General features: G+C 68.1%; 207 protein-coding genes, 7 tRNA genes, 3 pseudogenes and 1 riboswitch (2 of these 218 cut by a window edge). Of the genes and pseudogenes, 131 read left to right on the plus strand and 86 right to left on the minus strand.

Annotated features, from left to right (window positions below):
- The 31 genes from AB0M67_RS07905 to AB0M67_RS08055 all read left to right on the plus strand — a co-directional run.
- On the plus strand, positions 1 to 96 hold the 3' portion of the coding sequence (locus AB0M67_RS07905; protein ID WP_365743821.1) for a hypothetical protein. It extends 168 nt beyond the left edge of the window; only the last 96 of its 264 coding nucleotides appear in the window; its start codon lies beyond the left edge, outside the window; the stop codon is at positions 94 to 96.
- Entirely contained in the window at positions 80 to 1,939 is a 1,860-nt protein-coding gene (locus AB0M67_RS07910) for a hypothetical protein (protein ID WP_365743823.1), read from the plus strand. The genes AB0M67_RS07905 and AB0M67_RS07910 overlap by 17 nt, the downstream gene beginning before the upstream one ends.
- 68 nt (positions 1,940 to 2,007) lie before the next feature.
- Positions 2,008 to 2,853 carry a peptidoglycan-binding protein gene (locus AB0M67_RS07915; RefSeq protein WP_365743825.1) on the plus strand — a complete coding sequence of 282 codons (846 nt, stop codon included), beginning with the start codon at positions 2,008 to 2,010 and terminating at the stop codon, positions 2,851 to 2,853.
- 11 nt (positions 2,854 to 2,864) lie between these two features.
- On the plus strand, positions 2,865 to 3,047 hold the full coding sequence (locus AB0M67_RS07920; RefSeq protein ID WP_365743826.1) for a hypothetical protein: 183 nt from the start codon (positions 2,865 to 2,867) through the stop codon (positions 3,045 to 3,047).
- A gap of 53 nt (positions 3,048 to 3,100) precedes the next feature.
- Positions 3,101 to 3,667: a hypothetical protein gene (locus AB0M67_RS07925; protein ID WP_365743828.1), complete on the plus strand. Its 567-nt coding sequence runs from the start codon at positions 3,101 to 3,103 to the stop codon at positions 3,665 to 3,667.
- A gap of 129 nt (positions 3,668 to 3,796) precedes the next feature.
- Entirely contained in the window at positions 3,797 to 3,973 is a 177-nt protein-coding gene (locus tag AB0M67_RS07930; RefSeq protein WP_365743830.1) for a hypothetical protein, read from the plus strand.
- A 133-nt stretch (positions 3,974 to 4,106) separates the two neighbouring features.
- Complete coding sequence (locus AB0M67_RS07935) at positions 4,107 to 5,816, plus strand: hypothetical protein (RefSeq protein ID WP_365743832.1); 1,710 nt, start codon at positions 4,107 to 4,109, stop codon at positions 5,814 to 5,816.
- A 428-nt stretch (positions 5,817 to 6,244) separates the two neighbouring features.
- Positions 6,245 to 7,084, plus strand: a complete 840-nt coding sequence (locus tag AB0M67_RS07940) for a hypothetical protein (protein ID WP_365743834.1) — start codon at positions 6,245 to 6,247, stop codon at positions 7,082 to 7,084.
- A 48-nt stretch (positions 7,085 to 7,132) separates the two neighbouring features.
- On the plus strand, positions 7,133 to 7,282 hold the full coding sequence (locus AB0M67_RS07945; protein ID WP_365743836.1) for a hypothetical protein: 150 nt from the start codon (positions 7,133 to 7,135) through the stop codon (positions 7,280 to 7,282).
- Positions 7,283 to 7,393: 111 nt separating this feature from the next.
- Positions 7,394 to 7,615: a hypothetical protein gene (locus AB0M67_RS07950; RefSeq protein WP_365743838.1), complete on the plus strand. Its 222-nt coding sequence runs from the start codon at positions 7,394 to 7,396 to the stop codon at positions 7,613 to 7,615.
- Between the two features lie 95 nt (positions 7,616 to 7,710).
- Positions 7,711 to 8,334 carry an RNA ligase family protein gene (locus tag AB0M67_RS07955; protein ID WP_365743840.1) on the plus strand — a complete coding sequence of 208 codons (624 nt, stop codon included), beginning with the start codon at positions 7,711 to 7,713 and terminating at the stop codon, positions 8,332 to 8,334.
- A gap of 198 nt (positions 8,335 to 8,532) precedes the next feature.
- Entirely contained in the window at positions 8,533 to 9,276 is a 744-nt protein-coding gene (locus tag AB0M67_RS07960; RefSeq protein ID WP_365743842.1) for a hypothetical protein, read from the plus strand.
- 114 nt (positions 9,277 to 9,390) lie between these two features.
- Complete coding sequence (locus AB0M67_RS07965; RefSeq protein WP_365743844.1) at positions 9,391 to 9,735, plus strand: hypothetical protein; 345 nt, start codon at positions 9,391 to 9,393, stop codon at positions 9,733 to 9,735.
- 269 nt (positions 9,736 to 10,004) lie between these two features.
- A complete protein-coding gene (locus AB0M67_RS07970) occupies positions 10,005 to 10,415 on the plus strand; it encodes an HNH endonuclease (RefSeq protein WP_365743846.1) in 411 nt (136 codons plus the stop codon).
- 191 nt (positions 10,416 to 10,606) lie between these two features.
- Positions 10,607 to 13,090, plus strand: coding sequence for a phage/plasmid primase, P4 family (locus tag AB0M67_RS07975; protein ID WP_365743848.1), 2,484 nt, complete (start codon positions 10,607 to 10,609; stop codon positions 13,088 to 13,090).
- A gap of 61 nt (positions 13,091 to 13,151) precedes the next feature.
- Complete coding sequence (gene dcm / locus AB0M67_RS07980) at positions 13,152 to 13,652, plus strand: DNA (cytosine-5-)-methyltransferase (protein ID WP_365743850.1); 501 nt, start codon at positions 13,152 to 13,154, stop codon at positions 13,650 to 13,652.
- A gap of 70 nt (positions 13,653 to 13,722) precedes the next feature.
- Positions 13,723 to 14,205, plus strand: coding sequence for a DNA (cytosine-5-)-methyltransferase (locus tag AB0M67_RS07985; protein ID WP_365743852.1), 483 nt, complete (start codon positions 13,723 to 13,725; stop codon positions 14,203 to 14,205).
- 72 nt (positions 14,206 to 14,277) lie between these two features.
- Positions 14,278 to 16,230, plus strand: a complete 1,953-nt coding sequence (locus AB0M67_RS07990; RefSeq protein ID WP_365743854.1) for a DNA polymerase — start codon at positions 14,278 to 14,280, stop codon at positions 16,228 to 16,230.
- 474 nt (positions 16,231 to 16,704) lie between these two features.
- Positions 16,705 to 17,709, plus strand: a complete 1,005-nt coding sequence (locus AB0M67_RS07995) for a hypothetical protein (protein WP_365743855.1) — start codon at positions 16,705 to 16,707, stop codon at positions 17,707 to 17,709.
- Positions 17,706 to 17,993, plus strand: coding sequence for an endonuclease VII domain-containing protein (locus AB0M67_RS08000; RefSeq protein ID WP_365743857.1), 288 nt, complete (start codon positions 17,706 to 17,708; stop codon positions 17,991 to 17,993). The genes AB0M67_RS07995 and AB0M67_RS08000 overlap by 4 nt, the downstream gene beginning before the upstream one ends.
- A 53-nt stretch (positions 17,994 to 18,046) precedes the next feature.
- Positions 18,047 to 18,247, plus strand: a complete 201-nt coding sequence (locus tag AB0M67_RS08005) for a hypothetical protein (RefSeq protein WP_365743859.1) — start codon at positions 18,047 to 18,049, stop codon at positions 18,245 to 18,247.
- A 22-nt stretch (positions 18,248 to 18,269) separates the two neighbouring features.
- A tRNA-OTHER gene (locus AB0M67_RS08010) sits at positions 18,270 to 18,355 on the plus strand.
- 116 nt (positions 18,356 to 18,471) lie between these two features.
- Entirely contained in the window at positions 18,472 to 18,795 is a 324-nt protein-coding gene (locus AB0M67_RS08015) for a hypothetical protein (RefSeq protein WP_365743861.1), read from the plus strand.
- Positions 18,792 to 19,193, plus strand: coding sequence for a hypothetical protein (locus AB0M67_RS08020; RefSeq protein WP_365743863.1), 402 nt, complete (start codon positions 18,792 to 18,794; stop codon positions 19,191 to 19,193). The genes AB0M67_RS08015 and AB0M67_RS08020 overlap by 4 nt, the downstream gene beginning before the upstream one ends.
- On the plus strand, positions 19,190 to 19,384 hold the full coding sequence (locus AB0M67_RS08025) for a hypothetical protein (protein ID WP_365743865.1): 195 nt from the start codon (positions 19,190 to 19,192) through the stop codon (positions 19,382 to 19,384). Before AB0M67_RS08020 ends, AB0M67_RS08025 begins: the two co-directional genes overlap by 4 nt.
- 83 nt (positions 19,385 to 19,467) lie before the next feature.
- On the plus strand, positions 19,468 to 19,695 hold the full coding sequence (locus AB0M67_RS08030; RefSeq protein WP_365743867.1) for a hypothetical protein: 228 nt from the start codon (positions 19,468 to 19,470) through the stop codon (positions 19,693 to 19,695).
- On the plus strand, positions 19,692 to 20,048 hold the full coding sequence (locus AB0M67_RS08035; RefSeq protein ID WP_365743869.1) for a hypothetical protein: 357 nt from the start codon (positions 19,692 to 19,694) through the stop codon (positions 20,046 to 20,048). The genes AB0M67_RS08030 and AB0M67_RS08035 overlap by 4 nt, the downstream gene beginning before the upstream one ends.
- A 1,202-nt stretch (positions 20,049 to 21,250) precedes the next feature.
- Positions 21,251 to 21,898 carry a hypothetical protein gene (locus AB0M67_RS08040; RefSeq protein ID WP_365743871.1) on the plus strand — a complete coding sequence of 216 codons (648 nt, stop codon included), beginning with the start codon at positions 21,251 to 21,253 and terminating at the stop codon, positions 21,896 to 21,898.
- Between the two features lie 59 nt (positions 21,899 to 21,957).
- Positions 21,958 to 22,755 (plus strand): hypothetical protein, encoded by a 798-nt coding sequence (locus AB0M67_RS08045; RefSeq protein WP_365743873.1) that lies wholly within the window; start codon positions 21,958 to 21,960, stop codon positions 22,753 to 22,755.
- A gap of 108 nt (positions 22,756 to 22,863) precedes the next feature.
- Complete coding sequence (locus tag AB0M67_RS08050) at positions 22,864 to 23,241, plus strand: DUF732 domain-containing protein (protein ID WP_365743875.1); 378 nt, start codon at positions 22,864 to 22,866, stop codon at positions 23,239 to 23,241.
- Positions 23,242 to 23,309: 68 nt separating this feature from the next.
- A complete protein-coding gene (locus AB0M67_RS08055) occupies positions 23,310 to 23,579 on the plus strand; it encodes a hypothetical protein (RefSeq protein ID WP_365743877.1) in 270 nt (89 codons plus the stop codon).
- A gap of 1,094 nt (positions 23,580 to 24,673) precedes the next feature.
- On the opposite strand, the pseudogene AB0M67_RS08060 reads toward AB0M67_RS08055, so the two are convergent.
- Both AB0M67_RS08060 and AB0M67_RS08065 read right to left on the minus strand, forming a co-directional pair.
- Positions 24,674 to 25,768 (minus strand): annotated as a pseudogene (locus tag AB0M67_RS08060) (DUF2252 domain-containing protein); the annotation flags it as partial.
- A gap of 345 nt (positions 25,769 to 26,113) precedes the next feature.
- Positions 26,114 to 26,464, minus strand: a complete 351-nt coding sequence (locus tag AB0M67_RS08065; RefSeq protein ID WP_365743879.1) for a helix-turn-helix domain-containing protein — start codon at positions 26,462 to 26,464, stop codon at positions 26,114 to 26,116.
- Between the two features lie 120 nt (positions 26,465 to 26,584).
- Here AB0M67_RS08065 and AB0M67_RS08070 point away from each other — a divergent pair, with 120 nt between their 5' ends.
- Positions 26,585 to 27,202 (plus strand): NAD(P)H-dependent oxidoreductase, encoded by a 618-nt coding sequence (locus tag AB0M67_RS08070; protein WP_365743881.1) that lies wholly within the window; start codon positions 26,585 to 26,587, stop codon positions 27,200 to 27,202.
- 190 nt (positions 27,203 to 27,392) lie between these two features.
- On the opposite strand, the gene AB0M67_RS08075 is transcribed toward AB0M67_RS08070, so the two are convergent.
- Both AB0M67_RS08075 and AB0M67_RS08080 read right to left on the minus strand, forming a co-directional pair.
- On the minus strand, positions 27,393 to 28,952 hold the full coding sequence (locus AB0M67_RS08075; protein ID WP_365743882.1) for an MFS transporter: 1,560 nt from the start codon (positions 28,950 to 28,952) through the stop codon (positions 27,393 to 27,395).
- Entirely contained in the window at positions 28,945 to 29,805 is an 861-nt protein-coding gene (locus AB0M67_RS08080) for an NAD(P)H-binding protein (protein ID WP_365743884.1), read from the minus strand. The genes AB0M67_RS08075 and AB0M67_RS08080 overlap by 8 nt, the downstream gene beginning before the upstream one ends.
- Before the next feature lie 233 nt (positions 29,806 to 30,038).
- Here AB0M67_RS08080 and AB0M67_RS08085 point away from each other — a divergent pair, with 233 nt between their 5' ends.
- Positions 30,039 to 30,986, plus strand: a complete 948-nt coding sequence (locus tag AB0M67_RS08085) for an AraC family transcriptional regulator (protein ID WP_365743886.1) — start codon at positions 30,039 to 30,041, stop codon at positions 30,984 to 30,986.
- A gap of 264 nt (positions 30,987 to 31,250) precedes the next feature.
- On the opposite strand, the gene AB0M67_RS08090 is transcribed toward AB0M67_RS08085, so the two are convergent.
- Positions 31,251 to 31,334, minus strand: a tRNA-Leu gene (locus AB0M67_RS08090).
- Positions 31,335 to 31,649: 315 nt separating this feature from the next.
- On the opposite strand from AB0M67_RS08090, the gene AB0M67_RS08095 reads away from it, so the two are divergent.
- From AB0M67_RS08095 to pknB, 6 genes are all read left to right on the plus strand, one after another.
- Positions 31,650 to 32,528 (plus strand): DUF3662 and FHA domain-containing protein, encoded by an 879-nt coding sequence (locus tag AB0M67_RS08095; protein WP_365743887.1) that lies wholly within the window; start codon positions 31,650 to 31,652, stop codon positions 32,526 to 32,528.
- Between the two features lie 10 nt (positions 32,529 to 32,538).
- A complete protein-coding gene (locus AB0M67_RS08100; protein ID WP_365743889.1) occupies positions 32,539 to 33,057 on the plus strand; it encodes an FHA domain-containing protein in 519 nt (172 codons plus the stop codon).
- A gap of 141 nt (positions 33,058 to 33,198) precedes the next feature.
- Positions 33,199 to 34,704, plus strand: a complete 1,506-nt coding sequence (locus AB0M67_RS08105) for a Stp1/IreP family PP2C-type Ser/Thr phosphatase (protein ID WP_365743891.1) — start codon at positions 33,199 to 33,201, stop codon at positions 34,702 to 34,704.
- Between the two features lie 29 nt (positions 34,705 to 34,733).
- Positions 34,734 to 36,146: an FtsW/RodA/SpoVE family cell cycle protein gene (locus tag AB0M67_RS08110; RefSeq protein WP_365743893.1), complete on the plus strand. Its 1,413-nt coding sequence runs from the start codon at positions 34,734 to 34,736 to the stop codon at positions 36,144 to 36,146.
- Entirely contained in the window at positions 36,143 to 37,609 is a 1,467-nt protein-coding gene (locus AB0M67_RS08115; protein ID WP_365743894.1) for a penicillin-binding transpeptidase domain-containing protein, read from the plus strand. Before AB0M67_RS08110 ends, AB0M67_RS08115 begins: the two co-directional genes overlap by 4 nt.
- 167 nt (positions 37,610 to 37,776) lie before the next feature.
- Positions 37,777 to 39,798 carry a Stk1 family PASTA domain-containing Ser/Thr kinase gene (gene pknB, locus AB0M67_RS08120; protein ID WP_365743896.1) on the plus strand — a complete coding sequence of 674 codons (2,022 nt, stop codon included), beginning with the start codon at positions 37,777 to 37,779 and terminating at the stop codon, positions 39,796 to 39,798.
- Between the two features lie 130 nt (positions 39,799 to 39,928).
- Here pknB and AB0M67_RS08125 read toward each other — a convergent pair whose 3' ends face one another.
- From AB0M67_RS08125 to AB0M67_RS08145, 5 genes are all read right to left on the minus strand, one after another.
- On the minus strand, positions 39,929 to 40,702 hold the full coding sequence (locus AB0M67_RS08125; protein WP_365743898.1) for a class E sortase: 774 nt from the start codon (positions 40,700 to 40,702) through the stop codon (positions 39,929 to 39,931).
- Positions 40,703 to 40,750: 48 nt separating this feature from the next.
- Complete coding sequence (locus AB0M67_RS08130) at positions 40,751 to 42,103, minus strand: class E sortase (RefSeq protein ID WP_365743900.1); 1,353 nt, start codon at positions 42,101 to 42,103, stop codon at positions 40,751 to 40,753.
- Positions 42,100 to 42,738 carry an aminodeoxychorismate/anthranilate synthase component II gene (locus AB0M67_RS08135; RefSeq protein WP_249951439.1) on the minus strand — a complete coding sequence of 213 codons (639 nt, stop codon included), beginning with the start codon at positions 42,736 to 42,738 and terminating at the stop codon, positions 42,100 to 42,102. Before AB0M67_RS08135 ends, AB0M67_RS08130 begins: the two co-directional genes overlap by 4 nt.
- The gene (locus AB0M67_RS08140) at positions 42,735 to 42,914 is read right to left on the minus strand and encodes a hypothetical protein (protein WP_249951440.1); all 180 of its coding nucleotides are present in this window, start codon (positions 42,912 to 42,914) and stop codon (positions 42,735 to 42,737) included. The genes AB0M67_RS08135 and AB0M67_RS08140 overlap by 4 nt, the downstream gene beginning before the upstream one ends.
- 144 nt (positions 42,915 to 43,058) lie before the next feature.
- Positions 43,059 to 43,826, minus strand: coding sequence for a DUF881 domain-containing protein (locus AB0M67_RS08145; protein ID WP_365743902.1), 768 nt, complete (start codon positions 43,824 to 43,826; stop codon positions 43,059 to 43,061).
- Positions 43,827 to 43,968: 142 nt separating this feature from the next.
- Here AB0M67_RS08145 and crgA point away from each other — a divergent pair, with 142 nt between their 5' ends.
- Positions 43,969 to 44,226, plus strand: a complete 258-nt coding sequence (crgA, locus tag AB0M67_RS08150) for a cell division protein CrgA (RefSeq protein ID WP_030350948.1) — start codon at positions 43,969 to 43,971, stop codon at positions 44,224 to 44,226.
- A 251-nt stretch (positions 44,227 to 44,477) separates the two neighbouring features.
- Here the strand turns inward: crgA and AB0M67_RS08155 are convergent, their stop codons facing one another.
- Both AB0M67_RS08155 and AB0M67_RS08160 read right to left on the minus strand, forming a co-directional pair.
- The gene (locus AB0M67_RS08155; RefSeq protein WP_365743904.1) at positions 44,478 to 45,389 is read right to left on the minus strand and encodes a rhomboid family intramembrane serine protease; all 912 of its coding nucleotides are present in this window, start codon (positions 45,387 to 45,389) and stop codon (positions 44,478 to 44,480) included.
- 139 nt (positions 45,390 to 45,528) lie between these two features.
- Positions 45,529 to 46,056 carry a peptidylprolyl isomerase gene (locus AB0M67_RS08160; protein WP_365743906.1) on the minus strand — a complete coding sequence of 176 codons (528 nt, stop codon included), beginning with the start codon at positions 46,054 to 46,056 and terminating at the stop codon, positions 45,529 to 45,531.
- Between the two features lie 408 nt (positions 46,057 to 46,464).
- Between AB0M67_RS08160 and AB0M67_RS08165 the strand changes: the two genes are divergently transcribed.
- Complete coding sequence (locus tag AB0M67_RS08165; RefSeq protein ID WP_365743908.1) at positions 46,465 to 47,175, plus strand: DUF5324 family protein; 711 nt, start codon at positions 46,465 to 46,467, stop codon at positions 47,173 to 47,175.
- A gap of 160 nt (positions 47,176 to 47,335) precedes the next feature.
- On the opposite strand, the gene AB0M67_RS08170 is transcribed toward AB0M67_RS08165, so the two are convergent.
- Positions 47,336 to 47,707: a DUF6344 domain-containing protein gene (locus tag AB0M67_RS08170; protein ID WP_365743910.1), complete on the minus strand. Its 372-nt coding sequence runs from the start codon at positions 47,705 to 47,707 to the stop codon at positions 47,336 to 47,338.
- Positions 47,708 to 48,180: 473 nt separating this feature from the next.
- Between AB0M67_RS08170 and AB0M67_RS08175 the strand changes: the two genes are divergently transcribed.
- The 3 genes from AB0M67_RS08175 to fumC all read left to right on the plus strand — a co-directional run bounded on the left by AB0M67_RS08175 (position 48,181) and on the right by fumC (position 52,463).
- Positions 48,181 to 49,152, plus strand: coding sequence for an alpha/beta hydrolase (locus tag AB0M67_RS08175; protein ID WP_365743912.1), 972 nt, complete (start codon positions 48,181 to 48,183; stop codon positions 49,150 to 49,152).
- A gap of 186 nt (positions 49,153 to 49,338) precedes the next feature.
- Positions 49,339 to 51,000: an NAD-dependent malic enzyme gene (locus tag AB0M67_RS08180; protein ID WP_365743914.1), complete on the plus strand. Its 1,662-nt coding sequence runs from the start codon at positions 49,339 to 49,341 to the stop codon at positions 50,998 to 51,000.
- The gene (fumC, locus tag AB0M67_RS08185) at positions 50,997 to 52,463 is read left to right on the plus strand and encodes a class II fumarate hydratase (protein WP_365743916.1); all 1,467 of its coding nucleotides are present in this window, start codon (positions 50,997 to 50,999) and stop codon (positions 52,461 to 52,463) included. The genes AB0M67_RS08180 and fumC overlap by 4 nt, the downstream gene beginning before the upstream one ends.
- A gap of 4 nt (positions 52,464 to 52,467) precedes the next feature.
- On the opposite strand, the pseudogene AB0M67_RS08190 reads toward fumC, so the two are convergent.
- Together AB0M67_RS08190 and AB0M67_RS08195 are read right to left on the minus strand one after the other, a co-directional pair.
- Positions 52,468 to 53,406, minus strand: a pseudogene (locus AB0M67_RS08190) (MBL fold metallo-hydrolase).
- A gap of 87 nt (positions 53,407 to 53,493) precedes the next feature.
- Positions 53,494 to 54,459 carry a PDR/VanB family oxidoreductase gene (locus AB0M67_RS08195; RefSeq protein WP_365743918.1) on the minus strand — a complete coding sequence of 322 codons (966 nt, stop codon included), beginning with the start codon at positions 54,457 to 54,459 and terminating at the stop codon, positions 53,494 to 53,496.
- 889 nt (positions 54,460 to 55,348) lie between these two features.
- Here AB0M67_RS08195 and AB0M67_RS08200 point away from each other — a divergent pair.
- From AB0M67_RS08200 to AB0M67_RS08260, 13 genes are all read left to right on the plus strand, one after another.
- Positions 55,349 to 55,888, plus strand: a complete 540-nt coding sequence (locus AB0M67_RS08200; protein WP_365743920.1) for a helix-turn-helix transcriptional regulator — start codon at positions 55,349 to 55,351, stop codon at positions 55,886 to 55,888.
- A gap of 102 nt (positions 55,889 to 55,990) precedes the next feature.
- A complete protein-coding gene (gene lxmK, locus AB0M67_RS08205) occupies positions 55,991 to 57,085 on the plus strand; it encodes a class V lanthionine synthetase subunit LxmK (RefSeq protein ID WP_365743922.1) in 1,095 nt (364 codons plus the stop codon).
- A complete protein-coding gene (locus AB0M67_RS08210) occupies positions 57,082 to 58,146 on the plus strand; it encodes a T3SS effector HopA1 family protein (protein ID WP_365743924.1) in 1,065 nt (354 codons plus the stop codon). Before lxmK ends, AB0M67_RS08210 begins: the two co-directional genes overlap by 4 nt.
- Positions 58,147 to 58,236: 90 nt before the next feature.
- Positions 58,237 to 58,374 (plus strand): hypothetical protein, encoded by a 138-nt coding sequence (locus AB0M67_RS08215; RefSeq protein WP_365743926.1) that lies wholly within the window; start codon positions 58,237 to 58,239, stop codon positions 58,372 to 58,374.
- Positions 58,375 to 58,558: 184 nt separating this feature from the next.
- A complete protein-coding gene (locus AB0M67_RS08220) occupies positions 58,559 to 59,476 on the plus strand; it encodes an LLM class flavin-dependent oxidoreductase (RefSeq protein ID WP_365743928.1) in 918 nt (305 codons plus the stop codon).
- Positions 59,469 to 60,113, plus strand: a complete 645-nt coding sequence (locus tag AB0M67_RS08225; protein ID WP_365743930.1) for a flavoprotein — start codon at positions 59,469 to 59,471, stop codon at positions 60,111 to 60,113. Before AB0M67_RS08220 ends, AB0M67_RS08225 begins: the two co-directional genes overlap by 8 nt.
- On the plus strand, positions 60,110 to 61,072 hold the full coding sequence (locus AB0M67_RS08230; RefSeq protein ID WP_365743932.1) for a hypothetical protein: 963 nt from the start codon (positions 60,110 to 60,112) through the stop codon (positions 61,070 to 61,072). Before AB0M67_RS08225 ends, AB0M67_RS08230 begins: the two co-directional genes overlap by 4 nt.
- Complete coding sequence (locus tag AB0M67_RS08235) at positions 61,072 to 63,213, plus strand: prolyl oligopeptidase family serine peptidase (protein ID WP_365743934.1); 2,142 nt, start codon at positions 61,072 to 61,074, stop codon at positions 63,211 to 63,213. Before AB0M67_RS08230 ends, AB0M67_RS08235 begins: the two co-directional genes overlap by 1 nt.
- 509 nt (positions 63,214 to 63,722) lie before the next feature.
- Complete coding sequence (locus AB0M67_RS08240; RefSeq protein WP_365743936.1) at positions 63,723 to 64,427, plus strand: GntR family transcriptional regulator; 705 nt, start codon at positions 63,723 to 63,725, stop codon at positions 64,425 to 64,427.
- Positions 64,428 to 64,615: 188 nt separating this feature from the next.
- Complete coding sequence (locus AB0M67_RS08245; protein ID WP_365743938.1) at positions 64,616 to 65,986, plus strand: MFS transporter; 1,371 nt, start codon at positions 64,616 to 64,618, stop codon at positions 65,984 to 65,986.
- Positions 65,987 to 65,992: 6 nt separating this feature from the next.
- The gene (locus AB0M67_RS08250) at positions 65,993 to 67,042 is read left to right on the plus strand and encodes a transketolase (RefSeq protein ID WP_365743940.1); all 1,050 of its coding nucleotides are present in this window, start codon (positions 65,993 to 65,995) and stop codon (positions 67,040 to 67,042) included.
- The gene (locus AB0M67_RS08255; RefSeq protein ID WP_365743941.1) at positions 67,039 to 68,061 is read left to right on the plus strand and encodes a transketolase C-terminal domain-containing protein; all 1,023 of its coding nucleotides are present in this window, start codon (positions 67,039 to 67,041) and stop codon (positions 68,059 to 68,061) included. Before AB0M67_RS08250 ends, AB0M67_RS08255 begins: the two co-directional genes overlap by 4 nt.
- Positions 68,062 to 68,137: 76 nt before the next feature.
- On the plus strand, positions 68,138 to 68,911 hold the full coding sequence (locus tag AB0M67_RS08260; RefSeq protein ID WP_365743943.1) for an SDR family NAD(P)-dependent oxidoreductase: 774 nt from the start codon (positions 68,138 to 68,140) through the stop codon (positions 68,909 to 68,911).
- A 639-nt stretch (positions 68,912 to 69,550) separates the two neighbouring features.
- Here AB0M67_RS08260 and AB0M67_RS08265 read toward each other — a convergent pair.
- Positions 69,551 to 69,623 (minus strand) — tRNA-Ala (locus tag AB0M67_RS08265).
- Between the two features lie 185 nt (positions 69,624 to 69,808).
- On the opposite strand from AB0M67_RS08265, the gene AB0M67_RS08270 reads away from it, so the two are divergent.
- Positions 69,809 to 70,357, plus strand: a complete 549-nt coding sequence (locus AB0M67_RS08270; protein WP_365743945.1) for a DNA-binding protein — start codon at positions 69,809 to 69,811, stop codon at positions 70,355 to 70,357.
- Between the two features lie 34 nt (positions 70,358 to 70,391).
- Positions 70,392 to 71,906 (plus strand): protein kinase, encoded by a 1,515-nt coding sequence (locus tag AB0M67_RS08275; RefSeq protein ID WP_365743947.1) that lies wholly within the window; start codon positions 70,392 to 70,394, stop codon positions 71,904 to 71,906.
- A gap of 12 nt (positions 71,907 to 71,918) precedes the next feature.
- Here AB0M67_RS08275 and AB0M67_RS08280 read toward each other — a convergent pair whose 3' ends face one another.
- From AB0M67_RS08280 to dnaA, 11 genes are all read right to left on the minus strand, one after another.
- Positions 71,919 to 73,235, minus strand: a complete 1,317-nt coding sequence (locus tag AB0M67_RS08280) for a hypothetical protein (protein WP_365743949.1) — start codon at positions 73,233 to 73,235, stop codon at positions 71,919 to 71,921.
- A 278-nt stretch (positions 73,236 to 73,513) separates the two neighbouring features.
- A complete protein-coding gene (locus tag AB0M67_RS08285) occupies positions 73,514 to 73,648 on the minus strand; it encodes a DLW-39 family protein (protein WP_211266759.1) in 135 nt (44 codons plus the stop codon).
- A 191-nt stretch (positions 73,649 to 73,839) separates the two neighbouring features.
- A tRNA-Ile gene (locus AB0M67_RS08290) sits at positions 73,840 to 73,913 on the minus strand.
- Positions 73,914 to 73,971: 58 nt separating this feature from the next.
- Positions 73,972 to 74,592, minus strand: coding sequence for a DUF3566 domain-containing protein (locus tag AB0M67_RS08295; protein ID WP_365743952.1), 621 nt, complete (start codon positions 74,590 to 74,592; stop codon positions 73,972 to 73,974).
- A gap of 87 nt (positions 74,593 to 74,679) precedes the next feature.
- Entirely contained in the window at positions 74,680 to 77,346 is a 2,667-nt protein-coding gene (gene gyrA / locus AB0M67_RS08300) for a DNA gyrase subunit A (RefSeq protein WP_365743954.1), read from the minus strand.
- A gap of 51 nt (positions 77,347 to 77,397) precedes the next feature.
- Complete coding sequence (gyrB, locus tag AB0M67_RS08305; RefSeq protein WP_365743956.1) at positions 77,398 to 79,476, minus strand: DNA topoisomerase (ATP-hydrolyzing) subunit B; 2,079 nt, start codon at positions 79,474 to 79,476, stop codon at positions 77,398 to 77,400.
- 453 nt (positions 79,477 to 79,929) lie between these two features.
- On the minus strand, positions 79,930 to 80,550 hold the full coding sequence (locus tag AB0M67_RS08310) for a DciA family protein (RefSeq protein ID WP_365743958.1): 621 nt from the start codon (positions 80,548 to 80,550) through the stop codon (positions 79,930 to 79,932).
- Positions 80,547 to 81,749: a DNA replication/repair protein RecF gene (gene recF, locus AB0M67_RS08315; protein WP_365743960.1), complete on the minus strand. Its 1,203-nt coding sequence runs from the start codon at positions 81,747 to 81,749 to the stop codon at positions 80,547 to 80,549. The genes AB0M67_RS08310 and recF overlap by 4 nt, the downstream gene beginning before the upstream one ends.
- A gap of 32 nt (positions 81,750 to 81,781) precedes the next feature.
- On the minus strand, positions 81,782 to 82,669 hold the full coding sequence (gene gnd / locus AB0M67_RS08320) for a phosphogluconate dehydrogenase (NAD(+)-dependent, decarboxylating) (protein WP_365743962.1): 888 nt from the start codon (positions 82,667 to 82,669) through the stop codon (positions 81,782 to 81,784).
- An 89-nt stretch (positions 82,670 to 82,758) separates the two neighbouring features.
- Positions 82,759 to 83,889: a DNA polymerase III subunit beta gene (gene dnaN, locus AB0M67_RS08325; protein ID WP_249951456.1), complete on the minus strand. Its 1,131-nt coding sequence runs from the start codon at positions 83,887 to 83,889 to the stop codon at positions 82,759 to 82,761.
- An 882-nt stretch (positions 83,890 to 84,771) separates the two neighbouring features.
- Positions 84,772 to 86,547 carry a chromosomal replication initiator protein DnaA gene (dnaA, locus tag AB0M67_RS08330; RefSeq protein ID WP_365743964.1) on the minus strand — a complete coding sequence of 592 codons (1,776 nt, stop codon included), beginning with the start codon at positions 86,545 to 86,547 and terminating at the stop codon, positions 84,772 to 84,774.
- A 376-nt stretch (positions 86,548 to 86,923) separates the two neighbouring features.
- On the opposite strand from dnaA, the gene rpmH reads away from it, so the two are divergent.
- From rpmH to AB0M67_RS08375, 9 genes are all read left to right on the plus strand, one after another.
- Positions 86,924 to 87,061 (plus strand): 50S ribosomal protein L34, encoded by a 138-nt coding sequence (gene rpmH / locus AB0M67_RS08335; RefSeq protein WP_030354375.1) that lies wholly within the window; start codon positions 86,924 to 86,926, stop codon positions 87,059 to 87,061.
- A gap of 26 nt (positions 87,062 to 87,087) precedes the next feature.
- On the plus strand, positions 87,088 to 87,459 hold the full coding sequence (rnpA, locus tag AB0M67_RS08340; protein WP_365743967.1) for a ribonuclease P protein component: 372 nt from the start codon (positions 87,088 to 87,090) through the stop codon (positions 87,457 to 87,459).
- The gene (gene yidD / locus AB0M67_RS08345; protein ID WP_249951459.1) at positions 87,456 to 87,815 is read left to right on the plus strand and encodes a membrane protein insertion efficiency factor YidD; all 360 of its coding nucleotides are present in this window, start codon (positions 87,456 to 87,458) and stop codon (positions 87,813 to 87,815) included. Before rnpA ends, yidD begins: the two co-directional genes overlap by 4 nt.
- 3 nt (positions 87,816 to 87,818) lie before the next feature.
- Positions 87,819 to 89,096, plus strand: a complete 1,278-nt coding sequence (gene yidC / locus AB0M67_RS08350) for a membrane protein insertase YidC (RefSeq protein WP_365743969.1) — start codon at positions 87,819 to 87,821, stop codon at positions 89,094 to 89,096.
- 14 nt (positions 89,097 to 89,110) lie between these two features.
- Positions 89,111 to 89,629 carry a R3H domain-containing nucleic acid-binding protein gene (locus AB0M67_RS08355; protein WP_351416711.1) on the plus strand — a complete coding sequence of 173 codons (519 nt, stop codon included), beginning with the start codon at positions 89,111 to 89,113 and terminating at the stop codon, positions 89,627 to 89,629.
- A gap of 104 nt (positions 89,630 to 89,733) precedes the next feature.
- Positions 89,734 to 90,450: a 16S rRNA (guanine(527)-N(7))-methyltransferase RsmG gene (gene rsmG / locus AB0M67_RS08360; protein WP_365743971.1), complete on the plus strand. Its 717-nt coding sequence runs from the start codon at positions 89,734 to 89,736 to the stop codon at positions 90,448 to 90,450.
- A gap of 265 nt (positions 90,451 to 90,715) precedes the next feature.
- Positions 90,716 to 91,792: a ParA family protein gene (locus AB0M67_RS08365; protein WP_249951463.1), complete on the plus strand. Its 1,077-nt coding sequence runs from the start codon at positions 90,716 to 90,718 to the stop codon at positions 91,790 to 91,792.
- Positions 91,789 to 92,889, plus strand: coding sequence for a ParB/RepB/Spo0J family partition protein (locus AB0M67_RS08370; protein ID WP_365743973.1), 1,101 nt, complete (start codon positions 91,789 to 91,791; stop codon positions 92,887 to 92,889). Before AB0M67_RS08365 ends, AB0M67_RS08370 begins: the two co-directional genes overlap by 4 nt.
- Before the next feature lie 303 nt (positions 92,890 to 93,192).
- Complete coding sequence (locus tag AB0M67_RS08375; RefSeq protein ID WP_365743975.1) at positions 93,193 to 93,810, plus strand: GNAT family N-acetyltransferase; 618 nt, start codon at positions 93,193 to 93,195, stop codon at positions 93,808 to 93,810.
- A 93-nt stretch (positions 93,811 to 93,903) separates the two neighbouring features.
- Here AB0M67_RS08375 and trxA read toward each other — a convergent pair whose 3' ends face one another.
- The 7 genes from trxA to AB0M67_RS08410 form a co-directional block, all read right to left on the minus strand.
- Entirely contained in the window at positions 93,904 to 94,236 is a 333-nt protein-coding gene (gene trxA / locus AB0M67_RS08380; RefSeq protein ID WP_365743977.1) for a thioredoxin, read from the minus strand.
- Positions 94,237 to 94,279: 43 nt separating this feature from the next.
- A complete protein-coding gene (gene trxB, locus AB0M67_RS08385; protein WP_365743979.1) occupies positions 94,280 to 95,251 on the minus strand; it encodes a thioredoxin-disulfide reductase in 972 nt (323 codons plus the stop codon).
- A 119-nt stretch (positions 95,252 to 95,370) separates the two neighbouring features.
- Positions 95,371 to 96,381 (minus strand): hypothetical protein, encoded by a 1,011-nt coding sequence (locus tag AB0M67_RS08390; protein WP_365743981.1) that lies wholly within the window; start codon positions 96,379 to 96,381, stop codon positions 95,371 to 95,373.
- Positions 96,378 to 97,082, minus strand: coding sequence for an RNA polymerase sigma factor SigM (sigM, locus tag AB0M67_RS08395; protein WP_365743983.1), 705 nt, complete (start codon positions 97,080 to 97,082; stop codon positions 96,378 to 96,380). The genes AB0M67_RS08390 and sigM overlap by 4 nt, the downstream gene beginning before the upstream one ends.
- 25 nt (positions 97,083 to 97,107) lie before the next feature.
- Positions 97,108 to 98,820, minus strand: coding sequence for a protein kinase family protein (locus AB0M67_RS08400; protein ID WP_365743985.1), 1,713 nt, complete (start codon positions 98,818 to 98,820; stop codon positions 97,108 to 97,110).
- Positions 98,821 to 98,940: 120 nt separating this feature from the next.
- Entirely contained in the window at positions 98,941 to 101,088 is a 2,148-nt protein-coding gene (gene murJ / locus AB0M67_RS08405) for a murein biosynthesis integral membrane protein MurJ (protein WP_365743987.1), read from the minus strand.
- Between the two features lie 45 nt (positions 101,089 to 101,133).
- A complete protein-coding gene (locus AB0M67_RS08410; RefSeq protein ID WP_365743989.1) occupies positions 101,134 to 103,500 on the minus strand; it encodes a DUF6049 family protein in 2,367 nt (788 codons plus the stop codon).
- Positions 103,501 to 103,712: 212 nt separating this feature from the next.
- Between AB0M67_RS08410 and AB0M67_RS08415 the strand changes: the two genes are divergently transcribed.
- On the plus strand, positions 103,713 to 105,179 hold the full coding sequence (locus AB0M67_RS08415; RefSeq protein WP_365743991.1) for a CCA tRNA nucleotidyltransferase: 1,467 nt from the start codon (positions 103,713 to 103,715) through the stop codon (positions 105,177 to 105,179).
- A gap of 76 nt (positions 105,180 to 105,255) precedes the next feature.
- Here AB0M67_RS08415 and AB0M67_RS08420 read toward each other — a convergent pair whose 3' ends face one another.
- The 3 genes from AB0M67_RS08420 to AB0M67_RS08430 all read right to left on the minus strand — a co-directional run bounded on the left by AB0M67_RS08420 (position 105,256) and on the right by AB0M67_RS08430 (position 108,484).
- Entirely contained in the window at positions 105,256 to 106,527 is a 1,272-nt protein-coding gene (locus tag AB0M67_RS08420) for an MFS transporter (RefSeq protein ID WP_365743993.1), read from the minus strand.
- A 97-nt stretch (positions 106,528 to 106,624) separates the two neighbouring features.
- Complete coding sequence (locus AB0M67_RS08425) at positions 106,625 to 107,707, minus strand: inositol-3-phosphate synthase (RefSeq protein WP_030354358.1); 1,083 nt, start codon at positions 107,705 to 107,707, stop codon at positions 106,625 to 106,627.
- Between the two features lie 60 nt (positions 107,708 to 107,767).
- Entirely contained in the window at positions 107,768 to 108,484 is a 717-nt protein-coding gene (locus tag AB0M67_RS08430) for a helix-turn-helix transcriptional regulator (protein WP_365743995.1), read from the minus strand.
- A 369-nt stretch (positions 108,485 to 108,853) separates the two neighbouring features.
- On the opposite strand from AB0M67_RS08430, the gene AB0M67_RS08435 reads away from it, so the two are divergent.
- Both AB0M67_RS08435 and AB0M67_RS08440 read left to right on the plus strand, forming a co-directional pair.
- Entirely contained in the window at positions 108,854 to 111,487 is a 2,634-nt protein-coding gene (locus tag AB0M67_RS08435) for a transglycosylase domain-containing protein (protein WP_365743997.1), read from the plus strand.
- 139 nt (positions 111,488 to 111,626) lie between these two features.
- Positions 111,627 to 113,117, plus strand: a complete 1,491-nt coding sequence (locus AB0M67_RS08440; RefSeq protein ID WP_365743999.1) for a glycosyltransferase 87 family protein — start codon at positions 111,627 to 111,629, stop codon at positions 113,115 to 113,117.
- 183 nt (positions 113,118 to 113,300) lie between these two features.
- Here AB0M67_RS08440 and AB0M67_RS08445 read toward each other — a convergent pair whose 3' ends face one another.
- From AB0M67_RS08445 to AB0M67_RS08455, 3 genes are all read right to left on the minus strand, one after another.
- Positions 113,301 to 114,332 carry an alanine racemase gene (locus tag AB0M67_RS08445; RefSeq protein ID WP_365744001.1) on the minus strand — a complete coding sequence of 344 codons (1,032 nt, stop codon included), beginning with the start codon at positions 114,330 to 114,332 and terminating at the stop codon, positions 113,301 to 113,303.
- Positions 114,333 to 114,491: 159 nt separating this feature from the next.
- Positions 114,492 to 115,610, minus strand: coding sequence for a peptidoglycan bridge formation glycyltransferase FemA/FemB family protein (locus AB0M67_RS08450; RefSeq protein WP_249951480.1), 1,119 nt, complete (start codon positions 115,608 to 115,610; stop codon positions 114,492 to 114,494).
- Positions 115,611 to 115,721: 111 nt separating this feature from the next.
- A complete protein-coding gene (locus tag AB0M67_RS08455) occupies positions 115,722 to 116,036 on the minus strand; it encodes a hypothetical protein (protein WP_365744003.1) in 315 nt (104 codons plus the stop codon).
- A 272-nt stretch (positions 116,037 to 116,308) separates the two neighbouring features.
- Between AB0M67_RS08455 and rpsF the strand changes: the two genes are divergently transcribed.
- The 4 genes from rpsF (at position 116,309) to rplI (ending at position 118,012) form a co-directional block, all read left to right on the plus strand.
- Positions 116,309 to 116,599 (plus strand): 30S ribosomal protein S6, encoded by a 291-nt coding sequence (rpsF, locus tag AB0M67_RS08460; protein WP_006604399.1) that lies wholly within the window; start codon positions 116,309 to 116,311, stop codon positions 116,597 to 116,599.
- A 74-nt stretch (positions 116,600 to 116,673) separates the two neighbouring features.
- Positions 116,674 to 117,267: a single-stranded DNA-binding protein gene (locus tag AB0M67_RS08465; RefSeq protein WP_030354351.1), complete on the plus strand. Its 594-nt coding sequence runs from the start codon at positions 116,674 to 116,676 to the stop codon at positions 117,265 to 117,267.
- Between the two features lie 43 nt (positions 117,268 to 117,310).
- Positions 117,311 to 117,547: a 30S ribosomal protein S18 gene (gene rpsR, locus AB0M67_RS08470; RefSeq protein WP_003967857.1), complete on the plus strand. Its 237-nt coding sequence runs from the start codon at positions 117,311 to 117,313 to the stop codon at positions 117,545 to 117,547.
- Positions 117,548 to 117,565: 18 nt separating this feature from the next.
- A complete protein-coding gene (gene rplI / locus AB0M67_RS08475; protein WP_030354350.1) occupies positions 117,566 to 118,012 on the plus strand; it encodes a 50S ribosomal protein L9 in 447 nt (148 codons plus the stop codon).
- A gap of 152 nt (positions 118,013 to 118,164) precedes the next feature.
- On the opposite strand, the gene AB0M67_RS08480 is transcribed toward rplI, so the two are convergent.
- Positions 118,165 to 119,502 carry an MATE family efflux transporter gene (locus AB0M67_RS08480; protein ID WP_365744005.1) on the minus strand — a complete coding sequence of 446 codons (1,338 nt, stop codon included), beginning with the start codon at positions 119,500 to 119,502 and terminating at the stop codon, positions 118,165 to 118,167.
- A gap of 422 nt (positions 119,503 to 119,924) precedes the next feature.
- Between AB0M67_RS08480 and dnaB the strand changes: the two genes are divergently transcribed.
- The gene (dnaB, locus tag AB0M67_RS08485; protein ID WP_365744007.1) at positions 119,925 to 121,403 is read left to right on the plus strand and encodes a replicative DNA helicase; all 1,479 of its coding nucleotides are present in this window, start codon (positions 119,925 to 119,927) and stop codon (positions 121,401 to 121,403) included.
- A gap of 50 nt (positions 121,404 to 121,453) precedes the next feature.
- Positions 121,454 to 121,840 (plus strand): VOC family protein, encoded by a 387-nt coding sequence (locus tag AB0M67_RS08490; protein ID WP_365744009.1) that lies wholly within the window; start codon positions 121,454 to 121,456, stop codon positions 121,838 to 121,840.
- A gap of 103 nt (positions 121,841 to 121,943) precedes the next feature.
- Here AB0M67_RS08490 and AB0M67_RS08495 read toward each other — a convergent pair whose 3' ends face one another.
- A complete protein-coding gene (locus tag AB0M67_RS08495; protein WP_365744455.1) occupies positions 121,944 to 122,909 on the minus strand; it encodes an aldo/keto reductase in 966 nt (321 codons plus the stop codon).
- Between the two features lie 193 nt (positions 122,910 to 123,102).
- Between AB0M67_RS08495 and AB0M67_RS08500 the strand changes: the two genes are divergently transcribed.
- From AB0M67_RS08500 to AB0M67_RS08515, 4 genes are all read left to right on the plus strand, one after another.
- Positions 123,103 to 124,851, plus strand: a complete 1,749-nt coding sequence (locus tag AB0M67_RS08500; protein WP_365744457.1) for a recombinase family protein — start codon at positions 123,103 to 123,105, stop codon at positions 124,849 to 124,851.
- A gap of 567 nt (positions 124,852 to 125,418) precedes the next feature.
- Complete coding sequence (locus AB0M67_RS08505) at positions 125,419 to 125,901, plus strand: HNH endonuclease signature motif containing protein (protein WP_365744459.1); 483 nt, start codon at positions 125,419 to 125,421, stop codon at positions 125,899 to 125,901.
- A gap of 1,328 nt (positions 125,902 to 127,229) precedes the next feature.
- A complete protein-coding gene (locus AB0M67_RS08510; RefSeq protein WP_365744011.1) occupies positions 127,230 to 127,544 on the plus strand; it encodes a phage terminase small subunit P27 family in 315 nt (104 codons plus the stop codon).
- Positions 127,545 to 127,592: 48 nt separating this feature from the next.
- On the plus strand, positions 127,593 to 128,528 hold the full coding sequence (locus AB0M67_RS08515) for a major capsid protein (RefSeq protein ID WP_365744013.1): 936 nt from the start codon (positions 127,593 to 127,595) through the stop codon (positions 128,526 to 128,528).
- Positions 128,529 to 128,589: 61 nt separating this feature from the next.
- Here the strand turns inward: AB0M67_RS08515 and AB0M67_RS08520 are convergent, their stop codons facing one another.
- Entirely contained in the window at positions 128,590 to 129,918 is a 1,329-nt protein-coding gene (locus tag AB0M67_RS08520) for a tetratricopeptide repeat protein (protein WP_365744015.1), read from the minus strand.
- 320 nt (positions 129,919 to 130,238) lie between these two features.
- On the opposite strand from AB0M67_RS08520, the gene AB0M67_RS08525 reads away from it, so the two are divergent.
- The 3 genes from AB0M67_RS08525 (at position 130,239) to AB0M67_RS08535 (ending at position 131,509) form a co-directional block, all read left to right on the plus strand.
- Positions 130,239 to 130,505 (plus strand): hypothetical protein, encoded by a 267-nt coding sequence (locus tag AB0M67_RS08525; protein ID WP_365744017.1) that lies wholly within the window; start codon positions 130,239 to 130,241, stop codon positions 130,503 to 130,505.
- Between the two features lie 283 nt (positions 130,506 to 130,788).
- A complete protein-coding gene (locus AB0M67_RS08530) occupies positions 130,789 to 130,977 on the plus strand; it encodes a hypothetical protein (protein ID WP_365744019.1) in 189 nt (62 codons plus the stop codon).
- Positions 130,978 to 131,092: 115 nt separating this feature from the next.
- The gene (locus AB0M67_RS08535; protein WP_365744021.1) at positions 131,093 to 131,509 is read left to right on the plus strand and encodes a hypothetical protein; all 417 of its coding nucleotides are present in this window, start codon (positions 131,093 to 131,095) and stop codon (positions 131,507 to 131,509) included.
- Here the strand turns inward: AB0M67_RS08535 and AB0M67_RS08540 are convergent.
- Positions 131,506 to 131,781, minus strand: coding sequence for a winged helix-turn-helix domain-containing protein (locus AB0M67_RS08540; RefSeq protein WP_365744023.1), 276 nt, complete (start codon positions 131,779 to 131,781; stop codon positions 131,506 to 131,508). The genes AB0M67_RS08535 and AB0M67_RS08540 overlap by 4 nt on opposite strands.
- Positions 131,782 to 132,097: 316 nt before the next feature.
- On the opposite strand from AB0M67_RS08540, the gene AB0M67_RS08545 reads away from it, so the two are divergent.
- On the plus strand, positions 132,098 to 132,253 hold the full coding sequence (locus tag AB0M67_RS08545) for a hypothetical protein (RefSeq protein WP_365744024.1): 156 nt from the start codon (positions 132,098 to 132,100) through the stop codon (positions 132,251 to 132,253).
- Positions 132,254 to 132,571: 318 nt separating this feature from the next.
- Here AB0M67_RS08545 and AB0M67_RS08550 read toward each other — a convergent pair.
- A pseudogene (locus tag AB0M67_RS08550) lies at positions 132,572 to 132,895 on the minus strand (VOC family protein); the annotation flags it as partial.
- 96 nt (positions 132,896 to 132,991) lie between these two features.
- Between AB0M67_RS08550 and AB0M67_RS08555 the strand changes: the two are divergent.
- Entirely contained in the window at positions 132,992 to 134,383 is a 1,392-nt protein-coding gene (locus tag AB0M67_RS08555; RefSeq protein ID WP_365744026.1) for a serine hydrolase domain-containing protein, read from the plus strand.
- 157 nt (positions 134,384 to 134,540) lie between these two features.
- Here AB0M67_RS08555 and AB0M67_RS08560 read toward each other — a convergent pair whose 3' ends face one another.
- From AB0M67_RS08560 to AB0M67_RS08570, 3 genes are all read right to left on the minus strand, one after another.
- Positions 134,541 to 134,993: a GNAT family N-acetyltransferase gene (locus AB0M67_RS08560; RefSeq protein ID WP_365744028.1), complete on the minus strand. Its 453-nt coding sequence runs from the start codon at positions 134,991 to 134,993 to the stop codon at positions 134,541 to 134,543.
- Between the two features lie 166 nt (positions 134,994 to 135,159).
- Positions 135,160 to 136,026, minus strand: coding sequence for a GNAT family N-acetyltransferase (locus AB0M67_RS08565; protein WP_365744030.1), 867 nt, complete (start codon positions 136,024 to 136,026; stop codon positions 135,160 to 135,162).
- A gap of 5 nt (positions 136,027 to 136,031) precedes the next feature.
- Entirely contained in the window at positions 136,032 to 136,574 is a 543-nt protein-coding gene (locus AB0M67_RS08570; protein WP_365744032.1) for a DUF2269 domain-containing protein, read from the minus strand.
- 76 nt (positions 136,575 to 136,650) lie between these two features.
- Between AB0M67_RS08570 and AB0M67_RS08575 the strand changes: the two genes are divergently transcribed.
- Positions 136,651 to 137,289 (plus strand): HAD-IB family phosphatase, encoded by a 639-nt coding sequence (locus AB0M67_RS08575; RefSeq protein ID WP_365744034.1) that lies wholly within the window; start codon positions 136,651 to 136,653, stop codon positions 137,287 to 137,289.
- Between the two features lie 340 nt (positions 137,290 to 137,629).
- Positions 137,630 to 139,432, plus strand: coding sequence for a globin domain-containing protein (locus AB0M67_RS08580; protein WP_365744036.1), 1,803 nt, complete (start codon positions 137,630 to 137,632; stop codon positions 139,430 to 139,432).
- Positions 139,433 to 139,514: 82 nt separating this feature from the next.
- Here the strand turns inward: AB0M67_RS08580 and AB0M67_RS08585 are convergent, their stop codons facing one another.
- The 5 genes from AB0M67_RS08585 to AB0M67_RS08605 form a co-directional block, all read right to left on the minus strand.
- Positions 139,515 to 139,994: an NUDIX hydrolase gene (locus AB0M67_RS08585; protein WP_351392866.1), complete on the minus strand. Its 480-nt coding sequence runs from the start codon at positions 139,992 to 139,994 to the stop codon at positions 139,515 to 139,517.
- Between the two features lie 65 nt (positions 139,995 to 140,059).
- Complete coding sequence (locus AB0M67_RS08590; protein WP_365744038.1) at positions 140,060 to 140,953, minus strand: LysR family transcriptional regulator; 894 nt, start codon at positions 140,951 to 140,953, stop codon at positions 140,060 to 140,062.
- Positions 140,954 to 141,176: 223 nt separating this feature from the next.
- Positions 141,177 to 142,298 carry a cystathionine gamma-lyase gene (locus tag AB0M67_RS08595; protein ID WP_365744040.1) on the minus strand — a complete coding sequence of 374 codons (1,122 nt, stop codon included), beginning with the start codon at positions 142,296 to 142,298 and terminating at the stop codon, positions 141,177 to 141,179.
- A 17-nt stretch (positions 142,299 to 142,315) separates the two neighbouring features.
- Positions 142,316 to 142,828 (minus strand): low molecular weight protein-tyrosine-phosphatase, encoded by a 513-nt coding sequence (locus AB0M67_RS08600; RefSeq protein WP_365744042.1) that lies wholly within the window; start codon positions 142,826 to 142,828, stop codon positions 142,316 to 142,318.
- An 8-nt stretch (positions 142,829 to 142,836) separates the two neighbouring features.
- The gene (locus AB0M67_RS08605; RefSeq protein ID WP_365744044.1) at positions 142,837 to 143,217 is read right to left on the minus strand and encodes a phage holin family protein; all 381 of its coding nucleotides are present in this window, start codon (positions 143,215 to 143,217) and stop codon (positions 142,837 to 142,839) included.
- Positions 143,218 to 143,232: 15 nt separating this feature from the next.
- Here AB0M67_RS08605 and AB0M67_RS08610 point away from each other — a divergent pair, with 15 nt between their 5' ends.
- From AB0M67_RS08610 to AB0M67_RS08625, 4 genes are all read left to right on the plus strand, one after another.
- Positions 143,233 to 143,550 (plus strand): cupin domain-containing protein, encoded by a 318-nt coding sequence (locus AB0M67_RS08610; RefSeq protein WP_030349859.1) that lies wholly within the window; start codon positions 143,233 to 143,235, stop codon positions 143,548 to 143,550.
- A 213-nt stretch (positions 143,551 to 143,763) separates the two neighbouring features.
- Positions 143,764 to 143,988 carry a DUF5326 family protein gene (locus AB0M67_RS08615; protein WP_326611436.1) on the plus strand — a complete coding sequence of 75 codons (225 nt, stop codon included), beginning with the start codon at positions 143,764 to 143,766 and terminating at the stop codon, positions 143,986 to 143,988.
- A 300-nt stretch (positions 143,989 to 144,288) separates the two neighbouring features.
- The gene (locus AB0M67_RS08620) at positions 144,289 to 145,059 is read left to right on the plus strand and encodes a helix-turn-helix domain-containing protein (RefSeq protein WP_365744047.1); all 771 of its coding nucleotides are present in this window, start codon (positions 144,289 to 144,291) and stop codon (positions 145,057 to 145,059) included.
- A gap of 101 nt (positions 145,060 to 145,160) precedes the next feature.
- On the plus strand, positions 145,161 to 145,595 hold the full coding sequence (locus tag AB0M67_RS08625) for an SsgA family sporulation/cell division regulator (RefSeq protein WP_129767327.1): 435 nt from the start codon (positions 145,161 to 145,163) through the stop codon (positions 145,593 to 145,595).
- An 82-nt stretch (positions 145,596 to 145,677) separates the two neighbouring features.
- Here AB0M67_RS08625 and AB0M67_RS08630 read toward each other — a convergent pair whose 3' ends face one another.
- The gene (locus AB0M67_RS08630; RefSeq protein ID WP_365744049.1) at positions 145,678 to 147,144 is read right to left on the minus strand and encodes a YibE/F family protein; all 1,467 of its coding nucleotides are present in this window, start codon (positions 147,142 to 147,144) and stop codon (positions 145,678 to 145,680) included.
- A 71-nt stretch (positions 147,145 to 147,215) separates the two neighbouring features.
- Positions 147,216 to 147,361, plus strand: a riboswitch (TPP riboswitch).
- Between AB0M67_RS08630 and thiC the strand changes: the two genes are divergently transcribed.
- Positions 147,354 to 149,195: a phosphomethylpyrimidine synthase ThiC gene (thiC, locus tag AB0M67_RS08635; protein ID WP_365744051.1), complete on the plus strand. Its 1,842-nt coding sequence runs from the start codon at positions 147,354 to 147,356 to the stop codon at positions 149,193 to 149,195. (Overlaps the previous riboswitch by 8 nt.)
- 171 nt (positions 149,196 to 149,366) lie before the next feature.
- Here thiC and AB0M67_RS08640 read toward each other — a convergent pair whose 3' ends face one another.
- The 3 genes from AB0M67_RS08640 to AB0M67_RS08650 form a co-directional block, all read right to left on the minus strand.
- Positions 149,367 to 150,212, minus strand: coding sequence for a hypothetical protein (locus tag AB0M67_RS08640; protein WP_365744053.1), 846 nt, complete (start codon positions 150,210 to 150,212; stop codon positions 149,367 to 149,369).
- A gap of 147 nt (positions 150,213 to 150,359) precedes the next feature.
- On the minus strand, positions 150,360 to 151,460 hold the full coding sequence (locus AB0M67_RS08645) for a metallophosphoesterase (protein ID WP_365744055.1): 1,101 nt from the start codon (positions 151,458 to 151,460) through the stop codon (positions 150,360 to 150,362).
- Between the two features lie 451 nt (positions 151,461 to 151,911).
- On the minus strand, positions 151,912 to 153,024 hold the full coding sequence (locus AB0M67_RS08650) for a LacI family DNA-binding transcriptional regulator (RefSeq protein WP_249951504.1): 1,113 nt from the start codon (positions 153,022 to 153,024) through the stop codon (positions 151,912 to 151,914).
- 368 nt (positions 153,025 to 153,392) lie between these two features.
- Between AB0M67_RS08650 and hisC the strand changes: the two genes are divergently transcribed.
- The 5 genes from hisC to AB0M67_RS08675 all read left to right on the plus strand — a co-directional run bounded on the left by hisC (position 153,393) and on the right by AB0M67_RS08675 (position 162,883).
- Positions 153,393 to 154,487, plus strand: coding sequence for a histidinol-phosphate transaminase (gene hisC, locus AB0M67_RS08655; RefSeq protein ID WP_365744057.1), 1,095 nt, complete (start codon positions 153,393 to 153,395; stop codon positions 154,485 to 154,487).
- 252 nt (positions 154,488 to 154,739) lie between these two features.
- Positions 154,740 to 156,248 carry a cytochrome ubiquinol oxidase subunit I gene (locus tag AB0M67_RS08660; protein WP_365744059.1) on the plus strand — a complete coding sequence of 503 codons (1,509 nt, stop codon included), beginning with the start codon at positions 154,740 to 154,742 and terminating at the stop codon, positions 156,246 to 156,248.
- Between the two features lie 15 nt (positions 156,249 to 156,263).
- A complete protein-coding gene (gene cydB, locus AB0M67_RS08665; RefSeq protein ID WP_365744061.1) occupies positions 156,264 to 157,259 on the plus strand; it encodes a cytochrome d ubiquinol oxidase subunit II in 996 nt (331 codons plus the stop codon).
- 168 nt (positions 157,260 to 157,427) lie between these two features.
- Positions 157,428 to 161,147: a thiol reductant ABC exporter subunit CydD gene (gene cydD / locus AB0M67_RS08670; protein WP_365744063.1), complete on the plus strand. Its 3,720-nt coding sequence runs from the start codon at positions 157,428 to 157,430 to the stop codon at positions 161,145 to 161,147.
- Between the two features lie 20 nt (positions 161,148 to 161,167).
- Positions 161,168 to 162,883, plus strand: a complete 1,716-nt coding sequence (locus AB0M67_RS08675; protein ID WP_365744065.1) for a GAF domain-containing protein — start codon at positions 161,168 to 161,170, stop codon at positions 162,881 to 162,883.
- Positions 162,884 to 162,950: 67 nt separating this feature from the next.
- Here AB0M67_RS08675 and AB0M67_RS08680 read toward each other — a convergent pair whose 3' ends face one another.
- Positions 162,951 to 163,916: a Cof-type HAD-IIB family hydrolase gene (locus AB0M67_RS08680; RefSeq protein WP_365744067.1), complete on the minus strand. Its 966-nt coding sequence runs from the start codon at positions 163,914 to 163,916 to the stop codon at positions 162,951 to 162,953.
- Between the two features lie 128 nt (positions 163,917 to 164,044).
- Between AB0M67_RS08680 and AB0M67_RS08685 the strand changes: the two genes are divergently transcribed.
- Entirely contained in the window at positions 164,045 to 164,944 is a 900-nt protein-coding gene (locus AB0M67_RS08685; RefSeq protein ID WP_365744069.1) for an LLM class flavin-dependent oxidoreductase, read from the plus strand.
- 105 nt (positions 164,945 to 165,049) lie between these two features.
- On the opposite strand, the gene AB0M67_RS08690 is transcribed toward AB0M67_RS08685, so the two are convergent.
- The 5 genes from AB0M67_RS08690 to AB0M67_RS08710 all read right to left on the minus strand — a co-directional run bounded on the left by AB0M67_RS08690 (position 165,050) and on the right by AB0M67_RS08710 (position 170,260).
- Entirely contained in the window at positions 165,050 to 165,604 is a 555-nt protein-coding gene (locus tag AB0M67_RS08690; protein ID WP_365744071.1) for an RNA 2'-phosphotransferase, read from the minus strand.
- A gap of 132 nt (positions 165,605 to 165,736) precedes the next feature.
- Entirely contained in the window at positions 165,737 to 166,693 is a 957-nt protein-coding gene (locus AB0M67_RS08695; RefSeq protein ID WP_365744461.1) for a MerR family transcriptional regulator, read from the minus strand.
- A gap of 2 nt (positions 166,694 to 166,695) precedes the next feature.
- On the minus strand, positions 166,696 to 167,619 hold the full coding sequence (locus AB0M67_RS08700; RefSeq protein ID WP_365744073.1) for a metal-dependent hydrolase: 924 nt from the start codon (positions 167,617 to 167,619) through the stop codon (positions 166,696 to 166,698).
- The gene (locus AB0M67_RS08705) at positions 167,616 to 169,415 is read right to left on the minus strand and encodes an SDR family oxidoreductase (protein ID WP_365744075.1); all 1,800 of its coding nucleotides are present in this window, start codon (positions 169,413 to 169,415) and stop codon (positions 167,616 to 167,618) included. Before AB0M67_RS08705 ends, AB0M67_RS08700 begins: the two co-directional genes overlap by 4 nt.
- 14 nt (positions 169,416 to 169,429) lie before the next feature.
- Positions 169,430 to 170,260 carry a M24 family metallopeptidase gene (locus AB0M67_RS08710; protein WP_365744077.1) on the minus strand — a complete coding sequence of 277 codons (831 nt, stop codon included), beginning with the start codon at positions 170,258 to 170,260 and terminating at the stop codon, positions 169,430 to 169,432.
- Between the two features lie 233 nt (positions 170,261 to 170,493).
- Here AB0M67_RS08710 and AB0M67_RS08715 point away from each other — a divergent pair, with 233 nt between their 5' ends.
- The 5 genes from AB0M67_RS08715 to AB0M67_RS08735 all read left to right on the plus strand — a co-directional run bounded on the left by AB0M67_RS08715 (position 170,494) and on the right by AB0M67_RS08735 (position 175,016).
- The gene (locus AB0M67_RS08715) at positions 170,494 to 171,510 is read left to right on the plus strand and encodes an ABC transporter ATP-binding protein (RefSeq protein ID WP_365744463.1); all 1,017 of its coding nucleotides are present in this window, start codon (positions 170,494 to 170,496) and stop codon (positions 171,508 to 171,510) included.
- Positions 171,500 to 172,411 (plus strand): ABC transporter permease, encoded by a 912-nt coding sequence (locus AB0M67_RS08720; protein ID WP_365744079.1) that lies wholly within the window; start codon positions 171,500 to 171,502, stop codon positions 172,409 to 172,411. Before AB0M67_RS08715 ends, AB0M67_RS08720 begins: the two co-directional genes overlap by 11 nt.
- Complete coding sequence (locus AB0M67_RS08725; protein ID WP_365744081.1) at positions 172,408 to 173,319, plus strand: ABC transporter ATP-binding protein; 912 nt, start codon at positions 172,408 to 172,410, stop codon at positions 173,317 to 173,319. Before AB0M67_RS08720 ends, AB0M67_RS08725 begins: the two co-directional genes overlap by 4 nt.
- A gap of 25 nt (positions 173,320 to 173,344) precedes the next feature.
- On the plus strand, positions 173,345 to 174,064 hold the full coding sequence (locus AB0M67_RS08730) for an ABC transporter permease subunit (RefSeq protein ID WP_365744083.1): 720 nt from the start codon (positions 173,345 to 173,347) through the stop codon (positions 174,062 to 174,064).
- Between the two features lie 256 nt (positions 174,065 to 174,320).
- Positions 174,321 to 175,016, plus strand: coding sequence for a hypothetical protein (locus tag AB0M67_RS08735; RefSeq protein WP_365744085.1), 696 nt, complete (start codon positions 174,321 to 174,323; stop codon positions 175,014 to 175,016).
- 366 nt (positions 175,017 to 175,382) lie between these two features.
- Here AB0M67_RS08735 and AB0M67_RS08740 read toward each other — a convergent pair whose 3' ends face one another.
- From AB0M67_RS08740 to AB0M67_RS08780, 9 genes are all read right to left on the minus strand, one after another.
- Complete coding sequence (locus tag AB0M67_RS08740) at positions 175,383 to 176,177, minus strand: HAD family hydrolase (protein ID WP_365744465.1); 795 nt, start codon at positions 176,175 to 176,177, stop codon at positions 175,383 to 175,385.
- Between the two features lie 110 nt (positions 176,178 to 176,287).
- Complete coding sequence (serS, locus tag AB0M67_RS08745; protein WP_365744087.1) at positions 176,288 to 177,565, minus strand: serine--tRNA ligase; 1,278 nt, start codon at positions 177,563 to 177,565, stop codon at positions 176,288 to 176,290.
- Between the two features lie 660 nt (positions 177,566 to 178,225).
- Positions 178,226 to 179,161: a prephenate dehydratase gene (gene pheA, locus AB0M67_RS08750; protein WP_351392728.1), complete on the minus strand. Its 936-nt coding sequence runs from the start codon at positions 179,159 to 179,161 to the stop codon at positions 178,226 to 178,228.
- A 72-nt stretch (positions 179,162 to 179,233) separates the two neighbouring features.
- Positions 179,234 to 180,517, minus strand: coding sequence for an iron uptake transporter deferrochelatase/peroxidase subunit (gene efeB / locus AB0M67_RS08755; RefSeq protein ID WP_365744467.1), 1,284 nt, complete (start codon positions 180,515 to 180,517; stop codon positions 179,234 to 179,236).
- A gap of 78 nt (positions 180,518 to 180,595) precedes the next feature.
- Positions 180,596 to 182,611 carry a copper resistance protein CopC gene (locus AB0M67_RS08760; RefSeq protein ID WP_365744089.1) on the minus strand — a complete coding sequence of 672 codons (2,016 nt, stop codon included), beginning with the start codon at positions 182,609 to 182,611 and terminating at the stop codon, positions 180,596 to 180,598.
- Between the two features lie 14 nt (positions 182,612 to 182,625).
- Entirely contained in the window at positions 182,626 to 183,117 is a 492-nt protein-coding gene (locus tag AB0M67_RS08765; RefSeq protein ID WP_365744091.1) for a copper chaperone PCu(A)C, read from the minus strand.
- Positions 183,114 to 183,791: an SCO family protein gene (locus AB0M67_RS08770; RefSeq protein ID WP_365744093.1), complete on the minus strand. Its 678-nt coding sequence runs from the start codon at positions 183,789 to 183,791 to the stop codon at positions 183,114 to 183,116. Before AB0M67_RS08770 ends, AB0M67_RS08765 begins: the two co-directional genes overlap by 4 nt.
- Positions 183,792 to 183,938: 147 nt before the next feature.
- Positions 183,939 to 184,667, minus strand: coding sequence for a YcnI family protein (locus tag AB0M67_RS08775; protein ID WP_365744095.1), 729 nt, complete (start codon positions 184,665 to 184,667; stop codon positions 183,939 to 183,941).
- A 140-nt stretch (positions 184,668 to 184,807) separates the two neighbouring features.
- Positions 184,808 to 185,632, minus strand: a complete 825-nt coding sequence (locus AB0M67_RS08780; RefSeq protein ID WP_365744097.1) for a hypothetical protein — start codon at positions 185,630 to 185,632, stop codon at positions 184,808 to 184,810.
- Positions 185,633 to 185,948: 316 nt separating this feature from the next.
- Between AB0M67_RS08780 and AB0M67_RS08785 the strand changes: the two genes are divergently transcribed.
- A complete protein-coding gene (locus AB0M67_RS08785) occupies positions 185,949 to 186,476 on the plus strand; it encodes an ATP-binding protein (protein WP_365744099.1) in 528 nt (175 codons plus the stop codon).
- A gap of 109 nt (positions 186,477 to 186,585) precedes the next feature.
- On the opposite strand, the gene AB0M67_RS08790 is transcribed toward AB0M67_RS08785, so the two are convergent.
- Positions 186,586 to 188,067, minus strand: a complete 1,482-nt coding sequence (locus tag AB0M67_RS08790; RefSeq protein WP_365744101.1) for an aminopeptidase P family protein — start codon at positions 188,065 to 188,067, stop codon at positions 186,586 to 186,588.
- Positions 188,068 to 188,162: 95 nt separating this feature from the next.
- Positions 188,163 to 189,782 carry a PP2C family protein-serine/threonine phosphatase gene (locus AB0M67_RS08795; protein ID WP_365744103.1) on the minus strand — a complete coding sequence of 540 codons (1,620 nt, stop codon included), beginning with the start codon at positions 189,780 to 189,782 and terminating at the stop codon, positions 188,163 to 188,165.
- Positions 189,783 to 190,409: 627 nt separating this feature from the next.
- On the opposite strand from AB0M67_RS08795, the gene AB0M67_RS08800 reads away from it, so the two are divergent.
- Entirely contained in the window at positions 190,410 to 191,093 is a 684-nt protein-coding gene (locus tag AB0M67_RS08800; protein ID WP_249951530.1) for a bifunctional DNA primase/polymerase, read from the plus strand.
- A gap of 633 nt (positions 191,094 to 191,726) precedes the next feature.
- Positions 191,727 to 192,194 carry a hypothetical protein gene (locus AB0M67_RS08805; RefSeq protein WP_365744106.1) on the plus strand — a complete coding sequence of 156 codons (468 nt, stop codon included), beginning with the start codon at positions 191,727 to 191,729 and terminating at the stop codon, positions 192,192 to 192,194.
- A 204-nt stretch (positions 192,195 to 192,398) separates the two neighbouring features.
- Here AB0M67_RS08805 and AB0M67_RS08810 read toward each other — a convergent pair whose 3' ends face one another.
- The 3 genes from AB0M67_RS08810 to AB0M67_RS08820 form a co-directional block, all read right to left on the minus strand.
- Positions 192,399 to 193,364: a DUF5926 family protein gene (locus tag AB0M67_RS08810; protein WP_365744108.1), complete on the minus strand. Its 966-nt coding sequence runs from the start codon at positions 193,362 to 193,364 to the stop codon at positions 192,399 to 192,401.
- 301 nt (positions 193,365 to 193,665) lie between these two features.
- Positions 193,666 to 194,265 (minus strand): ATP-binding protein, encoded by a 600-nt coding sequence (locus tag AB0M67_RS08815; protein ID WP_365744110.1) that lies wholly within the window; start codon positions 194,263 to 194,265, stop codon positions 193,666 to 193,668.
- Between the two features lie 161 nt (positions 194,266 to 194,426).
- Positions 194,427 to 195,332: a glycerophosphodiester phosphodiesterase gene (locus tag AB0M67_RS08820; protein WP_365744112.1), complete on the minus strand. Its 906-nt coding sequence runs from the start codon at positions 195,330 to 195,332 to the stop codon at positions 194,427 to 194,429.
- A gap of 216 nt (positions 195,333 to 195,548) precedes the next feature.
- Between AB0M67_RS08820 and AB0M67_RS08825 the strand changes: the two genes are divergently transcribed.
- Complete coding sequence (locus tag AB0M67_RS08825; protein ID WP_365744114.1) at positions 195,549 to 197,078, plus strand: trypsin-like peptidase domain-containing protein; 1,530 nt, start codon at positions 195,549 to 195,551, stop codon at positions 197,076 to 197,078.
- A gap of 184 nt (positions 197,079 to 197,262) precedes the next feature.
- Here the strand turns inward: AB0M67_RS08825 and AB0M67_RS08830 are convergent, their stop codons facing one another.
- The 3 genes from AB0M67_RS08830 to AB0M67_RS08840 all read right to left on the minus strand — a co-directional run bounded on the left by AB0M67_RS08830 (position 197,263) and on the right by AB0M67_RS08840 (position 199,282).
- Positions 197,263 to 197,775 (minus strand): hypothetical protein, encoded by a 513-nt coding sequence (locus AB0M67_RS08830; protein WP_365744116.1) that lies wholly within the window; start codon positions 197,773 to 197,775, stop codon positions 197,263 to 197,265.
- Positions 197,776 to 197,994: 219 nt separating this feature from the next.
- Complete coding sequence (locus AB0M67_RS08835) at positions 197,995 to 198,417, minus strand: hypothetical protein (protein ID WP_365744118.1); 423 nt, start codon at positions 198,415 to 198,417, stop codon at positions 197,995 to 197,997.
- Positions 198,418 to 198,688: 271 nt separating this feature from the next.
- Positions 198,689 to 199,282: a GNAT family protein gene (locus tag AB0M67_RS08840; RefSeq protein ID WP_365744120.1), complete on the minus strand. Its 594-nt coding sequence runs from the start codon at positions 199,280 to 199,282 to the stop codon at positions 198,689 to 198,691.
- A 182-nt stretch (positions 199,283 to 199,464) separates the two neighbouring features.
- On the opposite strand from AB0M67_RS08840, the gene AB0M67_RS08845 reads away from it, so the two are divergent.
- On the plus strand, positions 199,465 to 199,932 hold the full coding sequence (locus AB0M67_RS08845; RefSeq protein ID WP_365744122.1) for a hypothetical protein: 468 nt from the start codon (positions 199,465 to 199,467) through the stop codon (positions 199,930 to 199,932).
- 83 nt (positions 199,933 to 200,015) lie between these two features.
- Here AB0M67_RS08845 and AB0M67_RS08850 read toward each other — a convergent pair whose 3' ends face one another.
- The gene (locus tag AB0M67_RS08850) at positions 200,016 to 200,477 is read right to left on the minus strand and encodes a hypothetical protein (RefSeq protein WP_365744124.1); all 462 of its coding nucleotides are present in this window, start codon (positions 200,475 to 200,477) and stop codon (positions 200,016 to 200,018) included.
- Positions 200,478 to 201,632: 1,155 nt separating this feature from the next.
- Here AB0M67_RS08850 and AB0M67_RS08855 point away from each other — a divergent pair.
- The 5 genes from AB0M67_RS08855 (at position 201,633) to AB0M67_RS08875 (ending at position 206,113) form a co-directional block, all read left to right on the plus strand.
- Positions 201,633 to 202,184 carry a pentapeptide repeat-containing protein gene (locus tag AB0M67_RS08855; RefSeq protein WP_365744469.1) on the plus strand — a complete coding sequence of 184 codons (552 nt, stop codon included), beginning with the start codon at positions 201,633 to 201,635 and terminating at the stop codon, positions 202,182 to 202,184.
- Entirely contained in the window at positions 202,165 to 202,254 is a 90-nt protein-coding gene (locus AB0M67_RS08860) for a hypothetical protein (RefSeq protein WP_365744471.1), read from the plus strand. The genes AB0M67_RS08855 and AB0M67_RS08860 overlap by 20 nt, the downstream gene beginning before the upstream one ends.
- Before the next feature lie 604 nt (positions 202,255 to 202,858).
- On the plus strand, positions 202,859 to 205,054 hold the full coding sequence (locus AB0M67_RS08865) for a glycoside hydrolase domain-containing protein (RefSeq protein ID WP_365744126.1): 2,196 nt from the start codon (positions 202,859 to 202,861) through the stop codon (positions 205,052 to 205,054).
- A 59-nt stretch (positions 205,055 to 205,113) separates the two neighbouring features.
- Complete coding sequence (locus AB0M67_RS08870; protein WP_365744128.1) at positions 205,114 to 205,404, plus strand: hypothetical protein; 291 nt, start codon at positions 205,114 to 205,116, stop codon at positions 205,402 to 205,404.
- A 16-nt stretch (positions 205,405 to 205,420) separates the two neighbouring features.
- A complete protein-coding gene (locus AB0M67_RS08875; RefSeq protein ID WP_365744130.1) occupies positions 205,421 to 206,113 on the plus strand; it encodes a twin-arginine translocation signal domain-containing protein in 693 nt (230 codons plus the stop codon).
- A gap of 332 nt (positions 206,114 to 206,445) precedes the next feature.
- Here the strand turns inward: AB0M67_RS08875 and AB0M67_RS08880 are convergent, their stop codons facing one another.
- Positions 206,446 to 206,724, minus strand: coding sequence for a hypothetical protein (locus tag AB0M67_RS08880; protein WP_365744132.1), 279 nt, complete (start codon positions 206,722 to 206,724; stop codon positions 206,446 to 206,448).
- A gap of 57 nt (positions 206,725 to 206,781) precedes the next feature.
- Between AB0M67_RS08880 and AB0M67_RS08885 the strand changes: the two genes are divergently transcribed.
- The 8 genes from AB0M67_RS08885 to AB0M67_RS08920 all read left to right on the plus strand — a co-directional run bounded on the left by AB0M67_RS08885 (position 206,782) and on the right by AB0M67_RS08920 (position 213,533).
- Complete coding sequence (locus tag AB0M67_RS08885) at positions 206,782 to 208,347, plus strand: protein kinase (RefSeq protein ID WP_365744134.1); 1,566 nt, start codon at positions 206,782 to 206,784, stop codon at positions 208,345 to 208,347.
- Between the two features lie 275 nt (positions 208,348 to 208,622).
- On the plus strand, positions 208,623 to 208,844 hold the full coding sequence (locus tag AB0M67_RS08890) for a hypothetical protein (protein ID WP_365744136.1): 222 nt from the start codon (positions 208,623 to 208,625) through the stop codon (positions 208,842 to 208,844).
- A gap of 143 nt (positions 208,845 to 208,987) precedes the next feature.
- A tRNA-Ser gene (locus tag AB0M67_RS08895) sits at positions 208,988 to 209,074 on the plus strand.
- A gap of 234 nt (positions 209,075 to 209,308) precedes the next feature.
- The gene (locus tag AB0M67_RS08900; RefSeq protein ID WP_365744138.1) at positions 209,309 to 209,440 is read left to right on the plus strand and encodes a hypothetical protein; all 132 of its coding nucleotides are present in this window, start codon (positions 209,309 to 209,311) and stop codon (positions 209,438 to 209,440) included.
- Between the two features lie 1,097 nt (positions 209,441 to 210,537).
- Entirely contained in the window at positions 210,538 to 211,440 is a 903-nt protein-coding gene (locus tag AB0M67_RS08905) for a hypothetical protein (protein ID WP_365744140.1), read from the plus strand.
- A complete protein-coding gene (locus AB0M67_RS08910; protein ID WP_365744142.1) occupies positions 211,440 to 212,618 on the plus strand; it encodes an ADP-ribosyltransferase in 1,179 nt (392 codons plus the stop codon). The genes AB0M67_RS08905 and AB0M67_RS08910 overlap by 1 nt, the downstream gene beginning before the upstream one ends.
- Positions 212,615 to 212,767, plus strand: coding sequence for a hypothetical protein (locus AB0M67_RS08915; protein WP_365744144.1), 153 nt, complete (start codon positions 212,615 to 212,617; stop codon positions 212,765 to 212,767). Before AB0M67_RS08910 ends, AB0M67_RS08915 begins: the two co-directional genes overlap by 4 nt.
- Before the next feature lie 286 nt (positions 212,768 to 213,053).
- Positions 213,054 to 213,533, plus strand: coding sequence for a histone deacetylase (locus tag AB0M67_RS08920; protein ID WP_365744146.1), 480 nt, complete (start codon positions 213,054 to 213,056; stop codon positions 213,531 to 213,533).
- A 51-nt stretch (positions 213,534 to 213,584) separates the two neighbouring features.
- Here AB0M67_RS08920 and AB0M67_RS08925 read toward each other — a convergent pair whose 3' ends face one another.
- Entirely contained in the window at positions 213,585 to 214,607 is a 1,023-nt protein-coding gene (locus AB0M67_RS08925; protein ID WP_365744148.1) for a bifunctional DNA primase/polymerase, read from the minus strand.
- A gap of 325 nt (positions 214,608 to 214,932) precedes the next feature.
- On the opposite strand from AB0M67_RS08925, the gene AB0M67_RS08930 reads away from it, so the two are divergent.
- From AB0M67_RS08930 to AB0M67_RS08940, 3 genes are all read left to right on the plus strand, one after another.
- The gene (locus AB0M67_RS08930; RefSeq protein WP_365744150.1) at positions 214,933 to 215,247 is read left to right on the plus strand and encodes a hypothetical protein; all 315 of its coding nucleotides are present in this window, start codon (positions 214,933 to 214,935) and stop codon (positions 215,245 to 215,247) included.
- A gap of 415 nt (positions 215,248 to 215,662) precedes the next feature.
- On the plus strand, positions 215,663 to 216,271 hold the full coding sequence (locus AB0M67_RS08935; protein ID WP_365744152.1) for a SigE family RNA polymerase sigma factor: 609 nt from the start codon (positions 215,663 to 215,665) through the stop codon (positions 216,269 to 216,271).
- Positions 216,272 to 216,531: 260 nt separating this feature from the next.
- Positions 216,532 to 218,178, plus strand: coding sequence for a long-chain fatty acid--CoA ligase (locus AB0M67_RS08940; protein WP_365744154.1), 1,647 nt, complete (start codon positions 216,532 to 216,534; stop codon positions 218,176 to 218,178).
- A gap of 116 nt (positions 218,179 to 218,294) precedes the next feature.
- On the opposite strand, the gene AB0M67_RS08945 is transcribed toward AB0M67_RS08940, so the two are convergent.
- Together AB0M67_RS08945 and AB0M67_RS08950 are read right to left on the minus strand one after the other, a co-directional pair.
- Positions 218,295 to 223,010 carry a PAS domain-containing protein gene (locus AB0M67_RS08945; protein ID WP_365744156.1) on the minus strand — a complete coding sequence of 1,572 codons (4,716 nt, stop codon included), beginning with the start codon at positions 223,008 to 223,010 and terminating at the stop codon, positions 218,295 to 218,297.
- 368 nt (positions 223,011 to 223,378) lie between these two features.
- Positions 223,379 to 223,894, minus strand: a complete 516-nt coding sequence (locus tag AB0M67_RS08950; protein WP_365744158.1) for an SSI family serine proteinase inhibitor — start codon at positions 223,892 to 223,894, stop codon at positions 223,379 to 223,381.
- A gap of 192 nt (positions 223,895 to 224,086) precedes the next feature.
- Here AB0M67_RS08950 and AB0M67_RS08955 point away from each other — a divergent pair.
- Positions 224,087 to 224,177: transfer RNA gene (locus AB0M67_RS08955), tRNA-Ser, on the plus strand.
- Positions 224,178 to 224,474: 297 nt separating this feature from the next.
- Positions 224,475 to 224,547: transfer RNA gene (locus AB0M67_RS08960), tRNA-Arg, on the plus strand.
- A gap of 199 nt (positions 224,548 to 224,746) precedes the next feature.
- Here AB0M67_RS08960 and AB0M67_RS08965 read toward each other — a convergent pair.
- Positions 224,747 to 225,193 carry a MarR family transcriptional regulator gene (locus AB0M67_RS08965; protein WP_365744473.1) on the minus strand — a complete coding sequence of 149 codons (447 nt, stop codon included), beginning with the start codon at positions 225,191 to 225,193 and terminating at the stop codon, positions 224,747 to 224,749.
- A 243-nt stretch (positions 225,194 to 225,436) separates the two neighbouring features.
- Between AB0M67_RS08965 and AB0M67_RS08970 the strand changes: the two genes are divergently transcribed.
- The 4 genes from AB0M67_RS08970 to AB0M67_RS08985 all read left to right on the plus strand — a co-directional run.
- On the plus strand, positions 225,437 to 226,717 hold the full coding sequence (locus AB0M67_RS08970; RefSeq protein WP_365744160.1) for an amidohydrolase family protein: 1,281 nt from the start codon (positions 225,437 to 225,439) through the stop codon (positions 226,715 to 226,717).
- Positions 226,718 to 226,844: 127 nt separating this feature from the next.
- Positions 226,845 to 227,777 carry a DUF2797 domain-containing protein gene (locus AB0M67_RS08975; RefSeq protein WP_365744475.1) on the plus strand — a complete coding sequence of 311 codons (933 nt, stop codon included), beginning with the start codon at positions 226,845 to 226,847 and terminating at the stop codon, positions 227,775 to 227,777.
- Positions 227,778 to 227,794: 17 nt separating this feature from the next.
- Positions 227,795 to 228,763 (plus strand): amidohydrolase family protein, encoded by a 969-nt coding sequence (locus tag AB0M67_RS08980; protein WP_365744162.1) that lies wholly within the window; start codon positions 227,795 to 227,797, stop codon positions 228,761 to 228,763.
- Between the two features lie 135 nt (positions 228,764 to 228,898).
- Positions 228,899 to 229,194: the start of a response regulator transcription factor gene (locus AB0M67_RS08985; RefSeq protein ID WP_030349942.1), read on the plus strand. It continues 460 nt past the right edge of the window; 296 of the gene's 756 nt are visible here — the first part of the coding sequence; it begins with the start codon at positions 228,899 to 228,901; its stop codon lies beyond the right edge, outside the window.

Genomic DNA, 229,194 nt, shown 5'->3' on the forward strand with positions numbered 1-229,194 from the left:
ACCGAAGTCGTTGAATCGCTCCGGCGCGAGAACCGTGAGCTTCGCACTCACATTGACCGGCTTCTGAACAGGGGGACAGATGACGATTCCCATTGAGACCTACCCACTTCCCCCTAGCATCGCGACCGTCAAGGTCAAGGGGCAGTACCGGGGACCGGACGGCAGGGGGCTACAGGGAACGGTTACCTTCACGGGTCCGGGTCTCCTGACGTTCCCTGACGCTGATCTCTTCATTGCCGGTCCGGTGGTCGCGCGTCTGGACGAGTTCGGCGCGTTCACGGTGACCCTTCCCGCTACGGACAACGAAGGTATGAACCCTTCGGATTGGTCGTACACGGTGAAGGAGAACCTGACCGGTGTGACGGGGGCTCGTACCTTCGCTCTCCTTCTCCCGAAGGGCACAGCGGAGATTGACCTTGCTGACGTTGCGCCGGCTGACCCGACCACACCGACGTACGTTCCCGTTCCGGGTCCCCAGGGCGAGAAGGGTGACACCGGGCTTGCGGGTTCCCAGGTCTACACGGGCAGCACCGTTCCCGCTGACACGCTGGGCGCGAATGGCGACGTTTACAACCGGTACGAGACGACGACGTTTTTGGGTGTCACGAGCACGACCGTGACGACGTACGGCAAGAGCGCCGGAACGTGGGTTGCCGCCGGTAGCGTGCGTGGTGCTGCGTGGTACGTGAACACGGGTGCCACGTCCAGCACGGACACAAAGCCCGGGGACATGCTCCTTCGGACGGATACCGGCGACGTGTGGCAGCGGAGCGCGTCCGGTTGGGGCAACACGGTCGGAAACCTCAAGGGTCCCCAGGGCATACAGGGTGTGCAAGGCGTTCAGGGTGTCAAGGGGGACACGGGCGCGACCGGTGCTCAGGGACCGAAGGGCGACACGGGCGCTACAGGGGCGGCAAGCACTGTGGCGGGACCCAAGGGTGACACCGGGCTGACAGGCGCTCAGGGACCCAAGGGAGACACCGGAGCGACCGGAATTCAGGGACCGAAGGGTGACCCGGGCTCCGGCTCCGTCAACTCTGTGAACGGTGACCTAGGGCCGGACATTGTCCTTGACGCTGCGGACGTGAGCGCAATTCCCGCGTCTGCCAAGGGTGTTGCTTCCGGTGTCGCGTCGCTGGGCACTGACGGCAAGGTTCCGACCGCTCAGCTTCCGGTCCTTGCCGACCCGAACGCGGTGACGAGCGTCAACGGTCTTCCGGGACCGACTGTCACGCTCACCGCTGCTAGCGTCTCGGCTCTTGCCGCGTCAACGAAGGGTGCAGTCAACGGCGTTGCTTCGCTGGACGCTGCGGGGGACGTGCCCATTGCTCAGGTGCCGAACGTGGCACGGAACGAGTGGAACGCGAAGGCGCTGGGGTTTGAGGCGTGGTCGTGTGATCCGTACGGCGTGGCCAACCCGGTTGCGAAGTATTTGAAGCCCGCGCGTCTGTACTTCGTCGGCTTCAACATCACGGAGAGCACGACGGTTGACCGCATCGTTCTGTTCGCGCGTGGATACGGCGGAGTGACCACGAACAGGTACCGCGCCGGTATCTACCGCGAAGCCGGGACGAAGGTTGTTGAGTCGGCTTCGGTCGCGCTCACCATGGCCGGCCAGGAAGCCGGAACACTCCCGGGCATGGTCACGAACCACATTGGCGCTGTGCCGATCACGATTGCTCAGACCGTGCTTGCACCTGGGCGCTACTGGGTTGCCTTCGCGCTCGTCACGGGCGGTACAGCGGACTTCGCGTATTTCCACGTGCAGAACGAAGCGCCTGTTGCCACAGCCAACTTCTTTATGACCACCGTGCCGTTTGCGCGTGCTTGGTACACGGAGGGGCAAGGCACCGGAGCACTCCCGACGACCGTGAGTCAGACAGCGGCAGGTGTGCTTGCCGATCACGACCTTCCGATTGTGGCGCTTGCCAACGTGTAAGCCCGCACAGTTTTTGAGCCCCTGCCCTGGGAATGGGCGGGGGCTCTTTTCATGAGAGGAGAAAGAACTTGTCCATAGACAAGGTTCTGAGCTTTGCAACCGCCGAAGTGGGTTACCACGAAGGCAAGTCCAATGGCCATTGGAACAACTTTCAGAAGTACAGTCCCGCTGTCCCTGGGCTTGAGTGGTCGCAGAATCAGGCATGGTGCGCGACTTTCGTGAGCTGGGTTGCGCTCAAGGCCGGCGTGGCTGACCTGTTCCCGCGTACCGCTTCGTGTGCAACGGGCGTGTCGTGGTTCAAGAACAAGGGGCGCTTCTCGGAGTACCCGGCGGTTGGTGCGCAAGTTTTCTTCGGTTCCGGTGGTGGGTCTCACACTGAGATCGTCGTCTCTTATGACGCGGATTACGTGTACACGGTCGGTGGCAACACGAACGTGAACGGCAGCGCGGAAGGGGACGGTGTCTATTCCAAGAAGCGCGCGCGTCGGGATGCGTACCTGTACGGATACGGCTTCCCCGCGTACTCCGGTGGCTCCGTGACCGCTGACCCGAACGCGGCGAAGTTCGGTTACAAGCTCAAGGCAACCGGCACGCTCAAGGACGTGACCGGCACGAGCCCCACGAAGCCGACCACTCCGGCGAAGCCCACCACTCCGGCGAAGCCCAAGTACGAGCCGTTCCCGGGTGTGGCGTGGTTCAAGAAGAACCCGAAGAGCCCGGTTGTCACGGCCATGGGCAAGCGGCTCGTTGCCGTTGGGTGCTCCGCGTACAAGTCGGGTCCGGGTGCTCAGTGGACGGACGCTGACAAGGCTTCGTACGCGAAGTGGCAGCGGAAGAGCGGTTACACGGGTGCCGACGCGGACGGTTGGCCCGGTAAGAGCACGTGGGACAAGCTCCGCGTGCCGAACGTCTAGGAGGTACGAACATGGGTGAGCACAGCAAGGCCGGCGCTATGTCGGCAGTCAGCGCGGTCTTCGCATGGGTCGGCAAGCACAAGGTGAAGATCCTTGCCTTCGCTGCGGGTGCCGTTGCTGCGGTCACGGCGGTCAAGCCTGACTTCCCGGGCGCGGCTGTCATGGGTGCGCTGCACGTCCTCTTGGGCGTGTAGGGAATCCCCTTCGCTCTCCTTCCGGTGAGACACACTCCGCCGGAAGGGGAACGATGCGGTACAAGCACGTTGGGTTGATCGGCAAGGCACGGAGCGGCAAGGACAGCGTGGCTAAGCGGCTCATACAGGGTCGGCAGTACACGCGCGTTGGCTTTGCTGATCCGCTTAAGGCCATGGCGCTACAGACGAACCCGCTGATCCCGACGAGCCCGGGTGTCGTGGTCCGGCTTGCTGCCCTGATCAACGACGTTGGTTGGGAGTACGCGAAGGACACGTACCCGGAAGTTCGCCGGCTGTTGCAGAACATCGGTCAGACCGTGCGGCTGCACGACGAAGATTTCTGGGTTCGCCTTGCGCTGCGGAAGGTGGACGCTGCCGACTCGTGGAACCTGCCGGTCGTCATCACGGACGTTCGGTACGAGAACGAAGCTGTGGCGCTGCGGCAACGTGGCTTCGCGCTCATCCGGGTCACACGCCCGGGTGCCGGAGCTGGGGAGAACGCGGGACACAGGAGTGAGACAGAGCTTGACTACGTGAACCCTGATCTCACGATCGGCAACACGGGCACGCTGGACGACCTGAACAGGATCGTTGACAGCTTGCTTCTCCCCCGGAGCTGACGAGACAGCCCCTCACTGACTGACCTTCGGGTTGGTCGGTGAGGGGCTTTTTCGTGTCCTGGGCTTGCTCAGTGCCTACTCTTAAGAGTAGTCTCTTCCTTGTAAGCAGGAACGACGGAGGGGGCAGCAATGATCAAGCGCGCGAAGGACGTTACGTACGGGGACGTGATCGTGACTCCGGCACCGGGGCTCATGGTGGCGAAGTGCGTTGCGTCGAACATGTACACCATGGAAACCGTGATTCGGAACGGTGAAGAGCGCTTCACCTTCGGTGCGTACGAGCCCGTTGAGACGCTGGACGACTGACGGTGTTGAGCCCCTGGGAGACCGGGGGCTTCGCACGCTGGGTAAAGCTTTGGTAACGCGGTCAGCCTACTCTCAAGAGTAGGTTGGCCGGTCCGATAGGGTAAGCGACGCAAGCCAGACAGGGGCAAACAGCATGGCCACCGTGACCGCACCGACCGGGTACCGCACCTTCTACCTTGGCAAGGGTAAGGTCGTTCACGCGGCTCAGGACAGCGACACGGTCACGCTGTGCAAGAAGCCCATTACGACTGTCCGGCTTGCCCACACGCCTTACATCACGTGCACTCAGTGCGCGAAGGTTGCGCTTAAGATGATCACTGACGAGCCGTCAGGCAGCGAAGGGGAACGGGACATGCCGAAGGCCGGCGCAAAGCTCGTGTGGCGACTCAAGTTCCAGTACGCCACACAGGAGAAGGCTTCCACGAACGCGCACTATGACGCTGAGAGCGCGGAGCGTGCGGCAGACGAGATGCTTGAGACCGCGCGCCGTAACGACTCGTCCGTAACGATCACGATCAGCAACCGGGAAACCGGCGAAAGCTACAGCTACCCCAAGGAGAAGGACACCATGGCCACGAAGGACACTGACGAACTGATCAGCGACGTTCACGCGAAGGTGGACGAGATCAAGGCGCTTGACCCGAAGTCCGAAGGGGCTGAGGAGAAGGCGAAGGGGCTGTACGACGACGCTGAGAAGATCGTGCGCAAGCTTCCTACCGAGAAGCGCAATGCCCTTCGCTCCGCCATGCGTGACGCTCGTGACGCTGTGGTGAACGGTGCGAAGCCCGCTGAGCCGGCGGACGGTCCCGCTCCTGCCCCCGCGTCCACTGCCATCGTGCGGCAGGCAGAAGACCCCATGGAGATTGAGGGGATTCCGGATCTCGTCAAGTCGTCCATCAAGGCGTTCAAGGACGGTGTTAAGTACGGGCTCAAGCTCTCCGAAGTCGGTGAGACCGTGGCGCGCACCATGCTTGAGATGCGTCTTCGCATGACTCACACGGCTTCCGGTCTGCCGGACCTGATGAGCATCGAAAAGAAGACGAAGAACAGCGCCGGTCTCGTGTACGACGGTGCGCGTGAGGGTGTGTCGAAGACGGACACGAAGACCAACGACGCTCACGACGCGTTGCAGAAGGCCACTCAGAACAAGATGGCTGACATCCTGGTTTCGTGGCTCCGGGACTTCTCCTCTTCCCCGAACCCGGAAGAGGCCATGGAGACCGCGCGGCTGTACTTCCCGGACGCTGTGACCATGGTGGAAGAGGCGCGCGAAGCCAAGGAAGCCGGCTCCGAAGACGTGACGGACGCGGACCTTGACCTGACCGAAGCGATTTACGCCGTGTACGCCGACGCGGACATTGAGCTTCCGCGCTACGGCCGTACCGAAGTGCAGCGCTTCAACTACCGCGTGAAGCAACTCGACACGACGCGCAAGGAGCTTGACGCGGCTCGTGACGCGCTGGACGACGACGACGTTGCGAAGGACGAGAAGGAGACCCTGACCGCGAAGGTCACGGAGCTTGAGGAGAAGGCGAAGGGGATCACGGACGAGATTCCCGCTGAGTGGCTTGAGAAGGCCGCGCCGGAGAAGACCCCGAAGCAGCGGGCAGCGGAGAAGGTCACGCGTGCCGAGAAGCTGACCACGAGCGTCACGAAGGCCGTGCGGAAGCTTGAGGGTGCTGAGCGTCAGGAAGTCAGCACGAGCCTTCTCAAGCTGGGGCGGACGCTTCTCCTGAGCGCTGCGGACGGAGCCGACAAGCTGACCGACGACGAGAAGGCGGATCTCAAGTCTCAGTACGAGTCGCTTGTTACCGCTCTTGCGGGTGAGGCTGCCAAGCTGTGAGCGGGTATGTGCTCGTGTCAACCGAAGCCGACGACGAGTCACACGCAGCGCCGAAGGACGGTCCCGAAACCCGGTGCGGGTACCCAGTGGCCGGCCCCGTGGGGAACGGTGACCCTTCGTGCGGGTACTGCCGCAACTTCCTTGGGCTTCCCGGCGGACCTTCCATGACAAGCGGGCAGATCATTCGGAAGCTCAAAGAGAGCTGACCACAGCGCGACCACAAGCCCCGGGCTCTTCCACAGCGGAAGGGTTCGGGGCTTCGTCGTGTAGTAGTGCAGTTTTGTAGGTATCCCAGGAACAACCATAGAGAACCAATAGCTAAACCCAGCGGCAATGCAAACGTGCACTTCTGCACCTGCCGCTGAGAAGCCCTTTCGCTCAAGGACTAGTGCAAGCGAAATCCCTGAGCCCGGAAGGGGCACAGCACCATGAGCAAGATCCGCACTATCTACAGGGGCGGAAGTCGCTTCTACCTGAACACGGCCTTCCCGGACAACGTGTACCCGGGCGTGACGAGCGTTCTCGGGATGCTGCCCAAGCAGAACTTCTTGGGTCCGTGGAACGCGCGCATGACCGCTGAGCTTGCCGTTGACTCGATTGACTTCGTTCAGCAGATGGCAGCGCGCGACCGTGACGGAGCCGTTGACTATCTCCGGGGCGCTGCCCGGCGGTACACGAAGGTTCGCGCTGATGTGGGCAGCAACGCTCACGACCTGTTTGAGCGCCTGATTCGCGGTGAGACCGTGTACAGCGTCCACCCGGACCTTGAGCCGTACAAGAAGCACTTCCTTGAGTTCCTGGCAGCCGTGAACCCGGAGCTTGTCAGGGCCGAAGATGTGGCGTGGTCGGACACGCACGAGTACGCCGGCTCTTTCGACGTGGTCATGTACGTGTGGCTTGACGACGAAGGCAACCCGACTCCCGACCGCTCCGGCACTCGTCACCTGATCATGGGCGATTGGAAGACGAGCAAGGCGACTTACCCTGACGTGGCCTTGCAGATGGCTGCATACGCCAACGCCGACTTCATGATTGACCCGGACGGCAACCGCACTCCCATGCCGGAGTTTGACGGTGCTGCGGTACTCCACATCACTGACACTCAGTGGGCTTTCAAGCCGGTCGTCATTGACGACGAAGTGTTTGAGGAGTTCCTTCGTCTCCGTGGCACCTTCAATTGGGACCGTGACCTGAGCCGGCGCGTTGTCCTTAAGCCGATCGCGTCCAGCAAGAGCCGACTCGTCACCGGTACGCAGCGAAGGGGCTGACCCATGCTCGCTACGCACACCAACCGTATGCACCCGTACAGCCTTCACATGAAGTCTGACGAAGTCGTTGACGTGATCAACGAGTGTGCCGACGCGGTCAACACGGCGCGAGAGCTGGGCATTGACTTGCCGAAGCTTGCCGCTGTCCACACGAAGCTGAATGCCCTCTTGGGCAGCAAGGAGCAAACCCGCGCGTGAGTGGTCCCAACTGTCTTTGCAACCCGCAGAAGTCCGGGCTTTGCGGCTCGTGCGGGGGCTGAGAATCCCCTTCGCTCAAGTCACGGTGACCCCAAAAGGAAGGCTTGAACAATGGCGAAGCGGAACACTGCGGCTGACGCTGCCGGTCTCGTGGGCGCGCTCGTGCTCCTTGCCGCACTGATCATGTTCGTGCCGTGGCTGGTCATGCTCCTCTTCGGCGTGTGGCACAGCATCCGTCCGGCTGTCCCGGCAATCGGCTTCGGTGAGGCGTGGCTTCTCGTGGTCATCACGGGGCTTCTGACGGCTCCGGTGCGTACGAACAAGTCCAACTAGCACCACCCCAGCGTTAGCCCCTCAGCGACCCACTCACGGGCGTTGGGGGGCTTTCGTGCGTCCGGAGTCGGAATCCCCTCCGCTCCGGTAAGGGCATGACCACACACGAGTTCACCGCATGGCCCAAGACTCCGCGCCTGTTCCGCACGGTCGTCGTCACGGAGAAGCTTGACGGGACCAACGCGGCAATCCACATCAGCACCGTGACCCATGACACGCATTGGGGCTTCCCCGCTGAGTCGTACAGCGTGGCCGTTGACGGTCAGCGCTACGTCCTCACCGCTCAGTCCCGGTCCCGCGTCATCACACCCGGCAAGGGCAAGGACAACTTCGGCTTTGCCGGTTGGGTGTACGAGAACGCCGAAGGGCTCGTTCGTGCGCTGGGGACCGGTGTGCACTTCGGTGAGTGGTGGGGCTCCGGCATTCAGCGCGGGTACGGCCTGACTGACCGTCGCTTCTCGCTCTTCAACACGGACCGGCACGCGGACGTGAACGTTCGTCTCGGCAGCGCGATCCTTGAGCCGGCCCCGGTGCTCTATCAGGGTGAGTTCAGCGAACGTGCCATCGTGCGCGCGCTGGAATCCCTCAAGGGTCTCGGCTCCGTGGCTGCCCCCGGATTCATGAACCCGGAAGGTATCTGCGTGTGGCACTCACAGACGCGGCAGGTGTTCAAGGTGACCCTTGACAACAACGACGCGGGGAAGTGGGAGACCGCGTGAGACGAGCCCCCTTGTCTGGCCTTCGGGTCGGGCAGGGGGGCTTTTCCATGTCCGCGTACGGGCGGGAATCCCCAGCGCTCTAGCGCCTATGCAGAGAGCAACGGAACGGCGGAAGGCTGGACGGTCGGCAGACACCTTCGGGTGCGTGGACACGACCTGACCCCTTCCGCCGTTCCCTCAATCGTGGGAGTTCCGCATATGGCGAGCAAGAGCATTTGGGCCGGCGACGAAGACAACAAGCCGAAGGAGCGGAAGACCTATTCCGACGACTCCGTTGGCCGGCTGCACTCCGGAACGTCGGAAGTGAACGATCAGGGCAAGACCGTTGGTGTCGCACTCTCGGAGTGGCGTTTCAGCACGGGTGAGAAGCACGTTGCTGAGGCGGTTGCCCAGCTCTTCGGGGGCACTCCCGTTGAGGACGAAGAGAGCACGTCTGAGAACTTCATTGACGTGTTCACGAGCGCCACGAAGATTCCCGTCATCCTTGACGCGGACGGTATCCACTGGGACATGAAGCAGTGGATCAACGGCAAGCTCAAGCACCACTGCGACGGTTTCAACTTCGTCAGCCACCCGAAGGACGACAAGCTTGTTGGGGCTCCGTGTGGCTGCCCTTCCCTGTTCGCTGAGCGCAAGGCAGCGGCGAAGGACGACGACGGACCGAACCCGTCCATCACGCTCACCTTCAAGCTTGCCGACGACCCGGAGCTTGGGGAGTTCAAGTTTCAGACCGGTGCTTGGACGCTGCTTGCCGTTCTGCACGAGTCGGAAGACGCGCTTGCCCGCATCGGTCAGGGTGGCCCGGTTCTCGCTGAGCTTGAGCTTGAGCCGGTTGACTTCGTGATCAAGAAGGGTCCGAAGCGCGGTACTCCGGTCTCGTACATCAAGCCCGTGATCCGCGTCAAGAAGTCGTACAACGACGCGATTGCCGATACCCGGTGAAGCTTGACGCGTCGGCTCCGTACGACTGGACACGGGCACTCAAGAACGCCGAAGACGAGACCGTTCGGGCTCCGCTGTGGACGTTCCCGCCGGAAGCGCGCCTTGCCGTGATTCATGAGCGACGCGTCCGCTTCGGTGTGCAGGAAGAGACCGGAGATCCTGAATATGGGTAAACGCGGCGTGGTCGCTGACTATGCCGGCGAAGCCCTGTACGCGGGTGATCTCGTCAACTACCCGTCAAGGCAAGGGAACGGAGTGCGCGCGTCGGACGCGATTGTTCGGCGCACGTACTTCGTCCGCGTTGAGGGGCGCAAGTTCCCCATGCTCAAGGTGCAGCCGACCGGCACAGACAGCCGTTCGGAGAAACCGCGCAAGACACTACGGGCTGAACACGTAGCGGCAACTCATGTGCGTCTTCTGCGGAGCAACGTCACGGGGGAACAGGACGAAGGCAGATAGGCACGGCAAGGGCCGGACGGTACTCACACGGGTGCTGTCCGGCCCTTTGTCGTTTCAACCCACTCTCAAGAGTAGGTAGGAAGGGGAAGCCGTGGCTTCCGTACTGATTGACAAGGACAAGGTTCCGGCGCTGGGGGACCTTCGTCTCATGGGCGCTGGGGACAGCATCTTTCTCCGCAAGGGGTGGACGGATCGCGTGGACGGAGCCCGGTACGCGGACGCGGTCATGAGCGCCGTTGCACGTGGTGCTGACGTTAGGTGGGTCCGTCGTGGCTAACAAGATCTGTCGGCACTGCGGACGCGCGAAGCCCGCTGAACAGTTCCTTGCCGGGAAGGCGAAGCGCCCGTCAAGCTCGTGCTCAACGTGTCGCCGGAAGCGGGCAGCGGACCACCGGAAGCAGTATTACGCGAAGCTTCCGCCGGACAAGCGCCACGAGCTGACCCACAAGAAGCGCGCGGCTGAGTACGGCGTTGAGCACGAGAAGTACAGCCGTACAGAGATCATGCGCCGTTGGGGCTACCGGTGCGCCTACTGCGACAAGCGCGCAACACACATGGACCACGTCCACCCGCTGAGCAAGGGCGGAGCCGACAAGGCTTCCAACATGCTCCCCGCGTGCGCCGGCTGCAACCTGAGCAAGGGCGCGAAGACGCTAGCTGAGTGGGCGGAGTCCTTCTAGTGCTGCGGAAGAGCCGAACGATTGGCTACCGGACGTGTGACCGCTGCAAGAACTGTTACGACGCGAAGCGGGATACCGGGCTGTGGCGGAAGCTTGCGCGGAAGCGTGAAGAGCGCGCATGGCGTCGAACCTGGGGCGTGTAGGAATCCCCTCCGCTCAAGCACGGGCACCCGAGAGAAAGACGGTGGCCCGTGGACTTCAAAGACGTTCTTGCACGCTTCGGTGAGGTGACCGAAGAGGCGGACGGGGGGTATCTCGCTAAGTGCCCGGCACACAGTGACTCCCGTCCGTCCCTTCGGATTTGGCGCGGTGACGACCACAAGGTTCGGCTCACCTGCCGCGCGGGATGCGACACGAACAAGGTCCGCATTGCCGTACGGCTCAACTGGAATGACCTCTTCAACGCGACCGGTGACGGTCTCACTGTGCCGAAGGAGAAGCCCGCGCTCGTGGGTACCGCGCTCACTGCTCAGCTTGCCATGTACGTTGACGCGACCAACGAGCGGTTCCGCTTCGGTGACAGCGAAGTTGATTCACAAGCGCGCCTGTACGCCGCTGACCGCTTCGGGCTTGACGCGGAGACAGCAGCGGAACTCATGCTTGGTGTGGACGGTGACGCCGTGCGCGTTCCCGGTCTCGACTACACGGACAGCGAAGGACGAGCCCGCAACTACCGTTCCCGTGGCTTCCGTCAGTTCCCCCGACTCACGGTCCCGCTCAACGACTTCGCTGGGGTCACCCGGGGCTTGCAGGGGCGAGACCTGACCGGACATTGCCCGGGAAGGTGGCTGTCCCTGACCAACCCGGAAGGGCTCCGCTGGGGTCAGTACGGCGTGTTCAAGGGCTCCGGCGGGTACTCCGTCACGATCGTGTCTGAGGGACCCGGAGACGGTCTCACAGCGGTTGCGGTCGGGTACGACGCGGTATGCATCCGTGGCGCGTCCCTTGCGGGGAACCCTGACCTTCTCGCTGAGCTTGCCGCCGGCCTTGAGGGGACTCAGGTCATTGCCGCCGGAGACAGCGACGAAGCCGGGCAGCGCTTCAACCTTGCGCTTGCCGAAGGTCTCAAGCCGTACGGCATTGAAGTCTTCGCGCTGACGGGTATGGAATCCGACTTGACAGCCCTTCGGGAGACGATCCCGGACGCGTTCGCGGGTTGGCTGCACGTGGCCGTGAAGTCGGCTCGTCCGGTGGTGGACCGTGCGGTTGCTGAGGCTGCCCAGCGCAAGGCCGTGATGACGAAGCGGACCGGTGCTGTCACGGTGTCCGACGATCAGGGGCGCGACGCTGCCGATATCCTCGCTGATCTCGTGCGCACGTACGGCGAGAGCGACGCTATGAACGCTCACGCGCTCGTTGCGTGGTCTGACGGCAGGATCAAGTACGCGCCCGGTCTCGGCTTCCACACGTGGAACGGCGTTACCTGGGAGCGCTCAGAGCACAAGGTTCGTCAAGAGATTCACCGCATGGGCGCTGCACTCGTCCTTGCCGGGAACGCTCAGGAAGCGCGCGGGTTCACCATGACCACGCGCATTGACGCTCTCATGACGGAGCTTCGCAGCGTGCCCAGCGTGTACATGAACGCTGAGGAGTTCGACGCGTCCCCGCACCTTCTGAGCTTCCGCAACGGCGTGGTGGACCTTCGCACGGGTGAGCTTCGCGACCACGACAAGAGCGACATGCTCACGGTCTCGCTGCCGATCGAGTACGACCCCGACGCGCTGTGCCCCCGCTGGGAACAGTTCCTCACGGAGATCTTCCCGGGGAACACGGATCTCGTGGGCTACATGCAGCGGCTCACCGGATACGGGATCACGGGCAACACGTCGGAACAGTGCTTCGCCGTTTTCTGGGGCAAGGGTGCCAACGGCAAGAGCGTCTTCACGGACACCCTGACGAGCGTCTTCGGGAACATCACGAAGACCACGCCGTTCGCCACCTTTGAGGACAAGGGCAGCGGAGGAATCCCGAACGACATTGCCGCGCTCAGGGGCAGCCGGCTCGTAATGGCTTCCGAAGGCGAGAGCGGAAAGCCCATGTCTGAGGCTGTGTTGAAGCGCGTCACGGGCAAGGACAAGGTCACCGCGCGGTTCTTGAGGCAGGAGTTCTTTACGTTCGCGCCCACGTTCCTGATCATGCTTGCGACCAATCACAAGCCTAGGTTCAAGGGTCAGGACGAAGGGCTTTGGCGACGCGTCAAGCTCGTGCCGTTCACGCGGTACTTCGCGCCCCACGAGCGGGATTACGACCTTGACAAGAAGCTTCTTGCTGAGGCTGCCGGGATCGTGGCATGGGCTGTGCGTGGTGCAGTCGAGTGGTACGCGTCCGGTCTCCGTGACCCGGATTCCATCACGAACGCTACGCGCGACTACCGCGCCACGTCCGATGCTCTCGCCGGCTTCTACTCCGAAGACCCTTCGGTTCCCGCTGTGCTCGTCAAGGGTGACGCAACGAGCGTGATGCTCGGAGGGGACGCGTTCAACCACTACTTGGATTGGTGCGAAGCGGAGAACCTTCCGCAGAAGGAGCGTTGGACGCGACGAGCGTTCTTCTCCGCCATGGAAGAGCGCGGCGTGTCCCGTAAGCGGGTGGCGAAGGGCAACGCGTTGGTCGGCGTGCGCATGGCTGACGAGCCGGACAAGTCCACGGGACCCGGAATCTTCGCTCAGGACTAGGTGGGAATCCCCTCCGCTCTCAGACAGGTACCAACACCCAATGAGAGCGGAGGGGCACACAGTGCCAATCCTTGAGCTATGCGCGGGTTACGGCGGTCTCGGTATCGCCGTAGAAGCGCTGACCGGAGACAAGGTCACGGTCGTTGCCGAAGTCCACAAGGCAGCGTGCGAAGTCATGGCGTACCGCTTCCCGGACGCGCCCAACATCGGTGACGTGCGGTATGCCCCGTGGCACGAGTTCACGGGCGAAGTGGACACCATCACAGCGGGCTTCCCGTGTCAGGACATCAGCAATGCAGGAAAGCGTGAGGGCATCAAGGGTGAGCGTTCCGGAATTTGGTTCAACATCGCTGACGCCATACGGATCATTCGACCGCGATACGTCTTCTTGGAGAACGTCGGAGCACTCCGAAATCGGGGACAAGGCAGCGTGCTCACATCGCTTCACGAAATCGGGTATGACGCTGCGTGGACAGCTATACGCGCTTCCGACATTGGAGCGCCCCACATGCGCGAACGGTGGTTCTGTGTTGCCACTGCTTCCGACACCGACCGTAGCTGACGCGAACCGGGGACCCGACTTCGCGAAGCGCGACCGGGAAGGGGCAGGTGGGGACGACCTTGTTACCGCTGTGGCTCGTCTCTTCCCGCGTGACCGCGCTGACGTTCTGTTCAAGACACCGACCGCGAACCTTGGCAGCAACGGCAGCGCTCAGCACCCGGACAAGAGGAAAGCCGGGGGACACGGGCCGACGCTTGAAGACGAAGTTGTGTTCTTGCTGAACGTGTCGCCGGAAGACGAGTTGCCTGACGACGGACCACATTCCCCCGCTGAGTGGTGGGGCGTGTTCGGTCCGGCCGTGTACCGGTGGGAAGTGATCCGGCAGACAGCGGCACCGGTTCCGGTCGTTCGTGGTCCACGTGGTGGCGTGAAGCTCAGCCCAGAGTTCGCGGAATGGCTCATGGGGCTTGACCCGGGTTGGGTGACCAACGTCCCGGGGCTCACGCACAGAGAGAAGCTTGAGCGAATCGGGAACGGCGTGGTCCCGCATCAAGCGTTCTACGCGTTCCGTGACTTGAAGGCGAAGTTGGACGCTCACCGCGCGGAGCTGTAAGACACGCAACCGACAAGGGGTCAGCCTACTCTCAAGAGTGGGTTGACCCCTTTTGGCGTTAGGGGACACACCTTGAAAACGTACTTCCATGACGTGGCCGGCGAACTCGTCCGGATCAACATTCCCGAGACGGACAACGACCTTCGTGAGTTCATGCAGTGGGCGCGCACTGCCGCTCTCCGTGGACCGATCGCGCTGGACACTGAGACGACCGGGCTTGACATCTACAGCCCCACGTACCGACTCCGGACCATTCAGTTCGGGGACGAGCACACGGCATGGGTCATCCATTGGGAACGCGGGGGGCGCTTCATTGAGGCTGCCCTTTTCGTTCTCCGCATGGCTCCGCTCTTCCTGATCCACAACGCGCCGTTCGATTGGCTCGTGTTGGACGCGCACGCGCCGTTTGCCCTTGAAATCCTGGCACCGAAGACCATTGACACGAAGATCAAGGCAACGCTCATTGACCCGCGTGAGCCCCACAAGGGCGGTACCGGGACCGGGCTCAAGCCACTGTCCGCGCACTACACGGACCCCAGCGCCCCGGACACTGCCGGAGACCTGACCGCCGTGTTCAACGGTCTCGGCTTCACGAAGGCCACAGGTTGGGCCAACATCCCGTTGGACCACCCGACTTACAACCTGTACGCCGGCCTTGATGTGATCTACACGGCACGGCTTGACCCGATCCTGACCGCTGAGCTTGCGCGTCTCGGCGTGCGTCAGTCGCTCGTGGACTACGAACACCAAATTGCCCGCATGTGCTCAGTGATGATGCGCGCGGGAATCGTGCTGGACGAAGGCTATGCGTCCACGCTGTCCGTGAAGCTTCACGAAGAAGAGGCGAAGTACAGCGCCGTTGCTGCCCGGTACGGCGTTGAGTCGGTGAACTCCGGTGCCCAGGTGGCGGAAGCCCTTCTTGCCATGGGCGAAGACATGATTCTTCCGGGCAACAGCAAGCCTGAGTTCACGGACGGTGGCGCATACAAGACGGACAAGACCGTTCTGCAATTCCTCGCTGACCTTGACCGCGATTGGGAGCGCGTAGGGGGTCGGAAGCCCAACCCGCTTGCTGACGCTGTCCTTCGCGCGAAGCGTGCCGGTAAGTGGGTCACCGCGTACGCGGACACCTTCCTGAACAACCTTGACGCGAACGGTCGCGTACACCCGAACATACAGACGCTTGCCGCGCGCACGGGTCGTATGAGCATCACGAAGCCCGCGCTTCAAACGCTGCCGTCTTCTGACTACATGATCCGTCGCGCACTCCTTGCCGACCCGGGTCACGTCATGGTCAGTACCGACTTCGCTGCCGTTGAGATGCGCGTTCTTGCCGCTCTCGCCAACGTGAAACGCATGAAGCAAGCGATCAACGCCGGCGAAGACTTGCACGACTTCACGGCTCGAATCGTGTTCGGTCCGAACTTCACGAAGGCTCAGCGCAAGCTCTGTAAGGGAATCGGCTTCGGCAAGGTCTACGGCGGAGGGGCGGAGACGATCGCACGGCAGACCGGTGCGCCTATCGCTCAGGTGCGTGCTGCCATTGCTGCGTACGACCGGGCGTATCCGGAGATCGTCCGCGCGTCCAAGAAGTGGCAGCGGGAAGCTCGTGCAACCGGGCTCGTCACCGTGTCCGTCACCGGTCGTCGTCTGCCGCTTGACCGTGACCGCATGTACGCCGTTGTGAACTATCAGAGTCAGTCGGCAGCGCGTGACGTGCTGGGGCAATCCATGCTCAACATGGAAGAGGCCGGCCTTCTCGACTACATGAAGCTTCCGATTCATGACGAAGTCCTTGCGTCGGTCCCCGCGCGGGAAGCCCAGGACTTTGCCCGTGAGTTCGAACGCTGCATGTCGTTCGATTTGTTCGGCGTTCCGATTAGCTCCGAAGCCGAAGTTGGGGGCCGGAGCTGGGGCAGCCTGTACATGAAGGATGCGAAGGGCAAGTACCTGCCTGAACTCCTCATTCAGCAAGACGAGTGGTACGCGGTCAACCCGCAAGCGGCGTACGCGAAGGCTGCCTAGGAACCTTCCGTTTCGGCGCGCGTTCGATTAGGTCACGGCGCGATCACGATTCAGTGCCTACTCTCAAGAGTGGGCTGACGCACCGAAAAAGCCCAATCCTGCGATCCGAAGGTAACCCCCTTGTTATCGGGGGAGCACAACCGTCATCCCGAAGGATGAGCCCCGGGTTGCGCCTTAGAAACTGCCCTTCCGGCTCGTCCAACCGCGTGGTCAGATGTGTGTCCGGTGCCTACTCACAACGTTGCTTGTGAGTAGGCACTGACATACGTTCGAAGAGCACCACGACGCACGGCCTTGATCAAGCCCCGTCGCACAGAAGCCCACTGACGGGGCTCAGGCCGTGACACCCAACTTCGCCATTCCGTGGCGAAGCCTTGCCCAAAACAGGCTCTGACCTGGGCAAACGTCCTGACTCCTTCGGTGGGAATCCCCTCCGCTCCATTTCGGAGCGAAGCCACTTGAAGGAGATTCCCCGTGATTGACCTCACCGCACAGCAGATTGCCGACGCTCAGAACAACGACATTGCAGCCGTTACGGCAGTGATCGAAGCCACGGAAGAGCGCGTCACTCAGCTTGCCCGGCGGTACGCCACGACCGGCGGACGCACGGACGCTGACCTTATGGACGACCTTGCCCAGGTGGGTCGGGTGGCCGTGTGGCAGGGGCTCAGCCGCTTCAAGGGCTCGTCCGTGGCGGAGTTCTTCACCTTCATGGACCGGACCGTTTCCGGGATGCTCGCTGACGAACGCAAGGTGCAGACGCGGCAGGGTGTCAGCCGTTCGATTGCCGCTGAGTTTGAGAAGGCGCTGAGCATGGCTGCCGGAGACCCGTACGAAGCTGAGCGGCTGTGCACCCTCACCGAAGTCATGGGCGCGAAGCGTATGACCGCTGAGACCGCGTACGCCGCTCGTATCTCGTGGCAGGGTGCTGAGTACCTTGACGCTCCGATCGGGGACGACGAGAACGCCACCGTGGCGGACCGGGTGGGAGACAACTACGCGCTTGCCCGTGCTGAGGCGAACGACGAACTGTCCACTCGTCAGCGCGAGACGAAGCGTCGGGTTCACGAGACCCTTGACCTTCTGCCGTCCGAACAGGAAGCGCTTCTTTCCGCTGAGTACGGCATTGGCGACTTCCCTTGCATCGGTGCCGACGACCACCGGGGACTTGCCGAAGTGGCCGGAGTCGCTTACACGGCCGTTGAGAGCGTGAGGGACGAAGCCCGGAAGAACTTCAAGGCGGTTTACCTGGGCGGTAGCCCCGACGCTCCCCAGGGTGAAACGCAGTGCTGCAAGGCGTGTGGTATCGCGAAGCCGGTTGACGAGTTCTATGTACGGAACAAGGTCACCGGGGCGCGCATGTCTCAGTGCAAGTCGTGCAAGCGCGGAGCCACGAAGCGCTTCCGCAAGGACAACCCGGCGGAGCGTGCGGCTCAGAAGCGGGCTTACAACGCGCGCAAGAAGGTTGCCGCTGCATGAAGCGTCCCCGCTACACGGTGTGGAACCGGGCGGGACGGTACGGGCTCGTGGACTCCGTGGCATTGGAGTTGCGGGCCCGTCCGTGCGACTTGTGCAGCGCTCCCCCGCCGGCCAACGGCAAGGCTCACAGCATTGACCACGACCACGCCACGAAGCGCGTACGGGGCGTTCTGTGCCACTCGTGCAATCTCGCGCTAGGCCACTTCAAAGACGACCCGAAGCGCCTTCTACGCGCCGTTTCCTACCTCACCCGTGACACGGATTACCGCCGGGTTGATCGGTAGGAATCCCCTTCGCTCCATTACCGGCAACAGAACGCGAAGCAAGGAGAACCACCGTGGCTACCTTCAACCTGCCGACCGGCGGACACGTCAAGACCTTCCCCACTCCGCAGCGCACGGGCGTTGAGTTCGTGACCTACAACGCGGAAGGCGACGCGATCAGCACCGTTCGCAAGAGCCGGACCAACGCGCTGCCCATGCTCGCTTCTCTCCGTCGCGCTGACGCTCTCGCCTGCCGGATCAAGTCGCCTGTCTGACGCAAGGGGGCTTCGGCCCTTCGTCCCGGTAGCTCAACGGAAGAGCGCCCCAATCCGGAGCCCGCAAGGGTGCACGGGATGACGCGGGTTCGAATCCCGCCCGGGACACGCAAGTCAACACCCAACGGTCAGGAGAGCGCATCGTGAAGGTTTGGCGGGTGGCACACTCCACAGCCCGGAGCAACGACTTCCCTTCGGGCCCGTACACGTGCAAGAACGTGCCCATGGATCAGTACGAGAAGCTGACCGGCATGGGTTGGCGACACAGCGACGCACGCCACCCGTCCCCGCAAGCTGACCCGAACCTGAACACGATTCACGACGACGAAGTCTGTGGCTTCGCTTCGCTGGACGAGTTGAACGGGTGGTTTGAGGACTTCGGGGACCGACTGTCGGCAGCCGGCTTCCACGTATGGGAGTACGAAGCGCCTGAGTTCTCGTACCGCGTCGGCAAGTTCGGTCAGGTCGTGTTCCGCAAGGACGCTGCCGTTCTGATCGGACACGAGCCGTTCAAGGCCGTACAGCTTCCCCTTTGGGCGGACGCGTGAGCGTGAAGCCTTCCCCGCACCTTTACAACTGGGCAGCGATGTTCGTTGCCAAAACCCTTGAGAACACCTTGAAGGAGACAGCACCCATGCTGAGCGTGACCCGTGAGACGAAGGCCGTACTCAAGACGAAGACCGGTGAGCGCGTCGTTGCGTTCACGAAGGACAGTGAGCCCGGTATTGCCTCACTCGCCATTCCGGGTGACCGCGCGAAGCTGAGCCCGCGTGAGATGCGTGAGCTTGCCGCATGGCTGAACGAGACGGCAGCCGAACAGGAGAAGGTCACGCGCGAGACCGCGAAGACCACGCTCACGTTCAACGGCACGCGGTACGAGCGACGCGCCATGAGCCCCCAGGAACGCGCCTATCAGGATCTCATTGCGCGCGGTCTCCGTCCGTGACTCCGGAGTTCAAGCCCCCTGTTCTCACGTCACGAGCACAGCGGGCAGCGGAAGACCTTGCTGAGCGCGCGGACACGTACAGGCTTGCCGTCCGGCTCATCCGTGAGGCAACGACCGTGAACGACGCGTACCCGGAAGACGTGCTTGCCCTTGCGCGCTTCCTTGCCCGGGACACCAACGACCCCGAATGACCAACGAGCCGGTCAGCCTACTCTCAAGAGTGGGTTGGCCGGCTCTTCGCATGAGCGGGAATCCCCTCCGCTCCGGTATGAGCATGGCGAACGAGAAACCGAATCCGTTCCTGACCCTGAGTCCCGCTGCCGTTGACGTGCTGGACGACATGGCAGACCACTGGGCAGACCGGGACCGACACGGAGAGCTTGTCAATGAGCTGACGTACGGACCCAACAAGCTTGCCGCCTTCTCGGAGCTTCACACGCTGGTCAGTGAGGCATGGAAGGCGCGCGTCAATTACCGCAACGTTGAGGAGAGCAGCGAATGAACCCGTACGGCAAGGACAAGAACAAGATGGGTACCGGTACGAAGGTGGCTGCCGCCGCGTCGGTCGCGCTCGTGGGCGCTCTCATGGTGGCCGGCTGTAGCGCTGACGGAGACGACGACACCCGCTGTGACACGTACTCCACCGTGGCGTTCTCCCCGCGTCCCGCTCCGGCTCCGCGTCCGGCACCTGCCCCCGCTCCGCGTCCCGCTCCGGCTCCGGCTCCGAAGCCCAACCTGACGAAGCCGACCACGCCGAAGAGCCCCAACCGTTCCGGCGGTACAACGGTGGTTCCGGTTCCGGTCAACCCGGGTCCGACCACGCACGTCAACTGTTACGACCGGGACGACGACTGAGTCTGTGCCTACTCTCAAGAGTAGGCTATGATTTCCCTTGTAAGCACAACGAAGGGGAGTCATGGAAACGACGATCATGCAGTGTGGCGGTTGTGACGCTGAGATCCGGGTCAGCCGGAAGCAGTGGAACAACGAAAGCGTCATACCGTGCCCCCACTGCCCGGACGGTGGCGTTGACCTGATCCACGCACGCCGACACGCTGACGAGTGGTAAGCCGAGAGAACTGAGAAGCCCCCTGGGAAACCGGGGGGCTTTTCCCGTCAGTGTCTACTCTCAAGAGTAGTCACGTGGTACGATTCTCTTGTAAGAACGACGGAGCGAAGGGGTACGAAAATGGCTCAGGTGCGAATCCTCAAGTGCATCTCATGCGGTGAGAAGTGCAGCGGCAACATGAAGCAAGCGCACATTTTCCGGTGGATTCGCGCCAACTGAGCCGGAGAACCTGACAGGGGTCAACCTACTCTCAAGAGTGGGTTGGCCCCTTTTTCTGTGAAGATCGTTTCACAAGCACACAAAGTATGACGGAGTGTAACTCTCTGGCATATGTCAGACCCGGGGAGTAAGTTGGTACATCCGATCGCACAGCCGTTCGAGAAGGGCCGTGGCCTGTGTCACGTACTCCAGACCGACGACCGTGCTTCAAGGTTGTACGACTCAAGGAGGGGACACACACAATCCTCACGAATGACGGATTGTGACTGTCTGGAAACGCACTATGGAACTTCACGTTCCGGCTCAGGGGGGCACCTATGCACAACGCCGCGTTCACAATCGCACTCACCATTTGGGTACCGTCCCGCGCTTCCGGCGCGTGGCTTCCGTGCTCGCTTCTCGGCTCCACCATGTCGGAAGAGTTCGTCAGGTCGTGCGCAGAGATCAAGACCGTTCTGAGCGCTCAGGGACGACTTGTCGCACGCATCCTGAGTGCTCCGGCAGCGCCCCGGTATGACGGTTTCCGGGTGTGGGGTCGTCGCAAGGACACGGGGCTTCTCGTGGGGGGTGTCGAGTGGCAACGGTCGCTTGAGACTCATGAGTTGGTTCTTGGCTCCGCCGGCTTGTGGACCATGTGTGAGTACGTGCACGTGGACGCTCAACAGCTTGTTGCGTAGCTGTTACGGATTTTGGCGCTCCACAAACATGCCCCATGCAACCATTGAGGCGTAAGACGTTGAAAGCGAAACAAGATCAACTTCGGGGACACATGAACAACAAGGTCGTACTACCTGTTTCAACTCTCGCTTCCGCTGCTGTGGCCTTCGGTCTCGGCGCGTTGATCTTCACAAACGGCAACGCCCCTGGGGCGACTGCAACGCCGCACCCGACCACGACGGTCACGGCACCCGCGAAGGCCGCTGAGAAGCCCGCTGAGGCTGCCGAGAAGGCCACCGGGGACAACGTTGCCAAGAGCGCGACGAAGACCCAACAGGCAGGCAGCAAGGGCCCGTTCAAGGACGCTCAGGGGGACGGCAAGTACCTTGACGACTTCGGCAAGACGGTCATTCCTGACGGTCTCGGAGTGCACATCCCGGACGGTGTCCTTCCGTGGCACGAGCCCTACACGGAACCTTCACAGACGGAAGAACCGGTCACCGACGCGGAGCCGGAAGCGGACACAGACGCGAGTGACGACGTGGTGTCTGGCCCGAACGTGATCACGGACCCCGACAAGCCATGGTTCGACCTTCCGACCGAAGCGCCGGCTGACACCACGAGTAGCGCGGGCTCGTCAGCCCCCAGCTCCGACACCGGGACGACCGGCGGACCCGTGAAGAACGGGGGATTGGTGACCGGCACGCGTCCAGTCTTCAACTCCGTTGCTGACACGGTGAGTTCACTCCTGCCGGAGTAGGAATCCCCTTCGCTCCATGACGGGTGACAACACGTCAACACCCGTTAGGAGCAAGGCACATGGGCAAGGCTGACAAGCCGAAGCTGTCCCCCGGTGAGAAGACGATCAGGCGCACGAGACGCGTAATGACCGGCGGACGGTGGTTCTTGATCACGGGGCTTGTGTTCTACAGCCTCATGACCACGACCCCGTTCGTCAGCGCGCACAGCGAATGGCAGTGGTCAGGGTTCGTCCTGGGCTTGATCGTGGACGCTGCTTTCATCATGGCCCTGAGCGCGGAGAGCACCCTTGCCCGGCACGGCGTGACGAAGCTGGGAGCGTGGCCGGTTGCCTTCCGGTGGCTGACCGGTCTCAGTTCGGTCTTCCTGAACGTGTGGCTCAGCGTCTCGGATCGTGACGCGGTCGGCGTGGCCGTTCACTTGATCGCACCCGCGTTGGTCATGCTGCTTGCCGAAGTCGGCCCCGTGTACATGTCCGCGCTTGCCGACGCGGAGCGCAAAGCCAAGAAGGCGGACGCGTTCAAGGAGCTGTACGCGGAGCCCGCTCCGATCGTGCTGCCCATGACCGGCGCTGACCCGATCGCTGCCCGCTTCATGGTGACCAACCCGCCGGAGACCGTCCTTGAGGACGCGGAGCCGGTACAGGAGACCCTTCCTGAGCCTGAGCCGGCCAACGAGCCGGAGACGGAGCCTGAGCCCGTTGAGCCGGAGCGGCTGAGCAACAAGGAAGCCGACGAGATCATTGAGAAGGGTTGGCGACACCGGCTGAGCCCCGAAGAGGTGGGCAAGGCCGCTACCCGTCACCCTGCAACCATCCGACGCAAGTACAAGGAGCTTGACGCTGCTCTGAGCGTCTGACCCCTGAGCCCCCGTGCTGACTGCCACTCCGGCAGTTGGTACGGGGGCTTTGTCGTACCCATGGGCTAGCGTTCACGATTCCTGTACACGCCATACATGGGGGGAACCATGCGCTACACCATGCCCACACTTGCCGCCGTTGCAGTCTTCGCGCTTGCCGGATGCGGGGGCAGTGGAGACGACACAGCCACAGCGCCCGTGAAGACTTCTGCCGCACCCGTGACCGACCCGGTACCTGCCCCGGATGCTGCACAGACGAAGGCGCTCGTGACCGCGCTGGGCAACATCAAGCCGGAGCTTGCAGCGGACGAAGAACGAGCCGTCAGACGAGCCCGGAACGTCTGTCAGGACGTCAAGGCCGGCAAGGACGCGGCAACCATGGCAAGCAACGCCAACTATCGGTACAGCGGGGGAACGGCCGGACAGCTCACGGACGCTCAGGGAGCGAAGATCGTGGAAGCGGTCAAGTCGTCGTTCTGCAAGTAACCCACTGAGCCCCCGTGCTGACTGCCTTCATGGTGGTCGGTGCGGGGGCTTCTGCGTACCCTCAACTCATGGATGACGACGACTTCATGACAGGCATGGGCGGACCGAAAATGCGACGGTTCACGGACACGCAAGCGATCCTTGCCAAGCTCGAAGGCAAGTGCGCCATGTGGGAACGGGTGGCGCGAGACAACAAGGAACGCGCGGGGGACTTTGAGCGCGCTGCCCAGCGGATCAGGGAAGGCGCAACGGCGGTGACCGTGGGTCGCACTACGTACTATCTCGCTGACGACGAGTCAACGACCCGTGACGAAACGGCAGACGAAAGCGTTTCGTAGGCGTAGCCTAAAAACTGCACCACTCCTGACGGATGATCAACTAACGCCGGAGTGAGGACAAAACAACATGACCACAGCGGACCGCGTGAAGACGCGGGGAAGGTCGCTGTACGGCACGGGGAGGACTATCCCCCCATGTCGTCGCCTACCTTCCCCGTTCCCTGAGCGAGAGAAGGTGGCGCACTTGTCAACGGCCCCACGAGAGATCGTGTCGTACCGTCAGCCGGAGATCCGGGTAACCGTGGCTGAGGGTTGTGACGTGTGTGGCGCTCTCGCCAAACAGTGGGACGACCTACACGACCGGGACTTGTTGATTGAGATCAACAACCACCCGCACACGGAACCGAAGCTCTCGCGCGTCAAGGTATGGGTGGCCGAAGGGGCTTCGGTCGGATGACCGCCCCGGCAAGACGGCTGAGCGCCCGTGTAAGCGCCTTACCTGAGCCTGAGCTGATAACGCTCCTTGACGACCCGGACAGCCCGTACGCGAACTCTCCTGACGGGTGGTGGACGGAGTACGGGGGAGCGCTGGACGTGAAGTCGGGCGTGGTCTACCTGCCCCCGGGTTCTCCGCGTCCGCCGTACGTCTTCCCACCATGCGTCACATGCGAGCGAAGGCAGGTGGCGTGATGGTGACGAAGTCGTTCATTGGTCAGCTCGTGACTGACGGACACAGGATCGGCATTCTTCGGGAGATTGACCCGAAGTGGGTTGATCCCGCAGCGCCACCGTATGACCGTAGGCCGGTCGCAACGGCGTTCGTGTGGCCCGAAGGCGGGGGCTGTGAATGGACAGCGTCCCCCGACAGTCTCAGTCCCTCATGAGCCGGTTAATGGCCGTTCTTGCATGGGTCGCATGGGTGGCCGTTGTGGCGCTCATAGTGGCCCGTGGCGCGGCTGCCTAAAGCCCCTCACGACCGGTCACAGCACCGCCGGCAGTGAGGTTGAGAAGCCCCGTTCGTAGCGTCTCCCCCCGTGGCGCGCGGACGGGGCTTCGGCATACCCTGGGCTTGCCCCGATCGGCTGTCTGTCCGCAAACACTCTGCCGGTCGGGGTTTTCGCTGGTCAGGCGCACCTATGTGCCGTAGTCGTTGTGAGGCTGTCGCTGACCACCTGCATCCGCTTCTGCCCGAGCACCACCCGGCGCCCCTCGTGCACCACCTCTGGCGCCTGGAATCCGACGGCCGGCAGATGGGGCAGCAGGGCGGAGGCCCGAGCCTCCTTCACCTGGAGCACCAGCGGCTCGCCCCGGTGGTCGAGGAGCAGCACCACATACGACCGCGTACCGACGCTCCCGGTGCCGACCACCCGGAACGCCACATCGTGGATCGCGTAGCGCGCGAGCAGCGGCAGCCGGTCCTCCGAGAGCGTGCCCAGATATTCCTCCAGCGAGGCGGCGACCGCCGCGGCCTCCTCGTCGGACACCCGCCGCAGGACGGGCGGCGCGTCCACGAACCGCCGCCGCACGCCCCCGCCACCGGCTACGCCCCCGTCGGGCACCGTCTCGGTGGACCTGGCCGCGAACCGCGCGCTCGTGTTGTTGCGCGCCTTCTCCGAGACGCGCTCCAGCGTGCCGGCGAGATCGCGCGCGTCCGCGTGCGAGACCAGCTCCTCGTCCGCGATGGCGTTCCACGCGTCGAGCGCGGGGAGCTTCGCCAGCAGCTGCATCGTGCGCCGGTAGGCGCCCACCGCGTCGTGCGCCCCCTGCTTGCAGGTGTCCTCGTCCGCGCCCGCCTCACGGCCGGCCAGCACCAGTGACGTGGCGAGCCGCTTGACGTCCCACTCCCAGGGGCCGACCACGGTCTCGTCGAAGTCATTGAGGTCGATGACGAGCCGGCCACTCGCGTCCCCGTACAGACCGAAGTTCGCCGCGTGCGCGTCCCCGCAGATCTGCGCGCCTACCCCGGTGACCGGCGTGCCCGTCAGATCGTGGGCCATCAGCCCGGCGGAGCCCCGCAGAAAGGCGAACGGCGTCGCGGCCATCCGCCCCACCCGTAGCGGCGCCAGCTCGGGCACCCGGCCCCGGCTCGACTCCTCGACGGCACGCACCGCGTCGGGCCGCCCCGCCGTGAACACCACCGAGTCGTGCGCGGACCGCGGCACCCGGTCCCGCAGCGCCTTCCCCCGGCCCTTGGGCGTCTTCGCCCCGTCCACGGCCGTACGCGGCGCGAATCCCGGCACCACCGGCATGCGCTCCACCCCGGAGCCCGCGGAGCCCCCTGAAACCGCGCGCGGTTTCTCCACCGCCGACCCGACATCGCCCATGGCGTGCCGCCTCCCCCGTGCTCGTGCTCGTGCGAGATCAACCGCACACGACGGTACCCCCGGGCCCGACCGCCGTCTCCCCCTGTGGATAACCACCCGCGACCGCCCGCGACCCTCCGCGACCACCCACAACGACCTGTGGACAACGCCGGTCCGCTCGCATGACGGCCCAGGCACAGGCCCCGGGCACAAGCCCTGGGCACTAGCCTGGGCACAGATCCTGAACACAGGCCCTCGGCACCGGCCCTGACGGGCCGTCCAGGTCCTGGTCTAGCAGCCGCCCTCCGAGACGTCCGCCAGATGGGATTCGGCCCACCGTGACAGCTCCTTCAGCGCGGGTTCCATCGCCGCCCCCGCCTTCGTCAGCCGGTACGAGACCCGCAGCGGCGGCCCCTCATCGACCTCGCGCACGACCAGTCCCGCCGCGCCCAGCTCCGTGAGCCGGTCCGAGAGCATGCGCTCGCTGATACCGGGGATCGCCCGGCGCAGCTCCGCGAAGTAGACCGCTCGTTCCATCAGTACGGAGATGATCGGCCCGGTCCACCGCTTGCCGAGCAGCTCGAAGACGCGCGTGATGCTCACGTCAACCTTCTTGCACGCGTCCTCACTGTGGTCCGCCATACACATAGGGTACTGGCTTCACGAGGAGGGATGAAAAAAAGTAAGCAACTGTGTTATTCATAGGAGCGAACGGAAGTTCCGTCCGTTCGCCGTCCTACGCCACCCCTCATGGAGACCGCCATGGCCACGCTTCTGCACATCGACTCCGCCGTCTTCCCCGAAGGCTCCGCCTCGCGCGACATCACCGCCGCCTTCGTCCGGTCCTGGCGGGAGCAGCACCCCGACGGCAAGGTCATCTACCGCGACCTCGCCGCCGCCCCGCTGCCCCATCTGACCGTCAGCGCCGCCGCCGCGGGCGCGGACGACGCGCTGCGCGCGGAACTCGCCGCCGAACTGGCCGAGGCGGACGCCGTACTGATCGGCGCGCCGATGTACAACTTCACGATCCCGTCCAGCCTGAAGGCATGGCTCGACCAGGTGATCATCGTCGGCCACAACGCGGGCCGTCCCGACACCCCGCTGGCCGCCACCCCGTTCACGATCGTCGCCAGCCGCGGCGGCTCGTACGCGGCCGGCACCCCGCGCGAGGACTGCGAGTTCGTCCAGAACTACCTGGAGAAGGTGCTGGCGAACATGTTCGGCACCACCCAGATCGACTTCATCGTCCCCGAGCTGACCCTGGCGCACACCAACCCGGGCATGGCCGACCTCATCCCGCTCGCCGAGGCGTCCCGCGCCAAGGCGGAGGAAGAGGCCCAGCAGAAGGGCAAGGCGCTGGCGGCCCGCCTCGCCGCCTGAGCGCACACCCCTCAAGCGCCCAGCCCCCGCCCGCGCGCATCACCCATGCGCACAGCGCTCACGCAACTCGCACAGCTCACCGTGCTCACACAGCGCGCGCTGAGACATGCCTCCCACGGGATCCCCTCCCGCGGGAGGCATGTCTCACATCCGGGCCCCACAAAGCCCCTACGCCCCACAGAGCCGCTGCCTAGACAAGCTCTCGTTCCGCTTCCTGCGCCCGGGAACCGGTGCGCGCGACGCGCCGCAGGAGCAGCAGCGCGAGCGCGAGCAGGACGACGGACAGGGCGCCGCCGGCGATCGCGGCGGCACGCAGCCCGGACGTGAACGCGGTGTGCACCGCCGTGACCATCGACTCCCCCAGCGCGCCGGGGAGACGCTCGGCGACGGCCAGACCACCACCGAGACTGTCGGCCGAGCGGGCCACCACATCGGTGGGCACATCCGCCGGAGCGTTGGCATGCACCTGGTCCCGGTAGACCGTGGCCGTGACGCTGCCGGTGGCGGCGATACCGAAGGCGAGGCCGAGTTCGTAGGCGGTCTGCCCGGCCGAGGTGGCCTGGCCGCTCTTGCCCGGCGGGGCGGCCGAGGCGGCGATGCCGGTGCCGAGCACGGTGATCGGGGCCAGGCCCAGCATCATGACGGTCGCCGCGCCGGCCGCCCGGGCCGCCCCGGAACCGTCGGCGGGGAGCATGGCCAGCACCGAGAAGGCCATGGCGGCCAGCGCCGCGCCCGCGGCGATCACGTATGCGGGCCGTACCCGACGGACCAGCACGGGGGTCAATTGGGACCCGATGGCCAGACCGACGGCGGGAAGCACCATGAGCAGTCCGACCTGGATCGGGGACAGGCCGGCGACGAGTTGGAAGTACTGCGGCATCAGGTACTCCACGCCGTTCATCGCGGCCAGGCCGAGGAACATCAGCACCAAGGCGGACGTGAAGGTGCGGTCGGCGAACAGCCGCACGTCCAACAGCGGCGCCGCGGCACCACGTTGGCGGCGGAAGAAAAGCACTCCGAAGGCCAGTCCGACAGCCGGAGCCGCGAAGGCCGTCGGGGTGAGGCCGTGCTCGCCCAGGCTCTTGATCCCGTAGACGATCGGGAGCAGCGTCAGCAGGAGCAGCAGGGCACCGACCCAGTCGAGGCGTCCCGCAGCGGAGTCGGCGTACCCGGGTACCAGCAGCGATACGGCGACCAGTACGGCCGCCATGACGGGTACGGCGACCAGGAACACCGAACCCCACCAGAAGTGCTCCAGCATGACTCCGCTGACCACGGGCCCGATGGCGACACCGCTCGACAGGGCCGTGACCCACAGGGCGATGGCCCGCGCCCGTCGTATCGGGTCGGTGAACATCTGGCTGATGAGCGACAGGGTCGCCGGGAGGATGGCCGCACCCGCCGCGCCGAGGATCGCCCGGGCCGCGATCAGCACGCCCGGGCCGGGGGCGTAGGCGGCCAGCATCGAGGCGAGCGTGAAGGCCGTGATGCCGAGCAGCAGGAGTCGGCGGTGCCCGTACCGGTCGCCGAGGTTGCCCGCCAGGACCAGCGAGGAGGCGATGGCGAAGCCGTACGCGTCGTTGATCCACAGCAGTTCGGTGCTGGACGCCCCGAGATCGGCGGCCAACGGGGGCGTCGCCAGCCACAGCACCCCCAGATCGACGGTCATGAGCATGGTCGGCAGCAGAAGAACAGCCAAGCCGAGCCAGGGGCGGCGGATGCCGATACGGACACGGACACGGCTAGGCATCGGCCGACCTCACGAGGTCCGACTCCCCAAGGTCCGACTCCCCGAGGTGCCGGGCGTACCCGGAAGCGAGCCGCCGGGCGTAGTCGGAGAAGTCGGTCGGCTCGCGGCCGAGCGCGCGGCGCACTCCGTCGGACAGCGCCGCGCCGCGCCCCTGCCGAATATGGGCATACAGGGCGGAGGTGATCTCGGCGTAGTCGTCCGGGCAGCCGGATGCGGCGAGTTCGGCGCGATACCGCTCGTCCTCGACCGGTGTGAAGCGAATGGCGCGGCCGGTCGCACGGGCGATCTCCGCGGTGGCCTCGCCCCACGTCAGCGCCCGTGGTCCCGACAGCTCATATGTCTCCCCCGCATGGCCGTCACCGGTCAGCGCGGCGACGGCCACTTCCGCGATGTCCTCGGCGTCGACGAACGGTTCGCGCCCTTCACCGGTCGGAAGACGTAAGTTCCCCCGGCCGATCGCGTCGGCGATGAGCGGTTCCTCGGCGAAGTTCTGCGCGAACCAGGAGGGCCGCAGGATCGTCCAGTACGCGGCGGCCTCCCGCACCGCGGCCTCGGTGGCGAGCCCGAACGGGTCGCCCGCCTCGGCCCAGACCCGGGCCGACAGCAGGACGAGGCGCTCCACGCCGAGTTCGGCGGCGACCGCGGTGAAGGCGCGCACCTCGGCGGCGGCGCGGTCGGTCTGCGAGTCGACCAGGTAGACACCGCGAACGCCGGTCAGGGCGGGCCGCCAGGTCGACTCGTCCGCCCAGTCGAACCGCACCGGACCCGAGCGGGAGGCGATCCGCGCGGGCAGGCCACGCCGTTCCAGCAGGGCGGCCACACGGCGCCCCGTCTTGCCCGTACCGCCGGTCACCAGGATCGGCGCCCCCGGCGACCCCGGTGACGCCGAACTCGACGCGACGCGACTCGCCGAATCCGAATCCGAACCTGAAGTCATGCGTGAAGACGTACGTGAAGACGTACGTGAAGAGCTAGACATGTTGGTCAGTCAACTGCCGGACAGCTGGACGGGCGATGGTCGAGTGTCTGGATTCGATGTTCGTACGTCCAGACCTGTTCCGCCGGGCACGCCCTAGGCTGCCCGGCATGGGAGACGCCTTGTCGAGCCTGTTGCAGGACATCCGCCCCTCCGGAGCGCTGTTCGACCAGACGGTCGTCAGCGCGCCATGGTCGCTGCGGTTCGCGGAGGCGGCGCCGCTGACCCTATTGACCATGCTCAGCGGTGAGGCATGGGCGGTGCCGGAGCACGGCGACGCCGTCCCGCTGCGCACGGGGGACGTGGCCCTCGTGATCGGCCCCGATCCCTTCACCGTCGCCGACGCGCCGACCACCGCGCCCATGGCCGTGCTGGGCGCGTCCGGTTCCTGTACGGCGCCCGACGGAGACCCACTCGACGGGGAGCTGCCGATGTGCCGCCCCACCGGCCACCCCGGCGAATCCACAGTTCTGCTCAAGGTCGCCTACCGGGTCCATGGCCGGCTGGGAGGGCGGGTGCTCGACTCACTGCCGCGGGTCGCCCGGATTCCCGCACTGCCCGGCCGCTGCCCCACCCTGGACATGATCTCCGCCGAGATCGACGAGGACGCCCCCGGACGCGACGTCATCCTCGACCGGCTGCTCGATCTCCTGCTCGTCTCCAGCCTGCGCGAATGGTTCAAGCTCCCGACGACCGACGCCCCCGCGTGGTACCGCGCGCACGGCGACCCGGTGGTCGGCCGGGCCCTCCGGGCCATCCACGAGGCTCCGGCGCGCCCATGGACCGTGGCCCTACTGGCCGCGCGGGCCGGGGTGTCACGGGCCGCCTTCGCGGAGCGCTTCACCCGTCTCGTCGACCGCCCGCCGATGGCCTACCTGGCCGAGTGGCGCGTCTGCCAGGCCGCGGACCTGTTGGCGACCACCGACGCCACCGTCGCCGCCGTCGCACGCCAGGTCGGCTACTCCAGCTCGTACGCCCTGAGCGTCGCCTTCAAACGCACCCTGGGCGTCCGCCCCACCGAGTACCGCGACGGGGCCCGCGGTGGCCGCGCCGCCTGACCGCGCCCCCGCGCCGCAGACCGTCTCACGCCGGGCCGAGGGTCGCCCCGGCCAGCGCCGGAGAGCTCCGTCTGAAACCTCACATGAAAAGGACCGGAACCCAGCCCCGCCCGGAACTCCCCGGCGGCCCCTGCCCACGGCCCGGACGCGGGCCACCGTACCCACCCCGACCTCCCCGGCGGCCCGGCCCATGACACGAGAAAGGTGCCCCTGTCCAGCGACTTTCGTCACTGTCCAGAGGCACCTTCCGTCGGTGCTTCTCTGTGCGCGAGGGGGGAGTTGAACCCCCACGCCCTTTCGGGCACTGGAACCTGAATCCAGCGCGTCTGCCTATTCCGCCACCCGCGCATTGGGTGTGTCGTTGGGTGCCTCACCTGCTGGTGTGTGCTCCTGGCGACATCGAGAAGATTAGCACGGTGCGGAGGGTGGGTTCACATCCGTTTGTTTCGACGACCCCGCCGCGGAACAGGGAACCGACAGCGGTCGCCCCCCACTCCCCCTGAGTGCACCCCGGGTGCGGGACACTGGCGTCAGGCCGCCTCTACGATCCGTGTGAGAGGTGACACTCATCGACGGGGCAGACAAGGGGAACCAGCCGATTTCCCGACGCGTGGATACGATCAGTAAGCAGTACCAGGACGGCCACTACGGAGGAGGTGCCCCATGGGAGTCATGAAGCGTTTCGAACAGCGTCTCGAAGGTTTGGTCAATGGCACCTTCGCGAAGGTGTTCAAGTCCGAGGTCCAGCCCGTCGAGATCGCGGGTGCCCTCCAGCGCGAATGCGACAACAACGCGACGATCTGGAACCGCGAGCGGACGGTCGTCCCCAATGACTTCATCGTGGAGCTGAGCACGCCCGACTACGAGCGCCTCAGCCCGTACTCGGGACAGCTCGGCGACGAGCTGTCCGGGCTCGTCCGCGACTACGCCAAGCAGCAGCGCTACACCTTCATGGGCCCGATCAAGGTCCATCTGGAGAAGGCCGAGGATCTCGACACCGGCCTGTACCGTGTCCGCAGCCGCACGCTGGCGTCCAGCACGTCCCAGGCGCCCGAGCGCGGTCCCGCAGGCCACTCGGGTCACGCGGGCCACCCGGTGCCCGCCTCCCCGCAGGGTGGCGCTCCGGGGGGCGCTCCGGGCGGTTACGGGTACCCGCCCGCCGCGGTCCCTCCCATGCCGGCGGCTCCGCCACCCGGCGGCGGCCACGCAGCCGCGGCGAACCGGCCCCCGGCCCCCGGCCCCGGCGCGTCGTCGCACGGCCAGGTACGCCGCTGGATCGAGATCAACGGCACCCGCCACCAGATCTCCCGCGCGACGCTCGTCCTCGGCCGCAGCACCGACGCGGATGTACGGATCGACGACCCCGGTGTATCGCGCAGGCACTGCGAGATCCGGACCGGAACGCCCTCGACCATCCAGGACCTCGGGTCGACCAACGGCATCGTGGTAGACGGACAGCACACCACCCGCGCTACGCTCCGCGACGGCTCGCGGATCGTCGTGGGCAACACCACCATCGTTTACCGGCAAGCCGAAGGGTGAAGCGGGGGCAATGTCAGAGCTGACCCTGACGGTCATGCGGCTAGGTTTCCTGGCCGTTCTGTGGCTGTTCGTGATCGTGGCCGTACAGGTCATCCGCAGCGACCTGTTCGGAACACGCGTCACGCAGCGCGGCTCCCGCCGCAACGCCGACGCCAGACCGCAGCAGGCACGCCAGACACCGGCGCCGCCCCAGCAGCGCCAGCAGCAGCAACAGGGGGGCCGGCAGCGCCGGGGAGCCCCCACCAAGCTCGTCGTGTCCGAGGGCAGCCTCACCGGCACCACGGTGGCCCTCCAGGGGCAGACCATCACGCTGGGCCGTGCGCACGACTCGACGATCGTGCTGGACGACGACTACGCGTCCAGCAGGCATGCCAGGATCTACCCGGACCGCGACGGCCAGTGGATCGTCGAGGACCTCGGCTCCACCAATGGCACGTATCTCGACCGGACCCGGCTCACGACCCCGACACCGATCGCGCTTGGCGCTCCGATCCGCATCGGCAAGACCGTCATCGAGCTGCGGAAGTAGTACGACAATGAGCGAGCGGAGCGAGCGAGCCGCGGCGGTACCGACGGCGGACCGCGGCCGACTCCCGACCGGAGGGTGGGCAGTGTGGCTCGAGACCGGCTGGCGCGACAGTCGACCGGCGAGCCGACGGGCGAGGTGCGCATGAGTCTGTCTCTGCGCTTCGCCGCCGGATCGCACAAAGGCATGATCCGGGAGGGCAACGAGGATTCCGGTTACGCCGGTCCCCGGCTGCTGGCCATCGCCGACGGCATGGGCGGCCAGGCCGCGGGCGAGGTCGCCTCCTCCGAGGTGATCTCCACCCTCGTACAGCTCGACGACGACGTGCCGGGGTCGGACATCCTCACCTCGCTCGGTACGGCGGTGCAGCGCGCCAACGACCAGCTGCGCGTCATGGTCGAGGAGGACCCGCAGCTGGAGGGCATGGGCACCACGCTCACCGCCCTTCTCTGGACCGGCCAGCGCCTCGGCCTCGTCCATGTCGGCGACTCCCGCGCCTACCTCCTGCGCGACGGCGTACTGACCCAGATCACCCAGGACCACACCTGGGTGCAGCGGCTGGTCGACGAGGGCCGGATCACCGAGGAAGAGGCCACCACCCACCCGCAGCGCTCCCTGCTGATGCGCGCGCTGGGCAGCGGCGACCATGTGGAGCCCGATCTCTCCATCCGTGAAGTCCGGGCCGGCGACCGCTATCTGATCTGCTCCGACGGCCTCTCCGGCGTCGTCTCCCACCAGACGATGGAGGAGACGCTCGCCAGCTACCAGGGCCCGCAGGAGACCATCCAGGCGCTCATCCAGCTCGCGCTGCGCGGCGGCGGCCCCGACAACATCACCTGCATCGTGGCCGACGTCCTGGACGTCGAGTCCAACGACACCCTGGCCGGGCAGCTCAACGACACCCCGGTCGTGGTCGGGGCGGTCGCCGAGAACCAGCTCCCGCTCAGCTCCGCCGAGAACGCGGCCGCGATGCAGACCCCGGCGGGCCGCGCCGCCGGCCTCGGCCGCGCCGTACCGCCGCAGCCCGGCGGGGGCGGCTTCGGGCCGCCCGGCAGCGGCGACAGCGCCGGCTACGACGGAATGCCGCCAGGAGGCGGCTTCGGGGCCTACGACGACGAGGAGTTCGTCAAGCCCCGCCCGCGCCGCCGCTGGCTCAAGACGTCCTTCTACGCCATCCTCGCGCTCGCCGTCGCCGGCGGGGGTCTGTACGGCGGCTACTACTGGACGCAGACGCAGTACTACGTCGGCGCCAACAAGGACCGCGTCGCGCTCTACCGGGGTATCAGCCAGGATCTCGGCTGGGTCTCCCTCTCGAAGATCGAGAAGGAAACCGACATCGAACTCAAGTACCTTCCTGACTACCAGCGCAAGCAGGTCGAGGCCACCATCGCCGAGAGCAGCCTCACCGGTGGCCGCGACAAGATCGACGAGCTCGCCGTCCAGGCGTCGGCCTGCAAGAAGGACGAACAGCGCCGCCAGGCCGACCGCGAGACCAATGTGATCACCGGCGAAGGAGAGGCCGGCGGCACGACCGGTACGAACACCTCCGCGGAGACCACCGACACCAAGCCGAAAGCAGCCGCTCCGAGTCCGGGCCCCAGCCTCTCGGAAGAGGAGCAGAAAGTGGCCTCGAACTGCGGTAAGCAGTAGGAGCCGGCCGTAGGGGGCCCTTCACCACCATGAGCGTAGTCACCAACACGACCACCATCGGCGCCATCGAAGCGCCGAGCCGCCGCAACACCGAGCTCGCCCTGCTCGCCTTCGCCGTCGCCATCCCGGTGTTCGCGTATCTGAACGTCGGGCTCGCGATCGACGGCAAGGTGCCCACTGGCATGCTCGGTTACGGCCTCGGCCTCGGCCTGCTCGCCGGCGTCGCCCACCTCGTGGTGCGCAAATTCGCCCGCTACGCCGACCCGCTGCTGCTGCCTCTGGCGACGCTGCTCAACGGCCTCGGGCTGGTGCTGATCTGGCGCCTCGACCAGTCACCCCGGCTCATCCGGCTCGCCGAGCTCAGCTTCGGCGTCTTCAGCCCGTCCGCGACGAAGCAGCTGATGTACTCGGCGATGGGCATCGCGCTCTTCGCGGCCGTCCTGCTGCTCCTCAAGGATCACCGCATCCTCCAGCGCTACACGTACATCTCGATGGCCGTCGCGCTGTTCCTGCTGATCCTGCCCATGTTCTTCCCCGCCAGGAACGGCGCCAAGATCTGGATCAGCATCGCCGGCTTCAACCTCCAGCCCGGAGAGTTCGCGAAGATCATCATCGCGATCTTCTTCTCCGGCTATCTGATGGTCAAGCGCGATGCCCTGGCCCTCGCCAGCCGCCGCTTCATGGGCCTCTACCTGCCCCGCGGACGCGACCTCGGACCGATCCTCGGCATCTGGGCGCTCTCGATCCTCATCCTGGTGTTCGAGACCGACCTCGGTACCTCACTGCTCTTCTTCGGCCTCTTCGTGGTCATGCTCTACGTCGCCACCGAGCGGACCAGCTGGATCGTCTTCGGCCTGCTGATGTCGGTCGGCGGAGCCGTCGGTGTCGCCACCTTCGAACCGCACGTCCAGGCCCGCGTCAACGCCTGGCAGGACCCGTTCTCCTGTTACGCGACCGACGGCGCCTGCCAGCAGATCGGTGACGCCCTGCTGTCCTTCGGCTCCGGCGGCACGCTCGGCACGGGGCTCGGCCAGGGCAACTCCGACCTCATCGGCTTCGCCGCCAACGCCGACTTCATCCTCACCACCGTCGGCGAGGAGCTCGGCCTCGCCGGCACGATGGCGTTCCTGCTGCTGTACGGGCTGATCGTGGAGCGCGGCGTACGTACCGCACTCGCCGCCCGCGACCCCTTCGGCAAGCTCCTCGCCATCGGCCTCTCCAGCGCCTTCGCCATCCAGGTCTTCGTGGTCGCCGGCGGCGTCATGGGGCTCATCCCGCTGACCGGTATGACCATGCCGTTCGTCGCGGCCGGCGGCTCGTCCGTGCTGGCCAACTGGGCCCTGATCGGCATCCTGATCCGTATCAGCGACACCGCGCGCCGACCCGCGCCGGCCCCGGCTCCCTCACCCGACGCCGAGATGACCCAGGTGGTCCGACCGTGAACAAGCCCCTGCGCCGAATCGCGATCTTCTGCGGGCTGCTCGTCCTCGCGCTCCTCCTCCGGGACAACTGGCTCCAGTACGTCCGCGCCGATGAGCTGAACTCGCACAAGAACAACCGCCGCGTCCTGATCGAGCGGTACAGCAACGAGCGCGGCAACATCATCGTCGACGGCAAGCCCATCACCGGTTCCGTCAAGACGGACGACACCGACTTCGTCTACAAGCGCACGTACACCAACGGGCCCATGTGGGCGCCCGTCACCGGCTACGCCTCGCAGGCCTTCGACGCCAACCAGATCGAGAAGATCGAGGACGGCATCCTCACCGGCAACGACGACCGGCTCTTCTTCGACCGCACCATGGGCATGTTCACCGGCAAGGAGAAGAAGGGCGGCAACGTCGTCACCACCCTCAGCGGCGCCGCCCAGAAGGCCGCCTTCGAGGGCCTGGGCGACAAGAAGGGCGCCGTCGCGGCGATCGATCCGCAGACGGGCAAGATCCTGGCGCTGGCCTCCACTCCCAGCTACGACCCGGCCACGTTCGCCGGCAACAGCAGCAAGGACACCAAGGCCTGGGTCGGCCTGGACAAGAAGAACAACCCCGCCGACCCGATGCTCAACCGGGCGCTGCGCCAGACCTACCCGCCCGGCTCCACGTTCAAGGTGGTCACCGCGGCCGCCGCCCTGGAGCACGGCAAGGTCACGGACATCGACGCGAACACCGAGACCCCGCTGCCGTGGATCATGCCCGGGACGACCACCCCGCTGAAGAACGAGGGCAACATCCCCTGCGAGAACGCCACGCTGCGCACCGCGCTGCGCGTCTCCTGCAACACCGTCTTCGGCAAGCTCGGCGCGGATCTCGGCAAGGACAAGATGCTGGAGACCGCGAAGAAGTTCGGCTTCAACCAGGAGCAGTTCATCCCGGTACGCGCCGACGCCTCGATCTTCCCCGAGGAGCTGAACGACTCCCAGACCGCGCTCTCCTCGATCGGCCAGTTCGACACCCGTACCACCCCGCTCCAGATGGCCATGGTCACCGCCGCGATCGCCAATGACGGCAAGCTGATGAAGCCGTACATGATCGACCGGCTGGAGGCGCCGACCCTGGACGTGCTCGACAAGACCGAGCCCGAGGAGCTGAGCCGCCCCCTCAGCCAGGAGAACGCGCAGAAGCTCCAGAGCATGATGGAGACGGTCGTCAACGAGGGCACCGGCAGGAACGCGCGTATCCCGAACGTGACGGTCGGCGGCAAGACGGGTACCGCCCAGCACGGCGAGAACAACAGCAAGAACCCGTACGCCTGGTTCATCTCGTACGCCAAGGCGGACAACGGCTCCCCGGTCGCCGTCGCGGTCGTCGTCGAGGACAGCAACGCCAGCCGCGACGACATCTCCGGCGGCGGCCTCGCCGCCCCCATCGCGAAGAGCGTGATGAAGGCGGTTCTCGACAGCAAGAAGTGACGCCGGTCACGGCTCACGTCCATTCCTGCACATTGCGATACCGGTCGTATATCAGGTGACCGTTACGGGCCAACCGCATGCGGCGTGCCCGGTAGCGTAGGCGCGAACAGCACACCGCCGGACCACACACGGGTGCGGTCGGGACTGACGGAGAGGGCTGGAACGTTATGGAAGAGCCGCGTCGCCTCGGCGGCCGGTACGAGCTGGGCTCGGTGCTCGGCCGTGGTGGCATGGCGGAGGTCTACCTCGCGCATGACACCCGGCTCGGTCGCACCGTCGCCGTGAAGACGCTCCGGGCGGACCTCGCCCGCGATCCGTCTTTCCAGGCCCGGTTCCGCCGAGAGGCCCAGTCGGCCGCCTCGCTCAACCACCCGGCGATCGTCGCGGTCTACGACACCGGCGAGGACTACGTCGACGGGGTGTCCCTCCCGTACATCGTGATGGAGCACGTCGACGGCTCGACCCTGAGAGAGCTGCTGCACTCCGGGCGCAGACTCCTGCCCGAGCGCACGCTGGAGATGACCGTCGGCATCCTCCAGGCGCTGGAGTACTCCCACCGCAACGGCATCGTCCACCGTGACATCAAGCCGGCCAACGTCATGCTGACGCGCACCGGCCAGGTCAAGGTCATGGACTTCGGTATCGCCCGTGCCATGGGCGACTCCGGGATGACGATGACGCAGACCTCGGCCGTCATCGGCACCGCCCAGTACCTCTCCCCCGAGCAGGCCAAGGGCGAGCAGGTCGACGCGCGGTCCGACCTCTACTCCACCGGCTGTCTGCTCTACGAACTGCTGACGGTCCGGCCCCCGTTCATCGGGGACTCCCCGGTCGCCGTCGCCTACCAGCACGTACGGGAAGAGCCGCAGACGCCCAGCGTCTTCGACCCGGAGATCACGCCCGAGATGGACGCGATCGTGCTGAAGGCCCTCGTCAAGGACCCCGACTACCGCTACCAGTCCGCCGACGAGATGCGCGCCGACATCGAGGCGTGCCTCGACGGCCAGCCCGTCGCCGCCACCGCGGCCATGGGCGCGGTCGGCTACGGCGGCGGCGGCTACGGCGGCCCGCAGGACCAGCCGACGACGGCGATGCGCCAGGGCGACCCGGGCGGCCAGACGTCCATGCTCCCGCCCGTCGGCCCGGACGACGGCTACGGCAACTACGACGACCGCCCGGCCCGCCGCCGGCAGAAGAAGTCCAACACCTCGACGATCCTGCTGGCGGTCGCGGGCGTCCTGGTCCTGGTCGGCGCCATCCTGATCGGCAAGTCGGTCTTCGGCGACAACGGCGGCGGGAACAGCCAGCTGGATGTCCCCCAGCTGGTCGGCAAGACACTCACCGAGGCCGAGCGGCTCGCGGACAACGCGAGCGTGAAGGTCTCGCAGTCCGGCTCGGAACGCTGCGACGTGCCCAAGGGCTCCATCTGCAGCCAGAGCCCGGCCAGCGGCCGGATGGCCCAGGGCGAGACCATCCAGGTCGTCGTCTCGGAGGGCGCTCCGCAGGTCAAGGTCCCGGATGTCGTCGACAAGCAGAAGCAGAGCGCGACGGACATCCTGGAGGCCGAGAACTTCACGGTCGACTACAAGCAGGAGGAGTCGGACGAGGATCCGGGGACGGTGCTCTCGCAGGACCCGGCGGGCGGCTCCATGGTCGAGAAGGCGTCGAAGATAACGCTGACGATCGCCAGCCAGAGCCAGATTCCCGTCCCGGACGTGACCGGCCTGCTGGTGGACAACGGCGAGGCGCAGCTGAAGACGCTCGGCTTCACGGTCGCACGCACCGACGTGGACTCGCAGCAGCCCCTGGGCACGGTTATTGAGCAGAACCCGCAGGGCGGCACCAAGGCGGCCAAGGGCGACCAGATCACCCTGAAGGTCTCCAAGGGCCCGCAGCAGGAGAAGGTCACGATCCCCGCTGAGATCCGCGGCAAGACCTTCGGAGAGGTCCAGGGCATGCTCCAGGGCCTGGGGCTCAATGTCGCACTCGCGCAGAACTCGCCGAACGACCCCAACGCCATAGTGATAAACAGCGATCCCCAGCCCGGCGGGCAGGCCAACAAGAACGACACCGTCACCCTGACCACCATCGGCGGCCAGGGCAACGGCAACGGCGGGGGCGGGGACAACAACGGGGACAACGGCTTCTTCGGCGGCCCGTCCGGCGCCAACTTCCGTAACAAGGACTGACAAGCAGGACGAGCAGGAAAAGCAGGACGGGCGGAACGCGAACAGCCCCGGCCCCCTCTCCGTGAGGGTGCCGGGGCTGTTCCGTGTCTTCCCTGGGCCGGTCAGTCAGGTCCCGGGCCCCAGGTCCTGGTTAGCCGAGCTCGGGCGGGGGCGTGCGGTTCTTGTCGACCTTCTCCGTACGGTCCAGCTCGGCCCAGACGATGTAGCGGTAGTCCGAGGTGTAGATCGGCGTGCAGGTCGTCAGGGTGAGATAGCGGCCGGCCGTCTTCTTCCCCGACTCCTTGGGGACCGGCTGGAGTACGTCCACGTTGTACTTCGAGGTCTTCGGAAGCTCCTTGAAGACCTTGTAGATGTACCAGGTGTCGCGGGTCTCGAAGACGATCGGATCACCGGTCTTGAGCTTGTGGATGTTGTGGAACCTCGCCCCGTGGCCGTCCCGGTGCGCGGCCAGCGTGAAGTTGCCCTTCTCGTCCCAGGGAAGAGCCGACTTGACGGGTTCGGTGTAGTAGCCGGCGATCCCGTCGTTCAGCGACGAGGTCGTGGTGCCCTTCTTGACCAGCACCTCGCGGCTGTCCATCGCCGGAACGTGCAGAAAGCCGACGCCGTCCTCGGAGTCGTAGGTCCGGGGCGCCTCGCCCGGCTTCTTCTCCTGCGCCCAGCCATGACGTACGTCGTCGCCCTGCTTGGCGGCCTCGCGGTCGGCCAGGACGTTCGTCCACCACAGCGAGTAGACGACGAAGAGACCGAGCACCACGCCCGCGGTGATGAGCAGTTCGCCCAGGACGCTGACGGCGGACGCGAGCGGGCTCCTGGAGCGGCGGGCCCGTACCGGAGCCGAGGCGGTGGCCGCGTCCGGCGGCGGCGGTGCGTCGGCCTGCTCGTCGTGGTCCGTACTCGCTGCCACCGCACCCGTCCCCAAGTCCCTGAAGTCTGTCCGCGCGCGGATCGGGCGTCAGCCGACGAGAGCGTCGGGCTTGCCCTTGCTGCGCGGCCGTTCGTCCACCATCTTGCCCCACACGATCAGCCGATAGGTACTGGTGAACTCCGGGGTGCACGTCGTCAGCGTGATGTAGCGACCGGGCTCCGTGAACCCGGAACCCGGCGGCACGGGACCGATCACGCTCACATTCGACGGTGCCGTCTGCGGCAGCATGCTGGCCATGTCGTACGTGTAGTACGCGTCGCGCGTCTCGACGATGATCTCGTCGCCGGGCTTCAACTGGTTGATGTAGCGGAAGGGTTCGCCATGGGTGTTGCGGTGGCCTGCCACCGCGAAGTTGCCCTGCTTGTCCGCGGGCATCGCCGTCTTGAGGCGGCCCTCCGCGTAATGGCCGACCATGCCGCGGTCGAGGACCGTCGACTTGTTGATGCCCTCGGCGATCGGCACGACGACATCCAGCTTCGGGATATGCATGATGGCGAAGCCCTGCCCCGGCTCGAAGGCGCCCGGCTGCCGGTCCTTCGTCCAGCTGTCCTGGATCTTGTTCGTCTCGTTGCCCGCGTACTGGCCGGCCCGGACGTTCGTCCACCAGAGCTGGTACGTGACGAACAGCAGCATCAGGACGCCGAAGGTGATGAACAGCTCGCCGACCGCCCGGCTGGCGATGACGGCGGGGCTCTCCTTGCTGGCACGCGCCGCGCGCCGCGCCTCGACCCGGGAGAGCGGCCTGGCGGGCGCCTGCTCCTCGGAGCCGTGCCCGGCGTCGGCCCCTGGGGCCCCGGCGGGCTCGGCGCGTCTACGGCCTCGGCCACCGCCCTTGGCGGCCCTGCGCCGCTCGGCCCGGCCCCCCGTCACGGGCTCCGGCTCGACCGCCCGACGCGTGTCGGCCGTCCGGAGTCCGACAGTCTGATCATCCAACCTGGGCTCGGGTACAGGTACGGATACGGGTATCCGGGCCGTGTCGGCCAACGGCGTCGTACCGTCCGCGTAGTACGAGGGGGTGCCGGACTCCGGTCCCCGGGGGGCCTCCGTCGCGTACTGGCGGTAGTAGTCACCGGACCACTCGGGCTCCGGTGCCGTGGCTTCCGGGGCGGGCTCCGGCTGCCGGGGTCCCCGGTGCCGCCCCGGCTTCCGTACCGGCTGCTGTCCTTGCTCCTGGCCCTGAGCCTGACCCAGGCCCTGGCCCTGGCCCTGGCCCTGGCCCTGGCCCTGGCCCGGTGCTTCTCCCTGTTGTCCCGGGAGCGGATCCTTCAGTGGGTCCGCCAGCCCGTCCACCGCCGCCTCGAACGCTCCGGAGACCTCGTACCCTCCCTGCTCGTACGAGGCTCCGTAACCCGCTTCGTGTTCGGGGCGGAGTGCCGTCACGCGAGCGCCTTGCCCACCACCGGCGCCAGCCCCGTCGACCGGCCCACCGCACCCGGATCGCCGCACTGCGCCAGCCAGTTGGCCAGCATCAGGTGCCCGTGTTCGGTCAGGACCGACTCCGGGTGGAACTGCACACCCTCGACGGCCAGTTCACGGTGGCGTACGCCCATGATGATGCCGTCCGCGGTGCGCGCGGTGACCTCCAGCTCGGCCGGCAGTGTGGCGGGCTCCGCCGCGAGCGAGTGATACCGGGTCGCGGTGAACGGCGAAGGCAGCCCGGCGAAGACGCCCTTGCCCTCGTGCGTGACGAGCGACGTCTTGCCGTGCAGCAGCTCGGGGGCGCGGCCGACGACACCGCCGTACGCCACCGCCATCGACTGCATACCGAGACAGACCCCGAAGACGGGCACCGCGGTCTCGGCGCAGTGACGCACCATCTCGACGCAGACACCGGCCTGTTCGGGCGTGCCGGGCCCGGGGGAGAGCAGAACGCCGTCGAAGCCGTCCTGGGCGTGAGCGGTCGTCACCTCGTCGTTGCGCAGCACCTCGCACTCGGCGCCGAGCTGGTAGAGGTACTGGACGAGGTTGAAGACGAAGCTGTCGTAGTTGTCGACCACGAGAATGCGCGCGCTCATCCGGCCGCCCCCGATCCCTCTCCGTCAACCGTCACATCGTTGAACGGAAGCAGCGGCTCCGCCCACGGGAAGACGTACTGGAACAGCACATAGACGACGGCGAGCGCCAACAGGAGCGAGATCGCCGCCCGCAGCCACACGTTGCCCGGCAGATGCCGCCAGATCCAGCCGTACATGCTGTCCCTTCCGTCCGGTACCGCGCCAGGCGGTACGGCACCAGACTAAAGGGCTCCACCGACACATGGGCGGTTCATCGGTCAGCTGCACAGAGGTTCGGGGTTGCTCTTCGTCACAGGACGGGCCGATCCCAACAAAAGGCCCTAGTCGACCAGCTTCGCGTAGTGCAGATCCACCGTGCCCGTGTAGCCCGGCAGCGTCTCCTTGTCGCGCTCGTCGACCTTCCAGCCCAGGCCGTACGCCTTGACGTACAGCTGGTAGTTCTGGATCGCCGGGGAGTCGGCGAGCGCCTTGCGGAGCTTGCCCTGGTCACCAACAGCGGTGATCTTGTAGGGCGGTGAGTAGACGCGGCCCTGGAGGATCAGCGTGTTCCCCACGCACCGCACGGCGCTGGTGGAGATCAGCCGCTGGTCCATGACGCGGATGCCCTCCGCGCCGCCCTTCCACAGGGCGTTGACGACGGCCTGCAGATCCTGCTGGTGGATGACGAGGTCATTGGGCTGCGGCTCGGGATAGCCGGGGTTGGCCGTGGCGTTCGGCGGCGCGTCATCGAGGGTGACGGTGAGCGACCGACCGGTGACCTTCTTGGTGCCGGCGCCCTCCTCCAGGGCGTTCAGCCTGGCCTCGTCGGCCGCGGTGGTGCCGTGGTCGCGGCTGACGAGGGCGTCGATGTCATGCCGTACCGCCGCGTTGGCATCACCCAGTTCGGCGTTCTTGCGGTCGCGTTCGTGGATCAAGTCGGAGAGCTTGAGCAGCGAGGTGTCGGTACGGATGTTGGTGCCCTTGGCCGTGTTGAAGCTGGTCACGAAGATCAGCCCGGCGAGGGCGAAGACGGCAGCCGTGAGCAGCCGGACAGGCCGCCTGTTCGGTCGGCGGACCGGCCCTGGGGGAGAGTCGTCGGAATTGCTCAACGTACCCTTATCTCCTTAGGCGCCGCGGAAGCACTACGCTAACGGACGCCCGGGGGCGGCGGTGTTCCCCCTGCTCTCCGCCCCGGCAACACCGTTCAGTCCCCCTGCGCGGTCACGCAGCGCATCGACAGGAGAGTCCCTCGTGCCGAAGTCACGTATCCGCAAGAAGGCCGAGTTCACGCCGCCTCCGGCCGCGAAGCAGACGGTCAACCTCAAGCTGACCAACCGGAGCTGGGTGGCCCCGGTCATGTTGGCCCTGTTCCTGATCGGCCTGGCCTGGATCGTCGTCTTCTATGTGACAGAGGGCGATCTTCCGCTGCAGAGCTTCGGGAACTGGAACATCGTGGTCGGGTTCGGCTTCATCGCCGCCGGCTTCGGTGTCTCGACCCAGTGGAAGTAGCGGGTCCACCGCTCCGCCGTCAAGCTCTGCCCCCACTTATCCACAGCGTTGTCCACAGCAGGGGAAAAGGTCAGACGATCTGTGGATAACTCCACGGGACGTTGACGCCGGTGTGACTGCATCCGCCATTCTGATGACGCGCTCGCCCCTTGTCGCTGCTGGTCAAACCCACACCAGCGACAAGGGGCACGCACGTTCCCCACAGGATGCACAAGATCCGCCACACACTGTGGACAACTGTGGAGTACGGATCAGGTGAGTGAGGCCGTTCTGGCCACGATGATCACGACCGTCGCCACCAGCACCAGCGCGCAGGTCCCGTACTGCACGAGAGCCCGCCGCTCGCGAGGCGCGTGCACCATCCCTATGGCGATCACCACGCCCGCCACCAGCCCGCCCACATGTGCCTCCCAGGCGATGTTGGACCAGGTGAAGGTGAAGAGCAGGTTCAGCGCCAGCAGGACGAGAACCGGCCGCATGTCGTAGTTGAGCCGCCGCATCAGTACGACGGTCGCGCCGAGCAGCCCGAAGATCGCGCCGGACGCGCCCAGCGAGGGCTGGTTCGGTGCGGCGAGAAGATACGTGAGGGCGCTGCCGGCCAGCCCGGAGAGAAGATAGAGCGCCAGAAAGCGGATGCGGCCCAGCGCCGCCTCCAGCGGGCCGCCGAGCCACCACAGCCCGAGCATGTTGAAGGCGATGTGCCAGATCTCCTGGTGCAGGAACATGGCGGTGACCAGCCGGTACCACTCGCCGTCCGCGACGCCGACGACCCGGTTGAGGTCAGGGCTGAAGGCATAGCCGATGAGGTCGAGGTCCTCGACGAGTCGATGCCGGTCGCCCACCGCGAGAACGGCGACGAACAGCGCGACATTGATGCCCAGCAGGATCTTGGTGAGCAGCCGGGGGTCGGCCGCGACCGTACCGCCGGCGAGAGTGCGCGGCCGGTTGGCCGTCGCCCCGTGCCCCGTACTCGAGCCCTGCCGAACGCATTCCGGGCACTGGAAGCCGACAGAGGCGCTGATCATGCACTCGGGGCAGATGGGGCGCTCGCAGCGCGTGCAGCTTATGCCCGTCTCCCGGTCCGGATGCCGGTAACAGCTGGGCAGGCCTTCGGTGACGGCAGGCTGATCCTGGCCTCCGTGGCCGCCTGGCGGGTGGTCCATCGGTCCCCTCGGTCCTCGTGACGGCGGACGGTGCCCGGCACGCCACAGCGCACCGCCCCGCCCGTCCGGTATGTAACCACTACGGACGGGCAGGGCGGGATGGTTCCCCGAACCGGGGAACCGGACACTGTGCGAGTGATCAGCGCGTCTCGATGACGACCGACTCGATGACGACCTCCTGAAGCGGGCGGTCGGTGCGCGGGTTGGTCTGGGTACCGCCGATGGCGTCCACGACCTTCTTGCCGGCCTCGTTGGAGACCTCGCCGAAGATGGTGTGCTTGCGGTTCAGCCAGGACGTCGGCGCCAGCGTGATGAAGAACTGCGAGCCGTTGGTCCCCGGGCCCGCGTTGGCCATCGCCAGCAGGTACGGCCTGTCGAAGCCGAGGTCCGGGTGGAACTCGTCCTCGAACTGGTAGCCGGGGCCACCGGTGCCGTTGCCCAGCGGGTCTCCGCCCTGGATCATGAAGCCGCTGATCACACGGTGGAAGACAGTGCCGTCGTACAGCCTGTCCGTGGTCTTCTGACCGGTCTCCGGGTTGACCCACTCCCGGTCGCCCTGCGCGAGCTCGACAAAGTTCTTGACCGTCTTCGGCGCGTGGTTCGGCAGGAGCCGGACCTCGATGTCGCCGTGGTTGGTCTTCAGGGTGGCGTAAAGCTGCTCGGCCACGATCTGCCTTCCGTAAGTCTTCTCTGACCCTCACGATCCTCGCACGGACGGCGCGATCGCCGCCCGGCCGCTGCCCTCGAACGGGCTTTACGCCCGTCTTGGGACGGTTTCGCGGCCGGATGGAGGCGGCGGAAGATGGAATGGAGACGGAAGGAGCAGCCGAAAGCGGGCAGTCGCGGAGACGGCGGTGTGGTCACGCCGGAACCCGCGCATGCTGGAAGGAGGCATGACATCGTCGCCCATCGACACGTACGGAATGTACGCGGAGGGCCGTGATGTACGGACATCACCCACGTCGTCTTCCATGACCCGGATGCCCGCAACGCATGCCGAGACCGAGCCCAGCAGGCATGATCTCGAAAAGGGTGGATAGGCGAAATACGGAAAGCCACCGAGGAGGATGATCCTGTGACCCGCATGGACAGCGTGCGCGCCGCTACCGGTTCGGCGAAGGAGAGCGTGCAGCACGCCGCGGTAGTGGTGGCCCCTTACGCCGGTACGGCCAAGGAACAGGCCGCTCTGGCCAAGGAACAGGCCGCGCTCTACGCCCGCGAGGCGCGTGTACGGCTCGCGCCGACAGTATCGAAGGCCGCTCAGCAGGCTCGTGTTCAGTACGGCGCCCATGTGGCGCCCCGGGTACCCCCAAAGGTCGATGAAGCCGCTCACCGCGCCGCGGTGCGCACTCGTCAGGCCGCCCGTCAGGCGGCGGATTACACGGTGCCGCGAGTGAATCAGGCAGTGGCCACCGCACAGCCGGTGGCCGAACAGGCCGCGGCACGTTCCGCGGCCGCCCTGGCCGCTCTGCGCGGACAGGTCACGACGAAAGAGATCCAGAAGCTGGTGAGGAAGCATGAACGGCGGGCCAGGGCCGGCCGGTTGGCCAAGGGCCTGGCGGTCCTCGGCGTGCTGGCAGGCGGGGCCTTCGCCGCCTGGAAGTGGTGGGACAAGCAGGCGAATCCGGACTGGCTCGTGGAGCCGCCGGCCGCTACCGAGGTCTCGGAGCGTGGTCCGCTGACGTCCGTGGACGGCAGCCATGTGGTCGATCCCCTGGATCCGGAGGTCCAGGCGAAGCAGGCCGAGGCCGAGGCGTCGGAGAACGACCGGGACGACCGTCCCTGATCACACAGCCCATGGAGCCGACCGCGCACTCGCTGTTCGCGTTCCTGCTGTCCGCGTTCTTGCTGTCCGCGTCGTCCTCGTCGCGCCACCGGCGTACGGGGTTCGGCGACAGGCGCACCTGAGGTGAAGGGCGCCGGGAGACCACGGAGTTCCCGACGCCTCACGCCGCGACGAGTGCCGCGTCGGCGGCGTACGCGCTCACGCGTGCCGCGCGGGCATCGGCCTCGCTCGGCGTGGTGTCCGGCAGATGACGGACCGAGGGTGACGAGCCGTGCGCCTCCGCGCGGATACGCTGCTTGATCGTGGGCGGCAGCGACCGGCCGCGTGGCAGCGACCTGGGTACGGTCGCCCTGGCCGGAGCGGCCTCGGTGACGTGGTCCGCGGCGGCGGGCGCCGGCGCGGGCTGCTCGGCCGGCTGCCGCACGGCGTTGCCGGCGGCGGCGGCCGGGGCGGTCAGCCCCAGGGAGGCGAGCACCGCGAAGAACGCGGTGATGAAGACAGTCCACAGTTTCTTGACCTTGAAGGCGGCCATGACCCCTCGCTTTCGGGTTGAGCGGTTTACATACCTTCCTCATGATGTGGACGCATCTTGAGAATCCAGGGAGCTACGCCGCCGTCCGGCAGTTCTTCGGATGAACACCACTCGTACGGTCCAACCGGCCCCGTGAATCCGCGCCCGAAGCGCGCCCGAGGCCGTACCTGAAGCAGCGCTTCCCTCCCCGCCTGCCGACGCGTACCAGCGCACGTCAGCGCCCCTCCAGCGCCCCCGCGCCGCCCCACCGCGCCGGCCGAGGCACGACTTGCGCTCGCCCGCCACCCGGAACGATCGCCGCCGGGCGAGGCCCCACCACCTGCTCGGCCGCGCGGTGTCACCCGCCTGCCGCTCAGAGCGCGCCGTATCGGCGCAAACCGGAAAAGCTGATGCTCGGCCCGGCCTCCGGGTCCGCCCTCGGCCAGATCCGCCCTCGGCCCGCCCCTCCCGGCAGAAGAGAAAGAGAGAACGCCATGACGCTGCGCCCGTCCCGAAAGCTCATACGCTCGCGGCCCGTCGCCGTCCTCGCCTCTGTGTGCTCCGTGGCGGCGCTCGCGGCGCCCGCCGTCGCCGACGGCGATTCCACCGACTCGGGCGCCAAGGGCATAGCCAAGCCGACCGTGGTACTGGTGCACGGCGCGTTCGCCGACGCCTCCGGGTGGGACGGCGTGGTGGAGCGGCTTCAGCGTGACGGCTATCCCGTCATAGCCCCGGCGAACCCGCTGCGCGGGCTGGCCAGTGACTCCGCCTATATCGCCAGCGTCCTGAAGAGCGTCAAAGGACCGCTGATCCTCGCCGGGCACTCCTACGGCGGTGCGGTGATCGGCGAGGCCGCCGCCGGCAACCCCAACGTCAAGGCGCTCGTCTACATCTCGGCGTTCATGCCCGACAAGGGGGAGACGCTCGGGGCGCTGGGCGCGAAGTTCGCCGGCAGCCGGCTCAATCCGGCGCTCAAGCAGGTGCCGTTCCAGAACGGCGACGGCACGACAGGCACCGATCTGTACATCAAGCCCGACATGTTCCACCAGGTCTTCGCCGCGGACCTCCCGGCCTCCACCGCCGCGGAGATGTCCGCCACCCAGCGCCCGATCAGCGCCGCGGCCTTCACCGAGAAGGCCGGCGCCGCCGCCTGGAAGACCATCCCGTCCTGGTTCCTGGTCGCCACCAAGGACCGCGCGATAGCCCCGGACCTGGAGCGCTTCGAGGCCAAACGGGCGGGTTCCCACACGATCGAGGTGAACTCCTCGCACGTGGCGATGATCTCCCACCCCGGGACCGTCTCCAGCCTGATCCTCGACGCCGTCCGCGCCGAGGCATCCGGCACCCCGTCACTGGCCACGACGGGCGGCTCGGCCTCGGCGACCGGGCTGATCGGCCTCGTCGCGATCGCCGCGGGCGTGGGCCTGATCGTGGCCGTACGCAGACACCAGGCACGCGATCGCTGACCCCGAGCGAGCGAGGACCGGAGCGAGACCGAGCAAGACCGCGCGAGACCGACAAGGAACGGGCGAGAACGGGCATGCCGCGGGATCCGCAAGGTGGACTCACCCAGCCGAGTGGCAGGCCCCACTTATCCGGACCAGCATGGATGGAGGCCGTATCAGGCACCCCGATGACGAGGGAGGCCTCAGATGTCGATGCATACGCCACCCATCCTCCTGGACCCGCTGCTCAATCGAGGGAGCGCCTTCACCCGGGAAGAACGCGAGAGCCTCGGGCTGGCAGGTCGTCTGCCCAGCGCCGTGCTGACCCTGGACCAACAGGCGCAGCGCGCGTACGAGCAGTTGCGGGAGGGGCCCACGGACTTGGCGAAGTTCATCTACCTCGAACAGCTCCACAACCACAACGAGGTGGTGTACTACCGGGTGCTGGCCGATCATCTGGCCGAGCTGCTGCCGATCGTCTACGACCCCACCGTGGGCGAGGCCATCAAACGGTACAGCCACGAATACCGGCTCCCGCGCGGCATCTATCTCTCCATCGACCGGCCTCAGGACATCCGCCGCGCCTTCGAGTCGCTGAGGCTCCACCGCGACCAAGTGGACCTGGTGGTGGCCACCGACGCCGAGGAGATCCTGGGTATCGGCGACTGGGGTGTGCACGGGATCCAGATCTCGGTCGGCAAGCTCGCCGTGTACACGGCGGCGGCCGGCCTTCACCCCGGGCGCTGCGTGCCGGTGGTCCTGGACGTCGGCACCGACAACGAGAACCTGCTGAACGACCCGCTCTACCTGGGCATGCGTCACAGCCGGGTGCGGGGCAAGAAATACGACGACTTCGTCGCGGCGTATCTGGAGACGGTCGCGGACCTGTATCCGAACGCGCTCCTGCACTTCGAGGACTTCGGGCCCAGCAACGCCCGCCGCCTCCTGGAGGAGTACAAGGACCACTACCGGATGTTCAACGACGACATGCAGGGAACCGGCGCCATCACGCTGGCCGCGGTCATGTCCGCCTTGAAGGTCACCGGCGTCCCGTTCCGTGAGCAGCGCGTCGTCGTGTTCGGCGCCGGCACCGCGGGCGTGGGCATCGCCGACCAACTGCGCGACGCCATGGTCCGTGACGGCCTGGACACCACGGCCGCCACGCGGCACGTATGGCTGGTCGACAAGCAGGGGCTGCTCATCGACGGGATGCCCGGCCTACGCGACTACCAGACCCCCTACGCCCGCCCCCGCGCCGAGGTACGGGACTGGGCGGACGGGCCGGTCGACCTGCCCACGACCGTCCGGCACGTCCGGCCGACGGTCCTGATCGGCACCTCCACCAGCCCCGGCACCTTCGACCGGAACGTCGTCACCGAGATGGCCCGGCACGTCGAACGCCCCGTGATCCTGCCGCTCTCCAATCCGACCGAGAAGATCGAGGCCATGCCGGCGGACCTGCTCGCCTGGACCGACGGCAAGGTGCTGACGGCGACAGGAATCCCGGTCGACCCCGTGGACCACGGCGGCGTCCACCATGTCATCGGACAGGCCAACAACGCGTTGCTGTACCCCGGTCTCGGCCTGGGGACCATCCTGTCCGGCACGGACCGTCTCACCGCGTCGATGATCCTCGCCGCGGCGGAGGCAGTGGCCGGACAGGTGGACCCCCGAGCCCCCGGCGCGCCCCTGCTGCCACCGGTGTCGAACCTGCGCGCCTCCTCGGCGATCGTCGCCAAGGCCGTCATCCATGCCGCCGGAGCCCAGGCGGGCGCCCGGCACCCGGACGATCTCGTCCAGGCAGTGCAGGACGCGATGTGGCAACCCGCCTACGGGCCGCTGCCCAAGGAGCTGGGAGAGGCCCCATGACCACCCGGCGGCATGGCACCGGCTCCGATCACCCGCCGAAGGTGCGGGACACGGCGATCGGCATAGACGCCGTCGGCACCCGTCGCGAGACGGACTCGATGGGCACGGTGGACGTGCCGGCCGACCGTTACTGGGGCGCTCAGACCCAGCGTTCCCTGATCCACTTCTCCATCGGGGACGACCGCATGCCCAAGGCCGTCTACCACGCCTACGGCTACGTCAAGAAGGCAGCCGCCCGCGTCAACGCCGACGAGGGCCGCCTGCCGCGCTGGAAGGCCGATCTCATCGCCCGTGTGGCCGACGAGGTGATCTCCGGTGCGCTGGACAGCCACTTCCCTCTGTACGTCTGGCAGACGGGTTCCGGAACCCAGAGCAACATGAACGTCAACGAGGTGATCAGCAACCGCGCCATCCAACTGGTGGGCGGCGAGCTCGGCTCCAAGACGCCGGTCCATCCCAACGATCACGTCAACATGGGCCAGTCCTCCAACGACACCTTCCCCACCGCGATGCACATAGCCGCCGTCCAGGAGATCAACGACCACCTCCTCCCCCGAGTACGGCAACTCCACGAGGCGATCGCGGCGAAGTCCCAGGCCTGGTCGGACATCGTCAAGATCGGACGGACCCACTTGGAAGACGCCGTTCCGCTGTCGGTCGGCGAGGAGTGGTCCGGCTACGCCGCCCAGCTCGGCGACGCCATCGGCAGAGTCGAGGCCACCTTGCCCGACCTGTACCAGCTTGCCGTCGGCGGAACCGCCGTGGGTACGGGCCTCAACGCCCCCGTGGGCTTCGGCACCCATGTCGCGGAGCGGATCGAGGCACTGACCGGCTCTCCGTTCCGCAGCGCGGCCAACTCCTTCGCCGCCCAAGGCGGTCTGGACGCCATGGTCGCCGCCTCGGCCGGTCTGCGCGCCCTCGCGGTCCCCCTGATGAAGATCGCCAACGACATCCGCTGGCTCGCCTCAGGGCCCCGCTGCGGCCTCGGTGAGCTGACTCTCCCCGCGAACGAGCCCGGCAGTTCGATCATGCCGGGCAAGGTCAACCCCACCCAGTGCGAGGCCATGGTGATGGTCTGCATCCAGGTGCTGGCGGAGGACAGCGCCATCGCGTTCGCCGGGAGCCAGGGAAACTTCGAGCTGAACGCCATGCGGCCCGTCATCGTGAACAACTTCCTCCACTCCGCGCGCATCCTCGGGGACGCGTCGGAGAAGCTGCGCAAGTACTGCGTCGAAGGCGCGGAACCGCACCGCGAGCAGATCGACGCGTACCTCTCGCGCTCCCTGATGCTCGTCACCGCACTCTCCCCGGAGATCGGCTACGACAAGGCCAGCAGCATCGCCCACCGGGCCGACGACGAGGGCACCACCCTCCGCGAGGCGGCGCTCGACAGCGGCTACATCAGCGCCGAGGACTTCGACCGGATCGTCGACCCCAAGAAGATGGTCCACCTCCACCACTGAGGCGTCAGTAGCGGACGGCCCCGTAGTCGATCGGCTCCGCGGGGTAGGTCGCGGCGCGGCGGCCGAGACCGCGCATCCGTTCCCGCATCTCGTCGGCGGGGAGGTGGCGCAGATCGCCGTGGCCCGGCAGCACCCACTCGAAGGTCAGCTCCTCGGCGCCGCGGGCCACCGACTCGGCGAGTGTCCTGATCGAGTCGTAGACCACGCTGTGGGCCACTTCGAGGGTCTACTGGCCGTTCGACCAGAAGAACGCGTCGCCGGTGAAGCAGAACTTCTCGTCCGCGATGAAGAGCGTGCTGCCGGCGGTATGCCCGGGGAAGGGATGGGCGATGACGCCCGGCCCTATCTCGACGGGTTCCGTGCCCCGGATGATGTGGTCGGCGGAGGGCAGGGAGTGCAGATCCCCCTCGTGGATCCACAGCCGGGCCTTGAAGGCGTCGGCGTACTTACGGGCGTGGGCGACATGGTCGAGGTGGGTGATGAGAACGTCGGTGATCTTCCCGACCCGCTGCTCGTAGCGGCGAGCCAGGGCGGGCCGCCAGCGCGGGGTGTCGATCATCATCGCGGTGCCGTCCGAACGGCGCAGCAGGTACGAGGTCGCGCCGTACGTCCGCGGGGAGGCGTGCCCGCAGAGGTAGACGGTCCCGTCCTCGTCCAGCGCCATCGGGTACGGGTCCGAGTCCGCGCCCAGGTTGTCGGCCGGGGGGTGGATGGAACGGGTCGGGCAGGCGTGCGCCGCCATGTACAGCTTCTCGACGTCCGCCTCGGTCTCCGGCTGACGGATGACCGTCGACAGACCGCCGTACTCCCCGCCCTCCATGAAGCCGATCATTCCGGGAGCGATCTGACGGGCGATGTTGCAGTTCAGACAGCGGTCATCGACGCTCCAGCCTGCCTCCCCGTCCGCCGCCCGGGGTGTCTGCTCCGGCTGTGTGGTGCTCATGAATTCCACTCCCGTGTGAGGGGAGCGCCCGGCGATCGGGCGCTCCGGTGGTGCCAAGGACTTCGGGGGATACGGGCGACAGGGCCGTCACAGATCGAGGACAAGCCGGGGGCCGCAGGCGCGGGAGACGCAGATCATCATCGTCTCGCCCGCTTCCCGCTCCTCCGCGCTGAGCACGGAGTCCCGGTGGTCGGGCTCGCCGTCCAGCACTTCGGTCTCGCACGTGCCGCAGATTCCCTCGGCGCAGGAGGAGAGGACGGCGACCCCGGCCTCCCGCGCCGTCTCCAACACGCTCTTGCCCGGCGGCACTCGAAGGGTCTGACCGGACCGGGAAAGGACGACCTCGAACGCACCGGCGTCGGCCGCCGTCTCTTCCTGTTCCCTGGCCAGGAACCGCTCCACGCGCAGCGCTCCGGCCGGCCATGCGCGGCATCGCTCCTCGACCGCGGCGAGCAGCGGTTCGGGACCGCAGCAGTAGACCAGGGTTCCGGGGTCCGGGTCGCCGAGGTAGCCGTCGAGGTCGAGCAGTCCGTGCTGGTCCTGCGGACGGACAGTCACCGCGTCGCCGTACGCGGCGAGTTCGTCCAGGAAGGCCATCGAGGAGAGGGACCGGCCGCCGTACAGCAGCCGCCACCCCGCCCCCGTGGCCTCGACCGCGGCGATCATCGGCAGCACGGGCGTGATGCCGATGCCGCCCGCCATGAACAGGTAGCGCCCGGCCGGCCGGAGCGGGAAGCTGTTGCGCGGCCCCCGCACCCGTACCGGCGTGCCAGGGTGCAGCTTGCCGTGCACGTACGCCGAGCCACCGCGCCCCTCCGGGACGCGCAGCACGCCGATACGCCACGACGACCGGTCACCGGGGTCACCGCACAGCGAGTAGTGACGGACCAGTCCGCCGTCGAGCAACAGGTCGATATGGGCGCCGGGTTGCCACTCCGGAAGCGACTCGCCATCAGGGTGGCGGAGGACGAGAGAGATCACGTCGTCGGCGGATTCGACCCGTTCCGCGACAACGAGCGCGAACTCGCCGACGGGAGTGGGGGGATGGCTCACGGTTTTTCCCGCTTTCACAGGAGACGGAGCGACGCCCATGGCGCCGCTGCATCTCCGACGCATGAGCTGACGCTGGGACAGGTCAGGTCATGGAGCGCGCGACGGAAGACATGCGACGGAAGGCGTTTCCCGAGACGAACCCTACCGGCCCCACACCCCCTGCGTGACTACATCGTTATATGCCGAACGATGCCGGGCACCCGCTTCCGGGCACCGCACCCCGGCCTGCCGACCCCTATGTCAGCCGCCGCACAGCGGGGTGGGATTCAATGGCACGCGAGTGAGCCATTCCCATGTGCACCACCATGCCCAGGAGTGGTTCCGCATAGGGCAAGCGCCAAGGTCAGGCGACGCCCGGGAGACTCGGTTCGACGCCGGACACATGGCTGAAATATCGCCAGGTGCTTTTACTATCCTTTTGCCTTGATCGGCGGCCGGTTAACATCAACCCGCTTCGGAAAACGCTTACCGAAGTGTGGACTTGAGCCAATCCGTCAAGCAGGGGGGATGCCGGATGGTCTTCGAACAACGCGTCGGCCTGACGACAGAGGGTACGAGGCCGGGCATGACCACAGCCGTTCTCTCGGCACCACAGCCGTTCTCACGGCCGTTTCCCAGATAGCGCCCGAGGCCACCCTGCCGCGCTGACTCACTCTCCCGGCACGCCGGCTTCTCGCAGCCGCGAGCGCGGCTTCCGTGCCCGAACTCCTCAACTCCGCATGACTCCGCACGAGTGACAGCCCTCCGCGGGCCAGACCGGACACCTCGACACCCCTCGCACCGCCCCTCCCGGGGCGGCACTTGCGCACGTGTCCAGGTAAGAATCCCGACCGCGCCGAACCGGAGCATGAAATTCGGACGGCCACGTGACATAGGAAGCGAAGGAAACATGGGAAGGCCAGAGACCCACATAGATCCCTCCGAAGGCTCCCTGCAGCTTTTCGCTTACGAGTTGAGAGCACTCAGGAGATCAGCGGGGAACCCCTCGTACAGACAACTGGCCAGTCGCGCCAAGTACTCCGGGACAACGCTGTCAGAAGCCGCCCGCGGCCTCAGTTTCCCCAGTCTCGCGGTGACACTCGCCTACGTCGGCGCATGCGGCGGGGACACCGCGCACTGGCGTACGTACTGGCAGGAGACCGACACCGCTCTGAAGACCGCCGAGACCCGCGCCGTTCACGACTGTCCGAAACCCACCGGAGGGGTCGACGACTTACTCGCTTCCGACCCGGTCACCTTGCGCGAATCCAGTCGGCGGCGGCTCCTGGTGCGGTACCTCCCCGCCGTCGCCGGACTCGTCGGGGTGGCAGGGGCCGCGGGTATGGCCGGCTTGTCCGGCCACAGGCCGAAGACGGCAACGCTCGGTGTGGTGGCCGGAACGTGCATGGTGTCGGGATTCTGGCTCGGAAGGACGATCCAGGATGCGTGACCGGACGGCTCCCGGCCTCCTCGATGCCCAAGCTCCTCGCAGGTCGGGGGCGCAGTGGACGAAGACCGTGATCAACCGGTCGATCAACAGGGACGCGCGGTCATGACCGACGCGCCCGCGGGCACCCTCGACCAGTTCCATGAAGTACAGGGCATCCTCACCCATACCGGCGTCGGCCTTCTCGCCCGTACGACCGATCTCCGACGGCTTCCGGGCCGCAACCGCAACTGGATCTGCACCACGGACAGCGGAGCGCGCGTCTTCGTCAAGAAACTGGAGGGGCCACGCGAGGCATCGGCGGCGAGGGTCCGGCAGTGCCTCTCCTTCGAACAGTCGCTGGCGAGAGCCGACTCCGCCGAATTGTTCACTCCCCGACTGCTCGGCGCCGACCCCGCGGCGGCCGTACTGGTCTTCTCATGTGTGGACGAGGCGAAGACCGCGGTGGAATTGATGCGCGAGGAGCGGCTCACCCACGACCTGGCGCATTCCCTCGGACACACGGTCGGGCTGCTGCACAACCTGCCGACCGACGACCTGCCGCGCGAACGGGCGACGAATCCCCTGCTGCCTTCTGAGGAGCTGCTGGAGGCCATACCTTTGGCTCTCTTCGAGTCGTCGTCGGCCGCGGAGCTACAGGTGTGGGCCCTCCTACAGAACGACGCCGACCTGATCGCGGCGTTACGACGGCTGCTGCGCCGCGAACGGGAAGCCGAGACGGTGGCGGCCCACTGCGATCTGCGGCTGGACCAATTCCTGGTCGCCGACGACGGCAGGGTTCACCTCACCGACTTCGAGGAGTTCCGGGCCGGAGACCCCGCGCGTGATCTCGGTGGGGTCGTCGGGGACCTGCTGTACCGCACCCTGTTGGCCGCGACCGCCCGTGCCAGGGAATCGGATCAGGCGGCGTCCCGGGATCGAATGGTGACACTGCTGGCGGAAGCCATAGGACAGGTGCGTCCGCTGACCTCGGTGTTCTGGAGCGGCTACCACGGCACCAGGACCGGTACCGACGGCCTCCTGGCCGAGCGGGTCACCGCGTTCGCCGGGTGGTATCTCCTCGACAGATTGCTGGCCGGCGCGCGCTCGGCACCACGCCTTGCCGCGCTTCCGCGCGCGATGGCGGGCATCGGGCGAAAGGCTCTCCTCGCGCCGGACGCGTTCGTCGCCACACTCGGGCTGACGGAGGTCCAGCGATGACGGGGCTGCCACAGGAGCTGCTGTCCACCCGGCTTGAGGAGGCACTGTCCGACGTGGCGGTGGAGCCCGGCGGCCGGACGGCGTCGGTTGGTGAAAGGTTGATGACCGCGCCCACTCCCCGCGCCCTCACCGGTCAACTCGCCACCGCCCTCTACCAGACGGTCCATGTCGGCAGACGGCCGGCGGAACCGGGCGGAGAGGAAGACCGGGCGCCGGGGACCGGGCTGGAGGACCGCGACCTGGAAGCCGGTCTCGCGACCGGCGTACCCCATCGGCACAGCCGCTACCGGGCCCGGGTCCTGAGCGCCACCGGAGGAGGGCCGGTCGTACACCTCTCGGGTGTCCGCGTCCGTGTCGCCCCGGAGCGGATCGCCGACGGGACCGCCCGGGAGGAAGGGACGGCGCCCGGAGCAGAAGCCGACGTGCTCGTCGCCGCCGCCCGCCGCTCGCTGTCGCCGGGCTTCTTCCTGGTCGACGGATCGCTGCCGCTGGCCCACCAGGACTCCATCCTCCGGGTATACCTGCACGTCGAGACTCCCTCCGTTGTCTTCGACGCCTGGGGACGATCACTGCGGTGCCTGGAGGAACATGGCGTCCCCTACCGCGCCAAGGCCATCTCCTACACCGGCGGCCTCCCACGGCGTGACGGCGTCGTCATCTATCTGGGAAGTGAGCACCAGGGGCTCGTCGGGGACCTGGTCGGCTCGCTGAAGGGCATCGCCCTGGGCGCCGGCGCCTCCCCCTTCACCCAGCCGCTCGCTCCGGGCATCGCCATGGCCTGGGAGCCGGCGGATCCGCGGCCCAGGATGAAGAACACGAGCCTCGGAGAGCACAGATCCCGGGCGGTGGCGGCGGGCCTGGTCCAACACGCCACCCAGCCCGACGATGCGCCCCTGAGTCGGTCAGAGGTTGTACGGCAGGCGCTGCTCGACGCGGGCATCGATCCCTCGGAGCCCGCGCGTAATCTTTCGTCGCCGCCTTTCCCGGGCAGTTTGAAATCCGTTGACCGCCGCACAACGTTTCATCAAAAAGATCTTGTCCCACCACCCCGGCCACGTTAGCTTCATTTCTGCCGCGAAGGAAATCGCCGAGATAGCAGACGATTTCCTTTCGGCAGCACAGCCAATCCCTCTCAATCGAAGGAGAAAGCTATGAACGACATCGAGCTGGCCACCGGTTTCGACGCCTACGCGGACGTCAACGAGATGGCGGACGAGGCCACGCCCGACGAGGCCCCCTCGCCGCAGACCATCATCTCGGTAATCGTCACCGCCAGCTTCGACTGCTGACGAGCCAGCTGAGACGCTGTCCCGTGCGGTCGGTCCGCGGTATCGCCGCCGACCGGCCGCACGGGCGGTCAACCGGAAACCCAAAAACCGAAAAGGCCCGACAGAAAACGGGTCCCGAAGGATGGCGGCGAGAATGAGCACGTCAGTTCTCCTTCCTTTCATGCCCGTATCCGGAAAACAAGTAATGCCCTTCGCCGACATTGTCAGGAAGGGAAAAGCCGAGAGGCTTTGGACCGGTCAGTCGATCCTTGTCGAGCCACATGCCGCGCTCGCCTACGCCGCGGGAGCCGGCGCCCGGATCCCCATGGGCACCAGCCTGAGCCTCATGCCACTGCGGCACCCTTTCCAAGCCGCTCTCCAGGCCCGCTCCCTCGCCGCTCTGACGGGTCAGCCCGTCGTCGCCGGACTGGGCACAGGGCCGGAGCCGTTCGTCCGAGCCCTGCGCGGGCACGGATACACCAGCCCGCTCACCGCCGTACGCGAGTACGCCACCATCGTCCGGGGCCTGCTCGCGGGAGACCGCGTCGACCTCGCCGGTGACTACTACGCGATGGCCGGCGCGCTCACCGCCCTGAGAACGCCACCGGTGGAACTGGGTCTGGGCGTGCTCAGGCCCAGAATGGCCGAACTCGCCGGAGAACTGGCCGACGTCGCGATCACCTGGCTGACGCCCCCCGCCTATCTGGCGGAGGTGATCATTCCGGCGCTCGCCGCAGGTGCGGAGCGAGCCGGCCGTCCTCGCCCGCGGGTCACCGCCGTCGTCCACGTCTCGCTCGACGCACCGGACCGCGACCACGTTCGGATCGTGCGGGCCGCCACCCACGCGCACCTCGGAACACCTCACTACGCCGACATGCTCCGCCGCGCCGGCATCGAGCTCGACCGGAACGACCTGTCGAAGAACGTCACCCGGCTCATCGAGAGCGGTACCGCGGCGGTGGGCGGTGCCGACGACGTCGTACGGGCCGTGTCCGCCTACCGCGAGGCCGGCGTCGACGAAGTCGTACTCAGCGTGATCGGCATCCAGGCCGTCGACGGAACGGACGCGTCGCTTGAGGCCCTCGGCACGATCATCGAAGCGCAAAGGACCACTCATGCCTGACGTCGGCCAAGACCCGGTACAGCCCTCCTACTCCTTCCGCCGCCTGCTCCTCGTCGGCACCGGTGCGCTCGGCGTCTGCTCACTGCCGGGCTGGGTCGGCTGGCTGCGCGAGAACCACTCGTACATCGAGACGAAAGTGGCGCTCACCCGGCATGCCACCCGATTCGTCGCCCCGGCCGCGCTCACCGCGATCGGCGGCGCTCGCCTGTTCGACGATGAATGGCCCGCCGAACCGCAGGTCACCGCCCCGCACGTGGAACTCGCCGAGTGGGCCGACGCGGTGGCCGTCTTCCCCGCCACCTTCCACTTCGTCAGTCGCTTCGCCCTCGGACTGGCCGACACCCCGGTGATGCTGGCGCTCCAGTGCGGCACCGCCCCGATCGGCCTCGCCCCCGCCCTTCCCCCGGGCGGCTTCCAGAGCCATGCCATGCGTTCCCATCTGGCCGCACTGCGGGCACGCCCCAACGTGGTGGTGGCCGACCCGGAGCCGGGGCGCAGCGTGACCACGGGAGCCATCGGACGAAACGCGGCCGCTCCGCTGCCGTCCCTGCTGGAACTGATCGAGAAGCTGCACGCCGAACTCGCGGCGGAGCCGCCGGATCCCGCGGCCGGGCCGGGCGAGGGCGGGCGGGCGTGACAGTCGTAGCCAAGTACGGGAGCGGACTGGTCCGCACCAAAGTGCTGGCGGACCCCGATGACGGCTTCTTCACCTGGGTCCGCACAGCCGGCGACAGCCGGACCGAGCCGCTGGAAGCACCTTCCCCGGCGGTCCTGGACTCGCTGCGAGCCCTGGAGGCCCGCCCGGCCGACGGCACGGGCGTCCGCTGCGCGCTGCCTCGCGCACAGGATGGCGAACTGCGCTACCCGCAACTGCCGGGACGCAGTTCCCTGGCCAGGCTCCTGACTCTGGGAAACCCGCCGCCCCACTCGGACCCCCCGGCCCCCTCGCCCGCCGGTCGGGCGTTGGACGGTACGGAGACCCTGCTGCACGAGTTCGGCCGTACGCTCCGGCGCCTGCACACGACCCCGCTGCCCGCCCGGGACACCGGCGGCTACGCCCTCCCACCCGCCTGGCGGCGACTGCGTGCGTGGGCCGACGCCCCGGCCCACGGCCGCGCCGGTCAACTGCACGGCCTGGTGCGGGCGCTGCTCGGCACGGACCGCTGGCGTCGCGTCGAGGCATGGCTGCGTGAGCTCGCGCCCGGCGAACCGCTCACGCTCGTCCACGGAGCTCCCAGCCTCGGGAAACTGGTGCCGTCGGAACGGCACGGTACCGCCCACGTGCTCCTCGCCGGCGAGGACATCGGCTTCGCCCCACGGCAATGGGACGTCGGCTGGGTCGTCGCCGAACTGCGCGAGATGCGGTTCTTCGCCGCCCGGCTGCCCCGCCCCGAGGCCGGCTGGGAAGAGCTTGAGGAGGCCTTTCTCCGCGGCTACGGCGAGACCGGCGACACCGCGGTCGGACGGGCCGCGGCGTTGCGCGTGCTGCTGCACCTCCTCGACCTGAGCGTCCTGGTCACCTGGGACGAGGAGGAGGTCCGGCGCACCGTCGCACTGATCGCGGAACTCATGGACGAACAGGGAAGTGGTCAGTGATGCACCTGCGCCATCCGGCAGCGCGCCGACAGGAGCTGGTGGAAGACCTCTTCGGGCACCGGGTCACGGACCCGTACCGCTGGCTGGAACAATCCGACAGCTTCGAAACCACCTCCTGGTCGGCCGCCCAGCACGCCCTGTGCCGCCAGGCCCTGGACGCTCTGCCGGGCCGTCCCTGGCTGCGCGCCCGCATGGCGGAACTGCTCGCCCCCGGTGTGACGGGGCCGCCCGTCTGGCGCGGAGCACAGCGGTTCTTCATGCAGCGGCTGCCCGGACAGGAACACGCGGCCCTGCACGTCGTCGACGGCGAAGGCACCGAACGGGTTCTGCTGGATCCCGCGGTACTGGACCCGACGGGGCGTACCACGCTGGACACCTGGCAGCTCGACCGGGAGGGACGCCGGCTCGCCTTCCAGACGTCGGTGGCAGGCGACGACAGCAGCTTTCTGTGGGTCCTGGACATAGCCTCGGGCGATGTGATCGACGGCCCTGTCGACCGCTGCCGCAGATCGCCGGTCGCCTGGCTGCCCGGTGGCGAGGCGTTCTTCTATGTACGGCGCCTGCCGCCGCACGAGGTGCCTCCGGGGGAGGAGCACTATCACCGGCGTGTGTGGCTGCACCGCGTGGGAACGGACCCGGACAGGGACGACGAACTCGTCTTCGGCGACGCGGGCCCCAGAACAGCTTCCTACACCGTCGGTCTCAGCGCGGACGGCCGCTGGCTGATCGTGACACGCACCACCGGAGCGGTACGCCGCAACGACGTATGGATCGCCGACCTCACGACGTCCTCCCACGGGGTACCGGTGTTCGTACCCGTGCAGACAGGCGTCGACGCCCGCACCCGTGCGGTCGTCTCCCGCCACGGACGCGTCTACCTGCACACGGACCACGGTGCCCCTCACCGTCGACTGGCGGTCGCCGACGTCACGGACTTCCAGGCGACGAGAGCCCCTTCACCGAGCGAGTGGAAGGATCTCGTCCCCGAGGACCCGCGGGCCCAGTTGGAACACTTCACGATCCTGGACGGCCCGGAACTGGACCGAGCCCTGCTCCTGGTCGTTCGCAACCGTCACACCATCAGCGAGATCACCGTGCATGACCTGGAGACGGGGGCACAGCTCGGGGACATCGCCACGCCGGGCCGGGGGTGGGTCGGGGAGATCCGCGGCAGGCAGCACGAGGCCTGGTTCACGTATACGGACCCGTTCACCCCCATCACCGTCCTGCGCTGGGACGCACGGGATCACACCACGAGCGTGTGGGCGTCCCCGCCGGGCCACCGGACGGATACCCGGAGCCCCGATCCGACCCGGCACCCAGTCGGCACCACCCACCAGATCACCTGCGCGTCCCCCGACGGAACACACGTACGCGTCACAGTCCTCGCGCCGCGGGACAGTCCCAGCGGACCCCGCCCGGCCATCCTCTACGCGTACGGCGGCTTCGGCCTGTCCTACAAACCCCTGTACAGACCGGACGTGCTCGCGTGGGTGGAGGCGGGCGGCGTCTACGCGGTGGCCCATGTGCGCGGCGGTGGCGAGGAGGGCGCCGACTGGCACAGCGCGGGCACCCGCGCCCACAAGCAGAAATCCATCGACGACCTCCACGCCGCCGCCGACGCCCTCTGCCACGCGGGGTGGACCACACCGTCCCGGCTCGTCCTGAGTGGGGAGTCCAACGGAGGCCTGCTGGTCGCCGCCGCTATGACCCAGCGCCCCGACAGCTACCGAGCGGTCCTCTGCGCGGCACCGGTACTGGACATGGTGCGCTACGAGCACACCGGCCTCGGCGCCTCCTGGACCGGGGAGTACGGCTCCGCCGCGGTCCCCGAGGAAATCGACTGGCTGTTCGGCTACTCGCCCTACCACCATGTCGGCGAAGGCACGGAGTACCCCGCCGTCCTCCTGACGGTCTCCGACGGAGACGGCGTCGTCGACCCCCTGCACGCCCGCAAGATGTGCGCCGCCCTGCAACACGCCACCGGCCCGACCCCCGGACGAGACGGAAGAGGCCTCACACTCCTGCGCGTCGAGGCGGGCGCCGGCCACGGTCCACGGGCCACAAGCCGCGGACTCGAACTGTCCCTGGACCAGTTGTCCTTCGCGGCATGGCAGTCCGGCCTGACTCTCCCGCACTGACCCGCTGCCGCGACGAACGCGGAGAACGACCACCGGCCGACCCGCGCGGCTCGCCCCGGACCCGTCCCAATACACCCCTCTGACCGCGTTTCCGCAGGTCAGAGGGGTGTATTCACATGGAGCCCAGGGGAGTCGAACCCGAACCGGGCATCGTCCTGACCTGCAACTTCACTAAACCCTTGCGCGAGAATCGGACTTTCCAGCCTGTTTCCACCCCGCTCCATCCTGCCCGATCCGGCTGACCCGACTCGATGTGTCCACTCGTGGGCACACTGCCACGTGTGATTGCTCTTTCAATCCCAATCCACCTGTGCCCCCGGAATCATTAGGCTTCCGACCTTGCCGCGCCTGGCAGACGCACCCGGCGGCCAGGTCCTGGTGAACACCGGTTCCGAACGCGTGCTGTTTGCTCGTCCCGCCTTGAGTAACGTACCCAGCCCACCACTGTCGACAGTTGACACAGGAGCTGCGTTAGAATGTTGCAGCGTGAAACTAAGGGGGCGTCGACCGTGACCGCGCCGACACTGTCCAGCCTTGAGCGCTCGACGCTGCGCGAACGCGCCCTGAAGGCTCTGCGCACAGCGATCACCACCGGCCAGTACCGGCCGGGCGATCATCTCGGCGAGGTCGAGCTCGCGGCCGGGCTGTCCATCAGCCGCGGCACCGTACGGGAGGCATTGCGCCATCTCCAGCAGGAGGGGCTCGTGGTCGCGGGCAGCCGTGGGATGCTCCGCGTGAGGAGCCTGACGCCTACGGAGGTCCAGGAGCTTTTCCAGGTGCGTGAAGCCCTTGAGGGGCTCGCGGTGACGCAGATCATCGCCTCGCCGGGCAAGGAGACCGCCGTCGCCTCCCTGCGCGAGGCACTGGACCAACTCGGCGAAGCGTCCGGCGACTTCAGCGCGCAGGTGGAGGCGGATCTCGCCTTCCACTTCCGCCTTTGCGAGCTGTCGGGCAACTCGATGCTGATGCAGACCTGGCGCCATCTGGAGGGACCGACGCGCGTCGTCGTGATGAGTGCCGCCGGGGAACGGCGGAAGGTCAGCATGTCCGCCGCACATCACCTGCCCATCGTCGACGCGATCGAGCGCGGAAACGCGGACGAGGCCATGCGGGTGCTCCATGAGCACATGGCCTCGGCGATCGCGAAGCTCAAGGCCGCTCCCGACGGACCGGACGCCGCCGACGACGCGCACCCCAGGAACGAAGCGGGTTAGCAGACGACGCGGCGCGCTGCCGCGACGCACTCAGACCCACAGGCCCCGCCCGGGCGACGTACCGGGTGGGGCCTGTCGCTGTCCCAAGGGTTGACATGCCCTGAAGCCACGCCCACTATCAACTCTCGACTGTTGACAGTCGACAGAGTGCCAGGGACGGCGCGGGCTGCGATCAAGGAGGATCGGGCATGACCGGTTCAACACCATCCGGGCGGGCGGTACCGCACAAGCCAGAGGGGTCACCGGAACGGCTGAAGGTCGCCGTCGGGTGCGGCGTGGGCGCGACCATCGAGACCTACGACTTCATCGGCTTCGGCACGGCCGCCGCCCTCTATTTCGGCGACGCCTTCTTCCCGGACTCCGATCCGCTCTCCGCGACGCTGCTGTCGTTCGCCACTCTGGGGATCGGCTTCGCCGCCCGCCCGCTGGGTGGCATCATCGCCGGTCATCTCGGTGACCGTGTCGGCCGCAAGCCGGTTCTCGTCGGCTCCCTGCTGATCATGGGCATCGCGACCGTCCTCATCGGCTGCCTGCCCACGTATCAGACAGTCGGCGTCTGGGCCCCGGTCCTGCTGGTCGCCGTACGGGTGGTGCAGGGACTCGCCTTCGGTGCCGAGTGGGGCGGCGCGATCCTGATGACGTTCGAACACGCGCCCTGGCACAAGCGCGGCCTGTACACCGGCATCACGCAGGCGGGGTTCCCCGTCGGGCTGCTGCTCGCGAACCTCGCCTTTCTGCTCAGCTCCCGCACCTTCGACGGCACATGGGCCTGGCGCGTGCCCTTCCTGCTCAGCGCCGTCCTGATCGTTGTGGGCATCCTCATCCGGCTCAAGATCGACGAGTCGCCGGAGTTCGAGGAACTGAAGGAGTCGGGCCAGGTCTCCAGGAACCCCCTCATCGAGGTGCTGCGGGACGACTGGCGCAACGTACTGCGCGCCTTCTGCCTCCGGATAGCCGAGACCGCCGGTTATGCCATCTCGGTCACCTTCATCGTGTCCTACCTCGGCGATGACGAGGCACCGGACGTCACGAGCGCCGTGAGCCTCACCGCCCTGGTGACCGCCGCCGCCCTCGGTATCTTCGCCACCGCGTTCTGGGGCCGGCTCTCCGACCGGATCGGACGCCGTCCGGTGTATCTGGCGGGCTGCACCGTGACCCTTCTGTGGGGCATCCCGATGTTCCTTCTCGTCAACACCGAGGTCGCGGCATTGGTCCTGGTGACGTTCGTGGTCAGTTACGCCGTCTGCCAGAACTCGCTCGCCGGAGTCCAGGGCGCCTGGTTCTCGGAGCTCTTCGCGACAAAGACCCGCACGGCCGGCACCTCTCTCGCCTACCAGCTCTCCGCGGTCGTCTCCGGCTTTACGCCCCTGATCGCCACCGCCCTGTACTCCAGCACCGGCTGGACCGGACCGGCGGTTCTCTTCAGCTTCTACGGATTGCTGGGCCTCGTCGCGACGCTGCTGACGCGGGAGACCTGGGGAGCCGTGGAGAGGGCGGACGCCGACCGCGCCCTGCGGAGGCAGCCGGCCATGGCGGCAGCCCAACTCATCAAGGAGTGAGAACGAGTGACCCCGACCACTGCCAGATCCGCCCCCGCCCAGTCACTCGACCCGCAGGAAAACCCCCAGAAACCCGCTCCCCCGGACGACGCACAGACACGGGCCGCACGGATGGAGCGGATCCGGACGCTCCAGGACTCGGCGTACCGCATCCGACGGCACGCTCTGGACATGGGTGAGATCCAGGGCCAGGGCTACATCGGCCAGGCTCTCGGCGTCGCGGACGTCCTCGCCGTCGTCTACAAGGACGTGCTCAACTACCTGCCCGACAACCCGGAGTGGCCGAAGCGCGACAGGTTCCTGCTCTCGATCGGCCACTACGCCATCGCCCTGTACGCGGCCCTTGCCGAGGCCGGCGTCCTGGACACCGCGGAACTGGACACGTACGGCGCGGACGGCTCGCGGCTGCCCATGTCCGGCATGGCCTCGTACACACCCGGCATGGAGATCTCCGGCGGCTCACTGGGCCATGGGCTCGGCATCGCGACCGGCATGGCGCTGGGCCTGCGCCATCAGGGGAGCCGGGCACACGTGTACAACCTGCTCTCGGACGGCGAACTCGACGAAGGCTCCACCTGGGAGGCGGCCCTCGCCTGCGCGCACCACGGCCTGGACAACGTCACCGCCATCGTGGACGTCAACGCCCTCCAGGCGGACGGCCCCACCCGCGGCGTGCTGCGCACCGAACCCGTCACGGACAAGTGGGCGGCGTTCGGCTGGCACACCATCCGCGTGGACGGCAACGACATCGAGGCGCTCGTCTCTGCCTTCGACGAACTGCGCGCCCACCGGGGTTCGCCCGCGGTGCTCGTCTGCGACACCCGTATCGGACGCGGCGTGCCACTGCTGGAAACCCGCGAGAAGGCGCACTTCATGCGGGTGGAACCGGACGAGTGGCAGATCGCCCGCGACGAACTGGCGCAGGGGCACAGTGCCGGCGGCCAGAACCCCGTGCCCTGCGGGAGACACGCCCACGACCCCGCGGCCCCGGCCGGATCCATCGAGGCCGGGCGGAGCCCTCATTCGCGCACCCACCGGACAGGAGACGACGCATGAACGCCCACGCGCCGGCCGCGCAGGCACCGCACAGGCTCACCACATCGGCCATGATCGCCTCCATCGCGGAGGACGGACAACGCACCGCCAAAGCGCCCTTCGGACACGCGCTGGCCCGGCTCGCCGAGGAGCGTCAGGACATCGTCGGGCTCTCCGCGGACCTGGCCAAATACACCGACATGCACGTCTTCCGCGAGGCTCACCCCGAGCGCTTCTTCCAGATGGGCATGGCGGAACAGGTGATGCTGGGCGCCGCCGCCGGCCTGGCCGAGGTCGGCCTCGTCCCGTTCGCCTCCACCTACTCCGTCTTCGCCACCCGCCGCGCGTACGACTTCCTGTGCCTGGACATCGCCGAACCGGGCCTCAACGTCAACGTCGTCGGGGCGCTGCCCGGACTCACCACCGGATACGGTCCCAGCCACCAGGCCACCGAGGACCTGGCCATCCTGCGCGGCATGCCCGGCCTGACCATCGTCGACCCCGCCGATTCCGTGGACATCGAACAGGCCGTCCCGGCCCTGGCCGCGGCCCCCGGGCCGACCTACCTGCGACTGCTGCGCGGCGCTGTGCCCACCGTGCTCGACGAGTACGACTACCGCTTCGAACTGGGCCGGGCGGCCCAGCTGCGCGGCGGCCGCGACGTGCTGTTCATCTCCACGGGGCTGATGACCACACGCGCCCTCGCCGCGGCACGGGATCTGGAGGCCGACCATATCGACGTGGCCGTTCTGCACGTCCCGACCATCAAACCGCTCGACCGGGAGACCATTCTGCGCGAGGCGACCAAGGGACGGCTCGTGGTGACCCTGGAGAACCACACGCTCGTGGGCGGCCTGGCCGAGTCCGTGGCCTCCTGCCTGGCGTTCGCCGGAGCCGGGACGTCCTCCGGAGCCGGGACAAGGATCGTGCCGATCGGCCTGCCCGACGAATTCCTGGCCGCGGGAGCACTGCCCACTCTGCACGACCGGTACGGACTGTCCGTCGATGCCATCAAGGCGCGCGTCCGCGCAGAGCTGTGATGGCGCCGTCCCCCTTCCCAGGCCGACCCCCCTCTGCCTCCTGTCCCCCGCCCCAGCACGTTCCAGGAGAGTCCGGATGACCACTCACTCCCACACCACGCCCCGCACCGCCGTCGTCACCGGCGCCGGCTCACCCCGGGGCATCGGACGGGCCACGGCGCACGCACTGGCCGCCGACGGCTACCACATCGCCGTGCTCGACCTCGACAAGGAGGCCGCCGAGGACAGCGCGCGAGAGGTGGCCGCGGCCCACGGCGTACAAGCGCTCGGCATCGCCGCCGACGTGACCGACCCCGACGCGGTGAACGCCGCCGCCGATGCCGTCGAGACCGCGCTTCCGCCCGTCGGCGTACTGGTCAACAACGCCGGAATCACCTCGCCCACCCGATTCCTCGACGTCTCCGCCGAGGAGTGGGACCGGATCTTCGACGTCAACGTCCGCGGCAGCTTCCTGGCCACCCGGCGCCTGGCACCGGATATGGCCGCGCGCGGCTTCGGCCGGATCATCCACCTCTCCTCGGTCTCCGCCGAGCGCGGCGGCGGCGTCTTCGGCGGCGTCGCGTACTCGGCGGCCAAGGCCGCCCTGCTCGGCTTCTCCCGCGCTCTGGCCCGCGAACTCGGACCGTCCGGCGTCACCGTCAACTCCGTGGCTCCGGGCCTGATCGACACCAACATCACGGACGGAAAACTCGCCCCCGAGCGCAAGGCCGCCCTGGTCGCCGACATCCCGATGCGCCGGGTCGGCCACGTCACGGACGTAGCCGCCGTCGTCGCCTTCCTGGCCCGGCCCGACTCGGGCTACCTCACCGGCGTGACCTACGACGTCAACGGGGGCTCGCACATCCACTGAGGGGAAGGCTCATACCGGAGAGGTCCCCTGACCTGTGCTTCCGCGGGTCAGGGGACCTCTTTCCATGTGGACTGCCACCCTCACACCCGCTGCGGCCGACCCCTTCGGTGAACTCACGCACGGATTCCCGCCGCCGCCCTCACCGCCCAGGCGGAGATCCGCGAACTGGCCGAGGGGGAGGACTCCAGCGTCGCCGCGGTGGAGCCGGACGTCCACTTCCACCAGTCACTGGTCGACGCCCTGGAAAGCCCGCGCCTGAGCCGGGCTCACGGCCGGTCAGGCCGAGGCCGATACCGGCGAGCGGGACGACTGGTCGGCCACCGCCCTGGATGCACGCCCTCAGGCGGACACCCCTGATCGACTTCCTCCACAGAGAAGCAGAGCACCACCACAACGCCCGTTGAGCATGGCCCCGGCCTTCATCGGACCGGGAGAGCCCTTCAACGACTCCGGCATGTCCTCAGCACCTGACGTCACCCCGCGCTCAACGCAAGAGACCACGAAGCACTCCCCCGGCCAGCCATTCCCGCGCTCGGACACCGCATCGAATGGTCTTGTCCACGATGGGCTTGCGCCTGTCGCCGGACACGAAAACACCCCTTCAAACCACGTTTCCGCAGGTCAGAAGGAGTGCAGGAGTGGAGCCTAGGGGAGTCGAACCCCTGACATCTGCCATGCAAAGACAGCGCTCTACCAACTGAGCTAAGGCCCCTCGGTGGGTGGGTACGACCGAACCGCCCGGCAGCGCTCGCCCATCACCGGGACCAGAGTACCGGCTGTACCGAGTGATCCCGCAAAAGGATTGGGACTCCCCGTGCACGACCACGCTCCGTAAGATGCCCCACGAGGTTCGCAGCAGCGAAGCTGCCGCATTGGGGAAGCGATGGGGAGACGCGCATGGACGCCGCACAGCAGGAATCGACTGCCAGAGCCAGAGAACTTCAGCGGAGCTGGTACGGGGAGCCGTTGGGGGCGCTCTTCCGTCGACTCATAGATGACCTGGGCCTGAACCAGGCCCGGCTCGCGGCGGTCCTCGGACTCTCCGCGCCGATGCTCTCCCAGTTGATGAGCGGTCAACGCGCGAAGATCGGCAATCCGGCCGTGGTCCAGCGGGTCCAGGCGCTGCAGGATCTGGCCGGTCAGGTGGCCGACGGAAGCGTCAGCGCCGGGGAGGCCACGGACCGGATGGAGGAGATCAAGAAGTCGCAGGGGGGCTCCGTCCTCACCGGCACCAGCCAGACGACGAACACCTCGGGCGCGCCGACCGTGCGCCGGGTGGTCCGAGAGATCCAGTCCCTGCTGCGCTCCGTCGCGGCGGCCGGCGACATCATCGATGCCGCGGACTCCCTCGCCCCGACCCAGCCCGAACTGGCAGAGTTCCTCAGGGTCTACGGCGCCGGGCGCACCGCGGAGGCGGTCGCCCATTACGAGGCGCATCAAAGCTGACGGCGTACGGGACGACGGGGAGCGAGCGCGGCGCATGGGTGAGGTCTTCGCGGGACGGTACGAGCTGATCGACCCGATCGGACGCGGCGGTGTCGGTGCCGTCTGGCGCGCCTGGGACCACCGGCGCAGACGCTATGTGGCGGCGAAGGTCCTCCAGCAGAGCGACGCGCACACCCTGCTGCGGTTCGTACGGGAGCAGGCCCTGCGGATCGATCACCCGCATGTCCTCGCCCCGGCCAGCTGGGCCGCGGACGACGACAAGGTCCTGTTCACCATGGATCTGGTGAGCGGCGGCTCGCTGGCGCATGTCATCGGCGACTACGGGCCGCTGCCGCCGCGCTTCGTCTGCACCCTGCTCGACCAGTTGCTGGCCGGTCTGGCCGCGGTGCACGCGGAGGGGGTCGTGCACCGCGACATCAAACCGGCCAACGTCCTGCTGGAGGCCACCGGAACGGGCAGACCGCATCTGCGGCTGTCCGACTTCGGCATCTCCATGCGCAAGGGCGAGCCACGCCTGACGGAGACCAACTATGTGGTGGGGACGCCCGGTTACTTCGCGCCCGAGCAGATGATGGGCGCCGAGCCGGACTTCCCCGCCGATCTCTTCGCGGTCGGTCTCGTGGCTCTCTATCTGCTGCAGGGTCAGAAGCCGGACGCCAAGGCCCTGGTCGAGCATTTCACCGCGCACGGAACTCCCGGGGCGCCCCAGGGCATCCCCGAGCCGCTGTGGCAGGTCCTGGCGGGCCTTCTGCAGCCCGACCCGGACGCGAGGTTCCGTACGGCCACGGGCGCCCGCAAGGCGCTGACAACGGCCGTGGAGCTGCTGCCCGAGCCGGACATCGACGACGAGATCGTCGAGGTCTTCGACCAGATCGGTCCGCTCCCCTCCACCTTCGGCCCCACCGGACCCGTCGGCCCCACCGGACCCGTCGGCCCCACCGGCCCGGCCGGTCCCGTCACGGATCCCCAGACCGGCGGCCACCCCTCCGTTCCGTACCCCGAGGCCACCGGCGGCCCGTACACCGACCCGCGCGCGGCTCAGCCACCGGCGCCGGGACCGACGACGGCCGCGTCGTCCCTCACACCACAGCCCACACCACAGCCCTCGCCGCCCCCCACGCCGGCGCCCGGGCCCGCCTCCATGTCGGAGACCGGCAGCTTCCATCTCCCCCCACCGCCGAGCCGGGACCACGCGCCCCAGCAGGCCCAGCAGACCCCACAGGCTCAGCCCGCCCCCCAGCAGGCCTACGTCCCGCCGTACCCGGCGCAGCACGTCCCCCCTCACTACGACTACGCCACACCGCCGCCCGACCTCTCCCACGCCGAGACGGCGGCGGTCCGGCACGAACAGGCACACACCCGCCCGTACACCGCCCAGAGCCCGGGGGTTCCCTTTCAGCAGCCGGCGGTCCCCCATCCGCGGGCACCGGCCCACCGCGCCCCCGTCAAACGCGCGGGACCGCCCCCGAAGGTGACGGTCCCGGTCCTGCTGCTGGCGCTGGCCTGTTTCGCCGTGGGGATCTGGGCCCTCACCCAGATCCAGAGCTGAAGGCCCGGGCGCTCAGCCGGAACCCGGTTCCGCGCGCCGCCGCGCGAGCAGCGTCCACACCCCGAGGCCGAGCACCAGCACGGTGCCCACGCCGATCCCCGCGGCCGCGACCCACTTCATCGCCTCGTTGTCCGCGCCGCCGGCTCCGGTCGTCCCGCCGTCCGCCGCCGACTGCCGGTCGTCCGGGTTCACGCTGAAATCGCCGGCGGGCCCCGCGTACGCCGGAGCGTCCTTCGGGTCGCCCTCGACGTCGATCCGCAGCGTCAGCCCGTACGGTCCCGCGCCGAACTTCTCGCCCACCTCCGGGTTGAGGCTGACGCGCAGGTAGTACCAGCCCGCGAACCTCATCTCCTTGTCACCGGTGCGCGAGCCGAAGCGGTTCTCGTACGCCACCGGGGGCAGCGGATCGATGGCCGTCGTCTTCTGCTTCCCGGTGTACGAGAGCGAGTTGCTGGTCTCGACGAGCCCTCGCGCCGGGTTGTAGAGCGCCATGGAGAACGCGCCGCTCACAAACCCCGACCCGGCCGCCGCGCTGCCCAGGTCCGCGGCGGCGAAGATCTGCTGCCCCCAGTCCACCGGCACCCGGTAGAAGAGGGAGGCGCCCGGCTCGATCTCCGTCGTCCACTCGCCCTTCCCCAGCTCCGCCGCGTCATAGAAGCCCAGGCCGCCCGCCCGGGCCCGTGGCTCACCGCCGACCGGCTCGGGCGAGGCGCTGGGCCATCCCGAAGGCGCCTCGGACGGTCCGGGACCCGTGAGCTCCGGCTCGGAGACATGGCGGATCTCCAGCTCCCAGGGCTCAGGGGTGGAGGTGTCCTCGCCGGTCCGCTCGATGACCACGTAGTACGGGCCGGCTTCCTGGCAGGAGGACGCCCCCTGCTCGATCAGCCGGTAGGCATAGGCCGCGAGCGGCCGGGGGAATGTGCTCGCGGCGCCGAACTGCGCGTCGTTGGAGTCGCAGTCGCTGCCCCGGCTGTTCTGCAGCGAGATCTTGATCTTGTCTCCGTAGGCGACGGTCGTCGCCGGTCCTGGCACGGCGACCGCCGACACATAGGCGTTCGTCTCCGCGTCGAGGTTCAGCCGGTAGATGAGCGTGCCACCGGGCTCGATCGCATCGCGGTAAGTGCGGTCGGCGTCAAGCGGCTTCGCCCCGCTCGTGGTCGCCGCTCCGCTGATCCGCCGCGCGCCGGGATCGAAGGCGTACGGGCTCGGCTCACCGGCCGCCCGTGCCTGGCCCGGCAGCGCCGCCAGCAGGCACACCGCCGCGCCCACCGCCACCGCCCTGGGGCCTCTCGCCGACGCCGCCCGCCCCCTGCCGCACTGCCACTTCACGCGCTTCCCCTCGCCCTCTCGGCCCGCCCAGTGCCTGTCCGGCGGATCTTCGCGGGCCGGGCCCCGGCCCTGTCGGTCGGTCCATCCTGCCCCGGGGCTCCCTCCGCTGTCTGCGGGGTTCACCACGGTCGGCCGGATCACTCCCGGTCACACACCCGACCTTCGCGTAAGCAAGTCAAAGATTCACGTGAGTGAACTCCAGCGGGGACGCACGGGGCCCGGACAGCACAGAGCCCCGACCGCTCGGCGGCCGGGGCTCGTATCAGGACTACTGCGTCTCACACACCCGAACCTGCGGGCACGGAGTCGGTCTCCTCCGTCCACAGATCCTGCTCGGCGCGGTCCGCCTGGATCTGGCGGTACACGAGGAGCCCGCCGATGGCGGCCAGTGCGACCAAGAGAAGCTTCTTCACCGCGCGACCTCGTCTTTCCTTGACGTAGGGGACTTCTGTCGCCCGACTATACACACCGACCGATACCGATCGGTGACCTGCCCGCGAGCGAGGCGGAGCTTCGGCCGGGCACAAAGGAACCTCGAAGAGCGGCTCCCCGCGAAATACGATCGGCCCGTACGGAGACGATCCGTACGGGCCGATTGTCGCGGTGGGGCTAACAGGATTTGAACCTGTGGCCTCATCCTTATCAGGGATGCGCTCTAACCAACTGAGCTATAGCCCCGCGCTGCCCCTGAAGATTAGCGCACTTCAGGGCCAGCCCCAAAATCGATACCCGGCCCTCACTCGTCCTCGGCGAGCGTGAGCTCAACACCGCCCACAAAGCCCGCGGACAGGTTGTAGATGAACGCTCCGAGCGTCGCCAGCGCCGTCGCGAGCACCACGTCGATCACCGCGATGACCGACGTGAAGATGATCACTCGCGGCAGCGACAGGAAGGACTGAAGGTCGAAGCCATTGCTCTCGTTGGAGCCCGTGGCCTCACTGATCGTCCCGCCCACCGTCGAGAAGACGCCCATCGCGTCCATGACCATCCACAGCACGGCAGCCGCGACGATGGTGCACAGACCCAGCGCGATGGAGAGCAGGAAACTGACCTTCATCACCGACCACGGATCGGCCTTCGCCACCCGCAGTCGCGCCTTGCGGGTACGCGGTGTGGTCCGCGCGCCCGTCCGCGGCCGGCGCACCGCGGAAGCGGCGGGAGCCCCCGAAGGACCGGCCCCACCGGCAACGGCAGAGGTCACGGGAGCCCCTTGCTGCATCTGCTGTCCGCCCTGGCTCGGCCCGCCGCCGTGTGGCGAGGGATACGCCTGCGGCGGGTGGTACGGCTGAGCGGCCGGCTGCGGCTGCTCGGATCCGTACTTCTCGTAAGGGGGCTTCTGCCCCCGGGTGTCGGTCACCGTTACCCCCTGGGAGTCCGTGGCAGGGCCACGGGCACCGTTCGCTCCGGAAGCGGCCGATCCGGCGCCCGTGGCTCCACTCACGCTCTACTCCTCGTGCTCCCCGGCCGAGGGCTGAGTGCCCTCGGCGACGACCTCGGCCGTACCAGCCTCTTCGGTCCCCGGGTCATCGGTCCCGTCGACCTCTTCGGCTTCGCGTCCCGCCTCGGCATTGCGCGCGATACCGACGACGGCATCCCGCTTGCCCAGGTTGATCAGTTGGACACCCATCGTGTCACGGCCGGTCTCCCTGACTTCGTTGACTCGCGTGCGAATCACACCGCCGCCGAGAGTGATGGCAAGGATCTCATCCGTTTCCTCCACCACCAAAGCACCGACGAGAGAACCTCGATCCTCCACAATCTTCGCGGCTTTGATACCCAGACCGCCCCGACCCTGCACGCGATACTCATCGACAGCGGTCCGCTTCGCGTATCCGCCATCTGTAGCAGTGAAGACGAACGTACCGGGCCTGACGACATTCATCGAGAGCAGTTCGTCGCCCTCGCGGAAACTCATGCCCTTCACGCCCGAGGTGGCACGCCCCATCGGGCGCAGCGCGTCGTCCGTCGCGGTGAACCGGATCGACTGCGCCTTGCGGCTGATGAGCAGCAGATCGTCCTCCGCCGACACCAGCTCCGCGCCGATCAGCTCGTCATCCGCGCCGTCGTCCGTCTCCCGGAGGTTGATCGCGATGACACCGCCCGAGCGGGGTGAGTCGTAGTCCTTGAGCGGGGTCTTCTTCACCAGACCCGCCTTCGTGGCCAGGACCAGATACGGCACGGCCTCGTAGTCACGGATCGCCAGGATCTCGGCGATCTGCTCGTCCGGCTGGAAAGCGAGCAGATTGGCCACATGCTGACCCCGCGCGTCCCGCCCGGCGTCCGGCAGCTCGTACGCCTTCGCCCGGTAGACCCGGCCCTTGTTCGTGAAGAACAGCAGCCAGTGGTGCGTGGTCGAGACGAAGAAGTGGTCGACGATGTCGTCTTCCTTCAGCTTCGTGCCGCGTACGCCCTTGCCGCCGCGCTTCTGCGAGCGGTAGTCGTCCGTCTTCGTACGCTTCACATAGCCGCCACGCGTGATCGTGACGACGATGTCCTCCTCGGCGATCAGGTCCTCGATGGACATGTCACCGTCGAAGGGCACCAGCTTCGAACGCCGGTCGTCGCCGAACTTGTCGACGATGACGGCCAGTTCGTCATGGACGATCTGCCGCTGCTTCTCCGGCGAGGCCAGGATCCCGTTGTACTCATTGATCTTCTGCTGCAGCTCGTCGTGTTCCGCGACGATCTTCCGCCGCTCCAGGGCCGCCAGCCGGCGCAGCTGCATCTCCAGGATCGCGTTCGCCTGGATCTCGTCGATCGTGAGCAGCCCCATCAGGCCCTCACGCGCGATCTCGACCGTGTCACTGCGCCGGATCAACGCGATGACCTCGTCGATCGCGTCGAGCGCCTTGAGCAGACCACGCAGGATGTGCGCCCGCTCCTCGGCCTTGCGCAGCCGGAACCTCGTACGCCGGACGATGACCTCGATCTGGTGCGTCACCCAGTGCCGGATGAACGCGTCCAGCGAGAGCGTGCGCGGCACGCCGTCCACCAGCGCCAGCATGTTCGCGCTGAAGTTGCTCTGCAGATCGGTGTGCTTGTACAGGTTGTTCAGAACGACCTTGGCGACCGCGTCCCGCTTCAGGACGACGACCAGCCGCTGGCCCGTACGCGAGGACGTCTCGTCGCGGACATCCGCGATGCCGCCGACCCTTCCGTCCTTGACCAGGTCGGCGATCTTCTGCGCGAGATTGTCCGGGTTGGTCTGGTACGGCAGCTCCGTGACCACCAGGCACTGGCGGTTCTGGATCTCCTCGACCTCGACCACCGCGCGCATCGTGATCGAGCCACGGCCCGTGCGGTACGCCTCCTCGATGCCCTTGCGCCCCACGACCAGCGCGCCGGTCGGGAAGTCCGGGCCCTTGATCCGCTCGATCAGCGCGTCGAGCAGCTCCTCGTGACTCGCCTCGGGGTGCTCCAGCGCCCACATCGCACCGGCCGCGACCTCCCGCAGATTGTGCGGCGGGATGTTCGTGGCCATACCGACGGCGATCCCGGCGGAGCCGTTGATCAGCAGATTCGGGAACCGCGCCGGCAGTACCGTCGGCTCCTGGTTACGGCCGTCGTAGTTGTCCGTGAAGTCGACGGTCTCCTCGTCGATGTCCCGGAGCATCTCCATCGACAGCGGCATCATCTTGCACTCGGTGTACCGCATGGCCGCGGCCGGGTCATTGCCCGGAGAACCGAAGTTGCCGTTGGAGTCCACCAGCGGCATCCGCATCGACCACGGCTGCGCGAGCCGGACCAGCGCGTCATAGATCGAGGAGTCGCCGTGCGGGTGGTACGTACCCATGACGTCACCGACGACGCGGGCGCACTTGTAGAAGCCCTTCTCGGGCCGGTAGCCGCCGTCGTACATCGCGTACAGCACACGCCGGTGGACGGGCTTGAGACCGTCCCGTACGTCCGGGAGCGCGCGCGACACGATGACGGACATCGCGTAGTCGAGATACGAGCGCTGCATCTCCGTTTCGAGCCCGACCGGCTCTACGCGCATCGCCAGCCCCTCGACCGCCACGACGGCCTCCTGGACCACAGGGGTACCAGGGGTGCCGGGGACGCCGGAGCTCTCGGGGGTGTCAGGGGTATCAGGGGTGTTCTCGTCGGCCATTGCTGGTCAGTGTTCCTTTCGGCCTTGTCGAATCCGTCAGCTGAGACCGACTCAGATGTCGAGGAAGCGGACGTCCTTGGCATTGCGCTGGATGAACGACCGCCGCGCCTCGACGTCCTCGCCCATCAGCACCGAGAACAGATCGTCGGCCTGGGCCGCGTCGTCCAGCGTGACCTGGCCGAGCACCCGGTGGTCGATGTCCATCGTGGTGACCCGCAGTTCCTCGGCGTTCATCTCGCCCAGGCCCTTGAAGCGCTGGATCGAGTCCTCGCGGATGCGCTTGCCGTTCTGCTTGCCCAGCTCCACCAGGGCGTCGCGCTCCCGGTCGGAGTAGGCGTACTCGAAGTCGTCCCGGCCCCACTTGATCTTGTAGAGCGGCGGACGCGACAGATAGACATGCCCCGCCTCGACCAGGGGGCGCATGAAACGGAAGAGGAAGGTGAGGAGCAGCGTGTTGATGTGCTGTCCGTCGACATCGGCGTCCGCCATCAGGATGATCTTGTGATAGCGGAGCTTCTCGATGTCGAAGTCCTCGTGCACACCGGTGCCGAACGCCGAGATCAGCGCCTGCACCTCGGTGTTCTGGAGGATCTTGTCGATCCGCGCCTTCTCGACGTTCAGGATCTTGCCCCGGATCGGCAGGATCGCCTGGTACATCGGGTTACGGCCCGACTTCGCGGAACCACCGGCGGAGTCACCCTCGACGATGAAGATCTCGCACTTGGACGGGTCGTTCGACTGGCAGTCGCTCAGCTTGCCCGGCAGCGACGCGCTCTCCAGCAGCCCCTTGCGCCGGGTGAGATCCCGCGCCTTACGGGCGGCGACCCGGGCCGTGGCGGCCTGGATCGACTTGCGGATGATGTCCGCGGCCTCGTTCGGGTTGCGGTCGAACCAGTCCGTGAGGTGTTCGTGCACGATCTTCTGGACGAAGGTCTTCGCCTCGGTGTTGCCGAGCTTCGTCTTCGTCTGACCCTCGAACTGCGGCTCGCCCAGCTTCACCGAGATGATCGCGGTCAGACCCTCGCGGATGTCCTCGCCCGCCAGGTTGTCGTCCTTCTCGCGCAGGAACTTCTTCTCGCGCGCGTAGCGGTTGACCAGACCGGTCATCGCCGCACGGAAGCCCTCCTCGTGCGTACCGCCCTCATGCGTGTGGATCGTGTTCGCGAACGAGTAGACACCCTCGCTGTACTGCGCGTTCCACTGCATCGCGATCTCGACCGAGAGCAGCCGCTCCTTGTCCTCGGCCTCGATGTCGATGACCGTCGGATGGATCAGCTCGCCCTTGCGCGAGTTGAGGTACTTCACGAAGTCGACGATGCCGCCCTCGTAGAAGTACGTGACCGTACGGGACGGCTCCTCGCTCGTGCCCTCGGTCACGTCCGTACCCGCGACATCGGCGCCCACGACGGCCTTCGCCGACTCGCGCTCGTCGGTCAGCGTCAGAGTCAGGCCCTTGTTGAGGAAGGCCATCTCCTGGAAGCGCCGCGACAGCGTCTCGAAGGAGTACTCCGTCGTCTCGAAGATGTCCGGGTCGGCCCAGAACGTCACCGTCGTACCGGAGTCCGAGGTCTCCTCGTTACGGACCAGCGGAGCCGTCGGCACACCGAGCTTGTAGTCCTGCGTCCAGCGGTAGCCGTCCCGCTTGACCTCGACCGAGACCTTCGACGACAGGGCGTTGACGACCGAGACACCGACGCCGTGCAGACCACCGGAGACGGCATAGCCGCCGCCGCCGAACTTGCCGCCCGCGTGCAGGACCGTCAGCACGACCTCGATCGCCGGCTTGTTCTCGGACGGAACGATGTCCACCGGGATACCGCGGCCGTTGTCGACCACGCGCACCCCGCCGTCGGCCAGGATCGTCACGTCGATGGTGTCCGCGTGCCCGGCCAGGGCCTCGTCGACGGAGTTGTCGACGACCTCGTACACCAAGTGATGCAGCCCACGCTCACCGGTGGATCCGATGTACATACCGGGCCGCTTACGGACCGCGTCCAAGCCCTCAAGCACAGTGATGGCACTGGCGTCGTACGAGGCGGTGACCTCGCCGTTCTCTCCAGTGGCGGTGGACGGAGTCTTCTCATTGGGGTTGCCGGAATCGGCCACGAAGCGCCCTTTCTGGCACAGCACAGGCCGTTCTCCGGCGAGCGGGAGCGGCTGCGTCGTTCGGCTTGTATCGACGGGTCCCGCAAGCAGAGCGGGATTTTCCACCAGTCTACCGGTAGCGCCGACCCGAATGGGGGTTTGCCGGTACCTGAGTCCGCATGTGCCGCCCTGAATGAGCGCCCGCCGACTCCCCATATTCAGGAAGGGGCTCCAAGAGGCTCACACCGGCCTTGAGCGCTTCGGCCTGTCAACCTCCCACTACGGTGAGGGACACCTCAATCTCCCCAGGCGTCCCGCCAGGACATCCCGGGGTCGGAGGGTGAGCCGGAGCAGCCCGGCGACCGGCCCGCGACGGACCACGCGACCATCCGCCCGACCCGCCGCCGGGGGCCTGGCGGCGGTCGGCAGCCGGTCCCCAACGAAGCCGAAACCCCTGGTCAGAGCCTTCGTCCAGGTGTCAAGGCGGAACCGGTGCCATCAGCCGTACGTGTCACCCGGGCCCTTGCTGCCCGGCGCACGCAGCCGGCCGAACCGCTGCGGCGGACCCCCCGGGCCCAGCACCTTGATCAGCCGTACGGTGCCCTGCCCCAGGTCCTCGTTCAGCCGCGCCACCAGCCGAGGCGCCAGCAACCGCAGCTGTGTCGCCCACGCCGTCGAATCGCACTGCACCGTCAGCACCCGCTCGTCATCGCCGTCGTCGTACCGCTGCGGCACACAGTGCTTCGCCACGTCCTCACCGACGATCTGCGGCCACCGGCCCATGACCCCGCCCACGGCCGCCGGCGTCTCCCAGCCCCGCTCCGTGATCAGCCGGTTGATCGCCGCACCCAGCGGCAGCGGATCACGGCCGTCCGCCCGCGCCCCCGAACGCAGCCCGCCACCCCGCCGCGCCTGCTTCTTCTGCTGTACGGCGGCGCCCCGCGCCCGCGCCTGCTCCTTCGCCGCGCGCAGCGCGACCCGCGCCAGATCCACCCCCGACGACTCCGGGATCCCCGGCGCACCAGGCGCCCCGGAGGCCGCGGAGGCCCCCGGAAGCTCCACGGGCCCTCCGAATCCGTCGGACCCGGCCGCTCCGGACGGCCCCCGAGAGGTACTCATACCCGCTCCACCACGCCGTCGGCCACCGTGAACCGCGCCCCGGCCAGCACCCCCGGCACATCGTCGTCGACCGCCGCCGTCACCAGCACCTGCTCGCCCGGAACCACCAGCTCCGCGAGCCGCTCCCGCCGCCGCGCGTCCAGCTCGGCGAACACGTCGTCCAGCACCAGCACCGGCTCATTGCCCTCCGCGCGCAGCAGATCGTACGAGGCCAGCCGCAGCGCCAGCGCGAACGACCAGCACTCGCCATGGCTGGCGTACCCCTTCGCGGGCAGCCGGCCCAGCCTCAGCACCAGATCGTCGCGGTGCGGACCGACCAGCGTCACACCCCGCTCGATCTCCTGCTTGCGCACCCCGGCCAGAGCCGCCAGCAGATGCGCGTACAGCTCATCGCGCGACGCCACCCCCGAGGCCACGAGCCCGGTCCCGGGCCCCGAAACGTGATCGCCGGAAGCATCGGGCGCTCCCGAATCACCGGAGTCGCCGGGATCACCGGCGGAGGAACGGTACTCCAGCACCACCGGACCGCCCCCGGGCGCCAGTTGCTCATACGCCTTGTCCGCCAGCGGCTGGAGCGTCGCGATCAGATCGACCCGCTGCGCCAGCAACTCGGCCCCCGCGCGCGCCAGATGCTGGTCCCACACATCCAGCGTCGACAGATCCATGCCACGCCCGCCGTGCCGCCGCGCCATCGCCGCCGACTTCAGCAGCGTATTGCGCTGCCTGAGCACCCGGTCGTAGTCCGACCGCACGCCGGCCATCCTGGGCGACCGCGCCGTGATCAGCTCATCGAGGAACCGGCGCCGCTCACCCGGATCGCCCTTCACCAGCGCCAGATCCTCCGGAGCGAACAGCACCGTCCGTACGATCCCGAGCACATCACGCGGTCTGACCTGCGAGGACCGGTTGATACGCGCCCTGTTCGCGCGGCCGGGATTGAGTTCGAGCTCCACCAGCTGCGACCGCTCGCCCTGGGTGACCGCGGCCCGGATAACCGCACGGTCCGCGCCCATCCGCACCAGCGGGGCGTCCGACGACACCCGGTGACTGCCGAGGGTCGCGAGATAGCCGACCGCCTCGACCAAATTGGTCTTCCCCTGCCCATTCGCCCCCACGAACGCGGTGACGCCCGGATCGAGCGGTACCTCGACCCGGGCGTAGGACCGGAAGTCGGCCAGCGACAGATGCGTGACGTGCATGGATGTACGCGGGCCTCCCCCGGCTCAGGGCTCTACTTCTTCGGCTTGTTCGGCTCGACCGCGTGGCCGCCGAACTGATTGCGCAGCGCCGAGACCATCTTCATCTGCGGCGAATCGTCCTGCCGGGACGCGAACCGCGCGAACAGCGACGCGGTGATCGCGGGCAGCGGCACCGCGTTGTCGATGGCCGCCTCGACCGTCCACCGGCCCTCGCCGGAATCCTCCGCGTAGCCCTTCAGCCGGTCCAGGTGCTCGTCCTCGTCCAGGGCGTTCACCGCCAGATCCAGCAGCCAGGAACGGATGACCGTACCCTCCTGCCAGGAGCGGAAGACCTCACGGACATCGGTGACGGAGTCGACGCTCTCCAGCAGCTCCCAGCCCTCGGCATAGGCCTGCATCATGGCGTACTCGATGCCGTTGTGGACCATCTTGGCGAAGTGGCCCGCGCCGACCTTGCCCGCGTGCACGGCCCCGAAGTCGCCCTCAGGCTTGAGCGCGTCGAGGACCGGCTGCACCTGCGCCACATGCTCCGGGGTACCGCCGTACATCAGCGCGTAGCCGTTGTCGAGGCCCCAGACGCCGCCGGAGACACCGCAGTCGACGAAGCCGATGCCCTTGATGCCCAGCTCGACCGCGTGCTTCTCGTCGTCCGTCCAGCGGGAGTTCCCGCCGTCCACCACCACGTCGCCGGGCGACAGCAACGCGGCCAGCTCGTCGATCGTGGCCTGCGTCGCGGCACCGGCCGGAACCATCACCCACACCACTCGCGGACCCTTGAGCTTGCTCACCAGCTCCTGGAGGCTGTGGACATCGGCGAGGTCCGGATTGCGGTCATATCCGATGACGGTGTGGCCTGCGCGGCGGATACGCTCGCGCATATTGCCGCCCATCTTGCCGAGACCGACGAGACCGAGCTCCATCAGGTGTTCCTTAAGCGTTGAGGCGATTCGTACCCGGGTTTGTACCCGGGCCCGAGCCTACGCCCGGACCCGGCCACTCACCTGTGGGGTCAGCCGCTCAGGCGTACCGGCATGATCAGGTACTTGTACGCCTCGTCCGCCTCCGCGTCGACGGCCGGCCGGCCGCTGAGCAGCGCCGGCTTCGTGGACGTCGTGAAGGAGAGCTGGGCGACCGGCGAGTCGATCGCGCTGAGCCCGTCGAGCAGGAAGGTCGGGTTGAAGGCGATCGAGATGTCGTCACCCTCCAACTGCGCGTCGACACGCTCCACAGCCTGTGCGTCGTCGCTGGAACCGGCCTCCAGGATCAGCACACCCTGCTCGAAGCTCAGCCGCACCGGGGTGTTGCGCTCGGCCACCAGCGCCACACGCTTGACGGCCTCGACGAACGGGGCGGTCTCGATCACCGCGACCGAGTTGAACTCGGTCGGGAAGAGCGTGCGGTACTTCGGCAGATCACCTTCGAGCAGCCGCGTGGTCGTACGCCGCCCGGCGCCCTCGAAACCGATCAGCCCCTCGCCGGCGCCCGCCCCGGAGAGCGCCAGGGTGACTGTGTCACCGCTGGTGAGCGCCTTGGCGGTGTCCAGCAGCGTCTTGGCGGGCACCAGCGCGACCGCGGACACATCGGAGGCTTCCGGCTTCCACAGGAACTCACGGACCGCGAAGCGGTAGCGGTCGGTCGAGGCCAGGGTGACCGTGTCGCCCTCGATCTCGATCCGTACACCGGTCAGCACCGGCAGCGTGTCGTCGCGGCCCGCGGCGATGGCGACCTGGGAGGCGGCGGAGGCGAAGACCTCACCGGGGACGGTGCCCGTCGCGGTCGGCATCTGCGGCAGCGCCGGGTACTCGTCCACCGGAAGGGTGTGGAGCGTGAAGCGCGACGAGCCACAGACCACGGTCGCCCGTACACCGTCTGTGGAAATCTCCACCGGCCGGTTCGGCAGCGCCCGGCAGATGTCGGCGAGGAGCCGGCCGGAGACGAGGACGGTGCCGTCCTCCTCGACCTCGGCGTCCACCGAGACCCGCGCCGAGACCTCGTAGTCGAAGCTGGAGAAGCTGAGAGCGCCGTCCTCGGCCTTCAGCAGAAGGCCTGCGAGTACGGGCGCCGGCGGACGGGCCGGAAGGCTACGGGCCACCCAGGCCACCGCCTCCGCGAGTACATCGCGCTCCACCCGGATCTTCACCGGAACCGCCTCCTGCTGTTGCTGGCTCGCCCTGCTGGCCTTCGTCGTCGGCTGTGATGCCGGGGACCAGTCTGACGTACGGCACCGACAGTCGGTGCGGCTGCGGGTCAAGTCGGCGCAGCGGGTGCCGGGCGCTCCGGGGCCGAGTTGTGCACAGGGCCTTCTTCGAAGCGGATTCCCCGTTAACTCTAAGTGGGAGTAGTAGTAGGGCCTGTGGAAACCGTGGATAACGTCATCTGCGCAGGTCAGACCCGTTTTTTTGTCCACCGACCCTGTGGGCGCCGTCCGTGGACAACCCGGTCGTTCTGTGGACGGGCGAAAGTTCTGCACAACCGATGCACAGGACACAGGGACTTCTCCCCAGCCACGTCCCCAGCTTTACCCACGTTCCCCACAGCCCAATCGACCTCCTTGGTGTGACGCCTTTCACTCGACTCAGCGATGCCGGGCGTTTCGTTGCCGAACAGTGGACAGGGGTGTGGAGAAGCTGTGGGAAAGGAAGGCCCGCCTGTGGGCTGCCGGTGGACAACAGCGCCGGCGCCCTGTGGAAGAATTTTCCGTCCACAGTCTGTGGAGCGGCGGCGGCCACAAATCCACAGGGCCCTGACCTGGCCTGATGCCTTCCGGTCGAGGCTGCCTGTGGACGCAGTCTGGACAACTTCTCGGTCCCCAGGCTGTGGACGGAAGATCGGGACCCGATCTGTGGAGAAGGACCCTCCACCGCCAGGTATTCGAACAGCGAGGGCGCGGCGGCGACACGCCGACCCGGCCGCCGCGAGGTCCACGCCGGGTCCACGCGAGGTCCGGACAGCGCGAAAAGGCGCCCAGGGACCGTCCCGGACGGTGTCCCTGAGCGCCTCGGCAGCGGGCGGAAGCCGGCTGTCAGCCGTTCTTGATGCGGTTGGTGAGCTCCGTGACCTGGTTGTAGATCGAGCGCCGCTCGGCCATCAGTGCGCGGATCTTCCGGTCCGCGTGCATCACGGTCGTATGGTCCCTGCCGCCGAACTGCGCGCCGATCTTGGGCAGGGAGAGATCGGTCAGCTCACGGCAGAGGTACATCGCGATCTGGCGGGCGGTCACCAGCACCCGGCTCCTCGACGATCCGCAGAGGTCCTCCACCGTCAGCCCGAAGTAGTCGGCGGTCGCCGCCATGATGGCGCTCGCGGTGATCTCCGGGGCCGAGTCCTCCCCACCCGGGATCAGATCCTTGAGCACGATCTCGGTGAGGCCGAGGTCCACCGGCTGCCGGTTGAGCGACGCGAAGGCCGTCACCCGGATCAGCGCGCCCTCCAGCTCGCGGATGTTCCGCGAGATACGGGAGGCGATGAACTCCAGCACCTCGGGCGGGGCGTTGAGCTGCTCCTGTACCGCCTTCTTGCGGAGGATCGCGATCCGCGTCTCCAGCTCCGGCGGCTGGACGTCCGTGGTCAGGCCCCACTCGAAGCGGTTACGGAGCCGGTCCTCCAGGGTGATCAGCTGCTTGGGCGGCCGGTCCGAGGAGAGCACGATCTGCTTGTTGGCGTTGTGGAGCGTGTTGAAGGTGTGGAAGAACTCCTCCTGCGTCGACTCCTTGCTCGCCAGGAACTGGATGTCGTCGACCAGCAGGATGTCGACATCCCGGTACCGCTTGCGGAAGGTGTCGCCCTTGCCGTCGCGGATCGAGTTGATGAACTCGTTCGTGAACTCCTCGGAGCTCACATACCGCACGCGCGTGCCGGGATAGAGGCTGCGCGCGTAGTGCCCGATGGCGTGGAGCAGATGCGTCTTGCCGAGCCCGGACTCCCCGTAGATGAAGAGCGGGTTGTAGGCCTTCGCCGGGGCCTCGGCGACCGCGACCGCGGCGGCGTGCGCGAACCGGTTGGACGCCCCGATCACAAAGGTGTCGAAGAGGTACTTGGGATTCAGCCGGGCATGCGGCTCGCCGGGACCTGGCGCCGGGGCGGGCTGGGCGCCCAGCGGTCCGAGCGCTCCGCCGCGCGGACCTCCGCGGCCGACATTGGGCCCCCCGCCGTGGCGCGGCGCGGGCGGCTCCTGGAGCTCGCGCCGGTCGGGGTGCTGCTCGTACGGGGAGTGCTCGGGCCCCTGCGGCTGCCGGTAGTCGTGCTGCGGCTGCCGCTGGTGAGCGGTGGCGTACGGATCGCGGTCCTGGTAGCCGCCGAGCCGGGGCTGCTGCCAGGACAGGTCCTCCTGGGTCCGCGGCCAGGCGCCGGGGTCGGGGCGCTGCTGCTGGTAGTCCGGGTAGGCGGGCCGTACCGACGGCATGCCGTCGTCCGACGGACGGTGCCCGTAGCCGTCGTATGTATCGCCCTGCCGCTGTTCGTCATGGGGCGGCCCCTGGTAGCGGTGCTGCTGGGGCACGGGCGGGGCCGGCGGGGTGGGCTCGGCGGCCGAGTCGTCGACGGTGATGGCGATCCGGATGGGGCGGCCGCACTCATGGCTCAGCGTCTCGCTGATGAGAGGGGCGAGCCGGCCCTCCAGGACACGCTTGCCCCATTCATTGGGAACGGCGAGCAGCGCGGTGTCGGCGACCAGTGCGAGAGGCTGACAGCGCTCGATCCACTGCTTGTCCTTGGGCTCGACGCCCTGCTGGCCCTCCCTGAGGAGCTGCTCCAGCACTCGTGGCCACACTGCGGCAAGATCGGCAGGTACATCAGCCACAAGGCACGCTCTCTCGCAGGTCCAGATCCCACGAATGCGTGGTTCTCGGGACGGGATGGGAAGACCGGCAGGAATTGAAGCCGGAGTTCAGCCACGGTAGTCAGGGCGGCCCGCGCGGTTCAAGTTGTTGTCCACAGCCTGTGCACAATGGCGCCGGCCATGGAGCGGGTTTGACCGGATGGCGTAGCCGCGCGTACCGTGACCAGGTCGAGTTGTCGATGGCTGCTGCCGCCTGCCTCCGATGGGCAAAGATCACGATCTGTGGTTGTGAAGCGGTGCACTCGGGCGTGATCGCGAGCTTCTCAGCTTCTCGTGGGCGCACGGTGACAGCCAGGCGATGTCCCGCCATCCACACATCATTTTCTGGAGCCCCCGAGTGAGCAAGCGCACCTTCCAGCCGAACAACCGTCGTCGCGCCAAGACCCACGGGTTCCGGCTGCGGATGCGTACCCGTGCCGGCCGCGCGATTCTCGCGACCCGCCGTGGCAAGGGTCGCGCCCGTCTGTCGGCCTGATCGCCTGATCGCCAACAGGTCATGACGTGCTGCCTACCGAGAATCGGCTGAGGCGGCGCGAGGACTTCGCGACCGCGGTACGCCGGGGACGCCGGGCCGGACGCCCGCTTCTCGTCGTCCATCTACGCAGCGGTGCAACGGACCCGCACGCGCCTGGGGAGAGCGCCTCCCCGACGCGTGCGGGTTTCGTCGTGAGCAAGGCCGTGGGTGGAGCCGTCGTACGTAACCAGGTGAAGCGGCGACTGCGCCATCTGATACGCGAACGACTGTCCGAGCTGCCCCCCGGTAGCCTGGTTGTCGTACGGGCGCTGCCCGGAGCGGGCGACGCCGAATATGGACACCTGGCCCGAGACCTGGACGCCGCGCTTCAGCGGCTGCTGGGAGGGGGCACACGATGAAGTACCCGCTGCTGGCTCTGATCAAGCTGTACCAGTGGACGATCAGCCCGCTTCTCGGGCCCGTCTGCCGGTACTACCCGTCGTGTTCGCACTACGGATACACGGCCATCGACCGACATGGCGCGGTGAAGGGCACGGCGCTGACCGCCTGGCGCATTCTGCGGTGCAATCCGTGGTCGCCGGGGGGTGTGGACCATGTCCCGCCGCGCAAACGCCCGCGCTGGCATGAATCGCTGCGCAATGCCTGGCGCGGCCGTAAGGGCGGACACTCCGCCGCTGGCGTGCCTTCCGGGGGATTGGCCCCCGACACCCCGAGTCCGGCCGCAGAGACCTCGCCCAAAGCTCAAGGAGCCTGATTAGTGGACACGATTGCCAGTCTCTTCAGTTTTATCACCACACCTGTTTCATGGGTCATCGTCCAGTTCCACTCGCTGTACGGGATGATTTTCGGCCCCGACACGGGCTGGGCCTGGGGACTGTCCATCGTGTCCCTGGTGGTACTGATCCGGATCTGTCTGATCCCGCTGTTCGTCAAGCAGATCAAGTCGACCCGGAACATGCAGGTGCTCCAGCCCAAGATGAAGGCGATCCAGGAGCGCTACAAGAACGACAAACAGCGTCAGTCCGAAGAGATGATGAAGCTGTACAAGGAGACGGGTACCAACCCGCTCTCCTCGTGTCTTCCCATCCTGGCGCAGTCGCCGTTCTTCTTTGCCCTCTACCACGTGCTCTCCAGCATCGCGAGCGGCAAGACCATCGGGGTCATCGACCAGGGGCTGCTCGACAGCGCCCGTCAGGCGCATATCTTCGGCGCCCCGCTGGCCGCCAAGTTCATGGACAGCAGCGAGAAGGTCGCGTCCCTGAACGCCACGCTGACCGATGTGCGGGTCGTCACCGCGATCATGATCGTGATGATGTCGGCGTCGCAGTTCTACACACAGCGCCAGCTGATGACGAAGAACGTCGACCTGACGGTCAAGACGCCGTATATGCAGCAGCAGAAGATGCTGATGTACATCTTCCCGGTGATCTTCGCCGTCACGGGTGTCAACTTCCCCGTCGGTGTGCTCGTCTACTGGCTGACCACCAACGTGTGGACCATGGGCCAGCAGATGTATGTGATCAACCAGAACCCGACCCCGGGCAGCAAGGCGCAGGACCAGTACTTGCAGCGTCTGCTGAAGAACATCACCGCGCACAGCGAGGTGCGGTCCCGTCGTAAGCGCTCCATCGTCCAGGCGATCGTGGCCAAGGGCCCGGACCGCAATGACAACGAGCGCAAGTTCGTCACGAGCCTGGCCAAGGCGGGGCTCGCCGCGCAGCCCGACGGAACGGTGATCAAGAGCGACACCGCCGCTGCCGAGGCCGAGTCCGGTGGCGCCGGCAGGCGGCAGCAGCCGAAGCGCCAGTCCAAGGCGCAGCGGCAGGCCGCCGCCGCCCAGGCGGGTACGGACAGGCCGGATCAGCCCAATGACTCCGAGGCCGCTGGTGCGCCGGCGAAGACTTCGTTGCAGAAGGGCGAGCCGCAGGACACCAAGTCCAAGCCGGCGGGCAAGCCCGCCGCCGGTTCCGCACGCCAAGCCAAGTCGGGGCAGCGTAAGGGCCAGCAGCGGCCCAAGCACCCGTCCAAGAAGTAAGAAGGAGTCCATCCGTGACGGAAGGCACCATCTCCGCCGACGAGTCCGCCGACGAGGGAGGCGACACCCTGACCCGCCTGGAGCAGGAAGGGGAGATCGCGGCCGACTACCTGGAAGGTCTGCTCGATATCGCTGATCTCGACGGCGATATCGACATGGACGTCGAGGCAGACCGGGCCGCAGTCTCGATCATCAGTGACTCGGCGCGGGACCTGCAGAAGCTTGTCGGACGCGACGGTGAGGTGCTGGAGGCGCTTCAGGAGCTGACTCGGCTCGCCGTGCACCGGGAGACCGGTGACCGCAGCCGGCTGATGCTGGATATCGCGGGCTTCCGGGCCAAGAAGCGTACCGAGCTGGCCGAGCTGGGAGCCAAGGCCGCGGACGAGGTGAAGAGCACCGGCGAGCCGGTGAAGCTGAACCCCATGACGCCCTTCGAGCGGAAGGTCGTGCATGACGCGGTCGCCGCCGCGGGTCTGCGCAGTGAGTCCGAGGGCGAGGAGCCGCAGCGCTTCGTCGTGGTGCTCCCTGCCTGAGCGGTCCATTCTTTTCGGCCCCGTCTGTTGCGCAGACGGGGCCGATCTTTGTCAGCCTGATAGTCAGCCACCGGTCGGTGGTTCGGTATGGAAGGACGGTTCCCGTGACGGAGGCAGCAGAGCTTCCCCCCGCACCGGACGAGGCGCGCACTGTATTCGGTGAGTTCTTTCCGGAGGCTGTCCGCTACGCGGAACTGCTGGCGGACGCGGGGGTCAAGCGTGGCCTGATCGGCCCGCGCGAGGTTCCACGGCTCTGGGAGCGGCACCTGCTGAACTGCGCGGTGCTCTCCGAGGTCGTGCCCGAGGGTGTGACGGTCTGCGATGTCGGTTCGGGCGCGGGGCTCCCAGGGATCCCGCTGGCGCTGGTACGGCCCGATCTGAAGATCACGCTGCTGGAACCTCTGCTGCGGCGGACGAACTTTCTTCAGGAAGTCGTCGAGCTGCTCGGCCTGGACCATGTGACGGTGGTGCGTGGCCGTGCCGAAGAAGTCCTCGGCACCCTGCAGCCGGTGCATGTGGTGACGGCGCGCGCGGTGGCTCCGCTGGACCGACTGGCGGGCTGGGGAGTGCCCCTGCTGCGGCCGTACGGCGAGATGCTGGCGCTCAAGGGCGACACCGCCGAGGAGGAGATCAACGGGGCGCGTGCCGCACTGAGCAGGCTCGGTGTGGTCGAGACCTCGGTCCTTCATGTCGGTGAGGGCATCGTCGACCCGCTGGCCACCGTGGTGCGAGTGGAGGCCGGGGAGAGCCCCGGCGGTGTGCGATTCGCCACAAAGAGGGCCAAGGCCGCACGGGCCGGCCGTGCGCGGCGGCGCCGTTGAGCCGTACAGTCCGTACTGCCTATCAGTGATGCTCCATACAAGCTGCCATACCTATGCAATGCGGAGTGTCGTGACGGTGTAGCTCTGCGGCCCGTGCATCGTGTTTCACGTGAAACGTCGCTCACTGCTGCAGGGAATCATCGGCCGTGGCCGCGCTGCTGCTACACCGCGCGGCCGAAAGCCCCTCGTAAGGGGGACGGGGTTGTCCACAGAGGCGGATTCCTCCACAGAACCACGGGCCTCGCTGGTTCACGACCCCGAAAGCATGGCAGGCTCTGTCCATTGCGAGTCTGAAGTCGAGGAGGGTGAATCCTTGCGGTCCGACGCCAACATCGCGGGACCGATGACCGATCCGGTCCCCGGTCCCCGTACCGAGTCGGCGGGGGAGGATGTTTCACGTGAAACACCGCCCCCGATGGACGACACCCCCATTGGCCGTGCGGCCCAGCTGGCGGTGGAGGCACTGGGCCGCGCCGGCGAGGGTCTGCCCCGTCCAGAGCAGACACGTGTCATCGTCGTCGCCAACCAGAAGGGCGGCGTGGGGAAGACCACCACCACGGTCAATCTCGCCGCCTCGCTCGCGCTCCATGGCGCGCGCGTGCTGGTGGTCGACCTCGATCCCCAGGGCAACGCCTCCACGGCGCTCGGGATCGACCATCACGCCGAAGTTCCCTCGATCTATGACGTCCTGGTGGAGAGCAAGCCGCTTTCGGAAGTGGTCCAGCCTGTCCCCGACGTCGAAGGCCTCTTCTGTGCCCCGGCCACCATCGATCTCGCCGGTGCGGAGATCGAGTTGGTCTCGCTGGTGGCACGGGAGAGCCGACTGCAGCGGGCGATCGAAGCGTACGAGCAGCCGTTGGACTACATCCTCATCGACTGCCCGCCCTCGCTCGGCCTGCTGACCGTCAATGCGATGGTCGCCGGCGCGGAGGTGCTGATCCCCATCCAGTGCGAGTACTACGCGCTGGAGGGGCTGGGTCAGCTGCTGCGGAACGTCGACCTGGTGCGGGGACATCTCAACCCCGCACTGCATGTCTCGACCATCCTGCTCACCATGTACGACGGCAGGACACGGCTCGCCTCGCAGGTGGCGGACGAGGTACGGAGCCACTTCGGCAAGGAGGTGCTGCGGACGAGCATCCCTCGGTCCGTACGGATCTCCGAGGCGCCGAGCTATGGGCAGACGGTGCTGACCTACGATCCGGGGTCCAGCGGATCACTGTCGTATCTCGAAGCCGCCCGTGAGATCGCTCTACGAGGGGTCGGGGTCCACTACGACGCCCAGCAGGCCCATGTGGGCAGTCAGAACACTCAGCAGAGTTTGTCGGAGGGGATCCAGTGAGCGAGCGACGCAGGGGATTGGGACGTGGGCTCGGTGCGCTGATCCCGGCCGCTCCACAGGAGAAGCAGGTGACCTCTTCAGGAGCGTCCGCTGCTACTCCGGGGGCGGCTCCCGTACTGACCGCGGAGCGGGGTGTGGCGGCCGCGAAGGTGACTTCGCTGCCGCAGGCCGCCGTGGTGCCGGAAGTGGAGACGGTCGCGCCGGAGTTCGAAGCGGTGCCCGAGCCGACGGCCACGGCGGGGGCGCACTTCGCCGAAGTGCCGATCGACTCCATTACGCCGAACCCGCGCCAGCCGCGCGAGGTTTTCGACGAGGACGCCCTCGCCGAACTGATCACTTCCATCAAGGAAGTCGGTCTTCTCCAGCCTGTCGTCGTACGGCAGGTGGGGTCCGAGCGCTACGAGCTCATCATGGGCGAGCGGCGCTGGCGGGCCTGCCGGGAAGCCGGTCTGGAACGCATTCCAGCGATCGTCCGCGCAACCGACGACGAGAAGCTGCTGCTTGACGCTCTGCTGGAGAACCTGCACCGTGCCCAGCTGAATCCGCTGGAAGAGGCCGCGGCCTACGACCAGCTGCTCAAGGACTTCAACTGCACGCATGACCAGCTGGCCGACCGGATCGGCCGCTCACGTCCGCAGGTCTCCAACACGCTGCGATTGCTGCGTCTCTCTCCCCCGGTGCAGCGCAGAGTCGCCGCCGGTGTGCTCTCGGCAGGTCACGCGAGGGCACTGCTCGCGCTGGATGACTCCGAGGAGCAGGACCGGCTGGCGCACCGCATCGTGGCCGAGGGGCTTTCGGTGCGCGCGGTCGAGGAGATCGTGACCCTGATGGGTTCGCGCCCGCAGAACTCCCCCAAGTCGAAGGGACCACGAGCCGGGGCCCGGCTGTCACCGGCGCTCACCGATCTGGCCTCGCGTCTCTCGGATCGCTTCGAGACCCGGGTGAAGGTCGACCTGGGGCAGAAGAAGGGAAAGATCGTCGTCGAGTTCGCTTCAATAGACGATCTGGACCGGATTCTCGGCACCCTCGCGCCCGGTGAGGGACGCGTCCTGGACAAGAGCCTCGCCGAGGAAGCCGAGCAGGACGACGAGAGCTGAGGCTTCTGAACAGCCCCTGGGCGGGCCGTGTTCCACGCTTACCGGAACACGGCCCGCCCTTTGCTGTCTCGCGGTGTGCCGGACATCTTCGGGTGGATACGATGCGTTCTGGTATGGCGCATCCACCTTGATTCATCCCAGAAGGAGAGCGGGGGCCATGCGATCGGTGAGCCGCAGTCGGCTGGTATCGGCTGGACTGGGTCTTGGAGTGCTCGGCGGCTTCGTCGGCAGCCTGCTCCGGGAACGGAGCGCGCTGACGGCCGCCCGTGGCGCGGCAGGCGAAGGAAGTGAGGAACAGCCTCCATGGGGCGTCGGCTCGTACCGCTCACGCTGGACAACCTTCCCGACCTCCCCAAGCGCTGCCGAGCGTGTGTCTTCTGGGAGCTCGATCCGGTCAGTGGGGAAGCAGCGGTAAGGGCAGGAAGGGCCGAGGCCGAGAAGGAAGCCTGGATCTCGGCCGTTCTCCTGGAGTGGGGATCCTGCGGTCGCGTCGTCTATATCGATGATGTGCCGGTCGGCTTTGTGCTCTACGCGCCTCCGGCGTATGTGCCGCGGTCCATGGCCTTCCCGACGAGCCCGGTCTCTCCGGACGCCGTCCAGCTGATGACCGCGTGGATCATGCCGGGGTATCAGGGGCAGGGACTCGGCCGCGTGATGGTGCAGACCGTGGTGAAGGACCTGCTGCGGCGGGAGTTCAAGGCGATCGAGGCATTCGGCAATGCCCGCTGGAGGGAGCCCGCCTGCGTGCTCCCCGCTGATCATCTGCTTGCGGTGGGCTTCAAGACCGTACGTCCGCATCCGACGTATCCACGGCTGAGGCTTGAGCTGCGGACCACGCTCTCCTGGAAGGAAGATGTGGAGATGGCGCTGGACCGGTTGCTGGGAGCCGTCAAGAAGGAACCCGCGCTACGGCCGCTCTGAGCCGGGCAGGGTATGCGCAAATCGAAACGGGCCGACTCCCCGATGGGGAGTCGGCCCGTTTCACGTGAAACATCGAAAGCCGGGGGTGCCGGCTCATTCGCCGATGAAGTCCTTGAGGTCGCTTACGAGCGCGGCCTTGGGCTTGGCGCCGACGATGGTCTTGGCGACCTCGCCGTTCTGGTACACGTTCAGCGTCGGGATGGACATGACGCCGTACTTGGCTGCCGTGGCCGGGTTCTCGTCGATGTTGAGCTTGACGATCTCGATCTTGTCGCCGTGCTCGGCCGCGATCGCCTCAAGCGACGGGGCGATCTGGCGGCACGGTCCGCACCAGGCGGCCCAAAAGTCCACCAGTACGGGCTTGTCGCTCTTGAGTACGTCCTCGTCGAACGAGGCGTCGGTTACATGCTTCAGGGCGCCGGCCACGGCGGCCTCCTTAGATTCGCGGGGTGTGGGTCGGTACAGCTGGTCAGACGGCGGCGGTCTTCTCCGCCGCGGCGTTCTCGCTGTCGCTCAGCGCGGCGAGGAAACGCTCGGCGTCGAGAGCGGCGGAGCAACCGGTGCCGGCAGCGGTGATCGCCTGGCGGTAGGTGTGGTCGACGACATCACCGGCGCCGAAGACACCGGACAGGTTCGTCCGCGTCGACGGGGCGGCGACGGTGAGGTAGCCCTCGGCGTCCAGATCGAGCTGGCCCTTGAACAGCTCGGTCCGCGGGTCGTGGCCCACCGCGATGAACAGACCGGTCACGGGGAGCGAGGAGGTCTCGCCGGTCTTGGTGTTGCGCAGGGTCAGACCGGAGAGCTTCTGCTCGCCGTGGATCTCGGCGACCTCGCTGTCCCAGGCAAACTTGATCTTGGGGTCGGCGAAGGCGCGGTCCTGCATGGCCTTGGAGGCACGCAGCGTGTTCCGGCGGTGGATGATCGTGACGGACTTGGCGAAGCGCGACAGGAAGGTGGCTTCCTCCATCGCGGTGTCGCCGCCACCCACCACGGCGATGTCCTGGTCCTTGAAGAAGAAGCCGTCGCAGGTCGCGCACCAGGAGACACCGCGGCCCGAGAGGGTGTCCTCGTTGGCCAGGCCGAGCTTGCGGTGCTGGGAGCCGGTCGTGACGATCACGGCCTTGGCCCGGTGCACCGTGCCGGCCGTGTCGGTGACCGTCTTGATGTCACCGCTGAGGTCGACCGCGACGACATCGTCCGGGACAAGCTCGGCGCCGAAGCGCTCGGCCTGCGCCCGCATGTTGTCCATGAGGTCCGGGCCCATGATGCCGTCGCGGAACCCGGGGAAGTTCTCCACATCGGTCGTGTTCATCAGCGCACCACCGGCGGTGACGGCGCCCTCGAATACCAGCGGCTTCAGCGATGCACGCGCGGTGTACAGCGCGGCCGTATAGCCGGCGGGCCCGGAGCCGATGATGATCACATTACGGACGTCGCTCACGGGTTTCTTCCTCGTCTCTGCAGACTGCCTACTGGGGCCGGATCAACGACTTTCACCCCATCCAACGGATCCTACGGGTCCCGCATTCCCGAGGTGTCCCGGCTCCACGATGGAGGGCGTCAGCGGCGGAGGTAGGTGTGCTTCAGGAGGACTTTCCCCTTGCCCGAAGGATCGCTGTCGAGGCAGGCCGCATCGATCACATAGGCCTGGACCCGGGTGCTGTCGGCAGCGTCCGGCAGAACGACGAGATAGGCGCTGCTGCCCTGGTAGGTGCCCGGCTCGGCGGCGAGGGCGGGCGTGGCGCTGCCCGTGCCCTGCCGAATACAGGGCGGCACCTCGGGCTCGGGCTGGAGCAGTGGCGAATTCGCCGTGCTCCGGTCACCCCCGGCGGCGCGAGGCTCCTCGGCCTTCGGACTCTTGGACTCCTTGGCCACGGCGCCTGAGGCCAGCAGCGTGTCCACGCGGCTCTGGAGCTGGGCCTCCGAGAACTCTGTACTGCCGCTCTTCGGGGCGCTGGCCGCGGTGTCGGTCTGACCGCTGCTGTCCGACACCCCGAGCGACTGGAACAGCAGAACGCTGACGCCTACGGCCGCTGTTCCGAAGACGGCTCCCAGGACGGCATTGCGGCGGCGACGACGGGTCTGCCCACCGCGGCCGGGGCCGGTGGCTGCCCTCGGGCGGCCGGCGGGCCGGTCGGTTCGTACTGTGTCCGCCGCGGTGAACTCCGCCGGGCTCGGCGGGCCGGTCGGTGCGGCGACGGTCGACGCGGCGACGGCCGGTGCCGTGAGCGTCCGGGGTGAAGGTGTCCGGGGTGAGGGCTTCAGGGGTGAGGGCGATGTTTCACGTGAAACATCCACGGTCTCGTCGGGGGCGGTGGCGTTCAGCAGCGCCTCCGCCGCCAGCGCGGCATCGATACGGCCGGCGACATCGGCCGGCATCCGCGGTGGTCCGGGCAGGGTGCCGAGCAGCCCTCTGATCTCTTCGAGCGAGTCATGGACATCCGCGCACAGAGCGCAGCCGTCGAGGTGACGCCGTACATCGGCGGTACGGGACGGTGAGAGGAGCCCCTCCGTGAGATCGGAGATCTCCGAGACATCCGGGTGCTGATCCGTGTCGGTCGTGGATGTCACGCGCGCCCACCTCCGCCCTTCACTCCAGCAGGATCATGTGGTCCTGGGTCTCTTGGTTCCGATGCCGGTGGGACGGATGCCCCCGGCGTCCGGTTCCTTCCCCCGCCGAGACCGCTGTTATCCCTGGTGGCCCCGCGTAGATGCGTGAGCATGGGCAGCAGTCTGGCCCGGCCGCGCGCACACCGGCTCTTCACCGTTCCAGTGGGTACGCCCAGCACCGCGGCGGCCTCGGCCACGGGGTAGCCCTGCATATCGACGAGGACCAGGGCCGCCCGCTGCTCGACGGGGAGCTTGGCCAGCGCCGCCAGCAGCTCACGATGGAGATCCTTGCGCTCCGCGGGGGCCTCCGCCGACTCATGAGGCTCAAGGAGCTGCTCCAGCCGCTCGGTGTCGTCCACGGGGGAGGTCCTGCGTGAGGCCGCCTTACGGGCGCGGTCGAGGCAGGCGTTGACGGTGATGCGGTGCAGCCAGGTGGTCACGGCCGACTGCCCGCGGAAGGTATGGGCAGCCCGGAAGGCGGAGACCAGCGCGTCCTGGACCGCGTCCGCGGCCTCCTCCCGGTCCCCCAGCGTCCGGAGGGCCACTGCCCAGAGCCGGTCCCGATGGCGCCGTACCAACTCGCCAAAAGCGTGGGGATGGCCCGCGACATGAGCGCTCAGAAGGTCCTGGTCGCTTGAGTCGCCGAGCGCGGCGTCGTCCAACAGTGAGCCCCCCTCCCCTGATCCCTCAGCCGGTGAACTTGATCTCGGAGATTCCCCCGCGGAAGCGGTCGGCGGAGGACCCGTCCTGCGGCAGTTCGGTGATGTGGATCAATACGTACCGGGTTCGCACGGGCTTGTCGAGAGTGGTTTTGAGAGTTCGGCCCACCGTCTCCAGCTTGGTGAGACGCTGAGAGAAGTCCGCGAGCGCCGACGGGTCCGACGCGTCGGCACCGGCCGCGAGTACCTCGGCCTTCTGGCCCTTGCGGTACATACCGATGTCGATCCCGGAGACGTCTTTCACGCTGCCCAGGTCGACGATGATCCCTGAGCCCTGCTTGCGGTCCGGCAGATTCCCGAAGTTCGGGTAGTTCTGGTACTGGAGCGTGATCCACGCCGTGCCGGGCTTGCCGTCGATGGCGTTCGGTACGAGAGCCGGCTTTATCCCGGACCCGCTGGGCATGAACTCCGCCGCGTCGGCGATCTGGAGCGGCTTGAGGGGCTTGGGCGCCTTGTCGTCGTCGGTGACCGGCTGGGTGGGCGTGGTGTCGCCCTCGTTGGTCTGGCCGAGGAGGTGGTCGGCGACCTGCCAGCTGCCGAGACCCAGCGCGGCGATGAGGAGCGCGGCGACGGTCCACTTCAGCGCCTTGCCGGTGCGGCTCTGGAGCGGGGGCGGCGGGGGCGCCACCGGGGGGAGGGAAGGCGCTCCGAGGCCCGACTGGGCGCGTCCGTAGGTGCCCTGCTGGTAGGTGGTGCGCTGATACTCCGGCGGGGCCGTGAACGTGGGCTCCGGCGGACGGATGCGCGGCATCTCCGCGATGGCCGCGGCCAGCTCGTCAGGGGTCGTGCACGGTGGTTCCTGGCGGGAGGCGTGGGCGCCGTCATTGATCAGGGCGCGCATGGCGAGCTCGGAGAGTCCGCGGTGGATTCCGGCCCGGACCTGGTCGGGGGCGATGAGCCCGACGCCCTTGGGAAGGCCGGAGAGCCCGTACGCGTCGGTCTCGTAGGGCCAGCGCTGGGTCAGTGCCGCGTAGAGAAGCGCGCCGATCGCCTCGGTGTCGGTGCGCTGCGGCCGGTCCGCGCTGATCCCGCGCAGAGCGGCGTTCACGGCGAGGCCGCGGATACGGTACTGACCGGTGGACGTACGCAGTACCGCTCCAGGGGTCAGCCGCAGATGGGCGAGTCCTTCACGGTGGGCCGCCGCCATGGCCTGGGAGACCTGGCTGACGAGCTGGTACGCCTCGTGAGCCTCCAGTGGCCCCGAGGCGAGGAGCGCGGTCAGCTCGACCGCGTCGGGCAGCCACTCATGGACGACGTAGACGAGGTCGTTCTCCTCGACGGCGTCCAGGACCTGCACGAAGCGGGGGTCGCCGAGCAGTGCGGAGGACCGGGCCGCCGCCAGTACGGAACGGGCCCGTGGGTGGTCGGCCGGCAGGAGATGCACGCCGACAGCGCGGCGCAGCTTCTCATCGACCGCTCGCCAGCTGCTGAAACCGTCCAGACGGGTGACACACTCCTCCAGGCGGTAGCGTCTGGCGAGTTTGTGGCCGCTGTGCAGCTCGGGCGTCGAGGTGCCCGGCTCGGTGTTCTGCCGTTCGCTGCCCGTGTCCGGTGCGGACTTGTCCGCCTCGTCCCGGGCTTCCGCCAACCCGTCGGTCGTGGCCTTGCCCGCCTTGGCGGCCAGCGGTTCATCACCGCTGTTGTCGGCCACGTCGACGGCAGCCGTGCTACGTTCCGCCACCGTCGCTCCTGCCTCCCCATCCGTTGCGCACTATCCAACAGCCAAGCCAATTGTGCCCACAGTTGGACGCTATGCACGACACGCGGCAGCCGGTGATGGTTGTGCTGGACCGTGCAGCGTTTACCTTCCGAGGCGTCCGCGCACCATGCCGACCATGGCGTTCATCTCTTCGATGCGCATCTTCTTGGCCGCGACGAAGAAGACGGCCAGCAGGGCGAGACCGCCACCGGCCAGTGCCGCCAGCGAGCTGAGGGCGCTGCTGCCCAGAGCGTTCAGGACGGCGTAGGCGATAGCGCCCGCTACGAGGGCCCCGGGGACCGCCGCAAGGCAGAGCCGGGCGTACGTACGCAGGACGCGGCCGCCGTCCAGATCGCCGCCCAGTCGGTTCCGCAGCCTGCGCCAGGCGATACCGACGCCGACCGCGTAGGCGAGGCCGTAGGAGGCGGCCATGCCGACCACGGCCCAGCGGGAGGGCAGGACCAGATACGAGACGGCGGAGGCGGCGGCGTTGACCGCGGCGACGATGACCGTGTTGTAGAAGGGGGTCCTGGTGTCCTCGTAGGCGTAGAAGCCGCGCAGGACGACGTACTGCACGGAGTACGGGATGAGTCCGAGGGCGAACGCCATCAGGATGAAGCCCATGGAGCGTGCCGATTCCAGGCCGCTGGACGAGAACATCAGGATCGACAGCGGGACACCCAGTGCGAGGAACCCGAAGGCGATCGGAACGATCGCGACCGCCGAGTTGCGCAGGCCCTGGGAGATGTCGTCCCGTACCGCGCCCGGGTCGCCGTCGTGGGCGGCGCGGGAGATCCTGGGCAGCAGGGCGGCCATGACGGAGACGGTGATGATGGCCTGCGGCATGCCCCAGATCAGCTGGGCGTTGGTGTAGGCCAGGATGCCGGTGCCGTCCTTGCCGGAGGCAACGCCGGCGGCCGTGGCGAGCTGGGTGACGACCAGGACACCGGCCTGGTTGGCGAGGACGAACAGGACCGTCCACTTGGCCAGCTTGACCGTCTTGCCGAGGCCGTGGCCCTTCCAGTCGAAGCGCGGACGGAACCGGAAGCCGGTCTCGCGGAGGTAGGGGATCATCGCGAGCGCCTGGACGACCAGACCGAGCAGCGTACCGATGCCCAGCAGCCGCACGCCGTCCGGCGGGATCGTCCGCACGGTCATCCCCGAGTCGGCGGCGGTGCCGTACACCCAGATGAACAGACCGAACGTGGTGATCATGACGATGTTGTTGAGGACCGGAGTCCACATCATCGCGCCGAACTTCCCGCGTGCGTTGAGGATCTGGCCCATCACCACATGCACACCCATGAAGAAGATCGTGGGCAGGCAGTAGCGGGCGAAGGTGACCGCGACGTTGTTGGCGGCCGCGTCACTTGCGATCGGGTCCGACATCAGCCGCACCAGCCACGGCGCCCCGAACACGGCGAGGGCCACGATCGCGCCGAGCGCCACCATGACGAGGGTCAGCAGCCGGTTGGCGTAGGCGACGCCACCGTCGTCGTCGTTCTTCATCGCCCGCACGAGCTGCGGGACGAACACGGAGTTGAGACCGCCCCCGACGGTCAGGATGTAGATCATCGTCGGCAGCGTGTACGCCACGGTGAAGGAGTCACCGAGCAGGGCCGCGCCCAGCGCGGCGGTGATCACCAGGCTCCGTACGAAGCCGGTGAGCCGGGAGACCAGCGTGCCCGCGGCCATCAGGGCACTGGACTTGAGCAGACCGGCGGCCTTGCCTCCCGACTTCTTGGGGGGCGGCGGTGCGGGTGCGGCTTCGGGCTCCGGCGCGGTCAGTACCTGGCCCGAGCCCTGCTGGTCGCGGTAGAGGTGGGCGAACGCGTCCGGCGGCACGCTTTCGTCGCCGGCCCGGGAGACCAGGTCGTCGATGCCGGTGAACTGGGTGGTCCTCGGGTTCTCTCCGTACGGGAGATGGCGCATCGGCCCGGAGGGCTCGGGCGGTGGGGTCTGGGCCCAGACCCGGGGATCGGGCGCGTTCTGCGGGGTGGGCGGCTGCTGGTAGAGCTGATGGGCCTCCGGATAGGTGCCGGGAGGAGGCGGCGGATGCGAGGCGCGGTCGTAGAGCGCCTCCGTCACCGGATCCTGCGCGGAAAGGTCCTGTGACCAGTAGGGGTCCCGGTTGTAGGCATCCTGGACATAGGGATCCTGGGCGGACGGCGGAGTGGGCGTGGGCGGAATCTGGCCCGCCGGGTCGCCACCCGCGCCCTGCCCACGGTCACCGTCGTACGGCGCGTTCATGGTTACCCCACCTCATCGTCCCCGGCCGACCGGCCACGACATCGCTCAACGGTCCACTTTCTCACCCGCGCCCGACGCGTCCGCGCTTTCCGGACCGGTGTCCGGTGTCGGGTCACTCGGCTGCCCGGGATCTGTGCCCTCAGCGGCCCGCGCGCCGTCCGTGCTCTGCGTGTCCCGCGCGTTCCCGTCCGCGCCGGTGCCGTCTGCGCCGCCCTCTGCGCCGTCCGTGTCCTCCGCGGCGGCCTTACGGGCCACCGCGCGCTTGCGCTGGCTGTACATCTTGACCCCCGCGAGGACAAGAAGCAGCACACCGCCGGCGATGACGAGCATCACGGTGGGTGTGATCTCGGAGACCTTGACCTGGAACGTCATCGGACTGCCGTACGGCGTGCCGTCCGTCGTGTACAGCTGGGCGGTCACCTGCACCGGCCCGTTGGCGTTGCCCGCGCCGGTGAACTTCACCGACTGGCTGTGCCCGCCGTCGATCTTGATCGGCCGCTCCGCGACCGCTCGGTCGCCGTCCAGCTTGAGCCGCGTCGGGTTGTCGGACTTCAGGCGCAGCACCAGATTCTGGACGCCCTGCAGCAGCTGGTTCTGGACGGTCACCGGGATCGTCGCGCTGCGCCCCGACAGGGTGAGCACGGACTTCGGGATGAGCTGCACCTCGGTGGTGAGGCCCACCAGGTAGTCCTCCACCGTGCCGCGGTACTGCTGGGCCGTGTCAGGCTCCCCGCGCCACGAGGTCGACATCGCCCGGCCGATCGCGTTACCGAAGGGCGCGGCCACCCGGTCCGGGGCGCTGAGGATGGCCTGGAAGTTGTCGAGCCGCTCCTGTGTCTCCTTGATGTCAAGGAAGACCTCGGCCGGCAGCTCCTGGTCCCGCAGCTTCTCCGGGTAACGCGAAGAGCCGGGCACCTTGGTGGTGGCGTCCGAGTCGGGTGTCGCCGCGGCCGCCGCCATCAGATCGGACGCCTCGGTCCAGCGCTCGGGGTCCAGGCCCCGCAGCGCGCGCGCCATCGACTGTGCCTGGGCGGCACTCGGCATCCGCTGGGGAGCGACGACGATACTGCGCTGATTCTCCGGGTCCTGGAGCGTCACGGCCAGCGACTGGGCGAGGAACTTCTGCACCGCGAGAGTGGACGCGCCCGCCTCCGACATATCCCCCTGGAACGCGGTGGAGAGCCGGGTGTCGGCGACGACGGCTGTCGTCCCGCCGCCGATCGGCCGTGCCGCGGTGGGGGTGTACGGCAGATTGTCCTGGAGGCTGTCGCTGCGGGTGATGACCTTGTGAGCACCCGCCGAGGTAGCTACATCGACGATCGAGGGGTCGATCGCACCGTCCACGGGCCAGGCGAAGTCGACGGACGGCTTCACATGGAGGATGGTCTCCACGGTCTTCCCGGCCACATCCGTGGCGGGCTGCAGATGGCTGAGCGCGCCGGACACGTCCTTGCCGCGGTGGGCCAGCGACGCCAGGTCCGGATCGGCGAACGGCAACGCGACGACCTTGCGTCCCTGCACCGCCTTCTCCAGGGCGTTGAGCCACTTGGTGGCCACGGCCTGGTTCTTGCCGGGGACGGTCGTGTCACCGCTTCTGACCTGGTAGTTCTTGGTCATGGCGTCGGCGGTGGCCAGCAGGTCGGGGTCGATCACCCAGGTGACGGGAAGCTGGTTACCGAGCGAGACCAGCTGCTCCAACCGCCCGCCGGGGGCAAGCTCCTCCGCCAGATCGTCGTTCTCGAAGACCGGGGTCTGCTGATCGTCCGAGCCGGTCTCCGCGGACAGCCGCGTCGACGAGATCAACGGCCAGAGGACGGTGAGCTGTGTCTTCTCCTCCGTCGCGTCCGGCTGCCAGGGCAGGAAGGTGCGCTGGATGCCCAGCACGTGGTCGTACTGCGCGGACGAGGTCTGCCCGGTCAGCGAGACGCCGAGCTGATAGACGCCGTCCTGGCCGAGTCCGAGCTTGCTGACCGGTACCGAGAGGGCGAAGTCCTGGGGGATGCCGACGGCGAGCTTCGGGATGGTGACCTTGTACTTGCCACCGATCGGAGCCACATCACCGGAGGTGCTGGTGCGCTCGGCGGCGTCGTCGATGGCCGTCCTGCCGTACATCCGCGGGCCGACGCGCAGATCGACCTGGGCGTTGGTGATGGTGCTCTTGCCCTCGTTGGTGACCGTCCCGGAGACGGTGAGCGTGTCGCCCTTCACCGGTGCGCTGGGTGCCAGTGTGTCGAGCGACACATGGACCGTATGGGAGCCGGAGGTCGTCGGAGCGGCCTGGGCGGCGGGCGCCGCCGTCCCGGCCAGCAACCCCGCCAGAAGCGGCGCTCCGGCCAGCACAGAGGCCGTGCGCCGCAGCCACCGGCGGGCAGGAGAATGACCCATCCCCTGGAAGTCTGCCGCCTCCGCCACGCGCTCGCCCGTCCTTAGTCATCGTCGGTTGCCGTTGGTGGTTGTCAATTACCGCGTCCACGCATGGTAACGATGTGCGCTGTGGCGAAGTGCTGGGAACCGCTCCACATGATCGGAAGAATCTCATGAGCCACCGGAAACCTCCGCATCGAGGCGGGGGCGGCCCGAAACCGGGGCGCCCGTGAGGGTCACGGCACGTACCCTTTTCTGTTGTGCCGAATGCCAATGAAGACAATCCCCGTGCCCTCAGTCAGGTGCAGCGCCGTGCGGTCAGTGAACTGCTGCGGGTATCCCCCGTCGCGGACGATCTCGCGCGCCGGTTCCAGGAGGCCGGATTCACACTCGCCCTGGTCGGCGGCTCGGTCAGGGACGCCCTTCTCGGCCGGCTCGGCAATGACCTGGACTTCACGACCGATGCCCGGCCCGAGGACGTTCTGAAGATCGTCAGGCCTTGGGCGGATTCGGTGTGGGAAGTGGGGATCGCCTTCGGCACGGTCGGTGTCCAGAAGGACGCCCGTGTCGGAGACGCCGATCAGCGCTTCCAGATCGAGGTGACGACGTACCGCTCGGAAGCCTACGACCGGACATCACGCAAACCCGAGGTGTCCTACGGCGACTCCATCGAGGAAGACCTCGTGCGCCGGGACTTCACCGTGAACGCGATGGCCGTCGCGCTGCCGCAGAAAGAGTTCATCGATCCCCACGGCGGGCTGGAGGACCTCTCCGCCCAGGTGCTGCGCACCCCTGGCACCCCTCAGGAGTCGTTCTCCGACGATCCCCTGCGGATGCTGCGGGCCGCACGGTTCGCCGCTCAGCTGGACTTCGAGGTGGCCCCGGGTGTCGTCGAGGCCATGAAGGACATGTCCGGCCGCATCGAGATCGTCTCCGCGGAACGCGTACGGGACGAGCTGAACAAGCTGATCCTCTCCGCCCACCCGCGCAAGGGCCTGGCGCTGCTCGTCGACACCGGGCTCGCCGACCGGGTGCTGCCCGAGCTGCCGGCGCTGCGGCTGGAGAGCGATGAGCATCACCGGCACAAGGATGTCTACGAGCACTCGCTGACCGTCCTGGAACAGGCCATCGACCTGGAGGAGGACGGGCCGGACCTGGTGCTGCGGCTGGCCGCGCTGCTGCACGACATCGGTAAGCCCCGGACGCGCCGCTTCGAGAAGGACGGCCGGGTCTCCTTCCATCACCACGAGGTGGTGGGCGCGAAGCTGACCAAGAAGCGCATGACCGCGCTCAAGTACTCCAACGAGATGGTGAGGGATGTCTCCCGGCTGGTGGAGCTGCACCTGCGCTTCCACGGCTACGGAACGGGCGAATGGACCGACTCGGCGGTGCGGCGCTACGTACGTGACGCCGGGCCCCTGCTCGACAGGCTCCACAAGCTGACCCGCTCCGACTGCACCACACGGAACAAGCGCAAGGCGAGCGCTCTCTCCCGGGCCTACGACGGCCTGGAGGAGCGCATCGTCCAGCTCCAGGAGAAGGAGGAGCTGGACGCCATCAGGCCCGATCTGGACGGCAACCAGATCATGGAGATCCTGGGCGTCGGCCCCGGACCGGTGATTGGCGCCGCGTACACGTTCCTGCTGGAGCTGCGGCTGGAGAACGGACCGGTGGAGCACGACACGGCCGTCGCCGCCCTCAAGGAATGGTGGGCCGCACAGAACTGACGCACAGAACCGAACCACGCGCGGGTCATGTTTCACGTGAAACATGACCCGCGCGTGGTTCTCCGGGGGCGATGTTTCACGTGAAACATCGCCTCCGCGCCGCGTACGCCACGACCGCGGCCACGCCTGCGTACAGCACGGCCATCGTGACCACGAGCGGCACGGAGCGACCGTCCGGCGGCAGCATCGCCGCGGCCACCCCCGCCGCACCGACGAAGGCGACATTGAAGAGGACGTCGTAGAGGGAGAAGACCCGGCCCCGGAAGTCGTCGTCCACCGCCGTCTGCACCACCGTGTCCGTGGCGATCTTCGCCCCCTGGGTGATCAGGCCGAGAATGAAGGCGGCGGCCAGAATGGGCGTGGGCGCGAAGGTCAGCCCCAAGGCCGGCTCCAGGACGGCCGCCGCTCCCGCGCACAGCGCCATCCACCCGAACGGGCCGAGCCGTCCCGCCGCCCAGGGTGTGAGAACCGCGGCGGCGAAGAACCCCGCCCCGGAGATGGCGACGGCCAGCCCGAGCAGCGCCAGCCCGTTGTCCTCCCGCTCCGTCCAGGCGTATCTGCAGAGCATCAGCACCATCACCGTCAGCGCTCCGTAGCAGAAGCGCATCACCGTCATGGCCGCCAGCGCTCCGGCCGCCGGCCGCCGCTCGGCGAGATGCCGTACACCGTCCGCGAGCCCGCGTGCCGTGGAGGACAGTGCGGTGCTCAGCCGGGGCCCCTCTCGCGATGACTTTTCGGGGCCCAGCAGCTCGCGCGCCAGCCGGAGGGAGGCGAGTGCCGCGCAGAGATAGAGGGCGGCGCCCAGCAGCATCACGGCCGCGTCGGAGTCCGCGATCGTCAGCCGTACGACGAAGGCGAGTCCGCCGCCCGCGGTCGCGGCGAGGGTTCCGGCGGTCGGGGAGAGCGAGTTCGCGAGGACGAGCCGCTCGTCGTCCACCACACGCGGCAGGGCGGCGGAGAGCCCGGCGAGAACGAACCGGTTGACGGCGGTCACGGAGAGCGCCGCGGCAAAGAGGAGCCAGTCGGGCACGGAGGCCACGATCAGCACCGCCGTACAGCCAGCGAGAAGGGCCCGCAGGAGATTCCCGTACAGAAAGACCTGGCGGCGCTGCCAGCGGTCCAGCAGCAGCCCGGCGAACGGGCCGACCAGTGAATACGGCAGCAGGAGCACGGCCATCGCGGAGGCGATCGCGCCGGGCGAGGTCTGTTTCTCCGGGGAGAAGACGACGTACGTGGCGAGCGCCACCTGGAAGACACCGTCGGCCGCCTGAGAGAGCAGCCGGACCGCCAGTAGTCGGCGGAAGTTTCCGAGGCGCAGGAGCACACGCAGATCACGCACGACAGACATGTGAGCCAGCGTCACACACGCCGCTCCGGAACGGACGAGAAGGGTCGCCGGACCAGCAGTCCGGAGACCCTTCTCGTCGTGACGGGGAGGCCGCGCTCTAGCGCTCGACCTCGCCGGCGATGAACTTCTCGACGTTCTCGCGGGCCTGGTCGTCGAAGTACTGGACCGGCGGCGACTTCATGAAGTACGAGGACGCGGAGAGGATGGGGCCACCGATACCGCGGTCCTTGGCGATCTTCGCGGCGCGCACCGCGTCGATGATGACACCCGCGGAGTTCGGGGAGTCCCACACCTCCAGCTTGTACTCCAGGTTCAGCGGGACGTCACCGAAGGCGCGGCCCTCAAGGCGGACGTAGGCCCACTTGCGGTCGTCGAGCCAGGCGACATAGTCCGAGGGGCCGATGTGAACATTGTCGGCACCCAGGTCACGGTCGGGGATCTGGGAGGTGACGGCCTGCGTCTTCGAGATCTTCTTGGACTCCAGGCGCTCACGCTCCAGCATGTTCTTGAAGTCCATGTTGCCGCCGACGTTCAGCTGCATCGTGCGGTCCAGGACGACGCCCCGGTCCTCGAAGAGCTTCGCCATGACGCGGTGCGTGATCGTGGCGCCGACCTGGGACTTGATGTCGTCACCGACGATCGGGACACCGGCCTCGGTGAACTTGTCCGCCCACTCCTTCGTGCCGGCGATGAAGACCGGGAGGGCGTTGACGAAGGCGACCTTGGCGTCGATGGCGCACTGCGCGTAGTACTTCGCGGCGTCGTCGGAACCCACGGGCAGGTAGCAGACCAGGACATCGACCTGCTTGTCCTTGAGCGTCTGGACGATGTCCGCCGGCGCCTCGGGGGACTCCTCGATCGTCTGGCGGTAGTACTTGCCGAGACCGTCGAGGGTGTGGCCGCGCTGGACCGTGACGCCCGAGGAGGGCACGTCACAGATCTTGATGGTGTTGTTCTCACTGGCGCCGATGGCGTCCGCGAGGTCGAGGCCGACCTTCTTCGCGTCAACGTCGAAGGCGGCCACGAACTCGATGTCCCGCACGTGGTACTCGCCGAACTGGACATGCATCAGCCCCGGTACCTTGCCCGCCGGGTCGGCGTCCTTGTAGTACTCGACGCCCTGCACCAGTGAGGCGGCGCAGTTGCCCACGCCGACGATGGCTACGCGTACCGAACCCATTCCGGTTGCTCCCTGTGTGATGTCAGTGTTCGTGATGAAACCCTGCGGAGATGCAGGACCTCACTTGGTGGTGTCCGCGGACGGATCCGGCGGGCCGGGATGTCCCGGGGGCGTGCCCCCGGAAGACGCGGCATCCCGGTGCCGGGGCAGGCCGTCCGCTTCTCCTGTTGTGCCTTCTCGTGCAGCGGGACTCCCGGGGCCGGACCGTCTCTGATCCCGCCCCGCCCGCTCGCTTTCGATGAGCTCGTTGAGCCAGCGCACCTCGCGCTCCACGGATTCCATGCCGTGCCGCTGGAGCTCCAGCGTGTAGTCGTCGAGGCGCTCGCGGGTACGGGCCAGGGAGGCGCGCATCTTCTCCAGACGCTCCTCCAGCCTGCTGCGGCGGCCCTCCAGCACCCGCATCCGCACCTCACGCTCCGTCTGCCCGAAGAAGGCGAACCGAGCCGCGAAGTGCTCGTCCTCCCAGGCGTCGGGTCCGGTGTGGGACAGCAGCTCCTCGAAGTGCTCTTTACCTTCCGCCGTCAGCCGATAGACGATCTTGGCGCGGCGCCCCGCCAGCGAGGCGGCGAGCGCGTCCTCCGGAGCGCTTCCCGGCTCCTCGATCAACCAGCCGTTGGCGACCAGCGTCTTGAGGCAGGGATAGAGCGTCCCGTAACTGAAGGCACGGAAGATCCCCAGCGACGTATTGAGCCGTTTCCGCAGCTCATAGCCGTGCATGGGGGACTCGCGGAGCAGACCGAGGACAGCGAACTCAAGGATGCCCGAGCGTCTGCTCACCCGTCGCCTCCTCCGCTGTCCAGACTCTTATGCCGTACTGATGTATCGACTCGATACATCCTGACGATAGAACGGAGTGGAGGTTGCGACAAGGGGAGCCATCGTGAACGGCGTCACATCACTAATTCTCAGGAAGCAACTTGCCTGATTTAGGGTGAACTTCAGCTCTCGGGGGGTTTTGACCGTGCGTAGTCTGTGCGGCATGCAGACCACCGGGAACCGAGTGACGTCGGTAAGCGTCAAGACTGTCGGCTTACCGGATGCATATCGGATGAGCCCGATGCCGGGCCGGTCCGTATTCATTTCGGGGGGACCGGAACTCAACTGCCGCTTCCAGGCGCCCGCGCCTGCCCGAGGAGTAGTCGTTCGATGAGCGAGCACCGTCGCAAACCGCCGCAGCCGCAGGGTGGCGGTCGTGCCGCGGCCAGGCGTGCAGCCCAGCAGCCATCCGGCCGCCGCGCAGCCCCGTCCCGAGAGACCGTTTCGGCCTCACCCTCCGGCTCCTATGAGGAGGAGCCTCCCTACGGTGGCCGCGCCGCGGCCAGGCGAGCCGCCCAGCGTGGTGGCCGCAGGCGTGGGGGGGACGACGGGGGTGCCGGACGTGGCGGCCGCGGCCGCGGTGAGCCGTACAAGAAGCGGTTCATCGACTACCCGCGCCAGGGCAAGTACGGCTGGCGGCGCTGGGTGCCGTCCTGGAAGCAGACCACCGGACTCGGTATCGCCTTCGTCGGCTCCGTCATGGCCGCCGGGACCATCGCCTACGCGCTGGTACAGGTACCGGACCCCAATCTCGCCTCGAAGGCCGAGAACAACGTCTACTACTGGGACGACGGCACCCAGATGGTCGCCACCGGTGGTGAGGTCAACCGGCAGATCATCCCGATCGAGAAGATCCCCGAGGACATGCAGAACGCGGTGATCTCCGCCGAGAACAAGACCTTCAGGGACGACTCGGGTGTCGACCCGATGGGTATCGGCCGCGCTCTGATCAACATGGCCAAGGGCGGCAACACCCAGGGTGGCTCCACCATCACCCAGCAGTACGTCAAGAACGCCCGGCTCGGCGACCAGAGCCAGACCCTGAGCCGTAAGTTCAAAGAGCTGTTCATCTCCATGAAGGTCGGCACCGACATGGAGAAGCCCGAGATCATGGCGGGCTATCTGAACACCTCCTACTACGGGCGAGGCGCCTTCGGTATCCAGGCCGCCGCCCGTACCTACTACGGCAAGGACGCCTCGCAGCTGAACGCCAGCGAGTGCGCGCTCCTGGCCACGCTCCTCAAGGGCGCGACGTACTACGACCCCGCCGGCCAGACCTCCATCGACCCGAGGGCGACCGCCGAGGCGAACACGCAGAGGGCTACCGATCGCTGGGGCTGGATCCTCGACGAGATGGTGAAGGACGGCCATCTTGAGCAGTCCGAGCGGGCCAAGTACACCAAGTTCCCGATGCCGGACGGTTTCAAGAAGAACACCCAGCAGGGCGGACAGATCGGCTACCTCGTCGACCTCGCCAAGGCGTACTTCGTCAACAACAACACGAAGGGCCTCACGGCGGACGATCTCTCCCGGGGCGGCTTCGAGATCCACACGACCTTCAACAAGAAGAAGGTCGAACAGCTGAAGGACGCCGTCGAGAAGGTCTACGACGCCAACATCGACCCCAAGAAGCGCCCGGAGACCGACACACACGTCCAGTTCGGCGGCGCCTCCGTCGAGCCGGACTCCGGCAAGATCGTCGCCATCTACGGCGGCCAGGACGCCACCAAGCACTTCACCAACAACGCCGACCAGACCGGAGCGCAGGTCGGATCGACCTTCAAGCCGTTCGTTCTGGCCGCGGCGATGCAGGACGGCGTCCGCGATCCGGTCGACGGCAGCCGCACAACCGTCTCGCCCGACAAGACCATCTACAACGGCGACAACAAGCTGAAGATCAAGAACTACGACGGTTCGATCTGGACCAACGAAGAGGGCAAGGAGTGGCTCCAGGTCAATGACGGCGACAAGGACTACGGGCCCATCGATCTGCGCTACGCCATGCAGGAGTCGGCCAACTCCCCCTTCGTCCAGCTGGGCATGGACGTGGGCATCCCCCAGGTCCGTGACGCCGCCGTCAAGGCCGGGCTGCTGAACAGCTCCCTCGCCCAGTCGAACGTTCCGTCCTTCTCGATCGGCATCTCCGACCCCAGCGCCATCCGGATGGCCGGCGCCTACGGCACGTTCGCCTCCAGCGGCAAGCAGCGCGACCCCTACTCCGTCACCAAGGTGCTCCAGAGCGGCAAGACCGTCTTCGAGCACGAGGACAAGGAGAAGAGGGCGTTCGACCCGGCCGTCGCGGACAACGTCACGGACGTGCTGAAGACCGTGGTGGAGAAGGGCACCGGTAAGAACGCGCGGCTCGAAGGGCGCGAGGTGGCCGGCAAGACCGGTACCACCGACGGCAACAAGTCGGCCTGGTTCGTGGGCTACACCCCGCAGCTGTCGACGGCCATCGACATGTACCGGATGGACGACGACGCGACGAACAAGAACCGCGAGTTCCTCAAGATGTTCGGCACGGGTGACCAGGACAAGATCCACGGTGCCTCGTTCCCCTCGGAGATCTGGCACGACTACATGGAGGAGGCGCTCAAGGGGCAGCCGCCCGTGAAGTTCCCCGAGCCCGAGCCCGTCGGAGGCGCTTGGTACGGCGGCGGCACGTCACCGTCCCCGACGCCGAGCGAGACGCCGTCCGAGACTCCTTCGGAGACGCCGTCCGAGACCCCCTCGGAGACGCCCTCCGAGACGCCGTCCGACACCCCCTCCTCGGAGGAATCCTGCAACCAGCCGTTCGGCTGCGCCAACGGCGGCGGTAGCGGCGGCAATGGGGGCAACGGCGGTAATGGAGGCAATGGGGGGAACGGAGGCAACGGCGGGCCCGGCGGGGAAAGCAGTGCGTCATCCTCCCCCGGCGAGAGCTCCGACGACTCCGGAGCCATCTTCGGAGGCCCCAGAGGCTGACCGCCACGGGCCCGGGAGGCCGACCGCCGCCCACGACACCCGCCACGAGGGCCGCCGCACCGGCACGTACCGCATCGCGTACGTGCACCGTGCGGCGGCCCTCGCCGTGTTCCGGGCGGCATACGGCAGGATGGGCGCCATGCCCCGCGCAGAAGAGACATCCGTGGACCAGGACCGGCCGGTCGTGCCGCCCACGCGGCGTGACGAGATCGCCGCGGCCGGCAGCGAGCTGATCGGCGGCCCGGTCGGGCGCTGGGCCTGGTTCGGCAGCAGCTGGCTCACCCCCGTACGTGTCGTCGCACTCGTGGCGATCGGCATGTTTGCGCTCGGCATGGTGCAGAAGATGCCGTGTTACGACTGGGCGTGGTTCCGCGGTGCCAGCTCGCAGTACACCCACGCCTGCTACTCGGACATCCCGCACCTCTTCCTGGGGCGCGGCTTCTCCGACAACCTGGTGCCGTACTTCGACCGGCTCAACGGCGACATGGAGTACCTGGAGTACCCCGTACTGACGGGCCTCTTCATGGAGGTCGCCTCCTGGCTCACACCGGGCGGCTCGCTGCAGTATCGCGAGCAGATGTACTGGATGGTCAACGCGGGAATGCTGATGATCTGCGCCGCGGTCATCGTGGTCTGCGTCGCCCGCACCCACCGCCGTCGCCCCTGGGACGCTCTGCTGGTCGCCCTCGCGCCCGCCTTCGCACTCACCGCCACCATCAACTGGGACCTCTTGGCCGTGGCGCTCACCGCCGCCGCGATGCTGATGTGGTCACGCGGCCGCGCCCTGGCCTTCGGCATCCTCATCGGCCTCGCGACGGCCGCCAAGCTCTATCCCGTACTGCTCCTGGGACCGCTGCTCCTGCTGTGCTGGCGGGCCGGGAGATTCCGCGAGTACGGAACGGCGGTCCTGGGCGCGGCCGCCGCATGGCTCGCGGTGAATCTGCCGGTCATGGTGCTCGCACCCGAGGGGTGGAAGAAGTTCTACACCTTCAGCCAGGAGCGCCAGGTCGACTTCGGCTCCTTCTGGCTGATCATCACCCAGCGCACGGGCGAGTCCCTGGACGTCGGCACCGTCAACAACTACGCGATGCTTCTGATGCTCCTGGCGTGCGCGGGCATCGCGACGCTCGCCCTGACAGCCCCGCGCCGGCCGCGCTTCGCCCAGCTCGCCTTCCTCGTCGTCGCCGCCTTCATCCTCACCAACAAGGTCTACTCGCCGCAGTACGTACTGTGGCTCGTCCCGCTGGCGGTCCTCGCCCGGCCGCGCTGGCGCGACTTCCTGATCTGGCAGGCCTGCGAGGTCATGTACTACCTCGGCATCTGGATGTACCTCGCCTATACGACCAGCGGCGACGCCCACAAGGGACTGCCCACCGAGGGCTATCAGCTCGCCATCGCCCTGCATCTGCTGGGGACGCTGTACCTGTGCGCACTGGTCGTACGGGACATTCTGATGCCCGAGAAGGACGGCGTACGCACCGACGGCTCCGACGACCCGTCCGGCGGCGTACTGGACCGAGCGCAGGACAGATTCGTACTCGGCGGCGCCGCCAGGCCGACACAGCACGCCGCCCAGTCGGTGGAGGGGCCCCGGGTCGAATGGGGGGTACGGCCGCCAGGAGCCGCCTGAGCGGCCCACGCCCCGCGACGCGGCCCCCAAGCGGCCCACGCCGCCCGCGACCGGCCCCCAAGCGGCCCACGCGCCCGCGACGCGGCCCCCACGGCCGGTCATCGACCCCGTCGACCCGTCATCGACCCAGAAGGCCGCAGAGCGCTCCAGGAGCGCTCTGCGGCCTTCTGGGTGATGTCCCGCTCAGCGGTCGACGAGACGGTCGAACTGTGTCGTCGTGTGCCGCAGATGAGCGACCAGCTCATCCCCGACCTTGGGCTCCTGCGCTTCCGACGGCACGAACAGGATCGACACCTGCATATGCGGCGGCTCCGCGAACCAGCGCTGCTTGCCGTCCCAGACGAACGGCGACAGATTCCGGTTCACCGTGGCCAGACCCGCCCGCGCGACACCCTTCGCCCGAGGCATCACTCCATGCAACGCCTTCGGAGCCTCCAGACCCACCCCATGAGAGGTCCCTCCGGCGACCACCACAAGCCAGCCGTCGGAAGCGACCTTCTGCTGGCGATAGCCGAACCGCTCCCCCTTGGAGACACGGGTGACATCCAGAACGGAGCCCCGGTACTCCGTCGCGTCGTGATCCCCCAGCCACAGCCGCGTACCGATACGGGCCCGGAAACGGGTCTGCGGGAACTGCTGCTGCAGCCTGGCCAGCTCCGCGGCGCGCAAATGACTCACGAACATCGTGTGCAACGGAAGCCGCGCCGCACGCAGCCGGTCCATCCACGAGATGACCTCCTCCACCGCGTCGGAACCGTCCGTACGGTCCAGCGGAAGGTGCAGGGCGAAGCCCTCCAGCCGCACATCCTCAATGGCCGCGTGCAACTGGCCGAGCTCCTCCTCCTTCACGCCATGGCGCTTCATCGAACTCATGCACTCGATGACCACGCGAGCGCCCACCAGCGCGAAGACACCATCGACGGACGAGACCGAACGCACCACCCGATCGGGCAGCGGCACCGGCTCCTCCCCTCGCCGGAACGGCGTGAGAACCAGCAGGTCACCACTGAACCAGTCCTTGATCCTGGCCGCCTCGTAGATGGTTCCGACAGCCAGCGTGTCGGAACCGAAGCGCGTGGTCTCATCGGCGAGACGCTCATGACCGAAGCCGTAGCCATTGCCCTTGCAGACCGGGACAACGCCCGGGAACTGCTCGATGACCGACTTCTGGTGCGCCCGCCAGCGCGCGGTGTCGACGTAGAGGGAGAGCGCCATGCCGGTCCGGAACCTTTCTCTCGGCTGCCGTGGATCGAAGAGATGGATGAACGAGGACGAGGAACGAGGGGGGAAGAACGAGGGGGGAAGGAAACGAAGAGGGAAGAACCGGCCGCCGCACGCAAACGCCACAGGCGGGACCGCCGGCCACCACCGCGGTCAGCGGCGCGACATATAGATGTCAAGCGCCTTGTGCAGCAGCTTGTTGAGCGGGAAGTCCCACTCACCGATGTACTCGACAGCCTCGCCGCCGGTACCCACCTTGAACTGGATCAGACCGAAGAGATGATCGGTCTCATCGAGCGAGTCGGAGATCCCGCGCAGGTCGTAGACCGTCGCACCCATCGCGTACGCGTCACGCAGCATCCGCCACTGCATCGCGTTCGACGGCCTGACCTCACGCTTGTGATTGGCCGACGCACCGTACGAGTACCAGACATGACCGCCGACGATCAGCATCGTCGCCGCCGCGACATTCTCACCCTCATGACGGGCGAAATACAGCCGCATACGATTCGGGTCCTCGTTGTTCAGCACCGTCCACATGCGCTGGAAGTACGACAACGGGCGCGGCCGGAAATGATCCCGCTCAGCCGTGATCTCGTACAGCCGCTGCCACTCACCGAGATCCTCATAGCCGCCCTGCACCACATCGACGCCGGCCTTCTCGGCCTTCTTGATATTGCGCCGCCACAACTGATTGAAGCCCTTGAGAACGTCATCGAGCGACCGGTTCGCCAACGGCACCTGGAAGACATAACGCGGCTGCACATCACCGAAGCCCGCGCCGCCGTCCTCCCCCTGCTGCCAGCCCATCTTGCGCAGCCGGTCGGACACTTCGAACGCACGCGGCTCGATATGCGTCGCCTCGACATCACGCAGACGCTTCACATCCGGATCCTGAATACCGGACTTGATCGCACCCGCGTTCCACCGGCGAATCACCACCGGCGGACCCATCTTCACCGAGAAGGCGCCCTGATGCTTCAAATGCGCCAGCATCGGCCGCAGCCACTCGTCCAGATTCGGGGCGTACCAGTTCAGCACCGGCCCCTCGGGCAGATACGCCAGATACCGCTTGATCTTCGGCAGCTGACGGTAGAGCACCAGCCCCGCACCGACGAGCTGGTCGTTCTTGTCGAACCAGCCCAGGTTCTCCGAGCGCCACTCCGTCTTGACATCAGCCCATGCCGGGACCTGGCAATGACTCGCCGCCGGCAGACTCTGGATATACGCCAGATGCTGCTCTCGACTGATGGTCCTCAGGGTCAGACTCATGCGGGGCGCTCCTCGGCAGGTGTGTCCCCATCGATACAGGGGCTCCGGCTCTCGCGCCGAAGCCTACTGTGCCGATGGAGCGCCCCGTCTGGCTGTGGGCGGAGCGTCCGGCTATCCGACGAGCCCACCGAACGGTCCGCCATGCGCCATTCCGAGGAAGAACCCGACCGCCGAGGCGCCGAGCCCGATGATGATCAGGAACCGTTCACGCGTTGTCACGGAGATGAACTGCCCGTACGCGCCCGTCAGGATCCCCACCAGCCCCGCCCACGAACTGAGCAGATGCAGATTGTGGAAGAAAGCCGAGACGAAGGCGAGAACGCCCAGTGTCAGCGTCACCGCTACCAGGGTGTCCTGGAGCGGATGACGCTTGCCGTCCGTGGAGAACAGAGAGGTGGCGGAGTTCGGTCGCATTGCCTGTGCCATCTGGCACCTCCTGGCCTTGCCGGAAGGCGGCGCATCGTAGCGCCGCGCACACCCGATGTGTACAGATTGCGTCCGCGGGCGGTCGGATTTCAACCGGAAGCCGGTCTGTGAGTAGTCTGTACGGTCTGCGGCGGTGTCTGCCCACGCCAGAAAACGATCCCCTCGCCCGGCGAGCCGGATTGTCGGTGGCGGCCGATACCGTTGCTCACGCATCACGACCCTCCTGCCACGGAACGACCGTGGCCGCTGAGTCCAAAGGAGGTGGGTTCCACATGCGTCACTACGAGGTGATGGTCATCCTCGACCCCGATCTTGAGGAGCGCGCTGTCTCCCCGTTGATCGAGAACTTCCTCTCCGTCGTCCGTGAGGGCAACGGAAAGGTCGAGAAGGTCGACACCTGGGGCCGTCGTCGTCTCTCTTACGAGATCAAGAAGAAGCCCGAGGGCATCTACTCGGTCATCGACCTGCAGGCCGAGCCCGCAGTCGTCAAGGAGCTCGACCGACAGATGAACCTGAACGAGTCGGTCCTCCGGACCAAGGTCCTCCGTCCCGAGACCCACTGAGCTCCTAGCTCAGAGGTCATCGGGTCCGAGCAGCAGCAAGCAGCCAGAAGCAATCCCCGCCGAGAGGTTCACCCATGGCAGGCGAGACCGTCATCACGGTCGTCGGCAATCTCGTCGACGACCCCGAGCTGCGCTTCACCCCGTCCGGTGCGGCGGTCGCGAAGTTCCGCGTCGCGTCCACTCCCCGCACCTTCGACCGCCAGACCAATGAGTGGAAGGACGGCGAAAGCCTCTTCCTGACCTGCTCGGTCTGGCGTCAGGCGGCGGAGAACGTCGCCGAGTCGCTCCAGCGAGGCATGCGCGTCGTCGTGCAGGGCCGACTGAAGCAGCGGTCCTACGAGGACCGCGAGGGCGTCAAGCGCACGGTCTACGAGCTGGATGTCGAGGAAGTCGGCCCCAGTCTCAAGAACGCCACGGCCAAGGTCACCAAGACCACCGGCCGCGGCGGCCAGGGCGGCTACGGCGGCGGCCAGCAGGGCGGCGGAAACTGGGGCGGCGGCCCCGGTGGTGGTGGCCAGCAGGGCGGCGGCGGAGCACCCGCCGACGACCCGTGGGCCACCAGCGCGCCGGCCGGCGGCAGCCAGCAGCAGCCGCAGAGCGGCGGGGGCAATGGAGGCGGCTGGGGCGGAAGCTCCGGCGGCGGCTACTCGGACGAGCCGCCCTTCTAGGGCGGGCTCGCACCCCACTTCTTGATCACACAGGAGAAACACCATGGCGAAGCCGCCTGTGCGCAAGCCTAAGAAGAAGGTCTGCGCATTCTGCAAGGACAAGACCCAGTACGTGGACTACAAGGACACGAACATGCTGCGGAAGTTCATTTCCGACCGCGGTAAGATCCGTGCCCGCCGCGTCACCGGCAACTGCACGCAGCACCAGCGTGATGTCGCCACGGCAGTCAAGAACAGCCGTGAGATGGCGCTGCTGCCCTACACGTCCACCGCGCGATAAGGGAAGGGTGACCGAATCATGAAGATCATCCTCACCCACGAGGTCTCAGGCCTCGGTGCCGCCGGCGACGTCGTCGACGTCAAGGACGGCTACGCTCGCAACTACCTGGTCCCGCGCGGTTTCGCGATCCGCTGGACCAAGGGCGGCGAGAAGGACGTGGCGCAGATCCGCCGCGCCCGCAAGATCCACGAGATCGCCACCATCGAGCAGGCCAATGAGATCAAGGCCCGCCTCGAAGGCGTGAAGGTGCGACTGGCCGTTCGCTCCGGCGACGCCGGCCGCCTCTTCGGCTCCGTCACCCCGGCCGACCTCGCCTCGGCGATCAAGTCCGCCGGTGGCCCGGAGGTCGACAAGCGCCGCATCGAGCTCGGTTCGCCGATCAAGACCCTGGGCTCGCACCAGGTGTCCGTCCGGCTGCACCCCGAGGTCGCCGCGAAGCTCGGCGTCGAGGTCATCGCCGCCTGAGCGAAGCGCTCAGCAGTACACGCGGAGGGCCGCATCCCCCAGGGGATGCGGCCCTCTCGTTCTCTCCGCGACTCCTCGATCCGAAAATCCTCGATCCGAGACCCGCGCGGCACCGGCCGTGTTTCACGTGAAACACGGCATGCGTTCTCCCATCAGCGGGTGGCACCTATGACCAGCCAGCGTCCCGAGCGGGTGCGCAGCCAGAGCGTCAGCATACGAACCCCCATCATCAGGCCCATCGTCCACCACAGAGCCGTCAGACCACCGCCCCCGGCGGGAACGAGCAGAGCGACCGGGGCGAAGACCGCGAGCGTCACCAACATTGCTCCCGCCAGATACGGGCCGTCCCCGGCACCCATCAGCACACCGTCCAGCACGAAGACGATCCCCGAGATCGGCTGAGTAACTGCCACCACCAACAGAGCTGGCAACAGCGTGTCCCGCACCACCTGGTCACCGGTGAACAAGGGGATGAACAGCGGACGCGTCGCCACGATCAGAACGCCGAGCACCACACCCGCCGCCACCCCCCACTGCACCATGCGACGGCAGACATCCCGGGCGCCCTGAGTGTCACCCGCCCCCAGATAGCGGCCAATGATCGCCTGTCCCGCGATGGCGATCGCATCGAGCGCGAAAGCCGTCAGGCTCCACAACGACAGGATGATCTGATGGGCCGCTACATCCGCGTCACCCAGACGCGCGGCGACCGCTGTGGCGATCATCAGAACCGCGCGCAGCGACAGCGTACGGACCAACAGCGGCACGCCGGCCTGTGCGCTCGCCCGTATCCCCGCCGCGTCGGGACGCAGCGACGCACCGTGCCGACGCGCTCCACGGACCACCACCACCAGATAGACGGCCGCCATGGCGCACTGTGCCAGCACCGTTCCCCAGGCGGAGCCGGCGATCCCCAGACCGGCACCGTAGACGAGCACGACATTGAGCACCGCGTTGGCACCGAACCCGCCGATGGCGACATACAGCGGGGTCCGAGTGTCCTGGAGCCCGCGCAGCACACCCGTGGCGGCCAGCACGACCAGCATGGCGGGGATACCGAGACTGGAGATCCGCAGATAGGTCACCGCATAGGGGGCGGCGGTGTCCGACGCCCCGAACAGACCGACAAGCCATGGCGCGGCGGGCAGCGTGACGGCGATGACCGCCGCGCCGAGCAGAAGTGCGAGCCAGATACCGTCCATACCCTGACGGATGGCGGCCTGGAGATCACCGGCGCCCACGCGCCGGGCCACGGCCGCGGTGGTGGCGTAGGCGAGAAAGACAAAGATGCTCACCGCGGTCATCAGCAGGGCTGCCGCGATCGCCAGTCCGGCGAGTTGGGGGGTGCCGAGATGGCCGACGATCGCGCTGTCCACCATTACGAAGAGCGGCTCGGCGACGAGGGCGCCGAAGGCGGGAACGGCGAGGGCGAGGATCTCGCGATCGTGCCGTCGGGGGCCTGTCCTGGATATCGCGGGAGCCTTTGTCATGCGCTCAATCTAATCTTCCACAGGTAAGTGACGCAATGCTACTGGGGTCCTTACTGGACTCCCTGGTGAAGGCTCGGCTGTGTGCCGTTTGTTCTGATCTTGGTCCAGTCGGGAAAGTTTTTCTCCCCCACAGTCGGTGGACGGAAAAACCCCAGCTCAGGGAGGGTGCGGCAGGGCTGCTATGAGTTTGTCCACAGTGCTGTCCCCCGGTCCGTGCACAGGATCGCGGGGGTTCTCCACAGCATCCGATCGGTCGTCCACATGGCCTGTGGATAACCAGATTGGCTGACGGTGCCCGTGGGCCTACCGTGGACCGGCGTCCGACGCGCCGGAACCGGAGTCAGGCCTCTCGTTTTGTCAGTGTCGTGCCGTAGAAAGAGTGGCACGGCGAGGTCCGCTGAGCGGACGTGAGGAGGTGGCCGGTGAGCATTCCCGAGCCATTGGACGACCCTTGGACCGACGCCGGTCCCAGTGACCGTCTGCCTGTCTCCCGGCAGCGCCGTGGGGAGAGTCAGGGCCGCGAGGAGCAGCACGAGCGCGGCCGGGACAGCGGTGCCTGGGACGGCGGTTCTCCCGGGTTCGAGCGGGTCCCGCCGCAGGATCTCGATGCCGAGCAGTCGGTTCTCGGCGGCATGCTGCTGTCCAAGGACGCCATCGCCGATGTGGTGGAGATCATCAAGGGGCATGACTTCTACCGCCCCGCGCACGAGACCGTCTTCCAGGCGATCCTCGACCTCTACGCGAAGGGGGAGCCGGCCGACCCGATCACGGTGGCGGCCGAGCTGACCAAGCGGGGTGAGATCACCCGCGTCGGCGGGCCCTCGTATCTGCACACGTTGGTCCAGTCGGTGCCCACGGCGGCCAACGCCTCGTACTACGCGGAGATCGTCCATGAGCGGGCGGTGCTGCGGCGGCTCGTCGAGGCCGGCACGAAGATCACGCAGATGGGATACGCCGCCGACGGCGATGTCGACGAGATCGTCAACTCCGCGCAGGCCGAGATCTACGCCGTCACCGAGCAGCGGACCAGTGAGGACTATCTGCCGCTCGGCGACATCATGGAGGGCGCGCTCGACGAGATCGAGGCGATCGGTTCGCGCAGCGGTGAGATGACTGGTGTGCCGACGGGCTTCACGGACTTCGATTCCCTCACGAACGGGCTGCACCCCGGCCAGATGATTGTCATCGCGGCCCGTCCCGCCATGGGTAAGTCCACGCTCGCGCTGGACTTCGCGCGGGCCGCGTCGATCAAGAACAATCTGCCGAGCGTGATCTTCTCGCTCGAAATGGGGCGCAATGAGATCGCGATGCGTCTGCTGTCGGCGGAGGCGCGGGTGGCGCTGCACCATATGCGATCGGGCACGATGACGGACGAGGACTGGACCCGGCTGGCCCGTCGTATGCCGGATGTGTCGCAGGCCCCGCTCTATATCGATGATTCGCCGAACCTCTCGATGATGGAGATCCGGGCGAAGTGCCGGCGGCTGAAGCAGCGCAATGAGCTGAAGCTGGTGATCATCGACTATCTGCAGCTGATGCAGTCGGGTGGTTCGAAGCGGGCCGAGAGCCGTCAGCAGGAGGTCTCGGACATGTCGCGAAACCTGAAACTGCTGGCCAAGGAGTTGGAGCTGCCGGTCATCGCGCTGTCGCAGCTGAACCGTGGCCCGGAGCAGCGTACGGACAAGAAGCCGATGGTCTCCGACCTGCGTGAGTCGGGTTCGATCGAGCAGGACGCGGACATGGTGATCCTGCTGCATCGCGAGGACGCCTACGAGAAGGAGTCGCCGCGCGCGGGCGAGGCGGACCTCATCGTGGCCAAGCACCGTAATGGCCCGACGGCAACGATCACGGTGGCGTTCCAGGGCCACTACTCGCGCTTCGTGGATATGGCGCAGACCTGACGCATGGAGCGAGTCGAACTGTTCCACCACGTTGACCGGGAGGTCCTGACATGGCCAGTAAGTTCACCGAGCTTGCGATCGACTGTGCCGATCCCAACGGTCTCGCCCGGTTCTGGTGCTCGGTTCTTGACTACGAGGTGCAAGAAGAAGGTGAGGGAGTTGTCATCATTGGCTCCCCTCTGGTGCCTGAGGGCAAGAGCCGCCTCGGCCCGGTGGCGCCGACCTTGACCTTCGCGCGGGTGCCGGAGGGCAAGACGGTCAAGAACAGGCTCCATATCGATGTCAACCCAACCGACAGGGACCAGGACGAAGAGGTCCGTCGCCTGCTCGATCTGGGTGCTCGATACGCCGACGTCGGCCAAGGCGATGAGAGCTGGGTCGTACTCGAAGACCCGGAGGGGAACGAGTTCTGCGTCCTCGCGGGCCGCCGCCCCTGATCGGGGTCTCCCGCGACGCGGGCGTCTCCCGCGACGCCGGCACGGTTCGCGTCGTGCGGCCCCGCCGTGGACAGCCGTCCGGTCGGGGCCGCGTCCGCGGGGGTCAGGCGTAGAAGTTGCGCTGCCAGCGGTGCTTGGCGAGCAGGGTGAGCTGGTCGGAGGTCAGCGGGTGTCCGTCGCTCACGGCGGTGTTGCGCTCCACGTTCCGTACGGTGCGCATGCCGGGGATGACGGTGGAGACGGCCGGTGCGCTGAGTACGTACCGCAGTGCGGTTTCCGCGATCTCGTCGGGGGCGATGCCCAGTTCGGTGGTGATCGCGTTGACGTGCTGCTCGACCTGGGCGGGACGGTCGTCGCGGAAGTAGCGGCTGCGGAAGTCGCCGTCGGGGAAGGTGGTTTGGGCCGTGATTCGCCCTGTCAGGCCTCCCTCGTCGAGGGCCACCCGGACGATCACGCCGACTCCGTGCTCCTGGCAGGCGGGAAACAGGGCGTCAGCCGGGGCCTGGTCGAAGATGTTGTAGATGACCTGCACGGTGTCCACCACGCCGCTGCGGACCAGGGCGAGGGCGTTGTCGGGCTGGTGGTCGTTGATGGATACGCCGAACAGGCGGATCTTCCCCTGCTGCTTCAGTTCGGCGATGGTCTCCAGCCAGTCGCCGCGGCCGACCCATTCGTCGCTCCATACGTGGAACTGCACTACGTCGAAGTGGTCCAGGCCGCTGACGCGCAGGCTGGTCTCCAGGCTGTCGCGGATATGCGTGCCGGGGAAGGCCTCCGCCGGGTCCAGTCCGTCGGGGGCGGGCCAGACGCGGTTCTTCGGGGGCACCTTGGTCGCCACATACACCTGGTCATCGGCCCGTTCGCGGACCACCTGCCCTACGATCCGCTCGCTCTCGCCGTAACCCCGGGCGGTGTCGATGAAGTTCACGCCCTGGTCGATGGCGCGGTGAAGTGCGCGTACGGACTCGTCCTCGGTGGCGCCCACCCAGCCGGACTCGCCGATGCCCCAGGCTCCGTAGCCGATCTCGGACACCGACAGTCCGCTGCGTCCCAACTCGCGGTAGTGCACAGTCTTCTCCACATCTTGGTTGGTGAGGTTGGTCGGTCAGGCCGCTCGTTCGGCGGCGCTGCGTTCCACGCAGAATTCGTTGCCTTCCGGGTCTCCCAACACTCAGAACTAGAGGTTCTGGAGTGTGGCCATGGTTGCATCGGTACTGGTCAAGGGCGAGAACGTAAGGAACTCTCTGGTCCCCACAGAGAGCATGACGACTCCTCGCAACCCCCTTGCCGGGACGGTCTACACCGAGACCCTTCGGGGTGTGCGGTGTGTCCGGCTCTCTGTACTCACCGACGAGACGACCAGCCCCGAGCGCCAGCGCGATGCCGACGACATAGCGGCGGGCGCGCTCAACATCGATTTCGGCGACGGTGACGACGGGCTTCGCGAAGCGGTCGACCTTGACGTGTCCGCGAGCAAGATTTCCCCGTTCGACCGTCCCGCGCTCGGCTCATGGCTCGCGCGCCCCGATGAGTTCGACGCGCTTGTGTGGTGGCGGTTCGACCGTGCCATCCGGTCCATGGGCGACATGCACGAGCTTGCCAAGTGGGCCAAGACTCACCGGAAGATGCTCGTCTTCGCCGAGGGCATCGGCGGGGGCCGGCTGGTGTTCGACTTCCGCAACGCCATGGACCCCATGAGCGAACTCATGATGATGATGCTCGCCTTTGCCGCTCAGGTGGAGTCGCAGAGCATCAGCGACCGGGTTACCGGCGCCATGGCAGCCATCCGCCGGATGCCGCTTCGGTGGCGGGGCTCGCGCCCCTCGTACGGCTACCTGCCCGCCCCGATGCCCGTAGAGCACGGCGGGAAGGGGTGGACGCTCGTACCGGACCCCGACGCCGTAGCCGTCATTGAGCGCATCGTGCGTGAACTCCTCGAAGGCGTGCCGGTCTCCCTGATCGGCGTGGGGCTCAACGTGGACAAGGTGCCGAGCCCACGCGATCACTGGGCCGTGAAGCAGAACCGCGCCAAGGGTGGCAGGACCGGCGGGGCGAAGGGCTCACACGTAGTGTGCGAGGTCTTCAAGTGGACTGGCGCGGTCATTACGCGGCTACTGCGTAACGAGAACTTGCTCGGCTGGAAGATGCACAAGGGCAAGCCCGTCCGGGACGACCAGGGCACCCCGGTCATGGCGACCGAAAACCCGATCCTCACCCGCGAAGAATTCGACCGCATCGGCGCCGTACTGGACGCACGGAGCATCGACAACCGCGAACGCAAGGACACCGACGCACTGTTGTTGCGGGTGATCCACTGCGATCACTGCGGGGGCCGCATGTATCTGTCCAAGCCGACCCGCAGGGGTGCCAGCGTGAGCAACTTCTACAAGTGCAACAGTTACGCGCGGGGTGAGTCGTGTGAGCTGCCCGCCAACATCCGCGCGGACTGGGCAGACAACCATGTGACCGCCGAGTTCCTGCGACTGGTCGGCCCGATCCAGACGAAACACGTGGTCGAGATTCCGGGCTACGACCCCGAGCCCGAACTACGCGCCACCCTCGCCGAGTTCGCAGAGCACCAGCAGCAGGAAGGGCGCCAGAAGTCCCGGCACGCGCGGCAGGCATGGCAGGAACGCGCGGACGCACTCGACAACCGCATAGCCGACCTGGAGACCCGCGAGAAGCGCGAACCGCAGCGCATCGTGACATCCACGGGCCGCACGTTCGCCGACGAGTGGGCGCACAAGGACACGGCCGGTCGCCGGGCCATGCTCGTTGAAGCAGGCGTTCGGCTGGATGTACGGCGGGGCGTTCGTGGCGGATGGCGGAAGCTCGACACGCGACGCGTGGACTTCACCATGTCCGGAGAACTGGACCCCGCAACGGAAGCCCTTGCCGCTGTTGCTGAGATCGTGGAGGCCGAAGCCAACGGCACAGACATCCCCCCGATGACCGGCAGCACGGCACGGCTTACGGAGCCCACGGCCCAGCGGATTCCGGCCCTCGCGTGACGGGATACCCTCGCCCGTAGACCGCACCGACATGGAGTGTGCGGAGTAGGCCCGGTGCCTAACAGGGACGACCCTGGGATGCAGTACGACCGGTCCGCACAGCCCCGGCAGTCCACGTGACCGCCGGGGCTTTCCCATGCCCGCACACGGACGCTCAGGGGCTCGGCGAGGGACAGCACGACCAGCGGGCGAACCCATGACGGTATGACGGTTAGAGGGTCTTTTTTTGTATGTACACAAAAAATAGAGAGAAAACCAAACCGGCATCCCAAACCGTCATCCCGTCATGCTCGGTGAGAGACCGGAACGGACCACGAGCCCGCCGCGAGCGGGTGCCTGGAATTCCTTGGTCCCCACAACACAGTGAGAGCGGGACTACCGCGCACCCCACCAGCCCGGAACGGGCGGACTGAGTGCCCACCCTCACCCGATGCTCTGCCCGTGCACCACGCACCCGCCAGGGGTGGCCGCAGGGGTCGTGAGGCAGAGCGCGGGGACCACACCGCCCACAAGTAGCCGCCCGTTGACCACGGGTGCCGAACGGGGTTGTAAGTCCGTGTGGTCCCCATGCCCCGCGAGGGGTTCCAGAGACAAGGAAGGGCGCCACAGTGCAGCGCGTACAGCGTGCGGGGCGCACACGGACGGGACGTTGGGTGTTCAGCCCGTCCACTGCCAGGACGACGACCAGGCCGACGAGAACGAGGGGGCGCCGTGCGCTGTATCGACTGCCCGGAGCCCGCAACGCACCGGAGACGCTGCAAGCATCACCATCAGGTCTACGAGAACCGGGCCTCGGTCCGTGCCCGGCGTGCTCGCCGCGCGGTGCTGGTCCGGGTGTTCTCGGGGGCCGCTCGGCTCCGGGCTCTGGTCGGTGCCCGTGGTGGTGCCCGCTGCGCACGGTGCGGGTCGGTTGCCCTCGCCGGCTCGGTCGACGTGGACCACGTGCGGCCCCTTGCCCGTGGTGGCGAGGATGCAGACCAGAACGTTCAAGTCCTGTGCCGTGCCTGCCACTTGGCCAAGACCGGCGAGGACTTCGCTAGCGCGTCGTGAGCCATGCCGCGAGACCGCTTCCTGTGGCCGTGGCGAGGGCCGCCACCAGCCATCCGGGGATGCGCTGAATCGTCAAGTGCTGCCCGCTGCCTCGTTTTTGGCGAAGTCAATATGAACCACATTGGATAGGCGAGTAGGCAGGATTCACTCGTTGGCCGGACCCCGTATATCATCCAGAGCCCGGCCTGTGCTCGGCAGGTACCTATGCCGCAGGCTTAACTGCTGCCCTCTCGCAGGCGATTTTGGCACCGTCGGCCGACATTCCACCGGCGCGAGACGTCAGAAGTTCCACGCACCTTTTCGTGTTGCCCTGCGCGCCGAAGTTACAGCCCACGACTCCAGCGTAGGCCAGCTCCGACGGGTTGTTCGTACCGTATGCCGCCAAGACGTCAATACATGAGCTGTAGGTGGCGTTCGCCGGGCCCGCACTGGCGATGATTCCACCGCTAGCCAACGCGAATCCCATAACTGTCATGGCAAGGGACTTGAGCACGCGCATATTTCTGCTCCCTGAGTTTTGAATTTTGCGATCCCACGAACCCTGACGCACAGGCGTATCCAATTGCCACGGTGCGGCGGAGTTTCACCCAAATAGGCCGTGCCGAAACGTTCCTCCCTCACCCATTCGGAGGTACCCCCATGCCCCGCAGACCCCGCCCCCCTTGCACTGTCCCCGGCTGCCCGGAGCTAACCGCCCGTGGCGGCCGGTGTCCTACTCACACCAGGGAAGCGGAAGCGGCGCGGGGCACGACCACGGCCAAGGGATACGGCGTCCGATGGGAACGCATCCGGGCGCGCTACCTCTACAAGCATCCGTGGTGCGTGCTGTGCTCCGTCGTTGCGACGGTTGCCGACCACTTTCCCGAGTCGCGCCGTTCGCTGGTCGCACGTGGCGTGCCCGATCCGGACGCGTGGTCCCGTCTCCGTCCGCTGTGCGCGTCGTGCCACAACCGCGAGACCGCGAAGCACCAGCCCGGCGGTTGGGCTGCCGAACGCGTCCAGCCTCGCCGCTCGTGACCCCGACCAGGGGGTGACCCCGCCACCTGCCCGAGAAAGAACGGCAGGGAGGCAACAAACTCGCACCGGTACTGAAACAGAATTTGGAGAGTCTTAACGGGCTCCCTTTCCTTGCAAATGAGGGAAGTATGGCTGACAGATATAGACCTAAACCCGCAATCCAGCGCGCACGCGAGGGAAACCCTTCAAAGACCGTGATCAGGGAAGGAATATTAGTACCGCGCGCCGTCTTGTCCGAACCGAACTGGGTAGAAGTCTTCCGATTCTCGCGTGACTCCGCTGTGGAATCAGCGAATGTCCGCTGTCGTGACGTGGCTTCACAGGAATGGCGGCGCGTGGTTCCCGTTCTGGAAGTTGCGGCCGGAATCGGTGAGGTGGACCACACCACCGTAAAGGACCTGTGCGTGTGCGTGGCCCGTATCGACCAGGCGGAGCGGGACCTTTCAGAGCGCGGGCTCTTGGTGACCGCCGAGCGCGGAACGGTGAAGAACGGCGCTGCCACCATCGCGGCGCAGTATCGGACACAGCTTGCCCGATACATTCGAGAGTTGGGTCTTTCGCCGAGTGCCCGAGCCGCTATTGCGGTACCGGAATCCGATGATGACGACTCGGATATCTGGGACTGATCATCACCGACTCGTCAACCGAACTGAAAACTAATAGGAGAAATATCTATGGCTCTTACCCTCGCCGAATCAGCCAAGCTCACTCAGGACATGCTCAAGCTCGGCGTAATCGAAATGTTTGTTCAAGAATCACCGATCCTCGATCGGCTGCCGCTTATCGACGTCGAGGGGAGCGCGTACGAATACAACGAGGAATCCAAGCTTCCGGGTGTTGCCTTCCGTGCGGTGAACGAGGCATATCCGGAGAGTGTTGGTGCGGTCAATCAGCGGATCGAAACCCTTGCCATCCTCGGCGGTGATGCGGATGTCGACAAGTTCATTGTCCAGACACGAAGTAATCTCAATGAGCAGCGTGCAATTCACACGCAAATGAAGATCAAGGCTGCATCGATTCATTTCTCCGATCAGTTCTTCAACGGTGACATCATGGTCAACCCGAAAGGTTTTGACGGTCTCCGGAAGAGGCTGATTGGTTCGCAGGTGGTCGATGCTGGTGGAGCCGCCCCTGTAGCGGATGGTTACGCGTTCTTTGACATGCTGGATTCCCTGGTCGGGCGGGTTCGCGGACTCAGTGGATCGAACGGAGCCATCTATACCAACAGTGAAATAATTGCCAAGATCAAGTCTGGATTTCGACGGCTCGGAGGCAGTGAACTCCTCATGAGCGAGATCGGGGGGAAACTTGCTCCTACGTGGAACGGGGTTCCCCTTCTGGACGCCGGCCAGAATCTCGACGGAACAGACGTAATCCCGCTTACCCTTGGCGAGAACGGCAAGGAGACCTGCGACATGTACGCCGTCCGTTTCGGCACTTCGGAGGCGGACACCGGGATAACTGGTCTCACCAACGGCGGAGTTCAGGTAACTGATTTGGGTGAGGCCCACGAAAAGCCGGTTTATCGAACCCGGATTGATTTCTACTGTGGACTCGCCATGTTCGGCGGTAAGGCCGCCGCTCGCCTTACCGGAGTCCTGAACGGCTGACCGCATCACAGAGCCCCGCACTCATCACCCTTCGGGGCGGCGAGTGCGGGGATTTCTGTGTTCAGTGCCTGACGCTGGGCAACGCCCTTTCGTAAACTTCCCGCGCTACTGGATTGGATCGATAGGGTTGAAGGCGGCGATTGATACTTGCAACAAAGCCGTCCACTGCCCCCGATTGAACTCCAGGATGTTCTTCAAGCACCTGACTCCACGTACTGCAAGACAATTCCAAATGGCCTAGCTCTAGCTGCCTTTCTGCCAGCATGGAGCGGAAGCGCAATTCGGTCACCCGAGAGTCAGTCGGCGCTCTCAACTGAAAGTGCATCTCAAGGGAATCAACACTACCGGCCACGTCCCCCAGTGAGTAGCGAACTTGCGCGGTATGGTACGCCAAAGTGGCTGGGGTGTAACCGCCCAATTGAACCTTTCCACTTCCAGCCGCATCCATTGATCTTTCTGTTTCTCCAATACTGCGCAATGCGGCCGTACGATCACCCGAAAGGGCATAGCTATGCGCTTGCTGACCTGCCATGAAAGCACGCATGAGCGGTCCCGTCATTGGGGCTGCGGCGGCGGCTGCATTTGCTAGACGAGTGGCGGGAGCACCATGCCCCAGGTCCGCAGCTTGAACCGACATACCCCGGAGCACATGGCAATACGTGAGGTAATCACTGCTCGCACCCGCCAATTCCAATGCCTTGGTGTAGTACCTCTGCGCCAAGCCGTGAAGTCCCTCATCCACTGCCATCCACCCGGTGATATAGCACAGGAATGCGGCGGCAGTCATCATCGCTTTGCGTGCTTCTTCGGAAGCGTCGGCGCGAAGGTACGGAGCTACGGTATTGGCTAAGAATGCCGCTGCCATCGGGCGAGAGATTCGACCGCCACGCTTGTTGTAGATGTCATTCAATTGGTCTGTCATCTCGGCGACAAGGTCGACTTCGGGCATCCCGATACGCATTGTCGAGCCGGACTGCACGGATTCCATTCTTCCTATGACATCCGGCCAGTCAGGGATTGCCAGCGCGACAGAGAACAATCCTGCGCCGATGACGCTACGACGTCCGGGCAACATGTCAGCGGCCCCGAGGTCAATAAGCGCGTCTACAGTGGTGGTATCTCTGGCGTCATCAATAGGCGGCGGGAACCCTGCTTCGGCATGGGTGATCGGTCGGCCCAACTTGCGCGAAAGGGCTTCCAAGACCAACGGGCGTGTCGACTCCTTGGGCATGTGGCCGTTCAACCACTGGTGGGCGGAGGGTTGTTGGTACTTGGTCGGTGTCCCTCGCTCGGTGCCGATGCGATTGACCCACTGCGCGAGTTGGCGCATCGTCCACCCGCTCTCGCGGTACAGCCGCTCAAGTGCTGTGTTCGGCTTCGGTGCCCCCACTGTGCCCATCCCCTCAGCAGTCTTATGGCTCTTATGCCTTCACGCCCTGACAAGCGTAGCGCCGTGCGTGATCGGGCTGTTGCGTAGAGCGAACGCTCACTCCGAGCTGGAAGGGATCACAGTGATGACCGAGTCGGAGGTACCCGCCGTTGGGGCCCTCGTGGTGGATACGGGGCATGGCGGCCGGGCCGCACCGTGTGCCGAGTGTGCGGAGCGGGAACGGGCCGAAGCCGCCGCCAGCAAACGGGTGATCTCAGTGCGGCAGTTGACCAACGTGTGCTGCTCGCCCGGCACCGCACGGCGGAACACGGAGCGACGGCGTGATTCGTCTGTGGGTGTGGCTCGTCCTCGCCGCGGGCGCCGTGAACGTCCTGTTGCGGCTTCGGTTCCCACGGCTTGTGTGGGCGCTCACGACGACGTCCGGTGAGCGCCGGGCGCTCATGTCCGAGCTGCGACGGCTTGAGTCCGATCCGCTGTTTGCCGCCGAGTGGCGCACGGCTCTCCACACGGAGTGGGATCAGCGTGTCTTTGACAGGGCGGTCGCCGAACTCGTGCGGAGCGTGACCTACGGACAACTCGAACGGTGAGCATCACCATGCCGTCCGGCATTCCGCACCCCGACGTGTTCGGCGGGTTTCCTTCGCCGGCTGGGACGGACGACGGCAACAGGTGGGTGTGGGGGCCGTGCTGGGGATGGTGCGAACGCCCGTGGGCGCGCGTGCTGTGGCTCGGCCCCGCACAGACGGCGGGAAACGTCGTGGCCGATCTCTACTACTGCGGACCGTGCGTCGGGCGACTGCACGAACGGATCGTGAATCACGCACGCGGAGCCCAACCACACTCCTCAGCCACGCGAAAGGCATGAAACGCATGACGGACAACCCACCCGTGATGGTGGCGGGCACGGTCGGGGACGAGGTACTGACGGTCCACAGACTGCGAGTTGTGGACAAGCGGACCCGCAGAGCGGTGTGCGGGGCAGGTGATCCGAACGGCGTGACCGAGGTGTGGCTCCGCGCCGTGAACTGTCCCGCGTGCCTCGCCACCGACAGCGAATGAGACCCCCATGCGGCCACGGGTGACTCATCCGCCCGACATGCCAACGGGCCCGTTCGCGCGTCGCATCCACGCACGGACGGGGCTCACCCCCCGTTCAGCCCGGAAGGAAGACCACATGGTCCAGTGCACATCAACCGCCCTGTTGCCGCCCCCGGACCACATTGCCGAGCAAGCCACAGCCGAACGCCCCGCCGAGCCCGGCTACGTTGCCTGTGAACTCGGCAACGCTCACAACGACGACGACCACGCACAACTGCTGTGGACTGAGGACGAGCGCGGCGGGGCAATCTGGGCGCGCTGGAACACGAGCAGCACACGTATCGAGTTCCTGCCGTGGTGTGGCGTTCGCAACCCCAACCGGGACGAGGCATGCGGACTCTTCACAGCCCATTCCGCCGGGCACTCGTGGGAAGTCGTGGACGCGACCCGCGAGGCGCTGAAAGCCGTTCTGTCCCGCCAGTACCCGCACCTTTTCCTGACACACGACTGCCCGAACCCGCTCCCTGACGACAGCACTCCGGAGTGTCCCTAGTCGTCCCGGCGCTCGTCCCCATCGACGGGCTCGCTCGGCTCCGCAACGTAGGTCCCTCGTTGCGGCACGGTGTAGACGTACCCGAGTTCCCGCAGGTGTCGCACCGCACGCCGTGCGGTGTCCCGCGCGACTCCCCAACGCTGTGTGAGCGCCGACTCGGAAGGGATCGGCCGGTTCACCGCGAGTACGCCTGCCTTGATGTCCCGAATGATCTCGGCAGCGATCTGCTGATACGGCGGTGTCGGGGCGTCGTAGTCAATCGTCGGACTCATGAGGAGAACCGTAGACAACCGGATACGCCAAGATGCGTGCACATACGTAGGTAAACGTGGGTAGGGGAGCTGTTCTACCGTCGAATGAAAACGCCCCGAGGAACCGGGCCTAATCGGTTCCTCGGGGCTCCGCCGAAACAGCTAAGTAGGAGCTGATCGACTTATGCGTGACCCTATCGTCCATGCCCTGATGTGGGCGCTGCGTCTCGTACTTCCAGCCCGTGGACGCCACAGTGCACCGGCCACCTTGCCGACTCCCGAGCCCGCCCACGTGTCGCCCTGGTCCCGCCCCTGGACCGCCCCGTCATCACGGGACGTGCGAGCGATCTTCAAGGACGACCACACGCGAGAGCTGCCCGAGCTACAGCGCGAACGGGCCTACGCCGCCGCATTCGCCCGGCTCGGCGTGGACTACGACTACCCGACAACGCCGCTCGGCAGCCTCGTACAGCGTGAGCGGTTGTCCGCATGACCCGCGACGAACAGACAGCCGCACTCACCACAGAACCGAGCCCCGCCCCGTCAGGCGCACGCTGCTGCCGCTGCCGCAACTGGACGCACGCGCCCGTCCCCGTCCGATGGATCGAGCGCCCCAGCGGCACCGGAGTGACCCTGTACGCCTGCCCCAGCCACGCCACAACCCTCAACCCCGGCCCCCTCCCCGGAGAGCTGGACAACCCCGCATAGCCCCTCACGGACAGCAAGCAGCCCCGCACGGCCAACTGCCGTGCGGGGCCCTGTCCTTGGCGTTGACGTGCGCGTATGCTCAGAACTGGTAGTGAGAAGTGTTGGGGTCCGCGAGGGTGACCCAGCCCGTGCCGTCGGGGCGGCGGTGGTCGCCCACGAGGGTGGCGCCGAGGGTGAGGAGGCGGTCCACCTCTTCGTCGCGTGTGCGGTCCTGGGGCTGGAGATCCAGATGGACTCTGTTCTTGGTGGATTTGGCCTCGGGCACCTGGATGAACAGCAGCGTGGCGCCCTCTGACGCGAGGAGTGCTTCCGGGTCGCCGGGATTGTCGTCGTCCGCCAGCGAGGCGCCGAGGACCTTGGCCCAGAAGCTGCCCAGGGCGTAGGTGTCGGCGCAGTCGATGGTGATATGGCGTACCAGGGATGTCATGCGGTCACTCTGATCATTCCGGCCGTTTCTGTCCAGGGTGACGCCGTGGAGCGAAATGAAGTCGACCGGGCGGGTTGTCGCCGGTAGATGTGGAGCATGACCTCTTCTCCTGAACAGTTGCTGCCCAGTACGCGTCGAGCCCTGTTGCACCGCATCGCCCGAGCTCAGGCCGAGGGCCGTGCGCCGTCACTGGTCGGTGCGGTGGCGCGGGGGGGGCGAATGGTGTGGACGGGGGGCCGTAGTTGCGTGGAGGGTCATGCTCCGGACGCGGATACGCAGTACCGGATCGGGTCGATCACCAAGACGTTCACCGCCGTTCTGGTGCTGCGGCTGCGTGATGAGGGGCTGCTCGATCTGAATGATCCGCTGGAGAAGCATCTTCCGGGCACCGGAGTGGGCGAGGTGACGGTCGCTCAGCTTCTGGGGCACAGCGCGGGGTTGAGCGCGGAGGCTCCGGCCCCCTGGTGGGAGCGGACACCGGGATCACTCCGCCCGGAGCTCGCGGATGTCCTCGGCGAGCGGCCGGTGCTGCACCCGGCGGGACGGCGCCACCACTACTCCAATCCGGGCTTCACGCTGCTCGGCTCGCTGGTGGAGGCCGTGCGTGGGGCGTCTTGGGAGGAGGTGCTGAGGCACGAGGTTCTTGAGCCCCTGTCCATGAACCGTACGTCCGCGCTGCCGGTGGCTCCGCACGCGGGCGGCTGGGCTGTGCATCCCTGGGCCGATGTGATGCTGCCCGAGCCGGTGGAGGATCTGGGTCTGATGGCCCCCGCCGGTCAGCTCTGGTCGACGGCCGCCGATCTCTGCCGCTTCGCGGTCTTCCTCGCGGAGGGGGACGAGAGGGTCCTGAGCGCGGAGTCCGTGCGGGAGCTGCGGACGCCGGCCGCGCCGCCCGAGGCCGGGGAGTGGAACGGCGGTTACGGGCTCGGGACGCAGCTTGCCCGATGGGGGGACCGGACGCTGGTGGGGCATACGGGTTCACTGCCCGGTTTTGTCGCCGGCCTGTGGATCAGCGTGGAGGAGGACGTGGCCGCGGTGGTGCTGGCCAATGTCACCTCGGGGCCGTATGTCGGGGTGATCGCGGCCGAGCTCATCGGCATTGTGGCGGAGGCGGAGCCGCGGATCCCCGAACCGTGGCGTCCGCTGCCCGAGGCCGACCGGGCACTGCTGGATCTCACCGGGCCCTGGTACTGGGGCACGCAGCCCTTCGGGCTGAAGTGGTCGTCGGACCGGGGCCTGGAACTGAACCCGCTACGAGGCGGTGGGCGTGGTTCCCGCTTCGTGGTGCAGCCGGATGGCGACTGGAGAGGTCTCGATGGCTACTACGCGGGGGAGACCCTGCGGGTTGTGCGTCGCCCTGACGGTTCGGTGAGCCATCTCGACCTGGGGTCGTTCGTTTTTACGCGCGAGCCGTACGGGCCGGACGACGTGGTCCCCGGGGGCGTGGACCCGAAGGGCTGGCTCGGCCTCGGGGACTTCGCAGAGTAGGGAGACCATGATGTTTCACGTGAAACCGGGCACACCGGTCCGTCGGCGCCGGAGCACGTGCGGCTCCGAAACCGCAAGCCTGGAGGCGGCTTCGAAGTGCGGTACCCGTTGGACATGAGTTCGCTCTGGTGATCATGGAGACGGCGAGGATGCGGTCTCAGATACTCATCTTGAAACCGACATGCGAGGCGCTGAACCCGAGCCGCTCGTAGAAGCGGTGGGCGTCGGTGCGGCTGGCGTCGGAGGTCAGCTGGACCAACTGGCAGCCCTGGCGGCGGGATTCGTCGACCGCCCACTCGATGAAGCGGGTGCCCAGTCCGCTGCCACGCTCATCGGCGTGCACGCGTACGGCCTCGATGATGGAGCGGGTCGCGCCGCGCCGGGAGAGTCCGGGGATGATCGTGAGCTGGAGGGTGCCGATGATCCGGCCGTCGAGCTCGGCCACCACGATGTGCTGGTTCGGGTCGCGGGCGAGTCGTTCGAAGGCCTCGGTGTACGGGGTGAGGTCGTCGGGGGACTCGCGCTGGGCGCCCAGGGGGTCGTCGGCGAGCATCGCCACGATGGCGGGGATGTCGTCGGGGGCGGCGGGCCGTATGTTCAGATCGCTCATGATCCGCAGAGTACGCCGGAGGGCGGCGCGGGCCGGACGAGGGCCCCGGCCGGTCTCAGGGCTTTCGGGGATGCCCAGCGGTGCCGTGGCGCCTCGTGGCGTCTTGTGGAGCTCCTGCGGTGCTCCTGTGGCTTTCGTGCGGCCCTGGTCGATCGGTCGGGGAGGCTCAGCCGGTCGCCATGTTCAGTGGTGCGAACCGCCGGAACCGGTCGCCGGGCAGCTCCCGGTCGCCGTATGTCATGAGCGTGGTGAGGGTGACCGAATTCAGGCCATGCTCTTTGAGCCAGTTCAGCAGTTCTTCGTGGCCCGGGTCGATGACGGTTCGAATCGGTCGGTCGGAGCCCGCGACCAGTCCGCAGATCAGTGCTTTCGCTGTCTCTGTGTCCCGGGCGATCAGGGGGCCGATGGCATCGGCGCCCGCCGACGGCCAGACCGCCGCGTATCCGATGAGGGTGGAGCCCTCCTCCGCGACCCTGAGCCGGTCGGCGAAGGCGGGGAGCCGCGCGATCAGGTGAGTGCGGTCTGCTCCGAAGACTTCGGTGTCCAGGCGTACGAGGGCCGGCAGGTCGCTGGCGGACGCGGGCCGGGTGGCGATCCGCGGCGGGTGCTCCGGTGACCGGAGGTGTCCGAGGAGCGTCTCGGCTTCGCCGATATCGGTGAAGCCGAGCTTTTCGTAGAGCGGACGTCCGAGCGGGGTGGCGTAGAGAGTGAGCTGCGTGCTCCCGGCCCCCTGCAGTATGTGGTTCATGAGCCGCCGCCCGAGCCCCTGGCGGGCGTGCCGTTCGGCGACGAGCAGCATGCCGATGGTGGCGAGCTCCGGGTGGTCCATGGGGCCGTACGAGGTGACGACACATACGGCAGCCAGCCCTGTGCCCGCCGGGTCGTCGATGCCGTAGGCGGTCCCCGCCGAGAGCAGCAGACCCCATCTGTGCTCTTCGCGTGCCCAGCTGCGATCCTCGGCGAGGTCAGCGCAGGACTTGAGGTCGCTCATGGTCAGACGGCGGATCGGCTGTGCGGCGAGCGGTGTCGACATAAGGATCAGGCTGTCGGAGCCGGTGATCGTTCGTCCACCGCTTTACGAGAAGTGATACGACGGGATGGGGCCCCGCGCCGCAGACGCCGGCCGCGCCGTGTGAGTCCCCAGGGTTTGAGTACGGAGATCGCTGTCATGAAGAGGTAGGCACAGCTCGCCACGGTGGGTGCGGCGACGAGGCTGCTGTTGGGGAGCCCGGTAGCCGCGGCGTCGCTGATGGTCGGTCGCAGGGCGAAGACGGTTGCCCCGAGGGTGATCAGGGTGAGCCAGAACTTGGTCCACACCCAGCGGTGTCGGGCCAGACCCCAGGGGGTTCCGAGTGAGAGCAGCACTCCGCTGATGAGGGCGAGCAGGGCGATGGGGATGATCAGCCAGTCGGCGAAGATCTTCATGGCGCGATAGGCGGCCTCTGTGGTGGTGGCGTCGTTGGTGAGGTAGGCGGTGACGCCGAGGGTGAGGAGGCCGAGGGTGAGTCCCAGCCAGCTCACGGATGTGGCGACATGGGCGACGAGGAGGGTCCGGCGCACGGGCCGCTTGAGTTGTTTCACGTGAAACACGGTGCCTTGCGGCGGAGTATGGGGCGTCTGCCCACGGGAGTAACCGCGCGTACTAACCTCGGCGTACATGGCGAGCGTACGCAGACTTCATCTCTTCGACCTCGATGGAACGCTGATCCGTGGTTCGGCGGCGGCTGTGGAGATTTCCCGGCAGCTGGGGCTGGGCGCCGAAATCGCCGAGTTGGAGCGTGAGTTCCGGTCCCTCGGGCTGGCGCCGGACGAGTTCGCGGTGCGGGCGCGGGAGCTGTGGGCCGAACTCACCACGGCGCAGGTGACGGCGGCTTTCGAGGGCGCGCCCTGGCTGCTGGGTATCCGTGAGGTCTGGGCGGATATCCGGAAGCGGGGGGATTACTGCGCTGTTATCTCCTTGTCGCCCGACTTCTTTGTCGCGCGGCTGCTGGAGTGGGGTGTGCATGCCGCGCATGGATCTCGCTGGCCGGTGCTGCCTTTCACCGAGCCGGTCGACCGGACGGGCATTCTGAACCCCGCCGCCAAGGTGAAGATCGCGAACCGGCTGTGTGCAGAGTTCGGGGTGAGTCTGGACGACTGTGTTGCCTACGGTGATTCGATGTCCGACGCGGAGATCTTCGCGACGCTGCCCCGGGCGGTGGCGGTGAATGCGGATCACCATCTGTCGGGGCTTGCTACGCACACGTACACAGGAGGCGATCTGCGTGAGGCCTATGAACTGGTCCGGCTCCAGTGAACCGGTACGGCGGCGGCAGTAATACTCTGGCCCGGAGGTGCCGCGGGATACGCGGCGGGAATCCGGCGAATGAGCACAGGAGCGATGCAGCTTAACGGTAAATCCGGTGTGGATGCCCGGACTTCGCGCTCTTTGTCCCCTGTGGTCAGCCGGCCTGTCATGCTGCGTGTCGGGGCGGTGCGGACAATGTCGCACTCCTTCACCTTGTGCCCGAATTGGGGCTTCGGGGGAGGTTAACGTGAGCTGTCAACAGTCCTAGTCAGAGCGGGGAATTGCTAGCGTATTCCGGGCCAGCGGAAGTGCGCAGACCGACCGAGAGATGTTCGAGGCGAGGCACACCATGGACGCTCCGACCACCACGTCGGCCGACAACGGCACTTCTGGAGACGGCGGAGGAGGCGGTTGGTTCGCGGCCCGTAGAGCGCCGAAGGGCGAGAGCCGGCCGGACCGGCCGGACTCCGGGACCGCGAACGGCGCGCGGGAGGCGGCGGGGCGGGAGCGAATACCCGTTCCGGGTCGTTCGCTTGCCTCCATACGCCCGGTGGGCTCCGGGGCGGCACGATCCGCTCCGCCCCCGCGTGAGGGCGCCACGGGGCATGAGGCACGGGCGGAGACGGCGGCCGGGCAGCAGCCGGGGCCGGTGGACGACGTTCCCGAGGCATTCCGGCCGCGCGGCAAGGGGGTACGCGGCGCGGACGGACCGGCCCCTCATCCGCCGGTCCACGAGCATCCGGCCGCAGAGGCCCCCGCGAAGGCGGCTCCTCCCGCAGCGGCCTCCGCACCAGCGGACCCCGCTACTGCCGCCACGGACCCCGCTCCCGATCCCGCCACGACGGCCGGCAACGGCGGCGGACCGGCCTCCGAGGCCGCACCAGCAGCAGTGAAGCCGGCCGCACCGCTGCCGGGCGCGCTGCCTCCCGAGGCTCCGGCGCCGCGATCGCCCGCCGGGGCCCCTGCCCCGTCGCCCGAGCCCTCCGCTTCCGTCGGTCCCTCCGCTCCCGCGGACGACCCGGACGCCTCCCCGGACGCGATCCTGGTCCGCCGTACGCTGGCCGAGATCGCTCCGGTCTCCGACCAGGTCACCTCGTACTTCTATTCGCTGCTCTTCGTCCGTCACCCAGATCTGCGGGGTCTGTTTCCCGTCGCCATGGATGCCCAGCGTGACCGGCTCCTCAAGGCGCTGTTGACCGCCGCCGAGCACATGGACTCGCCGGCCGTGCTGACGGGGTATCTCCGCCAACTGGGCCGGGGACACCGCAAGTACGGCACGCAGGCCACGCACTACCCCGCCGTCGGTGAGGCGCTTCTGGGCGCGCTGTCCCGTTACGCCTCGGCCAGTTGGGACGACGAGACCGAGGGCGCCTGGGTCAGGACGTACACCACGATCTCGCAGATCATGATCGACGCGGCGGCGGAGAACGAGCTGCACGCTCCGGCCTGGTGGCAGGCCGAGGTGGTCTCGCACGATCTGCGCACCTCGGACATCGCGGTTGTCACGGTCCGCCCCGATCAGCCGTATCCGTTCGTGGCGGGGCAGTACACCAGCCTGGAGACGCCGTGGTGGCCTCGGGTCTGGCGGCACTACTCGTTCGCTTCCGCGCCCCGCCCGGACGGTCTGCTGTCCTTCCACGTCAAGGCGGTTCCGGCGGGCTGGGTCTCCAACGCGCTGGTCCATCACGCCCGTCCCGGCGACGTTCTGCGGCTGGGCCCTCCGGCCGGTTCGATGACCGTCGACCACAGCACCGACAACGGTCTGCTCTGTCTGGGCGGCGGCACGGGCATAGCGCCGATCAAGGCCCTCGTCGAGGATGTCGCCGAGCACGGCCACCGGCGCCCCGTCCACGTCTTCTACGGTGCGCGCCACGACGAGGATCTGTACGACATCGAGACGATGCTGCGGCTCCAGAGCGTGCATCCGTGGCTGGCGGTGCGTCCGGTGGTCGCCGAGGGGCCCAGCCAGGGACTTACGGGGCAGCTTCCGGAGGCGGTGCGCGACTACGGTCCCTGGCATGAGTACGACGCGTATCTGTCGGGGCCGCCCGGGATGATCCGCAGCAGTCTCGACGCGCTGAAGGGGGCCGGGATCCCGTTGGAGCGGATCCGCCACGACTCCCTTGAGGAACTGGTGTCGGCGGTCGGCTAGGGCCTGTCGTTCGGATCAGGCCGGACGGGGCAGGGACCGCGGCGCGGCGCGGCGGGACCGCGGCGTGGCCGGTCCGGTGGTCTCAGGCCAGGTCGGGGGCGTGCATCGCGCGTACGCCCTCGATATTGCCGTCCAGGTAGTGCCGCAGTGACAGCGGTACGAGGTGGACGGCGGCGATGCCGACGCGGCTGAAGGGCACCCGTACGATCTCGTACTCGCCGTGCGGCTCCTCGATCTCGGGGCCGTGCCGCAGCGAGGGGTCCATCGACGCCAGCCGGCAGACGAAGAAGTGCTGCACTTTGACGCCGGTCACGCCGCCGTCGGCGATGTGTTCCACGGTGTCGACGAAGCAGGGCACCACATCCATGATCTTGGCGCCGAGCTCTTCGTGGACTTCGCGGTGGAGTGCGTCGACGACGGTGGTGTCCGTCGGCTCCACTCCGCCGCCGGGGGTGAGCCAGTAGGGATCCACCCCCGGTTTGGTGCGTTTGATCAGGATCAGGTCGTCGCCGTCGAGCAGGATGGCGCGTGCGGTGCGCTTGACCACGGGCCTTTCGGTCATGGGAAGAGGTTCGCCCGGGATCCCCCTTCTGAAACTCCCGCCGGAACCCCCGCCGGTTCTTTCCCTCACCACTCCTCGGCGGCGCGCAGCAGCCATTCGTGCGCTCGCGCGACCGGGGGCAGGGTGAGGGTGCCGGTGCGTACGACCAGGAAGTAGGTGCGCAGCGGGGGTACGGGCGGATCGAGCAACGCGACCACTTCTCCCCGCTCCAGCGCTCTTTCGCAGAGGTAGCGGGGCAGCACGGCCAGTCCGGCGCCCGCCGCCGTGCATTCGAGGACGGCCCGCAGGTCGGGGGCGATCACGGTGCCTGCGGCGGCCGGCTGGGACTCGAAGACGGTCGCCCAGTAGCGGGAGACGAGCGGGAGGGATTCATGCACCTCCACCACCGGCAGCTGCTCCAGCACCACCTGGCCCTCGCGCAGCACGTCATGGCCCAGCCGGGCCGCCCAGCGGGGTGCGGCGATCAGTACGTGTTCCTCGTCGCAGAGTGGAGTCGAGGTGAGCAGTCCGCCGCGTGGCCGGGCCGTGGTGATGGCCAGATCGTGGTGTCCGGCGGCCAGGCCCTCCAGGGTCTCTTCGGGGTTGCCGAAGAAGGAGGTACGCAGGGCGAGGCCCTGCGTGGTGAGCGGGGTGAGCGCGGGCAGCGCCCGCAGGGAGGTGAACTCCGGTGGCCCGGCCAGATGGAGTGTCCGTACGCCGGATTCCTCGTCGAGTCCGGTCTCGGCGATCTCGACGAGCGCGTCGAGATGGGGTGCGGCCCGTTGGGCGAGTTCGTCGCCGATGCTGGTGGGGGTCACCCCGCGGGCCTGGCGCAGGAAGAGCGGCCGGCCGAGCTGTCGTTCCAGGGTTCTGATCTGGCCGGTGACCGCGGGCTGGGAGAGGCCGAGCAGCGCTGCGGCGCGGGTGAAGGAGCCCGCGCGGTGCACGGTGACAAAGGTGCGGAGCAGGGCCAGGTCCATGTTCCCGCTCTCCTGTCTTGAGCCTCGGCCCCCGCGGCAACTCCGGACAGTCAACTATAAATAAGTCGATAGGTCGCTGTCGCTACTGTGATTGGACACTGACGCAGAGTCAACTAGCCTTGGGCAAATGGTTCTCCGCGCGTGGAACCTGGGACGGTCCGAGCCATGAGGGGGGAGGCTCGGACCGTCCACCCGCGGAGACGGCCATGTCAGGAGGGTGTGCTCAGGGAGCCGCCTCGTCCAGCGCCCGCAGCACGTCCGCGACCAGATCTTCGGGATCCTCGGCCCCGACGGAGAAGCGGATGAAGCCTTCCGGTACGGCGTCGCCGCCCCACCGTCCGCGCCGTTCCGCCGTGGACCGTACGCCGCCGAAGCTTGTCGCGTCGTCGACCAGCCGCAGTCCGTCCAGGAAGCGCTCGGCCCAGTCCCGGTCGGGGAGCACGAACGACACCACGGAGCCGAAGCGCCGCATCTGCTGGGAGGCGATGCGGTACGAGGGGTCGCCGGGCAGGCCGGGATAGCGCAGCCCGTCGATATCGGCGCGTGTCTCCAGCGCCTGTGCCAGTGCCAGTGCGCCGGCGCACTGCCGGTCGACGCGCAGTTGGAGCGTGGCCAGTGAGCGGTGCGCGAGCCAGGCCTCCATCGGGCCGGGGATCGCCCCGACGACCTTGCGCCAGCGCCGCACGCCCGCCGCCAGTTCCGGATCCCCGCTGGTGACATGGCCGAGCAGGATGTCTCCGTGGCCGGTCATGCCCTTGGTGTCGCTCGCCACCGAGAAGTCCGCGCCCAGTTCCAGCGGCCGCTGCCCGAGCGGCGTGGCGAGAGTGTTGTCGACGGCCACCAGCGCGCCCGCGCCGTGCGCCGCCTTCACCAGCCGCCGGATGTCACAGACATCGAGGCCGGGGTTGGACGGTGTCTCGATCCAGAGCAGCCGCGCCCCTTCCAGGACGCGCAGTTGGGCATCCGCGCCGGTCGGCGCGGTTCGTACCGTCACGCCGTACGCCTCCAGGCGTTCCCGCAGCAGCGGCAGTGCCTGGTAGCCGTCGTCCGGCAGGACGATCGTTTCACCGGCCCGCAGCTGGGAGAAGGCCACCGCCGAGATCGCCGCCATCCCGGAGGCGAAGACGACGGTCTCGACCGGTTCCCCCGGTGCCTCCAGCTCGCTGATGGCGCGTTCCAGATGCGTCCAGGTCGGGTTCTCGTCCCGGCCGTAGGTGTAGGGGCCGTTCGGCTCGCCCGGCAGGTGGTAGTGGGCGGCGAAGACCGGTCCTGGCAGGGTCGGTTCGTACTTCACGGGGTCGGGCAGTCCTGCCCGTACCGCTCGGGTGCCGTCCCCGATGCTCATACCGTCTCCTGGCTCGCTCATGCCGCCTTCTCGATCGCGTTCCGTACGGCGGCGAGCAGCCCTTCGCTCGCCGCCTCCACCAGTTCCAGACACTCCTCGAACCCGGCGCTCCCGCCGTAGTACGGATCGGGTACGCCGAGATCGCCGGACGGTTCGCCCGAGTCGTCGAGGGAGAGGTCGTAGGAGCGCAGCAGGCGCACCTTCGCCGCGTCCCCGGGGGTCGGTGCGAGGCGCCGCAGCTCGCGCAGATGGCCTTCGTCCAGTGCGATCACCAGGTCGAGCCGCGCGAACCACGAGGCGTGGAACTGCCGTGCGGTGTGGTCGCTGTCGTAGCCGTGCGTGTCGAGTACGGCGAGGGCACGCGGGTCGGCGCCGTCGCCTTCGTGCCAGCCGTCGGTGCCCGAGCTGTCCACCTCGACCAGGCTGTCGAGGCCGGCTTCCGTCAGCCGTGCGCGGAAGACGGACTCGGCGATGGGCGAGCGGCAGATATTGCCCGTGCAGACGAAGCAGACGCGATACGGAGAGGTCATGGGGCCGCTCAGTCCTTGCCGTCGGGGAGCACGACGTTCAGCGCCCACGACACGATCGAGATGATCAGACCGCCGAGCACGGCTGTCCAGAAGCCCTCGACATGGAAGCTCAGGTCGAGCTTGTCCGCGATCCACGACGTCAGCAGCAGCATCAGGGCGTTGATCACCAGCGTGATCAGCCCGAGCGTCAGGATGAACAACGGCAGTGTCAGCAGCTGCACCACCGGCTTGACTATGAAGTTGACCACGCCGAAGAGCACGGCGACGAGCACCAGCGTCAGGACCTTCTTGCCGGTGCTGTCGCCGGTCAGGGTGATGTTCTGGAGAAGCCAGATCGCGACTGCCAGGGCACCCGCGTTGGCGATCGTCTTGACTAGGAAATTCATCATGTGTCTGATCGTGGCATGAAGGCATTCCGACTGGATGAGCTGGAGGCGGAACGTGCCGCCAACGACGGGGCGTATCTGCAGTTTGTGCGGGAACGCAACATGTCTGTGGGCCTGTACGCGCTGGACGCCGGCGCGAGCGACCCGCAGCAGCCGCACCGGCAGGACGAGGTGTACTTCGTCGTGAGCGGTCGCGCCTCGCTCACCGTCGGGATGGAGACCACGCAGGTCAGCAGGGGAAGTGTGGTGTATGTGCCGGCCGGAACCGCGCACAAGTTCCATCACATCACCGAGGATCTGCGGGTGATGGTCGTGTTCTCCCCGCCCGAGGGCTGATCGCCGCCCCTCCGCCCCTCCCGTTCGTTCCGCTTCTCCGCCGTCCCTGCCCCAGCGCCCCCGTCCGTCTCCCGATCCTCCCGACCCTCAGGACCGCCTCAGGGTCGGATCAGGGGAGATCGGGGGCCGCGGGGCCTCCGCCACCGCTCCCTCGGCTCTAGCATCGAGAGAGCAGGATGGATACTCGGCTCTCGGCGAAGCGAGGTAAGGACGATGGCGGTTCGGGACGTACTCACAGGGCTGCCCTGGTGGGTGAAGTGGATCGCGGTTCCCGTGATCGTCCTTGTCGTGTTCGGCGGACTGATCACGACGGTCATCTCGATCGTGGTCGGCCTGCTCTTCAAGGTGCTGATCCTGGTGGCTCTGGTCGGTGGACTGGTCTATGTCGTACGGAAGTTCATGTCTTCCTCATCCTCCTCGTCACGCGGCGACTGGTAGGGGCCCCGGCGGGCTCCCGGCTCGAACGGCCGTTAGCCCGCGCGAGGGAAAGGTGAAGGGGAAACCATCCCTCACCCCGGCCTGCCCCTAGAGTGGCAAACCACTGCCGCGCCCTGGGAAAACAGCATTGACGATCGCTCTGACCATTGGTTTGTGCGATTTTTCTGGGCGGGGCCTCAAGGTTCCTCGGGTCCGCCCCAAGGTTCCTTCGGTCCCTCGGTTCCCTCAGGGGTGCGGCGGGCGCGCGGGGGCGGCCCCCGCGGGCGGGCTCGCGCCCGTCAGCACGCCTGGGGGTGACCTATGGCCACAGCTGCACGTACCACAGCCCCGACTCTGATCGGTTCGGTACAGCGGGCGCTGCGACTGCTGGAGTCGGCGGGCTCCCATCCGGACGGGGCTCCCGCGAAGCAGCTCGCACGCGAGGCCGGACTGCCGCTTCCCACCGCCTACCACCTGCTGCGCACGCTGGCCCACGAGGGCTATCTCCGCCGTGAGAAGGGCGTCTTTCTCCTCGGCGACGCCGTACAGCGGCTGGCACACGGTGACGGCCAGCAGAATCGTCGCAGCAAGATCACCGAATCGCTCGGCCGATGGCATGAGGCGACCGGCGTCCCGGTGTACTTCGCGGTTTACGACGACGGTGAGATCGATCTCGTCTCCGTGGCGGACAGCCCCGCGGCCCCGGCGGTCGCCCATGGCGCGGACATCCGTGAGACGGGGCACGCGCACGCGCTCGGCCAGTGTCTGCTCAGCCGGCTCGACGAGGAATCCCGCCGCGATCATCTGGACCGCTATCCCGTCCGCCCGCTCACGCCCTACTCCGTGCCGGACCGCGGGACGCTGCTGGCGCGCCTCGGCTCGCTGGGACCGGCCGAGCCGGTGGTGGAGCGCCAGGAGTACCGGCTCGGTACCGTCTGCGCGGCCGTACCGATCCAGGCCGGAGTCACCGCGGGCTCAGTGGCCATTTCCGTACCACTCCATCAACAGGAGCGACTGCTTCCGGCGATCGAACGGTTACGTAGAGAGATCGAATCACTGGCGAGCTCTCTCGCCTTCTCTATCAGTATCTGAAAAATTACTCCTTGTGATCTGCTAGCGCTTACAGCACGATTGCGTCAAGGGGATCCACGGGATCATTCCCAGCCACTGCTTCATCTACTCCGGAGTACACGATGCGCGAGTCGGTCCAGGCCGAGGTCCTGATGAGCTTCCTCGTCTCCGAGGAGCTCTCGTTCCGAATCCCGGTGGAACTCCACTACGAGATGAGGGATCCCTATGCCGTGCGGATGACCTTCCATCTGCCCGGCGATGCCCCCGTGACCTGGACTTTCGGCCGTGAGCTGCTGCTCGACGGAATCAACACGCCCAGTGGGGACGGCGATGTGCATATCGCGCCGACCACTCCGGAGGACCTCTCCGACGTCCATATGCGGCTCCAGGTCGGCGACGACCACGCCCTCTTCCGGGTCAGCGCGGCGCCGCTGGTGGCCTTCCTCGACCGTACGGACCGGTTGGTTCCGCTCGGTCAGGAGCGCACGCTCAGTGACTTCGAGGGCAATCTGGAGGAGGCACTCGGCCGCATCCTCGCCGAGGAGAACGCCGGCTGACCCGGTTGACCTGGCAGACCTCGTTGCCCTGTCGGCCCGGCTGACCCGGCTGACGGCTGACCGGCCGTCCGGCCCCGCGTGGTCACTTCTTGCGCCGGCGTCCCCTGCCACCGAGCTTGCGGGTCAGCGCGTTCTGTCCCGGCACCGAGAGGGACGCCGCTGGGCCCGGTCCAGGCGATGAACCCGGTCCAGGCACTGGGCCCTGGCCGGGTGCGGAATCCGGTCCGGACGGGGAAGCCGCCCCGGGGCCCGGCCCCGTAGGCGCCGGGTACGGTGCCGTGGCGGGCGCCTCCGGGGCCTGCCGGTCGGAGGAGACCACCAGCGCCGCCAGCGCCGTCGTGACCGGCACCGACGCGACCAGGCCGATCGAGCCCACCAGGGTCCGGACGATCTCCTCCGCCACCAGCTCGCTGTTCGCGACCGTTCCCATGCTCGACTGCGCGATCGAGAAGAGCAGCAGAAGCGGCAGCGCCGCGCCCGCGTAGGCGAGGACGAGCGTATTGACCACCGAGGCGATATGGTCCCGGCCGATCCGGATGGCCGCCCGGTAGAGCGCGCGTGGCCCCATCGAGGGATCCGCCTGACGCAGCTCCCAGACCGCCGAGGTCTGGGTCACCGTCACATCGTCCAGCACGCCGAGCGAACCGATGATCACGCCTGCCAGCAGCAGACCGCTCATATCGATCTCGGGATACAGGCCATGGATCAGCCCGGTGTTGTCATCGGTATTGCCGGTCAGGCTCGCCCAGCCGATGAAGACCGACCCCAGCAGTCCGATCAGCAGCAGCGAGATCAGCGTGCCCAGGACCGCGACCGAGGTACGCGCCGTCAGGCCATGGCAGAGATAGAGGGCGATCAGCATGATCGCGCTGGCCCCGACGACCGCCACGATCAGCGGGTTCGATCCCTGCAGAATCGCGGGCAGGATGAAGAGCGTCAGAATGGCGAACGAGGCGACGAGCGCGACCAGCGCCATGATGCCGCGCATCCGCCCCACCACGACCACGACGAGCGCGAAGATCCCGGCCAGCAGCGTCAGCGGGAACTTACGGTCCACGTCCGTAACGGAGTACTGGAGATCCCGCGGTGCATCGGGTGCGTATGCCACCACGACACCCTGTTTCACGTGAAACTGCCGGGGCGCGTCCGGCTGGACGACCTCGATGAAGGTACGCCCCTTCTCCTTGCCAGTCGTGACCTCGACCGTGGCCTTCTTGCACTCCCCGGTCTCCGCCTGCTGCGCCTCACGCCCCTGGGGCTTGGTGAGGTCGCCCGTCGACGGGAGCTGGGAGGCGTTGACGTCCTTGCAGTCGACCCGTTCGATCCGTACGACCTGGCCCTGTTCCGTCTGCCGGTCGAAGCCCACACCGGTGCGCTCATGGGCCGGGGCGCTGCCCGGCCAGAGCACGGCCAGCCCGACGGCCACAGCTGCCGCGAACGGAATCAGGACCGCCGCGATGACCTTGCGGAGGTGCTGGGAGACCGGAGCGGCCGGCCCATGGCTGTGCGAGTGGCCGTGCGCTTCGTGAGTCTGCTGGGGAGGGGTCACCGACCGATCATCGCAAGAAGGAAGAGGCCCTCTGTTCAGCACGCCGGATATGACGCTAGCGTGGAGGCAACCTTTGCACACGCGGGAGCTCGGAGCACCGGGCTGAGAGGGCGCTGACTGTGTGGTCCCGGGGGTACTTCCCCGGACACCTGCGCTGCGCCGACCGCTGAACCTGTTACCGGGTAATGCCGGCGTAGGGAGTAGGTCTCATGACCGTTCAGGACACACATCCGTCTGCCTCCGACTCGGGGAATCCGAGCGAGACCGGAAAGTCCATCGGCTGGCACAAGGGATACGTCCAGGGTTCACGCCCGGACCTCCAGGTGCCGGTCCGCCAAGTGCATCTCACCAACGGCAAGGACGTGACGCTGTACGACACGTCGGGTCCGTACACCGATCCCGGCGTCGAAACCGACGTACGACGGGGTCTCGCACCGCTGCGCGAGAACTGGATCATCGGTCGCGGTGACACCGAGGAGTACGCGGGCCGACCGGTCCGTCCCGAGGACGACGGGCTCAAGCACACCTCCCCGCGCGGGGGGCTGCTCCGGAGCGGATCGACCGATCTGCGGGGACTCGACGCGGTCTTCCCCGGCCGGTCGCGCCAGCCCAGGCGGAGCCGGGACGGGCAGCCGGTGACGCAGCTCGCGTATGCCCGGCGCGGTGACATCACCCCGGAGATGGAGTACGTCGCGATCCGGGAGAACGTATCCCCGGAGGTCGTCCGTGAGGAGATCGCCGCCGGGCGGGCCGTACTGCCTGCCAACGTCAATCACCCGGAGATCGAGCCGATGATCATCGGCAAGCGGTTCCTGGTGAAGGTCAACGCCAATATCGGCAATTCCGCCGTCACTTCCTCCATCGAGGAGGAGGTGGAGAAGATGACCTGGGCGACGCGGTGGGGCGCGGATACGGTCATGGACCTCTCGACGGGCCGCAATATCCACACCACCCGGGAGTGGGTGCTGCGTAATTCCCCCGTCCCCATCGGCACCGTCCCGCTGTACCAGGCGCTCGAAAAGGTGGACGGCAAGGCCGAGGAGCTGACCTGGGACATCTACAAGGACACGGTCGTCGAGCAGGCCGAGCAGGGCGTCGACTACATGACGGTGCACGCCGGAGTGCTGCTGCGCTACGTGCCGCTGACGGCCCGTCGTAAGACGGGGATCGTCTCGCGCGGTGGTTCGATCATGGCCGCCTGGTGTCTCGCGCACCACAAGGAGTCGTTCCTATACGAGAACTTCGAGGAGCTGTGCGAGATCCTCGCGGCCTACGACGTGACGTACTCCCTGGGTGACGGCCTGCGGCCCGGTTGTATCGCGGACGCCAACGACGAGGCGCAGTTCGCCGAGTTGCGCACGCTGGGCGAGCTCAACTCGACCGCGAAGCGACTGGGCGTACAGACGATGATCGAGGGCCCGGGGCATGTCCCGATGCACAAGATCAAGGAGAACATCGACCTTCAGCAGGAGATCTGCGAGGAGGCGCCGTTCTACACGCTCGGCCCGCTGACGACCGATGTGGCCCCGGCGTACGACCACATCACTTCCGGCATCGGCGCGGCGATGATCGCGTGGTGGGGCACGGCGATGCTCTGCTACGTCACGCCCAAGGAGCACCTCGGACTGCCGGATCGCGACGATGTGAAGACCGGGGTCATCACATACAAGATCGCGGCGCATGCGGCGGACCTCGCCAAGGGGCATCCGGGGGCGCAGGAGTGGGACGACGCGCTGTCCGACGCGCGGTTCGAGTTCCGCTGGGAGGACCAGTTCAATCTGGCCCTCGACCCGGACACGGCACGGGAGTTCCATGACGAGACCCTGCCGGCCGAACCGGCGAAGACGGCGCATTTCTGCTCGATGTGCGGCCCCAAGTTCTGCTCGATGAAGATCTCGCAGGACATCAGGCGCAGGCACGGCGGTGAGATGGAGTCGGCCGGGACGGAGGCCGCCGGGATGGAGCCCGCCGAGATCGAGGCGGGCATGGCGGAGAAGTCCAAGGAGTTCGCCGCGGCGGGCAACCGGGTGTATCTGCCGCTCGCGGACTGAGCGAGCGTCCGTCACCAGAGCGTCTGGCACCAGGGCGTCGGTCGTCGGGGCGTCTTTCACTGGGGCGTCCATGGCCGGGGTGTCCGTCGCCGGGACCCCTGTCGCTGGGGCGTCTTTCACCGGGGCGCTTCCGCGGTCGAGGCGTCGCGTGGACCGAGCACCGGCCGGGGGCTACTCCGGCCGGTGCTCCGGACCGCCGAAGTCGGGGCTGGAGAAGTCCGGGCTGCTGAACGTCGGACGCCTGCCGTCGGTCGAGCCCTCGTCCGGGCTGGAGAAGTCCGGGCGGCTGTAGCCGATCTTGGGCAGGTGCTTCGCCGGCGGTGTCTGGCGCGGTACGGGCGGGGCGGCCGGGGTGCCGGCGCTCGGGTCGGCCAACGCCGCCCGCAGGAAGGGCAGGATGCCGCGCTCCAGCAGGGCCTGGCGCCAGGCCTCTCGCGCGCGGGCCACCTCGTCGGGCAACTCGCCGCCCCACGAGTCCTCGGCAGGAAGCTGGGTCGCGGTATTGCGCAGGGCCGTGACGAGCAGACCGACCGCGGCGACCAGGAGGCCGACGACGGTCACGGCGGCGAAGAACCATCCGACCGCGACCATGCTGCGGGCGAAGGCGGGCGGCGGGCTGAGCGCTTTGAGGAGGTAGCCGACAAGCAGGAAGATCACCGCCGCGGTGCCGCCGAGTACCGGCGCCAGCACGGCGACAACGGCCATGAGCCCCGCGCCGGCGTCCGGAGCCTCGCTCCCCGACGGGGTCGAGGCGACGTCGTGGGCCGATGAGGAAGAGGGCGCCGGTGAGCGGAATTCCTCGCGGACCTTCGCGAAATGCTCGTACTCCGCGGCGGCGGACGTGGTGATCAGCGCCGTGGCGCTCAGGGCCATCGTGCGCAGTTGCTCGCTGGTGAGCCGCTGTCCGACCGCGGCGAGTTCCGCACGGTCATGTGTTTGGCGCAGTGCCTCGTCGAGGATTCGCTCGAAATCCGCGCGATCCTCGCTCAGCAGGTGTGGAGCGCTGTTCATGTGCATCCCCCGATGCTCCGTAGGGCCGGTTCGCCCGCGTGGGACGGGCAGTTGGCGGAAACGGAGGAGAGCCTGCTACGGATAAGGCGATGGTAGGGCTGTTGTGGCGGGGCGTGACAGGGGGTTTCGGGAATTCACCTGTCACACATCGATTCAGTCGTCCAGCGGAAGCTGTACGACCAGCAGCTTTCCCGCCATGGTGACCCCACCGTCCATCGCGATGGCAAGTCCATCGGCATATACGTGCGGCCCTTCCACCAGCGGGCCTGTGTCGCCTTCGTCGTCCGAAGCGTCTTCTGTACCGACTTCGCCGAGCAGATAGGGAATGGGGCTGTGTCCGTGCACGACGCGCTGTCCGCCGTACTGGGAAAGCAGTTCGCGCACGGCCTGCGGCCCGCCGTCGTCACGGAACGCGAAGCGTTTGGTGAGCTTACGGAACAAATCCCAGCATTCGTCGGCGTCATTGCGGGTGAGGATCTGATGGACGGTGTCGTTGACGTCCTCGATGGTGGATCCGTAGTCGAGATAAGCCGTTGTGTCGGAGTGCATCAGCAGATGCTCGTCCTCCTCGACAACCGCGTCGAGCCGGGACATCCACTGCAGATGGACATCCTGGAGGCGCTCCATATCGGTCCGCTGACCGCCGTTGAGCAGCCAGGCGGCCTGGAAAGTGGCGGTACCCGCACCTGAGCTGACGGGCGTGTCGCCGAATCGCTTGGCGCCGATGAGCAGCAGTTCGTGATTGCCCATCAGGGCCTTGCAGTAGCCACCGGCCGCCGCCGCCTCCGCGGAGAGCCGCATGACGAGGTCGATGACACCGATGCCGTCGGGGCCGCGGTCGGTGAAGTCGCCGAGGAACCAGAGCCGGGCGTTGCCCGCCGCCCAGTGGCCGTCGGCGTCGATGAGGTCCTGCGCGGCCAGCGCGGCGACCAGTTCGTCGAGATAGCCGTGCACATCGCCGACGGCGTAGAGCGGGCCGCGGCCGTCGGGCGCCGAGGGCTCCACGGCGTCGACCCGTACCTGGACCGTGTCCCCGCGGTTGATCACCGGGAGGTCGCGCTCGGTGGGGGTGTAGCCCTCCGGCGGTTCGTGGTCCGGGATCGCGTTGCCGGGATGCCCTGACGGGCCGTCGGCCGGTGTGCCGGACGGTCCGGGCTCTCCGGACTGCACGGGAACCTGCGCGTACGGCGGTACGCGGAAGTCGCGCAACGTCGCCGTCCGCACCACGGGTCCCTCGCCGGCCCCCTGTGTCATCGACCCCTCCACCACCGTCGCGCCGCCGTACACCTCTCGGGCCCGCCGGGCTGGATGGGGGTGAGCCCATCGCAGGTAGGACGAGGTCCGTGGTGTCGTGCGCCCATCATAGGAACGCCGCTCCCGCTCTGTGACGCACCAGGGGGGAGAATTCGGCGGGACCTCGGGTTCAACGGCTGTTTTCACGCCGATCGCCCGAATTGCGAAAAGGTCTGGTCCTTCTTCCGGCCTCTGGGGCGGTGAGTCTCCGGCACAGTTCGGCGAGTCGTCGAGGGTGTTCGGCGAGTCTCCGGGTCTGTTCCGGCGAGTCGTTGGGCCCGCCCGAGAATCTCCGGGACCGTGGGGCGGTTCTCCGGGCCGCCCGACAGGTCTCCGGGACCGCTCCACAGGCCCGGGGACCGTACCGTCCGTTGTCCTCGGGCCTCGGCGGGCCTCAGCTCTCGGCCCCCGGTCAGTCGCCCGCGGGGGACCGGGGCGCGCTGACCGTGGTGCGCGGGGGCCGCCGTTGGGAAGAGGTCCGGATGATCAGTTCGGTCGGTATCACCTGCTCGACCGGCCGGCCGTTGTCGATCCCCTCGATGGCGTCGATCAGGAGCTGGATGACGGCGGTACCGATACGGCGCGGCTTGAGCGAGAGCGTGGTGATGGGCGGTTCGGTCGCGGCGTAGACCGTGGACTCGCTGCAGCAGACCAGCAGCAGATCCTCGGGAACGCGCAGCCCGTAGCGCCGGGCGGCGGCGAGCAGGTCGGTGCCGTTGGGGTCGAAGAGACCGTAGACGGCGTCGGGGCGGTCGGGACGGGCCAGCAGCCGGTCGGCGGCGACGGCCCCGGCGCACGGGTCATGGGCGGGATAGGACTCGTAGACCGGGTCCTGGCCGACGCGCTCGCACCAGTGCAGATAGGCGGTGGTGGAGAGCCGGGTGTAGGTGTCCGTGGTGGTGCCGGTGAGCAGGCCGATCCTGCGCGCTCCGGCCGCGGCGAGATGGTCGAGCAGTTCGAGGACGGCCGCCTCGTGGTCGTTGTCGACCCAGGCGGTGACGGGGAGGGTGCCCGCGGGCCGGCCGTCGGAGACGACGGGAAGGCCCTGGCGGACGAGTTCGGTGACGACCGGATCGTGGTCGGAGGGGTCGATGACGACGGTGCCGTCGAGGGCGACGTTCGACCAGACGTCATGGCGGGAGGTGGCGGGGAGGATGACGAGGGCGTAACCGCGGGCGAGCGCGGCGGAGGTCGCGGCCCTGGCCATCTCGGCGAAGTAGGCGAACTCGGTGAAGGTGAAAGGTTCATCCCCGTATGTGGTCACGGTCAGGCCGATGAGCCCTGACTTGCCGGTACGGAGGGTTCGGGCGGCGGCGGAAGGCCGGTAGCCGAGGCGCTCTGCGACTTCTCGGACATGGCGTCGGGTGGCGTCGGGTAACCGTCCCTTGCCGTTGAGCGCGTCCGAGACAGTCGTGATGGAGACACCGGCTGCGGCGGCTACGTCCCGGATGCCCGCCCGACTTTGCCGGCTGCCCCGGCGGGTTGTGTCCGTCCGGCTCACCTGGTGTTTCCCTGCTGCTGTCATGGCGAGCCGATAGTAGGGCGCTGAGGGGCGGTGGGGCCGGTCGCATATGCACCCGGCAGCAGGCACGTTTCTGCATGATCAAAAATAATGAACAAGCTTGGAAAAAAGGAGGTTGATGGGTTTCGCATTGCTCTGCCATGCAAGGAGCGGCATGGACCTGTCGAAGGGCCCATGTTTCGAAGAGGTCTCAACTCACCTCTACGAGGGATGCGCGCCACGGCGCAGGCCACCGGCGCGCGCCGGGAAGGCGAGCGCGCCCCACCCCTGGGGGCTTTCCCGGTGCCCGCCATTCGCAGGGGCCCCGAATCCTCATAAGGTGAGCAGTATTGAAGATGTAAGGACCCGTGAACGGCCGAGGAGGACCTGCGGTGAGTGAGACGAGCCCCAAGCTGCGTGCCGAGCTGGACGGCATCCCCACGTACAAGCCGGGCAAGCCCGCGGCGGCCGGCGGACCCGTCGCGTACAAGCTGTCCTCCAACGAGAACCCCTATCCGCCGCTGCCCGGGGTCATGGAGCAGGCGATCTCGGCCGCGGGTGTCTTCAACCGCTACCCGGACATGGCCTGCACCGGCCTGATGAACGAGCTGGCCGACCGCTTCGGGGTGCCTGTCTCGCATCTGGCCACCGGCACCGGCTCGGTGGGCGTCGCCCAGCAGCTGCTTCAGGCCACCGCGGGCGCCGGTGACGAGGTCATCTACGCCTGGCGCTCCTTCGAGGCCTACCCGATCATCACGCAGATCTCGGGCGCCACGTCGATAAAGGTGCCGCTGACCGCGGGCGAGGTGCACGACCTGGACGCGATGGCCGAGGCGATCACCGACAAGACGCGGCTGATCTTCGTCTGCAACCCGAACAACCCGACCGGCACGGTGGTGCGCAGGGCCGAGCTGGAACGGTTCCTGGACCGGGTGCCCGGCGATGTGCTGGTGGTGCTGGACGAGGCGTACCGCGAGTTCATCCGGGCCGCCGAGGGCGGCGACGGTGCGGTTCCTGACGGGATCGACATCTATCGCGACCGGCCGAATGTGGCCGTTCTGCGCACCTTCTCCAAGGCGTACGGGCTGGCCGGCCTGCGGGTCGGCTTCGCGGTCGCCCATGAGCCGGTCGCCGCCGCGCTGCGGAAGACCGCGGTTCCGTTCGGTGTGAGCCAGATCGCACAGGAGGCAGCGGTCGCCTCGCTGCGCGCCGAGGACGAGCTGCTGGGGCGGGTCGGCTCGCTGGTCGCCGAGCGGGAGCGGGTCTACCGGGGGCTGGTCGGGCAGGGCTGGACCGTGCCCGAGACACAGGCCAACTTCGTCTGGCTGCGGCTGGGCGCGCGCACGCTGGACTTCGCCGCGGCGTGTGAGGCGGCCGGTGTGGTCGTACGGCCGTTCGCGGGCGAGGGCGTCCGGGTCACGGTCGGCGAGAACGAGGCCAATGATCTCTTCCTGCGGACGGCCGAGGCGTTCCGCAAGGAGCTGTAGTCCGGAGCGTGGGGCGTGGGGCGGTCTCTTCGAGGCCGCCCTTCGGCGTTCCCGGGGCCTCTTCCGGGGCGTTCCCACGGGTCTCTCCGTGGAGGGGACCCCCCCCCACGCGAAGATCCGGAAGGCTGTGCGACATAATGCTTGTGAATGTGAACGCTTTCACAAGCGTGTCCCGGTTCCTGGCGTTACGCCCTGGGCAAATGGGACAGGCCGCCGTCGTGACCACGGCGATGTGATGTAAGGAGAGATGACGTGGACCTCGCTCTGGCGCCGGAGACCCTGGCGCGATGGCAGTTCGGCATCACCACCGTCTACCACTTCCTCTTCGTCCCCCTGACGATCTCGCTCGCCGCACTCACCGCGGGGCTGCAGACCGCGTGGGTGCGCACGGAAAACCCGAAGTACCTCAAGGCCACGAAGTTCTGGGGCAAGCTCTTCCTGATCAATATCGCGATGGGTGTCGTCACCGGCATCGTGCAGGAGTTCCAGTTCGGGATGAACTGGTCCGACTACTCGCGGTTCGTCGGAGACGTCTTCGGAGCCCCGCTCGCCTTCGAGGCGCTGATCGCCTTCTTCTTCGAGTCCACCTTCATCGGGCTGTGGATCTTCGGCTGGGACAAGCTGCCCAAGAAGATCCATCTGGCCTGTATATGGATGGTCTCGATCGGCACGATCCTCTCCGCCTACTTCATCCTCGCGGCCAACTCCTGGATGCAGCATCCGATCGGCTACCGGATCAACAAGGAAGCCGGACGGGCCGAACTCACCGACTTCTGGGCGGTGCTCACCCAGGACACGGCGCTCACGCAGTTCTTCCACACGCTCACGGCCGCCTTCCTCGTCGGCGGCGCCTTCATGGTCGGTATCGCGGCCTTCCATCTGGCCCGCAAGCGCCATATCCCGGTGATGCGGACCTCACTGCGCCTCGGCCTGATCACCGTCATGGTGGCCGGACTGCTCACCGCGGTCAGCGGTGACACCCTCGGCAAGGTCATGTTCAAGCAGCAGCCGATGAAGATGGCCGCTGCCGAGGCGCTCTGGGACGGCGAGGCGCCCGCGCCGTTCTCCCTGTTCGCCTACGGGGATGTCGACAAGGGGCACAACGAAGTCGCCATCGAGATCCCCGGGATGCTCTCCTTCCTCGCCAACAACGACTTCACCTCGCACGTCCCCGGTATCAACGACATCAACAAGGCCGAGCAGGAGAAGTTCGGCCCCGGCGACTACCGGCCCAATATCCCCGTCGCCTACTGGTCGTTCCGCTGGATGATCGGCTTCGGCATGGCGTCCCTGGCCATCGGCGCGCTCGGGCTCTGGCTGACGCGCAAGAAGTTCCTGCTGCCATCCGCTCTGCGGACCGGCGAGGACGAAGTGCCGAATCTGGTGCTCTTCCGGACCAAGGCGCTCAGCCCGAGATTCGCCAAGTGGTACTGGATCACCGCGCTCTGGACGCTGCTCTTCCCGCTGATCGCCAACTCCTGGGGCTGGATCTTCACCGAGACGGGACGCCAGCCATGGGTCGTGTACGGAGTGCTGCGCACCGCCGACGCCGTCTCCCCCGGCGTCTCCCAGGCGGAGGTGCTCACCTCGATGATCGTCTTCACCCTGCTGTACGCGGTCCTCGCGGTCATCGAGGTCAGGCTGATGGTCAAGTACGTCAAGGCCGGGCCGCCGGAGCTCACGGACGCCGACCTCAACCCGCCCACCAAGATCGGCGGCGACCACACGGACGCCGACCGGCCGATGGCCTTCTCGTACTGAGGAGTCTGAGGAGCAATGGAACTCCACGACGTCTGGTTCGTTCTGATCGCGGTCCTCTGGACCGGCTACTTCTTCCTTGAGGGATTCGACTTCGGCATCGGGGTCCTCACCAAGCTGCTGGCCCGGAACCGCAAGGAGCGACGGGTCCTCATCAACACCATCGGGCCCGTCTGGGACGGCAACGAGGTGTGGCTGCTGAGCGCCGGAGGAGCCACCTTCGCCGCCTTTCCCGACTGGTACGCCACGCTCTTCTCGGGCTTCTATCTGCCGTTGCTGCTCATCCTGGTCTGTCTGATCGTGCGCGGTGTCGCCTTCGAGTACCGGGCCAAGCGGCCCGCCGAGAGCTGGCAGCGCAACTGGGAGAACGCGATCTTCTGGACCTCCCTGATCCCCGCGGTGCTCTGGGGCGTCGCCTTCGGCAACATCGTGCGGGGCGTGAAGATCGACGCGCAGAAGGAGTACGTCGGCACCGTCGGCGATCTGCTCAACCCGTACGCGATCCTCGGCGGGCTGGTGACCCTGACCCTCTTCACCTTCCACGGCACGGTGTTCGCCGCGCTGAAGACGGTGGGGGACATCCGGGTCAGGGCCAGGAAGCTGGCCCTCGGTCTCGGAGCGGTCACCGCCGTATTGGCACTCGGCTTTCTGATCTGGACCCAGGCGGACAACGGGGACGGCAAGAGCCTGGTCGCCATGATCGTCGCCGTGGCGGCACTGGTCGCCGCCATCGGGGCCATCGCGGCGGGGCGTGAGGGCTGGTCGTTCGCGTTCTCCGGCGTGACGATCGTGGCCGCGGTCGCGATGCTCTTCCTGACGCTCTTTCCGAACGTCATGCCGTCCTCGCTGAATGAGGCGTGGAGCCTCACGGTGACGAACGCCTCGTCGACCCCGTACACGTTGAAGATCATGACGTGGTGCGCGGGGATCGCCACTCCGGTCGTACTGCTCTACCAGGGCTGGACGTACTGGGTGTTCCGTAAGCGGATCGGTACGCAGCACATCGCCGGGTAGCGACGGCGAAGGCGGTGGACGACAGGCCCCGGGCCAGAAGGCATCAGACCGTACGGCGCCGGACCACAAGGCCCGGACCACAAGGCCCGGACCACAAGGCGCCGGACCACATGGCGCCGGGGCGCGGGCAGGGCAGTAGCGGCAGAGCAGTAGGAGTAGGTGTTTCACGTGAAACCAATCGACCCCCGTCTGCTCCGGTATGCCCGGGCCACCCGCTTCTTCCTTGTGGCCGTGGTGGTCCTCGGGGTGGCCGGCGCGGGGCTGGTCATCGCTCAGGCGATGCTTATCGCCGAGGTGGTGGTCGGCGCGTTCCAGCGCGGGTTCGATGGCTCCGATCTGCGTACTCCGCTGCTCCTGCTGGTCGCGGTCGCCGCCGGGCGGGGGCTGGTCGCCTGGCTGACCGAGCTCGCCGCCCACCGGGCGAGCGCGGCGGTCAAGTCGGAACTGCGCGGACGGCTGCTGGAGCGGGCCACCGAGCTGGGTCCGGGGTGGCTGAGCGGGCAGCGCATCGGTTCGCTGGTCGCGCTCGCCACCCGCGGGGTCGACGCGCTGGACGACTACTTCGCGCGCTATCTGCCGCAGCTGGGGCTCGCCGTGGTGGTGCCGGTGGCGGTGCTGGCCCGGATCGTCACGGAGGACTGGGTCTCGGCGGCCATCATCGTGGTGACCCTCCCGCTGATCCCGCTGTTCATGGTGCTCATCGGCTGGGCCACCCAAGCCCGGATGGACCGTCAGTGGCGGCTGCTGTCCCGGCTGTCGGGACACTTCCTGGATGTGGTCGCGGGGCTGCCGACTCTCAAGGTCTTCGGCCGGGCCAAGGCCCAGGCCGAGGCGATCCGTACGATCACCTCGGAGTACCGGCAGGCCACCCTGCGTACGCTGCGGATCGCCTTCCTGTCGTCGTTCGCGCTGGAACTGCTCGCGACGCTGTCGGTGGCGCTGGTCGCGGTCACCATCGGGATGCGGCTCGTCCACGGCGAACTCGATCTGTACACCGGGCTGGTGGTGCTGATTCTCGCCCCAGAGGCCTATCTGCCGATCCGGCAGGTGGGGGCGCAGTACCACGCGGCGGCCGAGGGGCTTTCGGCGGCCGAGGAGATCTTCACGGTGCTGGAGACCGAGCCTCCGGCGGGCGGTACGGAGGAGGTGCCCGGCGCGCCCCGGCTGGAGCTGGACGGGGTGACGGTCCGCCATCAGGGACGTACCGAGCCCTCGTTGGACGGGGCCACGCTGACGGTCGAGCCGGGGGAGACGGTCGCCCTGGTCGGCCCGAGCGGCATCGGCAAGACCACCCTGCTCAATGTGGTCCTCGGGTTCGCCGTCCCCGACGAGGGCCGGGTGCGGGTGGACGGCCGTGATCTGGCCTCCCTCGATCCGGAGCGCTGGCGGGAACGGATCGCGTGGGTGCCGCAGCGGCCGTACCTCTTCGCCGGGACGATCGCGGAGAACGTACGGCTGGCCCGGCCGGACGCGGATGACGCGGCCGTACGGGACGCGCTGCGGGACGCGGGGGCGTACGACTTCGTGGCGGCGCTCCCGGACGGACCGGACACCGCGCTCGGCGAGGACGGGGCGGGCCTTTCGGCGGGTCAGCGTCAACGGCTCGCGCTGGCCCGCGCCTTCCTCGCGGACCGGCCGCTGCTCCTGCTCGACGAGCCCACGGCGGCGCTCGACGGCGAGACGGAGGCGGGCGTCGTCGAGGCGGTGCGACGGCTGGCCGTGGGGCGTACGGTGCTGCTGGTCGTCCACCGGCCCGCGCTGCTCGCGGTGGCGGACCGGGTGGTGACCCTCGTGGAGCCGGCGCGGCCCGGCGAACGTACGGCGGGATCCGCGCGGCCGGAGCTGTCCGAGCCGCCGGCGTCCATGGAGCGGCCACTGACCCCCATGGTGTCGATGGCGTCGGTGGGGTCGGCGATCGAGGAGTCCGGGCCCGGGCTCGGACTCGGCGACCTCCCCGCGCTGCCCCCGTCCGGCGACGAGGACGCCGTACCCGCCACCTTCGGCACGGCGGACGGTGGAAACGAGACGGACGGCGGAGGACGGGGGGACGGCGCGGGTGGCGGGAAGCGCGGGCATGGCGGAGGCGGTGCAGAGCGTGGGCACGGCGGGGGTACCGGTGCGCGGGCTCCGCTCGCGCGGATGCGGGCCGCCGCCGGTGCGCTCCGTGGCCGCTTCGTGCTCGCGCTGGTGCTCGGGAGCTGCGCGCTGGGCTCGGCCGTCGGGCTCATGGCGGTGTCCGGTTGGCTCATCTCCCGCGCCTCCGAGCAGCCGCCCGTTCTCTATCTGATGATCGCGGTGACGGCGACCCGCGCCTTCGGTATCGGGCGGGCCGTCTTCCGGTACGCCGAGCGGATCGTGTCGCACGACGCGGTGCTCAGGATGCTCGCCGATCTCAGGGTCTCCGTGTACCGGAGGCTGGAGCGCATCGCGCCCGCCGGGCTTCGCGAGACCAGGCGCGGCGATCTGCTGTCCCGGCTGGTCGCCGATGTGGACGAACTCCAGGACTACTGGCTGCGCTGGCTCCTCCCGGTCGGCTCCGCCCTGCTCGTCGGGGTGGGCGCGGTCGGATTCACCGCGTGGCTGCTGCCCGAGGCGGGCGCCGTACTGGCCGCGGGGCTGCTTGTCGCCGGAGTGGGCGTACCGCTGCTGAGCGGTGTCCGCGCCCGCCGGGCCGAGCGGCAACTCGCTCCGGCACGGGGACTGCTGGCCACCCGCGTCACCGACCTGCTCAGCGGTGTCGCCGAGTTGACCGTCGCGGGCGCGCTGAAGAGCCGGATGCGCCGGACAGGGGAGGCCGACGGAACGCTGACGGCCATCGCCTCCCGCGGCGCGAGCGCCGACGCGCTCGGGGGCGGGCTCTCCGCCCTGGTCTGTGGACTGACCGTCGCCGGGGCCGCGTATGTGGGGGTCGAGGCCCTGGCGGACGGACGGCTCGCGGGCGTTGAACTGGCCGTGCTCGTTCTGACCCCGCTCGCCGCGTTCGAGGCGGTCACGGGGCTGCCGCTCGCCGTGCGGTACCGGCAGCGCTCCCGGTGCGGCGCGGAGCGGGTGTGCGAGGTGCTGGACGCGCCCATACCCGTACGGGAGCCCGAGCGGCCGGCCGCCGCTCCCGTATCGCCGTTCCCGCTGGAGGTGCGCGGGCTGGCCGCGCGGTACCCGGGGCAGCGGCGGGACGCGCTCAGTGGTTTCGACCTGACCCTGACCGCTGGGAAACGGGTCGCGGTCGTCGGGCCTTCCGGCTCGGGCAAGACGACGCTGGCTCAGGTACTGCTGCGCTTCCTGGACGCGCGCGAGGGCGGCTGCCGGCTCGGCGGTACGGACACGGCCACGCTCGACGGGGACACCGTCCGCCGGTTCGTGGGGCTGTGCGCCCAGGACGCGCACCTCTTCGACAGCTCCGTACGGGAGAACCTCAGGCTCGCCCGTACGGACGCGACCGACGACGAACTGCGCGACGCCCTGCGCCGGGCCCGGCTGCTCGACTGGGTCGACGCCCTGCCCGCCGGACTCGACACGCTCGTCGGCGAGCACGGCGCACGGATCTCCGGCGGCCAGCGGCAGCGGCTCGCGCTGGCCCGCGCACTGCTCGCCGACTTCCCCGTGCTGGTCCTCGACGAGCCGGCCGAGCATCTGGACCTGGCGACGGCCGACGCGCTGACCACCGATCTGCTGGCGGCGACCGAGGGGCGGACGACGCTGCTCATCACCCACCGTTTGCAGGGACTTGACACGGTTGACGAGGTGATCGTGCTGGACGGCGGTCGCCCCGTACAGCGCGGCACCTATACCGAACTGGCCGCTGAGGAGGGGCCGCTGCGCCGGATGCTGGAGCGGGAACGCGCCGGAGACCTCCTGGAAGCCCAGAAGTCGACTTTCCCTGCCAAATAGGACTTATTAGGCTCATGGGCATGGACGTGCCCGAATCCAAGGACCCCCTCGAAGCCGCCATCCGCGCGGCAACCAGCCTTGAGGGCCTGTCCGCCGAGACCGCCGCGCGCGTGCCGCAACTGCTGGAGGCGATGTGTTCGGTCGGCACCGGACTCGGGCAGCACTCCACGCTCGACCGGATCTGTGAGACCGCCGCCGAACTCGCCGACGCCCGGTACGCGGCGATCGGCGTGGTCGACGAGGAGGGTGAGGGCCTCTCCGACTTCGTGACCTACGGGGCCGGCGAGGAGGTGGCCCGGCGGATCGGACGCAGACCGGATGGACGCAGCGGTCTCCTCGGCGCGCTGATCCGGGTCCCCGATCCGATTCGGCTCACCGATCTGACGACCGATCCGCGCGCCGTCGGATTTCCGCCCGGCCACCCGCCGATGCGGACCTTCCTCGGCGTCCCGATCCGCGTCAGGGACAGGACGATCGGCAACTTCTATCTGGCGGAGAAGTCGGGCGGGGGCGAGTTCGACGACAGTGATCTGCGTCTGCTGCGGGTGCTCGCAGCAGAGGCGGGGGTGGCCATCGGCAACGCCCGGCTGTATGAGGCGGCCCGGCAGCGCGAACGGTGGATCGAGGGTTCGGTCGCCGTCACCACCGCCCTCCTCTCCGGCGGTGACGCCGGCGACGCGCTCACCGTCGTCGCGGAACACGCCCGCAGGCTCTCGGACTCGGCCATGGGCGCGGTGATGCTGCGCGCGCGGAACGGGGGTCTGGAGATCGTGGCCGTCTCCGCCGACCATCCGGTGATGAGGGTGGGCTACCGCGTCCCGGCCACCGCGCCCGCCGCCGCGGCTCTGCTGGCCGGCGAATCCGTTTTCGTGGACGACGCTGCCGGCGATCCGCGCCTGGTGACCAGGCTGGCCTCCGAGTTCGGTCCCCTCATGCTGCTGCCGCTGCGTACCGACGGGCGGGTGCTCGGCGCGCTGGTGATGCCGCGGTCGCGGGGCGCGCGCCAGTTCAGCCGGCGGGAACGCACGCTGGCCAGGCAGTTCGCCGCGCAGGCCGCACTGGCCCTGATGATGGCCGGGGCACAGCGGGACCGGGAGCGGCTGGCCGTACTTGAGGACCGCGACCGGATCGCACGTGACCTCCACGATCTGGTCATCCAACGGCTGTTCGCCACCGGGATGACGCTGGAGACGGCCCAGCGCGGAGAGGTGGCGCCCGAGGTTCACCACGGCATCGAGAAGGCGGTCGCGGAACTGGACGTGACGATTCAGGAGATCCGTACGGCCATCTTCGCGCTCCAGCAGGGACCGGCCGAGGCGCCGCCCGGGATGCGTACCCGCGTGCTGCGGGAGATCAATATGGCCGCCGTGCCTCTGGGTTTCCGGCCCACCCATCGCTTCGTCGGCCCGGTCGACTCCGTCGGCGAACTCGCCGGGAAGAACCTGGTCGCCGCGCTTCGGGAGGCCCTTTCCAATGCTTTCCGGCACGCGCACGCCACTCGGATCGAAGTCGTCGTCGACTGCACGGTCCGGCTTCCCGACGGCGGGCGGGCGGTGCGGCTGTCGGTCGCCGACGACGGGGTGGGCATTCCGGAGGGCGGGCGGCGCAGCGGACTGCGCAACCTCAAGCGACGGGCGGAGTCGCTGGGCGGATCGAGTACGTGCGAGCGGGGGCTCGGGGAGAACCGGCGCGGTACGGCGCGCGGTACGACGGTGGTGTGGGAGGTCCCGCTGTGAGGCCCTGCTGTGAGGCCCCGCTGTGAGGCCGCGCTGTGAGGCCGCGCCCCGTTCAGAGCCTGTTCGCTCAGTGCCCCTCAGCTTGACGGCGGGCCACGATCTGCTCGATGACGATCGCGACGCCGTCCTCGTTGTTGGTGACCGTGCGTCCGGAGGCGGCGGCCAGTACGTCCGGGTGGGCGTTGCCCATCGCGTAGGACGTCCCGGCCCAGGTCAGCATCTCCAGATCGTTCGGCATATCGCCGAAGGCGACGACCTCGTCGGAGGAGATGCCGCGCTCGGCACAGCAGAGCGCGAGCGTGCTGGCCTTGCTGACCCCCGGGCCGCTGATCTCAAGGAGCGCGCTCGGGCTGGAGCGGGTGATGGTGGCGCGGTTCCCCACCGCCGTACGGGCCACGGCGAGGAAGCCGTCGGGCGTCAGGTCGGGGTGGTGGGCGAGCAGCTTCACCACGGGCGCGGCGGACTCGTCCGCCGTTTCCCGTGCTTGTCCTTGCTCCTGTATCCGCCCCTGTGCCTGTCCCTGTCCCTGCTCCTGCCCCTGTCCCTGTTCCTGTACCTGTACCTGGAGGAGCTTCTCCGCGGTGGCGACGGTCGCGCCCGGGTCCTGGTGGAAGGGCGGATACGTCGGCTCGTAATGGATGCCCGTGGTCAGTTCGACGGCGAAGGTCGTACCGGGCGCGGCGTCGCGCAGCGCCTGGACGACGGCCAGGGCGGTGTCGCGCTCCAGTGGGCGGACCCGCAGCAGCTTTCCGCCGGCGTGCAGATCCACGACCGCGGCGCCGTTGGCGCAGATCGCCATCCCGTGGCCGTGCACATGCTCGCTGACGACATCCATCCAGCGGGCCGGGCGGCCGGTGACGAAGAAGACCTCGATACCGGCCCGCTCGGCGGCGGCGAGCGCGGCGATCGTACGGTCCGAGACGTACTTGTCGTCGTGCAGCAGGGTGCCGTCGAGATCGGTGGCGATCAGCCGGGGTCTGGCGGGGAGCGGGGAGTCGTCGGGCGCGGGCGCGGGTCCACTGGGCGAGGTCACGCGTCCATTCTCGCGTACGAATACGCACGGGCGTGCGGAGGGGCGCACATCTGAGTGGGCCTGGGGTGCGTGCTCGGTTCCGTCCCCGGCCGGACGTGCGCCCCGTACGCACCCGTATCGTCAGGGGCATGCGTCTGAGTACCGTGATCCTGCCCGTCCGCCGCTGGCACGACGGAGGCCGTGACGACTGGCAGCGAGCCGAGCGGCTCGGTTTCCATACCGCGTACACCTACGACCATCTGTCCTGGCGGACCTTCCGCGACGGGCCCTGGTTCGGGGCCGTGCCGACCCTGACCGCGGCTGCCGCCGTCACCGAGCGGCTGCGGCTGGGCACCCTCGTCACCTCGCCGAACTTCAGACATCCGGTGACGCTCGCCAAGGACCTCATCTCGCTGGACGATGTCTCGGGCGGCCGGATCACCCTCGGGATCGGAGCGGGTGGCACCGGCTTCGACGCGACGGTGCTGGGGCAGGAGCCATGGACGCCGAAGGAGCGGGCCGACCGGTTCGCCGAGTTCGTGCCGCTGCTCGACCGGCTGCTGACCGAGGATTCCGTGACGTACGACGGGACGTACTACTCGGCGGTCGAGGCGCGCGACATTCCGGGGTGTGCGCAGCGGCCCCGGCTGCCCTTCGCGGTGGCGGCAACCGGGCCGCGCGGGCTGAAGCTCGCCGCCCGGCACGGTCAGGCATGGGTGACGACGGGGGACCCGAAGCTGTTCGAGACGGGTACGCCGGAGCAGTCGCGTGCCGCCATCAGCGGGCAGATCGACCGGCTGGGCAAGGCCTGCTCGGAGATCGGGCGGGAGGTGTCCGAGGTGGAGAAGATCCTGCTCACCGGCTTCACCCCGGACCGTAATGGCCCGATGGAGTCGCTCGACGCGTTCGTGGACTTCGCGGGCAGGCACTTCGAACTTGGCATCACCGAGATCGCGGTGCACGCACCCATCCCGGACTCGGAGTTCGCGGCCGACCAGCGGGTCTACGAGCGGATCGCCACCGAGGCGCCGGCCCAGCTGCGGCGGTAGCGCTCGTCCCGGGCTCTTCCGGGGCTCGTCCCGGTTTCTTCGGGGCTCCTCCGGGCTCCTCCGGGCTCCTGCGGGCCCGTCCGCGGCTCGTCAGCCCGTCAGCCCTCAGCCGGGAAAGCGCAGGTACCGCGACGGTACGGAGTCGGTGAGCCAGACGCCATTGGCGCTGACATGGAACACCAGCCCGTCGCGGTGCATCGCCCCCGCGTCCACCGGCAGGACGACGGGCCGGCCGCGGCGCGCGCCCACCCGCGTCGCGGTCTCGCGGTCGGGCGAGAGATGGACGTGGTGGCGGTCCATGGGGCGCAGCCCCTCCGCCCGGATCGCGTCCAGGTTGCGGGCGACCGTGCCGTGGTAGAGGTAGGCGGGCGGTTGTGCCGGGGCCAGCTCCAGGTCGACGGTGATGGTGTGGCCCTGGTTGGCGCGGATCCGGTCGCCGTCGATGGTGAAACGGCGCTTGTCGTTGACGGCGACCACATGGTCCAGTTCGGCACGGCTCAGCCGGAAGCCGTGCGCGGCGGCGGCGGTCATCAGTTCGTCGACCGGTACCCACCCATTCGCGTCGAGGGTGATGCCGATTCGCTCGGGCTGGTGGCGCAGATGTTTGGCGAGGTACTTCGACACCTTCACGATGCGTCGTTCGTCGGATGCTCCGGTCATCGCACCAGCGTGACCGGTGGTGCTGTCGGGTGCCACTCATTTCACATTGCTGACGGTTCGTAGGTTTGATCCACAGTCAACTTTGTTTATCCACAGGCTATTTGGCGGATCTGTGGATAACTGGCGTACCATTTAGCCTATTTGGTCAATTTGTCCTTTCTGTCTGTGGGTTGAGGTGAGGTCGTCCAAGGCTCTTGCCTGGACCTCGCGTTCGGTGGCCGCGGCGACAAAGGAGGCCACCCTCTCCCGGCCAACAAGGTTCTCCACAGCCCGGATCGTGTCGGCGGGCAAGGGCACGGACCGGGTCACGGACGGGCCGGAGGGCGGGGCGTCCACCGTCAGATGCCGCCGCAGGTGGCGGGTGGCGAACAGCCGCATCGCGCGGGCCAGTTCCGCGTCGACCGACTGCCGCGCCAGCGGACGCATCCGGCGCACCAGCGCGGCAGCCTCGGCCGCGTCCGCGTCCGTCGGGGGACGGTGACCGAGATAGCGGGCGAAGACATGCTCAGTGGTGAACTCCAGGAAACGGGAGGCGATGTGCTCGACCTGACCGCGAAGCTCCCGCAGATGTCCGGAGATCGCGGGCAGCGGCACCCCGGCCGCGTGCAACTCCGCTGCCACGGCCAGCTCCTGAGGGCTCGGGACGAGGAAGGCGTCATCCCGGCCCGGGATACGTTCCAGCACACCCAGCTCCAGGGCCTCCTCGACGGCCGCGTCGTCCCGTGCGCCGCCGAACCTTTCGTCCAGCTCCGCCCGCGAGATGCTGGCCGCCTCCTCGTCGGTCCAGGGTCCATGTACCTCGGCGACGAGCCCGAGCACCCCGCCCAGCCCGCGCCCGGCGTCCCACGCCTCCAGCAACTCCTTGATGGAGGCCAGGGTGTAGCCCCGGTCCAGCAGATCGGCGATCTGCCGCAGCCGGGCGAGATGGGTGTCGTCGTACACATTCGCCCGGCCACGCCGCTCGGGCCTGGGCAGCAGCCCGCGGTCCTGGTAAGCGCGGATCGTACGGACCGTGGCGCCGCTCGCCTGCGCGAGACCCTCGATCCGGTACTCGGCGCCGGGCCCGGACCGCGGATCGGCCCCGGACACGCTCACGCCCTTCGTCCCAGGGCCGCGCGGCCCACCGCGCCCGCCGCCGCACGCGCCGCCGGCGAGGCCGCGAGATAGTCGACGGCCCTGCGCAGCGAGCCCTCCTGCGAGGGGTGGTACGAGCGCCGGAGGTAGCGGGGTATCGCCGAGCCGAGCTCCCGCCAGGTGGGCAGCAGGCCCTTGTCGATCGCCTTGTTGTGCTCACGCAGCGAATAGCCCGACCGGCCCGCGAGTTGGGGGTCGTGCCGGATCAGATACGCCGCCCCCCAGGCCCACAGCCACAGCAGTACGGGCGCGGTGACGCACATCGTCCCGATCCGCCGGGCGTACGGCGCCGCACCGGAGCCGCCGCAGTGCTGGTACATGTCGAATGCCACCGCCCGGTGTTCGACCTCCTCCGCGCCGTGCCAGCGCAGCAGATCGAGCATGACCTCGTCGGCGCCCGCGCGGTCCAGCTCCTCCGCGCGCAGCACCCAGTCGCCGAGGACCGCCGTGAACTGCTCGATCGCGGCGATGAACGCCAGCCGGTACAGGAGCCATTTCCCGGCCGGGAGGGGTATCCCCCAGGGAGGCTTCTCGCCGAGCAGCCGCTCGAAGAGGAAGTCCACGTGCCGGGTGTACGCGTCGGTGTCCAGCCGCTGCTCCGCCAGGTGGTTCAGCACATAGGAGTGCTGCACGCTGTGTGTGGCCTCCTGCCCCATGAACCCCTTGACGTCCTTGAGCAGCCGCGCGTCCGTGACCAGCGGAAGGCTTTTCTTGAAGACCTTCACGAACCATCGCTCGCCCGCGGGCAGCAGCAGATGCAGCACATTGATGACATGGGTGGCGGTGGGCTCGTCCGGTATCCAGTGCAGCGGGGTCTCGCGCCAGTCGAACGAGACCCGGCGCGGCACGATGGGGTACTTCTCGTCTCCTTCTGCGTTCACAGCGGCGGCTCCACCCGCGCGAGGGCGCGCAGCGCGCCCGGCGCGAACCGGGACAGCAGCCGCGCCCCGCGCGCCTCCGGAGTCACCGGCACCACGGCCTGGTTGCGGATGACTGCGCGAAGCACGGCGTCGGCGACCTTCTCGGGCGGGTAGTTGCGCAGCCCGTACAGCCGGGCCGACTTCTTCCTGCGCCGCTCCTCCTCCTCGGCGGAGACGCCTGTGAAACGCGCGGTGGAGGTGATGTTGGTGTTGACGAGGCCGGGGCAGATCGCGGAGACCCCGATGCCCTGCCCGGCCAGTTCGGCCCGGAGACACTCGCTGAGCATCAGCACCGCCGCCTTCGACGTGCTGTACGCGGGCAGCGCCTTTGAGGGCTGATACGCCGCGGCGGAAGCGGTGTTGACGATATGACCGCCCTGGCCGCGCTCGGCCATCTGCTTGCCGAAGAGCCGGCAGCCATGGATGACGCCCCACAAATTGACGTCCAGGACCTTCTTCCACTCCTCGGCGCTGGTGTCGAGGAACGCTCCGGACAGCCCGATCCCCGCGTTGTTGACCAGCACATCGACGATGCCGTACTCCGCGGCGACCCTCTCGGCGAGCTTCTCCATCGCCTGCCCGTCGCCGACATCGGCCGGCTCGGCCCAGGCGTCAGGCGCGCCGATCAGCCGGGCCAGCTCCGCGGTCCTGGCCGCTCCCTCCACGTCCCGGTCGACCGCCACGATCCGCGCGCCCGCCTCGGCGAACGCGAAGGCGGTCGCCCGGCCGATGCCGCTGGCCGCGCCGGTGACCAGCACCAGCTGTCCGCCGAAGCGCTCGGCGTACGGCCCGCTCGGCGCCACACCGGGGTCCGGGAGCCCGCCGTCCTCGTGGGCCGTGACGAAGTCATCGATCCAGGAGGCCAGTTGGTCGGGGCGGGTGCGGGGCACCCAGTGCTTGGCGGGCAGCGTCCGCCGTACGAGCCGCGGCGCCCACTGCTCCAGATCGTCGTAGAGCCGTTCCGACAGGAAGGCGTCGCCGGTCGGCGTGATCAGTTGAACGGGGGCGTGCGCGTAGGCGTCGGTCCGCGGTCTCCGCAGCCGGGCGCGGACGTTGTCCCGGTAGAGCCACGCGCCGTGCGCCGCGTCCCGGGGCAGCGAGGACGTCGGGTACGTATCGCCCGGGATCCTCTCGATCCGCTGGAGGATCCTTGGCCACCGCTTGCCGAGCGGCCCGCGCCAGGCCAGCTCCGGCAGCACGGGCGTATGCAGCAGATAGACATACCAGGACTTGGCGCCCTGCCCGAGGAGCTGCCCGGCCCGGCGCGGAGTGGGCCGCGCCGCCCGCCGCTTGATCCAGTGCCCCAGATGATCGAGAGAGGGGCCCGACATCGAGGTGAAGGAGGCGATCCGGCCCTCCGTCCGCGCCACCGTGACAAACTCCCAGCACTGCACGGAGCCCCAGTCGTGGCCGACCAGATGGACCGGCCGGTCCGGGCTCACCGCGTCGGCGACCGCCAGGAAGTCGTCCGTCAGCTTCTCCAGCGTGAAGCCGCCGCGCAGCGGAACCGGCGCCGTCGACCTGCCATGGCCCCGTACGTCGTACAGCACCACATGGAAGCGGTCCGCGAGCCGTTCCGCGACCTCGGACCAGACCTCCTTGCTGTCCGGATAGCCGTGCACCAGCAGGACGGTCGGCCGCGTCGGATCGCCCAACTCGGCGACGCACAGCTCGATCCCGCCCGTACGCACCCAGCGCTCCCGCGCGGCCGCCAGGCCCCTGTCCGTACCGCCGCCTTCGCCCGCACCCTTACTCATACGGCCTCCGCCATTCATACGGCCTCCGCCCAGCGCCGCACATGCGGCAGATCGTCATCCAGCCAGAACGCGCTCTGCTCCGGGTCCCGGGAGTCGGTGACCACCAGGATCTCCTCGAACTTCGCGCCGGTACCCCGGAATCCGAGGTGGGGCTCTACCGCCCACAGCCCCGGCTTCGGCGGGTGATCGGAGAATCTGTACGGGCTCCACAGCGGCGACCAGCCGTCCCGGTGGCCGTGCAGGGCGTCGCTCGCCAGCCCCTTGAGCGACTGGGTGCCGAATCCGAACACATGGGGCGAGACGCGGCGCTGCTTCACCCGGTCGATCTTGTGGGCGATGACACCGAAGGGGTACGCGCGATGCCGGTTGGCATATCCCTGCCGCATCATCAGCCGGTCCACGTCCTGGTAGATCTCCCGGAGCGAGCGCCGCTCGCGCACCTCCCGCAGGATCAGCTCGCGGTGCGCCTCAAGGTCGGCGAGCAGCTTGCCGTGCAGCCGGTTCGGCCCCAGACAGCCCGAGTAGCCGACGTCGGCCGTGAAGCCGCGGTGGACCGGCGCCAGATCGAGGATGAACGGCATGCCCGCTTCCAGCCGCCGGCCGGTGGGAAAGAACTGGAGCGGTATCCGGAAGCCCGCGAACGCCGTACGGTCCCCGAACCACGCGAAGGGCAGATGGAACCAGTCGCGCACACCGCGGGCACGGAGCCACTCGCGCTGCATGCGCGCCGCCTCGCGCTCGGTCACCCCCGGCCGCAGCCGCTCGGCGACCGCCTCCGCGCATGCATACGCCAGGCGCTGGGCCTCCCTGAATCCCCGCAGCTCAGTGGTCCGCGCGTCCGTCATCGCGTCGCCTCCCACCCCGTCCCCACCCCATTCCGTGTGCGGTACGTGTTCGTAACGTGACACTGATGAATGTGACAATGGTTGGCGGCGACGTCAAGGGGCGGGGGATTCCTGTGGATAACCGGCGGACGGCCGGGGCCCCTACGGGTTCCCTACGCCTGGAGGCTGACATGGATACAGCCGCCTGGTCTGACGCTCGCCCTGGCCCGCGCCACTACCGTCGAACCGTGACTGTGATCGCGACAGAAGGCCTGAGCAAGCGGTTCCCCCGGGTGACCGCGCTTGACCGGCTCTCCTTGGACATCGGACCGGGTGTGACCGGCCTGGTGGGCGCCAACGGAGCCGGCAAGTCCACCATGATCAAGATCCTGCTGGGTCTGTCCCCCGCCACGGAAGGCCGGGCCACGGTGCTCGGGCTCGATGTCGCCACCAGCGGCGGCACCATCCGCGAGCGCGTCGGATACATGCCTGAGCACGACTGCCTGCCGCCGGACGTCTCGGCCACCGAGTTCGTCGTCCACATGGCGCGCATGTCCGGACTTCCGCCGACCGCCGCCCGCGAGCGGACCGCCGACACGCTCCGCCATGTCGGCCTGTACGAGGAGCGCTACCGCCCCATCGGCGGCTACTCGACGGGCATGAAGCAGCGCGTCAAGCTCGCACAGGCGCTGGTCCACGACCCCCAACTGGTCCTCCTCGACGAGCCGACCAACGGTCTCGACCCGGTCGGCCGCGACGAGATGCTCGGTCTCATCCGGCGCGTCTACACCGACTTCGGCATCTCCGTACTGGTCACCTCGCATCTCCTGGGCGAGCTCGAACGCACCTGTGACCATGTCGTCGTCATCGACGGCGGAACGCTTCTGCGCTCCAGTTCCACCAGCGATTTCACCCAGACCACCACCACCCTCGCGGTCGAGGTCACCGACACGGACGCGCACCCCGACGGCACGCGGTCCCTGCGCGAGGCCCTCACCACCGCCGGACTCACCCTGCACGCGGGCATGGAGGAAGGGCTGCCGGGCGCGGGCCACATCCTGCTGATCGAGGCCGAGGGCGAGGAGACGTACGACGTCGTCCGCGACACCGTCGCCGGGCTCGGCGTGGGGCTCGTACGGATGGAACAGCGCCGGCACCACATCGCGGAGGTCTTCCGCTCGGAACCGTCCGCCGCGGCGGCCCGGCCGGGCCAGGGCGCCGACGAGGCGGAGTACGCACTGCAGAAGGGAGGCGCCCGCGATGAGCACTGAGACCGAGACCGGTACCGGGGCAGGCGCCGGAGCCACCCGGATCCACAACATCGGGTACCGCAACTACGACGGGCCGCGGCTCGGCCGCGCCTACGCCCGACGCTCCCTCTACTCGCAGTCCCTGCGCGGCGCGTACGGACTCGGCCGCTCGGCCAAGTCCAAGGTCCTGCCGATGATCCTCTTCGCGGTGATGTGCCTGCCTGCGGCGATCATCGTCGCGGTCGCCATCACGACCAACCTCAAGGCGCTGCCGCTCGACTACACGCGCTACGCGATCGTCACCCAGGCCGTCATCGGCCTCTATCTCGCCGCCCAGGCCCCGCAGTCCGTCTCGCGGGATCTGCGCTTCAAGACCGTGCCGCTGTACTTCTCCCGCCCGATCGAGCGGGTCGACTACGTCGTCGCGAAGTACGGGGCGATGGCCTCCGCGCTCTTCGTGCTGACCGCGTCGCCGCTGCTCATCCTCTATGTGGGCGCTCTGCTGGCGAAGATGGACTTCGTCGACCAGACCAAGGGCTTCGGCCAGGGGCTGGTGTCGGTCGCGCTGCTCTCACTCCTCTTCGGCGGGATCGGCCTCGTGATGGCCGCGCTCACCCCGCGCCGCGGCTTCGGTGTCGCCGCGGTCATCGCCACCCTGACCATCTCCTACGGCGCGGTCTCCACCGTCCAGGCGATCGCCTGGCAGACGGACGCGCTCGGTACCGTGAAGTGGCTCGGCCTCTTCTCGCCGGTCACGCTCATCGACGGCGTACAGACCGCCTTCCTGGGCGCCACCTCCGCCTTCCCCGGTGAGGCGGGCCCCTCGGCCGGTGTGGGCGTGATCTATCTGCTGGTCGTTCTCGCGCTCGTCGTCGGCTCGTACGCCGTTCTCATGCGCCGTTACCGGAAGGTCGGGCTGTGACCACCATCAATATCGAGCACACCTCGCGCTGGTTCGGCAATGTGGTGGCCGTCAACGACGTCACGATGACGATCGGCCCCGGCGTCACCGGCCTGCTCGGCCCCAACGGCGCGGGCAAGTCCACCCTCATCAACATGATGGCGGGCTTCCTCGCCCCCTCCACGGGCACCGTCACCCTCGACGGGGAGCAGATCTGGCGCAACGAGGGCGTCTACCGGCAGATCGGCATCGTGCCGGAGCGGGAGTCGATGTACGACTTCCTCACCGGTCTCGACTTCGTCGTGGCAAACGCCGAACTGCACGGACTGGGCGCGAAGGCGGCCCGCGAGGCGCTCGCCACGGTCGAGATGGAGTACGCGCAGGACCGCAAGATCGCGACGTACAGCAAGGGCATGCGCCAGCGCGTGAAGATGGCGTCCGCGCTGGTGCACGACCCGTCGGTGCTGCTTCTGGACGAGCCGTTCAACGGGATGGACCCGCGCCAGCGGATGCAGCTGATGGATCTGCTGCGGCGTATGGGCGCCACGGGCCGGACAGTCCTGTTCTCCTCCCATATCCTGGAGGAGGTCGAGCAACTCGCCTCGCACATCGAGGTGATCGTGGCCGGCCGCCATGCCGCCTCCGGTGACTTCCGCAAGATCCGCCGCCTGATGACCGACCGGCCGCACCGCTATCTCGTACGGTCCAGCGACGACCGCGCGCTCGCCGCCGCGCTGATCGCCGACCCGTCGACAGCCGGTATCGAGGTCGACATCGCCGAGGGCGCACTGCGTATCCAGGCCGTCGACTTCGGCCGCTTCACCGAACTGCTGCCGCGGGTCGCCCGCGAGCACTCCATCCGACTGCTCGCGGTCTCGCCCTCGGACGAGTCCCTCGAATCGGTCTTCTCCTACCTCGTAGCGGCCTGAGCGGCCTGAAAGGAGCTGTGACGTCATGTACAACCCCACAGTCGCCCGGCTCACCTACCGGGCCCTGCTCGGCAGGCGCCGGGCCGCGATCCTCTTCGTACTGCCCGCTCTGCTGATTGTCATCGCGGCGGCCGTCCGCAGCTTCAACGGAGTGGACGACCAGGTCGCGTCCGACGTGCTGGGCGGCTTCGCCCTGGCCACGATGGTGCCGCTGATCGGCGTGATCGCGGGGACGGGCGCGATCGGGCCCGAGATCGATGACGGCTCGATCGTCTATCTGCTGTCCAAGCCGGTGAAACGGTCGACGATCATCTTCACCAAGCTGCTCGTGGCGATCGCCGTGACCATGGCGTTCTCCGCGATCCCCACGTTCATCGCCGGATTCATCCTGAACGGCAACGGCCAGCAGATCGCCATCGCCTATACGGTCGCGGCACTTGTCGCCTCGATCGCCTACAGCGCGCTGTTCCTGCTGCTCGGTACGGTCAGCCGACACGCGGTGGTCATAGGACTCGTCTACGCGCTGGTCTGGGAGACCCTTTTCGGCAGCCTGGTCGCGGGCGCGCGCACGCTCAGCGTCCAGCAGTGGTCCCTGGCGCTCGCCCAGAAGATCGGCGACGGGACGACGATCACCTCGGACGTCGGACTGCCGCTGGCGGTGATCCTGCTGGTGGGTGTCTCGGTGGTCGCGACCTGGTACGCGGGCCAGAAACTACGGACGTTGACGCTCGCGGGCGAGGAGTGAGCCGAGTGGTGACGCCGCAACCCCTGCCCGATGGGTGGGGGTTGCGGCGTAACTGTACGCTTATCGGCTCGTTGTTCGAGGTGCGTGGAGGCAAATGGGGATTCGTAGCGTCGAGCCTTTGTGAATCTGGGGATTGCCGGTGGGGATCGAAAGCCGCACCGGTCATTGAGTGAGTAGCCACCGTGAGCCGACCTCCACCCCTGAAGCCCGGGGACAGGGCCGACCATCATCGGTTCTACAAGGGGAAGGCATTTCCATGCCACCTGAAGGTGCTCTGCTCGAATCGCGCACGCTGCGCATCGAGCATCTGGGACGCGTCGACGTCCTCGACAGGATCAAGGCCTTGGCCATGCTCCCGGACGGCATTCACCTCCGTACGGAGGACGTGTCCCGGTACTTCGAAGTATCCACAGACGTCATCAGGCAGTTGACCGCTCGGCATCGAGCAGAACTCGCGGAGAATGGGATGCGAGTGCTGCGAGGCTCTGACCTGCGGAGATTTCATAGTGACATGGTGTCACTATGGAGCCAGGACCAGGGGGAAAGTTATCCACAGGCGGTCACGCAGCTCACGCTCTACACCCGTCGCGCCGTCCTCAACATCGCGATGCTGCTTCGCGACAGCGACATCGCACGGTGCGTCCGTACGTACCTCCTCGACGCCGAGGGCGCTCTGCGGAAGGGGTACGCGGACCTCGACCGGCGGGTCACCGACGTCGAGGCATGCCTCGGCGGGGTCGGGGTCGCGCTGCGGGAGTTGGGGCCGGTTCTGAACCGGATGTCGTACCGGCTCGACAGTCTGGACCGGCGGCTCGACGCGACCAATCGCGTCGTCGCCGCCATCAGTAACCGGCTGTGTGAAATGTCCGCGGACATCCACCGCGTGGACGCCAGGGTGGACGACGTCGTCCACCAGCTGAGGGATCTGCGTCGCGGGCGTAAGCGCCGCTGATCCTCGTGGGCCGGTCCGCGTCCGTCCGTGGCACCTCATGGACGGGCGCGGGCCGTGCCGCGGATATTCGGTGGCGCGGAACCGCCCTGCCGGTCAGAGTAGTTGTGTCAGGGCACACCACAGACCGGGAGCGGAACGCGGCGATGACCGGGAGGCCGAGTCCGTCGAGTTCCCAGCGGGGCAGCACCGCGTAGGCACCGGAGTAGCCATCACCACTCCGCGCAGCCGCCGGCACGCTGCCCAGGGGGCGGCCGCTTCGAGCGCGCATCCGCGCGGGCCGCCCCTTCCCGGAAGACTGACCGAGGGGTAGGGCAACGGCTTGCTGAGCCGCACCGGACCCACAAGTCCTGGGGACCGTCTTCTCGGTCAGACCCGGCTCCGGCCCAGCAGCTTCTCCAGCACCAGCGCGATGCCGTCGTCCTCGTTCGACGCCGTGACCTCGTCCGCCACGGCCTTCAACTCCCCATGTGCGTTGGCCATCGCCACGCCGTGCCGTGCCCAGCCGAACATCGGGATGTCGTTCGGCATGTCGCCGAACGCGATCGTGTCCGCCGCCTTGACGCCCAGCCGACGCGCCGCCAGCGAGAGTCCGGTGGCCTTGGTCAGGCCCAGCGGAAGGATCTCCACGACACCGGGGCCCGCCATCACCACGTCCACCAGACTGCCGACCACCGCCCGCGCGGCCTGCGCCAGCGCGTCGTCGTCCAGCTCCGGATGCTGGATGTACACCTTGTTCAGCGGAGCCGACCACAGCTCCGCCAGGTCGTCGACCAGTACTGTCGGCAGCGGACCCTCCTGCAGCCGGTAGCCAGGGCCGACCAGCACATCGCCGTCGAGTCCGTCCCGGCTCACCGCCAGCGCCAGCGGGCCGACCTCTCCCTCGATCTTGGCCAGCGCCAGCCCGGCCAGTTGACGGTCCAGCGTCAGTGACGTCAGCAGCCTGTGCTCACCGGCGTGATAGACCTGCGCACCCTGGCCGCACACCGCGAGGCCCTCGTACCCCAGATCGTCCAGTATGTGCCGGGTCCAGGGCACGGCACGTCCGGTGACGATGATGTGCGCCGCGCCGGCCTCGGTGACGGCGGCGAGCGCTTCGCGCGTACGCCCGGAGACCGTGCCGTCCTCACGCAGCAGCGTGCCGTCCAGATCGGTCGCGACCAGCCTGTACGGGAACGACGGCTCCGAGGAGAGCGCGGAGTCCGGCGCGGAGGACGGCGTGGACGCGGGCGCGGGAGACGGCGTGGACGCGGGCGCCGCCGAGGGGTCCGTGCTCACTTGGCGATCGGTTCCAGTGCCTCACGGCCGCCCAGATACGGGCGGAGCACCTCGGGCACCCACACCGAGCCGTCCGGCTGCTGGTGGTTCTCCAGCAGCGCCACGATCGTGCGCGGGACGGCGCACAGCGTGCCGTTCAGTGTCGCCAGCGGCTTGACCTGCTTGCCGTCCCGCATCCGGACGGAGAGCCGGCGTGCCTGGAAGCCGTCGCAGTTGGACGCCGAGGTCAGCTCGCGGTACTTGCCCTGGGTCGGGATCCACGCCTCGCAGTCGAACTTGCGCGAGGCCGAGGCACCCAGATCGCCCGTGGCCACATCGATCACCTGGAAGGGCAGCCCGAGGCCGGTCAGCCACTGCTTCTCCCAGTCCAGCAGCCGCTGATGCTCGGACTGCGCGTCGGCCGGATCGACGTACGAGAACATCTCGACCTTGTCGAACTGGTGGACCCGGAAGATTCCCCGGGTGTCCTTGCCGTACGTCCCGGCCTCGCGGCGGAAGCACGGCGAGAAGCCCGCGTACCGCAGGGGCAGCTTGTCGGCCTCGATGATCTCGTCCATGTGGTACGCGGCGAGCGGCACCTCTGACGTACCGACCAGGTAGTAGTCGTCCTTCTCCAGGTGGTACACGTTCTCCGCGGCCTGGCCGAGGAAGCCCGTGCCCTCCATGGCACGCGGGCGGACCAGCGCGGGCGTGAGCATCGGGATGAAGCCGGCCTCGGTGGCCTGCGCGATCGCCGCGTTGACGAGGGCGAGCTCCAGCAGCGCGCCGACACCCGTCAGATAGTAGAAGCGCGAGCCGGACACCTTGGCGCCCCGCTCGACGTCGATGGCGCCCAGCGCCTCGCCGAGCTCCAGGTGGTCCTTGGGCTCGAAGCCCTCCGCCGCGAAGTCACGGACCGTGCCGTGCGTCTCCAGGACGACGAAGTCCTCCTCGCCGCCCACCGGGACGTCGGGGTGGATGATGTTGCCGATCTGGAGGAGCAGCCGCTTGGCTTCCTCGTCGGCTTCGTGCTGCTCGGCGTCGGCGGCCTTGACGTCCGACTTCAGCTGCTCCGCCTTCCTGAGCAGCTCCGCCTTCTCCTCCGGGGACGCCTTGGGGATCAGCTTGCCGAGCGACTTCTGCTCGGAGCGCAGCTCATCGAAGCGCAGGCCGGACGCCCGGCGCCGCTCGTCGGCGGAGAGCAGGGCGTCGACGAGCGCGACGTCCTCTCCACGGGCGCGCTGGGAGGCGCGAACACGGTCGGGGTCCTCACGGAGCAGGCGAAGGTCAATCACCCCACCAGGCTACCGGTGTGCACTGACACCACCCCACTCGATATCGGCAGGCGCGCCATTTTGTCCTAATTGCCGGAATTGGTAAACCTGTCGGGAAAACCCTCGCCAGTCGCTCGATGTTCGTCAATAAAAGGTACGCATTTCCCCGGAACGAGGCATTCCGGGGTCACCGCCTTGACTCACTTCCCTTGTGGGCCACGGGACTTGAGCCGGTTGGGGCGTGCGTTGTCCACAGAAATACACAGGGCTCCAGAGTTATCCACAGGCTGTGTGGGAGATCTGTGGATCGCCGAAATGGTCGCCTCGAAAGCCGGGGACAGTCCGACCGATTCTCTTCTCAAACCCGCTTTGCACACTCATTCGGGTGGGAATTGCTCGCTCTAACGAGTTGATCACGGGAATTGAGGTGACGCGAGGCTCCTTGGTGCCCTGTGGACGGAGAGGCGGTGACGAGAGCGATTTGTCGACTGCGTGGGTCTGTGTTGTCGACTTGTCCCCAGGATGACAGCCGGGCCTGTGGATAACTCCGCGATACATCCACAGGTCCCGCGGCCGGATACGGCCGGGCGCGGCCGGACGAGGGCCCTACCCACAGGACAGGGACCACATCCCACCGGACTGGGCCCCGGACTGGGCCCCGGACTGGCCCCGGGCCGGGCCTCAGGCGCGGCCGTCCTGGCTGCGCGCCAGCCAGTCCGACGCCTCGATGAACGCCGTATCCGAGGTCCCGGGCCGCAGCGGCGGCACATCGGCCGGGGACACTCCCGCCCGCGGGTACGAGCCGAGGAACCGCACCTTGGGGCAGATCCGCTTCAGCCCCATCAGTGCCTCACCCACCCGCCGGTCCGAGATATGACCCTCGGCGTCCACGGCGAAGCAGTAATTGCCGATTCCCGCGCCCGTCGGCCGCGACTGGATCAGCATCAGGTTGACCCCGCGCACCGCGAACTCCTGGAGCAGTTCGAGCAGCGCGCCCGGGTGGTCGTCGCCCAGCCAGATGACCACCGACGTCTTGTCCGCGCCCGTCGGCGCCGCCGGGCGCGCGGGCCGGCCCACCAGAACGAAGCGCGTCTCCGCGTTCTCCGCGTCATGGATCTCGGTGACCAGCGGCTCAAGGCCGTACGTCGCCGCCGCGAACTCGCCCGCGAAGGCCGCGTCGAACCGGCCCTCCTGCACCAGCCGCGCCCCGTCCGCGTTCGACGCGGCCGATTCCCACAGCGCGTCCGGCAGATGGGCGCGCAGCCAGTTCCGCACCTGCGGCTGGGCGACCGGATGACCGGTCACCGTCTTCACATCCGACAGCTCCGTCCCCGGCCGTACGAGCAGGGCGAAGGTGATCGGCAGCAGCACCTCGCGGTAGATCATCAGCGGCTCGCCGGAGGCGAGCTCATCGAGGGTCGCGGTGACCCCGCCCTCCACCGAATTCTCGATCGGTACCAGTGCGGCCGCGGCGTCCCCGTTCCTTACGGCGTCGAGGGCCGCCGGTACGGAGACCATGGGGACGAGTTCCCGCGTGGCCGATTCCGGGAGCGTACGGAGGGCCGCTTCCGTGAAGGTGCCCTCGGGGCCGAGATACGTGTAGCGCGTGGCCGACATACGGTCACCCTAATGGGCCGATGCCTTTGGTGAATGCGGGCTCGTAAACCCCGAGGTCGGGGGCGTGCGGGCTCAGGACTCCAGGAGCCGCTGCCCCACGTACTCCCCCTCGCGCGCGCCCCCCGGCACCGCGAAGAGACCGCTCGCCTCGTGCCGGATGAACGCCGAGAGCGCGTCCCCCCGGTCGAGCTTGCGCTGCACCGGTACGAACCCCTTGAGCGGATCGGCCTGCCAGCAGACGAAGAGCAGCCCCGCGTCCGGAGTCCCGTCCGGCCCGATTCCGTCGTGGAAGGAGAAGGGACGGCGCAGCATCGCGGCCCCGCCGTTGGCCTCCGGTGTCGAGATCCGGGCGTGCGCGTTGCTCGGGATGACGGGCTCGCCGTCCGGTCCCAACCGGTCCAGGTCCGGATCGGTCGTCTCCGTACCGCCCGTGAGCGGCGCGCCGTCGGACTTGCGGCGGCCGATGACCTGCTCCTGCTTGGCGAGCGTGAGCTTCTCCCAGTCGTCCAGGAGCATGCGGATACGCCGTACGACCGCGTAGGAGCCGCCCGCCATCCAGGACGGGATGCCGGCCGCCGGGGTCGCCGGGACGAAGATCCGCCGGTCGAAGTCCGGGTCCGACGGCTTGGGGTTGCCGGTGCCGTCTATCTGGCCCATGAGATTCCGGCTGGTCATGGGGTGGGGGGTGGCGCCGGGCGTGCGGTTGAAGCCGTTCATCTGCCAGCGCACCCGGGCCGCCGCGCCCGCGTCCTTCTGGAGCGCGCGCAGCGCGTGGAAGGCCACAAGCGCGTCGTTGGAGCCGATCTGGACCCAGAGATCGCCGTTGCTGCGTCCGGCGTCGAGATGGTCGGAGGAGAAGGCGGGCAGCGGATCCAGCGCGGCCGGGCGCCGGGCGGCCAGGCCCGTTCGGTCGAAGAAGGTGCGGCCGAATCCGAAGGTCACGGTGAGGGAGGAGGGCCCCGCGTCCAGGGCGATACCGGTGTCATGGCCGCCGTCCGGGGCTGTCCCGTCCGGTCCTGCCCCGTCCTTCCGTCCTGTCGCGCCGCCCCCGGCCGGTTCACCGGCCATCAGCGTCCGTGCCGTGGCCGACCAGCGGCGCAGCAGCGCGGCGGCTTCCTTCCGCCCCGCGCCCGGGGCCAGGTCGAAGGCGATCAGATGGCCACGGGCGTGCAGGGGGGTGGTGATGCCGGGCTGGTGCGCGCCATGGAAGGGGACGGAGTTCGTGCCGACGCTGGTCAGCGCGGTCGCCGGCGCGGGGCGGCTCGCCGCGTAGGCGCCGGCTCCGCCCACCGCTCCCAGGGCGAGTCCGGTCGCGCCGGCGGCGCCCGCGGTGCCGAGGAGCCGGCGCCTGGAGATACCGGCGAGAGGGGCCGGGCCGTCGTCGTGGCCGTTCCGGTTGTCGTGGTCCTGCCGGGTTGTCTCGCTCACGATGGGTCAGCCGATCTTCACGTTCTTGTCGACAGTCGTCTGGTCGATGTCGGAGGTACGGATGGTCAGCTGGAGCTGCCACTCGCCCGGCATCGGGATCTGTACGGAGTCCGCGCTCCAGTGTCCGGGAGCGAAGTGCTCGGGGACGATCGGCAGCGGACCGATCTTCTGGGCCGTGAGGGTGAAGGCGGCCTTCACTTCGGGCACATCCATGGGTTGTCCATCCGGGCCGTCGACGTAGATGTGCATCGCGTTGGCGCCGGAGCGGCCGGGGTCGAGGGTGAGCCGCGCGGTGCCCTTGCCGTTCTCGCCGCCGGTGTCGAAGGGCAGCGTGAGGTCGACGGGGCCTTCGGTCGCGGGCGCGGTGGCGGCCGTGCCACCGGTCGTGCCGGCTTCCTGTTCGGCGGTACGGCCGGGCTCGGTGGAGGTCAGTACGGTCGTGACGGCGAGGAGCACCACGGCGACTCCGGCTTCGGCCAGTACGGAACGGCGTAGTCCGATTCGCCCCGGGTCGGCGTCGCGGATCCGCTTCTGGCGAGCAGTCGCCAGTGCCGCTTTCTGCCGTGCGAGCTGGGTAGCTCTCTCACTGTCACCAACGACGGTCGTCGCCGCGGCGGTCTCGGTCCCACTCCCAGTCTCCGATTCCGTCGCGGCTTCGGCTTCGGCTTCGGCTTCCACCTCCGCGTCCGTCTCGATTCCTGCCCCCGCCTCTTTCCCCGCACCTGCCCCTGCCTCTTTCTCTGCCCCCGACTCCGTTCGTTGTCCCAGCCGTTCCGTCCACCGCCGGGAGAACCAAGCGATTCCGACCAGCACAGCGACGAGCCCGACCTTGACCAGAAGGAGCTGCCCATATGACGTGCCCCAGAGCGCCGACCACGATCCGACCTGACGCCAGGACTGGTAGAGCCCGGTCACGGCGAGTACCACGACGCTGACGAAGGCGACGCGCGAGAAGCGCCGCACCGCCGCGTTCTCGATGGAGGGTGCCCGGTAGAGGGCGACGAGCAGCGCGGTGAGGCCGCCGAGCCAGGTCGCCACCGCCAGCAGATGCAGAACGTCCACCGGCATGGCAAGGCCGGTCTGGATCCCGGTCGAGGCGTGCTCGGCGAGCGCCCACGTTCCGGCGATCCCGGCCGCGACGACCGTGCCGCCCACGGCGAGTCCGAAGGTGAGGTCCTTCTTCTCCTTGCTCTCCTCCTCGTCCCGGGGCGTCTCCCGCTTGGCGTACGCGCCGAAGAGGACGGCGACGAACAGGGCGGCGGCGCCGAGCAGCAGCAGCCGGGAGACGAGCGCCGCTCCGGTCTTGGTGGCCAGGACGTCCTGGAGTCCGCCGAGATCGAAGGCGTCGCCCAGCTTGCCCGAGCCGGTGTACGGGCTGCGCAGGAGCAGCAGGACCAGCGTGGCGGCGGTGAGGGTGAGCCAGCCCTGTACGACGAGCCGTTGCAGGGGGCGTACGGACGCGCCGCGCGGCCAGCAGCCGAGGACGAAGACCGCGCCGCCGACGAGGAGGATGAAACCGGTGTACGAGATATAGCGCGCGATGTCGTAGAGGGCGCCGACCAGTCCCCCGCCGGCTTCCTCGCTGGGCACGGCGGCCGTGGTCGTCGAGGGCGCTCCGATGGAGAAGGTGAAGGCGCCGGAAATGGGATGGCTGTCGGCGGAGACGGCCTGCCAGGCGACGGTGTAGGTGCCGTCCGGCAGCCCCGCGTGGAGGTCGATGCCGTAGGTGACGGTGCCGCCGCTGCTCAGATCGCGGATCTTCCCGGTGTCGGCGCGCTTGTTGTCCGGATCGAGCACGCGGATCGAGTCGTCGCCCATGGCGATCTGTTCGGAGAAGGTGAGGCTGATGTCCTTGGGAGCGGTGGCGACCACCGCCCCGTCCTCGGGGGTGCTCCCGGTCAGTGCGGCATGCGCCGACGCCGTGCCGGAGAGCACGGTGAAGACGGTGCCGAGAAGCACCGTGGCAACGAGCAGTAGCCGCACCAACGGTGCGGATCCGAAGCGCGGGGCGGTGGCTGTCATAGTCCCTCAGTCCCTCATCGCTGGGCCGGGTTGTAGTTGATCTCCTTCACGGGAAGCTCGACCTTGATGGGGTCGGCCTTCTCGAAGTGCAGTTCAATGCCGACCTTCTGGCCCTGCTCCGGCTGCCGTTTGAGACTCATGAACATGATGTGGTTGCCACCACGCGCGAGGTTCAGTTCGCCACCGGCCGGGATGTCGAAGGACTTCACCTTCCGCATTTTCTGGTTCTCGGTGCTGTGGATCGTGATGTCGTCGGAGATGTCGCTGGTGACCGAGGTGAGCTTGTCGGCGGCGCCACCGCTGTTGGTGACGACGAGGAAGCCCGCCGCGAGATCGCCGACGGGGCGCGGCATATAGCCCCCGCTGACCTTCAACTGAGGTGTGTTGCCTGAGGGGTTGGCGGAAGAGGAAGGAGAGGAGGAAGCGGATGATGCCGAGGAGCAGCCCGCCAGCGCGAGCGCGGCGGTCAACCCGGCTGCGAGGGCGAGAGGAGCACGGCGGTTCACGGGGTCTCACCCTTGATGAGCTTCGGCAGGTCCTTGGCGTAGTCGTCCGAGGAGGCGTCCTCGCCGTAGAGGACATACCCGCCGTCGGTCTTCGGTGAGAACGCGATGACCTGCGCGCCGTGCATCGATACGACGGTGCCGTCCTTCTCCTTCTTGGGCGCGTCGATGCCGATGCCGAGCTGACGTGCGCCCGCCTGGATGGTGGGGAAGTCGCCCGTGAGACCGACGAAGGACGGATCGCCCGCGCTGGCCAGCCACTTGCCGAGTTCGGCGGAGGTGTCCCGCTCCGGGTCGGTGGTGACAAAGACGACCTGGAGCTTGTCCTGGTCGGCCTTGGGCAGCGACTTACGGGCGATGGCGATATTGCTGATCGTTGTCGGGCAGACGTCCGGGCAGTTGGTGTAGCCGAAGTAGATGAGCGTCGGCTTGCCCTTGGTCGCCTCGCGGAAGTCGTACGACTCCCCCTTGGTGTCCTTCAGGACGAGGTTCGGCTTCTTGAACGGTGTGTCGAGCACGGTCGCGGCTTGGGTCTTCGGCTCGGCGGAGACATCGGCGACGGGCTTCGCCGAGTCGTCGCCACTGCCGCAGGCGGTCAGGGTGAGTGCCAGAGCCGCGACGAGGGCGGCGGCGGAAGCCACTGCCTTCTTGCGAGAGGTCACTGTCTTCGTGCGCATGGGGATATTTCCTGGTCGTGGAGTACGGGCACCGGACACGCGGGCCGGGTCTGATTCCCCGCCCCGCGTGTCTCGGGCGCCTCAGGTACGTGGTGTGTGTGGTGCCATGGCGCGCGTGGCCGTGGCCGTAGCGCGTGAGAGCGGCCGTCAGGCCGTACGGCGCCGGCCGGCCAGCACGGCGAAGGTCACCCCGGCGATACCGACAAGGATGCCGATGAGACCGAGGGCACGGGCGGTGGTGTCACTCGTGTCGGCGGAGGCCGTCGTGTCCTTCGCTTCGTGCTTCGCCTCGGTCCCGGCGGTGGCCGAGGCGCCGTGCCCGTCCCCGGTGGCCGCGGTGAGCTTCAGCACGGGCGCGGGGCTCAGGGGCTCCGCCGCACCCTCCTTGGGCTCCTCGATCCAACGGGTGACGTCCTTGTTGTCGTACGTCTGGATCGTCTTGAACACCAGCTGGTCGGCGTCCTCGGGGAGTTGTCCGACGGAGAGCGGGAACTGCTGGAACTGGCCCGGGCCGATCTTGCCGCCGTCCGCGGTCCAGGTGACCTTGGACACGGCCTCGGTGATCGTGTTGCCGTGCAGCTCCAGCGGCTTGGCGAGCTTGGTCTTGGCGACTTCGACCTTCCAGCCCGGCACCGGCTGCGGCATCACGGACGCCAGCGGGTGGTCGGCGGGGAGATTCACTTCGACCTTGACGGTGGAGGCGTTGTCGCGCTCGTTGGGGACCTTGAAGTTGACCGTCACGGAACCGCCCTTGGCGGCCTCGCCCTGCGGCTGCACGCTGACATGCGCCGAGGCGGAGCCGGCCGTCAGCAGAAGGGCGGTCGCGGCGATACCGCCGGCGACGGAGACGCGGGTGACGTTCTTTCCTGAGAACACAGAACACTCCACGGTGCGAGAGATAAGGAGAGACAGGGGGTGAACAGACGGGGTCGCCGCGATGGTGCGCGACGGCATCGCGACCTCACCCCGGTCCGTGTCCGAAGTCCATCGGCACGCGAAAGCGCGGGGGTGTCGCGTCAGGCCGCGAGAGCGAATACGGCCGGAGGGCCGCGTCTGATCACCGTGTGCTGGAGCGTCTCACCGGACGGTGGCCGAAGAGTGCGGTACGAGCCGTGCCGGGCGCGCGGTCGCGGTGCGGGTACGCCGGGCAGCCCGGCGCGCAGCGCCCGTACGAGGGCGAGCGCCGCGCGCAGGGCACGCAGCACCGCACTGTCGGTGACCTCGCCGAGACCCTGTGTCGACAGCTGGGTGAGCCGGAGAAGAGCGAGATCCCCGCGGCGCAGCAGCCAGCCCGTCGCGAGGGCGGCGAGCAGATGCCCGAGCACCATGGGCAGGGAGGGCAGCAGCCCTTCGCCCGCGGCGGTGGCCGACGCGGCGGTCGAGGCCGCGGGTCCGAACGCGGACGCCATGTGCTGATGGGAACCCGTCGTCGAACCCACCGGGCTGATCCCCGCGTTGGCGACGATCCGCTGTGCGTCGACAGCGCTGAGCGAGGCGGGGCCCGGTCCGCAGACCAGTTTCGCGGCCATCCTGATCAGCGCGTCGTCCGTGCCCACCGGCACCTTGAGGTGCTGCTGGCCGATGCCGAACAGGCTGTGCAGGCCGAGCTGACCACCCATCAGGGCGAAGACGATGGAGCCGGTCGAGCGCGCCCGTCCGGCGAGGGGAGCGGCGACCGCGAACACTCCCAGGAAACCGAGGAGCAGGGTCCACCAGGGGACCGGCGCGCAGGCGGCCAGTACATGCCCGGTCGCCGACAGCACGACGCAGACCGCGGTGAACACCGCGGCCCTCAGCAGCCGCGGAGCGGCTCCGGCGTACATGCGGACGGGACTGGACATGGCCCGGACATCATCGCACTGCGGTCCCGGGCGCCGTAGGGCAGGTCCGAAAGGTCACTCTCCGCCCGGTCTCAGCCCGATCTCCGCCTGGTCTCCCCCGATCTCTGTCCCGTCTCTGTCCGATCTGTGTCCGATCTCTGTCCATACGGCTGTGCCCCGTCCCATACACCGCCGTGCGCCAGGGACGCGTCCGCCGAATGAGGGTTATCACGTCAACCGCGTGCTTACGACCGGAGGCACGGGCAATACGTATCGGTATGTCGAGCCTCGGAATGTCGAGCGCCGGTATGTCGAGCCACAGCCTGGAGGCTGGAGCATGAGCATCTGGTGGTCTGTCCACTTGCGGCGCGAAGCCGCGAGCGTTCCGCTCGCCCGCCGCCTTCTGCTCGGCGCCATGGACACCGCGGGTGTCGATCCGGACATCTCCTTCGACCTGTCGGTCGCGCTCACCGAAGCCTGTGCGAACGCCGTTGAGCACGGTGGGGGCGAAGGGGCCGGCGAGCTTCCGGGGGCGTACCGGGTGACCGCGTATCTGGACGGCGAGAGATGCCGTATCGAAGTGGCCGACTCGGGCCCCGGCTTTCCCGCCCGGCGGGCGGCGCGGCGTACGCCCCCCGCGCCCGCGCCCGCCCCCGCAACCCCTCCTGTACCCGCACCCGCACCCGCACCCGCACCCGCACCCGCGTCCGCGTCCGCCCTCATGGCCGAGAACGGCAGAGGTCTGGGGCTGATCGAGCAGCTCGCCGATCATGTGCAGTTCGGGAACCGGCCGGGGCGCGGTGCCGTGGTCAGCTTCGACAAGATCCTGAAATGGCGCGAGGGCGCCCTGCTCAGAGCCATGTGAACTCCGAGCGGGACGCCCTCCACCGGGATCGGACTCAAGACCGGGCTCAAGACCTGGCTCAAGCACCGGGCTCAAGACCGGGCTCAGGCACCGGGACCGGTGATCAGGCTCAGGACTGCTTGAGCGCGGCCATCCAGGCCTCGACCTCGTCGGCCCGGCGCGGCAGCGCGTCCGACAGGTTCCGGTTCCCGTCCTCCGTGACGAGGATGTCGTCCTCGATCCGGACGCCGATGCCGCGGTACTCCTCGGGCACGGTCAGATCGTCGGCCTGGAAGTAGAGCCCCGGCTCCACGGTGAGGCACATCCCCGGCTCCAGCGTCCCGTCCGCGTACGCCTCCCGGCGCGCCGCCGCGCAGTCGTGGACGTCCAGACCGAGCATGTGACCGGTGCCGTGCAGGGTCCAGCGGCGCTGGAGCCCCAGCTCAAGGACCTTCTCGACCGGTCCTTCGAGCAGCCCCCACTCGACCAGCCTCTCGGCGAGGACCCGCTGCGAGGCGTCGTGGAAGTCGCGGTACTTCGCGCCCGGCCGCACCGCCGCGATGCCGGCCTCCTGGGACTCGTAGACCGCGTCGTAGATCTTCCGCTGGATCTCGCTGTAGCGGCCGTTGATCGGGAGCGTGCGCGTGACGTCCGCGGTGTAGAGGGTGTGGGTCTCCACGCCGGCGTCGAGCAGCAGCAGATCGCCGGAGCGTACGTCGCCGTCGTTGCGTACCCAGTGCAGGGTGGTGGCGTGCGGTCCCGCCGCGCAGATCGAGCCGTAGCCGATGTCGTTGCCCTCGACGCGGGCGCGCAGGAAGAACGTGCCCTCGATATAGCGCTCGCTGGTGGCCTCGGCCTTGTCGAGGATCTTCACGACGTCCTCGAAGCCCCGGACGGTGGAGTCCACGGCCTTCTGCAGCTCGCCGATCTCGAACGCGTCCTTCACGGCGCGTGCCTCGGAGAGCTGGACGCGCAACTCCTCGTCGCGCTCGGCGGTGACCTTGTCGGTCAGCGCGGCCTCGATGCCGGCGTCGTGTCCCCGGACGTTGCGGACGGGGCCCGTGGCGTCCTTGAGGGCGGCGGGCAGTTCCCGTACGTCCTTGGCGGGGACGCCGAGAAGCTGCTCGGCCTCGGTGAGGGAGTGCCGGCGGCCGACCCACAGCTCGCCCTGGCCGTCGAGCCAGAACTCGCCGTTCTCGCGGTTGGAGCGCGGCAGGAGATAGACGGTCGCGTCGTGCCCGTCCTGGTTGGCCTTCGGCTCCAGTACGAGGACGCCGTCCTGGGTCTGGTCGCCGGTGAGGTACGTGTACTCCGTGGAGGCGCGGAAGACGTACTCGGTGTCGTTGGAGCGGGTCTTGAGGTTGCCCGCGGGGATCACCAGGCGTTCGCCGGGGAAGCGCGCGGAGAGCGCGGCGCGGCGGGCGGCGGTCTCGGACGCCTGCGCGATCGGCTCCAGGCCGTGCAACTCGGTGTCGGCCCAGCCTGACTTCATGTTCTCTGCGAGCTCATCGGACACGCCCGGGTACAGACCGTTCTTCCTCGGCTTGATGGGGGCTTCCTCTGATTCAGGGGTCTCCGGTTCCGGGGTCTCCGGTGTGAGCTCCTCAGCCACGTCTTCTCCTCATACGACTACGGATCTGGACCATCTTTTCCATCGTATGTGCGAGGAGAGGAAGGCTCCGGCTCTCTGTGAGGAATCCGTCATGATCACTCAAAGCGGGCGGCGAGCAGTACGAAGTCCTCGCCCGGTTCCCGGGGATGAGGCGGCTCCATGAGACCGGCCGTCCCCGGTCCGGCCGTCCCCGCTCCGGTGGGCCCCGAGGGACCGGCGGGCAGCAGGGCCCGCAGGACGTGGTCGGCGACCGCTCCCGGATCGTCCCTGGCGGTCGTGGGGACGCTCGCGGCGGCCGTCTCCAGCCGGGCGAAGGCCCGGTCCATGGGCTCGCCCGTACGTCGCAGCAGCCCGTCCGTATAGAGCAGCACCGTTTCTCCGGGGGCGGTCACCAGCTCCACGCTCGGCGCCTGCCAGCAGGAGAGCATCCCGAGCGGCGCGGAGAGCGACGTCTCGACGAACTCGGTGCGCCGGTCTCCGACCACCAGCGGGGGCGCGTGCCCGGCTCCGGCAAGTACGAGCGTGCGCCGGGCGGGTTCGGCGTATGCGAAGAGCGCCGTGGCCGTACGCGCGGGCTCGGTCAGCCGTAGCAGCAGCTCCAGATCGGACAGGACGGCGATGGGGTCCTCGCCCTCCATCACGGCGTACGCCCGCAGGGCGGCGCGCAGCCGTCCCGTCGCGGCCATCGCGCCGGGCCCGGAGCCGCTGACCGAGCCGACGGCGAGGCTGAGGGCGCCCTCGGGGAGGGGCAGCGCGTCGTACCAGTCGCCCCCGCCGGCCGCCGTGGTGCGATGGCGTACGGCGAGCCGCACGCCGGGCATCCGGGGCAGTCGGCCGGGCAGCAGCTCGCGGGTGAGGGCGGTCACATGGGCGCGGGCCCGTTCCAGCTCCAGCAGGCGGGCGAGGTGTTCGCCGGCGTAACGGACGTAGAGGCCGATCAGATGGCGCTGCCGTTCGGTCGGCTCGGTGGGTTCGTCGTACAACCAGACGGCGGCGCCGAGTTTCGCGGGCCGAGAGGGCCGAGAGGGCCCGCCCGGAGGCGCCGTGGCCGTACGGGGGTCGCACCCGGTCCCACCGGCCAGCAGCGGTACGGCGTAACTGGCGCCCAGGCCCAGCCGGGCCGCCACCTCGCGCTGGCGCGGGTCCGCCGTACCTGTATCCGTACCTGTACCCGCAGCTGGATCCGTACTTGTACCTGTAGCCGCACCAGCACCCGCATCCGCACCCGTGTCGGCGAGCAGATCGGGGACAGACACCGGTCCGGTCGGTTCGGCGGATTCGGCCGGTCCGCCGGGGCTGTTGGGGCGGTCGGGGCGGCCGGGGTCGTCGGGATCGTCGAGGAATCTGCCGTACGAGGTGGCGCGGCGCGGCACGGTCTCCAGCAGGCCGAGGTCGGCGTGACTGAGTCCGAGCCCGAGGGTGGTGACGGGACCGAGACCGTCGGCCGGTTCGAACAGGGCCAGACCTCGCCGCGCGCCGACCAGGGCGGCGCCGGCGCGCAGCAGTTCATGGAGCGCGCCGTCCAGGGAACGGGTCCTGGCCAGGCCTTCGGTGAGTTCATGGAGGGTGGTGAGATCGGAGACCCAGCCCGCCAGCCGGTCCTGAATCAGTGCGCCCGGCGCGGCCGGAAGGGTGTCGAGGGGCGAGGCAGTCTGTGTGGGGGCAGGGACCGCAGAGTTGATTCCAGCCACTTTCGGCATGTGTGGAGCGCTCATAGCAGCCGACTTTCGGGACGGTGCATTTCACCCAATAGCATCGCAAACCCCCATGTCATTCTGCGCAGCTATCAATAGATCCACATCTACACGTACAGCTGATGTGATGTCCAGCATTGTCCTAGGGGAGTGACGGGTGTCTGCGAGACGCTGAACTTGGCCAAAAAATGACCCTGGTGATGTGGTTTTGCGGTCGACTGAGGGCGCTCAACTGGGATTCCTTCAGTGCTGAGTTCGAGTACGACCCGTGTGGAGCGTCATTCCGAACGTGATGGGTACGTAAACGGTGACGGACAGGGGCAGTTGGGACCGCCTCGGAACCTGCCGACGGGCTTGGGCGTCTTAACCGCCGTAGCCCGCACCCATCCCCCGGAGTGGCGGGAAGAGTACAGCGGTACGGCAGCGGGACAGTAAGCGCCATGCGCACGCCACCCCTCGCCACGCGTTTAATGAAGACAGTCCGAGTTCGGTTCAGGGACGGTGCGACGCACCACGGACCGAGACGGTCTGTTCACGCCTCGGGCAAGGGGCGGCCACGCGTCGAAATGTACGCACGGTGAAGTGATGCACACACATGGTGTCAGTGTCATGTGGACCTCGGCGTTCAACGGAAAGGAACGAGCGCTCATGCGCGAGATCCTCGGAAGGCGACGCAGGCTCCGGTTCCGGCGCAAGGGGAGGGCCGCCCAACTCGACGCGGCGCTCACCTGCGCCACCGCGTGGAGATGGCCCGTACTGCCGGGTGCCGGACTCAAGTCGGCCGGCGGACGCGGGACGCGCGGCCACGGCTGCGCCTGCCCCGACCTCGAATGCGTCGTGCCCGGCGCGCACCCCTTCGATCCGGGGCTGCTCGCCGCGACCACCGACGAGCGAATGGTGCGCTGGTGGTGGGGCAACCGCCCCACGGCCCCGATCGTGCTGGCGACCGGCGGCAGCGCCCCGTGCGCGGTGAGTCTGCCCGCCGTCGCCGGCGCGCGTGCGCTGGTGGAGCTGGACCGGATGGGCATGCGGCTGGGGCCGGTTGTCGCGACCCCGACCCGCTGGTCGCTGCTGGTGGCTCCGTACAGCCTCGAACAACTCGGTGAGCTGCTCTACAGCAAGGACTGGGTGCCCAGTTCGCTGCGGTTCCACGGCGAGGGCGGCTATCTGGTGCTGCCGCCGTCCGAGGCGGCCGGCGGACAGGTGCGCTGGGAGCGGGCGCCTCTGGAGGGTTCGGCGGCGCCTTGGCTGCCGGATGTGGAGGCGGTCGTGGACGCGCTCGTGGAGGCGAGTACGAGCGCGCCGGACGGCGGCAGCAGGCTCGCGTACTGAACGGCCCTACGCGCCCCGGTCCGGTCTGATCCCGCCCGGTCTGATCCCGCCCGGTCTGATTCCGCCCGGTCTGATCCGGACCGGGATGGGGCGGACCGGAGCTGGACTGGACTGGGACGGGGCCGGGCCCTACCGCGGCGATCCGGGAACCGGGGAGCGTTCACGCTCTGTCACTCGTTCGGGTGCGAGTAAGGCCGAGTTGCGGGGGAATTGGGCGCGCGCGGTCCGTGGGCACCTCATTCCGTCGATATCTTCGGCCCACCGTCAGCAATTCCCCGGCAGTGACAGGTGGGCCCCACCATGAATCTCCGCATGATCGGGCTCGCGGCCGTAGTGGTGTTCACCGCATTGCTTCCGCTCGCCGCCTCCGCCGGCCCCGCGGACGGCCCACGGTCCGGCGCGGGAGCGACGGCCGGCACGAGCACGATGGGCGGCAGAGAGGGCGCCGCGGGGAGCGGAGTCGTGAGCGGCGCGGCGAGCGGAACCGCGAGCGGAACGGCCGGGGTCCTTGCGGATGCGAAGACTGGGCTTTCGTCTGTGTCCGGAATTAAGGGGTCCGCGAACCCTGGGAGCGCCGGGAGCACTGTGACCGCCGGTGCGCGTGGTACACGTGGCACGCGTGGTACGGACGCTGTGGCACGTACGACCGAACGATGCGGTCCCGAAGTCGTCTCTCCCGAGGGAATCGAGGCGCAGACCTGTGTCCTGACCTCGCCACGTCCCGGAGATCACAGGCCCGACACCTGGGCGCGTACTTACTACCGCAATGAGACGGGCGGCGAACTGCTCGCCGTACTGAGCCTGATGGGGCCGTACGGACGGACCGTACAGACCCGCTGCCCGGTCGACGCCGACGACGAACCGGCGATCTGTGAGACACCGCGTGAACTGTCCCGGGGCGGGCACTCCGCCTACATGGCGGTGGCGGAGTTCTCCGCGCCCGCGAACGCGCCCGCGAACGCGCCCGCGAACGGTGGGAACGGCAGCGACGACGCGGAGAACGAGGGACAGATCGATGGGGAGATCGAGGGTGACGGTGCGGAGATCGAGCCGCTGCTGCTGAGATCGGGGAGCAACCCGCCGGCTCCGGCGGCTCGTTGACACACCGGAGGCGTCCGAGAACGCGGACGCCCGGTCGCTGGCGACGGGGGATGCACCAGCGACCGGGCTTCTAGAACCGTAACAAGAGATCGGCGGTTAGCAAATTCGATCCGGTGTATTCGGACAATGAATTACCTGCCGGTAGAGGAAGTTGTGACAGGTGTCACCGACTTCAGTGGAACGCGTCACAGTCCGTCGGGACTGTCAGCTCAGCGTCACCTGGCGGTTGGTGAGCCCGCCGCGCGCCCGGCGTTCGTCCCCGGTCAGCGGCGCGTCGACGGCGAGCGCGGCGGTGAGCCGCTCGGCGAACTCCGCCGCGGGCTTCTCGCACTCCTCCGCGCCCATCGCGCTCGGCAGGTCCCACACCGGCACCGTGAGCCCATGTGCCCGGAAGGAGCCGACCAGCCGGGTGCCCTCACCAAGGCTTGATGTGCCCGCGGCGTGCAGCCGGGCGAGCGCGTCGAGCAGCTTCTCCTCGGCGTACGGCATGACCCAGCGGAGGTGGTTCTTCTCCGGTGTCTCGCACCAGTACGCGGCGTCCGTCCCCGAGAGCAGCGCCGTGGGGATGGCGGCGGCGTTGGCGCGCTCCAGGGAAGCGGTCACCTCAGCCGAGGCGTTCTGCGCGTCCGGGACCCAGAACTCGAATCCGGAGTGGACGACGGGCGTGAAGGCGGCGTCGGGGGCGAGCAGGTCCTGGAGGCGCGGTCCGTCGGCGGGTACCCGCTGAGCGGCCACCGGATTGCCGGGCTCCGCGGTCAGCGCACGCCGGAGCGTGTCGGCGAGGTCGCGGCTCAGATCACCGGACGAGGTGTCGTTCTGGAGCGCGAGCAGTACGGAGCCGTCGTCGCGGCGCAGCGCGGGCCAGGCCATCGGCAGGACCGTGGCGAGGGTTACGGAGGGAACTCCCTCGGGCAGTCCGTCCTTCAGGGTCAGCTCGGCGGTCGCGGCGGGCACCAGCTCGCGCAGCGCGACCCAGTCGCACTCACCGGCGAGGCCCTCGAAGGGGCGCTGGACCAGCTCGGTGACGGCGTGCGCGGCGGCCCGGCCATGGCAGGCCTTGTAGCGACGGCCCGAACCGCACGGGCAGGGCTCGCGGGCCCCCACCACCGGAATAGGTCCGTCCTTGAGCTGAGCCTTCGCGGCCTTCGTCTGGGGGCGCTTCTTGGCCATGGTGTGGCTTTCTCCCGGTAGCGGCGATGCGGTGTCGGCGCGAGCCTAGCCGTACGGGGATTGCCGGGGGCGCGATGCGGCCGCGCGAACGGGCGAGGCGGGCCCTCTGTCGGTCCCGGACCTCTGCCATTCCCGGCTCGACGTCCGCGCCGGTGGCCCCGAGCCTCTGTCGGTCCCGAGCGTTCTCTGTCGGTCCGGAGCGTTCCCCTTCGGTCCCGGGCGTCCGTCGGGTCCCGGCCCGACGCCAGCCCCGGGCCTCGGTCGGTCCCGGACCTCGGTCCGTCCGGTCCAACGTCCAACGTCAGTCCCGGTCCTCCAGGACGTTCGCGAGACCCAGCCCGTCCATGCCGTCGAGGCCTTCCAGCGCGTCCAGCCCCTCCAGCCCGTCCAGTTCCTCCAGGCCGTCGCGCCTCTCCAGCGCCTGTCGAGGGGATGTGACGCGCGTAGCGAAATCGTCGCGGCGGAGCCCATCCGTAACGATGACCCACACCGTGACTTCACCGGAGGCGTTGTCCCGTACCCCCCACTCCTGGGCGAGGGCCGTGATGATGTTCAGCCCGCGCCCGCCGCGTGCCGTGACCGAGGGGGTGGCGGGGATGGGCCGCGTAGGACCACCGCCGTCCGTCACCTCCACGGTCAGCCGGCCCGCCTTGTCGACGCGCCAGGCGGCACGTATGTCGCCGTCACCGATCTCCGTGCGCCCCAGCGGTCTGCCATGTCGACAGGCATTGCTGAGAAGTTCGGAAAGGATCAGTACGGCGTCGTCCACTACCGAGTCCGACATCCCGCTGCGCCTCAACTGCTCGCGCATCCGGTGTCGCGCTTCACCCACGCCCGCAGGGCCATGGGGTACGGCCATGCACGACGACGTGGGCACTTCCTGTGCCACCACAAACGCCACCCCCGAGACCTCCTTTGCCCCACGCCACGGTGTGAATGCCCCAATGGCCTGGACCGGAAACCGGCCAGGGGAAGGCCATTGACGCACTCATCGCGTTCGAACACGGAACGAACGCGCCGGTGCACTCTTCGTCACTGTCTGTGAGCCGGAGTCGGGAGATGTCAGGCAAGACGGCCCAGCTGGGACAGCACCTGTTTGGGGCGGTTGGTGATGATCGCCTCCACCCCGAGGCGGACGCAGAGATCGACATCTTCCGGCTCATTCACCGTCCAGACATGGACACGGTGGCCCGCCCTGTGCAGTCGGGCGATATAGCCGGGGTGGTTACGGACGATCCGCATCCCGGGACCGGCGATCCTGGCGCCGGCGGGGAGCCGTCCGTCGCGCAGCCGGGGTGAGACGAACTGCATCAGATAGACGGTCGGCAGCTGGGGCGCGGCGGAGGCGATCCGGTGCAGTGAGCGCGCCGAGAAGCTCATGATCCGTACGGCCGATTCGTCCGGAACGGGTCCGCCCGGCGTGGAGCGGCCCCGGAAGGGCTCGCCCAGTGACGCACCGCCCAGGAGGCGGCCACCCCGCGTGGGGGCACCCGGGGTCCGGCCGCCGCGCGTGGGGTCGTCGAGTCCGAACCGCTTCAGCAGCTGCAGCAGCCGCTCCTCCACCTGCCCGGCCCATCGAGTGGGGTGCTTGGTCTCGATGGCCAGCTGGATGGGGCGGCCGGCGTCCGCGATCAGTTCGAGCAGGCGCTCCAGCGTCAGTACGGAGGTGAACTCCGGGTCCCGCCAGTCCGGGCTCTCCTCGCTGTCCTTCCAGGAGCCGAAGTCGAGGGTCGCGAGATCGGCGAGTTCCAGGGCGGAGACGGCGCCGCGGCCGTTGGAGGTGCGGTTCACCCGGCGGTCGTGGACGCAGACGAGATGACCGTCGGCGGTGAGCCGTACATCGCACTCAAGTGCGTCCGCGCCGTCCTCGATGGCCTTCGTGTACGCCGCCAGGGTGTGCTCGGGGGCGTCCTCCGAGGCTCCGCGGTGGGCGACGACCTGGATGCTGTGCTGGCGTGCTTGAGTCACCGCGTCATGGTGTCATCGTGAGGGGGTAGACGAGTGAACGGCTGGTGTCTCACGGCAGGTCGGTCCGGGTGCGAGCGTTTTGTCCGGAGTAAAGGATGGCGGACAGATGCACAGGTCCTGCTTACAGTGGCCTGACGTGCTGTGGGAAAAGCTGACCGCGGACACTTGCACAGCGGACTCTTGCCGAAGACGACGTGGAACCGAGGAGAAAGAGCTGTGAGCACTGAGAACGAGGGCAACGCGGTCCCAGCCGACCCGTCCGTACCTCCCGTGCCGGATGCCGCTCCCGAGGGCACGCCCGCGTCCGCTCCGCGCGGGGCCGCGCATGAGCCGAAGGCGCATGATCCGGCGGCGCATGATCCGGCGGCGCCGACGGGCGACCAGCCGGGCCATTTCCGCGAGCCCGCCCCCCAGTACCCCTCCCCGCAGTCGCAGTCGCAGTCGCCGACCCCGGCTCCGGTTTCGGCTCCGACGCAGCCCGGTTCGGTGCCGGAGCACGCCGCCGCGCCGCCGCGTGCGGCCGACGCGGGCTGGCCTCCGCCGCCGCCCGAGTTTCCCTCGTACGGCGGAGCGGGCAACGGCGCTCCGGCCTGGGGCGCGCCGGTGCCGGAACACGAGCCGCGACCGCCGCGCAAGCGCCAGAGCGCGCTGATCACCGGCGTGCTCGTGGCCGCGCTGATCGCGGGCGGGGTGGGCGGCGGAATCGGTTACTGGGCGGCCGAGCGCAACGACGACGGCTCGATCGGTTCGACGACGGTCTCCGCGGCGGACGCCCCGAAGGAGGTCAAGCGTGACGCCGGTACGGTCGCCTCGGTGGCCGCCAAGTCGCTGCCGAGCGTGGTCACCATCGAGGCACAGGGGAACGGCGAGGGCGGGACGGGCACCGGCTTCGTCTACGACAAGGAGGGCCACATCCTCACCAACAACCACGTGGTGGCCTCCGCGGCGAACGGAGGTGACCTCACGGCGACCTTCTCCAACGGCAAGAAGTACGACGCCGAGGTCGTCGGCCGCGCCCAGGGCTACGACGTGGCGGTGGTGAAGCTGAAGGAGGCGCCCTCCGGTCTGACTCCGCTCCCGCTCGCCAACTCGGAGCAGGTCGCGGTCGGGGACTCGACGATCGCGATCGGCGCTCCGTTCGGCCTGTCCAACACGGTCACCACCGGCATCATCAGTGCCAAGAACCGCCCGGTCGCCTCGGGTGACGGTTCCGGGGCCAGCAACTCGTACATGAGCGCCCTCCAGACCGACGCCTCCATCAACCCGGGCAACTCCGGTGGCCCGCTGCTGGATTCGCGGGGCGCGGTCATCGGTATCAACTCGGCCATCCAGTCGGCGGGCAGCGGCGGCCTGGGGCAGTCCCAGGCGGGCTCCATCGGGCTGGGCTTCGCCATCCCGATCAACCAGGCGAAGAACGTCGCCGATCAGCTCATCAAGACGGGCAAGCCGGTCTACCCCGTGATCGGTGCCACGGTCTCGATGGCCGAGGGCGGCGAAGGCGCCGCGATCTCGGCCAACGAGGGCGGCAGCCCCGCGGTCGTCGCGAACGGTCCGGCCGCGAAGGCGGGTCTGAAGGCCGGGGACATCATCACCAAGTTCAACGGCACGCCGATCGACAGCGGCCCCACCCTCATCGGCCAGATCTGGACCCACCGTCCCGGCGACAAGGTCACCCTGACCTACAAGCGCGACGGCAAGGAGTCCACGACCGAGGTCACTCTGGGCCAGCGCGAGGGCGAGAACTGACGGGCGGGCTCGTACGCGTCACCGGCCCCTTGGACGGGGGTCGGAGGTCGGGAAGCCGGAGGTCGGGAAGCCGGAGGTCGGCGGCACGGAGGTCGGCGGCTGAGCGCGGGACACGCTCAGCCGCCGACCTCCGTGCGTGCCGGCGGGCGCCTGCCGAGGCCGGCGAGTCAGGGGCTCGCCAACCTCACAGCTTGCCGGTGACGACTCCACGCCAGGTCCACCCCGCGCCCAGGACGGTGTCCTGCAGGGGGTCCTTCAGGTCGGAGCTGTCGAAGCTGAACGTCTCGGGAGCTTTGAGGCCGCTGTCCTCATCCCCGCCGAGCGTCCAGCGCTTCGAGACCGTCTGCACCTGGCCGCGTTGGGCATCGGCCGCGATGGCCAGCCTGGGGGTGTCGCCGACCCACGTGACGTCGTACTGCTGGTCGAGAGAGCGGACTTCGTTCTTCTCCGGGACCAGGCGCATACGGACCTGGAACACCCGGCTCACCTGTGTGCGGACGAAGAAGGTCTGCCAGGCCGGATCCAGGATGCGCCACTCGGCCACCAGATCGGCGCCCTCCTCGCGGCCGTCCCGGATCACGTACGGGACGTCAGGACGGTTGAGGCCAAGCACAGCCGCGTGAACCTCAGCGGCGGATCGCGGGGCGACACCGTCGGCGGGACGCTTGGTTCCGGTCAGCTTGTCGAAGAGTCCCATGAACCAAACCTATGAGGAGTCGGTTGGCCGGTTCAAGTCCTGCCGGTTTCCTGCCGGTTCCTTGCCGCTTCCCTGCGACGAGCTGTTGCGACGAGCCGTTGCGACAAGCTGTTGCGACGAGTCAGTGCGACTGTGCGTACGAAGTCATGGACGTCGGGAGTATTGCCAAGGCGGTCTCCGCCATAGCTCGTGACGTCGGGGACGCACGATGCGATCGGGTCAGCTCCGGGAGCGGCGCAGAGCGGTGTACTGGAGGGCGGCGAAGCCGCCGACCGTGACCGCCTGCAGCGGAATCCAGACCTGGCCGGCGGTGCTGGGCCCGTCGAGCCACAGCGTCAGGGCGACGATGCTGAGCACCGCCCAGACGGCGTTGGCCTCGACCACCGCCAGCACGGCCGGTACAGACGGCTTCGGCCGCCCGGCCAGGTAACCCACCAGCGCCGCGAACGCGGTCAGGAAGGCACCGAGGCCGAACAGCAGTCCGCTGCCCACCCCGAGCAGCCGCCCCAGCGGCTCGGAGGCCACCAGGTAGGCGACACCGTTGATCAACGTGGTCCCGGCGTCGAGGGCGAGGAAGCGGCGCAGCCAGAGGTGTGCGTCCTGCTGGGAACGGGGCGAGGAACGAGGTTCGGTCGTGGTCATGGGGCGGTGACCTCCTTGAAAGCGAAGGGGGTTGGGATGCTCGGGTGCTGCGACTCGTCCAGATTTCCGCACGGCCCACAGAACGTCGATTACCACCGAGGTAATGAGGGGCAACGGCCGACGAGGCCGCACGGGCCACACCCGCCACCGGCGCTCCGGTCGAAGTGCTGGAAGCAGTCCACGTCGGTACGTTCACCGGCGAGCTCCACCTGCGCGCGGACGGCGGCTGCCACGTGAGTGCTGCCGTGCGTCGGCGCGGTCCCGCCCTCGGTCAGAGGTCCCAGGACCTGGGGCGTGCCAGCGACTCCCACTCCGAGCGGAGCAAGGACAGGACCGCGAGGTCGTAACGGCGTCCCCGATGCAGACATGCTGAGCGGCGTACGCCTTCCTGGGCGAAGCCCGACCTTTCCAGGGTGGCGAGCGCGGCGGCGTTGTCCGTGTGGGTGACCGCTTGCACGCGGTGCATCGGTAGTTCACCGAAAGCCAGATCGACCAGCGCGTCGAGGGCGTCCGCGCCGTACCCCTGTCCGCGGTGCCGCGGGTCCATCAGAAGGTAGACGTCGGCGGTGCCGTCGACCATGTCCTGGTCCATGAGGGCGATGTGGCCGATCGGCGTACCGTCGGGGAGCAGTACGACAAAGTCGTCGCGGTCCTGGTCGGCGACGTGGCGCTCTATGCGTTCGCGGAGCCCGGACAGAGGCTGGGGCCAGATACCGATCTCGTGCGCGGCTATCGGGTCGGACCGCCACCGGTGCATCAACTCGGCGTCATCGACGTCGAGAGGTGTGAAGCCGACTTTCGTTCCCCGCCAGCACCGCTCCCGGATCGTCTCCGCCGCCGGCTCTTCCATCGCTTCCTCAGTCACGGGCGGATGCTACGGGCCGCTGGAGGCCGCGACCACAGGTTTGTGACGGTGGGGTTCAGGGGGGCGCCACGCCTCGGCCGGCACCGAACTGTGTTGACCTGTCGGCCTGTCGCGGTGGCGAGGGGGGACGGGGCCCTCGATGCGGAGGGAACCATTCGACACGGTGCGGCATCTGGCCCGGCATGGGCTTCGGGATGTTCTTCTTCGGGTTCGCCTTCCTGGTCGGGTGGGCGGCGGCCGGCGCTGCGCTGGTGTACGCCCTCGTCGTACTGGTACGTATCTGGCCGCGGCACTGGGTACGGCGCCAGGGGCACCCGGCGGTACGGCTGCTGGTGCCGACACCCGCGTACCTGCGTCTCGACGTGGTGCTCGCCATGTCGGCCCTCCTGGTCGATCTGTGGCTCGTGTCGGCGGCCATCGTGTTCGGGTCGGACGGCGTCTTCACGGAGGACTGGATGGGGTACCCCGGCATGACGGATCCCTCTGGGCAGGGCTATCAGGCCGGAGTGGTGAGCGCACTGCGCACGGTGGCGTGGTGGACCTCCGGGATCGCGGCCCTGTGCCGGTGCTGGACCACGGTCGGCGTGCAGGTGTGCGTCCTGCCGTTGGCGGCGTCGTGGATCGGAACGTTCGACACCTACTACACGTGACGTGCGCCGTCGGCCTCGGCCTCGGCCTCGGCCCCGGCCTCGGCACCGGCCACGGCCCCGGTTTCGGCCGCTAGTAGTACTGGCTAGCCGCGCATCGCGGTGCTGTAGATGTACAGAGCGATCACACCCGCGACGCAGGCGAGGATCACCCATGAGGCGAAACTGGTGTGTTTCCCCCTGCTTTTGGGCCGGGCGGCCTTCCCGGACCGCTTCGAACGTCCGGGCGCTGCCCGTCCCGGCGCGGCCGGCGCCGCATCGGCCGCCGTCTCGGCGAGCAGGCGACGGCAGGTCGCGGCGAGCACACTTGTGCCGGCGGCGAGGGGGACCACGGCCTCCGAACGCGCCGGAGCGGTGGTGCCGCCGTCCAGGATGCGCCCCGCGCGTACGAGGACCTCGTCCCGGCCGCCCGCCGGAGCGAGGCTGATCCAGCGCCGTACATGCTCGCCCCGGATGACCACACCGCCGGACCGCTCCCGGTACACGGTGTGTTCCCGCCACAAGACCCCCGCCAACTCACCCGCGACGTCCCTCAGTTGCGCGCTCACAACCCCTCCCCCTTCGCCCCCCGGCGAATCGAACAAGCATCGCACTCTAGCGGTAGGCGCAGAGCGGGGGTCCAGCAGTCCCCGGACGGCTACGCGCGGCGCGCCCTCCGCGTATCGCCGGAAGCGGCAACGAGAGGTCCCTGTAGCACTGGGACGCGTCCTGCTGCCGACCACGAGAACCAGGCGCGGGCACGTCTCGACGACTGCCTTTCCGCTGGGCCTTATAGAGACATCGGCGCCCAAGTCGGCTGTTCTTGAGCTCAGTTGCCAGTGACGTATAGGCGCTGCCGCATGCATGCTCTGTGCGTGTGGAGAAGGAGCGACAGGGAGGGAGAAACCGGTGGGCTTTCTTACCTGGATAAATACGGTACAAGTGCTTTTAGGGGTTCTCTTCGCTTTCGGTGTGCTGATCCCTTTATGGCGCTGGGTGGTTCGCTCCGCCGCATACGACGACGTACACCGGCGGAGTGGGCGGCGGATACCCCTGGCTCCGTATCGCTTGGTGAGGCCACGTACGGAGGCGATCGATCAGTCCCTGCGCGCGGCTACCGCCCTGCGCCGCCATCAAGGTGCTGCGAGCGTGGTGCCGCCGCACGAGTTTCGGCGACGGTTCGCCGAGGCGGATCGAGCACTCCACATACTTGAATGGGGGCGCCGAACGTGGGTCGTCCGCGTGCCTTGCGGGATGTTTTTGTTGGGTTCTCTCTTATGGGCATGGCTGCTGCTCGTGCCACACATCAACAATGGGTTCCAATTCCTGCCCACTATCAGTGACGTCCTGTTCTCGACGCTTGGGTCCGGGACATACATAGGGGTCGAGAAGTGCGCCACGTGGGCGTTCCTGACAGATTGCTCCCCTCAGCACGTGTTCTGGTGGTCTGGACTTCCGTCGGTCCTGTTCGGATTCGGGACAGGACTGCTTCTGGGATCCTGGTGGTTGCGTAAGGTAAGTGCCGCTCATTTCGCTCTGTGGGTGAATCAAGTACCCCCACATCTGGCTTGCCTTGAAGCCCTGGCCGCCTGCCGCGACGCTGTCAGACCTTCAGCTCCTGAACACGTGAGCAACCGGCGATCGTCAGCGTCCTTTCCGCCTATATTCGCGATCGTGCGCGTTTGTCGGAGCCTTCAGAAGGAGTAAAGAAGGTGAAGGGTGATATGAGGCCGCCCGAAGATGTTCAGGCAGCCTTGACCGTATTGGGGGCCCGCCCCACTGGAGTGGAGGGTGAAGGGGTCATAGACCTACGGCGCACCAACCTGGGCGGAGCGGAATTGGACGAACTGAACTTCGAGGGTGCTGATTTACGTAAAGCCGACCTCACGCGTGCCACTCTCTTCGGAGGGAGGTTTGCAGACGTTTGGTTCGACGATGGCGATCTTACGGAAGCCGACCTTACGGCGGGCGATTTCGAGAATTCAACCTTCCTTTCATCCAATCTCAAGAAGGCCACGATGGTCGGGGGGAACTTCCTTAATTCGGAGTTCACTTCGGCGGATATGAGTGGTGCTGATCTGAGTAGCGGTGAAGGCGAGGAGGAAACGAAACTCGGCTATGCGAAGTTGTCCGGTGTGAACCTGGCGGACGCCCAATCTGACCGGCGCCATCCTCTATGCGGCAGACCTGAGCGGGGATCCAAGCGTCAGGGCGCCGGCCGCCAATCTCACCCGGACCAATCTGAGTGCCGTCGACCTGACCGGTACTTTCCTTGAAGGTGTGGATCTGAGTAAGGCCGTTCTGGGTGGAACCCAACTGCCGGGGGCCACCGCGCAGGAGCCATAAGGCGAGTTGTTCTTCCCTTGGCTTACCCGAGCGTGCCCAGCGGTGGGGGACCGGCAAGCAACTCCTGCCCGTCGCGGGGGTGTTGCTGGGCGCGTTGACGACGCACCTGACCAACTATGTGAGGGAGCACAGCCGGCATCAACGTGAGCTGGTGACCGGGTGGGACAACCTGAAGCTCGATACCTACGGCGGTTACGCCGACCACGTACCGGCCGGGATCTTCCTCGCCGTGCAGTTCTACGAGCACCGGGGGCCAGCAGGGGTACCGATCGATTCACCTCCCACGGCATCGCCGTGTTGCTGCTGGAGAAGAGGGCGATTCTTCGCAGAGGACCGGCTGCACCGGTCGACAACGGGCGCCACGCTCCACATCGGCAAGACGGAACCCCGTGCCCTGCCGCTCACGGAACGACGGCACACATCGAACCGGGAACGCATTCGCCGGACTGTGTCGTTAGCCCTAGCGGAGAGGAGCGGCTCACCCAACAGCCCGCTCACGTTCTCGCGCCGCCACTCCGCCTGCAACAGGTCCGCCCTCCTTATCGCACGGCCACTGATCGATGGCCAGGACCTTCCTTAGTATCCAGATGTCAGGAGACAGCTCATGGCTGACGAGATGGTGCTTCGCGCCCAAAGATTCGTGAACACGACGTACAACAACGGCGCGACGCTCGGCATATCCAAGCTGGACGAGAACGGTCTCACCGGGTGGACCACGATGTACGCCCTGACCCGCGCGCTCCAGTACGAGATGGGCATCACAGCTCTGTCCGACTCCTTCGGCCCGACCACGCTGTCGACCATCGGGGCGAAGTACGGCAAGCTGGACGAGACGACCGTCCCCTCCGCGAACTTCTGCCGCATCCTTCAATCCGCCCTCTATTGCAAGGGCTACGACGGCGGTGAAATCGACGGCACGTACAACTCCCGCGTCAAGGCCGCAGTGGTGAAGCTGAACCAGAACATGGGCGTGGACGGCACCTACCCGGGCAGCTCCCTGTGGCCAAAGGTGGTCAAGGGGCTGTTCAACATGGACGCCTACGTCACTGTGAGCGGCGGCTCGGACGCCATCCGCGCCATCCAGCAGTGGCTGAACGGCCGGTACATCCTCCGCAAGGACTTCTACGTTATCCCCTGCGACGGACATCACTCCCGCGATGTCGCGAAGTCAATGCTGTACGCGATCCAGTACGAGCTGGGGATGGCTGACGGCACCGCCAACGGTGTGTTCGGGCCCGGCACTCAGTCCGGCCTGAAGTCCCACACGGTCTCGGTCGGCACCACCGGCACATGGGCGCAGCTGTTCACCGCGGCGATGATCCTCAACAAGCGGAACGTCCCCTTCGGGAGTTTCACCGCCACGGTGCAGAGCGGGGTGGAGAGCTTCCAGTCGTTCATCATGCTCCCGGTCACCGGGCTCGGCGACTTCCAGACGTGGGCCTCGCTGCTCGTCTCGTACGGCGATCAGACCCGCAGGGGCACGGCGTGCGACGGCGTCACGAAGATCACGCCAGCGCGTGCGCAGGCGCTGAAGGACGCCGGCTACAAGCACATAGGCCGGTACCTCTTCAACCCGTCGAGCACGAGCCTGCCGGAGAAGCAGATCCAGCCCGGCGAGCTCGCCACGATCAAAGAGTACGGGCTGAGCTGCTTCCCGATCTTCCAGACGACGAGCCGGTCGGCGGACTACTTCAGCGCCAACCAGGGCACCAGCGACGCGTTCAAGGCGATCGAATGGGCTCAGTACCACGGTTTCAGGACAGGCACCCTCATCTACTTCGCGGTGGACTACGACGCGATGGACGCTGAGGTCACGCAGTACATCGTCCCGCACTTCCGAGCGGTGGCGCGTACGGTCGGCGAAAGCTCCGGCTACCACGTGGGGATCTACGGACCGCGGAACGTGTGCCAGCGCATCGCGGACGCCGGTTACTCGTCGGCGAGCTTCGTGTCGGACATGTCGAGCGGCTTCTCGGGGAACCTCGGCTATCCGATGCCGACGAACTGGTCGTTCGACCAGATCGCCACCATCACTGTCGGCACCGGCAGCGGTGCGATCGAGATCGACAACAACATCGCCTCCGGTCGTGACAGCGGCCAGACCGAGTTTCTCCCCGGGGGCTACACCAACGGCTTGGACGTCGAACTGGACAAGGCCCTGTACCGGGACCCGATGCTGACGGACGTCCGGAACTACCTGGTGTCCATCGGGGTTCCGGAGACCGGCGGCGACGGCTGGACAGACAAGGACTGGGCCACCCTGGGCGGCATCTCCACCACCAGGGCACTGGACCTGGTATTGAGCGCGGATTGGCTGTTCACGTCGCTCGCCCGACAGCTCAAGGTCCGCAAGGCATTGATTCAGGCGCCGGTGCTCTGGGAGCTGCGCAAGCTGAACCCCTTGGACTTTGCCGCGGACACAGCTGTCAAGAACGGGCTGCTTGATGACTCCAGCACTGGATGGGGCCAAATCTTCGCGTGGGTGGCCATCGAGGCCCGCAACTACTGCATCGGGCAGAGCATCATCAACGGTACGCCGCTGACCACTGCTGATCTGCGCTCGGTGTGGGACGACCTTCAAGAGCCCACCTACAACATCCGGTCGGCGGCCTACCTGACGCTCTACAACGCGTACCAGATCGGGGCCGCCAGACCGAACCTGACGACCAGCCTGGCTGCCACCCAGGCCCTGCTCGCCCGGTACAACGGGACCACGGAAGACGCCGAGAAGTACGGCCGCGAGCTGATCGGTCTGTACAACGTCCTGGAGAACTACAACCAGCTCTCCCGCAGCAAGTGACCGCCACGACGGACTTCGATACTGGGCGCATGTGGAAATGGTCGTTGACATCCGTGGGCGTGAACCTGCTGCTGGGACTTCCCGCTGTGGTTCCGGTATGGCTGCTGTGGTACTTCGCGGCGAACTGGCCGTTTGCCGCGCTCGGCTGGACCCAGCGGGAGCCGACGGAGAACGACGGCATGCTGCCTTGGTTCCTGTTCGGGGGGACGGTAACGGTCGGGTTCACCCTGCTCTGGTGGCTGGCCAACCGCCCCGTGCGGCGCAGGGTTGCTGTGGCTTCTCCTTGGTACTGGCTGGCCAGCGCCTTGGTGACTCTGCTGCCGACGTTCGTGCTCGTGATCGTTCTATGAGAGAGGAACCGACAACATGCAGAACGGAATAACGAGGCGGACGGTGGTGACGACCACCGCGGTGATCGGTGCCGTGGCAGCCGTGAACTCCTATGTCCCGGGTGTGGCCTCGGCTGCGCCGAGCGGTGAGCCGCAGGGGGAGCCGAAGAAGCGCCCCACGTCCGCGAACGGGTGGGCGATCGAGAAGGAGGTGAACCACGTCTCGACGGTGTGGACGCGCCCAGTCGCCGGTACGGGACTCAATGTGGACATCCGGATCGGTGACGTGGAGGCGATCCTCATCCATGTGGTCCGGCGCTTCCATTACGAGGTCGAGCAGATCCAGCGAATCGACCTGGCCGGCTGGCGGGAGATCGGGGGACTCCGCAAGGACCTTCCGGAGTCGAACCTCGCGTCCGGTACCGCGGTGCGGATCCGGCCGGGTGCCAGCGCGAAGGGCGGGCTCTTCCCGGCACAGGAACTGGTGTTGCGTGACATCCTCGCCGACTGCGGGGGCCTTGTGCGCTGGGGCGGTGACGACAGCACGGTGGACGAGTCGCTCTTCTACATCGACGCCGGTCCGGACGACGAGCGGGTACGGAAGTTCGCCGACACCCTTCGCGAGTGGGAGGTGACGCCCGGCGCGGGGGCCGGTGTGGAGGTGAACGTTCTTTCCCCGTCACGGCGCAGCCGTGCTGACCGTCTGGCCCGCATCCAGCGTTCAGCGTGATCTGACCTCATCAGAGCTGAGCTCTCCCTCCCGGTGTGTCCGGAGGACCATCGCGGCAGGGGGAGTCGGCCGACCGCGCCTCCTCTTTGAACTCCACGTTCAGTCCGATTCCTCAAGGCGGTGTGGTTACGAGAGCAAGGGGCGCGCGGCGTCGTCAAAGCGGCTGGCAGTCACGGGCATGAGGCTATTTGCAGCCTGAGCATGATGCCCTCCGAAACGCGTACGCAGAGGCGAGGCGGGTTAGAGGCCGCGCGCACCGACCCGGCGGAGCGCGATGCCCGCATGGCGGTCGTGGAGGCGAGGGTGCGAGCGCTCTCGTACCTGCGGTGGAACTATCCGGTCACCGAATGAGCCCTTCGCCCCGTCTTGGCCTTCAGGGCGTGCGCGAAAGCAACGACATAGAGCTCTGCCCACTGTTCGAGGAGGGAAAGGAAGCCGCGTAGTTCGCCCTGCACGGTTTCCGTGGTCTCAGGCGGGCCGACCAAACGGATCTGCTCGATGCTGCTCTCCTGTGAGGCGTTACCGTCCGAGGCCGTGTTGTTGTCGTCGGCCAGGCTCGCGATCGCTGTACCCACTTCAAGCGGTGGGCGATCGCCGTTACGGTGACGCACGTTGGGATGGTGAGCGGACAGCGGCTGGGGGGCGGACGCATGCTGGAGGGGAGAGCCGTGAGGGTGCGGCCGGGCGAGCGCATCGGGCCGTACACGGTACTGGCCGAGCTGGCGAGCGGCGGGATGGGGTGCGTCTACCTGGCCCGCTCACCGGGCGGGCGGACCCTGGCCGTCAAGACGCTGCTGTCCGAGGCCGCCGATGGCGGCGTCGCCGATGCCGACCGTCGCCGCTTCGCCCGGGAAGTGTCCCTCGCGCGGCGGGTACAAGGCGCGTACACGGTCAGCATCGTCGACGCTGACGCCGCGGCACCGCTGCCCTGGATGGCCACGGAGTACATCGCCGCACCCTCCCTGCGGCACCTGGTTGAGACCTGTGGCCCGCTGCCCGCCTCCGCCGTCCGCTGGGTGGCGGCGGGCGTGGCCGAGGCATTGATCAGCGTGCACTCCGCGGGCCTGGTACACCGCGACGTGAAGCCCTCAAACGTCCTGCTGCCCGCGGAGGGGCCGCGAGTGATCGACTTCGGCATCTCCCAGGCTGCCGACGTGACCCGAACCCACGCCGCGCTGGGAACGATCGCGTTCACCGCGCCCGAGCAGGCGCGGGGCGAGACCAGCACCCCCGCCTCTGACGTCTACTCGCTGGGCGCGACGCTGTTTTACCTGGCCGTCGGGCGCCCCCCGTACAGGGACAGCGGCTCCGGGCCGGCCTTGGAGCAACTGGTACGCGTTGCGCAGGGCGAACTGGATCTCACCGGCCTGCCTGCGGAGCTCGATCCGCTGATACGTCCCTGCCTGGCACTCGACCCCGCGGCGCGGCCCGTCCCTGGGCAGCTGCTTGACCAGTGCTCCGTCGAGTTGCTTCGACGTCCGGACGCGCACGGGGTGGCGGACTGGTTGCCGCCATCCTGGGGCCAGGCCATCGACCAGCACCGGGAGCGTAGGGCATACGAGGCCGAGGAGGCCCAGCGGCGCGTCGCCCCGGATGCGATGACCCGGTCCGTCCTTGCGGCGCCGCCCACCGCTGTCCTTACCCGACAGGAGGGCGACGGCGGCAGTACGGCAGCCGACGCAGCGACGGGCAGCCCGGCGCGTCGCACGCACCGTGGGAGAAGGTCGGCATGGCTGTGGGGCGCGGCCCTGCTGGCCCTGGGCGCGGTAGGGGTGGTCTTCCTCCTGTGGGATCGGGGCGCGAGTGAGCCCGGCATGGTCGCGCCTGCGGGGCGTCTGACTTTCCTCCCGATCACCAAGACCGCTCCGGGGGCCTGCCCCACGCCAGGCCCGAACTCCTACACGTCCAAGGACGGCTCCTACTGCGCGAGTGTCAGTACGAACGGCACCCGGCTGGACGTCGACCTGCTGGTCGCCGCGCGTTCTCGCTTCGACAACGAGAGGGGGTGGTTCGTCAGCATCACCTTCGACGACGAAGACGGCAAAAGGTTCAGCGCGCTCACTGCGGAGGTGGCCGGCAATCCGCCACCGCAACAGGTGGCCATCATCCTCGGCGACCGGCTGCTCAGCGCACCCGCGGCGTACAGCGCCATCAGCGGCGGGCGTATCGACATCTCCGGCTCGTTCACCAAGCAGGAGACAGAGCGGCTGGCTCGCGACCTCGGCGCCCGCTGACGCTGCCCAACGCGGCAGGCATCAGCGGGAGTTGCTGACTCGGTGGGACGACCGGAAGCTCGATGTCTATGCCGGCTGCATCGACACCATGAGGACCTGCGTTTTCCTGGCTGTGCAAGCTTTACGAGCACAAGGAAGGCATCCGTGAGAGCGGCAAGACGGGGAGCGAGATGCTCGCCGAGCAATCTGAGGCCGGCCGTCTCCGCGGTCGGGCCTTTGAACAGATCATGCTGCTCGGCGGTGACGAGGTGGTTGAGGCCGCGTAGGAGTTGAACGTGGTGGCCCTTGCCGTCGACTGGCAGGCGAGTGGGAAGACTACGGGCACCTTGGGGGAGTGGCGCGAACGTAATCGTGCCGTCTTCAGGGAGATAAATCAGTTCCACGAGGCCGCTCGGGTGGACCTTGGAGTTCAGGGGAAGGTCACCGGCGAGAATCACCCGGAGGGGGATCTCCTCCTTCCCGCCGCTCGCCGCGACGACGACGGTGCCTCTGCGTGACGCTGATCGCGCGTGGCATCCTGGTTGGGTCCCTCAGCGCGGGCCGTTTTTCGGATCCTGCGGACCATGGACGGACCAAAGGCCACCCCGGGGAGCCGGGGCCGGTAGGCTGTAGCCGCTCCGTCGCTGGTGGGCGGGGTCGAGGTGGGTTGCCCGAGCGGCCTAAGGGAACGGTCTTGAAAACCGTCGTGGCAGCGATGTCACCGTGGGTTCAAATCCCACACCCACCGCAGCAGGTCAGCGTAAGCGCTGGTCAGAAGGGGTGTCTCCGGCTCGGAGGTGCCCCTTCGGCGTTGAGCCTGGCTCACTGTTTCTCGCCCGCGGGTCACTGTGGGTCAGTGTGCGTCCCCCTCCCGCTGTCCCCCAGAATTCCGCAGCTCCTGGAACACATCGAGCTGGGCGACTCCAGGTGCGGAAGGATCGGTACGACCTTGGGTTACAAGTATCTAAGAGGGAGCACGGTCGTGGTCGAGGCGTTCGGCTCGACGGCCAGTTGGTTCTCAAAGCCACAGTCGAGCGCAGTCGTCATGAAGATCGTCAGCAATGCTCAGGCCGGAGGGAAGTACGGCCGCGACGGTTTGAAGAGGCGCGACTGAGGCCGCCACGGGGTTGCTGCAAACACACCTGACGGATGCCCGTTCGGTGCACCCCCATCGTGGCTGATTTGCCGTGGCCAAGATCAGAACCGCACCTCTACAGAGGCTCGGGGCCAGCCGGTCCAATGGTGGGCGTAGAGCGCGCGGGCTTCACGGGGGTTGATGACAGTGTTCTCCCGCCCAGACGAGATGCACCAGGTGTAGGCCGCGAGGAACAGGTAGTGCGGGTGCGTGTAGGCCTGGTGATCGTTGCGGGCCGCTGTTCTGGTACTGCCCGCCGTCGCACGCCGAGTTTGGGCCTCAGATGGGTCCGTGGGCCCTTTGGGATGGGTCTTGCGTCTCCGTACTGTGCCGGGATACGCGCGACGGCTGGACGCCTGGGCCGGACATCCTAAGCAGTTCGCTGGAAGGGTTTCCCGTGTCGGACTCACAAGGCTTGATGTTCCAGGCCGGCATACCCACGCGCCGTTGGGAGTTGCCGAGATCCCTTGTCGTGGCCCGGGTTCTGCTCTATCTGATGTTCGCTCTGACGCTGCTGGGTGGTGTTGGCGTGGTGAACTCGTTGCTGGAGCTGGGTCGTCATATCACGCCGATGCTTTCTCTGGTGGCGTTGTATGCGGTGGCGCCGGGGGTTGCTGCGGTGGTCCTGGCGCGGCGTTTGTGGACTGGTGGGAAGGTTGTCTGGTTCGCGTTGGTCGGGCTTCAGGCGTGGTTGCTGGTCGGCAGTGTGGTGAATCTGTATGGGGGTTCGGAGCGGGGGCTGAGTCAGCTTCTGTTGCCGGGTGCTCTGCTGGCGTTGGTCTGTGCGGGTGCGAGTCGGGCTTGGTTCGAGTTGCCTGCGGATCAGCGGGCTGTGAGGCCGCGTTGGACGCGGGAGCGGTTGCGTCGGGAGGCGTTTCCGTCGATTCCGCACATGATCGGGTGGCGTCGGAACCGGGGTCAGGGGACGGTCGAGTATGTAGGCATGATCGGTCTGGTCGCCCTGATCATCGGGACGCTTGTTCTCAGTGGTGTGGGGACTCAGGTCGCGAACGGTCTTCAGACGGCGGTCTGCAACATTCTTGGCGGGGACTGCGAGAGCGACACGGTCGCCGGCGGTGGTGGCGAGTCCGGTGGTGGTGACTCCGGTGGTGCGTCCGGTGGTGGTGACTCCGGCGGTGCGTCGGGTGGTGGTGCGTCGGGTGGTGGTGACAACGGTGGTGGTAACTCCGGCGGCGGTGCGTCGGGTGGTGGCGACAGCGGTGGTAGCTCCGGCGGTGGGAACAACGGCGGTGGGTCCGATGGTGGTGGATCCGATGGTGGATCTGACGGCGGTGGATCTGATGGCGGCGGTTCGAACGGTGGCGGTTCGAGCGGCAGTGGTGGGAACAACGGCGGTGGATCCGACGGTGGGTCTGACGGCGGCGGTTCGAATGGTGGTGGTACGGACGGTGGTGGGTCCGATGGTGGCGGTTCGGACGGCGGCGGTGCCGATGGTGGCCGTTCGAGTGGTGGTTCGGACGGTGGTGCCGATGGTGGATCCGATGGTGGTTCGGACGGTGGTGGATCGAACGGCGGTGGGTCCGACGGAGGTGGCTCGGACGGTGGTGGTTCGGACGGAGGTGGGTCCGACGGAGGTGGCTCCGATGGTGGTGGGTCCGATGGTGGTGGATCCGATGGTGGATCTGACGGCGGTGGATCTGATGGCGGCGGTTCGAACGGTGGTGGCTCGAACGGCAGTGGTGGGAACAACGGCGGTGGATCCGACGGTGGGTCTGACAGCGGCGGTTCGAATGGTGGTGGTACGGACGGCGGCGGTTCGGACGGTGGCGGTTCGAGCGGCGGCGGGTCCGATGGTGGTGGTTCGAACGGCGGCGGTTCGGACGGAGGTTCCGACGGCGGCGGTTCGGACGGAGGTTCCGACGGCGGCGGTTCGGACGGTGGTGGTTCTGACGGCGGCGGGTCCGACGGAGGTTCCGACGGTGGCGGGTCGAGTGGTGGTGTTGAGTGCAATCCGGTGATGGCCCCCTGGGGCATCATGCAGAGCTGCAGGGAAACGGGCACCGGCGGGTCTGACTCCGGCGGAGGCACCGGTGGTGGCACCGGCGGGAGCAGCGGCGGGAGCAGCGGCGGTAAGAACGACAAGAACGACGACAAGAACGACGACAAGAACGACGACAAGAACGATGACAACGACGAAGACGACAACGACGAAGACGATAAGAGCGATAAGAACGACTGCCTGAACGGTTCCAAGGTCGCGTTCTCCGGGCCAGTGACCACCGGCGCAGCCGGCAATGGGCGCTATACGCTCGCCTCGGCCGCGGTCCGGACTCGTGTTGTCGTCAGTGGCGTCACCCTCGCAGCCGACCCCGGAAGCGCCTCCGCGATGGCGATGGCGCAGTCGCTGTCCGGATCCGCCATCGCTGGTGTCGATACGTACCAAGACGTGGAGAACAGGCTCACCCACGCTCTTGGACTCACTGATGAGCCGAGGCCGGAGCCCGAGCGCGACCCGGACCCGGAGCCGGAACCCGAGCCGGAGCCCGAGCCGGGTCCGGATGGGGGGAGTTGCTCCGACCGTCCCGACCCGATGACCGCGCTGGACGATGTCCCGAAGTACCGCAATGGCGACAGGAAGAAGTGGTCGGAGGAGGTCGAGAAGAAGGCCGACGAGAACCCGCTGACAAAGGATCTCACCGCCGAGGACGCGCTCATCATCGCCGACTACACCGGCCCGTGGGCCGAGGACGCGAACAAGTACCTGCGTGGTCAGCCGATTTCCGGCCTCCGTGCGGGGCGGGTCCCGGAGTTCATCGAGAAAATGGACCGTGCTCTGGAGCACCTGCCGCCGGTCGAGGGGACGTTCTACCGGGGTACGTTCATGCCGGACGAGCTGATGAAGAGGTTCGCCAACGGTGAACAGGTCGAGATGCCCGAGTACCTCAGCACGTCCAGCGACCCGGCAAAGGCCGACCGCGCCGCCGAAAACGCGAAGGCCAACGGTCGGGAGGGCGAGAATGTCGTGTTGGAAGTCACAACGGACAACGGCCGCAACATCGACCCCTTGTCCCGCTACCGGCCGAAGGAGTCGGAGGTCCTCATCCCGCGCGGCGGCAAGTTCGAGCAGGTGGGCGTGACGACGAAGATCATCGGCGGCAAGGAATACAAGGTGATCCAGGTGAAGCAGGTGGGTTGAGCCCGATCCGAGCACGTCGGCCCGCCGTGACCGCCGCCATGACCGCCGCCATGACCGCCGCCGCCGGGTCCGCCGCCGCCGGGTCCGCCGTCGACTGGTCGCTGCCGCTGAGCGTCGGCTACCGCGAGGATGGATGTTCGTCGCGCTGAAGTGGTCACTCCCGACGGTCACTCCCGACAGCCGCGCCCGACAGCCCTGCCCGACGGGAGTGACCAGCAGAAGCAGCCGTGACCAGCGATCGGTGGATCAGTGATCAACCCCCGTGCCGTACAGAGGCGAGAGCGCGGCAGTGCTCCGCCGAGTCAGGTCTGGTACACCTCCTACGGTTCCAATACATCACTTGAGCGGCTTTCGTGCTACATCGTCGGCGGACGGCCGCCGGGCGCCGCCAAGGGGTATCCGGGGTGCAGGGACAAGCGTCCGCCGAGGGCCTCCGTGCCGGTGGAGCTCGACGGCGTCCTGTACTTCGCCACCGAGTCGCTCGTCTGGGGAGGCGGGAGGGCCTTCTACGACCCCGGCGTCAGAGGAAAGGTGCTGGCCAGGGCGCACCTTGTCTCAGTCGGGCAGTTCTCGGATATCGCGGCACAGGAGATGTACCGGGAGCCGGGGGACGATCTCGATCTGACGGAAGCGGTGAGCGACGGGCGGGCGGTGCTCGGGGACGGGCGGTACGAGACGCTTGTGTGTCCGGGGGCGATGGACGGGATTCCGGTGCTTACCTTCACCGCTCCGTGGAGCGTGAACGAGCTGGAGTGGAACGCGCCTTCCGCGCCGTACGTCAAGACGCTGGGTTCCGGTCTGCTGGAGACGGGCGCCTGGGGGCTGGACACCATCGCGCGCTATCTCGCGGCGTGCCCAGGTGCGGCCGGCCAGTGGAACGCGCGCGATGTGGCGGACCTGATCGCCACGTCGTGAGGGGTACTGGGCGGACGTGGCACGCCCTGGTTCCTGGGGCGTGCCGTCGCGTCAGGGGCCGGCGGTGAGGCGGGCGGCCGAGGCGATCGTCGCGCGGGCCTCCTGTTCGGTCAGGCCGGTGTGTACGGCGGCGTCGACGAGGGATTCCGTCAGCGTCTCGCCGAAACCGTGTTCGTACGCGCGGCAGGCCGCCCAGAACAGCCGGGTGTTGCGCTGGCCCGAGTGCGCCGCGCGTACGAACTGCACCAGGCCGTGGCCGCGCGCGGGCTGTTCCCGGTCTGTGCCGGAGCCGTGCCGGCGGTGCTGCGAGCGCGGAGGGGACACCGGGGTGGTGAGCAGACGCAGCAGGGCGCGGGGGCAGGGTGCGGGCGCCAGGTCGGCCGTACTGGGAGCCGGCCGGTAGGCGCCGCGCGCCGTGACCGAGCCGGGGCCCACGAGATAGCCGCCGGCCCCGCGTACGTCGATGCCGGGGGCGAGCCGGCCCGCGGAGTTCGGTACGACGACGTCGGGCGGGCCTGTGAGCCAGATGTGGCGGCCACCGCTGGGGGTGAGGATCACCACGGTCTCCGGGAGCGTGAACAGATGCTGGAGTGCCAGTTGCTGAAGCGCGGCCACCGAGTCGGGGGGTGAGTCGAAGCTTGAGCCGAGGGGCGGTTCCCAGGTCGGGAGGCGGTTCGAGGCGGGCGCCGTTGCTGAGGTCGGTCCCGTCGGTCCCGTCGGTCCCGTCGGTCCTGTCCGTTGTCCCATGGGGCCTGTCCGTCCCGAGGTGACATCCAGGTCTATGCCGATCAGATGGTGCGGCGGCCGGCCGCACGCGATGCCGTAGCCGGTTGCCCACGGGGCGGCGGCGAACAAGGAGCGCACGCCGGTGGGATCGGTGGTGGCGTCATGGACACCGTGGCCGGGACGCCCGCATTCGCCGCGGCAGAGAACCGGCTCGGGCTCACCCCTGTGCGGGGAGCGCAGCGCGGGGAGCTTGGTGGGGGACAGCGGGAAGACGGGAAGCCCACGCTCGGCGGCGGACAGCGCGTGTGCGAGGGCCAGGGTGGCGGTGTGCCGGGCGGTGATGGCCATGGGTCTATGTTCGTACAAGCGTTCGAAGAAGGGAAGGGGGGTGGTTCGAGGAGGCAGAGTGAGAGGGACGCAGAAACGCTTCTTCCCTGGTGGCGGAGGGATGGCGATTCGGGTCGCGCGATCCTGGCGCGGGTGGCTCCGGGCTTTGGGGGCGCATTAGGGGTTTATCGACATGTCCTCACGCTTGCGAGGGAATCAGGCTCTCCGGGCTGGTTCGAGGGGGATTCGGTGGGCAATTCTGAGGTCGCGACGTCGTCACCACGACCGAGGCAGTCGGCCAACTGCTTCGGGACAAGCCGTACTTCTGGTTCCTGGAGGAAATGTCATGGCAAGCTTCCGTACCGCCCGTGCCTTCGCCGTCGTCGCCGCGCTGCCCCTCGCCGCCGCGCTTTTCACCGGGGTTGCGCAGGCCGACAACGGCGCCTTCTCCGGTGGTGGATCCAACGCGACCGTGGCTAATCTCACTGGCAGTGGGGTGGGCGGACACAACCTCGGCAACTCGACGACGACCCAGCAGGTAGCTACCGGCGAGGGGGCGTCCAATCAGAACAACACCGCGAATGTGATCGGCTCGGGCTTCACGACGATCGACCAGTCCAACGAGAACGTCTCGGTGAGCTTCAACAACCTCTGGTGGTGAAGTGCGGCCCGACGGGGGCGTGACTGAGGGGTGAGATACGTTCTGCGCGGCGGTACCGGTTCTCCGGTGCCGTCGCGTAGGGCGTTTTTCGCGTGCACCGGCTGCACCGGCTGCACCGGCCGCACCGGCGTGTACCGGCGTGTACCGGCATGTACGGGGGTCTCTGCCGGTGCCTGCCCGTGCCTGCTGGTGCTTGTCGGTTCTGACGGTCGTGCGCGACCGACGGACTTCGCGTGACCGATCGCTCTCGAACCGTGCCGGATCCGTCATCCCATGGGGTGACCCTGATGGTCTCCCCGACGGCTCCTCCACCTACAGGAGGTGGAGCCGGCACCCTCACTACTCCCTGAGGCGGAGAAGGCTTCGGGACCTGGGGCCGATCCCCTGAGGTGGGCCTCGCTCCTAGCGTTGAGCCATGACCACGCCTGTCTGCACGAGTGCCTCTCAAGCCGCCAAGCCGGCCGCGCACTCGTCGTATCCGAGTCACCCGCCGGCCGCCGGCCACAGCGCCCACTTCTCGCCGTACCCGCCCTTCGCGTCGTTCTCCTCGTACGTACGGGCGCGGGGGCCCGTACTGCTGCGTACGGCGCGCTCGCTCACCTCCAATCCGTGCGACGCGGAGGACCTGCTTCAGACGGCCCTCACCAAGACGTATGTCGCCTGGGACCGGATCGAGGACCATCGGGCACTGGACGGTTATGTCCGCCGCGCCCTGCTGAACACCCGGACCTCGCAGTGGCGCAAGCGCAAGGTCGACGAGTTCGCCTGCGAGGAACTGCCCGAGCCCGCCGGTCAGCCGGAGCCCGATCCGGCCGAGCAGCAGGTGCTGCACGACGCGATGTGGCGTGCGGTCATGCGGCTTCCCGACCGTCAGCGGGCCATGGTGGTCCTGCGGTACTACGAGGATCTCAGCGAGGCCCAGACCGCCGAGGTGCTCGGGGTCTCGATCGGCACGGTCAAGAGCGCGGTGTCCCGCGCGCTCGGAAAGCTCCGCGAGGACCCGGAGCTCTCGCCCGTCCGCTGACGGCCCGGCTCGCACCGGACGTGCATCCGAGACTCCCGACTTCCGAGACCCCCGACTTCCGAGACTCCCGACTTCCGAGACCCCCGACTTCCGAGACTCCCGACTTCCGAGACCCCCGACTTCCGAGACTCCCGACTTCCTGGACTTTGACTTCCGACCGCTGTTTCTACTCCCGGGTAGTGACATACCGCACGGTACGTGCGCAGAATCTCCGCAACCCATAACTGCCATGTAGCGCAAGCGCCCACCGGGAGGACGCCGTGCTGAGCACCATGCAGGACGTACCGCTGACTGTGACCCGCATCCTGCACCACGGGATGACCATCCATGGAAAGTCGCAGGTCACGACCTGGACCGGGGAGAGCGAGCCACAGCGCCGCAGCTTCGCCGAGATCGGCGCCCGCGCGACGCGGCTCGCGAACGCCCTGCGCGACGAGCTCGGTGTCGTCGGCGACGAACGTGTCGCCACCCTCATGTGGAACAACGCCGAGCATGTCGAGGCGTACTTCGCGATCCCCTCGATGGGCGCGGTCCTCCACACCCTCAACCCCCGGCTCCCGGCCGAGCAGTTGATCTGGATCGTCCAGCACGCGGCCGACCGCGTGATCCTCACGAACGGGTCGCTGCTGCCGCTGCTCGCCCCACTCCTCCCGCATCTGCCGACCGTCGAGCACGTCATCGTCTCCGGTCCCGGCGATCGCGCCCCGCTCGACGGGGCGACCGTACGGGTGCACGACTACGACGAGTTGATCGCCGGCCGCCCCACCGCGTTCGACTGGCCCGAGCTGGACGAGCGGTCCGCCGCGGCGATGTGCTACACCTCCGGCACCACCGGTGACCCCAAGGGCGTCGTCTACTCCCACCGCTCCATCTATCTGCACTCCATGCAGGTCAACATGTCCGAGTCGATGGGGCTGACGGACCGGGACACCACGCTGGTCGTCGTCCCGCAGTTCCACGTCAACGCCTGGGGCCTGCCGCACGCCACCTTCATGACCGGCGTCAGCATGCTGATGCCCGACCGCTTCCTCCAGCCGGGCCCGCTCGCCGAGATGATCGAGCGCGAGAAGCCGACGCACGCGGCCGCGGTCCCCACCATCTGGCAGGGGCTGCTGGCGGAGGTCACCGCCAGGCCGCGCGATCTGACCTCGATGGCCCGCGTCACCATCGGCGGCGCGGCCTGTCCGCCCTCGCTGATGGAGGCGTACGACAAGCTCGGGGTACGGCTCTGCCACGCCTGGGGCATGACGGAGACCTCGCCGCTCGGCACGATGTCCAACCCGCCCGCCGGGCTCACCGCCGAGGAGGAGTGGCCGTACCGCATCACCCAGGGCCGCTTCCCGGCCGGTGTCGAGGCCCGGCTGGCCGGACCCGGTGGCGACCTTCTGCCGTGGGACGGTGAGTCGGCCGGCGAGCTGGAGGTACGAGGTCCCTGGATCGCCGGGGCGTACTACGGGGGCGCGGGCGGTGAACAGATCAAGCCCGCGGACAAGTTCAGTGAGGACGGCTGGCTCAAGACCGGCGACGTGGGGAGGATCAGCCCGGACGGCTATCTCACGCTCACCGACCGCGCCAAGGACGTCATCAAGTCAGGGGGCGAGTGGATCTCCAGCGTCGAGCTGGAGAACGCGCTGATGGCCCACCCGGAGGTGGCGGAGGCGGCGGTCGTGGCCGTACCGGACGACCGGTGGGGCGAGCGGCCGCTCGCGACGGTCGTCCTCAAGGACGGGGCGACGGCCGACTACGTGTCACTCAAGGAGTTTCTCGCCGGGAAGATCGCGAAGTGGCAGCTGCCGGAGCGGTGGACGGTGGTGGCCGCGGTGCCGAAGACGAGCGTGGGGAAGTTCGACAAGAAGGTGATCCGCAAGCAGTACGCGGACGGTGAGTTGGACGTCACTCGGGTCTAGGCGCTGTGCGCTTGGACTTCACTCGGATCTGAGCCCTGGCCGCTGGACGTCACTCGGGTCTGGGCCCGTCCGGGCGGACGGGCCCCGTCCGGGCGGACAGGGCCCATCCCGGTCGTCTAGTTCGTTCCGATCTTCGCGAGCAGGTCCACGATGCGGGACTGCACCTCGTCGCTGGTGGAGCGCTCCGCCAGGAACAGCACCGTCTCCCCGGAGGCGAGCCGCGGCAGCTCCGTCCGGTCGATTCCGGCCGAGGTGTAGATCACCAGCGGCGTCCGGTTCAACTGGCCGTTCGCCCGCAGCCAGTCGATGATCCCGGCGCGTCGGCGGCGTACCTGCATCAGGTCCATGACCACCAGGTTCGGCCGCATCTGGGTGGCGAGGTTGACCGCTTCGTTGTCGGTGGCCGCCCGCGCGACCTGCATGCCGCGCCGTTCGAGCGTCTCCGTCAGGGCGAGCGCGATCTCCTCGTTCTCCTCGATCAACAGGACGCGCGGGGGGTGCTGTTCGCTGTCGCGCGGGGCCAGGGCCTTGAGGAGTACGGCCGGATCGGCGCCGTACGCCGCTTCGCGGGTCGCCTGCCCGAGACCCGCCGTCACCAGGACGGGGACCTCGGCGGCGACCGCCGCCTGGCGCAGCGACTGGAGCGCGGTACGGGTGATCGGTCCGGTCAGCGGGTCGACGAACAGCGCCGCCGGGAACGCGGCGATCTGCGCGTCGACCTCCTCGCGGGAGTGAACGACCACCGGGCGGTAGCCGCGGTCGCTCAGCGCCTGCTGGGTGGAGACGTCCGGCGCGGGCCAGACCAGCAGCCGGCGCGGGTTGTCGAGCGGCTCCGGGGGGAGTTCGTCGTCGACGGGCCGCGGCTGGGGCCGGTTGGCCACCTCGACCGCGCCGCCAGGGCCGTCCAGCGGCTCGGGGCCCTCGGCGCCCTCGTCGGGTGCGCCTATCGCGTACGAACGTCCTTCGAGGTGAGCGTGGGGCAGGCGCGAGCCGCCCGGTGACGCGCCCGCGCCGACGGCGGGGTGCGGGCCGTGCCCGGAGCCCGCGTGGGGGCCAGGACCGGTCGGATCGGGGCGCTCGGTGCCGTCGGGCGGGGTGCCCAGCTTGCGGCGGCGGCCGGAGCCGAGGGACTGCGGCTGCCCCGGGGCCTGGTTCGACGCCTGGCCGGGGGCCTGCGGCTGGTCCTGCTGGTGCGGGAGCTGCTGCGCGAAGGGGACGCCCTGGCCGAGGGTCCGCACACTGAAGGCCCGCCCCTGTGTGGAGTCCGCCGAGACCGGCGCCTCTTCGGGCAGGGGCTGCGCGGGCGGGAGCGGCTGATGGGCGCCGCGCCGTGGATTCGGTACGGCGACGGCCGGGGCCGAGGACGGAGGCTGGGCGGAAGGGTCCTCAGGCACCTCCCCGGGCGCCGGGGAGGCATGGGCGGCCGGCGGGACCGGCACGCCGCCGGTGGCGTTGTCCGGGGCGTTGCCCGGCGCGCCGGTCGCGGGGTCGGTCACGGCGGGTTCGTCGGGCCAGCCCGGAGGCGCGGCCATCGTGCCGAAGCCGGAAGTCGTCGGCATCCCCTGCCCGTTGGAGGCCGGGCCGGTCCGGGGCGCCGGGCCCGCGCCATGGCCGTAACCGTGGTCCTGTGCGGACCTGCCGGGCGGGGGCGGCTCGGGGCTTCCCCAGGCGTTCGGGTTCGGCGCGTCCTCGCTCTCGGCGAACGCACCTCTGCGTCCCGACGGCAGCGGGTGCGGCTGCGGCGGGGTGTGGTCGTCGTCCGGATTCGTCCGTACGGCGTCATGGCGGCCCGGCATCGAGCTGTCGGCCGCCGACGGGGCAACGGGACCACGACCGGGGCCGGGACCGGGGCTGTGACCATGACCGGGGCCGGACGCGGGCGTGCGGTCGGCCTCGGCGGGCGGCAGCGCGAACGGGCTGCGCGCCCCCTCCGGCTCGGCGGGCACGGGGATGTGCCGCTCCTGCGCGGGGGCGAGCGCGCGCCGGGCACGGCGCCCGGCCGGTGGCGCCGGCTGAGCGGAACGCAGTGGCATGGGCGCCGGGGCGCCTGCGGCCGGGGGTGCGGGCGCCGGTGCGGGTGCGTGTGCCGGTCGTGGAACGGCGCCGGGCGGCGCGGCAGGAACGGGAGGAGCGTCGGGCGCGCCGGGCGCCCTGACACCGGCCGGAGCGGGCGGGGACACGGGCGGCGGAACGGTCGCGGGTACGGGGGCAGCGGGTGCCATCGGAGCGGCGGGAGTCATAGGACCGGCCGGAAGCGCGGGAAGCGCCCGCTGCCCCTGTCCGCCCTGGCCACCGCGTCCGGGCTGGCCACCTCGTCCACCGTGGTCGCCCTGTCCGCCCTGTCCGCCCGGGCCACCCTGGCCTCCGTGCCGAGCCCTGCGCCCTGTCCCGGCGGCGTCCGTGGGCACACCCTGCGGCGGGACAGCCTGGCCGAGCGCCGCCCGTCCGGTCGGATGCGCTCCCTCGGCGGCCGTCACGACCGACCCCTCGGAGGCCGGGGCGGCCGGCAGCGCGACAGCGGACCCCGGGTACGGTCCGCCCGTACCCGGTCCGCCCACACCTGGTCCGCCCGTACCCGGTCCGGCGGCACCCGGTCCGGTGCCCGCGGCTGCCGCGGCGTCGTCAGCGGGGCTCGGACGGCCGCGTCGTCGGCCCGTACCGCTGCCGCGGCCGGTGTCCTGCGCGGGGATCAGGTCCTGCTGGCCCCCCTGGCTCCCCCGGCCCTCCTGGTTCCCCCGGCCCGTCTGGTTCCCGTGGACTCCCGGGCTTCCTGGACCCGCGCCCTCCGTCCCGGCCCCGGACCCGTCCGTTCCGGCCCCGGACGCGGCCGCCTCGACCCCGGACCCGTCTGTCCCGGCCCCCGCTTCAACCGTCGGCTCGGCCGCGCGCGCCCGGCGCCGGCCGGTCGGTTCGCCGACGTCCTCCGTCGCGGGCGCCAGGAACGCGTCCGTGGACGACCGCCGGGCGCGCCGCCTGCCGCCACCCGAAGTGCCCGCCCCCGCGCCCGTGCCGGCCCCCGCGCCCGCACCCGTCCCCGTGCCCTGCGCGGGCAGGGCGGGCTGCGCGGGCAGGGCGGGCTGTGCGGACCCCGGCATCCCGGCGGGCGGCCTGACCGTCCCCGCGCCCTCGCCGAGCGGCAGCTCCAGCACATAAGCGCTGCCGCCCATACCCGGCATGTCGTGCGTCTGGAGCACCCCGCCATGCGCCCGGACGATTCCGCGCACGATCGGCTCATGCACCGGATCACCCCCGGCGAACGGCCCGCGCACCTCGATCCGTACGACATCGCTACGCTGCGCCGCGGCCACCACGATCGTCGAGTCGACGTAGCCGCCGCCCGGCATCAGCCTGGCCCGGCCCGTCGAGTCGACCCCGGCCACATCGGCGATCAGATGCGCGAGCGCCGTCGCCAGCCGGCCCGGGTCCACTTCGGCCTCGATCGGCGGGGCGTGCACCGCGAACTGCGCCCGGCCGGGGCCGATCAGCTCGACCGCGCCCTCCACTCCGGCCGCCACGACCCCGTCGAGTAGGGTGTTCGTCTTGATCAGCTGTTCCGTGCCCGCGTCGAGCCGCTGATACCCGAGGACGTTGTCGACGAGCGTCGTCATCCGGGAGTAGCCCGCGGCCAGATGGTGCAGGATCTGGTTGGCCTCGGGCCAGAGCTGGCCGGCCGGGTCGGCGGCGAGCGTGGTCAGTTCGCCGCGCAGCTCGATCAGCGGCCCGCGCAGCGACTCGCCGAGGACGGCGGTCAGCTGGGAGTGCCGGTCGGATGTCTCGCCGTACCGCTCCGTCAGCTCCTCGATCTCGGCCGCGTACCGGTCGCTGCGGTCCGCGAGCTCCGCCGCGTGCCGTTCGGTCGCCTCGGCCAGCTCGGCGCGTAGCCGCTCGGTGGTCTCCGCCAGCTCGGCACGGAGGCGCGTGGTCGTGTCCGTCAGCTCGGTGGTGAGGCGCTCCGTCGTCTCCGTCAGCTCCGCGGCGTGCCGTTCCTCCGCTGTCGCCAGCTCGGCCGCGTGCTGCTTGCTGAGATCGTCGTACGGACGCCGGTCGGTGAAGGTCATCACGGCGCCGACGAGCTGATCGCCGTCCCGTACGGGCGCGGTCGTCAGATCGACCGGCACCTGCTTGCCGTTCTTCGCCCACAGCACCTGCCCGCGCACCCGGTGCTTGCGGCCCGACCTGAGCGTGTCCGCGAGCGGTGAGTCCTCGTACGGGAAGGGCTCGCCGTCCGCGCGCGAGTGCAGGATCAGCGGGTGCAGCTGGTGACCGCCCAGATCGCTGGCGCGGAAGCCGAGGATCTGCGCGGCGGCGGGGTTGACGAGGACGACGCGGCCCTCGGTGTCCGTACCGACGACACCCTCGGACGCGGCCCGCAGGATCATCTCGGTCTGCCGCTGCGAGCGTGCCAGCTCGGCCTCGGTGTCCATGGTGCCGGAGAGATCACGGACGACCAGCATCAGCAGCTCGTCGCCGGTGTAGCTGTGCGAGTCGTTGTACGCGTCCCGGCCGTCCTCCAGGCTCGCGCTGGTGACCTCGGCCGGGAACTCACCGCCGTCCGTACGCCGCGCGATCATCCGCGTCGGTTTCGTACGGCCGCGCGCGTCCGCCGTCTCGGGGCGGCGCATCGAACCGGGGATCAGCTTGGAGTCGAACTCGGGCAGCAGATCGAGCAGCCCGCGGCCGACCAGCGCGGTGCCGGGGGTCTCGAACATCTCCAGCGCGATGGTGTTGGCGTTGACGACCGTGCCGTTGGCGTTGACGAGCACCAAGCCGTCGGGGAGTGCGTCGAGTATCGCCGCGAGGCGAGCAGCGCCTCGGGATGGCCTGCTGCTCACGACGACGCTTCCTCCCTGAACCACTGCACCTTGCGGACCGCGGCACCCATCTTGCCCCTCGGGTTCCGGCCTGTCACGGAAGGGAGTCTAAAGGCTGGGGAGGTGGCCGCGACGGCGGATGAGCGGGAGCTCTCGCAGGGGTTGTGTGCGAATGGCTTTTGCCACTGGCCTTTCACGTGGCCTCCCGCACCTCGCGATTGCCTCATTGTGGGACGTACTGCCCGGCTGGGCGTCCGCCTCGACCGGACCGGGGCAGACGCCTGTACGAGCCGACGAGCGGCAGGGCCGGGGCCGCGATGTCCGTACATCGCTACATCGCTCCGCACGCCCACGTACGAACGTGAGCGGCATACGGTCCGGGCGGGGGGCTATCCCCGGGTGCTCGGCAGTACCGGCTCCAGCGTCTGCCAGCGGGCGATCTCGCACCCGTTCTTCCGGTTGAACGTGGCGTCGACGGCGCGCCCCTGCCAGGTGCCGGTGACGCGGGCGTTGGCGTCACCGCCGTACAGCATGGTGCACTGCGCGCCCTTCGGCACCGGCGCGAACGGATCCTTCTGCTCGCTCGCCAGCGTCGCCAGCCGGTCGCACGCGGCCCGCGCCTGCAGATGCGTCCCACCGGCCGGCCGGCACTTCAGGCGGTACGTGCCGTCGGCGCCCCGGAGACCGGAGTCCGCGACGGTGACGGTGAACTCGTCCCGGGCGTCCTCGGCCAGGGGCAGCGGTACGGGCGCGAGCCGCGTCAGCGTGGAGTCGGCGGACTCGATGAAGGTGCCGGTGTCGGCGCGGGCCGAGGCGTCCGCGGAGGCGGCGGGCGCGACGGCGCCCAGTGCGGCGGCGGACGCGGCGATGGAGGCGGCGGCGGTGAGGACGAGGCGACGCGGCATGCGAGCTCCTGACGGTGACGGATCCGGGGCCAACGCCCCGCCCTGTCTAACGCGCGTCAAGCCTCGGCGTTGCGCACCCGGAAGCGCTTTGCTCTGTGGGCCACCCGCCTAGTACCGTGAGAAGCGATTGGTGACACCCCACCTGACTGTGTCATCATCTGCACGCACCATCCGCGCCCGCGCGGGTGTGCTGGAGGCGTCGCCTAGTCCGGTCTATGGCGCCGCACTGCTAATGCGGTTTGGGTCTTAAAGCCCATCGAGGGTTCAAATCCCTCCGCCTCCGCGTGTTGATCACCGAAGCCCCGGCCCCACAGCCGGGGCTTCGGTCGTTCCAGGCTTCCGGGCTTCCGGGCTGCCCGGCTGCCGACGTTCCGGCGACCGTTCCGAGGAGCGATGGCCCGTACGAGTGAGCGCCCCCACGATTGATCGTCCGCGCCCCGGCCGACACGCCGCCCCGGGGCGGATTCTGAGGCGTTTTCGCAGGTCAGCCGTGGTCCGGTGAATGGATTTCACCTGGCGCCACAGGTCATGTAATGTTGTTCCCGCAACGCCGACCGGGAAGAAAAGCCCGGAACGCCGAGCACTCGTAGCTTAACGGATAGAGCATCTGACTACGGATCAGAAGGTTGCAGGTTCGAATCCTGCCGAGTGCACAGCAGGCCAGAGGCCCCGGACGACAAGTCCGGGGCCTCTCGCGTTGGCTGGTACAGCAGCGAAGTACGGCAACCCCATCAATCGGTGCCGCCCAGCGCGTCCGGCAGCGTGCCGATCGCGGCCCTCACCTCGTCCTCGCTCGCCTCGGCGTGGACCTCCATCGTCGGTCAGCTCACGGCAATCGGACTCGCCGATGAGTCATCGTTGATCGGTGAGTTCGGCGTCCAGGTTCGCGAGGAATCTGCGCAGCAAGCCTTGCAGGACCTCGATCTCCTGGGTGCTGAATCCGTCGAGTGCCCGGTTGTTGGTGTCCAGGAGTGCCGAATGGGCATGGGGCAGTTTCGCCAGTCCCTTGACGGTCAGTGAGATCAGGCTGACACGTCGGTCGTCCGGGTCGGGTGCGCGTTCGACGAGTCCGTCGCGCTCCATGCGAGCCAGTAGCTGTGCCATGGACGGCTGTTCGATCCGGGCCAGCCGGGCCAGCTCTTTCTGGGACAGCGGGCCTCCCTGTCCCAGGGCGGCCAGTACTGGTATCTGCCCGAAGGCCAGCCCGAGCGGTCGCAGGCGCCGGTCGTTGATCCTGGCCAGCACGCGGGCGGCGGTGTTGATCAGCGTAGTGGGCGGCGAAGCCGGGGTCGGAAGCATCACCCGCACATCGTATAGGAACCTATGTATAGTGGATGCATAGGTTCCTATATAACTGGCTCGGTGGGAGCGCACGCCATCTGGCCGGATGGTGTTGCCGGCTGCGGACGACACCACAGTCGGGTGGTCGCCGAGCGTCACGCATCGCCAGTCCTCTCAGCGGGCTGAAGGTGGGCTGAAGCGATCCCGCTTCTCCGCTTTCCGCCGCCAGTTCACCGGGCACGACAGAATCGAGGCAGGATCTTGATCATCAAGGATGTGACCGTCATCGACGGCACCGGCGGCGTTCCGCGGGCTGGGATGGATGTCATCATCGCGGACGGACGGTTCGCGGACATCCGCCCGTCGAGTGCCGGCATCTCGTCGACGCCGGCCGGAGAACCGGTACTCGACGGCCGTGGCGGCTACCTGCTGCCAGGTCTGTGGGAGAGCCACACTCACCTGAGGGACTATGGCGTGTCCCTCCCCGAACCAGAGCGGTTCGCCCACCTACAGGACGTACTCGCCGGGTATCTCGGAGAGGGCATTACGTCGGTGTGTGATCTCGGGGGCATGCCGGAACTGAGTCCCGAGCTGCGCGACGCGAGCAAGGCAGACACCGCCGTAGCGTCACTCTTCACCACTGAGGCGGTATTCACTGGTATTGATGGCTGGCCTGTAACCGGCCTCTTGGGTAATCGCTCGGGGGTTATGGAAGTAGGCAGCGCCGACGACGCACGCCGGTACCTTCAAGGCTTGCCGCTCGATGAGGTCGACTTTGTCAAATGCATGTTTGACGGCAAAGCCGGAGGCGGTCAGCGGCTTCCCCGGGCCGCCCTTGAGGTGATCATCACCGCCGCGCACGAAGCAGGCAAGAAGGTGCTGGTGCACATCGCGACGGGCACGGACATGCGGGAGGCGGTCGAGGCGGGCGCCGACTGCATCGAACACTCTCCTATTCCGCGGGATCCCCGCGATCTGAGCGAAGTCGACGAGCTCGCCCGCATCATGGCTGATGCGGGAACGCTTTACTGCCCGACCATCGCCACCTGGGAACAACTGGCCTACGGGGCGTACCCCGACTACCTGGACCAGCTCATCACCGACGGTATTCTCACCCCGGACGGCGCCAAAGAGATCATGGCACGTCCCACCTATGGCCAACCCTTTCCAAAGCATCCTGCGGAAGAGTGCCGGATCCGATTCGATTACGCGATGCGTACGCTGCCGCTCTTCCATGAAGCGGGCGTCAAAATCGTCGCTGGTAGTGATATCGCAAGGGTCATGCCCACGCCCGCCCGCGCGCTGCTGCGTGAGCTGCAGTTGTTCGCCAAAGCCGGAGTGCCGAACTCCGCGGTCATCGCAGCCGCCACCAGCAGGGCGGCGGAAAAGGTCGGCAAGGAGGCCACGATGGGAACTGTCACCGTGGGAAGCGTCGCCGATGCTGTCCTCCTGGACGCCGACCCCCTCGCGGATGTCTCCCATCTGATCGACCAGCGACACGTTCGCGCCGTTGTCAGCTCCGGCCACATCGCCCACCGCTGAAGCACGAGGGCATATCGCCCACGTCCTCGGGCGCCTCCGGACCGCTCGGTTGAACGTACCGTTTGTTACTTTCCCGCCGCGAGTGGTAGCCGTGGCGTGGGGGGTCGCAGGGGAGTGGGTGAGTGGGTTGGGTAGCGGATGGAAGTGCCAGGGGCTTCGCTGGAGCGACGGCGCGCCCGTGCTCGGGTGGCGGCGGGGCGAGGGTGGCGCCCGGCGGGAGAGCGTTCTGGAGTACGGGCGTGACCTGGGGTTCCGTGCCGTCGGGGCGCGTATGTGCGTCGGGGCGCGGGGGAACGTGTGTCCCCTCGGGGCGCTGGTCGCCGGGCGCGGTACGGGCGGGCAGTGCGCCGAGTGCGCGCGGCTGGACCGGGCGCACTCCGTGGCCGCCGACACCATCGCCGATGATCCGCGGACGTACCGCGTCTATCTCGCGTGGTTCGGACCCGGGATGGTGAAGGTCGGGATCACCGCCGAGGAGCGTGGATCCGCTCGCCTCCTGGAGCAGGGAGCGGTCGCGTTCAGCTGGCTCGGGCGCGGGCCGCTGATGGCCGCGCGGCGGACCGAGGAGCTGTTGCGCAGGGCGCTGGGGGTGCCGGACCGTATCCCGTACGCGCGGAAGCGGGCCGTGCGGGCCGCGCTGCCGGTCCTGGCGGAGCGGGTGGCCGAGATCGAGCGGTTGTACGTACGGACGGGTGCGCTGGAGGGGTGGCCGTCGTCCCTGGAGCGGCTGGAGTTCGCGGCGGTCGATCACGCGGGGGTCTTCGGTCTGGCCGGGCTGGCGCCCGCCACCGGCGTGGTGGTGGAACTGGTGGACGCCGGGTGCGTCACGGGGCGGCTGGTCGCGGCCGCCGGGCCCGATCTCCATCTTGCCACCGCGGACGGCGGGATGATTGTCCTGGACACCCGGCTGATGAGTGGGTGGGAGCTGACCGCGACGGCGGGCGGCGACGGCGGAGGCGAAGGCGCGGGTGGAGGCGCGGGTGGAGGCGCGGGTGGAGGCGCGGTCACCGTGCCGGTCAGGGACATGGACAGCGGCGGGGTACAGGACGGGCTCTTCTGAAGGGGGAGTGGGCCGGCATGAGCGGTCACGAGGGTGAAGAGCGTCACGAGGGTGAAGTCGAGGCCGTACGGCGGTTCCGGGAGCGGACAGGGCTCCCGGGCCTCATCGACGTACATACGCATTTCATGCCGGAGCGGGTCCTCAAGAAGGTCTGGGCGTACTTCGACGCCGCCGGGCCGCTCATCGGGCGGGAGTGGCCCATCACCTACCGGCAGGAGGAGGACGAACGCGTCGCTTTGCTGCGCGCGTTCGGCGTGCGGGCGTACACCTCGATGCTCTATCCGCACAAGCCGGGGATGGCGGAGTGGCTGAACGGATGGGCCGCCGCGTTCGCGGCACGTACGCCGGACTGTCTGCGGACGGCCACGCTCTTCCCGGAGGACGGTGTCGAGGCATACGTACGTGAGGCCGTCGAGGGCGGCGCGGGGCACGGCGGCGGTTCGGGGGGCGGCGGCGGCTCGGGGGGCGGCGGCGCCCGGATCTTCAAGTCGCACCTCCAAGTCGGTGCGTACGACCCGAACGACGAGCGGCTCGACCGGGTCTGGGGGCTGCTCGCCGAGGCCGCCGTCCCGGTGGTGATGCACTGCGGCTCGGGCCCGGCGCCCGGCAAGTACACCGGGCCCGAGCCGGTGGGCCGGCTGCTGGCGCGCCATCCCCGGCTTCGGCTGATCGTCGCGCATCTCGGGATGCCGGAGTACGTGGATTTCCTGGACCTCGCCGAGCGGTACGCGGAGGTCAGGCTGGACACGACCATGGCGTTCACGGACTTCAGCGAGGCCTTCGCGCCGTTCCCCGGGGAGGCGAGGGCGCGGCTGGCGGATCTGGGGGACCGGATTCTGCTGGGTACGGACTTCCCGAACATCCCCTATCCGTACGTCCATCAGCTGGAGGCCCTGGAGCGGCTGGGGCTGGGGGACGCGTGGCTGCGGGCGGTCTGTTACGAGAACGGGGCCCGGCTCTTCGGGATCGCCGACCGCGGCCTCTAGACCCGGCCACCGGGCCCGGCCTCTCCAGACCTGGCCTCCGGGTCTGGCCTCCGGGCCTTTGCCCGCATTCGTTTCTCAGGGATTTCACAGGAAGCGACAAGGCCAGTCTCAGAGGCCGTCCCCAGGGTGAAAAGCATGACCATCACCTCGCCCCGGGGGCGCACCGAAATGCTCAGGCCGGACGGGAGCCCCGTCCGTGTGCTTGTCGTCGACGACGAGACCTCGCTCACCGAGCTGCTGTCCATGGCCCTGCGGTACGAGGGCTGGGAGGTGCGCAGCGCCGGTGACGGCGCGGGCGCCATGCGTTCGGCGCGGGACTTCCGTCCCGACGCGGTCGTACTGGACGTGATGCTGCCCGACATGGACGGGCTGGCGGTGTTGGGGCGGCTGCGCCGCGAGCTGCCGCAGGTGCCCGTGCTCTTCCTCACCGC

This window comes from Streptomyces sp. NPDC051662, from assembly GCF_040681655.1.
Classification (GTDB): Bacteria; Actinomycetota; Actinomycetes; order Streptomycetales; family Streptomycetaceae; genus Streptomyces.

What these genes read in the sequence shown, in the direction of transcription:
- AB0M67_RS08610 (WP_030349859.1), top strand. Translation starts at nt 143,233, where the DNA reads ATGAAGGCATTCCGACTGGATGAGCTGGAGGCGGAACGTGCCGCCAAC.
- AB0M67_RS08245 (WP_365743938.1), top strand. Translation starts at nt 64,616, where the DNA reads ATGACCGGTTCAACACCATCCGGGCGGGCGGTACCGCACAAGCCAGAG.
- pknB (WP_365743896.1), top strand. Translation starts at nt 37,777, where the DNA reads ATGGAAGAGCCGCGTCGCCTCGGCGGCCGGTACGAGCTGGGCTCGGTG.
- AB0M67_RS08050 (WP_365743875.1), top strand. Translation starts at nt 22,864, where the DNA reads ATGCGCTACACCATGCCCACACTTGCCGCCGTTGCAGTCTTCGCGCTT.
- AB0M67_RS08830 (WP_365744116.1), bottom strand. Translation starts at nt 197,775, where the DNA reads ATGGGACTCTTCGACAAGCTGACCGGAACCAAGCGTCCCGCCGACGGT.
- AB0M67_RS08500 (WP_365744457.1), top strand. Translation starts at nt 123,103, where the DNA reads ATGACGACTCCTCGCAACCCCCTTGCCGGGACGGTCTACACCGAGACC.
- AB0M67_RS08730 (WP_365744083.1), top strand. Translation starts at nt 173,345, where the DNA reads ATGTACAACCCCACAGTCGCCCGGCTCACCTACCGGGCCCTGCTCGGC.
- AB0M67_RS08710 (WP_365744077.1), bottom strand. Translation starts at nt 170,260, where the DNA reads ATGACGGACGCGCGGACCACTGAGCTGCGGGGATTCAGGGAGGCCCAG.
- AB0M67_RS08760 (WP_365744089.1), bottom strand. Translation starts at nt 182,611, where the DNA reads ATGACAGCCACCGCCCCGCGCTTCGGATCCGCACCGTTGGTGCGGCTA.
- AB0M67_RS08605 (WP_365744044.1), bottom strand. Translation starts at nt 143,217, where the DNA reads ATGATGAATTTCCTAGTCAAGACGATCGCCAACGCGGGTGCCCTGGCA.
- AB0M67_RS08110 (WP_365743893.1), top strand. Translation starts at nt 34,734, where the DNA reads ATGAGCGTAGTCACCAACACGACCACCATCGGCGCCATCGAAGCGCCG.
- AB0M67_RS08225 (WP_365743930.1), top strand. Translation starts at nt 59,469, where the DNA reads ATGCCTGACGTCGGCCAAGACCCGGTACAGCCCTCCTACTCCTTCCGC.
- AB0M67_RS08260 (WP_365743943.1), top strand. Translation starts at nt 68,138, where the DNA reads ATGACCACTCACTCCCACACCACGCCCCGCACCGCCGTCGTCACCGGC.
- AB0M67_RS08505 (WP_365744459.1), top strand. Translation starts at nt 125,419, where the DNA reads ATGCCCCGCGAGGGGTTCCAGAGACAAGGAAGGGCGCCACAGTGCAGC.
- AB0M67_RS08255 (WP_365743941.1), top strand. Translation starts at nt 67,039, where the DNA reads ATGAACGCCCACGCGCCGGCCGCGCAGGCACCGCACAGGCTCACCACA.
- AB0M67_RS08275 (WP_365743947.1), top strand. Translation starts at nt 70,392, where the DNA reads ATGGGTGAGGTCTTCGCGGGACGGTACGAGCTGATCGACCCGATCGGA.
- AB0M67_RS07965 (WP_365743844.1), top strand. Translation starts at nt 9,391, where the DNA reads ATGAGCGACGCGTCCGCTTCGGTGTGCAGGAAGAGACCGGAGATCCTG.
- AB0M67_RS08365 (WP_249951463.1), top strand. Translation starts at nt 90,716, where the DNA reads ATGGCAGGCTCTGTCCATTGCGAGTCTGAAGTCGAGGAGGGTGAATCC.
- AB0M67_RS08055 (WP_365743877.1), top strand. Translation starts at nt 23,310, where the DNA reads ATGGATGACGACGACTTCATGACAGGCATGGGCGGACCGAAAATGCGA.
- AB0M67_RS08140 (WP_249951440.1), bottom strand. Translation starts at nt 42,914, where the DNA reads ATGTACGGCTGGATCTGGCGGCATCTGCCGGGCAACGTGTGGCTGCGG.
- AB0M67_RS07910 (WP_365743823.1), top strand. Translation starts at nt 80, where the DNA reads ATGACGATTCCCATTGAGACCTACCCACTTCCCCCTAGCATCGCGACC.
- AB0M67_RS07940 (WP_365743834.1), top strand. Translation starts at nt 6,245, where the DNA reads ATGAGCAAGATCCGCACTATCTACAGGGGCGGAAGTCGCTTCTACCTG.
- recF (WP_365743960.1), bottom strand. Translation starts at nt 81,749, where the DNA reads ATGCACGTCACGCATCTGTCGCTGGCCGACTTCCGGTCCTACGCCCGG.
- AB0M67_RS08065 (WP_365743879.1), bottom strand. Translation starts at nt 26,464, where the DNA reads ATGGCGGACCACAGTGAGGACGCGTGCAAGAAGGTTGACGTGAGCATC.
- AB0M67_RS08675 (WP_365744065.1), top strand. Translation starts at nt 161,168, where the DNA reads ATGGACGTGCCCGAATCCAAGGACCCCCTCGAAGCCGCCATCCGCGCG.
- rpsF (WP_006604399.1), top strand. Translation starts at nt 116,309, where the DNA reads ATGCGTCACTACGAGGTGATGGTCATCCTCGACCCCGATCTTGAGGAG.
- AB0M67_RS08175 (WP_365743912.1), top strand. Translation starts at nt 48,181, where the DNA reads ATGACGCTGCGCCCGTCCCGAAAGCTCATACGCTCGCGGCCCGTCGCC.
- AB0M67_RS08935 (WP_365744152.1), top strand. Translation starts at nt 215,663, where the DNA reads ATGACCACGCCTGTCTGCACGAGTGCCTCTCAAGCCGCCAAGCCGGCC.
- AB0M67_RS08035 (WP_365743869.1), top strand. Translation starts at nt 19,692, where the DNA reads ATGAACCCGTACGGCAAGGACAAGAACAAGATGGGTACCGGTACGAAG.
- AB0M67_RS08555 (WP_365744026.1), top strand. Translation starts at nt 132,992, where the DNA reads ATGACCTCTTCTCCTGAACAGTTGCTGCCCAGTACGCGTCGAGCCCTG.
- AB0M67_RS08000 (WP_365743857.1), top strand. Translation starts at nt 17,706, where the DNA reads ATGAAGCGTCCCCGCTACACGGTGTGGAACCGGGCGGGACGGTACGGG.
- AB0M67_RS07950 (WP_365743838.1), top strand. Translation starts at nt 7,394, where the DNA reads ATGGCGAAGCGGAACACTGCGGCTGACGCTGCCGGTCTCGTGGGCGCG.
- AB0M67_RS08835 (WP_365744118.1), bottom strand. Translation starts at nt 198,417, where the DNA reads ATGACCACGACCGAACCTCGTTCCTCGCCCCGTTCCCAGCAGGACGCA.
- AB0M67_RS08580 (WP_365744036.1), top strand. Translation starts at nt 137,630, where the DNA reads ATGGACGCTCCGACCACCACGTCGGCCGACAACGGCACTTCTGGAGAC.
- AB0M67_RS08045 (WP_365743873.1), top strand. Translation starts at nt 21,958, where the DNA reads ATGGGCAAGGCTGACAAGCCGAAGCTGTCCCCCGGTGAGAAGACGATC.
- AB0M67_RS07955 (WP_365743840.1), top strand. Translation starts at nt 7,711, where the DNA reads ATGACCACACACGAGTTCACCGCATGGCCCAAGACTCCGCGCCTGTTC.
- AB0M67_RS08980 (WP_365744162.1), top strand. Translation starts at nt 227,795, where the DNA reads ATGAGCGGTCACGAGGGTGAAGAGCGTCACGAGGGTGAAGTCGAGGCC.
- AB0M67_RS08465 (WP_030354351.1), top strand. Translation starts at nt 116,674, where the DNA reads ATGGCAGGCGAGACCGTCATCACGGTCGTCGGCAATCTCGTCGACGAC.
- AB0M67_RS08770 (WP_365744093.1), bottom strand. Translation starts at nt 183,791, where the DNA reads ATGCGCACGAAGACAGTGACCTCTCGCAAGAAGGCAGTGGCTTCCGCC.
- AB0M67_RS08620 (WP_365744047.1), top strand. Translation starts at nt 144,289, where the DNA reads ATGGCCACAGCTGCACGTACCACAGCCCCGACTCTGATCGGTTCGGTA.
- AB0M67_RS08865 (WP_365744126.1), top strand. Translation starts at nt 202,859, where the DNA reads ATGGCTGACGAGATGGTGCTTCGCGCCCAAAGATTCGTGAACACGACG.
- AB0M67_RS08490 (WP_365744009.1), top strand. Translation starts at nt 121,454, where the DNA reads ATGGCCAGTAAGTTCACCGAGCTTGCGATCGACTGTGCCGATCCCAAC.
- AB0M67_RS07925 (WP_365743828.1), top strand. Translation starts at nt 3,101, where the DNA reads ATGCGGTACAAGCACGTTGGGTTGATCGGCAAGGCACGGAGCGGCAAG.
- AB0M67_RS08685 (WP_365744069.1), top strand. Translation starts at nt 164,045, where the DNA reads ATGCGTCTGAGTACCGTGATCCTGCCCGTCCGCCGCTGGCACGACGGA.
- AB0M67_RS08100 (WP_365743889.1), top strand. Translation starts at nt 32,539, where the DNA reads ATGTCAGAGCTGACCCTGACGGTCATGCGGCTAGGTTTCCTGGCCGTT.
- cydB (WP_365744061.1), top strand. Translation starts at nt 156,264, where the DNA reads ATGGAACTCCACGACGTCTGGTTCGTTCTGATCGCGGTCCTCTGGACC.
- AB0M67_RS07945 (WP_365743836.1), top strand. Translation starts at nt 7,133, where the DNA reads ATGAAGTCTGACGAAGTCGTTGACGTGATCAACGAGTGTGCCGACGCG.
- AB0M67_RS08810 (WP_365744108.1), bottom strand. Translation starts at nt 193,364, where the DNA reads ATGGCCAAGAAGCGCCCCCAGACGAAGGCCGCGAAGGCTCAGCTCAAG.
- AB0M67_RS08690 (WP_365744071.1), bottom strand. Translation starts at nt 165,604, where the DNA reads ATGACCGGAGCATCCGACGAACGACGCATCGTGAAGGTGTCGAAGTAC.
- rpsR (WP_003967857.1), top strand. Translation starts at nt 117,311, where the DNA reads ATGGCGAAGCCGCCTGTGCGCAAGCCTAAGAAGAAGGTCTGCGCATTC.
- AB0M67_RS08040 (WP_365743871.1), top strand. Translation starts at nt 21,251, where the DNA reads ATGAACAACAAGGTCGTACTACCTGTTTCAACTCTCGCTTCCGCTGCT.
- AB0M67_RS08015 (WP_365743861.1), top strand. Translation starts at nt 18,472, where the DNA reads ATGGATCAGTACGAGAAGCTGACCGGCATGGGTTGGCGACACAGCGAC.
- AB0M67_RS08595 (WP_365744040.1), bottom strand. Translation starts at nt 142,298, where the DNA reads ATGAGCATCGGGGACGGCACCCGAGCGGTACGGGCAGGACTGCCCGAC.
- AB0M67_RS08800 (WP_249951530.1), top strand. Translation starts at nt 190,410, where the DNA reads ATGCGCGAGATCCTCGGAAGGCGACGCAGGCTCCGGTTCCGGCGCAAG.
- AB0M67_RS08950 (WP_365744158.1), bottom strand. Translation starts at nt 223,894, where the DNA reads ATGCCGCGTCGCCTCGTCCTCACCGCCGCCGCCTCCATCGCCGCGTCC.
- AB0M67_RS08855 (WP_365744469.1), top strand. Translation starts at nt 201,633, where the DNA reads ATGAGGCCGCCCGAAGATGTTCAGGCAGCCTTGACCGTATTGGGGGCC.
- AB0M67_RS08515 (WP_365744013.1), top strand. Translation starts at nt 127,593, where the DNA reads ATGGCTCTTACCCTCGCCGAATCAGCCAAGCTCACTCAGGACATGCTC.
- AB0M67_RS08180 (WP_365743914.1), top strand. Translation starts at nt 49,339, where the DNA reads ATGTCGATGCATACGCCACCCATCCTCCTGGACCCGCTGCTCAATCGA.
- AB0M67_RS08615 (WP_326611436.1), top strand. Translation starts at nt 143,764, where the DNA reads ATGGCGGTTCGGGACGTACTCACAGGGCTGCCCTGGTGGGTGAAGTGG.
- AB0M67_RS08075 (WP_365743882.1), bottom strand. Translation starts at nt 28,952, where the DNA reads ATGCCTAGCCGTGTCCGTGTCCGTATCGGCATCCGCCGCCCCTGGCTC.
- AB0M67_RS08645 (WP_365744055.1), bottom strand. Translation starts at nt 151,460, where the DNA reads ATGACACAGGGGGCCGGCGAGGGACCCGTGGTGCGGACGGCGACGTTG.
- AB0M67_RS08235 (WP_365743934.1), top strand. Translation starts at nt 61,072, where the DNA reads ATGCACCTGCGCCATCCGGCAGCGCGCCGACAGGAGCTGGTGGAAGAC.
- AB0M67_RS08215 (WP_365743926.1), top strand. Translation starts at nt 58,237, where the DNA reads ATGAACGACATCGAGCTGGCCACCGGTTTCGACGCCTACGCGGACGTC.
- AB0M67_RS08650 (WP_249951504.1), bottom strand. Translation starts at nt 153,024, where the DNA reads ATGACAGCAGCAGGGAAACACCAGGTGAGCCGGACGGACACAACCCGC.
- AB0M67_RS08450 (WP_249951480.1), bottom strand. Translation starts at nt 115,610, where the DNA reads ATGAGTCTGACCCTGAGGACCATCAGTCGAGAGCAGCATCTGGCGTAT.
- AB0M67_RS07920 (WP_365743826.1), top strand. Translation starts at nt 2,865, where the DNA reads ATGGGTGAGCACAGCAAGGCCGGCGCTATGTCGGCAGTCAGCGCGGTC.
- AB0M67_RS08720 (WP_365744079.1), top strand. Translation starts at nt 171,500, where the DNA reads ATGAGCACTGAGACCGAGACCGGTACCGGGGCAGGCGCCGGAGCCACC.
- AB0M67_RS08590 (WP_365744038.1), bottom strand. Translation starts at nt 140,953, where the DNA reads ATGGACCTGGCCCTGCTCCGCACCTTTGTCACCGTGCACCGCGCGGGC.
- pheA (WP_351392728.1), bottom strand. Translation starts at nt 179,161, where the DNA reads ATGTCGGCCACGCGCTACACGTATCTCGGCCCCGAGGGCACCTTCACG.
- AB0M67_RS08220 (WP_365743928.1), top strand. Translation starts at nt 58,559, where the DNA reads ATGCCCTTCGCCGACATTGTCAGGAAGGGAAAAGCCGAGAGGCTTTGG.
- lxmK (WP_365743922.1), top strand. Translation starts at nt 55,991, where the DNA reads ATGACCGACGCGCCCGCGGGCACCCTCGACCAGTTCCATGAAGTACAG.
- AB0M67_RS08785 (WP_365744099.1), top strand. Translation starts at nt 185,949, where the DNA reads ATGAGCATCTGGTGGTCTGTCCACTTGCGGCGCGAAGCCGCGAGCGTT.
- AB0M67_RS08155 (WP_365743904.1), bottom strand. Translation starts at nt 45,389, where the DNA reads ATGGACCACCCGCCAGGCGGCCACGGAGGCCAGGATCAGCCTGCCGTC.
- AB0M67_RS08575 (WP_365744034.1), top strand. Translation starts at nt 136,651, where the DNA reads ATGGCGAGCGTACGCAGACTTCATCTCTTCGACCTCGATGGAACGCTG.
- AB0M67_RS08585 (WP_351392866.1), bottom strand. Translation starts at nt 139,994, where the DNA reads ATGACCGAAAGGCCCGTGGTCAAGCGCACCGCACGCGCCATCCTGCTC.
- AB0M67_RS08705 (WP_365744075.1), bottom strand. Translation starts at nt 169,415, where the DNA reads ATGAGTAAGGGTGCGGGCGAAGGCGGCGGTACGGACAGGGGCCTGGCG.
- AB0M67_RS08625 (WP_129767327.1), top strand. Translation starts at nt 145,161, where the DNA reads ATGCGCGAGTCGGTCCAGGCCGAGGTCCTGATGAGCTTCCTCGTCTCC.
- AB0M67_RS08445 (WP_365744001.1), bottom strand. Translation starts at nt 114,332, where the DNA reads ATGGCGCTCTCCCTCTACGTCGACACCGCGCGCTGGCGGGCGCACCAG.
- AB0M67_RS08875 (WP_365744130.1), top strand. Translation starts at nt 205,421, where the DNA reads ATGCAGAACGGAATAACGAGGCGGACGGTGGTGACGACCACCGCGGTG.
- AB0M67_RS08135 (WP_249951439.1), bottom strand. Translation starts at nt 42,738, where the DNA reads ATGAGCGCGCGCATTCTCGTGGTCGACAACTACGACAGCTTCGTCTTC.
- AB0M67_RS08925 (WP_365744148.1), bottom strand. Translation starts at nt 214,607, where the DNA reads ATGGCCATCACCGCCCGGCACACCGCCACCCTGGCCCTCGCACACGCG.
- AB0M67_RS08565 (WP_365744030.1), bottom strand. Translation starts at nt 136,026, where the DNA reads ATGTCGACACCGCTCGCCGCACAGCCGATCCGCCGTCTGACCATGAGC.
- AB0M67_RS08640 (WP_365744053.1), bottom strand. Translation starts at nt 150,212, where the DNA reads ATGCACATGAACAGCGCTCCACACCTGCTGAGCGAGGATCGCGCGGAT.
- yidD (WP_249951459.1), top strand. Translation starts at nt 87,456, where the DNA reads ATGAAGTACCCGCTGCTGGCTCTGATCAAGCTGTACCAGTGGACGATC.
- AB0M67_RS08420 (WP_365743993.1), bottom strand. Translation starts at nt 106,527, where the DNA reads ATGTCTGTCGTGCGTGATCTGCGTGTGCTCCTGCGCCTCGGAAACTTC.
- AB0M67_RS08085 (WP_365743886.1), top strand. Translation starts at nt 30,039, where the DNA reads ATGGGAGACGCCTTGTCGAGCCTGTTGCAGGACATCCGCCCCTCCGGA.
- AB0M67_RS08435 (WP_365743997.1), top strand. Translation starts at nt 108,854, where the DNA reads ATGAGCGAGCACCGTCGCAAACCGCCGCAGCCGCAGGGTGGCGGTCGT.
- AB0M67_RS08735 (WP_365744085.1), top strand. Translation starts at nt 174,321, where the DNA reads ATGCCACCTGAAGGTGCTCTGCTCGAATCGCGCACGCTGCGCATCGAG.
- AB0M67_RS08965 (WP_365744473.1), bottom strand. Translation starts at nt 225,193, where the DNA reads ATGCTTCCGACCCCGGCTTCGCCGCCCACTACGCTGATCAACACCGCC.
- AB0M67_RS07960 (WP_365743842.1), top strand. Translation starts at nt 8,533, where the DNA reads ATGGCGAGCAAGAGCATTTGGGCCGGCGACGAAGACAACAAGCCGAAG.
- AB0M67_RS08560 (WP_365744028.1), bottom strand. Translation starts at nt 134,993, where the DNA reads ATGAGCGATCTGAACATACGGCCCGCCGCCCCCGACGACATCCCCGCC.
- AB0M67_RS08210 (WP_365743924.1), top strand. Translation starts at nt 57,082, where the DNA reads ATGACGGGGCTGCCACAGGAGCTGCTGTCCACCCGGCTTGAGGAGGCA.
- AB0M67_RS08540 (WP_365744023.1), bottom strand. Translation starts at nt 131,781, where the DNA reads ATGAGTCCGACGATTGACTACGACGCCCCGACACCGCCGTATCAGCAG.
- AB0M67_RS08310 (WP_365743958.1), bottom strand. Translation starts at nt 80,550, where the DNA reads ATGAGTACCTCTCGGGGGCCGTCCGGAGCGGCCGGGTCCGACGGATTC.
- thiC (WP_365744051.1), top strand. Translation starts at nt 147,354, where the DNA reads ATGACCGTTCAGGACACACATCCGTCTGCCTCCGACTCGGGGAATCCG.
- AB0M67_RS08780 (WP_365744097.1), bottom strand. Translation starts at nt 185,632, where the DNA reads ATGTCCAGTCCCGTCCGCATGTACGCCGGAGCCGCTCCGCGGCTGCTG.
- AB0M67_RS08030 (WP_365743867.1), top strand. Translation starts at nt 19,468, where the DNA reads ATGGCGAACGAGAAACCGAATCCGTTCCTGACCCTGAGTCCCGCTGCC.
- AB0M67_RS08530 (WP_365744019.1), top strand. Translation starts at nt 130,789, where the DNA reads ATGACGGACAACCCACCCGTGATGGTGGCGGGCACGGTCGGGGACGAG.
- AB0M67_RS08375 (WP_365743975.1), top strand. Translation starts at nt 93,193, where the DNA reads ATGGGGCGTCGGCTCGTACCGCTCACGCTGGACAACCTTCCCGACCTC.
- AB0M67_RS08270 (WP_365743945.1), top strand. Translation starts at nt 69,809, where the DNA reads ATGGACGCCGCACAGCAGGAATCGACTGCCAGAGCCAGAGAACTTCAG.
- AB0M67_RS08535 (WP_365744021.1), top strand. Translation starts at nt 131,093, where the DNA reads ATGGTCCAGTGCACATCAACCGCCCTGTTGCCGCCCCCGGACCACATT.
- gnd (WP_365743962.1), bottom strand. Translation starts at nt 82,669, where the DNA reads ATGGAGCTCGGTCTCGTCGGTCTCGGCAAGATGGGCGGCAATATGCGC.
- AB0M67_RS08600 (WP_365744042.1), bottom strand. Translation starts at nt 142,828, where the DNA reads ATGACCTCTCCGTATCGCGTCTGCTTCGTCTGCACGGGCAATATCTGC.
- AB0M67_RS08170 (WP_365743910.1), bottom strand. Translation starts at nt 47,707, where the DNA reads ATGGCCGCCTTCAAGGTCAAGAAACTGTGGACTGTCTTCATCACCGCG.
- AB0M67_RS08105 (WP_365743891.1), top strand. Translation starts at nt 33,199, where the DNA reads ATGAGTCTGTCTCTGCGCTTCGCCGCCGGATCGCACAAAGGCATGATC.
- AB0M67_RS08440 (WP_365743999.1), top strand. Translation starts at nt 111,627, where the DNA reads ATGCCCCGCGCAGAAGAGACATCCGTGGACCAGGACCGGCCGGTCGTG.
- AB0M67_RS08480 (WP_365744005.1), bottom strand. Translation starts at nt 119,502, where the DNA reads ATGACAAAGGCTCCCGCGATATCCAGGACAGGCCCCCGACGGCACGAT.
- AB0M67_RS08095 (WP_365743887.1), top strand. Translation starts at nt 31,650, where the DNA reads ATGGGAGTCATGAAGCGTTTCGAACAGCGTCTCGAAGGTTTGGTCAAT.
- AB0M67_RS08455 (WP_365744003.1), bottom strand. Translation starts at nt 116,036, where the DNA reads ATGGCACAGGCAATGCGACCGAACTCCGCCACCTCTCTGTTCTCCACG.
- gyrA (WP_365743954.1), bottom strand. Translation starts at nt 77,346, where the DNA reads ATGGCCGACGAGAACACCCCTGATACCCCTGACACCCCCGAGAGCTCC.
- AB0M67_RS07935 (WP_365743832.1), top strand. Translation starts at nt 4,107, where the DNA reads ATGGCCACCGTGACCGCACCGACCGGGTACCGCACCTTCTACCTTGGC.
- AB0M67_RS08200 (WP_365743920.1), top strand. Translation starts at nt 55,349, where the DNA reads ATGGGAAGGCCAGAGACCCACATAGATCCCTCCGAAGGCTCCCTGCAG.
- AB0M67_RS08910 (WP_365744142.1), top strand. Translation starts at nt 211,440, where the DNA reads ATGGCCCCCTGGGGCATCATGCAGAGCTGCAGGGAAACGGGCACCGGC.
- AB0M67_RS08795 (WP_365744103.1), bottom strand. Translation starts at nt 189,782, where the DNA reads ATGAGCGCTCCACACATGCCGAAAGTGGCTGGAATCAACTCTGCGGTC.
- AB0M67_RS08070 (WP_365743881.1), top strand. Translation starts at nt 26,585, where the DNA reads ATGGCCACGCTTCTGCACATCGACTCCGCCGTCTTCCCCGAAGGCTCC.
- AB0M67_RS08845 (WP_365744122.1), top strand. Translation starts at nt 199,465, where the DNA reads ATGGGCTTCGGGATGTTCTTCTTCGGGTTCGCCTTCCTGGTCGGGTGG.
- rplI (WP_030354350.1), top strand. Translation starts at nt 117,566, where the DNA reads ATGAAGATCATCCTCACCCACGAGGTCTCAGGCCTCGGTGCCGCCGGC.
- AB0M67_RS08425 (WP_030354358.1), bottom strand. Translation starts at nt 107,707, where the DNA reads ATGGGTTCGGTACGCGTAGCCATCGTCGGCGTGGGCAACTGCGCCGCC.
- fumC (WP_365743916.1), top strand. Translation starts at nt 50,997, where the DNA reads ATGACCACCCGGCGGCATGGCACCGGCTCCGATCACCCGCCGAAGGTG.
- AB0M67_RS08930 (WP_365744150.1), top strand. Translation starts at nt 214,933, where the DNA reads ATGGCAAGCTTCCGTACCGCCCGTGCCTTCGCCGTCGTCGCCGCGCTG.
- murJ (WP_365743987.1), bottom strand. Translation starts at nt 101,088, where the DNA reads ATGAACGCGCCGTACGACGGTGACCGTGGGCAGGGCGCGGGTGGCGAC.
- AB0M67_RS07930 (WP_365743830.1), top strand. Translation starts at nt 3,797, where the DNA reads ATGATCAAGCGCGCGAAGGACGTTACGTACGGGGACGTGATCGTGACT.